Genomic DNA, 224,098 nt, shown 5'->3' with positions numbered 1-224,098 from the left:
GTTGTCCATTGGTCAGGACGAGCATGCGCATCCGGGCGTTCTCTGGAATTTGAGCATGTGTGACGAGGAGAAGGGTACGACCGCGGAAGGTCCCGGGAATATCCGCGAGGAACGCCGCTTCGGTTTCTGCGTCGAGGCCGGATGTCGGTTCATCGAGCACGACGATTCCGGCCGGTGCCAGAACCGTGCGGGCGAGGCACAAGCGGCGGGCCTGGCCCACTGAAAGCGTGGTGCCGGTTTCCCCCACGAGCGTATCGAGGCCCGATGGCAGGCCGCGTACGAAAGGCTCGAGCCTTGCCGTGCGGAGTGCGGTCCAGAGATCGGCATCACTGGCGTCGGTGCGGGCAAGCAACAGGTTGTTGCGGATCGTATCGAGGAAGACCGGGCTGTCCTGACTGAGCAAGGCGACGCGGGTGTAAAGCTCTTCGAGCGCAACGTCGCGTATGTCGGTGCCCGCGATTTCGATTGCGCCCTCGCGCACATCTTCGATGCGCAGTAGTAGATTCAAAAGCGTCGATTTGCCCGAACCCGATATGCCGGTAATCGCGACATGCTCGCCGGAGGCGATGTCGAGATCGAGATGCTGAAGGACCTTGGTGCCATCGGGATAGGCGAAAGAAACGCTTTTGAAGGCGATGTCTGTGCCCTTTGGCAACGGGACGGGGCGCTGCGCCTCGCGGATCGGAGGAGGCATGGTGGCAATTTCATGCAGTCTCGCTGCGGATGCTGCGGCCGCACTGAACTTGCCGACCGAGCGGACGATGGTGGCGGTAGCCTCAAAACTTCCCATCACACCGAAGACGATGGCCGCCAGGATCGGGCCGTCGAGCGTGCCCGTTTCAAGGGCAACCAGGCCAAAATAGAGGATAGCTATGAGCACGAAACCGGTAAGGGTCTGGACTGCGCCCGATGCGATTGCGGTCGCCAGCGATTGGCGCTTGCGCAGCCGCGAGAGCGTGTTGCCAGCTGCGGTAAAGCGTGCGCGAACGACATCCTGCTGGCCGAACAGCACGATATCGTCGTGGCCCAGCGTTGCATCTAGGACGTGTGTGCGCAGGATGGCGGCAGCTTCGACCAAGGCCGTGCCGGTGCGGTCGGTCTGGATGACTAGCGCAAGCGGTATGGCGATGGCTGCCGCCAGCAGTGCCGCAAGATAGATCCAGCCCGCGACAGGGAGAACGGCGAAGAGGACTGCTGCGACGATGGCGCCAATGACGAGCGCTGCAATGAGCGGCCCGATGGCAAGAAGGAAAAGTGTATCGAGAGCATCGACATCGGCGGTGAGACGCGAGACCAGATCGCCATGGCGCAGGGAGCGCGCGGGGAGCGGCACGCGGGGGAACAGGCGCTCAAAAAGGAAGCGGCGAACGTCCGAGAGCAGGGCTAGCGTCGTGTTGTGGCCGATGAGCTTTTCGAAATAGCGCGAGAGAATGCGAATGAAGGAAAATCCGCGCACGGCTGCCGACGGCGCAAAGAGATTGAAAGAAACCCCCAAGGCCGTGAGGGCGGTTGCCGTCAGGAACCAGCCCGAAACGCCCAGCAGGGCCGTTCCGGCAGCAATCGTTATGAGCGAGAGCAGCAGCGCGAGCGAGAAACCACGCAGACGCGCGCGGAAAAGCGGTGCGAAAAAGAAAAGGGCTTTCATGTTCGGTTGTCCCCGCGGTTTTCTCCGACCGCATGAAGTCGGTGGGGGATAGGGAGGAGTTCACCGGCGGCAAGGCGCAGGATGCGGTCAGCGCGGTGGGCCGTGGGTCGCGAATGGGTGAGTATGATCAGAGACCGGTCCGAGCAGAATTCGAATATGGCATCGAGAAGGCGGGCCTCGGTGTCGCCGTCAAGATGGGCGGTCGGTTCGTCGAGGATGACAAGGCTTGGATCGGTCAGGAACAGACGGGCGAGCGCGACGCGTTGCGCCTGACCACCCGATAGTCCGGCCCCGCCTTCACCCACCAAAGTGTTTAGCCCGTTTGGCAATTCATCTGCGAAGCTGTTTACCAGCGCCCTTTCCGCGGCAGCGTGGATCGCGCTTTCGGCGGCGTCGGGGGCCGCAAACGCAATGTTTTCGGCGATGGTGCCGTGGAAGATGCGCGGCTTCTGGGTGATGAAAACCAATGTGTTGCGCAAATGCGTTTCCGCGATTTCCTCAAGCGGACGGCCGTCTAGGGTGATGGAACCCGATGCCGGTATGATGCGGGCGATGGCGCGGGCCAGCGTCGTCTTGCCGCAGCCGCTAGGGCCCATTATCGCGACCGCCTCGCCGGGCCTGAGATCGAGCGAGAGGTGGTTGAGGATCGATGCTCCGGTTTCCGACACGACATCGAGCGCGCGCACCGAAAGGGCGGCGGGACCATGGCGGGTTACGGGGGCCGCAGCCGGTGAAGCAAGCGCAAGCGCGTCGATCTTGGCGATATGGCGCTCGATCTCGACGAGAGCCGAACGGGCGGCCGCGCGGTCATGATAGTGAGCGGCGAGCTGGCGCAGGGGCTGGTAGACCTCGGGCGCCATGATAAGCGCGAATAGACCGGCCACCAGCGTCAACTCGGGGTGGAATGGAAGTAGGCCGAGAAAGGTGAGGCCAACATATAGTGCAACGCCGGCAACACCGAGGGCCGCGAAGAATTCGAGGATGGCTGATGAGAGAAAGGCGATGCGCAGCACCGCGTTGGTGCGGCGGCGCAGGTCCTCGCTTGCAAGATAGACCTCCTCTGTAGCCGTTTTCTGCCGCCCTAGCAGCTTGAGCGTGGTGAGACCCCGTAGTCTGTCGGCAAAGTGTCCGGAAAGGCGGGCAAAGGCGCTGGCCTGCCGGTCGGTCGCTGCCTGCGCGCCCATGCCGGCGAGCGCCATGAAGAGCGGGATCGCCGGGGCGGTGAGAAGAAAAAGGACACCGACGATCCAATCGATCGGCATCAGGACGACCACAAAGGCAACCGGAAGGAAGGCTGCGGAAATCATCGCCGGGATATAGCGCGCGAAAAAGGGCTCGATGGCTTCGACCTGATCGACGACACCAGCGCTGACCGCGCCTGAGGCGGGAGCAAGGTGAAGGCCGTGACGACCGGCCAGCAGGTGCCCGAAGAGCTTTTCCCGCAGGCTTTGCTTGATGGCTTCGGCCCCCGCCTGGCCGGCCTGTTCGCCAAGGACGGCAAGCAGGGCGCGAAGGAGAATCAGCGCGGCGATCCAGCCGATGAGGGGGGCAACGGAGAGGAGCGGCACGCCATCCTCGATGGTCAGGCCGAGCACGTTTGCGAGCAGGGCCGCCTGAATGACGAGCAGCACGCCGGAGACGAGCGGGGTGGCGATCGCAAGGTTCAGCGCGCCACCGGCCAGACCGCGCAGGCCCATGAGCCTGCGATTTGCTGCCTTTTCCTCTGCTGATTTGCGGTGTGAAGCCATATTACCCGGGAGTGATGTTACCCTACGCCGACGAGCCAGCGTAGACCTCCTTTCTAGGACAAGTCGCCGCTGCGGCGCCTTGATCCAAGTCAACGCGGGCAATCGGGTGTATGTTTAAGTTGCATCCTGTAGACGAGCTGTCGGAGCAGGTATTGCGCTCCGGGTTCGTCGTGATTGGACAAGGGCGAACGACAATGATCGATCAAACCGTCGTGGATCTCTCGCGCCTGCAATTTGCGGCGACCGCGATGTACCACTTCCTGTTCGTCCCGCTCACGCTTGGGCTCTCTTTCATGATGGCAATCATGGAGAGCGTCTATGTGATGACGGGGCGGGAAATCTGGCGCAAGATGACCCTGTTCTGGGGCACGCTTTTCGGCATCAACTTTGCCATGGGTGTGGCTACAGGCATCGTCATGGAATTTCAGTTCGGCATGAACTGGTCCTATTACAGCCATTACGTGGGCGATGTGTTTGGCGCACCGCTCGCTATTGAGGGCCTAATGGCCTTCTTCCTTGAAGCGACTTTCATCGGGCTGTTCTTCTTTGGATGGGACAAGCTCTCCAAGGTCGGGCATCTCGTCGTCACATGGCTCGTGGCGCTGGGGGCGAATCTCTCAGCACTCTGGATTCTTGTTGCGAACGGCTGGATGCAGTTTCCGGTCGGCTCGACCTTCAATCCAGATACGATGCGCATGGAAGTCACCAACTTCATGGAGGTGATCTTCAATCCCGTTGCCCAGGCCAAGTTCGTTCATACGGTGAGCGCTGGCTACGTTACGGGGGCGGTATTCGTACTGGGGATCAGCGCGATATTCCTCTTGCAGAAAAAGCATCGCGATCTCGCAATCCGCTCAATGGTCGTGGCATCGAGCTTCGGCCTCGCGGCGGCTCTTTCGGTGGTCGTACTGGGTGACGAGAGCGGATATGTCGCGACCGAGCACCAGAAGATGAAGATCGCGGCGCTCGAAGCGATGTATCACACCGAGGAAGCGCCGGCGGGCCTCTCGATCGTTGCGTTCCCTCGGGCTGACGGTACCGTCTGGGAACTCAAGGTTCCCTGGGTGCTGGGCCTCATCACAACGCGCTCGTTCGATACCCAACTACCGGGCATAGACGATCTTGTTGTCCATGCCGAACAGCGTATCCGCGACGGGCTGGTTGCCTATGAAGCGGTCGAAGTTCTCAAGACCGACAGGCAGAACGAGGAGGCCCGGGCGGCAATTGCCGAAACTTGGCCTGATCTCGGCTATGCGCTGTTGCTCAAACAGTATCGCACCGACATCGAAAACGCCACCGACGCCGAAATTGCCCAGGCCGCACTCGATACCGTACCGGATGTCTGGCCGCTGTTCTGGACCTTCCGGCTGATGGTTGCGATCGGGTTTTTCTATATCGCATTCTTTGCGCTCGCCTTCTGGAAGGCGTCGCGGGGCACGATCGAAAAGCACAAGTGGTTCCTTTATGCCGCTGTGGTTACGCTCCCATTGCCCTGGCTTGCAGCGGAAGCGGGTTGGCTGATCGCCGAATACGGACGGCAGCCTTGGGCCATCGAGGGCGTATTGCCGACCTTCTATGCGGCATCGGGCCTTACGGTGCTCGACCTCGTGCTCAGCATCACCTTCTATGTGGCGATTTACACGACACTCCTGGTCATCATGGTCATCCTGATGGTCAAGGCCATCAAGGCCGGACCCAAGGATTATCTTGCCATTCTCAACGGCGAGGCCGAGCCGGAAGAGGTGGAGCCGAAGGCCATGCCAAAGCCGTCAGCGGCACCTGCAGAATAAGGAGAAGGACAGATGGACTTCATACCTATCGACTATGAGACTCTACGCCTGATCTGGTGGGCGCTGCTGGGTGTGCTGCTGATCGGGTTCGCGATCATGGGCGGCATGGACCTGGGCATCGGCGCGCTGCTGCCCGCCGTTGCCCGCACCGACGAGGAGCGGCGCGTGCTGCTCAACCTCTCGGGGCCCACCTGGGAAGGCAACCAGGTGTGGCTGATCCTCGGAGGCGGCGCGATCTTTGCCGCGTTCCCGCCGCTTTACGCGGTGTCGTTCTCGGGGTTCTACCTTGCGATGATCGTCATTCTGCTGGCGCTGATCCTGAGGCCCGTCGGCTTCAAGTTCCGCGGCAAGATCGCCGATCCGCGCTGGCGGAATACGTGGGACTGGGGGCTGGTTGTCGGCGGGTTCGTACCAGCGCTGATCTTCGGGGTTGCCGTGGGCAATGCCCTGCTTGGCGCACCGTTCAACCTCGATGATACGCTCCGGCCATTCTACTATGGCAATTTCTTCCAACTCCTCATGCCTTTTGCGCTGCTGTGCGGGTTGGTGAGTCTTTCGATGCTGCTGGTGATGGGCGCTGTGATCATCGCCAAGCGGACGGAGGGCGTGATTGCCGAACGGGCAAGCCTTTACGGGCAGTGGGCGGCGCTTGCCGCGATAGTGCTGTTCGCGCTCGGCGGCGTCTGGATCGCCTTCGGAATCGATGGCTACGTCATTACCAGCGCGGTGGTGACTGATGCGCCCTCCAATCCGCTGACCAAGACGGTCGTGCGGCAGACGGGCGGATGGCTGAGCAACTATAGCGCCCATCCCTGGATGATCGTTGCGCCGCTGCTCGGCTTTGCCGGGATGGCGGGCGCGTGGTTAGGCTTGCGGCTCAAGCGCAATATAACGGCTGTCGTGGCGGCTGGGGCCGGCGTTGCCGGGATCGTCGCCACGGCAGGCCTCTCGATGTTCCCCTTCTTTCTGCCGAGCTCGTACAACCTAACAGCTAGCCTGACGGTTTGGGACGCGTCGTCGAGCCACCTGACGTTGTTCATCATGCTGATCGCGACGCTTATCTTCATGCCGATCATCCTTCTCTACACCACATGGGTGTTCAAGGTGATCAGCGGGCCGGTGTCGACCAAGTCGCTCGGTCGTAACCCCAACGCATATTAAGGAGAAACGCTAGTGTGGTATTTTGCATGGATCCTGGGCGTGGGGCTGGCCTGCAGCTTCGCCATTCTGAACGCGATGTGGTTCGAGATGCGCGAGGATGCGCGGAACAAGTAAGCTCTCCCCCTATTAAGGGTGGTTGACGGCGGGCGGCGCTCCAAGAGGACGCCGCCCGTCGCCGTTTCGAGGCAAGCGCCGTTGCCCTATGATCCCCCGGGGCGAAACTGCTTGATCGTTTCATTGACATAAAGATATCTTTATGTCTTTGTGTCTGGTGTTTCGAGGTAATCGCGTTGGATCGTCGATATGTGCAACTTGCCTGGCTGTACGCATGGAGGCGCAGTTCAGTCGCCTGTTGAAACGGGAGGCGGGACGGCTTCGCGCATGGAGATTGCCGCGGCGCGACCAGGCAGTGGGGCCTTGCGCAGGGCGAGCGAAGGGGCGGAAGTGCTCGCCGCACTTACAAAGGCGGCGCGCGAACGGATATTGATCCTCGATGGCGCGATGGGGACGATGATCCAGCGCCATACGCTGGGAGAAGCGGATTTCCGGTGCGAGCGGTTCAAGGATTGGCACAGGCCGCTTCAGGGCAATAACGATCTGCTGGTCGTAACGCGGCCCCAACTGATCGAGGATATCCATTTCGATTATGCGATGGCCGGGGCCGACATTCTCGAGACCAACACGTTCTCGGGTACGACGATCGCGCAAGCCGACTACGGGCTGGAAGAGCTGGCCTATGAGATCAATCTCGAAGGCGCACGGGTGGCCAAGCGCGCGGCGGCGCGCGCGGAGGCTGCGGACGGCAAGCGGCGTTTCGTTGCCGGGGCGGTGGGCCCGACCAATCGGACGGCCTCGATTTCGCCCGATGTCAACAATCCCGGATACCGCGCCACGAGCTTCGACCAGTTGGGCATCGCCTATGGCGAGCAAATCGAAGGGCTCATCGATGGCGGAGCGGATCTGATCCTGATCGAGACGATCTTCGACACCCTCAACGCCAAGGCCGCGGTTTTTGCGGCCGAAGAGGTATTCGAGAAAAAGGGCATCCGCCTGCCGGTGATGATCTCGGGTACGATCACCGATCTTTCCGGGCGCACGCTATCGGGGCAAACGCCGACGGCATTCTGGTATTCGCTGAGGCACGCAAAGCCCTTTACCGTGGGGCTCAATTGCGCGCTGGGCGCCAATGCGATGCGTGAGCATGTGTCGGAGATTTCCAGCATCGCCGATACGCTGGTCTGCATTTATCCCAATGCGGGGCTGCCCAATGAATTCGGACAGTATGACGAGACGCCCGAGTTCATGGCCGAGCAGATCGAGGGTTTTGCGCGCGACGGGTTCCTGAACATCGTCGGCGGGTGTTGCGGTTCGACGCCCGAGCACATCACGGCGATTGCGGAGGCGGTGGCGAAATATCCACCGCGAGAAGTGCCGGAAATAGAGCGGCGGTTGCGGCTTTCGGGGCTCGAGCCCTTTACGCTCACCGACGACATTCCGTTCGTCAATGTCGGCGAGCGGACGAACGTTACGGGTTCGGCAAAATTCAGGAAACTGATTACGGCAGGGGACTACACCGCCGCGCTCGATGTCGCGCGCGACCAGGTGGAGAACGGCGCGCAGATCATCGACATCAACATGGACGAAGGGCTGATCGACAGCGAGAAGGTGATGGTCGAGTTCGTCAATCTCGTCGCGTCGGAGCCCGACATCGCGCGCGTGCCCATAATGCTCGATTCATCGAAATGGGAAGTGATGGAGGCTGGGCTCAAATGCGTGCAGGGCAAGGCGGTCGTCAATTCCATCTCGATGAAGGAAGGCGAAGACAAATTCCGTGAGCAGGCGCGGCTCTGCAAACTCTACGGCGCGGCTGTGGTCGTCATGGCGTTCGACGAAAAGGGGCAGGCGGACACCAAAGATCGCAAGGTGGAAATCTGTACGCGCGCCTATCGCATCCTTGTCGATGAAGTCGGATTTCCACCCGAGGACATCATCTTTGATCCAAACATTTTCGCTGTAGCGACGGGGATAGAGGAGCACGACAATTACGGCGTCGACTTCATCGAGGCCGCGCGCGAGATCGTCGCGACGCTTCCGCATGTGCATGTTTCGGGCGGCGTCTCAAACCTTTCCTTCTCCTTCCGCGGCAATGAGCCGGTCAGGGAGGCGATGCATGCGGTTTTCCTCTACCACGCCATCCACGCTGGAATGGACATGGGCATCGTCAATGCAGGGCAGTTGGCGGTCTATGAATCGATCGATCCCGAACTGCGGGAAGCCTGTGAGGACGTGGTGCTTAACCGGCGGCCGGACTCGACCGAGCGGATGCTGGAACTGGCGGAGCGCTACAAGGGCGCAGGGGGCAAAGAGGCCAAGGAGAAGGATTTAAGCTGGCGCGAAAAGCCCGTCGGCGAGCGGATTTCGCATGCGCTGGTCAACGGGATCACCGAATTTATCGAGGCCGATACCGAGGAGGCACGGCAGCATTTCGACCGTCCGCTGCATGTGATCGAAGGTCCGCTGATGGACGGGATGAATATCGTGGGAGACCTGTTCGGCTCGGGCAAAATGTTTCTGCCACAGGTGGTGAAATCGGCGCGTGTGATGAAGCAGGCAGTGGCTTATCTCCTGCCCTTCATGGAGGCCGAGAGCGACGGCAGACGGCAGAGCGCGGGCAAGATCCTGATGGCGACGGTCAAAGGAGACGTCCACGATATCGGCAAGAACATCGTGGGGGTTGTTTTGGCGTGCAACAATTACGAGATCATCGATCTGGGTGTCATGGTGCCGAGCCAGACGATCCTCGAGACGGCGCGGCGGGAAAAGGTCGACGTGATCGGACTATCGGGGCTCATTACGCCATCGCTCGACGAGATGGTGCATGTGGCGGCCGAGATGGAGCGCGAGGGATTCGATATCCCTCTTCTGATCGGCGGCGCGACGACATCCCGTATACACACGGCGGTCAAGATTCACCCCAAATATCACCGCGGGCAGACGATCTATATCAAGGACGCTTCGCTGGCCGTGAGCGCAGTTTCAAAGCTGCTATCGCGCGATGCGGCCAACGATTACGTCAAAACGATCAAACAGGAATACGAACAGGTCGCGGAAAAACATCGCCGGGGCGAGGCCGAGAAGCAGCGTATGCCACTGGCCGCCGCGCGCGCGAATGCGTTCCAGCCGACTAAAATGTATACACCAACGACGCCATCATTCCTCGGAGCCAAGGCTTACCAGGACTGGGATTTGGCCGAACTGGCGCGTTATTTCGACTGGACGCCATTCTTCCAGGCTTGGGAATTCAAAGGCACGTATCCCAAGATTCTCGAGGATGAGCGTCAGGGGGAGGCTGCGCGCCAGTTGTTTTCCGATGCCCAAGCCATGCTGGAAAAAATCATTGCCGAGAAGTGGTTCACGCCCAAGGCGGTCGTGGGGTTCTGGCCGGCGAACCGGGTCGGAGACGACGTGCGGCTCTTTACAGACGACAGCCGGACGGACGGCCTTGCGACGTTCTTCACCTTGCGCCAGCAACTCACCAAATCGGGCGAGCGGCCCAACGTGGCGCTGGCCGATTTCGTCGCTCCGGAGGGTTCGCCCGATTATCTGGGCGGGTTTTGCGTCACGGCAGGATTCGAGGAAATCGAGATCGCCCAGAAATTCGACGCGGCGCACGACAACTATTCCTCCATTCTCGTCAAGGCCCTGGCCGACCGGTTTGCCGAGGCCTTTGCCGAGCGGCTGCACGAGGTGGTGCGCAAGGAATTGTGGGGCTATGCGGCGGACGAGACGTTTGCGCCCGAGGAACTGGTGGCGGAGCCCTATAAGGGAATCCGGCCCGCGCCGGGCTATCCGGCTCAGCCTGATCATACTGAGAAAACCACGCTGTTCAGGTTGTTGGAGGTGGAAAAGGAGATCGGGGTCAAGCTGACCGAGAGCTATGCGATGTGGCCGGGATCGTCGGTCTCGGGACTCTATTTCGCGCATCCTGAAAGCTATTATTTCGGGGTTGCCAAGGTCGAGCGCGATCAGGTTGAGGATTATGCGCGGCGCAAGGGCATGGCAGTGGGCGAAGTCGAGCGCTGGCTTGGGCCGATCCTCAATTATACGCCCGGTGGCGAGAAGGCGGCAGGGTAGGTTGCCACCATTGAATGTATACATTCATGGCTCGACATCAATCGCAAGAGTCTCTATTAAGCCGGTGACACTGAAAGCCGGGGAGAGACCATGACTGCCACTGTCATTGACGGGAAGGCGCGGGCTGAAGACCTTGTGACGGAGGTAACCCAACGCGCCGCGAAACTCAGGGCCGAGCACGGCGTGATCCCCGGTTTGGCGGTGATCATAGTGGGCTCCGATCCGGCCAGTCAGATTTACGTCAGTTCTAAATCACGTCGCGCAGCGGCGTGCGGCTTTCATTCGGTGCAACGTGATTTGCCCGAGGAAACGAGCGAAGCGGACCTGCTGGCCGAAGTGGTGCGGCTCAATGCCGACCCCACCATTCACGGCATTCTCGTCCAGCTGCCGCTGCCCCGGCATATCGATGCGGGGAAGGTTATCCAGGCGATTGCGCCGGAAAAGGACGTCGACGGGTTTCACTTCATCAATGTGGGCAAGCTCGGAACGGGTGAGACCGAGACCGCGCTTGTGCCCTGCACGCCGGCGGGGTCTATGCTGCTCATCGAAAAGGTGCTGGGCAAGGACCTTTCGGGGAAAACGGCAGTGGTTGTTGGACGATCCAACATCGTGGGCAAGCCGATGTTCAACCTTTTGCTCAAGGCCAATGCCACGGTGACCATCGCGCACTCGCGAACCCCCGATCTGCCTGCACTTTGCCGGACCGCGGATATTCTGGTCGCGGCCATCGGGAAACCGGAGTTCATCAAGGGCGACTGGATCAAGCCCGGGGCTGCGGTGATCGATGTGGGCATCAACCGGATCGATGCGCCGGAAAAGGGCGAAGGGAAGACACGGATCGTTGGCGATGTCGACTATGCCGGCGCCTTGAAGGTCGCCGGCGCCGTCACTCCGGTTCCAGGAGGCGTAGGCCCGATGACGATCGCCATGCTTATGGCCAACACGCTCCGCGCCGCCGAGCAATCCGTTACAGGCTGATGACGATTTGATCGAGGTCAAATCGTTCTGAACGATACCGGGTAGAATTGGCCCCTAAGCAATGGAAAGGGGCCGATATGCCTGCTGAATCTTTTGTCGTCCTAATCGCAGTTTTAGGTGTTTTCGGAGCCTTTGGCCTTGTCTTGGCCTATGTCGATTCCATAGCCAGCGCGCGGGCCATCACTTTTGAGGAAGAGCAGGCGGCCCGCCTCGTGGCGACCCCTAGGCCAAAGCCAGTGGAACTGAAACGCGCGGCCTGACCGGCGGGTCATTTCCCCAAACTGACATGAAAACCATATGCTGGTCGGCAGCTTTGCCGACCGGCCTTTTCCTATTGCGCGGCTATCGACAAGCGGCGCTAAGGAACACGTGGCCTTGGACGGGCGTTGCCAAACAGCATCACCGTTCGAGGGATAGAGTTTGGCCGAATTCGTCGCATATCTGGAGTGGCTGCCGCAGCCTGCGGTCGCGCTCCTGATTTTTCTGGTTTTTGGCGGCATAGCGCTGCTGATCCATCATTTCCTGTTCAAAGCGGTGATGCGGGCCACCGCCAAGTACGACCTGTTCTGGCGGTCGCTGGTGAGTCGGACAAAAGGGCCCACACGCATGGCCACTTTGGTGATCGGCTTCATGTGGGCGGCCTCGGTGGCACCCATCGGCGGATTTGCGGCGCTGGTGTCTCAGACCCTCAACGTGCTGCTGATCCTGCTCGGTGCATGGATCATCAAGACGGCGGTCCATATCTGGTCGACGCTCCACCTCCGTCGCTTCAAGCTCGATGCAGAAGACAACCTTTTGGCGCGAAAGCACGCCACGCAGACCCGCATCCTGCTCAAGGTGTTCAACATACTGGTCTATATGGTGGCGCTCAGCCTGGCGCTCATGACGTTTGACGACGTCCGCCAGCTTGGCCTCAGCATTCTGGCATCGGCGGGTGTCGCGGGCATCGTGCTTGGCCTTGCTCTTCAGCCTGTGCTCAAGAACCTCCTGGCGGGCATTCAACTTGCCATCACCCAACCCATCCGGATCGACGACGCTTTGCTTGTGGAAGGCGAGTGGGGGAATGTGGAGGAAATCACGGCGACTTACGTGGTGGTCAGGATATGGGACCTGCGCCGCCTGATCCTGCCGCTCTCCTATTTCATGGAGAATCCCTTTCAGAACTGGACGCGCGAAGGCGCGGCGCTACTCGGGAATGTGATGATTTACCTCGATTATCGCGCGCCTATCGAGCGCATCCGCTCCAAGGTGGAGGAAATCACTGCTTCAAGTCCGCTTTGGGATGGAAAAGTTGCCGTGACGCAGGTCACCGATTTTCGGGAGCAGGTGATGGAAGTGCGCATCCTGGTCAGCGCGTCTAATGCGGGCAGGGCGTTCGATCTGCGCTGTCTCGTGCGCGAGCAATTGGTCGATTTTCTGCAGAAGGAGCATCCTCAAGCATTGCCCCATATGCGCCACCTGGCGCTTATGGAGCAAGGCAAGGGCATGGAAAGCCCGGTGGATGCCCTTTAGTGCTGCCCGATAATGAGCGTCCGGCCGAGACTTATGGGAGTGGTGCGCGGTTGAATTCCGGCGCATCCTCGAACTGCTGTTCGGTCAGCTCCGCGCGCAGGTGATTGGCACCCTGAGGTGGCCACCATTGCGGTGTGCCCTCGGCTGGCGCGTCCGACCCATCACCCTCGGGCACCACCGTCAGGGCCGCGAATGGGATTGCGACCTGACGGCTACCAATCCCCAGAAATCCACCGATGTCGACAACCACGGCGGCTAACCGCCCATCGGCGTCGATCAGCAGTTCGCTTACAGTTCCGACATTCCGATTGCCTGCGCTCCAGACCTCGAGCCCGATGATATCGTTCGTGGAGAGCAGGCCGGTGCCATCGGTGATAACCGCACCGTTTCCCGCTCCAGGCAGAAGCGTTTCATCCGGCTGCGTCGCTTCGGGCGGTTGTTGCCCGCCCGGCGTCAGGTGCGGTGGCGGTGTGCCTGGCGATGAGGGGCCCGGCAGTTCGGGTGCCTGCTGCGCGTGCTGTCCCGTAACAGGTTCGGAGGACTGGCCGTACACAGCGGATGCAAGGCCAGCGACGAGGAGACAGGAGGTGAAAATCAGGCGGGTCGTCATGGTTTTTCCCGGTAATAAGGAGGACACCAAGGCCAACGATACCGGGCATCCTTCGTTCCACGGTTTCGGGACGTCCGAACGCCGCGCCGGACCGGGTGCCGCATTCGTTTCGGCTAAGCCTCCAGGCGACTACGTGCTGCTTGCGGGAGGAGGAAAGGCGTGCTAGCTATCAATCAATAAATCTGGATTTTTGGATATATGGATAAATCAGTGGCACTTTCCGCACTTTCTGCGCTTGGTCAGGAAACGCGGCTTGAGATCTTCCGGCTCCTCGTTCGAGCCTCTTCCGAGGGCGTCCCCGCGGGAGATATAGCCACCCACCTGGGGACCATGCAGAACACGACGTCCGCTCACCTCAAAGTGCTCACCCATGCGGGCCTTGTACGCGCCGAGCGGGACGGACGCATTATTCGTTATCATGCCGACATGACCGGGTTTCGCGACCTCCTGGCCTTCCTTATGGAAGACTGCTGCAATGGGTCGCCCGAGCTGTGCCAGCCGGTGATCGAGGCTATTACCTGCGGTTGTTGAACGGAAGAACGGTCATGAGCAACACCCCCTATAACGTCCTCTTTCTCTGCACGGGAAATTCCGCGCGCTCCATCATCGCCGAAGCACTGCTCAATCGCGACGGCGGCGAGCGGTTCCGCGCTTTCTCCGCCGGTAGCCAGCCCAAGGGTGAAGTTCACCCCTTTACGCTTGATCTCCTGAGGAGCCTCAAGATCGATACCGGATTTGCCCGCTCGAAAAGCTGGGACGAATTCGCCGGGCCGGGCGCGCCGGAATTCGATTTCATCTTTACTGTCTGCGACAACGCGGCGGAGGAGGTCTGTCCGGTGTGGCCGGGCCACCCCATGACCGCCCACTGGGGCGTCCCCGATCCTGCTGCCGCTGAGGGAACTGAAGCGGAAAGACATTACGCCTTCGCCGAAGCCGCACGCCAGTTGAGCAACCGTATTTCCCTGCTAATGAACCTGCCTATCAAGAGCCTCGACCGGCTCGCGCTCAAATCCCACCTCGACGAAATCGGCGATACGAAAGACTAAGAGCCACCATGACAACCGATATTGCAGCGCCCGCCCCCGTAGGCGGCATTGGATTTTTTGAAAAATGGCTTTCGGTCTGGGTGGCCGGATGCATTGTCGCGGGTATTGCGCTGGGCAATTTCGTACCGGGGCTGTTTGCCGTGCTCGCCGGATTTGAATTCGCATCGGTCAACTTCGTTGTCGCGGTGCTGATCTGGGCGATGGTCTATCCGATGATGGTGGCGGTCGATTTCACCTCGATCGGGCAGGTGGGCCGGCAGCCGAAGGGTCTGGTGCTCACGCTGGTTATCAACTGGCTGGTCAAGCCGTTTACGATGGCGATCCTGGCGGTGCTGTTTTTCAATTTCATCTTCGCGCCCTTCATCGATCCGGCGGATGCGCAGCAATATATTGCGGGGCTGATCCTGCTCGGCGCCGCGCCGTGTACGGCGATGGTGTTTGTGTGGTCGCAACTCACCAAGGGCGATCCGAATTACACGCTGGTACAGGTTTCGGTGAACGACGTCATCATGGTGTTCGCCTTCGCACCCATCGTCGCGCTGCTGCTGGGGCTGACCGAACTGACCGTGCCGTGGGAAACGTTGCTGCTTTCGGTCGGGCTCTATGTGATCATCCCGCTGATCGCGGGCATCATCACGCGGCAGACGATCCTTTCGAATGGCGGCGCGCATCCCGAGACGCGCCTTGCAACGTTTAACCGGCGCATAAAGCCGTTTTCCATCATCGGTCTTCTGGCGACTGTCGTTCTGCTGTTCGGGTTTCAGGGGCAGGTCATTCTCGCCAATCCGCTGGTGATCGTGCTGATCGCTATTCCGCTACTGATCCAGTCCTACGGGATTTTCGGCATCACGTTCTGGGCCGCATGGAAGTGGAAGGTGCCCTTCAATGTCGCCGCACCGTGTGCGATGATCGGGACATCGAATTTCTTCGAGCTCGCCGTAGCCGTGGCTATTTCGCTGTTCGGGTTACACTCGGGCGCGGCTCTGGCGACTGTCGTCGGCGTGCTGGTCGAAGTGCCCGTCATGCTCTCGCTGGTGGCATTTGCCAACGCCAACCGTCATCGGTTTGTGGAAGGCTGAACGATGCTGGAATACCGCGTTTCCGCCAAGCGGGTCGACGATCACGGTAGTGTTGCGACCACGAAATCTGCTGAAGTCTTGCTTGATACAGATCTTGAGGGGCGCCAGGACGCTTTCAACCCTGTGGAATTGCTGCTCGCGTCTTTGTCGGCTTGCATCCTGAAGGGCATCGAGCGGGTGGCGCCCATGTTGAAGTTCGAGTTTTCCGGCGTCGATGTTTCGCTGCACGCGGTCAGGCAGGACGCCCCGCCCAAGCTGATTTCGATCGATTACGAGATCGTCGTGGAGACCAATGAGCCGGATCGGCGGCTTGACTTGCTGCATACCAATGTCCGCAAATACGGGACCATCTCCAATACGCTGGCCGACGCCGTTGCGCTGAACGGCGCCATCCGCCGCAAGGAAAATCCATGACCATTACGATCTATCATAACCCAGAATGTGGCACCTCCCGCAATACGCTGGCGATGATCCGCCAATCGGGCGAGGAGCCATTGATCATCGAATATCTAAAGGCCCCGCCGTCTCGCGAAAGGCTGGTCGATCTCATTGCGCGGTCCGGGCTTACGGTTCGCGAAGCCATGCGGATCAAGGAAGCGCCCTATGGAGAGCTTGGCCTCGACGATCCGACGTCCACCGACGACCAACTGATCGACGCGATGCTGGCCCACCCCATCCTCATCAACCGCCCCTTCGTCGAGACGCCCAAGGGTGTACGCCAGTGCCGCCCGTCCGAACTCGTGCTCGATATCCTGCCCAACCTCGATATCGGCCCCTTCATCAAGGAAGATGGTGAGGTGGTGATCGACGAAAACGGGAGGCGCGTCGTCTGATCGGTCCCGCAAGCAGTGAACCGGCTCGCTGGCGGGGCGTTAGCCAGCCATGATTGGTCTTAGTGCGGCCGGGGCAGTGGGGTTTGCGCTGATCTGCATTTTTGCGGGTCGGCTAAGCCTTGTGTGGCGACTTGATCGTAACGTCTGGCGCAGTCTCGCCGGGGGCGTGGCGACCGCCTACGTGTTCGTCTTTCTCCTGCCCGAACTCAGCGCGCATCACAGGGCCATCGAGGAACAATTGTTCCAGCGCGCTTCGGCTTCGCTTTACGCGCTCGTGCTGCTCGGAACGTGTTTTTACTACGGGCTCGAAGTGTTCCTGTCCCATTCCGAAGGACGAACCTATCAACGGCTGGGCTTTTGGGCGCACACGGCGGGATTTTCTCTCTACTACGCGCTGATCGGGTATTTTCTGCTGCGGCGCGAGGACCAGAGCGTTGGCGGCGAGCTGATCTACTTTCTGGTGCTGGGTCTGCACGCCTTTGCGCTCGACATTGCCTTTCGCGAGCAAAACCATGATCTCTACGACCGCTATGGACGGTGGGTCATGGCCGGAAGCGTACTGGCAGGGTGGGCAATCGGCGTTGCCACCATTGTGCCGGACGTCTTTGCGGGTATGGCGTTCGCATTGCTGGCAGGCGGGATGATCCTCAACGTCTTGAAGCAGGAACTCCCCGCCGGCGGAGAAGGGCGATATCTGCCCTTCATTGCCGGGGCAACGATCTGTACGGCGCTGCTGATGATCGCCGGATTTCTCTAGGCGACTTCTAGGACGTCGACGGCCTGCGAAGCTTCGTGACCGCCGGCGCTACGCAGGACACCGACGATGGGAGCGACGTCGGAATAGTCGCGGCCGTAACCGATGACGATGTGGTCCTGCCCCGCGCGGATGGCATTGGTCGGATCGAATTCGATCCATCCGGCCTCCTCCCCGCACCAGACCTTGACCCAGGCGTGCATCGCATCCGCCCCTTCGAGACGTGGCTTTCCCTCGGGCGGGATGGTCCGCAGGAAGCCGCTGACATAGCCGGCCGGTATGCCAAGTCCGCGCAGCCCGGCGATCATGATGTGCGCGAAATCCTGACAAACCCCGCGCCTGAGCGAAAACGCTTCGGCAACCGGGGTATCGACGAGCGTCGCATCGCCGTCATAAGCGAAGTCCTCGTGGATGCGCAGGCACAGATCGTTGGCGGCTTCCTTGACGGTGCGGGTATTTGAAAGGCTCTGGCGGGCGTATTCGGTAATAGCCGGATCGATCGAGATCCGTGGGCTCGGGCCGGTGTAATGATGGGGTGCGGTCGCACTCATGTCCCAATTGGCGGCGAGCTGGGCGGAAAGGCCGGCAAGATCGGGCGAAAAATCGATCGTCGCGTCCCGGCGCGTCACCTCGACGCGAGCGGCCATGGCGATTTCCAGCTTGTCGTGGGGCTGGCGATAGGTGAGGGAGACGACGCGGGAGCCGAAGAAATCGGCGAACTCGGAATGCTCGGTGGGTTGCGGCGCGAGATCGAGGCTCGAGGCAATGACACGCTGTATTCCCGGCAAGGTGATGGGGAAGACGCGGACGAGATGGCGGCCGCCCGACACCGGCGCGTCATAGGCGTATTCGAGTTTGAGCCGAATATCGTACCGCATTAGAAATAGGTTTCCGCGATGAGGTCCGAAATCCCGGCGAGACCGGAAGCAGCGTTGACCAGCATCGACATCGTGACGGACTCGGCTTCAATGACGGCGAGTTCGGTCTGGAGCCTGAGCGCGGCCTTGGCGGGGGAGGAGAGTTGTCCGTCGGTGTACCCGCGTGGAAGTTGCTTGAGCTGCTCGAGCAATTCAGTGAGCTGGAACATGACCGATCGCGGATTGAGTGGGTCGGTAATGAGCAGTTCGATGGCGCCGAACTTGCCGTGGCCGTAGCCGTAACGGCGACGGTGAGTCATGACGCTGTCGCCGATTTCAAGCAGCATTTCCACCGCACCGTCGGGGGCGGCTGGATCGCAGAGCCAGGTGGCGATTTCAGCGATCTGTATGCCGCGCTCGAGGCGGCGTCCGATCTCGAGGAAGCGCCAGCCGGCGAAACGGTACATATTTTCGTGGACAAGGCCGGAAAAGCCCGCGAGCTTGCGTAGCAACACGGTCATGGCGCGGGTGGCGTCGTCACCCGGCTTGATGGTGCGCTTGAACCGACGCGCGGTCTTTTGCAGATCGGTCAAGGCCAACCAACCGTCGGGCGAGAAACGGTCACGGATTTCGCTCGCCGAGCGCACAGCGCCGTCGATGATCGCGAGAAGGCCGTCGGGGACGGCTTCACTCGTGTCCACGCCGGCTGGCTCGATGTATTTTCGCGTGGCCTCCAAAAGAGGCGTGTCGCTGTGACCGAGTTCGGCGAGGCGCAGATGATAGGCCCGGAGGATGCGGACGGTGGCCTCGCAGCGCTCGGCATAACGGCCGAGCCAGATGAGATTGTCCCCGGCGCGGCTAGGCAGGTTGCCTGAGGGGTTGCGTTCAATGGTCTTCTTGCCGGTCGAGAGCAGGGAAACCTGCTCGACGGGCTTGTCGCTGACCACCCACACATCAGCAGCATATCCGCCGCGCTGCATGGCGATCGCGGAGGTATCGAGCGAATGGCCAATGCGTGCGAAACCGCCGGGCATGATCGACCAGCCCTGTGGGGTGCGGGCGGCATAGACGCGCAGGGTAACCGGGCGCGGTTCAAGCGCACCATCCATGTGGACGGGAGCCGTCGAGAGACTTACCGCTTCCTGCGCGACGTAAGCGCCAGGATTGGCCTCGATACGAGCGAGCAAATCCTCCCGATCGGCTTCGGAAAGGCGGCCTGCGTCCAGAGTGCCCTGCGAATCATCGATAGCGAGGAGATTGGAGAGGGCGGAGCCCACGAGCATCGTATCGATGTTCTGGAACACGTAATCGCGCGCCTGTTGGCTGCCGCACCACCATGTGGCGATATTGGGCAAAAGGAGATCGGTGCCCAGGCGGGCCTGGGCAATGGCGGGGAGGAAGGCTCCCAACGCCCGGGTTTCGAGTATCCCGGCGCCAAGTGAATTGACGAAGCCGACAGTGCCACGGCGAACTGCTTCCACGAGGCCGGGGGTGCCGATGTGGCTCTCCTGCCGCAATTCGAGCGGATCGGTGAAGTCGCCATCGAGACGGCGCCAGAGGACAGAGATCGGCTTGAGGCCCGACACCGTGCGCACCATCACTTCGCCATTGACGACAACGAGATCTTCGCCCTGCACCAGCAGGAAGCCCAGATATCGGGCGATGTAGGCGTGCTCGAAATAGGTCTCGTTGAGGGGTCCGGGGGTAAGGATCGCTACACGTCCACCACCGCTGCCGCCCATTTCGGTGAGGCTATCGCGGAAATCGCGGAAAAAACTGGCCAGGCGATGCACATGGAGCGAGGAATAAATATCGGAAAAGGCACGTGTGGTTGCCACGCGGTTTTCGAGCGCGAAGCCGGCACCGGAGGGGGCCTGAGTGCGGTCGCCCAATACCCACCAGCGGCCATCCGGACCTCGGCCCAACTCGAAGGCGCAAAAATGGAGATGATAGCCCGACATGGGCCGCACCCCGGCGAGCGGGCGAAGAAAGGCGGGGTTCTCCGCGACCAGTTCAGGCGGCAAGAGGCCTTCGCGGATGAATGTGTTGTCGCTGTAGATATCGGCGATAACCTGTTCGAGCAGATCGGCCCGCTGGGTGAGACCCGTTTCGATGTGCTGCCATTCGGTATCCGAGATCAGCAGCGGGATATGGGCCAGCGGCCAGTCGCGCTCGCCTTGGCCGTTGCCTTCATACATGCGGTAAAAGACGCCGGCGTCGAGCAGGTATTGATCGGCGTGCTGGAAGCGGGAGATGCGCTCCTCGGCCCCCATCGCGTCGAGCGCCGACATGAGCGCGATCCATCCGGGCCGAACCGAGCCGTCCGGGGCCACCATCTCGTCTGGGATGCCGGAAATCGGGCGATAGGCACCGATAAGATCAGGCATCTTGCGTGCCCCTGTACCGGCTGAGCGTTTTTCCATCTAGAACCACTGCTGAGGTCGCCTCAGATCCAGCGTCAGAGGGAATTCGGGCGCAGGCACTTCGGTCGGAAGTTCGTAATTGCCCGCACTATGTCCGGCGGGCACAAAGCGCGCAAGCCGCCTTGCCTCGGCCTCGTTGGCATTCACAGGAAAAGTCTCGTAGTTACGGCCTGCCGGGTGGGCGACATGGTAGGTGCAGCCTCCGACCGCGCGGCGGGTCCAGGTGTCGTAAACATCGAACGTCAGCGGCGTATCGACCGGGAGCACGGGATGAAGCCCCGAGGCCGGTTGCCAGGCCTTGTAACGCACACCGGCCACACTGGTTCCGGGTGACCCGGTGCCTCGCAGTGGAACAGGGCGACCGTTGCAAGCAACGGCGTAGCGCTCGGGGCTAGCGCCGTCGAGTCTGACCTGAAGCCGTTCGACTGAAGAGTCGACATATCGCACGGTGCCGCCAATGGCGCCGGTTTCACCCATGACGTGCCAGGGTTCGAGCGCCTGGCGGATTTCGAGGACGTGCCCCGCAACTTCGATTTCGCCACAGAACGGGAAGCGGAATTCGAGTTGGGCGGCGAACCAATCGGGTGCGAGTTCGAAGCCATGCGCGCGCAGATCCTCGAGCACGTCGAGGAAATCTGTCCAGACGAAATGGGGGAGCATGTATTGATCATGCAGCCGCGTACCCCAACGGATGAACTTTCCCTGGAGCGGCGATTTCCAGAAGCGGGCGATGAGCGCGCGGATGAGGAGTTGCTGGGCAAGGCTCATGCGGGCATTGGGCGGCATCTCGAAGCCACGAAACTCGACAAGGCCGAGACGGCCCGTAGTACCATCGGGGGAATAGAGCTTGTCGATGCAGATTTCGGCGCGGTGGGTGTTGCCGGTAACGTCCACGAGGAGATTGCGGAAGAGGCGGTCGACGAGCCACGGCACAGGGGCATCGCCCTCACCAGGAGCGGGGACTTGGGCGAGCGCGATTTCGAGTTCGTAAAGGCTATCATGGCGGGCCTCGTCGATGCGCGGGGCCTGCGAGGTCGGGCCGATGAAGAGGCCTGAGAAAAGGTAGGACAGCGAAGGGTGCCGCTGCCAGTGCAGGACCAGCGACTTGAGGAGGTCGGGGCGGCGCAGGAAGGGGCTGTCGTTCGGCGTCTCGCCGCCGACGACCACGTGATTGCCGCCACCGGTGCCGGTGTGCTTTCCGTCGATCATGAACTTGTCGGCGCCAAGTCGCGACTGCCGCGCCTCCTCATAGACCGCCTCAGTGGTGGCGACGCATTCGGCCCAGCTGACCGATGGGTGGATGTTGACCTCTATGACGCCGGGATCAGGGGCGACGCGGATGACATTTAGGCGCGGGTCCGATGGCGGGGCATAGCCTTCGATGTGGACGGGAAGCCCGAGCTTTTCGGCGGCAGTTTCGGCAGCAGCGACGAGTTCGAGATAGTCTTCGAGCCTCTCGGTGGGCGGCATGAACACGGTGAGGCGACCATCGCGGGGTTCGACGGAAAGGGCCGTGCGAACGGCGCCTTCAATGTCGGAAATCTGCTGCTCGATGCGCGTCTGCTGAATGGTCTCGTCGGCGGTGAAGCGGGCTTCTGGTAGGTCCTTTTCGTCGGGTCTGGGCAGCACAGAATCGCGCGGGGGCAGCGCCTTGCGCGGGATCGATGGATCCTCAGGCACAATATGGGGATAGCTGGTTGCTGGAACGTAGGGAAGCGCGCCGAGGGGCAGGCGGTAGCCAACGGGGGAATCGCCAGCGACAAGGAACAGCTTGCCGCGGCGGGTTTTCCAGACCTCGGTAACCCATCGCGAAGCCTGCGCGGGCGCATTCCATTTCTGGACGGGGAGCACATAGCCCGTCGGTTCGTTCAGACCGCGCTCAAAAACGCGGGTCATGCGCAGGCGCTCTTCGGGGTCCTTGAGTTTGGGATTGGTGGGGTCGACGTTCTCTGGGAGATTGCCTTCCTTGAGCACCCAATCGGCGGGGTCCTCATAGGCAGGCTGGACGGCGGAGCCATCGAGGCCCAACGCATTGGCAAATTCGGTGAGATAGGCTTTTGCCTCGTTCGCGGTAGGCGATGCGTCCGAGGTTTCCCGCGCGATGAGTTCAGGATTTTTCCAGACTGGTTCACCGTCCTTGCGCCAATAGAGCGAGAAGGTCCAGCGGGGCAGGGTTTCGCCGGGATACCACTTGCCCTGCCCGTAATGGAGGAAGCCGCCGGGCGCGAATTTGTGCTGCAGGCGTCGGATGAGAATATCGGCCTTTTCGCGTTTGGTCGGGCCGACGGCATCGGCGTTCCATTCGGGGCTCTCGAAGTCGTCGATGGAGACGAATGTGGGTTCGCCGCCCATTGTGAGGCGGACGTCCATCTCTTGCAGAGCCGCATCGACCCTGTGGCCAAGGGCGTCGAGTTGGGTCCAGCTCTCTTCCGAAAAAGGCTTGGTGATACGGGGGTGTTCGGCGACGCGCGTGACCTGCATGTCGAAGGCGAAATCGACATTGGCAAAGCTCGCCACACCGGAGATCGGGGCAGCGTTTGAATAGTGCGGGGTAGCCGAAAGCGGGATGTGGCTTTCGCCGGTTAGAAGTCCGGAGGTTGGATCGAGGCCTACCCATCCAGCGCCGGGAAGATAGACCTCACACCAGGCGTGCAGGTCGGTGAAATCGACATCGGTCCCCGAAGGGCCGTCGAGAGCCTTGAGGTCGGGCTTTAGCTGGATGAGGTAACCGGAAACGAAACGGGCAGCGAGTCCAAGATGGCGCAGGGTCTGGACTAAAAGCCAGCCGGTGTCGCGGCAGCTTCCCTTGGCCTTTTGCAAGGTTTCCTCGGGCGTCTGAACGCCAGGCTCCAAGCGCACGATATAGCCAATCTCGCGCTGCAGGCGGGCGTTGAGATCGACGATAAAGTTGACCGTGTTCCGGGGCGTGCGATCGATGGATTCGAGGAACTGGCGGAAGAGGATTCCGAGGTTCGGATCGGGCTGACGATAGATTTCGAGATCGGGGGCGATCTGATGGGGATAACTGAACGGCCAGATTTCGGCTTCCGGTTCGACGAAGAAATCGAACGGGTTGTAGACCGTCAAATCGGCGATCAGATCGACCTCAATCTTCAGTTCTGACACGGGTTCGGGAAAGACGAAGCGGGCGAGGAAATTGCCGTAAGGATCCTGCTGGACGTTCACGAAGTGGTTGGACGGCGTGACCTTGAGCGAATGGCTCAGGACCTTGGTGCGGGAGTGCGGGGCGGGCTGGAGTCGGACGATCTGAGGGCCGAGGGTGACGGGGCGGTCGTATTTGTAATGGGTGAGATGGTAGATCGCGGCTTTAATCGCCATAGACTATCGCTCCAGAGACTTCCCACACTCGCAAAGCAACGATAGCGGTAAAGCCTGTCGCTGTGCAATCGCGCTTGAGCGCCCTCGGCGTGACGACCATTCTGGTGCTGCCGAGACCAACCCGGGGATAGTGGAATGCTTCTTTATACGGTTTTCGTGATCGCGCTGGCCGCAGAGTCGATGACGGCAGCGCTGGCTGCCGGGCGGCGCAACATGGACTGGTTCGGGGTGTGCGTCTTGGGCTGCGTGACCGCACTGGGCGGGGGGACCACGCGCGACGTGCTGCTCGGGCACTACCCGCTTATCTGGGTGCAAGAACCTGCGCTTCTGCTGGTGACGGTCGCAGCCGCGCTGTTCACCATTGCCGTGGCGCGGTTCATGGAGCGGCTGAAGATGGCCTTTCTGCTGCTCGACGCACTCGGGCTGGTTGTGTTCACCGTGACGGGTTGCATGGTGGCAATGGAGATGGGCCAGCCGGTTCTGATCGTCATTGTGGCGGGGATGATTACCGGGTGCGTGGGCGGCGTGTTGCGTGATGTTCTATGCAACGATGTGCCGCTGCTCTTTTCCGGTGAACTCTATGCCACCGTTTCGGCGGTGACCGCATGCATCTATTTCTTTGGTTTGCAGGCGGGCATCCAGGCCGATGTCATTACAGTCGCTGCTATCGCAATCGGGTTCACGCTGCGAGTGCTGGCGATTGTTTTCAAGATCGAGATGCCACGTTTTGTCTATGCTCCGGTCAGGGATCAATCCTCGAGGAGGTAGCCCTGCCGCTCGGGGAGCGGCTCGGTGCCGACGATCTTGGCGATCGAGGTGCCCGGGAGAACGTATTTTTTGGTGCAACGCGAGATGACGCGGCCCGAAGTACCGGCAAGAATCGGGGTGCGCCCGATGAAGGCCTGCGGGCCGTCGAGGGCGATGAGATCGGCGACGGGCTGGCCTTTTTCGATCCAATCGCCGAGCTCGACCCGATAGGCGAGAAGACCGGGCTTCGACACGCGGAGCATTTGCGTGGCCGAGAGCGGCAGTGGCGCGGGGGCAGGTTCGGGCCTTGGCGGCAAGGGCAGATCGATGAAGCCCTTGGCAATGAAGAAGGCGAAAAGGTTCTCGGCGTCCCTTTTGCCCAGCATATCGAACACATCGTGCTGGCCGCGATATTCAAGAGTTGCGGCCCGGGCCGAGAAGGGGATGGGTTTGCCTGGATAAGCGGCGCGGAGGCGGGTCCAGAGCGAGGGCCAGACTTCGTCGAACGAGCCGCCACCGGAATCCTCGGCAGTCAATTGGGCGACCGAGCCCATCCAGTCCGCGAGTTCGGCCAACTCCTTCATCGAATCGGGGGTGACGAACAGGTGTGGCAGGGCTTCATCGTCGCAATGGAGATCGAGCACGTAATCGGCGTCATAGGCTTCGCACATGACGCGGTGGCGGAGCTTCTGCATCGCTGTTTGGGGTGTTTGCGCATCGAGCCAGTTCTTGACCGCCTTGCGGATCGTGCGGACGTTGGCCGATGGGTCGTCGGTGAGCTGGGGCCCAACTCCTCCGCCCACCGCCGCGAAGAGATCGGGCCAGCGGCGGTTGAAGTTGGTGCCCGAGCGGGCGTCGTAGCGACCGAGATGGGTTTCGGACTCGATGCGGCTCATGCCGAGGGGGTTGACCATCGGGAAGATCGAGAACCGGGCATGGAGCTTGCCGTCCTTGTCGGCCTTTTCTAGCAGTGGCAGCAGGTGATGGATGGCCATGATGCCGGGCTGTTCGTCGGCGTGGAGCGCGGCTTGCATATAGATTTTAATCGACGCGTCGGTGGGGCCGACCCGGAAGTGCGTGAGTTCGGCACTCGATCCGGGAGCGTCGGCTTCGACGCGCGATGTTATGCGTTCGAGAGTCATAGGATTTACCGGAGATATTTCGGGCCGAAGCGAAGTTTCGGCTTGGCTGTTTCGAGCGACGTATGGCGCATGAGGCGTTCATAGATACGTCCGAAGACAAAGAAAATTACCAGCGATATGGCGAGAAACCACAGGGCAGCCATAGAGAAGTGTAAGACGGCATTATAGTCGCGCTCGAACAGTTCCCTGGCCTTGCTCATGATGTCCTTCTGGTCGCCAATGACGGGCAGGGTGAAGTAAATCAGCGCCGTGCAGTGAAAGACGAATACCACCTCATTGGTATAGGCAGGCCAGGCAATACGAATTGTATTGGGCCATGTGACGGTACGGAAAACCTGCCAGGAAGACATGCCATAGGCCCGTGCGGCCTCGAGTTCACCGCGCGGCACGGTGCGCAACGCGCCATAGAAGATTTCAGCGGTGTAGGCCGTGGTGTTGAGCACGACGACAAGCGGCCCGATGAAGAGCGGATGCATCATCAGCCACGATATGCCCATCGGCCGCCACCACACGGGGTTCAGCGCCAGCATGATCGAGTAAAACATGAAAAGCTGGATAAAAAGCGGTGACCCACGGAAGGCATAAATGCAGCCGGCACAAAGCTTTGAAACGACCGGATTTCGTGAATTCTTGCCGAAGGCAACCAGTAGCGCGAGCACGAAGCCTGCGGGCAAGGCAGTGACGGTGAAGTAGATGTTGAACAGCGCCGGATAGGCAAAGACGCCGAACTCTGCCCAGAAATTTGCGAGGATTTCCATCATCTAACCCTCCACCGGCATACCGCGCCTTGCCCAGACGGTAAGGCGGCGGAACACGCGTTCGGAGATGAGGGTGACGAGAATATAAAAGACGAAAAGGGCGATGTAATAGGTCCAGCGCCAGTCGCCATGCACAAGGCCCGCCTGAGGCAGGAAATTGGGGGCACCCAATTGACCGGCCCACCAGACGATATCGCTGATCTGGAGCAGCGAAAGCAGTGACGTTGCCTTGATAAGCAACATCCAGACATTGGAAATGCCTGGTAGGGCATAGACCCACATCTGGCGGACCTGGATGCGCAGGAGCACCTGCAAATTGCTCATGCCGTAGGCGCGGGCGGCTTCAAGCTGGCCCTTTGGCACCGCGCGCATGGCGCCGTGGATGACGTTGGCCGTGAAGGCGCCGTAGACTATGCCGAGCGAGAAGCAGGCAAGGATCAGGTATTCGTTGGTCGAAAGCAGCCAATTGGCTTCGCGGCAGGGCGGCCAGGGCGCCTGGCTGGCAGCGATGGATTCCGGGGTGCAGACGTGCAGCGACCAGACCCACTCGACCGATTGCTCGAAGGCGAGGGGGAAAAAGAGGAAGAACAGGACATCAGGGATGCCGCGCACCATCGCCGTATAGGCGTCGCCGATAAGTCGGAGCGGTGCAAAGCGCGAGGATTTGAGAACCGCACCGAGCAGACCGAAACCCAGCGCCAGCAACGCTCCGAACACGGCGGCGAAAATGGTGAAGCGGAAACTTGCGTACCATTGCAGGTGCTTGCCGTTGGTCAGGTAGGCCAGCCAGAAGGCAATGTCCTCTCCTACCCATTGCGCTAGCCAGGTTGCGTCCACGCGGTGAGCCCGTCTCTGGAGGTCGGGGGAGGGTGGTCGACACTCCCCCGACGTCGTTGTCGTTATTCGGTGTAAGCGGGCTCTACGCCATCGAACCACTGCGCGCGCAGCGCATCGACGGTGCCATCGGCCTTGAGCGCGTCAAGGGCTGCGTCAAGTGTAGCGAGCAGTTCGGTATCTTCCTTGCGGACACCGCCGCCGACACCGCCGCCGATCAGGACATCGGGGCCCACAAAGGCGATCGCGCCGCCGGAATTGGTAACAACCGGATCAAGAAAGCTGCCGTCGGCCAGAATCAGGTCGACATTGCCTGCGGCAAGGTCAGCAATGGTCTGGTCGGGGGTTGCAAAGGAAAGGATCGTGTTATCGGCGCCGAAATTCTCCTGGGCATAGGCGGCCTGGATGGTATTGCTCTGCACCGCGATGCGTACGCCCGAGAGGTTGTCGAAATCGAAATCGGCGCCCGCTGCTGCCACGAACTTGGACGGATCGGGCGGGAAATAATCCTGCGTGAAGTTGATGGTCTGCATACGCTCTTCTGTAATCGACATGCCGGCCATGATGACATCGTAGTTACCCGCAAGCAGGTTGGGGATGATCGAGTCCCAATCATTCTGGACGATTTCGCATTCAAGGCCTACATGTTCACAGATGGCGTTGGCGAGATCGATCTCGTAGCCCGCGAGTTCACCGGCGTCGTTGACGAAATTCCACGGGGCGTAAGCGCCCTCGGTGCCCACACGCACGGTCTGCGCCTGTGCGGCGGTGGAAAGGGCTGCCAATGCGGCAGCAGCGATAATCACCTTTTTCATTTTCTATGCTCCTGGAAAGCTTGGGTTGTGAATTGAACCGGAACGCCCTTCGTGCATGATGGTCAAATGTCCCGGTTAGGCATGGCCGGCGGCGCTCAGGAACTGGCGCAACCGGTCCGATCTCGTGTTCCCGAACACTTCGTCGACCGTGCCTTCCTCCTCGATCCGGCCGAGATGAAGAAACACGATCTTGTCCGAAACGTCGCGGGCAAATTTCATGTCGTGGGTCACGAGTATCATCGTGCGGCCTTCGTCGGCCAACATCTTGATGACGCGCAGCACCTCGACTTCCAGTTCGGGATCGAGCGCGGAGGTCGGCTCGTCGAACAGCATGATCTTGGGGTTGATGCAGAGGGCGCGCGCAATGGCGGCGCGCTGCTGCTGGCCCCCGGAAAGCTGGGCGGGGAAGGCATCGGCCTTGGCAGCGATGCCGACCTTGTCGAGAAGATCCATCGCCTGCGCACGCACTTCTTCGGTGGGGCGGCGCTGCACCCGCAGCGGGGCTTCCATGACGTTTTCGAGAATCGTCATGTGCGACCATAGATTGAAGGACTGGAAGACCATGCCCAGTTCCGACCGGATATGGCGGAGCTGATTGTGGTTGGTGGGGTGCCGGTGCGGGCCTTCGGAAGAAAGTGCGATTTCCTCACCGTCTATGCTGACGCTGCCCGAATTGGGAACTTCGAGCATGTTGATGCAGCGTAGCAAGGTAGACTTGCCGGACCCCGATGAGCCGATAAGGGAGACGACGTTCCCGGCGTTGGCTTCGAGCGTGACGCCCTTGAGCACTTCAAGGTCTCCGAACGATTTATGAACGTCCCTGATCGCGAGAATTGGCCCCATTACGCCTTACGTTATTGTTGTTCTGTTTTCACGCCTCGCAGCCCGGGACCACTGGCCGGGCATGCTGAGACACAAAACCAGAACTTTGCCGAATTAAAAAGCAAAAAAGGCGCGTCCGCGCGATTGCGCCGCAATTTTGTGCAGGCGCTAAGGCGCTCGGAAGCGGTCCGATTGGTATGATAGCTGCATCCCTCACCCTAGCGGGAGGTGCCGGGCCTGCGGCAATCTTCAAGTTTGTATGAACTGCTTGTCAACGGTTTGGTGGATATCGTCCGCTGGGGACGCGGTGGATTGTTAAAATGAATTTTGATTACGGATCCGTTTTACTGGCGGTCGGCGCCTCGGGTGCTGCGCTCAGTTTTACACTTTTTACAAATTGGTTGCGTCAACGCGGATCGGGGTTCTTGATGACCTGGTCGGCCTCGATGGCCATTGTCGTGTTGTCGGTAACTGCGTTTGCGTTTTTCAATGCGAGCGGAAATCTTTTCCTCGGCGCAGCAGCCGGCATTCTGCTGACGACGGCGATTTCTCTACATTATGGCGGCCTTGTGCAATTTCGGGACGGCCGTTTACCGGTACGGACGGTTATTGTGCTGTCGGCTATCTGGGCCTTGCCGCTGGCGACGGCCTTTGCTCTGGGCTTTGATGGACTCGGTTTTTGGCTCGTCAATGGCTTCAGCGCGGCATTGGTCTTTTATTGCGGAGTAGGGTATTGGCGAATGCGCTCGGAATCCCGGGCCTCGATCACGATCATCGCCTGCTTGCACCATTTCCTGGCGGCAACCTTCGTGTTGTGCATAATCGTTGGCATCCAGGAAGCCCCGCTCTATCTAGTCAACGGCTCTCCTCAGAATTGGGCGGAAGTGCTCAATCTCGTGGCATCGGTTATTGCGCTCACGGGGATCGGCGGGCTGCTCATCACGGTGCATCAGGAACGCATTTCGCGGCGGCACCAGCATAACGCTCTGACCGATGCCCTGACCGGGCTCAGGAACAGGCGCGCGCTGTTCGAGTTCTATGAGGGCGAAGTAGTGCCCCAAAATACCGGTATCATTGTGCTCGATCTCGACGAGTTCAAGGTGCTTAACGATACGTATGGCCATGCCGTTGGAGACATGGTGCTGAGGAATTTCGCGGGGCTGCTCGAAGGACTCGTTGAGCCGCGCGACATGGCGATCCGGCTGGGCGGCGAGGAGTTCGTACTGATCTTGCCTGATCGATCGACAATGGAGGCGCTGGCGCTGGCGGAGCTTGTGCGGGCGTCGGCTGCGCGCATGGTTCACGATGCCAACGGCAAACAGATCACATGCACGGTGAGCGCGGGCGTCTCATTTGCCGAGAAGGCCGGCAAGAGCCTTGATACGCTTTTGCGCAAGGCGGATAACGCGCTCTATCTGTCCAAGCGGAACGGCCGGAACCGTGTTACCGCGCCGGATTCCCAGGCAGCCTAGTCCGTTTCGACGGGAGCGTCGTCACGGGCGCCCCATTCGGCCCAGGAGCCGTCATAGAGCATGACCCTGCTGGCGCCGATCGTATCGAGCGCGAGGGCGAGAACGGCGGCGGTCACGCCCGAGCCGCATGAGGTGATGACGGGTTCGGAGGGGTCGATTCCAGCATTCCTGATAATCGCCTGGAGATCTTGCGGTGCTTTGAGCCTGCCGTCGGCGATCAGGTCGGAGAACGGGAGATTGCGAGCGTCGGGCATGTGGCCGGCGCGGAGGCCCGGGCGCGGTTCGGGGGCGGCGCCGGCAAATCGCGGGGCGGGGCGGGCGTCGAGGATCTGTCCGCCTGAGCGGATGGCGGAGAGGACGGTATCGAAGCTGGCAATGGCATCGTCGTTCCGATGCGCCTTGAAGGTAGCCAGCGTCGGGTTTGCCGGGCCTGTTTCGAGAGGGCGGTTTTTGGTGCGCCATTTCGGGCCGCCGCCTTCCAGGATTTTGACGTCCGCTGCACCCATCACCCTGAGGGTCCACCACACGCGGGGCGCTGAGAAGAGACCGTATTCGTCGTAGACGACGATAGTCTTTTCCGCGCTGAGGCCGAGCGCGCCCGCCAAGAGCGCAAACGTCGCCGCGTCGGGCAGCATATGCGGCAGGCCGGCAGAGGTATCGGCGATCCTGTCGATATCGAATTGCACCGCGCCAGGGATATGGCCGGCTTCGAACTCAGCGGCGGCATTCCGGCCCGCATTGGGCAGGTGCCAGGTGCCGTCGACGATTGTCACATCGGGATCGTTCAGATGTGCGTTGAGCCAGTCGGTGGAAACGAAGTGGGACATTCCGGTCTCCAAATCAGGGCAGGCGGGCGAGGCGTTCGGTCAAAAGTGCGTAAAACGCATCGGAATTGCCCTCGCGGATGAAGGTGGCGTTATGGGGGCGATCTGTCACGTGCCAGTAGTCGGCGACGGTCATGCCTCGGGTCAGTTCGCTGTTGGTTTCGATCTCGACATTGCATTTGCGGCCTGAAAAGATTTCAGGAGCAAGGAGGTATGCGGTGACGCATGGGTCGTGGAGCGGCGCGCCTTGCCAGCCATATTTTTCAAGGTCGAAGCGTTCGGAAAAGCCGAGCATATCGGCGACCGCGGCGCCCGTTCGGTTCCCGATGGCCCGGAAGGCGGCGACGCGCGCAGGCGTAGCGAGCATGCGGTGCGTCACGTCGAGCGGCATCATGGCGATCGGCGCGGCACAGGCGAAAACGGTAGCCGCGGCTTCGGGGTCGACATAGATATTGAATTCGGCAGCGGGCGTAATGTTGCCGACCTCGAAATAGGCGCCGCCCATCAGGACGATTTCCTGGATACGCGGGGCGATCCGCGGCTCCTTGGCCAGTGCCATGCCGAGATTGGTGAGCGGGCCGAGCGCGCAGAGCGTTACCGTATTCTCCGGTTCGCGCATCAGGGTCTCGATGATGAAGTCCACGCCGTGAGGCGTCTCCAGCTTCTTTGCCGGTTCGGGAAGATCGGGGCCGTCGAGTCCGGTCTGGCCGTGAACGTGTTCGGCGGTGACGAGCTTGCGCATCAATGGACGCGGGCAGCCGGCATAAACGGGGACTTCGGTGCGACCCGAAAGCTCGACGACCTTGAGAGCGTTCTTCGCGTTCTGGGCGAGGCCGACATTGCCCGCGACGGCCACGATACCGAGCACGTGGATTTCTTCGGGGGAAGCCAGGGCAAGCAGGATGGCGACGGCATCGTCCTGTCCGGGGTCGGTGTCGATAATGATCTTGCGCGCCATCAGGCCTCCAGGAATCGAATTTGCCGTCGAAATCCTAGAACGGGGGCGCAAAAAGGGAAGGGAAAATGGCGGCGTTTAATATGAGATATTGGTTCAGCTTTTGTTGACATAGTTTAGAATTGTTATAATCTGAAGCGGCCTGAAGCATGCACCTGTGGACGGTATTTTTCGATTCTCATGGCAAAAGGCCCGCCAGATGCGGTTAACCCGTCAGACCAGTTATGCCGTCCGCACGCTGATGTATTGCGCTGTCAACGCGCCCGATCTATCGCGGGTGAGCGATATCGCCAAGGCATACGGCATATCTGAGCTCTTCCTCTTCAAGCTCATCAAGCCACTGGTCGAAAACCATCTGCTCGAGACCGTGCGCGGGCGGCATGGGGGCATCAGGCTGGCCAAGGCAGCGTCGGAAATCACGCTGCTCGATGTCGTAAGGCTGACGGAAGAGAACTTTGCGCTGGCCGAATGTTTCGAGGGCGGGGATACGGTTTGTCCGCTGGTGGGCGGATGCGAGCTCAACGGGGCGCTGGCAGAGGCGCTCGAGGCGTTCTTCAATGTCCTGCGCTCCTATACGATCGCCGATCTCACCGATAAGCGGCGGGCCATGCGCACGCGTCTTGGCATCGAGATCCTGGGCATAGAACTCAACTGATTTAGGCGTAACGCTTGCTCGAATCCCATAGGGACAAAGTTTCCCTGCCGGGGCAAAATTGCTGAATAGATAAATATGATCTTTACAGTCATGTTTATGTGCGCTAAGTAGAGTCCTGCAGGAGTGAGGCCTGCCCCTCGGCCCTGTATCCGGAGCGCCAAAGCCGGCTACAGGGCCTTTTTCTGCCTCGCCCTGCCGGTCGGCAAAAAGTGATTTTTTACCGATTGATAAAAAATTGGAACCGCGCTAGCGTCACCTTCTGATGGGAACATCTGAGGGGGTGTCTGTCATGGCGCAAGGCCAATTCCTCACCGGTATCGCTGCTGGCCGCCTCGCGGCCGATCAGTATGCGGAGAATTTCTCCGATCTTCACGAGCCTTTTTCCGGGCACGAGGCGCGTGTCGAGGCCGACCGGTGCTATTTCTGTTACGACGCGCCGTGCATGACGGCCTGCCCGACCGCGATCGACATTCCGATGTTCATCCGCCAGATCGCGACGGACAATCCAGTGGGATCGGCCAAGACGATTTTCGACCAGAACATACTGGGTGGCATGTGCGCACGGGTTTGTCCGACCGAGACGCTGTGCGAGGAAGCCTGCGTGCGCGAAGCCGCAGAGGGTAAACCGGTGCAGATCGGGCGCTTGCAGCGTTACGCCACCGATGTTGCAATTGCCGAAGGCGTTCAGTTCTACGAGCGGGCCGCCCCCACGGGCAAGCGGATTGCCGTGGTGGGCGCCGGGCCTGCGGGGCTGGCTTGTGCGCACCGGCTGGCGATGCACGGGCATGAGGTGACGATATTCGACGCGCGCGAGAAGGCCGGCGGGCTCAATGAATACGGGATCGCGGCCTATAAAAGCACTCAGGATTTCGCGCAGGCTGAAGTCGATTATGTGACCGCCATTGGCGGGATTACCATCGAGACCGGCAAGGCGTTGGGGCGCGATATTTCAATCGGCCAACTGTCCGAGGATTTCGATGCCGTATTCCTTGGCATGGGGCTGGGGGGCGTCAATGCGCTGCGGTCGGAGGGCGAGACCGCAGCTTCAAATGCCGTGGACTATATCGCAGAGCTGCGGCAGGCGCGGGATTTGTCGGCGCTACCCATAGGGCGACGGGTCGTAGTGATCGGCGGGGGAATGACGGCCGTCGATATGGCTGTGCAGGCCAAACTCCTCGGGGCCGAGGAGGTTACGATCTGCTACCGGCGCGGTAAGGAGTATATGAATGCCTCGCTCTATGAGCAGGACCTCGCGGCGGCGGCCGGCGTAGCCATCCGGCATTGGTTAAGTCCCAAGGCCGTTTTGACCGCGGACGGCAAGGTGACGGGTATCGAGCTTGAATACACAAGGCTCGAGAACGGCGTGCTTGCGGGGACGGGCGAGAGCCTGACCCTGCCGGCGGATCAGGTTTTCAAGGCCATCGGGCAGACATTCCTTGCGGCTGCCCTCAATGGCAGCGGGGCCGCAATCGAAATGGAAGGCGGGCGTATCCGTGTGGATGGCGAGGGGAGGACCTCGATGCCTGGCGTGTGGGCTGGAGGCGATTGCGTCGCCGATGCGCGGGAGGATTTGACAGTTGCCGCCGTCGCAGCCGGGCGCGATGCGGCCGAGAGCATCAACCGGGCTTTGATGGGAGGAGCAAATGGCTGACCTGCGTTCAAACTTCGTCGGTATAAAGTCTCCCAACCCATTCTGGCTGGCCTCGGCGCCGCCGACCGACAAGGCCTACAATGTCGTGCGCGCCTTCAAGGCGGGGTGGGGCGGTGTCGTCTGGAAGACGCTGGGCGAGGAAGGTCCGCCGGTCGTTAATGTCAACGGCCCGCGCTATGGCGCGATCTGGGGCGCGGATCGGCGGCTTTTGGGGCTCAACAATATCGAGCTGATCACCGATCGGGATCTCTTCGTCAACCTGGCAGAAATCAAGCAGGTCAAGCGCGACTGGCCGGATCGTGCCGTCGTCGTTTCGATCATGGTTCCGTGCGACGAAGAAAGTTGGAAGGCTATCCTGCCGCTGGTCGAAGAAACCGGGGCGGACGGGATCGAGCTTAATTTCGGCTGTCCGCACGGGATGAGCGAGCGCGGCATGGGGTCCGCCGTCGGGCAGGTGCCCGAATATGTCGAAATGGTCGTGCGCTGGTGCAAGCAGTACACGCGGATGCCGGTCATCACCAAATTGACCCCCAATATCGCCGATATCCGTAAGCCGGCCCGCGCCGCCCATGCGGGCGGGACCGATGCCGTAAGTCTCATCAACACCATCAATTCGATTACGGCGGTCAATCTCGATACGTTCTCGCCTGAGCCCTCGATCGATGGCAGGGGCACGCATGGCGGCTATTGCGGGCCGGCGGTGAAGCCCATCGCCCTCAATATGGTGGCCGAGATCGCGCGCGACGCGCAGACCCGTGGAATGCCGATTTCGGGCATCGGTGGCGTTACCACCTGGCGCGATGCGGTTGAGTTCATGGCGCTTGGGGCGGGGAACGTGCAGGTCTGCACCGCTGCGATGACCTATGGGTTCAAGATCGTCGAAGAGATGATTACAGGCCTCTCGAACTATTTGGATGAGAAAGGCTTTTCATCGGTTGACGAGGTCGTTGGGCGGGCGGTGCCCAATGTCACCGACTGGCAATATCTCAACCTCAACTATGTCACCAAGGCGCGAATCAACCAGGAACTCTGCATCTCGTGCGGGCGCTGTCACATCGCTTGCGAGGATACCTCGCACCAGGCGATCACCAATATGATCGATGGCAAGCGCATGTTTGTCGTCAAGGACGAGGAGTGCGTCGGATGCAATCTGTGCGTCAATGTCTGCCCCGTTGAAGACTGCATAACGATGGAGCAGATTCCAGGCGGCATGATGGACGAACGGACGGGCCACCGCGTGCCCGATCACTACGCCAACTGGACAACGCATCCGAACAATCCGATGGCCAAGGCGAAGGAGCCTGCGGAATAAAAACTGGTGTAGGCGAGCGATAAAATCGCAGATGTATACATTCTGATTTCGTGCTAGCGAAGTGGCATGACTAAGGTTACCTCATTCGTTTTGCATGCCACTGGCACAGAAAAACTGCGCGGCCATCTGGCTATGGTCGTATTCGCTTCGCTGATTGCAGGCTCGTTTACGATGGCGCCGCGTGCGCTTCCTCATATCGATCCGGTTTCGCTCAATGTGGTGCGCTATGTCGTTGCGGTGGCGGCAATGGCGGGGGTGGTGTTCGGGCTTGGACGGCAGAAATTCGTCTGGCCGAAAGCGCCGTGGCGCTATGTGGTGCTTGGCGGGCTGATGGCGTTTTATTTCGTCACTATGTTCATCGCGCTCACCATGACATCCCCGGTTTCGACGAGCGCTGTGTTCACGCTGACGCCGCTGATGACGGTTGGGTTTGGACTGCTTCTTGCCGGGCAGACTTTCGGGCCGACCCTGTTCGTCAGCCTGCTGGTTGCGGCTTGCGGGTCGATCTGGGTCATTTTCGGCGGCAGCGTTGACGCCTTGCTCAACTTCCGCGTCGGGCAGGGGGAGGCGATCTTTTTTGCCGGATGCGTTGCGCATGCGCTGTTTGCGCCATTGTTGCGCCGACTCAATCGCGGCGACCCGCAATCGCTCGCGACGTTCTATATTCTGGTGGGCACGGCATTCTGCCTGACGCTCTATGGATTACCGCAAATTATTGCGACGGATTGGCTTGCGCTGCCCCCGGTCGTCTGGGTGGTGGTCGGGTATCTGTCGATCTTTACCGGGATAGTGACCTTCGCGCTGATGCAGTACGCCTCAATGCGGCTGCCAGCATCGAAGGTCATGTCCTACAGCTATCTCGTACCAAGTTTTGTCATCGTCTATGAGGGCTTTTCGGGGCATGGCTGGGTGACGGCGAGTGTAGCCGCCGGGGCAATCGCCACCGGACTTGGACTGATCGTTCTCTATTTTTCGCCGGATAAATAGCTAGTTCTTGGGCTTGAGCCCATGCAGGAAAAGCTGGTCGAGGAAGCGGGCGGCATCCTCGAAACGGCCTTCGCCGCCCCGTTCCTTGCCCAACACGGCGCGCACCTGGATGTCGAAATCGGCGTAGTGCTGGGTGGTGGCCCAGATCGAGAAAATCAGGTGATAGGGATCGCATTTGACGATCTTGCCCTGGGCCATCCAGCTTCTGATGACTTCGGCCTTCTCGTCCACCAGTTTCTTGAGATCGGTATGCAGCACTCCGTGAAAGCCCGGTGCGCCACGCAGCATTTCGTTGGCAAAGAGGCGGCTTTCGCGGGGGAAATCGCGGCTCATCTCGAGCTTGCGGCGGATATAGGACTGTATTTCAGGCAGGGGGTCGCCATGGGCGTCAAGCTCGCGCAAGGGCTGGAGCCATGTATCGAGAATCCGCGCCAGGAGAGGCGCGTGGATATCTTCCTTGGACTTGAAATAATAGAGGAGATTGGGCTTGGACATCCCCGCCGCCTCGGCAATCTGATCGATGGTCGACCCGCGAAAACCGTATTGGGAAAACACATCGAGCGCGGCTTCCAGGATCGCTTCCTGCTTTTCGCGCTGGATGCGGGTGGCCGGCTTTGCGGTGTCGGTATCTGTGCCCATGGAACTGCAAGTGCCTCCTCAGCTGTGCGCCGTCAATGGTCATGTCGGGCCGCGCGTGAGGCTTTTCAGATTTTGAAGCGCAGCGGCAAAATTATTGCCTTGAACCTTGCATCCAGAGTGCTAGAATTTTTCCAATCGGTCAAAAAATTTCGACCGGCGGCTGCACTTTCCTGCGATTTGCACAGCAGCCGATAGCGACACGAGGGGCGGATGACCGAGGGAAGTGCGACAATACCCAATAATCTTGATGCGTTCTGGATGCCGTTTACGGCAAACCGGCAGTTCAAGAAAGCGCCGCGCATGTTCGTCGCGGCCAAAGACATGCACTACACCGCAGCCGACGGAAGACAAGTGCTGGACGGAACAGCAGGGTTGTGGTGCGTCAATGCCGGGCACTGCCGGCCGCTGATCACCGAAGCGATCCAGAGGCAAGCCGCCGAACTTGACTATGCGCCCGCTTTCCAGATGGGGCATCCCAAGGCGTTCGAGTTGGCCAACCGCCTGGTGGATCTGGCTCCCGACGGGCTCGATCATGTGCTCTACACCAATTCGGGCTCGGAATCGGTCGAAACAGCGCTCAAGGTGGCGCTGGCCTATCAGAAAGCGATCGGGCAGGGCTCGCGGACGCGGCTGATCGGGCGCGAGAGAGGCTATCACGGGGTCAATTTCGGCGGCATTTCGGTGGGCGGGATCGTCGCCAACCGCAAGATGTTTGGGACCCTGCTCGCTGGCGTGGATCATCTTCCGCATACGCATCTGCTCTCCAAGAACGCTTTTTCGCGCGGCGAGCCGCGGCACGGGGTCGAGCTGGCGGACGAATTCGAGCGGATCATAACGCTGCACGATGCCTCGACGATTGCGGCGCTGATCGTTGAGCCGGTGGCGGGTTCGACGGGCGTGCTCATTCCGCCGCCGGGGTATCTCAAGCGCCTGCGCGAGATTTGCGACAAGTACGGCATTTTGTTGATTTTCGATGAGGTCATCACCGGCTACGGACGCCTCGGGACGCCGTTCGGGGCCGACTATTTCGGGGTCGTGCCGGACATCATGATTACCGCCAAGGGGCTGACCAACGGGGTAATCCCGATGGGCGCGGTGCTCACCTCAAGCAAGATTCACGACGCCTTCATGACGGGCCCCGAGCATCTCATCGAGTTTTTCCACGGTTATACCTATTCGGGCAATCCGATTGCCTCGGCGGCGGCGCTTGCGACGCTAGAGACCTACAAGCAGGAGGGCTTGCTGACACGCGGACAAGAGCTTGGAGGGTACTGGGAAAATGCGTTGCATTCCTTGAAGGGCGCACCCCATGTGATCGATATCCGCAATATCGGGCTGGTGGGTGCCATCGAGCTCGAGCCGATTGCGGGCGAGTCGACCAAGCGGGCATTTGCGGCGTTCGTCAAGGCGTTCGAGAAGGGCGTGCTGATCCGCACGACAGGCGACATCATCGCCCTGTCGCCACCGCTGATTGTTGAAAAGAGCCACATCGACCAGATTGTCGATACGATCCGTACAGTGCTCGGGGAGATCGACTGATGCAGGTGATCGAGAATGCAGTTGCGGGCAAGCGCGCCGTTTCGTCCTCCGGGCGGCGCGCGCCCGTATTCAACCCGGCAACCGGTGAGCAGATCGCCGAATTGCCGCTGTCGACCACTGCCGAAATCGATGCGGCCGTCGCGAGCGCCAAGGCCGCACAACCGGCTTGGGGGAACACCCCGCCATTGAAGCGGGCGCGGGTGATGTTCAAATTCAAGGAACTGCTGGATAGGCATGCCGCCGATCTGGCGCGCGAGATTTCGCGCGAGCATGGCAAGACCCATGACGATGCGCTGGGCGAGGTGCAGCGGGGGATCGAATGCGTCGAATATGCCTGCGGAATTCCCGAGCTTTTGAAGGGTACGTTCTCGCGTAATGTCGGTCCGGCCATCGACAGCTACGCCGACCGGCAGCCGCTGGGCGTCGTTGCGGGGATTACCCCGTTCAACTTCCCGGCCATGGTGCCGATGTGGATGTATCCCGCCGCGATAGCCTGCGGGAACGCGTTCATTTTAAAACCCTCCGAGCGCGATCCGTCAGCGCCGATGCTGGCGTGGGATTTGCTGATGGAAGCAGGGTGCCCGGAAGGGGTGCTCAATGTGGTTCATGGGGACAAGGAAGCGGTCGATCACATTCTCGACCATCCCGACATCATGGCTGTGAGCTTTGTCGGGTCGACCCCGATTGCCGAATATGTCTATCAACGTGGGACGAGGGCCGGAAAGCGCGTGCAGGCGCTTGGCGGCGCCAAGAACCACATGGTGATCCTCCCCGATGCCGATCTGGACCAGGCCGCCGACGCTCTCATGGGGGCCGGGTACGGATCGGCTGGGGAGCGCTGCATGGCGATTTCGGTCGCGGTGCCGGTGGGCGAAAGGACCGCCGACGCACTGATCGCAAAGCTCAAGCCGCGCGTTGAAAGCCTCAAGATCGGCCCTGCGACTGACAAGGATGCCGAGATGGGGCCGCTGGTGACCGCGATGCACCGCGACAAGGTGGTGGGCTATATTGACAAGGGCGTCGAGGAAGGGGCCGAACTTGTGGTCGATGGGAGGGGTTTCTCGCTCCAGGGCTACGAGGACGGCTATTATGTCGGCGGTACGCTTTTCGATCGCGTGACGACCGACATGACCATCTACCGCGAGGAAATCTTCGGTCCGGTGCTTTCCGTAGTCCGGGCGCCCGACTATGCCGACGCGGTCAAGTTGATCAACGCGCACGAATATGGCAACGGCGTTGCGATTTTCACCCGCGATGGCGACGCGGCGCGCGATTTTGCCGACAAGATCGAGGTGGGCATGGTGGGCGTCAACGTGCCGATCCCGGTGCCGGTGGCCTATCATTCTTTCGGTGGGTGGAAGCGCTCGCTCTTCGGTGATCATTCGATCTATGGACCTGAAGGCGTGCATTTCTATACGCGGCTCAAGACGGTGACCACGCGCTGGCCGGCAGGCATAAAATCGGGCGCGCAGTTCACATTTCCGACGTTGTAGGGGGCAGGACGCATGGCCAAACTCGGTGACAATCTCAGGATCAACGGGGACCGGCTATGGGATGCCCTCATGGAGATGGCGCAGGTTGGTCCGGGCGTTGCCGGTGGCAATAATCGCCAGACGGTGACCGATGCGGACAGCGAGGGGCGCCACCTGTTCAAACGCTGGTGCGACGAGGCTGGCCTGACGATGGGTGTCGACAAGATGGGCACCATGTTTGCCCGTCGCGAAGGGACTGATCCGGACGCCCTGCCTGTCTATGTCGGGAGCCATCTCGATACGCAGCCGACGGGCGGGAAATACGATGGCGTGCTCGGTGTGCTGGGTGGGCTGGAACTGGTCCGCACGCTCAATGACCTTGGCATAAAGACAAAACACCCTATCGTTGTCACCAACTGGACCAATGAGGAAGGCACGCGCTTTGCTCCGGCCATGTTGGCGTCGGGAGTGTTTGCGGGCGTGCATGAACTCGACTGGGCCTATGACCGGGTGGATGCCAAGGGGCTGAAATTCGGGGATGAGTTGAAGCGCATCGGCTGGCTGGGCGATGAAGAGGTCGGCGCGCGAAAGATGAAGGCGTTCTTCGAGCTTCATATCGAGCAGGGACCGATCCTTGAGGCCGAAGGCAAGGATATCGGTGTTGTCACGCACGGGCAGGGGCTGCGCTGGATCGAATGCACGGTCACCGGCAAGGAAAGCCACACCGGCTCCACCCCGATGCCCATGCGCAGGAATGCCGGGCGCGGGCTGGCGCAGGTGACCGAGCTTGTCCACGAGATTGCCATGAAGCATCAGCCCAATGCGGTGGGCGCCATCGGGCATGTCGACGTTTATCCCAATTCCCGCAACATCATCCCGGGCAAGGTGGTGTTCACCATCGATTTCCGCTCGCACATCATCGATACACTCAATGCAATGGTCGCCGAGCTCGAGGAGAAGGCACCCAAGCTCTGCGAGGCGCTGGGCGTGGAATTTTCCAGCCAGATCGTCGGGCAATTCGACCCTCCTGCGTTCGACCCCGATTGTGTGGCCGCGGTGCGCAATGCGGCGGAGCGGCTGGGCTACTCGCACCGCGATATCGTTTCGGGGGCGGGGCACGATGCGTGCTGGATCAACCGGGTCGCACCGACGGCGATGGTCATGTGTCCCTGTGTCGATGGGCTTTCGCACAACGAGGCCGAAGAGATCACAAAGGCCTGGGCAACGGCTGGCGCCGACGTGCTGCTGCACGCGGTGCTGGAGACGGCGGAGATCGTAGGGTGACTTTCGACGTGTCACAGGTTCTGTCCTTTGCCATCGTGGCCGGACTACTGGTGATCTCGCCAGGGCCGAACGGGGTTTTGATCGCGAAGACAGTGCCGACATCGGGAGCGTTGGCGGGGTTCGCCAATATCGCCGGGTTCATGGTTGCTTTCTATTGCCACTGGGTTTTCGCGCTGCTGGGTGGCTCGCTTATTTTGGCGACGTCGGCAGACCTTTTCACCGCATTCAAGCTGGCCGGGGCGGCATATCTGTGCTGGCTCGGTTTCAAGTCGCTGCGCGAGGCGTGGCGAGGTGGGAAGGTGGAAGCGGTGACGCCTGCACGGCGCAAGCGGGGGCTTACCATCGCCTTCGGCGAGGGGATGCTGACCAACCTGCTGAACCCGAAGGTCTCGATGTTCTACCTCGCTGCGTTCCCTCAATTTGTCCCGGTAGGAGCGTTCGATGCGCAGCATACCTTCGTTCTGGTGCTGGTCCATTCGCTCATCAATCTGGTCTGGTTCGGCATCATGATCGCCGTTATCGCGCGCGTGGGAACGATCGTGCGAAGCGGGGCAGTGCGGCGTTGGCTCAAGGGGGTGACGGGCGTGGTGCTGATCGGGTTCGGGGCCAAGCTGGCAACGTTGCAGCGCTGAATGGATTTGTCGCGCCGCGGCGGTGATTTCAGCCGGGCGAAATCGAGAGGGGATTGACCATGAGTACAGTCATAAAGGGCGGCACCATCGTAACCGCCGACCTGACCTACAAGGCCGATGTCAAAGTCGAGGGCGAGACGATTGTAGAGATCGGCCAGAAGCTCTCGGGCGATACGACCCTCGATGCCTCCGGCTGCTATGTCATGCCCGGCGGGATCGATCCGCATACGCATCTCGAGATGCCGTTCATGGGCACCTATTCGTCCGACGATTTCGAGAGCGGGACGCGGGCCGCGCTTTCGGGTGGGACGACGATGGTGGTGGATTTCTGCCTGCCCAGCCCCGGCCAGTCGCTCCTCGAAGCTCTCTCGATGTGGGACAACAAGGTCGGCAAGGCCTCCTGCGATTATTCCTACCACATGGCGATCACCTGGTGGGGCGAGCAGGTGTGGCGGGAGATGGAGGAGACCGTCAAGCGCGGGATCACGAGTTTCAAGCACTTCATGGCCTATAAGGGGGCGCTGATGGTGGATGACGACGAGATGTATTCGTCGTTCCAGCGCTGCGCCGAGTTGGGTGCGCTGCCGCTCGTCCATGCCGAGAATGGCGACGTTGTCGCGCAATTGACGCAGAAGCTGCTCGATGCTGGCAATAACGGGCCGGAAGCCCACGCCTATTCGCGCCCCCCGGAAGTCGAGGGCGAGGCGACCAATCGGGCGATCATGATTGCCGATATGGCGGGGGTGCCGCTTTATGTGGTGCACACATCCTGTGAGCAGGCGCATGAGGCGATCCGGCGCGCGCGGGCCAAGGGGATGCGGGTTTACGGCGAGCCGCTGATCCAGCACCTCGTGCTCGACGAGAGCGAATATGCACATCCTGACTGGGACCATGCCGCACGGCGCGTGATGAGCCCACCCTTCCGCAACAAGCTCCATCAGGATTCGCTCTGGGCCGGGCTGGCATCGGGCTCCTTGCAGGTGGTGGCGACAGACCATTGCGCCTTCACGACGGAACAGAAGCGGTTCGGGGTCGGCAATTTCGCCAAAATCCCGAACGGGACAGGCGGGCTCGAGGACCGGATGCCAGTGTTGTGGACCAAGGGGGTCAATACCGGCCGTCTGACGATGAACGAGTTCGTTGCCGTAACCTCGACCAACATCGCCAAGATTCTCAATTGCTACCCCAGGAAAGGGGCGATCCTTGAGGGCGCCGATGCCGATATCGTCGTGTGGGATCCCAAGCGGAAAAAGACGATCTCGGCCAGCGCGCAGCAATCGGCAATCGACTACAATGTTTTTGAAGGTGTCGAGGTCGAAGGCCTTCCGCGCTTCGTTATGGCGCGCGGCAAGGTGTCGGTGGAGGAATCCACGATGAAGCATGAGCCGGGTCACGGGAAATTCGTGGCGCGTGAGCCCAACATGCCTGTGAATCGCGCTTTGTCGCAATGGAAGGAGATCACCGCCCCGCGTAAGGTCCAGCGGATGGGGATTCCGGCGACGGGGGTATGAAGGTGGGGCGATGGGCATGGGGTTTGGCGGTGGCGGCAATTGCTGCGACATCACCCGCATTCGCGCAGACGGATTGGATAGAGGTCGATTACGGGAATGCGGCCGGGTGCAGCTTTGCAGTCGAAGGCATTGCCGAGGCGGACGATGTGAAGTTGCTGACGCCGCAGGCTTATGAGACCTACGCGACCTATTGCGAATTTGCGTCCGTGTCGCCGCTTACAAATATGGGACATGCCATAACTGCAATCTGTGCTCACGAGGGTGAAGTGGAACTGACGGTTTCGCTGATGAGGGTTGTCAAAAGCCACGAGCGTGCCGACGGTTATGATGTTTATGACGCCGATGGGCTGCAATGGGGCGCGGTGGACAGGTGCTGATGACGATGCCCGAAGCAGACAACGGAGTCGATATCAGCACGGCGGTTGTCGAGGCGCGCGGGCTTGGTCTGACGTTTGAAACCAACGACGGGCCGGTGCATGCGCTGTCGGACGTGAATTTGTCCATTGGCAAGGGGGAGTTCGTCTCGTTCATCGGGCCTTCGGGGTGCGGGAAGACGACGTTTCTGCGTGTTATTGCCGATCTCGAACAACCGACAGCCGGGGCGATCACGGTCAATGGCACGACGCCGGATAAGGCGCGCAAGGACCGGTCCTATGGCTATGTGTTTCAGGCGCCGGCGCTCTATCCCTGGCGCACAATCGAGCGGAATGTCGCGCTGCCGCTCGAAATCATGGGGCATAGCAAGGCCCAACAAAAGGAACGGATTGCGCGCACGCTAGAGCTCGTAAATCTTTCAGGGTTCGAGAAGAAATATCCCTGGCAGCTCTCGGGTGGCATGCAGCAGCGCGCTTCGATCGCGCGGGCGCTGGCGTTCGATGCCGATCTCTTGCTCATGGACGAGCCATTCGGGGCGCTGGACGAGATCGTGCGCGACCATCTCAATGAGCAGCTTTTGCAGCTTTGGGAGAAGACCAACAAGACTATATGCTTCGTGACGCATTCGATCCCGGAGGCGGTTTATCTTTCAACCAAGATCGTCGTGATGAGCCCGCGCCCGGGGCGGGTGACGGATGTGATCGACTCGACCCTGCCGCGGGAACGTCCGCTCGATATCCGCGAAACACCCGAGTTCCTCGAAATCGCCGCCCGCGTCCGTGACGGATTGCGGGCCGGGCATTCCTACGAGGAGTAGGCGATGGTCCGGGTGGCAGAGAGCAGGTGGTTTGCCGTCTCGGTCGTCGTCCTGGCGATCATCGCGATCTGGTACTGGTTTACGATTCAGCTCAACATGCCCTGGCAGCAGAGCGTTTATGCGAGGGCCGGGGAAGAGAACGTGCCGTTCTGGCAACTGCTCGACGATCTTTTCTCCCAGCAGCGACCGGTCCTGCCCGCGCCGCATCAGGTGGCGGTGGAGTTCTGGAACTCGGTTGTCAACGCCAATCCGTCCACGCCGCGCAGTCTCATCTTCCATGCGTGGATCACGCTTTCGGCCACGGGGCTGGGCTTTCTGTTCGGCACGGTGTTGGGGATCGTGCTCGCTGTGCTGATCGTCCATAACCGGGCGATGGACCGCTCGCTGATGCCGTGGGTGATCGCAAGCCAGACCATTCCCATCCTGGCCATCGCGCCGATGATCGTGGTCGTGCTCAATTCGGTGGGGCTCACCGGGCTGATCCCCAAGGCGCTGATCTCGACATATCTCTCGTTCTTCCCGGTGGTCGTGGGGATGGTCAAGGGCTTCCGCAGCCCCGAGGCCATCCATCTCGACCTGATGCACACCTATAACGCCAGCGGGGCACAGGTGTTCTGGAAGCTCCGGTGGCCTTCGGCAGTGCCGTATCTCTTTGCCTCGATGAAGGTGGGCGTGGCGGCCTCACTGGTCGGGGCCATTGTGGGCGAGTTGCCGACCGGGGCGGCGGGCGGATTGGGATCGCGGCTGCTTGCGGGGTCCTATTACGGGCAGACGACACAGATATGGGCCGCTCTTTTGATGGCCGCGGCGCTTTCAGCGACGCTCATTTTCGCCATCGCGGCGGTTGAAAGGCTGACCGGGCGGCTGATGGGGGCACGGGCATGAGCGGGTGGGTGATCTTTGCGGTCCTCTTCTGGCTGGCCGCCTGGGGGCTAAATGAATTTCTCGTACGCATCCGTACGCGGGACCGTACGGCGGAAACGGCCATCAATCTCGCTGTGCCAGTAATCTTCGGCATAACGCTGCTGGTTGGTTGGGAAGGGTTGGTGCGCGGGTTCAATGTTCCGCCGGTGCTGCTGCCGCCGCCGTCGGTGATCTGGGAGCGCATCCTTTTGTCGATCCCCAATCCTATCTGGCCCGACTTCCAGCAGACTTTCCTCAAGTCGGTGCTGGTCGGCTACGCCATTGGCTGCGGATCGGCCTTCATCGTTGCGATCGCCATCGACCGCTCGCCCTTCCTCAAGCGCGGGCTGCTGCCGGTGGGCAATTTCGTTTCCGCGTTACCTCTCGTCGGGATCGCGCCGATCATGGTGATGTGGTTCGGGTTCGACTGGCAATCGAAAGCTGCGGTCGTCGTCGTGATGACGTTCTTTCCGATGCTGGTGAACACGGTTGCGGGGCTCAATGCCACCGGTGCGATGGAAAAGGATCTGATGCGCACCTATGCGGCCGGGTACTGGCAGACCCTCCTCAAATTGCGCTTGCCCATGGCATGGCCCTTCATCTTCAATGCACTCAAGATCAATTCGACGCTCGCGCTGATCGGCGCGATCGTTGCAGAGTTTTTCGGTACGCCTGTTGTGGGCATGGGGTTCCGGATATCCGCGGCCATCGGACGGCTTCAAGTCGATATGGTCTGGGCCGAGATCGCGGTCGCCGCGCTCGCCGGTTCGTTGTTCTATGGGGTGGTGGCGCTCATCGAGAGGGCCGTCACCTTTTGGCATCCGTCCGTCCGGGGAGGACGGGCGCGCTAGGCTGAACGGATCGGCAAACCGTTCATCCTAGCGGATCAACCAAGGCGTCTGACAGGTGTCAGGGCCACATCTCAAAGGGGAAACGGCATATGAAAAAACTCATCACTGCAACGCTTGCGGGCGCACTATTGGCGTCGGCCGCTCCGGCCTTCGCGCAGGACGCGCTGACCCTGCAACTCAAATGGGTCAACCAGGGTCAGTTCGCGGGCTATCTCGTGGCCAAGGACATGGGCTTTTATGACGAGGCGGGTCTCAACGTGACGATCAATCCCGGCGGGCCGGACATTGCCCCTGAGCAGGTGATTGCCGGTGGCGGTGCCGACGTCATCACCACCTGGATGGCAGCGGCGCTGGCGGCGCGCGAGCGCGGGGTGCCGCTCGTCAATATCGCCCAGCCTTTCGCGGGGACGGCGCTCGAATTCGTCTGCTCGGAGGAAAGTGGGGTCACCTCGACCGACGATTTCCCGGGTAAGACGCTGGGCGTCTGGTTCTTTGGCAACGAATATCCCTTCTACGCCTGGATGGCCAAGCTCGGGCTTGCCACTGACGGCAGCGAGGGGGGCGTGGAAGTCCTGCGGCAGGCTTTCTCGGCCGACCCGCTGCTTCAGGGCCAGGCGGACTGTATCTCGGTCATGCGCTACAACGAGTACAAGCAGGTGCTCGATGCGGGTATTCCCGAGGACAGCCTGACCAAGTTCAACTTCGCCGATGAAGGCGTGGGCATGCTCGAGGACGGGCTTTACGTGCTCGAGGATCGCCTGGAAGACCCTGCCTTCGTGGACATGATGACCCGCTTTGTCGAGGCTTCGATGCGGGGTTGGCAGTATGTCATCGACAATCCCGAGGAAGCTGCCCAGGTGGTGATCGACAATGACATGTCGGGCGCACTGACGCTGGAAAGCCAGGTTTATCAGGTCGGCGTAGTCGGCGAGATGATCGGTGGGCCTGCGCTCGATGTCGGAGCGTATGAGCAAACCGTCGCAACCCTGCTTTCGGCGGTATCGCCCGATAATCCGGCGATCACGCGGGAGCCGGAGGGCGCGTATACGACGGTGATCACCGACGCGCTCGACTGAGCGCCACACGGCAAGCGACAAGCGAGGCGGAACCTTCCGCCTCTTTTTTTGTTGGCGAGGTGAATCTTGCATCTCGAAACCGGACCGGAAACGCGATAGAGCAACTGGAACGGGACTCCAAAACGTTTTGGTTGAAGAGGGGAAGACATGACCATCAAGGCGCTGGTCTGGGGCGAGAATATCCACGAACACAAGAGCGAGGTCGTCGCTTCGATCTATCCCGACGGGATGCATGAGGCTGTCGCCCGGCTGCTGCGCGAGGATGCGGGGATCGAGGCGTCGACGGCGGTGCTCCAGGACCCCGAGCATGGACTGACCGAGGACGTATTGGCCCGGACGGACGTGCTTTTGTGGTGGGGCCATGCCGATCACGCAGCGGTGGACGATGTCGTCGTCGAGCGTGTGGCGCGCCACGTATGGGAAGGAATGGGGCTCATCCTGCTCCATTCGGCGCATTTCTCGAAGATCTTCAAGCGGCTCATGGGGACCCCCTGCGCGCTCAAATGGCGCGAGGCGGGCGAGCGTGAGCGCATATGGGTGGTCAATCCGCGGCACCCCATTGCCGAGGGGTTGCCGGAGTTTTTCGAGCTCGAAAACGAGGAAATGTATGGTGAGCCGTTCTCGGTTCCCGAACCTCTGGAAACGGTCTTCATATCGTGGTTCCAGGGCGGGGAAGTTTTCCGGTCCGGGCTGACCTATCGCCGCGGCGCCGGGAACATCTTCTATTTCCGGCCGGGGCACGAGACCTATCCCACCTATCACGACGCCACGGTGGGCAAGGTGCTGCGCAACGCGGTCCACTGGGCGCACAACCGGCAGGGCCGCTACCCCGGCGTGCATGAAGCGCCAAACGTGCCTGTGGAGAAAGCGCTCGAAGCGATCGAGGAACGCGGCGGCAAGCTGCATAAGTCCGGCGAAGAAGGCTTCCGCTGATATTTCATTCTCTGTCTGGACGGAGATCCCCATGCGACTTGTGATCCTGGGAACCGGCAATATGGCCGCCGCGCATGCCGCGCATTTCGCATCCATCGAGGGCGTGGATGTGGTGGCGGCGGCGGATGTGGATTTCGCCCGTGCAAAGGCCTTTGCCAAGGCCCACGGAATCCGCAAGACGTTCGGCTCGCTCGAAGACGCGCTCGCTTGGGGCAAGTTCGATGCGATTGCAAACGTCACGCCGGACCGGTTTCACTACGAGACGACAATGAAGGCCATGGCCGCCGGCAAGCATGTCTTCTGCGAGAAACCATTGGCGACCAACCATGCGCACGCCGAAGAAATGGCCGATGCCGCCGATGCCGCAGGGCTGATCTGCATGGTCAACCTCACCTACCGCAATGTGGCCGAGCTACAGCGTTTCCGCGCCATCATCGAGGCGGGTGAGCTTGGCACGATCCGGCATGTCGAGGCGAGCTATCTACAGAGCTGGCTGGTCTCGAAGGCCTGGGGTGATTGGCGCACCGACAAGACATGGCTGTGGCGCCTTTCGCGCGACCACGGCTCCAACGGGACGCTGGGCGATATCGGCATCCACATCCTCGATTTTGCGGTTTTCGGCATCGGATCGGAGATCGATCGCGCCTTCTGCCGCCTCAAGACCTTCGAGAAGGCGCCAGAGGGGCGGATCGGGGAATACGTGCTCGATGCCAATGACAGCTTCACCATGTCGCTCGAATTCGCCTCGGGTGCCCTCGGTGTTGTGCATGCAACGCGATGGGCCACGGGCTATCTCAATACGCTTCGCCTGCGCGCCTATGGCGAAATGGGCGGGATCGAGATCCAGCACGGCATGGACGGATCGAGCCTGCGGATGTGCGCGGGCGAGGATATCGAGACCCAGGTGTGGCGCGATGTGTGGGTCGAGCCGGTGCCGACCAACTACCACCGTTTTGCAGAAGCGGTGCGCACAGGGGTGACGGGCGATCCGGATTTCCGGCACGCGGCGAATTTGCAGAAGGTGCTCGATCTGGGCTTCGTGTCCGACGAGAAACGTGCGGAAGTCAGCGTAAAATAAGAAGGGCGCGCACTTGGCGCGCCCGTTCCCCGTTTCCTACTGATTGATGCGTCCGTCGATGACCGGAGCGAAGGGCTCGTTGTCGGTGATGTAACGGGCCAGCACTTCTGCGAGATCGATGGCGGTGTCGTAACCATCGGTGCCCTCGCTGGAGAGCATGCTGTAGCCATCGCCGCCTGCGGCCATGAAGTTGTTGGTGACGAGGCCGTACGTCGCGTCGGGATCGATAGGCATCCATTCGTCGCCCGAGCGGATCTCGACATCCGAAACGCGGCCACCGTTGGGGGCAGCGGAGGGATCGAGGTTGAAGCGCAGACCGGCGACCTGCGGGAAGCGACCGGCGCCTTCCTCGATACCGTTCACGCCATGCTCAAGCGCTGCGATGATCGCCGAGCCCGGCACACGGAGCGTATAGAGTGTGTTCTGGAAGGGCAGGACGGTCAGTACATCGCCCAGCGTAACGGTGCCTTCTTCAAGCGACGCGCGTAGGCCGCCGCCATTGGTCAGGGCAATCGTGATGTCCTGGTTGGCGACTTCGGCGAGCATGGCATCGGTTACCGTGTTGCCCATCTCGCATTCCATCGTGCGGCAGCTTTCGCGGCTGCCGTCGATGGGCGCAGAGATGTCTGCAACCGGGGTACGAATGAGCTCCTCGATCGGGCCAGCCAGCGCAGCGATCCGCACTTCGACGTCGGCGGCGGGCTCGAAAGAGGCATCGAGCAGGACGGTGTCGCCCGTTGCCGAAACCACGGCGCCGTCGGCGTCGAAGTTCAGTTCAAGATCTCCGAGATAACGCGAGAAGGCGTATGCCTGAACGATAGGTACGGCGCGGCCCGAGGGGCTTTCGATGAGCGTCGCGTAGTCGGGGGTGCCCTCGACGGTGTTGGAGAGCAGCGTGTGACTATGCCCGCCGATGATGACCGAAAGGCCATCGACCTCGGCGGCGATTTCCTGATCGCGCACAAAGCCCACATGGCTCAACAACACGATCTTGTTGACGCCTTCCGCCTGTAAGCGGCCGACGGCTTCGTTCAGGTGTGCGATCTCGTCATCGAAGGTGACGGGGCCGGGAGAGGACAGGAAAGCGGTATCGGGCGTCGTAACGCCGAGGATGCCGACGCGTTCGCCGCCAACTTCGAGGATAAGATGATCCTTGACGAGATCGGCCAGCGGATGGTCGGCGGGTGCGCGGACATTGCCGGCGACAATCGGGAAATCGGCTTCCGCCAGCATTGCTGCCAGTTCATCGGGACCGTGATTGAACTCGTGGTTGCCCAGCGTCATGCCATCGAAACCGATCATGTTCATCATTTCGATTTCGGCCTTGCCGCGATAGGTCGTGTAGAACAGCGTGCCCTGCGACTGGTCGCCGGCATCGAGCGTCAGGACGGGTGCGCCTTCCGCCTCCAATTCGGCGCGGCGGTCGCGGATGGCGGTGGCGAGACGCGCGGCGCCGCCAAAGCAGTTCCCCTCTTCCGAGGCTGTGGGCGAGCAGGTGGCGTCCGAGCCGCTGATTTCCTGGATGCGGCTGTGCATATCATTGATGTGCAGGATATTGAGGCGGAAATTGCCGCCATTCGCCTGCGCGGACGTCATGGTGAAAACGCCGGCCCCCGCGACGGCCATCGATGCGCCGGCTACCTGGATGAAGCGACGCCGATCCATGTTCAGCGCGCTTGAATCCAGCAACCCTGCCTTATGTTTGATGAGCATGATGTTCTCCTTGATTGATTCTGGCCCGTCCCGCAGCCTGCGACTCGTCGGCAAGGCCGGCGCCATACTGTCCCGTTTGCGGCGTCAGTTTTTTGACAGGGCCGATCGGTTCCGCCCACTGTCGGTTCGCTCTTTAAAGACCGGAGAAGTAAACAGCAGAACGGCGAAGGTGGAAAGACAAAATTTTGACCATGTGGTCAATTTGTGACAACGGGGCAATTCTGCGTGAAGAGTGTAGAAAACCCGATGAAATGCGTGATGATCGGCACGGATCGGAGGAACGCGTATGACTGCCGCAGATGAGAGCGGGACGCCCGGGGCATTGCACCCTAGGGGCGAGCTTGTACGGCGCCAGTCGGCATGGACTCGCGTCACCCATTGGATATGGGCGGCGTGCCTGTTTTTCCTGCTGTTGAGCGGGCTGCAGATTTTCAATGCCCATCCGAGCCTCTACATCGGACAGGAGTCGGGGTTCGAATATAACAATTCGGTGCTCTCGATCCGCGCCGAGCGCCGCCCTGATGGCGGGATTGCCGGGATCACGACGATCTGGGGGCGGACATTCGATACCACCGGCGTTCTCGGGTTCAGCGGCAGCGAGGATGAGCCGCTGGGACGGCGGGTGCGAGCGTTCCCCGCATCGGTAACGATACCATCTTATCAGGATCTCGCGACGGGGAGGGTGGTCCATTTCTTCTTCGGTTGGGTTTTGGTGGGCACCATGCTTGTCTGGTTCATCGCGAGCCTGATCAACGGGCACCTGCGGCGCGATATCGTTCCGCTTGGAGCCGATATCAGAGGGTTGCCCGGAGACGTTGCTTCACATGCGCGCTTCCGGTTTCCACGCAAACGCGCTTATTCCCCGCTTCAAAAGCTGGCTTATGCTGTCGTTCTGCTGGTGCTGTTTCCGCTCATCGTCCTCACCGGGCTTGCGATGTCGCCGGGAATCAATGCGGCCTGGCCGTGGCTCATTGACATATTTGGAGGGCGACAAACGGCGCGGACGATTCATTTCGCCGTCATGGTTTTGCTGGTCGGCTTTTTCGTCCTCCATGTCGTCATGGTGTTGCTTGCGGGACCGATCAACACGATGCGTTCGATGATTACCGGCAAATACCGGATAGACGCCCGGGAGGGCGGCAAATGACGAAATTCGTTCTCGACCGCCGCAAATTCCTCACTGTGTCGGCTGCGGGGCTGGCGAGTGCTCCGCTGGCAGGATGCGATGTGTTCGACGCGGCTGTTGCGCCGGCCAGTCCGGTGCGCGGGTTCATGGCCGGAGCCAATGAGCTGACTTTTCGGGCACAGCGCATGGTACTCGGGCGGGCGGCTCTGGCGCGGGAATTTGCGGAAAGCGAAATCCGGCAGGGGATGCGGCCCAACGGCTCCACCGATCCCAATTCAATGGAATACATGTTCCTGCGCCAGAGCGATTTCGCTCTTTATAAGCTGGAAGTCGGCGGGCTATGCGAAGCGCCGCAAAGCTGGTCGCTCGATGAACTGCGGAACATGCCTTCGCGCACTCAGATCACGCGCCATGACTGCGTCGAGGGATGGAGCTGCATCGCCAAATGGACCGGGGTGCCGCTGGCGCACGTCCTGGCCGAGGTGAGACCTCAGGCGACGGCGCGCTATGCGGTGTTTCATTGCTTTGACATTTATGCGAGCGGGGCTTCGGGCCGGCCCTACTATGAGAGCATCGACATGATCGATGCCTACCATCCTCAGACGATCCTCGCCTACGGCATGAATGATGCCACGCTGCCGGTCGAGAACGGGGCTCCGTTGCGCCTGAGGGTCGAGCGCCAGCTAGGTTACAAGATGGCCAAATATATCTCACGCATCGAACTGGTCGAGAGTTTCAGCCACTTGCACGGCGGCAAGGGCGGGTACTGGGAAGACCACGGCTATGACTGGTATGCGGGGATCTAGGGAACCCTGATCGTATAGGGCTCATCGAAGACGTGCTCTTCGAGATTAATCCCGTCGCCGCCACGGTCGACCACGAGAAAATCGCCTTCGTTTTCGAGTGCGGTGAGGACGCCGTGCCAGGTGTTGCGGGCGATGTTCACGCCCATGCCCGGCTGGGTGAGGAAGGCGCGGGGGATGCCTGGTCTACCGTTCTCGTCGGGGCAGACGGTCACGAGGAACGGGTTTTGGTGGAGCGGCATGAAGGCCTGCGAACCTAAAGGGTGCCGCTCGACCATTCTGAGCGTCAGGGGCAAAGCGTAGGGCTGGCCGCGGAAGATCGAAATGAGCGTGCGCGCCTTCTCTCCGCCGATTTCGACATCGGCAAGGTCGTGGAAACGCTCGGTCATGCCGTCGTTGATGGAGAAGTGGTGCGCGCCTTCAGTGGTCAGCACCTGCCCGAAGGGAGCGAAGGCTTCCCGGGTCAGCGATTCGACGAGGATCGTCCGGCTCATCGGTAGGCGAGCTTTGCGTGGCGGTTGACGTCCTTGTAGAGCAGGTAGCGGAATGGGCCAGGGCCGCCTGCATAACAAGCCTGCGGGCAGAAGGCGCGCAGCCACATGTAGTCGCCGGCTTCGACCTCGACCCAATCCTGATTGAGCCGGTAAACGGCCTTGCCTTCGAGCACGTAAAGGCCGTGCTCCATGACGTGGGTCTCGGCGAAAGGAATCACGGCGCCGGGTTCGAGTGTCACTATGTTGACGTGCATGTCGTGGCGAAGATCGGTGGGATCGACGAACCGGGTCGTTGCCCATTTGCCGTCCGTATCCGGCATGGAAATGCGACCGGCTTTGGCTTCGGTGGTTACGAAAGCGGGGGGCGTTTCGAGACCTTCGATCTTTTCATAGGCCTTGCGGATCCAGTGGAAGCGGGCGTTGACGCGCCCACTGTTCTTGACGCGCCAATCAGTGGCGGGCGGGAGATAGGCGTAGCTTCCGGGCACCATGGAATGCTCCGTCCCGGCAATGGTGAGCGTGAATTCGCCCGCTGTCACGAACAGGACGCCCTCGGCTGCGGGATCTGCCTCCGGCCTGTCGCTGCCGCCACCCGGCGCGACGTCCATCACATATTGGGAGAAGGTTTCGGCAAAGCCCGAAAGCGGGCGGGACAGAATCCAGAGGCGCGTATCGGTCCAGTGCGGCAGATAGCTCGTGACGATATCGCTCATCACCCCCTTTGGGATGACCGCATAAGCCGTGGTGAAGACGGCGCGCCCGGTGAGAAGCTGGGATTGGGGCGGCAGGCCACCCGGCGGGGTGGCGTAAGTGAGGTCTGGCATCTGGCAACCGTTCCGGGTTTTCGCATTTTCCGATTGATAGCGCAGAAAAAGGCCAGGGGCTATCGGGCGAAGGCGCTCCTCAGGCCTCGAGGGCGTCCTTGAGGCGGGACATCATGCTCACGGCATTGCGGGCATAGTCGCCAATCCAACGGTCGTGGATTTCCTTGATAGGCAGGGCGTTGAGATGGTTCCAGCGCTCGCGGCCTTCGCGGCGGGGAACAATCAGCCCGGCGTCGGCGAGGACGCGAATGTGCAGCATCACCGTGCAGCGGTCGATCTCGGGGAACATGGCGACGAGTTGCCCGGTCGTTTTGGGCTCATCCTTGATGGCATCGAGAATGGCGCGGCGGCGGTGATCCGCCAACGCCTTGAAAATCCTGTCCGAATCATCTTCGCTTGACATGTTATGTTTTTATAACATAATGAAGGCATACGCAAGGAGGTTTAGATGGAATTCAAATTCACTGTCTCGGGCCGGCTTTCTAAGCCCGTCCATGAGGTGTTCGAAGCAGTCGCAGATCCGCAAAAGCTCTCGGGCTATTTCACGACCGGGGGTGCAAAGGGTCGGCTTGAGACCGGAGCGGTCGTAACCTGGGATTTCCACGACTTCCCCGGTGCATTTCCGGTGAACGTGGTTGAGGTGGTGCCCGACGAAAAGATCGTCCTCACATGGGGAGCGGCGCCGGAAGACGATGAGACTGGCAACTACGACACGACCGTCACCATGACGTTCGAGCCCATCGACGACAATACGCGCACCCTGATGACCATCACCGAGGAGGGCTGGAAGCAGACGGCGACCGCGCTGAAATCGTCCTATGGCAATTGCGAAGGCTGGACCGGGATGCTGTGTGCGATGAAGGTCTATCTCGAGCACGGGATCAACCTGCGCGAAGGTTTTTATAAATGACGGATACCGTCACAGCCGTTGCTCGGTTCGAGTTTGCCGCGTTGGCGCCCCAGCAGGTGTACGACGCCTGGCTCGATCCGGCGAGGGCGCGTGCCTGGGGAGAGTATAACCTCAAGGAACGCGATCCTTCGGCAGAAGTGACGCGAATCGAGATCGATCCGGTCGTGGGCGGCCGGTTTCTTTTCGCCGACAGGCGAGGCGGCGAGGAATCAGAGGCCTGGGGTTATTATCGCGCGCTGGAGCAGCCCCGCCGGATCGTTTTCACGTGGTTCGTGACGTCGGAAGAGGAAGCGGAGGGCAACTCGACTGTTACCCTCGAAATCGTGCCGACCGACGGTGGGTGCGTCGCCACGATCAGCCATGAAATGAGTGGCGAGTGGGCCGACTATACCGATCAAACGGCGGAGGCATGGCAGGGCATGCTTCGCGCTATTGAACGGACGGCCTGAACACCTGCTCGATATATTTCCCGGGAGCCAAAACCGGCCGCATTCGTTTGCGAGGTAACCGGTCAATGAAGGCTATCCGGAGAATCATCATGCGTATTGCCGTTCTTGCCGTTCTTGCCGCGGGGCTGCTGCTGGCCGTTCCGGCGCTTGCTCAATCGCCCGTTCCGTCCGACGAGGAGATCGAGGCGATCCTCGAGCGGCGGGTCGAGGATGAAAGGCAGGGCGTCGGTCTCGTCGTCGGCATTGTCGAGCCGGAGGGCGCGCGCGTTATTTCCTATGGCACGCTGAGCGTCGAGAATCCGGTGCCGGTTGATGGCGACACTCTGTTCGAGATTGGCTCGGTGACCAAGGTGTTCACCACGCTCCTGCTCGCCGACGCGGTGGAGCGTGGCGAGGTGACGCTGGACCAGCCGGTGGCGGACTTCTTGCCCGAGGGCGTGACGATGCCCGAGCGCGACGGGCAGCAGATCACGCTGTTCGATCTTGCGACATACAGCTCCGGATTGCCGCGTCTGCCGGACAATATCGATCCTGCGGATCCTGCCGATCCTTACGCCGATTATACGGCCGACAATCTCCACGGTTTTCTTTCGAGCTACGAACTCGCCCGCGGTATCGGGGAGGCTTACGAATATTCCAATGTCGGCGCGGGTCTGCTCGGGCATGTTCTGGCGTTGAATGCGGGGACCGATTACGAAACGCTCCTGCGCGAGCGCATTCTGGAGCCCCTGGGAATGAACGATACGGTTGTGGTCGTTCCAGAGGCGATGGAGGAGCGTTTTGCCGTGGGGCATGACGCGCAACTGCAGCCCGTCGCGGCTTGGCAATGGGACGTGCTCGAAGGCGCTGGCGCGCTGCGTTCGACGGCGAACGATCTCAACAAGCTTCTTGCGGCCATGATGGGCCATACCGAAACCGGGCTTGCGCGGGCATTCGCGCTTGCCACCGAGCCGCAGGCCGAAATCGGCGATGGCGTCAGCTCGATCGGGCTGGGCTGGCACATGACGCCGCTCGGCGACGACGCGATGGTCTGGCACAATGGCGGAACATCCGGTGCGCGGGCCTTTATCGGCTATCTGCGCGAGGGTGGTATCGGCGTGGTCGCGCTGTCGAATGTCGCGACGCCGCACGGGGTGGACGATCTCGCGCCGCATCTGCTCAATCCGGAAGTGCCGTTGATCGTGCCCCCGCAGCAGGTGGAGGTCGATCCGGCCGTGTTTGAGGGCCTGACGGGCGATTACGAATTGGCTCCCGGCGTTGTGCTTACGATCTTTACCGAGAACGAACGCCTGTTTGCCCAACTGACCGAGCAGGAGGCTTTCGAGATTTATCCCGCCAGCGAGACTGCGTATTTCTACCGCGTCGTGGATGCCCAGATCACGTTCGATGTGGACGACGAGGGCAACGCCAGTGGGCTGACGCTGTATCAGTTCGGTTCAGAGATGCCAGCGCCGAGAGCGGATTGACCTCAGGCTTCGGCAAACAGCGCCTCGATCCGCAGTTGCGCAATGCGCTCGACCTGGGCGCAGGCGGTGCGGAATTCGGTGTTCTGATCGTTCTCGAGCCGCTTCCTGAAGGCGTCGAGAATCGAGGCTTTGGTGTTATCACGCACCGCGATAATGAAGGGAAAGCCGAACCTTTCCGTATAGCGCGTGTTGAGGCTAGTGAAGGCCTCGCGCTCCTCGTCGGTCAAGGCGTCGAGCCCCGCGGAAGCCTGCTCGGCGGTCGACTCGGCGGTAAGCCGCTTGGCGGCGGCGAGCTTTCCAGCGAGGTCGGGGTGGGCCTTGAGCACGCCGAACCGTTCGTCCTCGCCCGCCATGCGGAACTGGTGGCGCATGGCGAAATGGATGCCGAAAGCGGAGTCGTTGGCCGGGCCGAGCTCGGCCTCCCACGTCCGCTGGGCGATGAAAGGTGAGTGCTCGTAAATGCCACCGAAGGTCTGCATGAAGGTCGTGGCATCCATCTGCGAGGGCAGAAGGCGAGGGGCTCGATAGGGGTGTCGTTCGGCCCAATGGCGCGCGATGTCGATGCGGCGGGGAACCCAGACCTTCTCAAATCCCGAAATATAGTCAACGAATCTTTTAAGGCCCTCGAAGCGTCCCGGCTGACCTACCAGACGACAGTGGAGGCCCACGCTCATCATTTTCGGGCTGCCGTTTTCGCCCTCGCGATAAAGACAATCGAAGCTGTCCTTCAACACCTGATAAAATTCCTCGCCATTGGCAAAGCCGGAGGCGGTCACAAAGCGCATGTCGTTGTTTGCGAGCGTATAAGGGATGATGAGCTGCGGGGCGGCGTTGTGGACGAGCCAATAGGGCAGGTCGTCATCGTAGGTGTCGGAAATATAGGCAAATCCGCCCGCTTCCGAGACGAGATCGACGGTATTGATCGAGCAGCGCCCGGTGTACCAGCCCAGAGGCCGGGAACCGGTAGCGACGGTATGGAGCCGGATCGCTTCGGCGATCTGCGCGGCCTCTTCCTCGCGCGGCATGTCCTTGTGTTCGACCCATTTGAGCCCGTGCGAAGCGATTTCCCAATCGGCGTCGAGCATGGCCTGCACCTGCTCGGGTGCGCGCATCAACGCGGTGGCAACGCCATAGACGGTGACGGGCAGGTTTCGCTCCGTGAACAGGCGATGGAGCCGCCAGAAGCCGGCGCGGGCGCCATATTCGTACATCGACTCGATGTTCCAGTGTCGCAACCCGGGCCAGGGAACGGCGCCGACCACGTCTGCAAGGAAGGCCTCGGATGCGCCATCGCCATGCAGGACGTTGTTCTCGCCGCCTTCCTCGTAGTTGAGGACGAACTGAACGGCGATGTTGGCGCCACGAGGCCAATCCGCGTGCGGGGGGGTGGAGCCGTAACCTCGGAGATCGCGGGGGTAGCGCATCGTTCTTCGCCTGTGGGTATTGTAGAGGGGGAGATTAGCCGCAAATTTTTAGACCATGTGGTAAAAAATTGCGATCGACCCTCTTTCGTTTCGGTTTTTTTGGGTTGATAGTCGAAAGGTTTGGCCAGCAGCGAGGAAAAACGATGAGCGGAAGCGGGCGACTGACGACGCATGTGCTGGATACCGCGAACGGTCATCCCGCCCGTGGCCTTGCTATCGATCTGTTCCGCATGATCGACGGTGTGCTGACGCATTTGAAGCGGGTGGCGACCAACGATGACGGCCGGGTCGACGTGCCTCTGCTTGAGGGCGTGGATATGGGCGTGGGCGCGTTCGAGTTGCAATTTCATGTCGGCGACTATTTCCGCGAGTTGCATGGGACGGCGGCGACGTTTCTCGACGTGGTGCCCGTACGGTTCGTGATTTCCGATCCGGATGCCCATTACCACGTGCCGCTTCTGGTCTCGCCGTTCGGCTACTCCACCTATCGCGGGAGCTGAGCGATGGCCCGCAACAGCATCCGGCTTTATCTCAATGATGATCTGGTCGAGCTTGCCGACATTTCGCCGGATCGGACTCTTCTCGACTTTCTCCGGCTAGAGCGGATGCTGCGCGGCACCAAGGAAGGGTGCGCGGAAGGGGATTGCGGGGCATGTACGGTGCTGGTCGGACGGCTCGACGGTGATGGACTGGTCTACGAGGCGGTCAACGCGTGCATCCGTTTCGTAGGCTCGCTCGATGGAACGCATGTGGTGACGGTCGAGCACCTGGCGGGCAAGGATGGTCGGCTGCATCCGGTACAACAGGCGATGGTCGATTTCCACGGCAGCCAGTGCGGGTTCTGCACGCCGGGATTCGTGATGTCGCTTTATGGGCTTTGGCTCACCAACCCCAACCCCTCCGTGCCCGAGATCGAACGGGCCTTGCAGGGTAATCTCTGCCGGTGCACGGGCTATGCCCCCATCGTCCGGGCGGCGCAGTCGATCTCCACCTACGGTCAGGCGGCGGAAGACGCGCTCAATGCCGATCGGGCGGCGATACGGACGCGACTTGAAGCATTGCGGGACGGGCAGCGGGTTGAGGTGCACGGCGCCAGGGGGTTGCTGATCGTGCCGGCGGATGAAGACGATCTTGCCGTGGCACTGGGTGAGCATCCGCATGCGACGATCGTTGCCGGCGCCACCGATGTCGGGCTGTGGGTCACCAAGTTCATGCGCGATATCTCTCCGGTTGTGTATATCGGCCACCTGATGCGGGGGATTTCGGTTTCCGAGGAGAGGATCGTATTCGGGGCCGGGGTGAGTTACACGCAGGCTTTTGAGGTCATCGCCCGGCATATTCCGCAGATGGGCGAGCTTTGGGACAGGATCGGTGGGGCGCAGGTGCGCAATATGGGCACCGTCGGGGGCAATATCGCCAACGGATCGCCCATCGGGGACATCCCGCCGCCGCTTATCGCGCTCGGGGCAAGCATTACGCTGCGTATGGGCAATGCGCGGCGGGTCGTGCAGCTCGAGGATTTTTTCATCGCCTATGGCAAGCAGGACCGCATCGCGGGCGAATTCGTCGAGACGGTGACGGTGCCGCTACCCCGGTCCGATGGGCGTTTTGCCGTCTATAAGGTCTCCAAGCGGCGCGAGGAGGATATTACTGCCGTCCTCGGCGCGTTCCGGGTGAAAATCGGGGGCGGAATGGTATCCGAGGCGGTTATTGCCTATGGCGGAATGGCCGGGACACCTAAAAGGGCCAGGGCCGTCGAGGCGGCGCTCATCGGCAAACCCTGGTCGATGGAAACGATCGACGCAGCCCTTCCGGCGTTCGAAGCCGATTATCAGCCGCTGACCGATTGGCGCGCATCGGCTGAATACCGGATGCTGGCGGCAAAGAACCTGTTGCGGCGCTTCTTCATCGAGAGCGGCGGGGAAGCGGCGCGTATCATCCGGCACGAGGTGGCGTGATGACGGCGCTCGATCCCCGCAAGCCAATCAGCGGCGGCGTTCACGTGCCCCAGCGGCATGACTCGGCCCATAAGCATGTGGCGGGGTTGGCGGAATATATCGACGACATGGTCGAGCCGACGGGGACGCTTCATGCCTATCTGGGGCTTTCGTCCTGCGCGCACGGGGAAATCGTTTCGATGGACCTCGATGCTGTACGGGCGGCGCCGGGGGTCGTCGGCGTGCTGACGGCGGCGGATATTCCCGGGCACAACAATATCAGCCCATCGGGCAAACATGACGAACCGGTCTTCGCGCCCGGCAAGGTTGAGTTCTGGGGCCAGCCGATGTTTGCGGTCGTGGCGGAAACCCGCGAGCAGGCCCGCCGCGCGGCGCATCTGGCGAAGGTGGAATATCGGGAGTTGCCGTTTGCGGCCGATATCGCTGCAGCGCGGGCTGCGGGTGGCGTGCTTGTGACCGAGGGAATGACGCTTGAACGGGGCGACATCGCGGCAGGGCTTGTCTCGTCGCCGCACCGGATCAGGGGCACCGTCACGATGGGCGGGCAGGACCATTTCTACCTCGAAGGCCAGATCGCGATGGCGGTGCCCGGTGAGGACGACGAGATCACTGTCCATTCCTCGACCCAGCATCCGAGCGAAATCCAGCACATGGTGGGCCATGCGCTCGGGGTGCCGTCCAACGCGGTCAATGTGATCGTTCGGCGGATGGGCGGAGGATTCGGCGGTAAGGAAACCCAGGGCAATCTCTTTGCTGTCGTCGCAGCCATCGCGGCCAAGACGTTCGGGCGGGCGGTCAAGATCAGGCCGGACCGGGACGACGACATGGTTGCCACCGGCAAGCGGCACGATTTCGTGGTCGATTACGATGTCGGGTTCGATGACGAGGGCAAGATCACCGCGGTCGATGCCGTCTATGCGGCGCGCTGCGGATTTTCCTCCGATCTTTCGGGGCCCGTGACCGACCGGGCGCTGTTCCATGCGGACAACGCCTATTTCTATCCTGCGGTGCGGCTGAAATCGGAGCCGCTCAAGACCAATACGGTCTCCAACACCGCCTTCAGGGGATTTGGCGGGCCGCAGGGAATGGTGGCGTGCGAACGCTGGATCGAGGAGATCGCGTACACGCTGGGCAAGGACCCGCTGGATATTCGCAAGGCCAATTTCTACGGGCAGAGCGAGCGTAACGTCACGCCCTATCACCAGACCATAACCGACAATATCGTGGCGAGGATCGTCGACGAGCTTGAAGCCTCCTCGGACTATCGTGCGCGGCGCGCGGCGATCGTGGCGTTCAACCGGACTTCGCCAGTCCTCAAGCGCGGCATTGCGCTGACACCGGTCAAGTTCGGCATCAGCTTCACCCTCACGGCATTTAATCAGGCCGGGGCGCTGGTTCACATCTATCGGGACGGATCGATCCATCTCAGCCATGGCGGCACCGAGATGGGGCAGGGGCTTTACGTCAAGGTGGCGCAGGTGCTCGCCGACACGTTCCAGGTCGACCTCGACAAGGTGAAGATCACCGCGACAACGACAGGCAAGGTACCCAACACCTCGGCGACGGCGGCGTCATCGGGATCGGATCTCAACGGCATGGCGGCGGCCAATGCGGCCGAGCAGATCAAATCGAGGCTCGTTGCCTTTGCCGCAGCGAAATACGGCGTTTCGGAAAGCGCCGTGGTTTTCGAACCCAATTGCGTCCTGATTGGCAACCAGAGGTTTGATTGGGGGGATTTCATCGATCAGGCCTATTTCGGGCGCGTGCAGCTTTCCGCAGCGGGGTTCTACAAGACACCGGACATCCACTGGGATCGCGCAGCGGGCAAGGGACAGCCGTTTTTCTATTTCGCCTATGGCGCGGCGTGCACGGAGGTGATCGTCGATACGCTGACCGGGGAATATATGGTCGAGCGGGTCGATATTCTTCATGACGTCGGCAAGTCGCTCAACCCGGCCATCGATATCGGGCAGATCGAAGGTGGGTTCATTCAGGGCATGGGATGGCTGACGACAGAGGAATTGTGGTGGGACGCCAAAGGGCAGCTGCGGACGCACGCGCCCTCGACCTATAAAATCCCGCTGGCATCGGACGTGCCGAAGGTCTTCAACGTCCGGCTGGCCGAATGGTCGGAAAATCGGGCGCCCACCATCAGACGCTCGAAGGCCGTCGGCGAGCCGCCGTTCATGCTCGCGCTTTCGGTACCCGAAGCGCTGTCGATGGCGGCGGCCAGTGTCGTCGATTACAAGATCCCCCCGCGCATGGACGCGCCAGCAACGCCCGAGCGCGTTCTGATGACCATCGAGAGACTCAAACGCGAGGCGGCGAGCCTATGAGCGTCACCGCCCAAAGGTTGCGCGACTTTCTCGAAGGGGCAGGCGATGCCGTCCTGGTCGAGGTGGTCGAGGCGCTGGGTTCGACCCCGCGGGAGGCGGGGGCTTGGATGGTGGTTTCGGCCCACGATACGCTTGGCACGATCGGCGGGGGGCAGTTGGAGTTCCTGTGCATTGAGCGGGCGCGTGAGGCGCTGGTTGCAGGTGAGGGCGTGGCTGCGCTCGACATTCCGCTCGGGCCGGAGATCGGCCAATGCTGCGGCGGGCGCGTGTCGGTGAGCCTGACCCGTAACGATGCCGAGACGGCAAAAATGCTGCGCGAGCGCGCGGTGCGCGAATATGCGGCGCGGACGGCGGTTTACATCTTCGGGGCGGGCCATGTGGGCAATGCGCTGGGGCAGGCGTTTGCCCTGCTCCCGTTCAGGACGCTGCTGGTCGATAACCGGGCGCAAGAAATCGCCAAGGTTCCCGAGGGGATCGAAGCGAGGCATGTCGCGGTGCAGGAGGCCGTAGTGCGCGATGCGGCGCGCGGATCGGTCTTCGTCGTTCTGACGCACGATCACGGGCTGGATTTCCTCATCGCGCACGAGGCGCTCTCGCGTGGCGACGCCGCCTATGTGGGGATGATCGGGTCGAAGACAAAAAGGGCGACCTTCAAGAACTGGCTTTCGGATATGGGGTACGACGTTGCGCTGATGGACGGGCTCACCATGCCCATCGGCGGCGCGGACGTTGACGACAAGCGGCCGGAAGTGATCGCGGCGCTGACGGCGGCGGAGATCGTGCGGGCGGTGGCGGCATGTGGTGGCGCGCGTGGATAGATCGCTTACCCCCACCCCTAGCCCCTCCCCACAAGGGGGAGGGGAATCCTCTCAGTGTTTTTGGCTGATACTTGCGAAATACGAAGGTCAGTCCCCCTCCCCCCTGAGGGGAGGGGCTAGGGGCGGGGGGAGCGATGCTTGCGATTCCCGCGGAGCTAAACTGGGGCGATAACGATATGACCGACTTCACGATTTTTTGGGAATGGCTGGCGTTTGCCGTACGGTGGACGCATGTGATCGTGGGGATCGCCTGGATCGGCTCGTCGTTTTATTTCATCGCGCTCGATCTGGGGTTGCGCAAGCACGGGAACCTGCCCCAGGGCGTGCTGGGCGAGGAATGGCAAGTGCACGGGGGCGGGTTCTATCACATCAACAAATATGTGGTCGCGCCGCCCGATCTTCCCGAGCACCTCGTCTGGTTCAAATGGGAGAGCTACACCACCTGGCTCACAGGCTTTGCGATGCTGGCCATCGTCTATTATGCCGGGGCCGACCTGTTTCTGATCGACCGGACAGTGATAGACCTGCCGGTTGGCGGGGCTATCCTGCTCTCGATGGCATCGCTTGCGCTGGGTTGGGTTCTTTACGATCTTCTCTGCCGCTCGCCGATCGGGAAATACCAGACCGGATTGATGGTCATGCTTTTCGTGGTTCTGGTCGCGATGGGCTGGGGATATCTGCAGGTCTTTTCGGGGCGGGCGGCGTTCCTGCATATGGGCGCTTTCACGGCGACCATCATGTCGGCCAACGTCTTTTTCATCATCATACCTAACCAGAAGAAGATCGTCGCTGCGTTGAAAGCCGGCGAAGCGCCCGATCCGGCGCTGGGCGCGCAGTCCAAACAGCGGTCGGTTCATAATAACTACCTCACCTTACCCGTGCTGTTCTTCATGCTCTCGGGGCATTACCCGCTGGCCTATGCGACCGAATTTTCGTGGATTATCGCGGGGCTGATTTTCCTAATCGGCGTCCTGATCCGGCATTTCTTCAACACCATGCACGCAACCGGCCACCGGCCTTATTGGACGTGGGCGCTGGCGGCGATCCTGTTTGTGGGGATCATGTGGCTGTCTTCCGCGCCCAGGGTTCTCACCGGTGAGGCGCAGCCCAGCGCCACGGCGCAGCGCTTCATGAGCGATGCGCATTTCGAAGCCGTTTCGGATACGGTTCAGGGCAGGTGTGGCATGTGCCACACCGCCGAGCCGTTCTGGGAGGGCGTGCATATGGCGCCAAGGAATGTGAGGTTCGACACGCCCATCGAGATTGCCGAGCACGCGCGCGAAATCTACATCCAGTCCGGGCGGAGCCACGCCATGCCGCCAGGCAATGTTTCATTGATGACGCCCGAGGAACGGGAGTTGATCGTCGTCTGGTACCAATCGGTGACTGGGGAATCGCGCCTATGAAGGGCAAAATCCTGCGCGGGCGTGTGCTAACGTTTCTCGATGAGCCGCAGGGCGCGGACGATCACGCCTCCTATCGGTATTTCGAGGATGGAGCGGTCGCGATTGCCGGCGGGAAGATTGTTTCCGTCGGCGAATGGTCCGAGGCGCTTAAGCTGGCCATGCCCCATGCCGAAGTGATCGACCACAGGCCCCACCTCATCATGCCGGGGTTCATCGACACCCATATTCACTACCCGCAGATGCAGGTCGTGGGGTCCTATGCCAGGGATCTGCTCGAATGGCTCCACACCTATACGTTCATCGAGGAGCAGCGCTTTGCCGATGAAGGACATGCCGCGCGAATAGCCGCGCTCTTTTTCGATGAACTGATCCGCTACGGGACGACGACCGCCGCGGCGTATTGCACGGTGCATCCGCAATCTGTGGATGCGTTTTTCACCGAAGCCAACAAGCGCAATATGCGCATGATCGCGGGCAAGGTGATGATGGACCGCAACGCGCCGGATGCGCTGCTCGATACGCCGCAGAAGGGCTATGACGAGAGCAAGCGGCTCCTGCACAAGTGGGACGGGTTGGGGCGGCTGCATTATGCCATCACGCCGCGCTTTGCGTTGACCTCGACGCCGGAACAACTCGAGATGTGCCAGGATCTGGCGCGCGAGTATCCGGACGCCTACATCCAGACGCATGTGAACGAGAGTCTTGGCGAGATCGCCTTTGCCAGGGAACTGTTTCCCAACCTGCCAGACTATGTGGGGGTTTACGAGCATTACGGACTGCTCGGGCCCAGAACGCTGCTCGGCCATTGCATCCATATGACGGACCGGGAAATCGCGATCATGTACGAAACCGGCTCGGTGGCCGTTTTCTGCCCGACCTCGAACCTTTTCATCGGCTCGGGGCTATTCGACCGCGAGCGGATGCGGGCTGGCAATGTGCGGATTGCAGTGGCCACCGATATCGGGGGTGGCACGAGCTATTCGATGCTGCGCACGCTCGACGAAGGCTACAAGGTCTTGCAGCTCAGGGGCCAGCGGCTTTCGCCCATCGAGAGTTTCTACATGATGACGCTCGGCAATGCGCGGGCGCTTTCGCTCGAACACACCATCGGCACGCTCGAACCCGGCGCCGATGCCGATATCGTGGTGCTCGATGCGCGGGCCGTGCCGCACATGGCGCTCAAGATGGAATGCGTTGAAACGCTTCCCGAGGAGCTGTTTCTGCTCCAGACTTGCGGAGACGACCGGGTGGTGGCCGAGACCTATGTCGCCGGCGAGGCAGCCAAGCGCGTTTCCGCATCGTGAAAGGAATTTGCGTGGTACGTTGGCTCGGCCGGTGCCGATGTGTAGGGCTGGCATCGCATAACCTAGCCCCTCCCTCCCAAGGAGGAGGAGAATCCTCCCGGTGCTTTTGGCAGGTACTGCCGCGAGCTCGAAACGGTCCCTTTCCCCTTGAGGGGGAAGGGCTAGGGATGGGGCAGCGGAGACAACCAAGGAGGCAGGGTAATGAGCACATACGTCAATCGCGCCGGGCTGCAGGTCGATGGCCGGCTTGCCGACTTTATCGAAGGCGAGGCGATGGCGGGGCTGGCCCTCGATGCGGATGCCTTCTGGAGCGGATTTGCAGGGCTGGTCGCTGCCTATATGCCGGGGAACCGGGAACTGCTCGATATTCGCGACCGGATGCAGGCCAGTATCGATGATTGGCACAAGCAGAACGGGCCTGTGGCTTCAGACCCCGAGCGATATATCGCGTTCCTCAAGGAGATTGGCTACCTCGAGGAGGAGCCGGACGATTTTCGCGTCACGACCGAGAATCTCGATCCCGAGATTGCCTCGATCTCAGGCCCGCAGCTTGTGGTTCCGGTGTCGAACGCGCGCTATGCGCTCAACGCGGCGAATGCCCGCTGGGGCAGCCTTTACGATGCTCTTTACGGTACCGATGCAATTTCGCAGGACGGCAATCTGGCCGTCGGCAAGGGCTACAATCCCGAGCGCGGGGCTGCTGTGATTGCCAAGGCGGCTGCGTTTCTCGACGAGGCCTTTCCACTCTTGGGCGTCAAGCACAGCGCAGTGACGCGCTACGGCATTGCCGAAGGAAAGCTGGTGATCGAAAGCCAGGACGGGCCGGTCAAACTGGCCTATCCCGAGAGCTATGCGGGCTATGCCGAGGATGACGGCAAGCTCCGCATTCTGCTGGTCCACAACGGATTGCATGTCGAACTGGTCATCGATGCGGGCCATCCGATCGGTGCGACCCAGCCTGCGCATCTGGCCGATGTCATCGTGGAGAGCGCAATCAGCACCATCCAGGACTGCGAGGATTCGGTGGCGGCGGTCGACGCCGAGGACAAGGTCGTGGTCTATCGCAACTGGCTGGGCCTGATGAAAGGCGATCTCGAAGACACGTTCGAGAAGGGCGGCAAGTCGATGACGCGCCGACTCAATCCCGAACGCGTCTATACTGCGCCGGACGGCGCGGAATTGACGCTCAAGGGTCGGGCGCTGCTGCTGGTGCGCAACGTCGGACACCTGATGGCGACCGACGCCATTCTCGATGCCGAGGGCGAGCCCATCGGCGAGGGGATCATGGATGCGATGGTGACGACGCTTTGCGCCATGCACGATCTGGCGCGCCGGGCAAACTCGAAGACCGGTTCGATCTACATCGTGAAGCCCAAGATGCACGGGCCGACCGAGGTGCTGTTCGCCTGCAATGTGTTCGGCGAGGTCGAAAAGATTCTCGGCTTACCGGCCAATACCATCAAGATCGGCATCATGGATGAGGAGCGCCGGACATCGGCCAACCTCAAGGCGTGCATTTATGCAGCGCGCGAGCGGGTGTTCTTCATCAATACGGGCTTCCTCGACCGCACGGGCGATGAAATCCATACCTCAATGGAAGCGGGCCCGGTGCTGCTCAAGGACCAGATCAAGGCCGAGCGATGGATCCAGTCGTATGAGGACCGCAATGTGACCATTGGGATCGCCTGCGGACTGCCGGGCAAGGCGCAGATCGGCAAGGGCATGTGGGCCCGGCCAGACGACATGGCCGAGATGATGAAGCAGAAAATCGGGCATCCCAAATCGGGCGCCAATTGCGCGTGGGTGCCGTCACCCACGGCGGCGACACTGCATGCGCTGCACTATCACGAGGTCGATGTGTCCGAGGCGCAGAAGCGTCGTCATAACGAGCCGATCCCGCCGCTCACCGACCTTTTCTCGATGCCGGTGCTCGACGCAGCGGGCCTTTCGGCGGCGCAAATCCAGCGCGAGCTTGAGAACAATGCGCAAGGCATTCTTGGCTACGTCGTGCGCTGGATCGATCAGGGGGTCGGGTGCTCGAAGGTGCCCGACATCAACAATGTAGGGTTGATGGAGGATCGCGCCACCTGCCGGATTTCCTCTCAGGCCATTGCCAACTGGCTCTGGCATGGGGTGGTGACGCAGGACGAGGTGGTCGCCACCTTCACGCGCATGGCAAAGGTGGTCGACGAGCAGAACGCGGGCGATCCCCTCTATGAGCCGATGGAGTCCGATCCGGAAAACTCGGTCGCTTTCCAGGCGGCGCTGGCGCTGGCGCTTGAAGGCACCAGCCAGCCCTCGGGCTATACCGAGCCGATTCTCCACGCCAGGCGGCGGCAAAAGAAGGCCGGAGCATAGAAAGAGCCCGCCGGATTGGCGGGCCCTTGTTTCTGTTCGACGATCACTCGCAGGTGAAGCTTTCGTGGCTGTCCTCGTCTGCGCCGGTGTAGCGCGCAACAGCGGGGTAGACACAGAGCTTGCGCGTGACGCCGACGAGTTCGGGGACGTACTGGTTGTCCGGCGTCGCGGTGGCGACGAGATAATCGGGTTCATTCCCGTTCTCGACCCAATCGACCAGCGCGCTGAAGGCGTCGAACTTGTCTGTAGCGGGGCTGCCCGAGCCGTGGCCCATGCCGGGGACGGTGTAGAGCTTTGCGAAACTGCCAGCATTACCGCCGTTGTTTTCGTCAAGCATTTCATACCAGTCGATGGTGTCCATCACCGAAAACACGGGATCGGAGACGCCGTGGAACACGATCATCCTGCCTCCGGCGTCGCGAAAATCGGCCATCACGGGATTGTGGGCATCGAGCGGCGTCATAACTTCCATCGGGGAGGCAAAGTCGCCATCCGAAGCGGAAATGCGTTGGGGGTCGGTGTCGAAATCATAGTCGAGCAGGAATTGCAGGAGAGAGTCCGGGTCACCGCCGATTTCGAAGGGCGGTGTGGAAAAGATCGTCGAAAGCGAGGCCGAGCCCATCGTTGCGATCAACGGCAGGTGGTCCCAGGGCGGGATCGGGCTTTCGAGTTTCCAGAAGCGCCAATCGCCAGTGGCGATCCCACGATCCCACGCCCAATTGGTATAGAGCTGTTCGCCCGCGGAATTGGTGGGGCCCGCATGGATTTGAACCAGCGCCTCAACCTGGGCTGCGCTTAGGCACTGATTTGTGCTGCCCGGCTCGCAGACGAGTGTTGATGGATCGAACGCCGCTTGGCAGGCGTGCATGTCGTTTATGATGCCATCTTCGAGGCCGTCGAGCCCGTCACAGGCAGCAAGAACGGCATCGGCGACAACGTCGAGCTCGCCGGGAGCAAAGGCGGTCCGTACGTCGCCGTTGATGGCGTGGAACGCTTGCACGTCCCAGGCGTGCTGGACTGCGGCTTTCGGCAGGTTGAAGCCGGGATAGCCGGCGAGGATGCCATCGAAAGCGTCGGGGAGTCTTGTTGCCTGGACCATGGCGTGGCGCCCGCCGTTCGAGCCGCCAACGCCATAGCTAAAGGCGATTTCCTCGCCGTAATAGGTTTCGACCATGACGACCGCTGCGGGATTGAGCTTTGCAACGGCGCCATAGCCATAATCGGCGCGAGCTTCTGGATCGAAGCCGAATAGCGAACCGCCGATGAGCCCGGCTTCGGGGTGGGCCGAGCCGTCATGACCGGCATCGCTGGAAACCACAGCATAACCGCGTGACAGTGCGGTGTCGGATGGGTCGCCCGTCATCAGGCCGCCCAGGGCGGGAACCACGGCACCGTCGTTACCGCCATTGAACTGGTGGACGAACCGCCCGTTCCAGTCGTCGGGCAGGCGCAATTCGAACGATACCGCGTAGCGGTTGCCGTCGATGCCGGTGCGTTCGGCGACATGCCCGCGGACAAGGCAATGATCGAGCGGCGAATCTTCACCCGCCGGCATTGCTTGCGCTTCTGTTACGACAAGATCGGCGATACCGAAATCATGCGCCGTGATATCGGTGCATTCGAGTTCCTGGGCGTGTGCGGGTGCCGCAGCGATTCCTGCCGACAGCAATGCACAGAGCGCTACGGCGCTCCTGACTTGCAATCTCATGGCTTCCTCCTCTTGCACATTCCGTGCCCGTCTATTGTTATGCCAAATAACCTTATTGGCAAGCTTGAACGATTTAGCCGTTCTCAACGGGGAAGGGCGGCCTGAAAAACCATCTGGCTTCAGGTTGGCGGCGGGGCTTCTCGACCCCTCTTGTCACGACGAGAGCGGCGCCAGAGCTTCCATTGGCGCTCGCCCCGCAACAGGGTGGCACTCATGGGTCTCTGCAGGAAGGGCAGGTCGATGGCCAGCAGGAGGAGGCCCAGTGGGAGCATCCAGATGCCGAGGATCGGCAGAAAGGCGAGCAGGCCGCCGATGACCAGCAATATGCCCAGGGGAATCCGGATCAGCATCGCCCAGGGCTGGCGCAAGACGTAAAGCACCATTGCAAAGCGGGGAAACCGCTCCTCCAACCGGAGGAACATGCGCTCGAGACGGGAACGTTCTTTGTCCATGCCTTAGAAGATAAGCCCGACCGCAGGCTTATCAAGGTGGATGGTCACGTTACAAAGTCGAACTTGTCGACATCGAACATGCCCCTGTCGGTCATCTTGAGGTGCGGGATGACGGGCAGGGCGAGGAAGGCAACTTGCAGGAAGGGCTCAGGCAGAGTGCAGCCTATGGCCTTTGCCGCGCGGCGCAGGTGTTCAAGGTGCTCGGTAACGATCTCGAAGGGCTCGGTGCTCATCAGGCCCGCGATGGGCAGGGCGAGGTCGGCGGTGATTTCGCCTTCGTCGGCGACGGCAAATCCGCCACCGATCTCGATGAGCCGATTGACGGCGAGCGCCATGTCTTCGTCGGTAGCGCCGATGACGGTGATATTGTGGCTGTCGTGCCCGACCGATGAGGCGATGGCCCCGCGCTTGAGTCCGAACCCCTTGACGAAGCCGCGTCCGATATTGCCGTTGATGCCGTGACGTTCGACCACGGCGACCTTTATGACATCGGCCTCGGTATCGGGCTTGAGCCCGAATTCGTCCGAGGCAAGACTTGCGGATTCGCGGAATGTGAGGATCAGGCCGGGCTTGACGCCGATCACCGGGATTTCGTTCTTACCCATCGGCGGCTCGGTGATGAAGGCGGCAGCTTCAAGGGGCTTTGCCTTGACGGAGTCCATCCCCACCGGTTCGACAGGTGCTCGGGTAGACCAGATTTCGGGCGTCACCAGCCGGCCGCCGGCGATCACATCGGACACGCGGCAGTCATCAAGACTGTCGACCAGCGCGATATCGGCGCGCCAGCCGGGGGCGATGAGGCCGCGGTCGCGCAAGCCGAATATGCGGGCTGCAGAGTACGAGGCCGCGCGATAAACGTGATGGAGCGGGCGGCCCTTGGCGATGAGGCGCCGGATGGAACTGTCAAGATGGCCTTCCTCTGCGATGTCGAGAGGGTTCCGGTCATCCGAGCAGAGCGCCATCATTGTGGAGGTGTTTTCATCGAGCACTTCGGCAAGGGCGTTGAGGTCCTTGGAGACTGAACCCTCCCGGATCAGAATGGCCATGCCCTTGGCCAGCTTCTCGCGGGCTTCGGCGGCGCTCGTCGCCTCATGGTCGGTGCGGATACCGGCGGCGAGATAGCCGTTAAGATCGGTGCCCGAGAGCAGCGGCGCATGGCCGTCCATATGCCCATCCTGAAAGTCCTCGAGCTTTTTCAGAATGTCGGGATCGCAATTGAGCACGCCGGGGAAATTCATCATCTCGGCCAGGCCGATGACCTTGGGATGGCCACGGAAGGGCCGCAGGTCCTCGATTTCAAGTCGTGCTCCGGATGTTTCGAAGGGCGTTGCCGGCACACAGGACGAGAGGTTTATCCGCACATCCATGATCGTCTCGTCGGCGCAATCGAGGAAATAGCGAATGCCCTCAGTGCCCAGCACATTGGCAATCTCATGGGGATCGCAGATGGCGGTCGTAACGCCGTGGGGCAGCACGCAGCGATCGAATTCGTGGGGCGTGACGAGCGAGGATTCAATATGGAGGTGGGTATCGATGAAGCCGGATACGGCAAAACGTCCGCCGCCATCGATCACGGTGCGGCCCTTGTAGTGGGCGTGGGTGCCCACGATCCTGTCGCCGACAATGGCAATCTCGGTTGGGGTGACCGCTCCGGTAATGACGTCGAGCAGCCGGACATTGCTGATCACGATGTCGGCAGGTTCGATGCCGCGCCCCGCACGGATCATGCGGGCGAGATTTTCTGCGTTGGTCATCGACCACCTCTTTTTTGCTTCAGGGTCGGCTCAAGCCCGGGAATGGTCAAGAGATTTTGCGCGTAGCGGGGAACGCCCCCGGCATACGGTGCGTTGAATCATCTGAACGAAGAAGCGAGGGACCCATGAACGATTCCAAGCCCGACCTAACCACGACCGAAATGCGCCAGGGAAACCGGCGACGGATGAACCTGCGCGTCCTTGTGATCGGCATTGCGCTGGTCGTCATCGGTTTTGCGTTGGCGTTGTGGTACAATACGGCCATGAGCCCGGGCACCGTCACGACGACCGGGGCTGGCGAGACGCTCGAGGAAACAATGCCGGGCGAAACGCTTGAAGAACTGCCTACCCCGGCCCCTGTTTCCCCCGGTCAGTAGAAACGGCTAATCGCGGCGTAGCGCGACAGAATTTCTCAAGATCAGCTCGGATCGAAGCAGAATCTCGCGCTTCTGAACGTCCTCGCCTTCGAGCATGGCGAGGAGCAGGTCCATGCTTGCCTCCCCGATCTGTAGCCGGGGCTGTTTCATGGTGGTTAGCGAGGGGGTGACGAAGCTCGCGTAGGAGATGTCATCGAACCCCATCACGGAGAAATCGTGCGGCAGGTCATATCCGCGGGCGCTCAAGGCGATGATCACGCCGAGGGCAGTGGCATCGTTGACGCAGAAGAAGGCCGTGGGCAACTGGTCCCGCACGAACATCCGCTCGGCGGCGCCGCGTCCGCTCTCGGTCGTCCCGTCCGCTTCGAGCACGAACCTCTCATCGATCGCCACGCCCGCGCTTGCCAGCGCAGTCCGGTAGCCGCGTTCGCGTAGCATCGCGACGGCGCGGTTCGTGGATTTTCCGATGAAGGCGATGCGTGTGTGGCCCTGACTGATGAGGTGATCGGTCGCGACGCGCGCACCCTCGAAATTGTCCACCCCCACGAAAGGGATCGCCGCATAGGGCACGGGCTCGTTGACGGCGACCATGGGCGGCATGCGCGTGACCGGGCCGGCAGCTTCGAGTCCGTAGGGCAGGTGGCCCGTAAGCAGGATAATGCCGTCCGCCTGGTTGGAACTGATGAACCGCAGATAGTTGGTTTCGCGCTCGGGATCGTTCTGGGTGTTGCCGATCAGGATGCCGTAACCGCGCTTGGAAGCCTCGGTTTCGAGGCCGACGAGAATGTTGGAGAAGTTGGGATCGCCCACGTCTGGTGCGAGGATCAGGATCATGTTTGCGCGCCGCATCCGCAGGCTGCGCGCCATCGCGTTGGTGGTATATCCCGTCTGCGCAACCGCATCGAGAATCTTGCGCCGTGTCGAATCGGCAACCTTGCCTGGTTCGTTCAGCGCCCGGCTGACGGTCGCTATCGATACGCCGGCTATCAAGGCGACATCCTCGATCGTCGCCGGCTTTGTCGCGCTCAAGCTTCCCTCACCCCCGCCGATTTCCCCGGCATGCCCTTCTTGGGCGGCTCTGTAACCGACCGCCGGGTTTGGCGGCAAAGTTATACAGTTCCTGTGTTGTGTAAACCTTTACATGCCGTATGAAAAGGTTTACATAAATTTCCGTTACGGGGCACGCGGCGGACAAACGCCCGGTCTTGAGGGAGGATATTGGGTAGTGGGTGAAGCCGTGCCGTCGGCCGAGGAGCCTATCCTTGCAGCCAGCAGGATTTCAAAGAGCTTTGGAGAGGTGCCTGTCCTCTTCAGCGTGGATTTCGATGTCCGCGCGGGTGAGGTTCATGCGCTGATCGGGGAAAACGGCGCCGGCAAATCTACGCTCATCAAAATTCTCTCAGGCCTCGAAGCGCCGACCTCCGGCACCATCCTGCTTGACGGGCAAGCGACAGATTTGCCGCGTAACGGCGAGGCCGAGGCGCTGGGTATCGTCGTCATCCACCAGGAACTCAATCTTGCCGAACATCTGACGGTGGCCGAGAGCATTTTTCTTGGCCGCGAGTGGACGCGGTGGGGTTTCGTGCGGCGGACCGACATGCGCGAGGAGGCCAAGCGCATCCTCGATGGGCTTCATGTTTCGATCGACCCCGACGCACGGATCAATACGCTTTCAGTCGCCGACAAGCAGATGGTCGAGATCGCCAAGGCGATCAGCCGCGACGCGCGCGTTCTGATCATGGACGAGCCGACAGCAGTGCTCACGCCTGCCGAGACGGAGTATTTCTTTGCGCAGGTCCAGCGGCTCAAATCCAAGGGCGTGGCCATCGTCTTCATCTCGCACAAGCTCGACGAGGTGATGAAGCTTTCCGACCGCATCACGGTGTTGCGCGACGGTCAGCTGATCGCGACGGTCGAAACGGGCGACCTCACGCCCGATTCCATCGCCGAAATGATGGTGGGGCGCGAGCTTTCCAATCTCTATCCGCCCAAGCAGGAGCCCGATTTCGATGCACCTATCGTGCTCGAGGTGGAAAAGCTGACGGCACCCGGTGTGCGTAATGTCAGCTTTTCGCTGCGCAAGGGCGAAATTCTGGGCTTTGCAGGTCTGATCGGGTCGGGGCGGACCGCGGTTATGGAAGCGATCGTCGGGCTGCAGGGGCGCAGTGGCGGCAGCGTTTCAGTCAGGGGGCAGCCGGTCGAGTTCAAGACGGTGGCTGAAGCCCTACGGGCGGGGCTCGTCTACATGACCAAGGACCGGAAGGGTAAAGGCTTGCTGCTCAATATCGGGCTGCAACCGAACCTGACACTTCTGACCCTCTTCCGGCATATGCGCGCCGGGTTCCTTGTGGAATCGAGCGAGGTCGAGGCGATGGAGCGCGCAACGCGGCGCTTTGACATCAGGGCGCGCGATGCTTCTGTCCGCGTCGGGCAGCTCTCGGGCGGCAACCAGCAAAAGCTGATGCTGGGCAAGGCAATGGAGTCCGATCCCGAGATCATCATCATCGACGAGCCCACGCGCGGCATCGATGTGGGGACCAAGCAGCAAATCTATCACATCATCGCGGCCCTCGCCAAAGAGGGCAAGTCGATCATCGTGGTGTCCTCCGAGATGCAGGAGGTCATCGGGCTGGCCCATCGCGTCGTAGTCATGCGCGAAGGGCGCAGGACCGGCACGCTCGAGGGCGCCGAAATCACCGAAGGAGAAATCATGCGATATGCCGCAGGGCTCAAGGGGGACAGGGAAGATGACCGTGCAAGCGCATGAGGGCGTCAAGCCTGCCCGCAAGAAGTTCATGACGCTGGACTTTCATACGCTAGGGCCATTGTTGGCGCTGATCGCGCTCTGCATTTTCGGGTTCTTGCTGAACCCCGCCTTCGTCTCGGAAGGTAACATCACCAATCTGCTGACCCGTTCGGCATTTATCGGCATTATCGCGGTGGGTGCGACGTTCGTTATCACCGCCGGCGGGATCGACCTTTCGGTCGGGTCCATGGCCGCGGTGATTTCCGGCGTCATGATTATCGTCATGAACAACGCCATCGGAACAATGGGCGTTGGCGTTCATATCGTTCTGATCGGCTGCGTTGCCTCCATTGCCCTTGGTCTGGCCGCCGGGTTCCTCAACGGCTTCATGACAACCAAGGGCAAGATCGAGGCATTCATCGTGACGCTCGGCACGATGGGCATTTATCGCTCGCTGGTCACCTATTTTGCCGATGGCGGGACGCTCTCGCTTGCGTTCGATGTCCGCGACGTCTACCGCCCGGTCTATTACGGCAATATCCTGGGCATCCCCATTCCGGTGCTGGCCTTTGCAGTGGTTGCGATCCTGGGCTGGGTGCTGCTCAACCGCACGGCCTACGGGCGCTATTGCATGGCAATCGGCTCCAACGAGACCGTTGCACGCTATTCGGCCATCAAGGTCGACCGGGTGCGGACGCTGACCTATGTCATCCAGGGCTTTTGCGTCTCGATCGCCACGATCATCTATGTGCCCCGTCTCGGTTCGGCCTCATCTTCGACCGGCGTGCTGTGGGAACTCGAGGCCATCGCGGCGGTCATTATCGGCGGTACGATGCTGAAGGGCGGTTACGGGCGCATCGGCGGCACCGTGGTTGGCGCCATCATGCTCACCACCATTGGCAATATCCTCAACCTCACCGACATCATCTCGAACTACCTCAACGGCGCGGTGCAGGGGGTCATCATCATTGCAGCTGTCTGGCTGCAACGCGGCAATCTCACCACGCTGAGCCCGTTCCGGCGCAAGCGAGCGAGCTAGCCCTATAAGGAATTCCGCCCACGGGATTGGAGCCCGTGGGCGGTGCAAACACCCATTGGACAACCCGGGTGTATAACAACGGAGGACTATAGAATGCAGCTTCTCAAGAAGATAGCCGCGCTGGCGGTCGGGAGCGCGATGGCGCTCTCCGCACCGGCGATGGCGCAGGACAACATCACCATAGGCGTTTCCATTCCGGCTGCCACGCACGGCTGGACTGGCGGTCTCAACTGGCACGCCGCTCAGGCGCAGGCCCGCCTTCAGGCGGCCCATCCCCACATCAACATCGTGTTGGTGACCGCGGACGGCCCGGCGCAGCAGGCAAACGATCTCGAGGACCTCGTTTCGATCCACAATATTGATGCGCTGGTCGTGCTGCCGTTCGAATCCGAGCCGCTGACCGATCCCGTTCGGCGCGTCAAGGAATCGGGGGCGTTCGTTACAGTGGTGGATCGTGGACTGTCGCAGGACGGCATCCAGGATGTTTACGTTGCCGGTAACAACCCCGAACTGGGCCGGATTTCGGGCGAATACTTCCTCACCCGGCTTGGCGATGGCGACAATATCGTGATCCTGCGCGGGATTCCGACTGTGATCGATGATGAGCGCTTCAACGCCTTCATGGAAACGATCGAAGGGTCCGGCATCAACGTTCTCGACCACAAGCACGCCAACTGGAACCGCGACGACGGGTTCGAAGTCATGCAGGACTTCCTCTCGCGCTTCCCCGACATCGACGGCGTATGGGCACAGGATGACGACATCGCGCTGGGCGTGATCGAAGCTGTCCGGCAGGCCGGCCGTACTGACGAAATGTTCGTCGTCGGCGGGGCGGGCATGAAGGAGGTCATCCAGATGGTGATGCAGGGTTCGGAACTGATCCCGGTCAACGTCCTCTATCCGCCAGCCATGATTGCAACGGCGATGGACGTCACGGTGGCACACTTCACCTCGAACGGTCCCGTGACGGGCGAGTATATCCTTGGAGCTCCGCTGATCACGCCCGAGAATGCAGAGCAGTATTACTTCCCGGATTCTCCTTTCTGATCTCCGGTAAGCATGTACCAAAACGCGAAAGGCGGCCGGAAGGCCGCCTTTTTTTGTGGGTGGACAACCGAAGTCGCCCCTTAGCCGAAAACCGAGCGGAGCCAGGGGGGCAGAAGCGGCGCGCGCGCGGTCGCGTGTCCTGAGGCTAGGCTCCCTGCCGCCAGCATGGCGCGCTCCTGGGGTTCATGGCTTGCCTCAGCGGCCCGCGTTCCTGCGAGCGCATCAAGATAGTTAGCGGCCCAATGATCGACATTGTGCGCGCGGGCGGTTTCCATGAGGCGCTTCCAACGGGCCTTGCGCTCATCGAGGGGCATGGCGATCGCTTGGCGCATGGCCTCGGCGGTTTCGTCAGTGTCGAAGGGATTGATAAGCAAGGCTTCATGGAAGAGTTCTGCGGCTCCCGCAAATCGCGAGAGCACGAGAACGCCGGGATCCTCGGGGTCCTGGGCGCCGATATATTCATGGGCGACAAGGTTCATGCCATCCCTCAGCGGCGTGACGAGGCCCACACGTGCCAGGCGGTAGAGACCGGCGAGTGAGGCTTGCGAATAGGCGCGCTTGACATAGGTGATGGGCAGCCAGTCCGGCTCAGCAAATCGTCCGGTCAAGCGTCCGACGGCGGCGTCCAACTCGTCGGAAATGACCTGGTATTCCTTGATCGTGTCGCGTGAAGGCGGGGCGATCTGGATCATGTGCACCGTGCGGCGCAGGTTGGCATTATTCTCGAGCAGCTTTTCATAGGACTGGACGCGCTGCGGAAGCCCTTTGGAATAATCGAGCCGGTCCACGCCGAGAAGAACCGCGCGGCCATTCATGGCGCGGGCAACGCGCTTATGCATTTTCTGCGCATTAGGGCTGGTCGCCAGCCTGGCAAAGGCGTCAGGGTCCGAGCCAATCGGGAACGCGTCGAGCACAGTATTGCCGAGATCGATGACCACGGGGATGCCGCCCGCTTCCTTGTACATCTGCTCGTGAGCGATGAATTCATTGAAGGCCGCGACGTCACGCTGCGCCTGGAACCCCACAAGGTCGTAGGTCACAAGATCTTTGAGCAGTTCCTCGTGATGAGGAATGGCATGCAGCGCGTCCGGTGTGGGGAAGGGAATGTGCAGGTAAAAGCCGATCCGGTTCCGCACGTTACGGCGGCGCAATTCCGAAGCCAGCGGGATCAGGTGGTAGTCATGGACCCAGATGATGTCGTCGGGACGCAGGTGCGGTACCAGGGCATCTGCAAATTGCGCATTAACGCGCCGGTAGCCTTCGTACCAGTGCGACTGGATGTCCGTAAGGTCGAGACGGAGGTGAAAGGCCGGCCAGAGGATCGAGTTGGAAAATCCGGCGTAATAAGCCTTGTGGTCTTCCCGCGTAAGATCGATCTGCGCGATATCGAGCCCGTCGATAGTTTGGAATTGCGCTTCCTTTGCAGGTTTTTCCGCAAAATTGCCGGACCACCCCAGCCAGAAGCCGTCGCGTTCGGAGAGCGTTTTTTTGAGCGCAACGGCCAGTCCACCTGCTGCCGGCGCTTTTCCTGGGGTTCGGTTGGAAACAATAATCAGCCGCGTCATCTGGTTGCCCCTTTTAGTTCGTCTCTTGGGTGTCGTCGGCTTCGCCGTCCGCGAATGCCTCGAGAAGTTCGTGTACCGCTCCCACATCGGGGAGCCGGAAGCGGGCTGCCGTGTCGCCCTCGCCAACTTTTATGCCGATCCCTCCCATTGCGTTGACCGCGCGAAAGCCATCCTCGTCGGTCACATCGTCGCCGATAAATACCGGCGTCCGGCCGCTGAATGGAGGCTCCGCCATCAGAGCAGCTATTGCCGTGCCCTTGTCGGTCCCCGCCGGCCGTGCCTCGACGACCTTCTTGCCGTCGATCATGTGGAAATCAGCAGTCTCGGTGAGGGCTTGGGCCATCTCGGCGCGCACTTCGTCGCCGCGTTCAGGCGCGGCGCGGTAATGGACGGCAACGCCGGCGGGCTTGCGCTCGATCAGTATGCGCTCGTCCTCGCCGAATTTGCGGGCCATGAGCGTGCTAATCGCTTCTGCGGCGCCAGAAAGGTGGGCCGGCGGTTCGACCGTTTGGCCGCGATGGCGGCGTTCGAGACCGTGGCTGCCAGAAATTGTAAGGGTATGTGCCGATAGAAAACGGTCGATATCGCCGATTGTCCGGCCTGTGACGAGGGCCAGGGCGCCATCGAGCGAACGTTCAAGAGAAACAAGTCTGTCGATCAGGGCTCCCGGCACGTGGATGGCATCGGGCTGTGGAGCGATTTCGACCAGCGTCCCGTCGAAATCGATGAATAACGCCACCGGATCGGTATAAGCCGACAGTATGGCGGAGATGGTATTTGTCATATCCTCTGGAATTGGCCTTTTCCCGGGTAACTCCTAGAGGGAACGCCAGCGATAGTGATCGGTTCCATGTATCCCGCGGGTAACGTTGCCTGCATCAAGCATTATGGCAAAGCGATGCCGAGTTGGTAACCGGTACCAGTGCATGGCGGGTACCCGGTCAGTGCAGCCGGTGAGCAACGAGCGGTGTCTGCCGGGATGATTTGGGGAGAGGGTCGGGAACGCAAGTACCCAAGGAAATCCTTGTCCCTCTCCCCAGTGTTGAAAGACCCGTGACCGAGGACGCGGAGGTTCGGGTCTTTCGCTGCGGCCAGGGAGGGGCAAGCCGCAGCATCGGTCCCTAGGGACCGAATTGAGCGGGAGGAATGAAAACCCAATGGCCATTGGGGGGACTCATTAGAGGCTCATTCCTCCCTATCGAGCGAAGCCGGGGACGCGGTGGCTAAGCCCGAATGGGCCAGGTATCGGTTTCCCGTACCCAGAAACTGGAAATCTGCGCGACTTCGCGCCGATAAGCGTTGCGATCGGGATGACGTTCGAACACAGCCGCGGCACCGGCTTCGATCAGGCGCTGCTGCTTTTCCGGCGTGATCCCGGCGGCGAAAACCGCAACCGGAATTCCCGCGGCCTTGGCCGGCAAACTGATCTGCTGGAGAAAGTTTTCGTTGGCGCTTGAATGCGACTTGAGGTCGACGACGATCAAGTCGGGGACGGATGTATCGCGGGCGTCGAACGCGGATTCAAGTGCGATGATGGCGCGGTCGGCATCTCCAAGCCACTTCACCTGCACCACCGCACCGGTATCGTGCAGGGTGCGCGCGAAAAGGTCGGCGGAATGAACATGGTCGTCCACCAGTGCAAACACTGGTGCGCCGTCTTCTTGAAGATCGTACATTGGCCCCAATTCCAGTAACAGCGACCGACCGGGACCAGATCCGCGGACCTTCGCTGTAAGCTTGATCTTAGATGAATTAAAACGGGGGCCTCCGCCAAGGTTCCCGTGTTCCTTCGTCCGGACGGACGCAGCAAAGCGAACGCGTTCCGGCACAACGCGCATATGACCGCTGAAACGATAAAGCGCCATGTTATCCATGGTAATTTGGGGTAATCCGAAGCTGCGATTTACATGTAAAACGGGAGGGGCTAGAGTTCGTCTGGGAGGATCCGATGGTGGTGGCGGAAGACCCCGGCGAAGCCGATGAAGCCGATGTGCGGGCCGCGCTCGAGGAACTGCTGTCGTGGGGTCCGATGCGCCGGTCGCCCCAGCTTTCCGCATTTCTCCGCTATGTTGTAGAGGCAACCCTGCGGGCCGAAACCGCGTCTATCAAGGCTTACGCCATCGCTGTTGACGTTTTCGGGCGGGGCGAGGGCTTCGACCCGCAAGCCGACCCGATCGTGCGGGTGCAAGCGCGGAGACTCCGGGGGCTGATTGCAGATTTTTACGCCAGTGGCAGCGCCCGGGCAGCGGTGCGGATCGACCTGCCGGTCGGGAGCTATATCCCCACCTTTGCGCCGCTTGACACTGTTCCCGATGCGTCTCGGAGCACGGAAAAAGAAGAGGACGAGGTTCCGCCCCCCGCTGCGCCCGCGCGCAATATCTGGATCTTCGGGATCGTCGCCGCGGGGCTGCTACTCTCGGCTGTGGTTTTCTGGCCGAGCCTTTCGGAGCGAACGGCACCGTCTCCCGGCCGCCAACCGGCGATGCCTCTCGTTATTGTGGAGGAGTTCGAGAATCTGGCCTCCGATACGCTGGGAGCTCCGCTTGTTGCCGGTCTTGCGCTAGAGGTGGTGACCGATTTCAATCAGTTTCCCGATGTTTCAGCGCGCTATGGAGGCGCCCAGGCCGAGGTTCTGCCTGCCGACGTCGCAGGTGGCCGGCCGGTCTATCTGCTGTCCGGCGTCGCGCGGCGGGTTCCGGGGGGAATCCAGTACGGGGTTCTGGTCGCGGAGGGAGCGACCGAGACGGCGCTGGCTGCCGTGGATGTCACCGTGCCTCTTGTCGATGGTCAACCGACCATGTCGCTTGACGATATCTCGCAGTTCATCGTGTTTCGGCTCGCCAGCCCGCGCAGTATCCTTCATCGCCCGGCGCGCGATTGGCTGGCCCGGGAGTCCGGCCCCGTGACCGGGCTCTATCCCTGTGTCACGCTCTTCGGGCTTTATGTCGAGCGCCGCAGGGAGGCGGATGGCGCCCGAACCCATGAGTGTGCCAGGCGGCTGGCCGACGAGCATCCGATTGGGAGGGCAATCCTGGCCAGCATGCAGGCAATGGATGCCTGGCGGATTGGACCGGATACCGAGGAGGGCCGGAATCTCCTGGCCGAGGCGGAAGCGCTCGCGCTTGCCGCACGCGACGCGGAGCCGACCAGCGGCTTTGTGTGGGCGGCGATGGGGCAGGTGGCTTTCATGCGGGGTGACCTGCCACTGGCGCGGGATCGGTTCCACTCCGCGCTCCAACTCAATCCCGCTGGCGTTGATATCGTGGCGGGGTATGCGCAGGTGCTCGCTCGAATGGGCAACTGGCCGGCTGCAATGCGTTATTTCGAAGAGGCACAGTCCGCAGAGCCTGAGCCGCCGGCCTGGTATTATCTGACTCCTGCGCTTCATGCGCTCCGGGGAGGCGACTATGCGCAAGCGATCGCATTTGCGGAGCGTACCATCGGACTCGTTCCCGATACCAGCGCCGCCATTCTCGTGGCTGCCGGAGGCGCGATGAGGGATGTCGATACGGTGAACGCCCATCTGCCAAGGCTGCTCGCGGGGCAGAGGTTTCGGCGTCTGGGTATCTTGCCGGCGCTGCGCTATCAGATTTCCGACCCTGAGTTGCTGCGGCAGTTATCCGGAGGAATGTCGATTGCCGGGGTGCCGCTCGACAGGCTTGCCCGCCCCTTCTGAACGACCTTTTCCAATTCGATCTGGACGACTTGCCGAAATCGCTCTCTGATGGGCGCAACAATCGGGAGGTTCAAACATGACCTTTACGGCGCTGGTCACTGAAAGGCGTGAAGACGGGGGGATCGCGAACACCGTTACCCATCTCGAGGAGTCCGCGCTGCCGGAAGGCAATGTGTTGGTCGGCGTCGAATGGGCGGGGTTCAACTACAAGGACGGATTGGTTCTGGCCGGACAAGGGGGACTGGTCAGGCACTATCCGCATATCGGAGGTGTGGACTTCGCGGGCCGGGTAATCGAGAGTTCCGATCATCGTTATCATCCCGGGCAGGCCGTAGTGCTCACGGGTTGGCGGGTGGGTGAATGGCATTGGGGCGGGTTCGCGACGCGCGCGCGCGTCAACGCGGACTGGCTCGTGCCTCTCCCTAAAAAGCTTTCGACACGCGATGCGATGGTGCTGGGGACGGCCGGGCTGACAGCAATGCTGGCAGTCAATCGGCTGAAGGCGGAGGGTGTTTCTCCTGCCGGCGGGCCGATTCTCGTTACAGGCGCAGGGGGAGGGGTCGGATCCATTTCCACCCTGCTGCTCGCACGCCTTGGCTATAAGGTCGATGCCATGAGCGGGCGACCTGAGCTTGCCGGACCGCTCAAGGCGCTGGGCGCGACAGATGTCGTCGGCCGGGATGTACTCGCGCCGAGCGGAAAAAAGCTCCTGCCGACGCGGTGGGCCGGGGCCATCGATAGCGTGGGCGGGGCGCCGCTGGGCGAGTTGCTCAAGCAGATCAATCCGGGCGGGTGCGTGGCGTCGGTGGGGCTGGCGGCAGGCGATAGCTGGGATGCTAGTGTCGTTCCCTTCATCCTGCGCGGGGTCACGCTTGCCGGTATCGACAGTGTCATGCAGCCGTTCGCGGCGCGCGTTTCCGCCTGGGATCGGCTGACGAGCCTCTTTAGTCCCGCCGTTTACCACAGCATGGTGCGCGAAGTCAGTCTCGCCGAACTTCCGGAAATCGGGAACGCCATCCTCAAAGGCGCGATACGGGGCCGTGTTGTCTGCAAACCGGGCGCTTAGGCTGCGGCCAAAAGGCTCTCGCAAAATCGGCAAATCGCGCTAATCTGCCCGGTAATTGCGGAGGGGTATATGCAGGAAGTCATAGACGCGCTTGAGTTGCGGCGTGAACATGCGCGGCAGGGCGGAGGCGCCAAGCGTATCGAGGCGCAGCACGCCAAGGGAAAGCTCACGGCGCGCGAGCGCATAGACGTCCTGCTCGATCCGGGCAGTTTTGAAGAATACGACATGTTCGTCACCCATCGCACCCGCGATTTCGGGATGGACCAGCAGATCATCCCCGGGGACGGTGTCGTGACCGGTTGGGGCACGATCAACGGGCGGCTCACCTACGTTTTTTCGCAGGATTTCACCGTCTTCGGCGGCTCGCTCTCGGAAACCCACGCGCAAAAGATATGCAAGATCATGGACCTTGCGGTGCAGAACGGTGCGCCGATCATCGGGCTTAACGATTCCGGGGGTGCGCGGATTCAGGAGGGCGTCGCTTCGCTCGGGGGCTATGCGGAGGTCTTCTGGCGCAATGTGCAGGCTTCAGGGGCAGTGCCGCAGATTTCGGTCATCATGGGGCCTTGTGCGGGTGGGGCGGTCTATTCGCCGGCGATGACGGACTTCATTTATATGGTTAGGGACACGAGCTATATGTTCGTGACCGGGCCGGATGTGGTGAAAACCGTCACAAACGAGACCGTGACCCATGAGGAACTGGGCGGGGCCTCGACGCACACAAAGATTTCCTCGGTTGCCGACGGCGCGTTCGAGAACGATATCGAGACGCTGCTCGAGGTCCGGCGCCTGTTCGACTTCCTGCCGCTTTCTGCCCGGGAAAAATCGCCTCGGGTGGCGACAAATGATCAGGTCGACCGGCGCGAGGACAGCCTCGATAGCCTTATCCCGGCGAACGCCAACCAACCCTATGACATGCGCGAAGTGATCGAGAAGATCGCCGATGAAGGTGATTTTCTCGAACTGCAAAAGGACCATGCGGGCAATATCCTGATCGGGTTCATGCGGCTCAACGGGCAGACGGTCGGGGTGGTCGCCAACCAGCCACTGGTGCTGGCGGGGTGTCTCGATATTAATGCGTCAAAGAAGGCCGCGCGGTTCATCCGCTTCTGCGACAGCTTCGATATTCCGATCCTGACATTGGTCGACGTACCGGGCTTTCTGCCGGGCGTGGCGCAGGAATATGGCGGGATCATCAAGCATGGCGCGAAATTGCTGTTCGCCTATGCCGAGGCGACGGTACCGAAGGTGACGGTGATTACTCGCAAGGCCTATGGCGGGGCGTATGACGTGATGGCCTCAAAGCACATTCGGGCGGATGTGAACTATGCCTGGCCGAGCGCGGAAATCGCCGTGATGGGCGCCAAGGGGGCGACGGAAATATTGTACCGCTCCGAGCTTGACGACCCCGAGAAAATCGAGACGCGGACGCGGGAATATGAGGAGAGGTTCGCCAACCCGTTCGTGGCGGCGGAGCGCGGGTTCATCGACGATGTGATCATGCCGCACAACACGCGGAGAAGGGTGGCGCGGGCGCTGGAGACCTTGCGGAAGAAGAAGGTCGAGGGGCCAGTGAAGAAGCACGGGAATATTCCGCTGTGAGGGAAATTCCAATTCAAATGGCATTTGATCCAGACGTACGCCTTATCCAACAGGCGCTCGAAACTTCTGATGAAATCGGTAGAATAATTCGCGCTCACTTTAGTGTGGAGATTCAAATCAACGAATTTATCAAACGATATTCATCTGCGAAGGTAGACGAACGCACTTCCTATTCTGCTAAAGTGAATTTGTTACGTGCAATGAATGTACCGAACGGGATTTGTTTGGCGTCATCAAAAATAGGAAAATTGCGGAACGAGTTAGCCCATAAACATCGTACTGAAACCGACTTAGTCGAGAAATATAGCGATGATTATCTGGATTCGGTCGCTCAGATTGTTCCAGCGTTTAAAGTTTTTCACGGTGATATTGGATTACTCGATGGGAGTGGACGATACCAACTCAACTTTGAGCAAGCCAGTCAATCTGAACGTGTAGTAATTGCTTCAGGTTTTTTTGCAGCGATTATCGGTGTGCTGCCGAAGTTGTATCAATTTCAGAAACCACTTCCGATCATCCGCATGGCTGGAGTGAACCTGTAATGTTCCCCAAAATCCTCATAGCCAATCGTGGCGAGATCGCCTGCCGGGTTATCAAGACTGCCCGCCGTATGGGCATATCCACCGTCGCGCTTTATTCGGATGCCGACAAGGATGCGTTGCATGTGCGGATGGCGGATGAGGCGGTTTATATTGGGCCGTCTCCGGCCAGTCAGTCCTATCTCGTGATCGACGAGATTGTTGAGGCGTGCAAGGCGACCGGGGCGGTGGCGGTGCATCCGGGGTATGGGTTTTTGTCCGAGAATGCCGCGTTTGCCGAGCGGCTGCGGCAGGAGGGGATTTACTTTGTCGGGCCGCCGGTGAAGGCGATCGAGGCGATGGGGGACAAGATCACGTCCAAGAAGCTTGCCGCCGATGCGGGGGTTTCGACCGTGCCGGGGCATATGGGGCTGATCGAGAGTGCGGCGGAAGCGGCCAAGATTGCCAAGAAGATCGGCTATCCCGTGATGATCAAGGCGTCTGCCGGGGGCGGGGGCAAGGGGATGCGCATTGCGCGCAATGACAAGGAGGCCAAGGAGGGGTTCGAGCGCGCGAAATCGGAGGCTGCGTCATCGTTCGGGGACGACCGGATTTTCATCGAGAAGTTCATAGAAGAGCCGCGCCATATCGAAATTCAGGTGCTGGCGGATTCACTGGGCAATTGCATTTATCTCGGCGAGCGCGAATGCTCGATCCAGCGGCGCAACCAGAAGGTCATCGAGGAGGCGCCCTCGCCGTTCCTCGATGACGAGACTCGGAAAAAGATGGGCGAGCAGGCCGTCGCGCTGGCGCGGGCGGTCAACTATGTGAGCGCGGGGACCGTCGAGTTCATCGTCGACAAGGACCGCAATTTCTATTTCCTCGAAATGAACACCAGACTCCAGGTCGAGCACCCGGTGACCGAACTCGTCACAGGCATCGACCTCGTGGAGGAGATGCTGCGCATCGCCGACGGTCAACCGCTCTCGCTCGGGCAGGAGGACGTGCAGTTCAATGGCTGGGCCATCGAGGCGCGGATTTACGCCGAGGACCCCTACCGCAATTTCCTGCCATCGACAGGGCGGCTCAAGCGCTACCGCCCGCCGGTCGAAGAGGCTTCGGCCAATCTCGTCGTGCGCAACGACACCGGCGTTTTTGAAGGCGCGGAGATCAGTCCCTATTACGACCCGATGATCGCCAAGCTTATTACATGGGCTCCTTCGAGGTTGCAGGCGATTGATGGACTGGCCGTGGCACTCGATCAGTTCGATATCGACGGGGTGGGGAACAATATACCTTTCATCGCCACCGTTCTGCAGCAGAACAGATTCCGGGACGGCAAGCTCTCGACAAACTATATCGCCGAGGAATTCCCTGGAGGGTTTGCGGGGGCGACGCTCGGAGATGACGACATGCTGGCGCTGGCTGCGCTGGCATGCCGCGCGGCGTTCCAGCTCGAAACGCGTGGCTTTGAGGGGCAGGGACGGCTCACCAGCGAGCACGTCACTGCCGAACGTTCCGTCCTCATTGGCGACAAGCGGTGGGATTTCTCGATTCCGAAGTCCGGCGAGGCCTTCGTGCTGATGACCGATGACGGTCAGGGCCTGCTCATTGAAGACGGCTGGCAACCGGGAGCAAGCATCGCTGCTTCGGAGATCGATGGGCGGACCATTCATGTGCGGATGGACCGGGTTACTTCCGGCTTTCGCATGCGCTATCGCGGGGCGGACCTTGTCGCGCGGGTCGTGCTGCCCCATGTCGCCGATTTGATGAAGCATATGCCAGTCAAGTCTCCGCCCGACATGAGCAAATTCCTGCTCTGTCCCATGCCGGGGCAACTAATCCGCCTCGATGTGGCAGAGGGCGATATCGTCGAAGATGGCCAGCCGCTCGCGATCGTCGAAGCGATGAAGATGGAAAATGTCCTGAAGGCCGAGCGGCGGGCAAAAGTCACGAGGGTCAACGTCGCCGAAGGTGCCGTGCTGGCGGTGGACGCGGTGATCATGGAATTTGAGGCGGTGTGATGGGCCGGCGGCGAACCCCCACCCCCCGCCCCTCCCCTCAAGGGGGAGGGGGGCCGCATTGCGGGTGGGGTAGATATCTGCCAGGCGCACGAAACCGATTCCCCTCCCCCTTGAGGGGAGGGGCCAGGGGTGGGGGTATGCGATGACCGACGACCTCCGGCAAACCTGGCAGAAACTCGCGCAAAAGGAACTTGGGGACGCTCCGCTTGAATCGCTCGACCGCGATTATGGCGGCTTGTGCGTTTCTCCCGTTTATCTCGGTGATGACGGCGCGATCCCCGGCGTTGAGCCCTTCACGCGTGGCGTGCGGGCAACGATGTATGCCAACCGGGCGTGGACGATCCGGCAGTATGCCGGGTTCTCGACTGCCGAAGACAGCAACCGGTTTTACCGTCGTGCACTTGAGCGCGGGCAGAAGGGGCTTTCGGTCGCCTTCGATCTGGCCACCCACCGGGGTTACGATTCCGATCATCCGCGCGTGGTGGGTGACGTCGGCAAGGCAGGCGTGGCCATCGATACCGTCGAGGACATGAAGATCCTGTTCGACGGCATCCCGCTCGACCAGATGAGCGTTTCGATGACCATGAACGGCGCGGTGGTCCCGGTGCTCGCGATGTTCATCGTCGCGGCCGAAGAGCAGGGCGTGCCTCAGGAGAAGCTGTCGGGGACCATTCAGAACGACATTTTGAAGGAGTTCCTGGTCCGCAATACCTATATCTACCCGCCCGAGCCCTCGATGCGAATCGTGGGCGATATCATTGCCCATACCGCGCGGCATATGCCCAAGTTCAATTCCATCTCGATCTCGGGCTATCACATGCACGAGGCGGGCGCGACGGCGATCCAGGAACTTGCCTATACGCTGGCCGACGGGATGGAATATGTTCGTGCGGCGCAGGCGCGGGGGCTCGACATCGATAGCTTCGCGGGGCGGCTCTCGTTCTTTTTCGGTATCGGCATGAACTTCTTTGTCGAGATCGCCAAGCTGAGGGCGGCGCGCACCCTGTGGGCGCGAATCATGACCGATCTGGGCGCGAAGGACCCGCGGTCCAAGATGCTGCGTACGCATTGCCAGACCTCGGGCGTCTCGCTGACCGAACAGGACCCTTACAATAACATCGTGCGCACGGCGTTCGAGGCGATGGCGGCGGTGCTTGGGGGAACGCAGAGCCTGCACACCAATTCCTTCGATGAAGCCATTGCGCTGCCGACGGAAACCTCCTCACGGATTGCGCGGAATACGCAGCTGATCCTCCAGCACGAAACGCGGGTAACTGACGTCGTCGATCCCCTGGGCGGATCGCATTATATCGAGGCGTTGACCGCGCAACTGGTCGAGAAGGCCGAAAAGCTGATCGCCGAAGTCGAGGCCGAAGGCGGCATGACCAAGGTGGTGCAATCGGGACAGCCCAAGCTGGAGATCGAAAAGGCAGCCGCCGTAAGGCAGGCGGCGATCGACCGTGGCGAGGAGGTGATTGTCGGGGTAAATCGCTACCGCCTCGATACCGAGCACCCGGTCGAAACGCTCGAGATCGACAATGCCAAGGTCCGGGCGGGGCAGGTCGCCCGCATCAAGGCGGTTCGCAGGACGCGGGACGAGGCGCGTTGCCGGTTCGCGCTCGATGCGCTGCGCGAGTTTGCGGCGATGGACGAGGGCAATCTGCTCGAAGCGGCGATCGAGGCGGCACGGGCGCGCGCAACGCTGGGCGAAATCAGCCAGGCGATGGAGGATGTTTTCGGGCGCTACAATGCGACAACGCGCGTGCTGTCGGGCGTCTATGCGGAGGAATATGCCGCCGACCCGCAGTTCGAGGCACTGCGGACCCGCATCGCGGGCTTCCGTACCGCTCATTCGCGGCCACCCTCGATCTTCATTGCCAAGATGGGGCAGGACGGGCACGACAGGGGCGCGAAGGTGATTGCGACGGCTTTCGCCGATCTCGGTTTCGAGGTTCACCTGGGCTCGCTGTTCGAGACCCCCGACGAAGTTGCGGCACATGCCGAAGATCTCAAGGTCGACGCCGTGGGTGTTTCCTCGCTGGCCGCGGGACATAAGACGCTGGTTCCCGAACTGATCGGCGCGCTGAGGGCGCGCGGGTTGGACGATGTGGCGGTGGTCGTGGGCGGAGTCATTCCGGGCACCGACTACGACTTTTTGCGCGCGGCAGGCGTTGCGGAGATCTTCGGTCCGGGCACCAACGTGCTCGACGCTGCCTTTGCCGTGCTTGGGCGGATCGAGGGAAGATTGTCCAACAGATGATCGGGCGGCTCAATCATATCGCGATTGCCGTGCCGGACCTTGCTGCCGCAGCGCGAAAATACCGCGACATGCTCGGCGCTTCGGTCTCCGCCCCGCAGGCTTTGCCCGAGCACGGCGTGACGGTGGTTTTTGTCGATACCGGCAACACCAAGGTCGAACTGCTCGAGCCCTTGGGCACGGATTCGCCCATAGCAAAATTCCTTGAAAAGAACCCCGACGGCGGGATGCACCACATGTGTTTCGAGGTGGAGGACATCGCCGACGCGGCGCGGCTGCTGCAAGCGCAAGGCGCGCGGGTGCTGGGTGACGGGCAGCCGAAGATCGGCGCGCACGGGTTGCCGGTTCTCTTTCTGCATCCCAAGGATTTCGACGGGGTGCTGATCGAGCTCGAAGAGCGTGCACTCTGAAGGCAATTGCTAACGCAATGTTAATTGCGGCCTGCTAGCCTTAAAGCGATTGTGCAAACCCTTGGGCTTGAGCGATGAAGCAGATTGGCTTCAAAAAAATGAACTGGTCGCCCAAGCCGACCGCCTGGAACGAGCATATCCAGAAGCTTGCCAGACGGCGCTCGATGATGCGCGACTTTCAACGCAAGAACGACATCCTCGTCAACGCGTTCGCCAATACCTTCAATTACCAGATTTCCGCGAATGTCGACAACGTCGCCAAAACCGCGGCCGACCGGATCATCGCCGAAGGCAAGAAGAAGGCCGAGGCTCTGCAGAACAGCATTTCCTCCTCCCTGCCGAGCGCCGGCACGTCGACCGGCAGCATGCTCGATATCAGCGTCTAGCCGCGCGCCCTAGGCGAAATACCTTCGGGCCAATTGTTTGAACGCTTCGCCACGTTCCTCGAAATTCTTGAACTGGTTGTAGCTCGGCGCCCCGGGCGAGAGGAGAACCGTATCGAAATCGGCACGGTGGGCGGCGAGGTATTGCATGGCCTCGTCGAGCGTTGCGCATTCTTTCACCGGCACGGGTGTGTTCTCGCGCACAGCGGCGGCAATGCGCGGCCCGGTAACGGGCAGGCAGCATAGCGTCGTCACTCCGGCGAGGCCCATGAGATTGGCGAGATCGGTATAGTCCTGCTGGCGCTCGTGCCCTCCGGCGAGGAGCGCGATCCGCCGCCCGCGATAGGCGGCGAGGGCGACTTTGGTCGCCTCTGGCGTCGTTGAGATGGAGTCATCGATGAAAAGAACGTCGCCGACGGTCAGTTCCTCGAGCCGATGAGGCAGGGGAACGAACGCTTCGATGCCCCTGAATATGCCCTCCCGCGTGGCCCCGGCGGCCAGCGCGATGGCTGCGGCGAGCCGGGCGTTATCGTGGTTGTGCGCGCCCTTGAGCCTGGAATGCATCGCCGCGATCAGGATTTCGTCGGCAAGGTCGATGTCGAGCGATGGAACGCGCAAGGTCCCTGGCGGAATGGCGGCAAGGACGCGCTCATTGCTTGCCGCCTGCGGTCCCAGTGCGGCGAGCTTGGGCCCCTTCACGAAAATATTGAGCTTGTCTCGATAGTAGTTGTCCAACCCGCCGTGCCAGTCGACGTGCTCGGGATAAAGATTGGATATCGCAGCGATGTCGGGCGCAAAGCCGATATCGGCCACCTGATAGGAGGAGAGTTCGAGCACGACGACCGGGGCCTTGTCTTCGGCATCGAGCGGCGGAATCCCGACATTGCCGGCCAGGACGGCATCGACCCCGGAATGGATGAGCATCAGGTGTACGAGGGTCGCCGTCGTGGACTTGCCCTTGGTGCCGGAAATGGCGACGACCATACGGCCATCCCTGAAATGTTCGGCCCAGATGTTGAGGTTGGAGGTTATCGGCACGCCGGCCTGCCGGGCGGCCTCGAAAATGGGTTTGTAGAGCGAGACGCCGGGGCTTTTTACAATCGTTCCGAAACGCGTCACGTCCGCGGCTTCGTTTGCCGGGATGAAGGTTGCGCCATCGAGGGAAACCTCGCCGTCATCGCTTGTGACGAACAGGTCGAGATCGGGATAGCGCTTGCGCAGGAAGCTGGCCGTCGAACGGGCCTCCCGGCCCGCGCCATAAAGAAGAACCGGTCCGTTAAGCAGCATGGGATGCAACCGCGGTTTGGAAAGAAGCGGGAATGAGGTGGTCTGGACTGTCGGTCATCAGTTCCTCGAAGGCCGTTTCGAGCTTGGACTGGCCATAGAAGGCTTCGAGTTCGGGCCTGAGTGTTGCAACGACCGTGCAGTTGCGCCAGTCGGCATTCCCCGTGAGGCGCCAGAGGCAGGCGGCGGCTTCGAGGATTTCGCCCACACATTCCCAGGGCTTGTGTCCTGAAAGACCGGTCAGTTCGCGATAGGCGGGGATGTTTTCGGGATTGTCGAGCACGTCCTGGCCGAAGATCGCCGTCAGGCGGTCATACGTCATCCAGGGCGCGAGGACGAGGAATACGAAGTGGCATTTAGGGCATTTCCCGCACCAAAGCGGGCCCTTGTTCCCACCGAGGCGGAAGTTGGCGTTGCAACTCGAAAAGACATCGTCGTAGCGGCTAGTTCGCGCGAAAAGCTGGCCGATACGGGCTTCGGAGTAAGGGCGCAGCAGTGAAAAATACCCCAGCCCGCCTCCGCTGGCGCGGGCGAGGGTTCCGCCGATCAATCGCTCGAAATCGAGGGATTTGGAATGCTGGTGATTGGTCTCGCGGCCGTCGAATGCGATGTTGCCCTCGCTGGCGGAACGCTCATTGGAGAGAATGATCGTATCGAACCCATAGAGGGAGGCCGCGAGGGCTGCGATCATCGAGTTGATGGCCGTGGAGGGGACGTGACCGTTGTAATAGCCCTCCTCCTTCGATAGCCGGATCATTTCGGGATCGAGCGTGCGCGTGACGCCGATCATCTCGTGGCCGGACCGTTGGGCGGTCGACAGGATCGGTCCCTTGGGATTGACGGCGAAAAGCGTAATGGCCTTTCCGGCGCGTTCGAGCAGGTCGACGCTGACCAGCGAGTCCTTGCCTCCACCGATCAGAACCAGAGTCCGTTCGAGCAAGGTAAGGGAGCTGGTGGGTGTGCGCGGCGAGCTTAAGCGGAACCTCAGCCGGCCGAACCGCTCGAGGGCGTTGCGGGCGTAGAATTCGCCCAGGCCATTTTCATAGACGTCCGTCAGGAATGCGGCGTCGCCTTCGGCCAGCGAAAGCGCTGTCAGGTCGATATCGAGCGGCGCGAGAAGCTTGAAATAGCTCACGCCCAGGACAGCGGCAGTGAGATCGAGAAGATGGGCAAAGGCGCCCGAGGCCGCTTTCTCCGCGCCGAGTTCGGGAACCGGAAATTCCAGCTTTTCGGTAAAGCTCAACTCGCCGAGCCGATAGCCGAAAAGGGCGGCGCCGGTCCGGGGGTCAAATCGCGGTCTCTCGACGGTGAAGACGGTTTCGGTCAACGGGCCCTCAATAGATTCGCATCTGCAGACGCATGGTAATGTCGTCGCCGATGCGCTGGTAGCCAAATTCGCGCATATTGCAGGTCCATTCGCTCCCAACTCGCTCGATGCGGAAAAGATTGTAGCGTCCGGGCGCATCATGGCCGCCCGGGGAAGCGGACGCGGCTGCTACCCCGATCACCGGAATCTCACGGTCCGGTCCCACGATGGCGTTGACGGTGGATTGATGGGTATGGCCGTGGAGGATCAGTTCTGCGCCGGTTTGCGAAAGCATCGAGCGCAGCAACACGGCATCCCAAAGCCCCGACCGCCGCGAGTCGGCATATCCGGCATGAGGCGGGTGGTGGATCAAGACAACCCGGAAGTAGCCCGCATCGCGGAGCAGGGTGAGCAGCTTGCCCAGGCGCTCCATTTGCGGCTGCCCGACCTGTCCCGCCGCAACGAAGGGCGGGGTGGCGATGGCGCTCGACACCCCGATCAGCGCGACCTGTCCCGTTCGCCGCACATAAGGAAAGCGTTCCTCATCGAGCGTCTCGCCGGTCATATAGGCGCCGTAGGTCGCGAGCGCCCCGTCCAGCGCTCCTTTCACGTAGGCGTCGTGATTGCCGGGGACCACGCACACCGTTTCAGGCGTCCCAAGCGCCTTGAGCCAGTCGAGGGCGCGGAAAACCTCGCCGTCGAGGGCAAGATTTACGAGGTCGCCAGCCACCGCGATCCTGTCGGGGCGCTGGGCCTTCATGTGAGCAACGAGGCCCGCCAGCGTATCGCGGTGCATGTCCCGGGCGCGTTTCAGCCGCCAGTTGAGCCAGCCCGTGATGCGTTTGGACATCAGCTCGCGCGGGGTAACGCGGGGCAGGGGCGCGAGGTGGACGTCGGAAATATGTGCGAGTGTAATCATCACTGAGGGACTATTGCCACGTTGCCTGCGGCAAGAAAATGGCGGAATGGCACTAATTGCCCTATTTATGGCCACAGGGTATGGGAGCGCCAAGGGACACGCAGATGGTATCGCACTGGCAGCGTTTGAAGTTCGGGCTGATGCTGAGGGCCATCGGCATCTACAAGCACATGACGCTTGGCGCGCGTTGCGCGGTGATCGTGGACGGAAAGGTGCTGTTGGTACGCCACGGCTATGATGCCGGCTGGCATTTCCCGGGAGGCGGGGTCGATCCCGGCGAAACCGTGGAAGAGGCCGCCCGCCGGGAGGTGCTTGAGGAAACAGGTTATGCCGTCGAAGGCCACGTGCAGCTATTCGGCATCTATCATTCCCGGCACTACACCAACCGCGACCATGTCACCTTTTTCGTGGCCCGAGCCGCGCACAAGGAACGGGACTTCGTTTCCGGCTACGAGATTGCGGAAATCGGATGGTTCGCGCTCGATGCCCCGCCCGCGGAAATAAGCCCGGCCACGGCGCGGCGCCTTGCCGAAATCGCGGGAACGGCCGACAAGACGCCTGTCTGGTGAATCAACCCACGAAGCCGAGGTCGTTCGGCCCGACCGGCACGATCCGGTGCGGGTTTATGGTGGTGTGGCTCCAGTAATAGTGGGATTTGATGTGGTCGATGCGGACAGTGCGTGCCAGGCCGGGCCAGTTATAGAGCGTCTTTAGCAGCCGCGAGAGGTGGGGATAGTCGGTGAGCCGGCGGACATTACATTTGAAGTGGCCGAAATAGACCGCATCGAACCGCATCAAGGTCGTGACCAGGCGCCAATCGGCTTCAGTAGGGGTATCGCCCGCGAGGAAGGATGAGTCTGCAAGGATCCCTTCGATCCAGTCCAATGCCGAAAACAGCGCCGTCACGGCCTCTTCGTATGCGGTTTGCGTGGTCGCGAAGCCGGCCTTGTAGACCCCGTTGTTGATGTCGTTATAGACGCGCTCGTTGATGGCATCGATCTCGGCGCGTTTGTCTTCGGGGTAAAAGTCGAGCGTATTTCCCGTCAGCTCGTCGAAAGCGGAATTGAACATGCGGATGATTTCGGCGCTTTCATTGGAAACGATGGTGCCGGTCTTCTTGTCCCAGAGGACGGGGACGGTCACCCGGCCGCTATAGTCCGGCATCGCCGTCGTATAGACCTGCCAAAGATAGTCTGCGCCGTTTATGGGGTCGCTGTCCGATCCCATCTCGCCGGTGAATGCCCAACCGGTCTCGTCGGGCATTTTGGGCGAAACCGCGGAGACCGAGATGTGTTCGTCGAGCCCCTTGAGCGCGCGGAAGATCAAGGTGCGGTGCGCCCAGGGACATGCGTAGGACACATAGAGATGGTATCGCCCGCTTTCGGCGGCAAAACCTCCGTTGCCCGTGGGACCGGGGTCGCCGTTGGGGGTGACCCAGTTCCTGAAAGCGGATGTGCTGCGCTTGAATTTCCCGTCCGTCGCCCGGGTGTCATACCATTCGGTCGACCATTTTCCGTCTATGAGTTGGCCCATGGAGAACTCCTTTTAGTTCGTGTGCCCCTATTTAGGCCCAACGGACGCCACGATCAGCCTGCATGTTTTGAACGGCGCGTTCAACAGGCGCGTTCCGCGATCCCCGTCCAGCAAATTCGTTGGACGGACCGGTCAACCGGTGATAAGGGCATAAGAACGAGATGGGAGAAGCCTCAAGTGTCCAGAATCGCACGGGATATCCGACGACTTTAGTCACGCGCTTGCAAGCGCGTTTGCGTCGCATTTCCTCATCCGATCTGGATTTTTCACGATGACTGCTCTTTCTCCGGCATACCCTGCCGTCCCTGCGGATGCCCTTGCCATCCGGCTTGAAACCCCTGCCGATGATGACTGGATCGAGAACCTGCACGAAGTGTCCTTCGGGCCGGGGCGGTTCGCGCGCGCAGCCTTCCGGGTGCGCGAGCGGTTCCCCATCGATCCGAGCCTATGCTTTATTGCCGAGCTTGATGGCGTCCGCGCGGCGTCGGTTCGGCTGACGCCGATTTCGGTCGGCGGTATCGATGGCTATCTGCTCGGACCGCTGATGACGGACCCGGCTTTCCGCAAGCAAGGGGCTGGGCGGGCGCTCGTTCGCCATGCCTGCGACCTGGCGCTTGGCCGGGAGGGGGCAGGGTTCGTCCTGCTCGTTGGCGATCTTGCCTATTACGGTCCGCTCGGATTTATCCCCACGGTGCCCCACGCCATCCGTTTTCCTGCCCCCGTTGATCCTGCACGCGTGCTGGTCCACTCTCTGGACGAGAATATGGCGACGACGCTGGCAGGCGATATCGGGCGGTTCGGGAAGGGCTAGGTTTGCGGTCGGAAAGGGCAATCGCGCAGATACCGGAGCGGCTGCTGGACATGCCCCAGCCGATGCCGGATGCTCACGATCTCGTAGCCGATTTCGTGATTTCCGACGCCTTCAAGGGTCCTCCGGTTCCAGCGGCGGTGCTGATCGCACTCGTCAAGCGCGACCAGGGCTATACGGTACTCTACACCGAACGGGCCACGACCTTGCGCCGCCATTCCGGCCAGGTCGCCTTTCCGGGCGGGCGGATCGATCCCGAAGATCAGGATGCCGCCTACGCTGCCCTGCGCGAGGCCAATGAAGAGGTCGCGCTCGACCCCCGCGACGCGTCGGTACTGGGCTTCATGCCGTATTACTTCACCGGCACCAATTATTTCATCACCCCCGTTGTCGCAATGGTGGATCCGCGAGGTCCGTTCATGCCCAATCCCCGGGAGGTGGACCGCGTGTTCGAGGTTCCGCTCGAAACCCTGATCGATGACAAAAGCTACGGGACCTACCGCATCCGGCACCAGGGCAAGGAGCACACCTCCTGGCAGATCGATTATGACGGCCACATGATCTGGGGGATCACGGCCAACCTGACGCGGCGGTTCCGCGATTCCGTGCTGACGGGAGAGGTGGCGTTGTGAGCACCACCGCAGCCCGTGAGCGTTTGCGGTCGGCGGCGTGGCTGGCGAAAGCCGCCCCATTCTTCATCGTCCTCGATGGTGCAGGCGGGCGAACCCGCGTCGTGGGCGGGCTTGTCCGCGATACGCTGCTCGGGATCGAGCGGACGATGACCGATATCGACATGGCCACGGAGCTTTTGCCGCAAGAGGTGATGGTCCGGGGCGAACGCGCAGGATTTGCCGTCCATCCCACAGGGATCGACCATGGCACGGTGACGCTGGTTGCCGGGGGCGTCGTGGCGGAGGTGACCACGCTGCGCAAGGATATCGAAACGTTCGGCCGCCACGCCCGGGTCGATTTCGGTACAGACTGGACCGCCGATGCCGCACGGCGCGACTTTACGATGAACGCACTTTATGCGGGACCGGACGGCGAGTTGTACGATCCGGTCGAGGGGCTGGGCGACTGCCTGGCGCGGCGGGTGCGCTTTATCGGCGATGCCGACGAGCGGATCGCAGAGGATCGCTTGCGGGTCTATCGGTATTTCCGTTTCTGCGCGACGCACGGAGAAGAGCAGTTCGACGATACGGCGCTTGAGGCGTGCAGCCGTGCGGCTCGCTCATTGCACCAGCTTTCGGCGGAGCGGATCGGGGCGGAAATGCTCAAACTGCTCAACGCGCCGCGGTGCACAGCGACGCTGGAAAAGATGGCGGCGCTGGCCGTGCTGGACGAGGATGTGCTGCCCGTCGCAGCGTTGCCCGTGTTGGCGAGGCTGGAGGCTTATCCGCTCGAGCCGGCGGCAGTCGTTCGGATGGCCGTGATGGCGGTGAGGGGAGGTTCGGCCGGTTTGCTGCAAAAGCGGTGGCGGCTTTCCAATGCGTTGCGCCGGGGGATCGAATCACTGTCTGCCGGTGCCGAGCTGGCTGGGGAAAAGCGGTTCACCGCATTGGCCTATCGCTTCCCGGAAATCAAGCTCGAGGCGGTTGCAGTTGCCGGCGCGGTCGAGGATTGGCCGAAGCCAAGGATGGAAGCAGTCCAAGCGGAACTCCTTGGCTACGACCCTGGAGAATTTCCGCTCAACGGGCGGGATCTCCTTGCTGCGGGCGTCCCCAAGGGCGAAATGCTGGGACAAGAGCTTCGCCGGCTCGAACATGAATGGATCGAGTCGGAGTTCGCGCTGTCGCGGCAGGCGCTGCTTGATCGCATACGCCTGCCATAAGGCTAGGATTAGTGGCGCGTCTGGACGTCGAAGATGCGTTCCTTTATGCGCTCGACCATATCGGGGCGGATTTCGGTCTCCCCATGTTCGGAACGCAGCCTCTCGACCGCCTTGCGGACGACTTCGGCTTCGGTTTCCGCAGTTGCGTGCCAGGTTGCCCCGGGGATCAACGATCCGCCGTCAAAGCGTTTCATGGTCTTTCCTCCGTCTTTTCTGGTTGCGGGAAGAGAGTGTACCATAAAACGGGCGGAAAAGGGTCCGGGTTCCGGTCGGGCGCGGCAATCAGGGCCAGCGCACCTCGGGAGGCATGGAAGACAGGATCGAATTGACGTTGCCGCCGGTCTTGAGCCCGAATGTCGTTCCGCGGTCGTACAGCAGGTTGAATTCGACATACCGCCCGCGCTGGATGAGTTGTTCTTCTCGCTGCGCGTCAGTCCAGCCTTCGTTGAAATTGCGGCGCACCAGCGCAGGATAGATCTCGATGAAGGCGCGGCCCACGTCCTGGGTGAACGCGAAATCGGAGTCCCAGTCGCCGGTATTGTGACGGTCATAGAATATTCCGCCGATGCCCCGCGGCTCGGCGCGATGGGGCAGGTAGAAGTATTCGTCGCACCAGTCCTTGTACCGTGGGTAGTCGACCGCAGCGTGTGGCGCGCAGGCCTTTTGCATGGCGGCATGAAAGTCGATGCTGTCGGGATCGGTCTGCGTGCGCCGCGCGTCGAGGACTGGCGTGAGGTCCGCTCCGCCTCCGAACCACCATTTGCTCGTCACCACCATGCGCGTGTTCATATGGACGGCAGGCACGTTGGGGTTCCAGGGATGGCCGATCACCGAGATGCCCGAGGCCCAGAAAGCGGGATCGTTTTCCGTTCCGGGAATCTGCTTGGCGAATTCGGGGGAGAATTGCCCATAGACGGTCGAGATATGGACTCCCATCTTCTCGAACACCCGGCCGCGGATGATCGACATCTCGCCTCCGCCGCCTTCGGCTCCGGTGGCGTCCTTGCGCGTCCAGGCTTCGCGCTCGAAACGTCCCGGTTCGCGATCCGAAAAAGGGCCGGTCAGTTCAATCTCGAGTGCTTCGAGTGCAGCGCAGAGATCGTCTCGCACCTGCCGGAACCACGCGCTGGCGCTTGCCTTCTTGGCTTCGATATCGTGGGGAAGGGTCATGAGAGACTCCCAAAATTTCCGGTCTGGCGCAGGGCTTCCCCTAGCACGATGGCGCCTGCGATGGCGACATTGAGCGAACGCACCTGTTGTCGCATGGGAATTCGAACGCGGAGATCGGCCAGATCGGCGACCTCCCGCGGCACTCCGGCGCTTTCCCGCCCCAGCATGAGTACGTCCCGCGCCTCGAAGCGTGTCTCATAGACCGTTTGGTCGGTTTTCGTCGTCAGCAGCACGAGCCGGCGTCGGGATTGTTCGAGCCAATCGCGAAAAGCGGCAAACCCTGTGTGCTCGAGAAGCGTCACGTGGTCGAGATAGTCGAGCCCGGAGCGCTTGAGGCTGGCGCGGGAAAACGGGAACCCGGCCGGATGGATTATGTGGACATCGACATCGAGGCACGCGCCAAGCCTGAGCAAAGTGCCCGTATTCTGGGCGATATCGGGCTGGTAGAGTGCGAGAGCGACGCGCATGGGTGAAACCTTGGCGGAGGTGTGGCGGATCGGGGTGGGTATAGTGTCGCAGATCATCGAAGTCACCGTCTGCAAGGCTGGACAAGAGCCGTTGATGGTGCAAAAAGAACCCAAAAATCCGCGCCGCCCCGGGTGACGGGGCCGAATCGTGTATGCCTGCGTCCTGCAGGTGCCCGCGATTGGCGGTATCAAGAATTGTGTTCAGGCCTTACGGGGATCAAGAGCTTTGGCGACAGCGAGCGAAACAAAAGCGACGAGACGCGATTTTCTATACGTCGCGACAGGAGCAGTGGGGGCGGTCGGCGTTGCCGGTGTGGCTTGGCCCCTCATCGATCAGTTGAACCCCGATGCCTCAGTGCTCGCGCTGGCGTCCATCCGGTTCGACGTGGCGCCCGTTGCGGAAGGGTCGTCGGTGACCATCATGTGGCGCGGTCTGCCCGTTTTCGTGCGACACCGCACCCCCGCGGAAATCGAGGCGGCACGGGCCGTGCCGATGGCCGAGCTCAAGGATCCCGAGCCCGACGAGAATCGCGTGGTCGAGGGGCACGATGAGTGGCTGATCATGATCGCCAACTGTACGCACCTTGGGTGTGTTCCGGTGGGCGAGGCGGGCGATTTCGATGGCTGGTTCTGCCCATGTCACGGGTCGCACTATGATACCTCGGGCCGCATTCGCCGCGGTCCCGCGCCGGCGAACCTCGTGGTGCCGCCATATGAATTCATCAGCGACACTGTCGTACAGATCGGCTAACGGGGGCGGACGAGATGGCTAATCATTCTGGCAATTACGTGCCGGGTTCGGGCATCGAGCGCTGGCTCGACGACCGGCTTCCGATCATCAGGTTCTCGAAAGAGCACCTCATGGATTTTCCCACCCCGCGGAATCTCAACTACTGGTGGACGTTCGGCGGCATCCTTGCCTTCATGCTGGTGGTGCAGATCGTGACCGGGGTTATCCTGGTCATGCACTATACCCCGCATGTCGACCTCGCTTTCGCGTCGGTCGAGCACATCCGCCGCGACGTCAATTATGGCCGCATCATCCAGGGCACCCACGCGGTGGGCGCCTCGATGTTCTTTGCCGCTGTCTACATTCACATCTTCCGCGGCCTTTACTACGGCTCGTACAAGGCCCCGCGCGAGATCATCTGGATGCTCGGCGTCATTCTTTTCATCCTGATGATGGCGACGGCGTTCATGGGCTACGTTCTGCCCTGGGGCCAGATGAGCCTTTGGGGTGCGACGGTTATCACCGGCATCTTCTCGGCCATCCCGATCGTCGGCGAGCCGATCCAGACCCTGCTTCTAGGCGGGTTCTCGGTGGCTAATCCCACGCTCAACCGCTTCTTTTCGCTGCACTACCTGATCCCGTTCATCATCGCGGCGGTCGTCGTGCTGCATATCTGGGCCCTGCACGTTCCGGGAAACAACAATCCCTCGGGCGTCGAAGTGAAGAGCAGCCGCGATACGCTGCCGTTCCATCCCTACTTCACGATGAAGGACCTTTACGCGATCATCGTCTTCCTGATCCCGTTCGCCTGGTTCGTGTTCTTTGCGCCCGATATCCTCGGACACCCCGACAACTACATTCCGGGCAACCCGCTGGTGACGCCGGCGCACATCGTGCCTGAGTGGTACCTGCTGCCCTTCTACACCATGCTGCGCGCGATCGATTTCAACGTGCTGTTCATCGACTCCAAGCTCGGCGGCGTCATCGTGATGTTCGGCTCGCTGCTGATCCTCTTCGCGCTGCCGTGGCTCGACCGGTCGAAGGTCCGCTCGGGTACGTTCCGTCCGCTGTTCAAGCCCTTCTACTGGCTGTTCTTTGTGAACTTCATCGTGCTGATGTATCTCGGGGCGCAGCCTGCCGAGGGCATCTACGTGCTGCTTGCCAAGATTTCGACGGCCTACTACTTCGCCTACTTCCTGATTATCCTGCCGGTCCTCGGTCGCATCGAAACGCCTGCGCCGCTTCCGGCCAGCATTTCGGAAAGCGTCCTTGGCGAGAACAAGGCTCAGGCGTGAGCGCACGAGGGGAAATGATAATGATGAAGAACAAGACATTCCTCGGCGCGGTTCTGCTGGTGATCGGGCTTGCGCTGCCGGCCGCTCCGGCCAATGCCGCCGGTGAAGCCGTGCATGCTTACCAGCAGAGCTGGTCGTTCTCGGGCCCGTTCGGCACCTATGACCGCAATCAGCTTCGCCGCGGTTTCCAGGTGTACAAGGAAATCTGCTCGAGCTGCCACGGATTGGATTTCATCGCTTTCCGCAATCTTTCCGAGCCCGGCGGGCCGCAATATTCGGAAGATGCGGTGCGGGAACTGGCAGCCCAGTTCACGATCGTCGATGAGGCTGCCGAGGGCGGGGAGCGTGAAGGCGTGCCTGCGGACCGCTGGCCCAATCCGTTCCCCAACGAGCAGATCGCGCGCGACGCCAATGGCGGCGCCCTGCCGCCCGATCTTTCGCTGATGGCAAAGGCGCGGACCATTCACCAGGAATTTCCCTGGTGGGTTTTCAACTACTTCACCGCCTACCAGGAAGGCGGCGCCGACTATATCTACAATCTGCTGACGCGCTATCACGAAGCGCCGGCGCACGTCGAACTCCAGCCTGGGCAGTACTACAACGAGTTCTATGGCGTCATCGCCATGGGGCCTCCGCTCGCAGATGGCATCGTGTCCTATGAGGGTGAGGGCACGCCGGAAACGGTGCATCAATACGCGCTCGACCTTGCTGCCTTCCTGCAGTGGACCGCGGATCCGCACATGGTTTCGCGCAAGCAGATGGGCTTCAGGGTCATCCTTTTCCTCATCGTGCTGGCCGGGCTCATGTATATGGTCAAGCGCAGGCTCTGGCGCGACGCGCACTAATGCGAAAATGGGCCCCACCAGGGCCCATTTTTTTTGTTCGGACTTGCACCTGCCACGATTTGACACCATCCTTGAGTGAACACCGCGAGAGGGAGAGAAAGGTGTCAGCCGTCACAATCGCCAAAACCGTTCTCGTCGTTGCGATCGCCGCGAGCCGCAACCCGGCCGTACGCGCTGCCATCAAGGCGGCGCCCAACCTCCTCTCGGACGGCCAGAAGGCGAAAGCTGTCGAAACCACCCGACGCGCGGCCTATAATGCCGGGGTGCTGGCGGCCCGGCTGATGTCTCGCAACAGAACGTCTTGAAGCGGGCGCGCCGCGCTTTTCACCTGCACTGAATCATGATTGGATCGCCGCCGTTCGCGACAGAACCGGAGCCGTCATGTCCCTCGATCTCAAAGCCCTTGTCCGTTCGATCCCCGATTATCCAAAGGCGGGCATAATCTTTCGCGACATCACCTCCCTGATCGAGGATTCGGCGGGTTTCCGCGAGAGCGTGGAGCGGCTGGCCGAGGCGCATCGCGGCAAGGGCGTCACCAAGGTCGCAGGGATCGAGGCGCGAGGCTTCATCTTCGGGGCGGGCGTGGCAATCGCGCTGGGCGTGGGGTTTGTTCCGGTACGGAAGGCCGGAAAATTGCCTGGCGAGACCATCGGCCAGAACTACGCGCTCGAATACGGCGTCGATACCATCGAGATTCACGCCGATGCCGTCGGCGAGGGAGACAATGTGCTGCTTATCGACGACCTGATCGCGACCGGCGGAACGGCGGTGGCGGCAATCTCGCTGTTGCGGCGCACCGGGGCGCGGGTTGAGCACGCCGGTTTCGTCATCGATCTTCCCGATATCGGCGGCGCAGCCAAACTCGAGGCGATGGGCGTGGCAGTCACTGCGCTCATTGCCTTTGAAGGACACTAGGCCGCGTCACAACCGATACGCCTCGTTTCGGCCACGGAGCGGTCAGGTACGGTAATGTCGCCAATGACCCAGAAGTCGACGAAAACTACAAATACCGGTTACTGCTTCGCCAGCATTGGCAGTATCAGGCCCCACCGTGTGTCTCGAGGGGGGCCTGACGGTTCGAAGCCCAGTTTCCTGTAGACAGCGATCGCCCGTTCATTGGCCGGGTGGGGGTCGGTGCCGATAACGGGTGCACCCTCATTGAAGAGGGCTCTCATTCTCGCTCCAATGAATGCCGATCCATGTCCCGCACCGATCATTCCGGGGTCTCCGATGTATTGATCGATTCCCCGCGATCCCTCGGGAAGTCGGGCAAAATGGTGATCTCCCCAGCCGTCGACGGTATAGTCCTGCATGAACGCAAAGGGACGTCCGTCCCTAGAGACAATCCAGCGCGCTACCCGGGGGTCAGCCAAGGCAGCTGTATCGAAAGGCTCAGAGGGCCCCCACCATTCGCATACGTGCGCGTTCGATTGCCATGCTGCAAGCAAGGGGAGATCGTCCAACGTCACTTTGCGGAAACTGTAGTGATCGGGCGCTGGCATCGGAGAACATTAGCACGTCGCCAACTGGCGAGCGAGGGAGCCGCGAGGCCATCCCTGGGCAGCGATAGGCACGTTCCGATCCCCGAGTGGGATATTTCAGGTTACCAGGTCTGGTCCGGGGTGTTAGACGGAGGGCGCCGAACGCCCTCCGTCCCCAGGGCCAGCCGTCGGCTAGAACATGGTGTTGTCGTTTGCTGCGTCTTCGGGGACCGGCTGCACGACGTCCCAATGCTCGACGATCTTGCCGTTTTCAATCCGGAAGATGTCCATTACGGCCATGCCCCGATCGTCGGGGCTCTGGCGCAGATGGGCGTGGGTGACAACCAGGTCCCCTTCCGCGATGACGCGCTTGATGTCGAGGTGGATTTCCGGCGCGGCGGCGGTCCAGCCCTCGAATGCCGCTATGAAGGCTTCCGGGCCATCCGGGGCCATCGGATTATGCTGGGTGTAATAATCCCCGACATAGCAGGCAACGGCGCCTGCGGGGTCCTTGGCGTTGACTGCGGTCTCGTAGAAGGCTGTGACAATGGCCTTGTTGTAATCGGTCCCGATCAAGCCTGCGCCGACGCAATCGGCGGCGGCTGCCGGGCCTACCAGCGGGACGGCAATGAGCGCCGCAAGTGCAATGGGTTTCAGCATGTCGTTATCCCTCCGGTTCTAGTTCAGCGCGGAAAGCGCGTCGGCGACGGCCTTGGAGAGCGGCGTGGTGGGACGGCCGATCAGGCGGCTGAGCGTCTTGCTGTCCTCAAAAAGCGCACCACGCGACGCGGCATCATCCGAAGCCGCAATCATCGTGGCATAGGCCTCAGGCAGACCGAACTGCTGGAGAATGGCTGCGTAATCGGCGACAGGGAGATTGTTGTAGGGAATGGACTTGCCCGTCTGGCGCGAAATTTCCCCGGCGAGATCGCCCAGCGTTACCGCATCGTCGCCGCCCAGCTCATAAATCTTGCCTTCATGGCCTTCGCCGGCAATGACGGCCGCCGCGGCTTCCGCATAGTCGGCGCGGGTCGCCAGGCTGAGCTGGCCTTCACCTGCCGAGCCGATCACCGCGCCGCCCGCCAGTGCGCCGCCGATGGCGCCGGTATAGTTCTCCGTGTACCAGCCGTTGCGCAGGAAGGCGTAGGGAAGGCCCGAAGCCTTGATGGCTTCTTCGGTGGGACGATGTTCGCCGGCAAGGGGGATTTCCGAGGTGTCGGCGCGCAGAAGGCTGGTGTAGGCGATGAACCTGACTCCAGCGGCCCTGGCGGCCTCGATGACGGCGATATGCTGGGCCACGCGCTTGCCGACTTCGCTGGCTGAAATCAGAAGAAGCCTATCGACCCCTTCAAAAGCAGGGGCGAGGGTTTCGGGTTTGTCGTAATCGAAGAGGCGGGTTTCGACGCCGAGATCGGCGGCCTTGGCGGGATCGCGCACGAGGGCGACGGGCAGCACGCCCTTCTTCTTGAGCGCTTCGATAACGAGACGGCCGAGCTGACCTGTTGCACCGGTGACTGCGATCATGAACTGTACTCCTTGTTGTCGCTGTTCAAACCCGGTATACAGTCGCCAATTACTTTTCGTAAGTACGCACATAAAGGTAAGTGCAAAATGGCCGCAAACGAACGCGACACCCCGCTTCCGCTGTCCGAGGCATTGGAGCGCGGGCACCTCTTTGCCGAGGCTTGCCCCTCGCGCGAAGTGCTCAAGCACGTCACCAGCCGCTGGGGTGTGCTTGTGCTCATCGCCCTTCTGACTGGCACCCACCGGTTCAGCGCGTTGCGCCGGAAAATCGGCGGGGTCAGCGAGCGGATGCTGGCCCAGACGCTGCAATGGCTCGAGGATGACGGGTTTGTTCTGCGGGTATCCCATCCCGTCGTGCCGCCGCATGTGGAATACAGTCTCACCCCCATGGGGCAGGAGGTGGCTGAGCAGGTTCGGGGACTGGCGGACTGGATCGAGGTCAACATGCCGCGCATCGGCAAGGTCTGGGAAAAGCGCGGCGTCGCTGCCGAATAAAGCCGGCACGGAGCGGGGAATGCCACCGCGCCGGCGGATATTCAGGGTTTTGAAGGCTTGGGCAGGCGTTCGATACCTGACCCTGCGGGGACCTTTGCCTTGGGCACGCTCGGGAGCTTGCCGCCGCGTTTGGGGGGCGGGATATCGTTGCTGCCGAACCGGCCCGCCGATTTTTTCCCGAACAGCCCGGTGCCTGTGAGACGGTACATCTTGCCTTTCATGGGTCCTCCTTTATCGATAGGTATTTCGTCCTATCGTGCATAGCTTCGCCGTTCCGCCGCGCGGGGCGCGAAGGCGAGAGGTAACGGATTGACTGGCCAGTCATTCTTCGCCTGCGTTGAAAGGCAGGAGGAGCTGGCGGACGATTGAATGAGGGAAGGACGGCGCGCAGCGCAAAGGGCGAACTGGACCCTGGATGCAGGGGCAGCGCCGGAAGGGGCAGGGGGGAGCAGAAGAGGCCGCCGATTATCCTTGGAAAATCAGCGAATTGAACCTGAAGTCATTTGGGAGTTTGCGCCTCAAGCCCAGGAGGCTTGCAGCCAAATCCGGGTTTTAGAGGAAACCCGGCACTCCATCAGGGACTCGCAACCGATCCAATACCCTTCACGCCATTGCACATGCCCACCACGGCGTATGCCGTGCCGGTGCCCTTGCGCTGTCGCGTTTCGGTATCAGATCATCGGAGTCGGGACCTCATATGGAGTTGAACGTCGGCATAAAAGCACAGGAATATCGTCCTGTCAACTTGGGTGCGCTGCACCGGTTTTCAGTGGCCGAAATAAAAGAAAACCCGGATATCCTTTTCGGGGACGAAATCGGTTGCGCTCCAATGCCGATAGCCCTGCTCGTCCGTTGATGCATCGGCCGGGCACACGGCAACGTGGATCGCGGCCGGCATCCATTCACGGGGCGTGGTCGTGCCGACAGTCAGGTTGAACTCGCCGATCGGTCCGGCCCAGTTCCTGGCCGTGGTCGCGATATAGTCGAGTTCGGCAACCTCGCTGTAGTCGCCGTCGGCTTCGATCTCGTTCCGCAACCGATCGTCGACGCAGGCGCTCTTGGCGTATTCGCCCTCAAGATAGAACGATTTGCCATAGTCGGCCCGCCAGCCAAGGAGCGGCCGGTAGTGAATGGAGACCGCCGTTTCACCCGGCGGGAAGGTCTGCTGCCATTCATAGACTGCCTGGTAATCCCAGGCCGGCTCCCGTTCGCCCGAGTCGTAGACCCACAGCAATCTCGATGCGGCAAGGGCCTCGGTCGTTTCGGGATCGAGCGCCTGCGTTGCCTCCCAATGCTCGACACCCACCAGCAGAGGCAGGCCCGCCGCCTCGATTTCTGCGGTCACGTTCTTTTCGTCCAGCCAGGCGAATTCGTGCAGCACCGGGATGAGCGGGCGCCCGTTCACCGCAACGCCGAAGCCGACATAATTGCGGAGGTCGCCGCCACTTCCCTCGACGAGTTGCGCCGCATCGGGAACAGCCGGCGTCGCTGGTATGCGCGGCAGCGGGAAGCCGATCGTGACGGTCTGTTCGTCCTCCGCGCGCGAGACGAACACATAGTCGACCCGCACCTCGCCGGGACTGAGGTAGAGGTCTTGGCGCGCGATGGCGATATCCGTACTCTGCCTGAACTCTACGCCGCCCGCAAAGCTGGCGACGGAGCCATTGGCATGGGCCTGCGACGAGACGAGCAATCCCGCCAGCAGAAGCGACATGGACCGGGCATATTTCATGACGACCCTCCAAACGCGCTTATTCTGCTCCAAAGCAGGCCGGTTGCAAAGCGGCGGCCAGGGCGTGGTTTACCTGCCCAGCAGCCTGCCGACCACACGCACGCGGCTGAGCGCCATCAGCATTTTCAGGCGCATCGGCATCCTGTAGTCGCGGAGCTTGGAAAAGCCCACGAGGTCGGCACTGTAGACCAGTTCGTCGCGATGGTTGTGGGCCTCGATCAAGTTGAACAGCAAGCCCCAGCCCGGCAGCGAGTTCGAGACGCGCTTGCCGGTAACGGTAAGCGTATAGCGTACGGTGTCGCCGGGTCTTACCGGCGCGTGAAAGTCCATGCGGTTGACGCCGGGGGAGGGGCCGGAAACGCCGGGCGTTCCCCCTTCGGCGCGCACCACGTCCTCTTCCTCGGACAATCGGTCCACCATCTTGCGGTGCCCCACGCTCACCGTGTGCCAGCCCGAAGCGACCAATCCGCCGAAATGGGAGTGCCTGGCCGCCTCTGGGTCGACGTGGAAATATTGCGGGTCGTAGCGTTTGCCGAAGCGGATGATTTCCTCCTGGGTAAAGGTGTGGCTGCCCAGCGGAAAGGGTTGATCGACAATGATTTCCTCGAACCAGCGCGTCATTGCGGGGCCTCCGCGTCGAGGGGTGCGGAGGGGTCGCGCACTTCCACGAGATTGGCGAGGTTGAGCGTCATCACCTGCTCGCCCTTCTGGTTGCGCATGTCGAAGGCGATGGTGAGGATGCCCATGTCGGCATGGCTTTTCGATCGTCTCAACGAGGTGATGGTCGCGGTGCCCGAAAGCGTGTCGCCCTTCATCAGGGGGCGCTTCCACTTGAGATCGGTGAAGCCCAGTCCGCCCATCGAGGCGATTTTCGAGAGCAGGGCGTCGACGAGCATCTTGAGCGACAGTGCCCCCGTCTGCCAGCCGCTCGCGGCCAGCCCGCCGAGCAGGCTTTTCTTCGCTGCTTTTTCATCGAGGTGAAACGGGAAAGGATCGAACTCGGATGCGAAAGCGACGATGTCGGTTTTGCTGACCTTAACCGGTCCGAGCGCGAAGGCTTCGCCGACCGTCAGGTCCTCGAAGTGCCGCCGGTTCTCTGTTATCGGATTGGGCATTCTATTGTCCTTAACGTCAACTTGAATGTGCCTCAACGCGCAAGGGCTGGCAACCCGGTTTTGACCTGGCTTTATCCGGCGCCGGGTTCGATCCGGACGACATTGTCATCCGGTCCGATGACCGAGAGCCGATGGGTGATGGCGATGATGGTGATCTGGCCACAGATCGCGCGCAGGCCGCCCATGATGTCTTTTTCGGTCTCCTCATCGAGGGCCGAACTCGCCTCGTCCAGCAGGAGGATTGCCGGATCGTCGTAAAGAGCCCGGGCGATCGCTATGCGTTGGCGCTCCCCTCCGGAAAGCTTGAGGCCGCGTTCTCCCACCACGGTATCGAACCCATCGTCGAGTCCGTCGATGAAATCGAGAATTGCCGCGCGGGCGGCGGCGCGGCGCATGCGGTCCTCGTCCTGGGGGCGTCCGAGCGCGATGTTGGTGGCGATCGTATCGTTGAGCAACACGATTTCCTGCGGCACCGCCGCCACGGCCAGAAACCACTCCCTTCGCGAGATCGCGTTGAGATCGGTCCCGTCGATGGTGATCGCACCGCTTTCGGGCGCAATGGCCTTGAGCAGTAGCTTGAAGAGGGTCGATTTGCCCGCTCCGGTGTCGCCCGTGACGTAAGTCACGGTGCCCCGGCTGGCGGTGAAGCTTATTGCCTCGACCCCGCGCCCATTGGCGTATCTGAAGCCGACGCCATCGAAACGCACCTCGCCATTTTGTAGGACGAGCGGTGCCGGATTGTCCGGCGCGGCATGAGCCGGCGCGTTCCACATCCGCGCGAAGGGCAGGAATCGGGAATAGGATTGGGCCGCCTGCTGCAGGGCCTGCCCGACCATCTGGAAGGGCACGTTGAGTTGGAGAAGCAGGGTGTTGAACAGGACAAGCGCGCCAATGGTCAGTTCGCCCGCCGCCACGCGCGGCACCAGCAACCAGAATGTCAGCGCCAGTTGCGCACCGAGCGCCAAGCCAAAAGCCAGCGCGAAGCGGGTATGGGCGAGCGCGTAGCGTTTCCAGCCGGCCAGCGCCAGCGCCTGCCGGTGCCGGAACTGGCCGATCATCCAGTTTTCCGAATTGAACTGGCGCAGGGTGTCCATGGCGCCAATGGCGTTGCCGACGAATCTCGCGCTGTTCTGGGATTGCTCGACCGCAGCGTCGAGGTGGCGGCGGGTAATTTTCGCGGAGAAATAGACAAGGGTGATATAGACCGCGCCGTAGCCGAGCACGATCGAGGCGATGTCGAGGCTCAACATCGTGCCCAGCACGGCAATGCTCAGCGCAACCTGTGCCCCGCCCGGCAGCAACGCATTCAGCCCGAACTGAACCAGGACGTTGAGCGCGCCATCGCCTTTCTCCTTTGCGCTTTCGATTTCGGTAGGATTGTGATCGAGGAAAAAGCTCGCATCCTTTTCGATCAGCCGCTCGAAAAACGACGTGGAGATGATGAAGCTCAAGCTCTCCGCGCTCATGAAGGTAAGGAATGCCGCGGCGCGTTGCAGGGTGAGGGAAAGGCCCATGAGCCCCGCATAGGCGACGAACGCCCAGACCAGACCGCTCATCGCCGCGTCTGCATCGATCCGGTCGATCAGGACCGAAAAAAGATAGGGTGCGCCGATGGCCGTCACGGCTCCGGCGAGCGTTGTCACCATCACGATGGCCAGCGTCAGGCGGGACGTCGTGATATAGCGCCCGAGAATATGGCCCAGGGGCGGGAAAACGAGATTTACATCCATGAGTTGGATCGCCCTCGAAGGTTGGGCAAATTTGACTAAGCCATTTTCGCGCCGATCACAACCGGGCATGGAACCAGGAGGGTTGCCCTGTTCGCAAAAAAAAGCGCGTGCCGGTGTCACAATCGGCTACGCATATACGTCGTAACGAGGGTACGAACACCCATGTGCCTTTTGTGCCACGCTCGCATGAGCGAGACACAAAATCGGGGGCGACGGGTTGACGCAGTTCAAGTTTGAGCTTACGTGCCACGCCCCGCTCGCTTTCGGCCAGAGCGGATGTATGATTTGAGCCCGGCCGTGAGAGAGGTGACCCTTATGTCAGATCCCCAACACGCCTCACACGACCCGGCCGGAACCGAAATCGATGCAGCCACGGCGCGCCGCAACTGGGTCGTCATCGCCGTCCTTCTGGTTTCGACCTTCGTTGTCATTCTCAACGAGACCATCATGGGCGTGGCATTGCCGCGCCTGATGGATTCGCTCGGTGTCACGGCGAGTGCCGCGCAGTGGCTGACCACGGCGTTTCTTTTGACGATGGCTATCGTTATCCCGATCACGGGCTTTCTGATCCAGCGCTTCAATTCGCGGCCGCTGTTCATGCTGGCGATGGTGCTGTTCAGCGCCGGTACGCTCCTCTGTGCGCTGGCGCCCGGGCTCGAAATGCTGATTTTCGGGCGCGTGGTGCAGGCTGCCGGTACGGCGATCATGATGCCGCTCCTGATGACGACGGTGATGACGCTTGTGCCGCCCGCGCGACGAGGGCGCACGATGGGCAATATCTCCATCGTTATCTCGGTTGCGCCCGCGCTTGGCCCTACGATCTCCGGCCTCATCCTCAACTATCTCGACTGGCGCTGGCTGTTCTGGCTCATCCTGCCGATCTCGCTCGGTGCGCTGGCGCTGGGCTGGCGGCTGATGCAGAACGTCACGACCCCGCGCTATGCACCGCTCGATATCCTTTCGGTGGTGCTTTCGGCGCTCGGGTTCGGTGGGCTGGTGTACGGTCTTTCGACCATAGGGGAAGCCGGGCATGGCGAATTGATCCTGCCGCTCTGGGTGCCGTTGGTTATCGGCGGGGCCGGACTGGCACTGTTCATCTGGCGTCAGGTGATCCTGCAACGCAAGGACGGCGCCTTGCTCGACCTCAGGACGTTCGAGTTCAAAACCTACTCGATCGCGCTGTGGATGATGGCGATCAACATGATGGCCCTGTTTGGCATGATTATCCTGTTGCCGATCTATACGCAGAACGTCCTGGGTCTCGATACGCTGCAGACCGGGCTCCTGTTGTTCCCCGGCGGTCTCCTGATGGGTCTGATGGCGCCGTTTGTCGGACGCTGGTACGACAAGGTGGGCCCGGCGCCGCTGGTCATTCCCGGCTCAATTCTCGTTAGCCTCGTGATGTGGTCTTTGACCCAGGTCGGGCCCCACACACCGGTGCCCTATGTGCTGGCGGGGCATCTGGCGCTCAGCCTTGGGCTGGCGCTGCTGTTTACCCCGCTGTTCAGCGCCGGCCTTGGGGCTCTGCCATCGCGGCTTTATTCGCATGGCAGCGCCATGCTGGGGACCGTCCAGCAGGTTTCCGGCGCGGCGGGCATTGCCCTGTTCGTCTCGCTGATGACGTTGCGGACCGAGACACTTCTGGGGGCGGGCGCCGACCAGACTCAGGCGCTTTCCGGCGGGCTGCAACTGGCCTTCCTTGCCGCCGCGATTCTTTCGCTGTTCGCGGTCATGGCGGCATTCTTCATCCGCCGCACCAGCGATCCCGATGTGCTTGCGGCGGAGCCGTCGCCGGCGGAATAAACGAAAAGGCGGAGATTTCGATCTCCGCCTTTTTTCTTGTCCGGCTTCAGGTGTTGAACTTGAAGAGCATCACGTCGCCATCCTTGACGACGTATTCCTTGCCCTCATCGCGCGCCTTGCCCGCTTCCTTTGCGGCGACTTCGCCACCCAGAGCGATGAAATCGTCATAGGCGATGGTTTGCGCACGGATGAAACCGCGCTCGAAATCGGTATGGATGACGCCGGCCGCCTGCGGGGCCTTGGTGCCCACGGGAATGGTCCAGGCGCGGGCTTCCTTGGGGCCGACCGTGAAATAGGTCTGGAGGCGCAACAGCTTGTAGCCCTCGCGGATCAGGCGGTTGAGGCCGGGTTCCTCGAGGCCGAGCGAGGCGAGGTAATCCTTGCGGTCCGATTCATCGAGCCCGGCCAGTTCGGCTTCGATCTCGGCACAGATGATCACCACGCGCGCGTCCTGCGTCTTGGCGTAGTCCTCGACCTTTTTGGTGTGCTCGTTTCCGGTTGCGGCGGCGCTCTCGTCGACATTGCAGACATAGAGCACAGGCTTTGCCGTCAGGAGTTGGAGTTCCTTGAACGGTTTTTCCTCTTCTGGCGACCGCTCGACATGTCGCGCGGGCTTGCCGTCTTCGAGCAGTACCTTGGCGCGCTGGACGAGTTCGAGGGCGACTTTGGCGTCCTTGTCGTTGCTACGGATTTTCTTTTCCAGGCCCGGAATGCGCTTTTCGAGGCTTTCGAGGTCGGCGAGCATCAGTTCGGTTTCGACCACTTCGGCATCGGCTATCGGATCGACCCGGCCCGCAACATGCACGATGTCGTCGTTCTCGAAGCACCGTAGCACATAGGCGATGGCGTCGCATTCGCGGATATTGGCGAGGAACTGGTTGCCCAGCCCTTCGCCCTTGGATGCGCCTTTCACCAATCCTGCAATGTCGACGAAGGACAGTCGGGCAGGGATTCTGCTCTGCGACTTGCCGATCTCGACCAGCTTGTCGAGCCGGGCGTCGGGAACCGATACCTCGCCGACATTGGGTTCGATGGTGCAGAACGGGAAATTCGCCGCTTGCGCGGCCGCTGTCTGCGTCAGGGCGTTAAAGAGCGTCGATTTGCCGACATTGGGCAGGCCGACAATACCGCATTTGAAACCCATAAGGTCCTCGTAAAAGTGGTCCGCTCTGCGGAGGGAGAGTTGAGCCTTACCTCGTGCAACGCACTGGCCGAGTCAAGTCAGGCTTTGTCCCCGAAGAGCTTTTTGAGCATGGCGGCCATCGGTCCGGTTTCCGGCACCTTGGCCTGCGGAGATGTCTGGCGCGCCTGGCGGACATGGCTCTGTGCCTTGGGGTTCGGCTTTGTTTGCTCCTTGCCGTCCGACGGCACGGCGAGCGCCAGTTTGTTCATCAGCCCCGCTGCATCGCCCTTGGCGAGTAATCCGGCATTTCTTGCCAGTGTGTCGAGCAGGGGGTCGAGCCATTCGGCGTCGATCTTGTGGAAGTTCGAAAGCACATAGGCGTGCACCCGGTCCTTGTGGCCAGGGTGGCCGATGCCCAGGCGGACGCGGATGAACGGGTTGCCGATATGGGCTTCGATGGATTTGAGCCCGTTGTGCCCTCCATTGCCCCCGCCGGCCTTGATGCGCACCTTGCCCGGCGCGAGATCGAGCTCGTCGTGAATGACCGAAATGTCGGCAGGGGTAAGCTTATAGAATTTGGCAGCCTGGCCCACGGCGTCGCCGGAGCGGTTCATGAAGGTCTGGGGCTTTAAAAGCAGCACCTTTTCGTCGCCGATCATCCCTTCGGAGAGGAGCGCCGAGAATTTGGAGCGGAAGGGTGGGAAATTGTGCTGACGGGCGATTTCATCGGCCGCCATGAAGCCGACATTGTGCCGGTGGCCGGCATATTCGGCGCCGGGATTGCCGAGACCTACAATAAGGTGCATCGCTTGACCCCGCTGGCAGTGTGAAAGGGTCGGCGGCAATGGCTGCCGACCCCGAAGATATTATTCGGCTTCGTCGTCGCCTTCGCCTTCGCCGGCGGCACTGCCTTCGGAAGAGCGCAGCGCGGACGGAGCAGCGATGGTCGCGATGGTGAAGTCGCGATCAGTGATGGTCGCGGTCACACCCTTGGGAAGGGTGATCGCCGAAATGTGAATCGAGTCGCCGACTTCAGCCTTGGCAAGGTCGACAACGAGATATTCGGGGATCGAATCCGCCGGCACGTTGCACTCGACGGCGTGGCGCACGATGTTGAGCACGCCGCCCTTCTTGAGGCCGGGAGACTTTTCCTGGTTCTCGAAGTGCACCGGCACTTCAACGGTCAGGATCGAGTTCTTGCCCACGCGCAGGAAGTCGACATGCACGAGAAAGTCGCGCACGGGCTCCAGCTGGTAGTCCTTCGGGATCACGCGGTGCTTTTCACCATCGACATCGATCTCGATGACGTGGCTGAGAAAACCACCTTCGTGAATCTTGCGGAAAGCGTCCTTGTAGGACAGGGCAATCGACAGGGGAGGCTTTTTATCGCCGTAGATAACGGCAGGAACCAGACCATTGCGGCGCAGTTCACGAGCGGCCCCCTTGCCCACTCGATCCCGCACCGAAGCCTTAAGCTCGACGCTCATGGAAATCATCCATTGGGTTGGTGCGTTTCCTCAAAAGAAACGCGCGCCCATCCTCCAGGGGTGATGAGCGCTTCATGGGCGGGGTCTATATATGAGGGAAAGCCCAAGGGCAAGAGCCTCAGGGGTTCTGGTCCTGCCGCACCACGACGACGGTTGGCGAGAAGAGGGGCGGGGTGCGATTGAGCGATTCCCGCTGGGCTGCGCGCCGGTCGAGGTCGAGCTGCATCATGCAGTTGGCGAAGGCCTCGCTGCCTTCGACAAAGCCATAGCCGCGGCAGGTCTGCTGATCGCGAATCCGGCGTTCCTCGGCCGAAACGGTACAGCCGGCGAGGACGATTGCGGCAAGTGCGGCGAGACTGAGCGATCTGAGCATCCGGACCTCACTGTTTAATCGGAATTCAAGCCGCTTACCGCGCGATTGCGGCCAGATTATTCCTCGGCATCCGCAGCGAACAGGCCACGCACTGCCAATTCCGCCCCCGTCGCATCGAGCAGCAGCTTGGCGCGCTCGGTCAATTCACCGTCTGCTGCGTGATGGACACGGAACAGCCGGCTTTCGCTATACCGCTTATGCATGTGCAGCAGCATCTCGTCGTCCCATTGGGGAATTTCGTCGAGAAGCGCCTGAAGTTCGGCCTGAGCTTGCGGACGAGGGCGAACATGCCGCCCACCGGAGGGAGGATTTACCACTGAAACTTCCACATACGCAGCGCGCGCGCCTAGAGACTGCATGGGCCACCGGCTATTCTGACAAGAAGAAAATGCCGGAGGCGGTCCCAGGTTCCGCGAGCGCGCCGTGTTTGTGGCTGAGTCGTGCCGAAAGGTCAAAACCCGGTTGCCGGGCATCAAGGAGTCGGGCGCGCCCCAAAGGCCTCTGCGCGAGTCCGGCTTAGTCGAAGAGGCTCGACACCGACTGCTCGGAGGCCGTACGGGCAATGGCCTCGCCCATCAGATGGGCAATCGAGATGTGGCGGATCTTTTTGACCTCGCGCACGGCATCGGTCATCTCGATGGAATCGGTCGTCACCAGCTCCTTGAGCCGGGAGTCGGAGATGCGCCTGGGTGCCTCACCGGACAGCACGCCATGGGTGATATAGGCGGAAACCTCGCTGGCACCGGCATTGAGCAGGGCTTCTGCTGCGTTGACCAGTGTGCCGCCGGAATCCACAATGTCGTCGATCAGGATACAGGATTGACCCTCGACATCGCCGATGATGTTCATCACCTCGGAAACGCCGGCGCGCGGGCGGCGTTTGTCGACGATGGCCAGTTGCGCGCCGATGCGGTTGGCCACGTTGCGGGCCCGCAGCACGCCACCGACGTCGGGCGAGACGATCATCACCTTGGAGGTGTCGTAATTTTCCGCGATGTCCCGGGTCAGGACGGGCGCGGCATAGAGGTTATCGGTCGGAATATCGAAAAAGCCCTGGATTTGCGGTGCGTGCAGATCCAGGGTCAGAAGGCGGTTGGCGCCGGCGTGGGTGATGAGGTTGGCCACGAGCTTTGCCGAGATCGGGGTGCGGGGGGCCGATTTCCTGTCCTGGCGCGCATAACCGAAATAGGGGAGAACCGCCGTGATGCGGCGCGCCGAGGAGCGGCGCAAGGCATCGATCAGGATCAGCAACTCCATCAGGTGGTCATTGGCCGGATAGGAGGTGGACTGGAGAACGAACACGTCCTCGCCGCGAACGTTTTCGTGGATCTCGACGAAGATTTCCTTGTCGGCGAAACGCTTGACCGATGCGTCGGTGAGGGGGATTTCGAGATATTCCGATACGGCTTTTGCCACGGTGAGGTTTGAGTTGCCCGTCACCAGTTTCATGGTCCGCCCCGATCTCGCCCTTTGCCGGTGCCGCCAAAGCCCGGCTCGTATGCGGGGCACCTTTAGCGGTTAGGTTCCGGCCGGGCAATATGACTTTTGCATGAAATATGAATGCAACATTTCCTGTTGCCCAAATGCGCCCGTCATTAGGCCCCTCCCGCGCATAAATGGTCCGTTCAGCCTCGGTTCAGTTGCCATGGGCTTATATGGCCTCAAGACGCCGGAAGCCGGCGTCAGCAACATCACAGGGAGAAGCGAGATGGCTCTCAGGAAAAATATGGTCAGAGGCGGTCTGGCCGCGCTCATGACTTTGGTGATGACGGTCGGCGCCTATGCCTGGACGGCCACCGCCACCACTTCGGTTAACGTACGCTCGGGTCCGGGCACCAACTTCCGCGTCATCGACGTATTGCAGCGCGGCCAGCAGGTTGAGGTGGAATACTGCCGGGGCAGCTGGTGCTTTGTAGATCAGGGCCGGTATGGCCCCAACGGATGGGTTTCGGCCAACTATCTGGCGCAGAGCCACGTGCCGCCGCGCCCGCCACACTGGACCCCCAATCCGCCGCCTCCGCCGCATTGGAATCCGTATCCTCCGCGTCCGCCGCACTGGAACCCCTATCCTCCGCGCCCGCCGCATTGGAACCCGTACCCTCCGCGGCCACCGCACTGGGGTCATCCCCGGCCGCCGCACAACCCCGGCCATGGCCAGGTGTGCTTCAACGGCCCTAACGGTTACGTGTGCATCGGTAACTGATGCGGGATAGACAGGCCGGAGCCTCGTGCTCCGGCCTTTTTTTAGGGCGCGGCGATGCGCTCGATGTCGATTCCCTGATCGGCCAGCCTGGCCTTCAGATTGCGGTAGAGCACGGTGTTGATGCCATAAAGAACCACCGCGCCGATGGCGATGGTGATCACGAAATCCCGGGTGCCCGCGCCTTCGATGGCAAAGCCGAGCGCGACAAAGAACGTGACGATACTGCCGATGGCGCCGACATAAAAACGCTTGTCGCTTTCGGCCTTCACCTGGCGTGCTGCCGAGATGAGCGTATAGCGCTGCTCATCCTTTGCCATTGCTGCGAGCGGATCGGGTACGCCCTCATGCTCCATTGCGTTGAGGTAGGCGTCGGCCCGTTCCTCGATGCGCTTTTCGAGCCGTGCGGCGTTCCATTTGTGCAGCATCAAGTTGCCGATGATGGTGATGGCCGCCAGCACGATGGCCCCGTAAAGAAGTATGATCACCTGCCAGACCTTCCTGCTTTTCGTTTAGTGTCCAGATGCGAAACTTTGGACCGTTATTCAAGAGTGGATAGGTTTCGTTCAGCTTTGGGTCATGCTGGTCGCGCTATGATGAGACCTGCAAGCGAGGAGATATCGAAATGACACTCAGGCGCTGGAGCTTTGCATTTTTGCAGCTTGGCGGGCTTCTTCTGGCGATCGGGCTGTTGCCGGCGATCGCCATGATGGCCGTTGCGCCGGGCGCCGATGCGATGGTGCCCGTGCTGCTGAGCCTTACGGTCGCGCCGCTGGGGGTGGTGTGCTTCCTGGTTGGGGTGGGGATGTGGATGGTTGCGCTGAAGCGGCCGCGCTGAGTCTCGCCCGACGCGCCAGTTGCTGTTCGCGCCACATGACCGCCAGTCCGGCGCAAACGATGACAATCGCTCCAAGCAGCGCGAAGCCCTCGATGATCGTGCCGAACACCACAAAGCCCAACGTAATGGCCCATGGCAGCGAGAAATAGTTGAAGGGCTGGAGCACACTCGCCGGGGCGTAACGCATGGAAACCATGACGAGCCCGTGGGCAATGCACATCGTGACGCATAGTCCCGACACGGCCAGAATGTCCTCGATCCGCATCGGCTGCCAATGAAAGAGGCCTACCGCCGTCGTCATCGCCAGGCCGACTGCGCCGACGTAAAAGATCGATGTGGTCGTGGAATCGACGGCGGCAACTTTGCGCGTGAAGACGAGATAGAGCGCGAAGGTGGCCGCGCTCAGCAGGCCATAGATCACCCCGATTTCCACGGCAGCAAAGCCGGGTCGAAGTATGATCATTGCACCGGCAAAACCGGCGAGCACGGCTCCCGCTCTGAACGGGCCGACGCGCTCGCCTAGGAAGGGTATGGCAAACAGGGTCACCAGCAAGGGGTAGGTCATGATGATCGCGCCCAGATCGCCCAATGGCACGGTTTTCAGCGCTTCGGTGAAAAGCCAGATGTCGAGCACCAGCAATATGCCGCGCGCGATTTGCCAGAACGGGGCCGAGGAGGCAAAGGCGCGCCGGATCGGGCCCTGGCGCATCACCAGCCAGAATGAGAACAGCGCGAATGCCCAATACCGGATCATCACGATCTGAAAGGCGGAATAGTCCTGAACGAGAATCTTGGTCAGGACGTCCTGGATGCCGAACACCGCGGTCGCGATCAGCAGGAAGGCGACGCCCTTGCCGACATTGGTTTGAGCAGCAAATGGCGCGGTGTTCATATCTGGTACCAAGGGGCAGGCGCTGATATCGCCTGCTAGGGGAGAGTGGTCGGACCGGGGCGGTGTTGACCGGAAATCTGGATAGCTCTTTGAAGATTGTTTGGCTACACCGTTCTTGAGGCGCGGAACGCACCGGGTAGACTCGTTGCGAACGTCGCGATTCGCACCTATCTCGGGCGCGGTCCAATAGGAGAATGCCATGAAGGGCGCGGCCCTCGTCACCGGAGCGGCAGACAGGATTGGCGCAGCCATTGCAACGCGGCTAGCAGCCGAGGGCTATGGCGTGGTCATCCATTATCGCTCGTCCGGTGAAAAGGCCGAGGAGCTGGCCGAAGCGATCAGGGGCGATGGCGGCGTGGCCGATATCGTCCGCTGCGACCTTGGCAATCGGGCGGACCGCATGGGCCTCATTGCGTCGGCCGCCGCCATCCATGGCCCGCTCACCGTGCTGGTCAACAATGCCTCGGCTTTCGAGCCCGACAGCGTCGATACTTTGCACGAGGACCTCTGGGACCTGCACATGGCGCTGCATGGGGAGGCGCCCGTCTTTCTGGCGCGCGATTTCGCTGGCCAGCTTCCGGACGGCGCCAGGGGCAATATCGTCAATATTGTCGACGAGCGCGTGCTGCGGCTCTCGCCCGACTATTTCTCCTATACGCTTTCGAAGTCCCTTTTGTGGACCGCGACGCGGACGCTTGCCCAGTCGCTCGCGCCCCGCATTCGGGTCAACGCGATCGGTCCCGGTCCCACGCTGGCCAATCCGCGGCAATCCGAGGAAGAATTCCGCGCTTCGCAGGAGCGCCTTCCGCTAGGCGATGGCGCGACACCCGAGCAGATCGCCGATGGTGTAGTCACGCTGCTGATGCTTGAGGCGATGACCGGGCAGATGATCGCGCTCGACGGGGGCGAACACCTCGAGTGGAGCCCGCGCAACGAGCCGACGCCGCGCAGACAATGACAGACCAGCTCGACCGGACCGGCCCCGACATTATCAGGCGTTTCGTCAAGACCCTGCCCAGCGGGCCGGGGGTCTACAGGATGCTCGATGAGGGCGGCAACGTCATCTATGTGGGCAAGGCGCGCAATCTCAAGGCGCGGGTCACCAACTACACCCGTTACGAGGGCAATTCGGTCCGCATCAACCGGATGATTTCAGCTACGCGCTCGATGGAATTCGTGCGCACCGAGACCGAAGCGGCCGCGCTGCTGCTCGAGGCCAATCTTATCAAGCGCCTGAAGCCGCGCTTCAATGTGCTGCTGCGCGACGACAAGAGCTTCCCCTATATCCTGATTGCAACCGATCACGAGGCGCCCGAGCTGGCCAAGCATCGCGGGGCGCGGCGGCGCAAGGGGCATTATTTCGGGCCGTTCGCATCCGCTGTTGCGGTCAACCGTACGATCACAGCGCTGCAAAAGGCCTTCCTGTTGCGCAATTGCTCGGACAGCTTTTATGCAGCGCGCACACGACCCTGCCTGCAACACCAGATCAAGCGCTGCTCGGCGCCTTGCACCGGCGTTATCTCGGTTCCCGATTATCAGGCCCTCGTCGAGGAGGCGCGGGACTTTTTGTCGGGCAAGTCCAAGGCGGTGCAGGATCATCTGCAAAAGGAGATGAACGCCGCCGCCGAGGGGCTCGATTTCGAGCGGGCCGCCATGTTGCGCGACCGGTTGGGGGCGTTGGCGCTGATTCAGGGCGGCGGCGGGGTCAACGCGCAAACCGTTGCCGAAGCCGATGTGTTCGCAATCCATCAGGAAGCGGGCAATTTCTGCGTGCAGGTGTTCTTTTATCGCGCGCATCAGAACTGGGGCAATTATGCCTTTTATCCGCGGGCGGACGAGAACCTGTCGCTCCCTGAGGTGCTGGAAGCGTTCGTTGCGCAGTTCTATGAAAACCGCACGCCACCCGCGCTCGTTCTGCTGTCCGAAGATCTGGCCGAGGCCGAGGTGCTGCGCGAAGCCCTCTCGGTGCGCGCTGACCGGTCCGTCAAAATCGAGACGCCGAGGCGTGGCGAGAAACGCGTACTGGTCGAAAACGCACTGACCAATGCCCGCGAAGCGCTGGGGCGGCACCTTTCGGATTCCGCGAGCCAGCGCAAGCTGCTCGAAGCGATGGGCGAGACCTTTGGGCTCGAGGAAACCCCGCGCCGGATCGAGATTTACGACAACTCGCACATCCAGGGCACCAATGCGGTGGGCGCGATGGTCGTTGCGGGGCTGGAAGGGCTTTCAAAAAAGCACTACCGGACCTTCAATATCAAATCGAAGGACCTTACGCCCGGCGACGATTTCGGGATGATGCGGGAGGTCCTCACCCGCCGCTTCACGCGCCTTGCCGCCGAAAGCGAAGTGGATGCCGAGGACGAGGCGACCGGCATGCCCGATTGGCCCGACGTGCTGTTGATCGATGGCGGTGCAGGGCAGACCAATGCGGTCAAGGCCGTGCTCGCCGAAATGAACCTGCCGCGCGAGGTGACGATCATCGGTATCGCCAAGGGCGAGGAACGCAATGCCGGGCGCGAGACTTTCTTCATGGAGGGCCGCGAGCCGTTCATGCTGCCCGCCCGCGATCCCGTACTCTACTATGTCCAGCGCCTGCGTGATGAGGCACACCGCTTTGCCATCGGCACGCACAGGGCGCGGCGGAAAAAGGAAATGGTCAAGAACCCTCTCGATGAGATCGAAGGGATCGGCCCGACGCGCAAGCGCGCGCTGCTCCAGCATTTCGGCTCGGCCAAGGCCGTATCGCGCGCGGCTGTCTCCGATCTGGCCGCACTGCCCGGCATCTCGACGGCCATGGCGCAAATGATCTACGATCATTTCAACCGGAGTTGACATACGATGAGCGAAACCCGCTTCGATATGGCAAGACTGCCGAACTGGCTGACCTATGGGCGCATTGCGGCCATCCCGCTGATCATGGCTTTGCTTCTGGCCGGGCATCCAGCGGCGCGGTGGATGGCGTTGCTGCTTTACGCCGCTGCCGCGGTGACCGACTTTTTCGACGGGTATCTGGCGCGCAAGTATGGGACGGTTTCGCCCATCGGACGTATGCTCGATCCGATTGCGGACAAACTGCTGGTCGGCGCGTTGCTGCTGGTCTTCTGCTTTGATGGCTCCTTCGGCGTCTGGGACCTGATCCCGGCGACCGTCATCCTGATGCGCGAGATTTTCGTCTCCGGCCTGCGTGAGTTCATGGGGACCGAGAAGATCGTCGTGCCGGTTTCAAAGCTCGCAAAATACAAGACGACCGTGCAGCTCGTGGCGCTCGGCGTCGTCATCGCCGAGCCGCTGATCCCGGGGATGCGGGAGGTCTCCGACATCCTGCTCTGGGCGGCGGCAATTCTCACCGCGATCACCGGTTGGCAGTATTGGGCGGGCGTGACATCGCATCTGAAGGCGAAGGAATGAAGGTTCTCTATTTTGCCTGGCTCCGCGAACGTCTCGACCGCGATAGCGACGAGATCGACATTCCGGCCTCCGTCGAGACCGTTGCCGATCTGATGGATTTTCTCGCCGCAAGGGATGAGGGCTTTGCGCTAGCTGCTGAAAACCGCGCCCTTATTCGCGCCGCGGTCGATGAAGAACTGGTCGACCACGATGCTTCGGTCAGGGGCGCGCGGACAGTGGCGTTGTTTCCACCGATGACCGGCGGCTGAGCGCCATGCGTGTCCGCCTGCAGGCTGAGCCCTTCGATCCCGGCGCGGAAAGCAACGCCTTTTTGGCGCGGGCCAGGGGTGCAGGCGCGTCTGTTACGTTCACCGGTCTCGTCCGCTCGTTGGCCGGCGATCCGATCGAGTCGATGACGCTTGAGCATTACCCCGCCCTTGCGCAGCGCCAGCTCGAAACGCTGGCCGGCGAAGCGATAACGCGGTTCAGCCTGATCGATGCCGATGTTATCCACCGCTTCGGCACGCTCTATCCCAATGAACCGATCGTGCAGGTCATGACATTGGCACCGCACCGGCAGGCGGCATTCGACGGGGCCAATTTCATCATGGACACCCTCAAGACCGACGCGCCGTTCTGGAAGAAGGAAAAGCGCGCGCAAGGAGAGGTCTGGGTTGAAGCAAAGTCCGGAGACGATGCGGCGGCTGCGCGGTGGAAATGAAAAGGCCGGGAACTTGCCCGGCCTTTCCTGAACCTTACTCGGCTGCCGCCCGTTTGGGCTGGACTTCGGCCATATAGGCTTCGACCAGCGTGCGGCAGGCTTCGGCCGGGGTGAAGCGGTATTCACCCACTTCGGAAACCGGGGTCACTTCCGCGGCCGTGCCGGTCAGGAAGCATTCGTCGAACCCTGAGAGTTCCTCGGGCTTGATGTGCCGCTCGGTGACCGTATAGCCGTTGGCCTTGGCCAGCGCGATCACGGTGCGGCGGGTTATGCCGTCGAGGAAGCAGTCAGGCGTGGGGGTGGTGATTTCCTTGCCCTTGACGAAGAAGACGTTGGCCCCGGTGGCTTCAGCGACATAGCCGCGATAGTCGAGCATCAGCGCGTCGGCATAGCCTGCGTCCATGGCGGCGTGCTTTGAGAGCGTGCAGATCATGTAGAGACCGGCAGCCTTGGCCTTGCAGGGAATGGTCTCGGGCGAAGGGCGCTTCCAGGGCGCCCAGTTGAGGCGGATGCCCTTGAGGCGATCTTCGGTGGTGAAGTAGCTCGGCCAGACCCAGGCGGCGATGGCGAGGTGGACCTTGTTGTCGCGCGCCGGCACCGAGATGGTCTCGGAGCCGCGCCAGGCGACCGGGCGCATATAGGCATCCACAAGATTGTTCTTCTCGAGCACCTGGCGGCAGGCCTCATCGATCTCGTCGGCGCTGAAGGGTATTTCGAAGTCCAGCGTACGGCCCGAGGCGATCAGTCGGTCGGTGTGCTCGCGCAGCTTGTAGACCTGTCCTCCATAAGCGCGCTGGCCCTCGAAAACGCTGCTTCCATAGTGGAGGCCGTGGGTGAGGACATGGATCTTGGCGTCTTGCCAAGGAACCATTTTCCCGTTGTACCAGATCCAACCTTCTCGCTGATCCATTGGCACGGTGGCCATTTTTTTCTCCCACTCATTCAATTGTGTAAAAGATGCACTGCGACGGTGCACTTGTTACCGATAATGCCGCACTCTCGCACCACTTGGCAAACTAAAGCGCCTCTGGAATAAGTCTCGGAACGGCAATGCGTGTGGATGGACGATGCCAGCACAATCAATAAATGTCAACATGGCTGACGTAAATTCGGCAATTTACGATTTCCCCGAAATGCCGATCGACGTGATGGGGCTGTTCTTCTTTGCCTATCGCGATTTTGTGCGCGATGCCGATGCGCTGCTGGAAACGCAGGGGTTCGGACGTGCCCACCACAGGGTGATCTATTTCGTCAATCTCAGGCCAGGTATGACGGTTGCCGACCTGCTCGACATCCTGCGCATTACCAAGCAGAGCCTTGCGCGCGTGCTGCGGCAATTGATCGACAATGGCTATGTCGCCCAGAAGCATGGCGACACCGACCGGCGCCAGCGGCTGCTATTCCCGACGGAAAAAGGCCGCGATTTCTTCGAGGTGTTGAGCGCCACCCAGGCCCGGCGCATCGAGGCTGCGTTCTCCGCCCTGCCCGAAGAGGTACGCGAAGCGGTAAAGACCTTTTTCATCGAAATGACAGAGCCCAGCGACAGGCATCTGCTCAAGACGCTCAGGCTCGACGACCACCTTTCTTCGTAACGGATTTCTCATAATGGATCTCATCGAAACTGTTTTCCTTGCCCTCGTGCAAGGCATCACCGAATTTTTGCCGATCAGTTCCTCGGCGCACCTCATCCTCGGACGGGCCGTGCTCTCGGCGATGGGGCTGGCGGTTGCCGGCATGAGCGCCGCCGAAGAACTTGCGCTCGATATCGCGCTGCATGTGGGTTCGCTCGGCGCGGTGTTCATCTATTTCCGGCACGATATCGTCCTGTTGCTTCAAGGTCTCGTCGATGGGGTGACGGGCAAAGGCGGCACGCGGTTCCGGCTCTTGCTCGTCCTTATCGTCGCGTCGCTGCCCATCGTCGTGATCGCCGTTCTGGCCAAGGACCTTGTCACCGAGAGCGGCCGGTCGGTGACGATCATCGCCTGGACCACGCTTCTCTTCGGCATCCTGCTCTGGTTCGCCGACCGCCGCGAGCAGATAAAAGGTGATATCGAAGCACTTTCGTTCCGCGATGCCCTGATCGTGGGGTTTGCCCAGTGCCTTGCCATCATACCGGGCGTTTCGCGCTCGGGAATATGCATGACAGCGGGGCGCTTCGTGGGGCTCGACCGGCCGCTCTCGGCGCGGCTCGCAATGCTGCTTTCGATCCCGACGATCCTAGGAGCCGGTCTCCTCGCCGGGTACGATCTTTACAAAGGCGGCAATGCGGAGCTGACGGGCACGGCGGTGTTCGGGGGCGTGCTTGCGTTTTTCACTGCCTGGGCAACCATTGCGCTCTTGATGGGCTGGCTCAAGCGCCAGACCTATACGCCGTTCGTCGTCTACCGCGTCGTTCTAGGCGTCCTGCTTCTCGGCCTCGTCTATAGCGGCTTCCTTTAACCGCGTTCGCGAAGCCTCGACCGGAGGCGGGATGGGCGGTGTCGCAACGCCGGCGCCGCCCTTTTCAGGCTCGGGCACATCGAGGTCGCGAACCCATTCGCGCCAGAGCGAGACGAGAAGGGCCATCAGGACCGGCCCGATGAACAGGCCAACCATGCCCATTGTCTTCACCCCGCCCACGAGACCGAAAAAGGTGGGCATAAAGGGCAGCTTGATCGGTCCGCCGACAAGCTTGGGCCGTAGCGTCTTGTCCACGATGAAGAGTTCTACCGAACCCCAGGTGAACAGCGCGATACCCTCGATCACCGAGCCGGACGCGATAAGGTAGATCGAGACCAGCGTGAACGAAAGCGGCGCGCCGCCCGGGATCATGGCGGCAACGCCGGTGATGACGCCGAGCAGGACCGGCGATGGTGCGCCGGCAAGCCAGTAGGCGACGCCAAGCACAATGCCTTCACCGATGGCGATGATGGTCATCCCCGTGACGGTGGAACTGATCGTTGCCGGCACGACGCGCGAAAGCCGGTTCCAGCGCACGGGCAGAATGCGCTCGCCGAACTTGTCGAGCTGCGCGGCAAACCCCGCGCCATCGCGATAGACAAACAGCAGCGCGATGATCATGAACAGAAGGTTCAGCGCGAGATTGAGCACGTTGCCGCTGGCGGCGAGAACGGTCTGGTAGATATTGACCACATTGGCGCCGCCGAAGACGGCCACGTACTGGGCAAGCGCGCCGGGGCGCCCGATATAGATGTCCCATTGCTCGATAGCCCACTCGCCGACAAGCGGCAGGGTCGCGAACCAGGCCGGCGCGGGGGCGCCGAAGGTATTGGTCGCAACGCCCCAGGCGATCAACTGGCGCGCCTCGCCTAGGGCATAGCTGAGCGCCCAGAAGATCGGGACGAGGATGAACAAGACGATGACGACGATCATCAGGCTGGCCGCGAGCGTGCGGTTGCCGCCGCACAAGGAGAGGACGCGGCGAAAGACCGGCCAGCTGGCAAAGCCGATGATCAGCGCGGCGAGCACCGGCACGAGGAAGCTATGGAAGAAATAGACGCTGGCGAGCAGGATCAGGATGATCAGTCCGCGCGCCGCAAAAATCGGCGGCATGAGTGCGCCGCGTGAGGAATTGGGGAGGCCCAGAAGGCGTGGCTCGCGGGGTGGGGGGATTTGTCCGAGTTCGGTCAACGGTGTCTAAAGCTCAACTGGCCTGGAACAATGGTATCGATCAATCTACATCAGTTTGCGGCCATTGGGCACTTGTTTATCGGTCGCAGCCAACACGATTGCGCCATTGCCATCTTCAAAACCCAGCGTCAGCACCTCCGACCGGACGGGGCCGATCTGGCGCGGCGGGAAATTGACCACCGCCATCACCTGACGGCCAACGAGGTCCTCTGGCGTGTAGTGGACCGTAATCTGCGCAGACGACTTTTTGATGCCGATTTCGGGACCGAAATCGATCAGAAGGATGATCGCGGGCTTGCGAGCCTCTGGGAAATCTTTCGCCTCGACGATGGTGCCGGTGCGGATGTCGACTTTGAGGAAGTCCTCGAAGGTGATGGTACTCATTGTCCCAGTTCTTCGCTGCGCTTGCGGGCAGCGTCTACCGCACGGTCCATGAGAGCGCCAAGCCCTTCTTCTCCCATCAGCACGTCGAGCGCGGCCTGGGTGGTGCCGCCGGGGGAGGTGACGTTCTTGCGCAATTGTTCGGCAGATGCCGGGTCGGCCTCGAGCAAGGCTGCGGCGCCGATTATCGTTTGCCGGGCCAGTCGCATGGCCTGCCCGGCATCGAGCCCCTGTTTTTCCCCGGCACCGGCCAGTGCCTCGACGAGATGAAACACATAGGCCGGCCCCGAGCCCGAGACCGCCGTCAGCGCGTCGATCTGCGATTCATCGTCGAGCCAGACCACATCGCCGGCCGCCGAGAGCAGGGCCTCGGCAAGCGCGCGGTCCTCACCGGTCACCGCATCGGCAGCGACCGCGCCGGTTATGCCCTTGCCGAGCTGGGCGGGGGTATTGGGCATGGTGCGCACGATCCGGTCTGTGCCCAGTCCAAGCTGGAAACGCGCAATCGAAATGCCGGCGGCAATGGAAAGGACGAGCGTTTCCGGCCCGGCGAGGTGCCGCGCGGTAGCGAGAACGGCATCCATCACCTGCGGCTTGACGGCCAGAACGATCACGCGGGGCGGCGCCGTGGGCAGATCGGGACGCAAGGTGGCGCCGCTGGCTGCTGCGAAATCGGCGACAGATTCGTGGGGGTTGGGATCGACAAGGGTGAGCGAGGATCCGGGCAGCCCTGCCCGTAACCAGCCGGCGGCCATTGCAGTGCCCATCTTGCCGGCACCGACCAGCAGGATCGAGCCGGCTTTTTCAAGGTTCATGCTTCACCGACCGTTTCGAACATCACTTCGGCCAGCGCATCGGCGGCGGACTTGCCGGCCCAGACCACGAACTGGAACGCCTGATAGTAAAGGTCGCAGCTTTCGGTGGCTGAGCGGAGCAGGGCTTCGCATTGCTGGGGGGAAACATCGGCCCCGCCGGAAAGCAGGTGGGAATTGCGGAACAGAACGACGCCTTCCTTGCTCCAGATGTCGAAATGGCCGATCCAGAGCTGCTCGTTGATGAGCGCGATCAATTGCTTGATCTCGGCGCGCCGGGCTTCGGGGACCTTGAGGTCGAATGCGCAGGCGAGATGGAGCGATTCCATCTCCTCCATCCAGTTGAACGAGACGTGATAGTCGCTCCAGCCGCCTTTGACCGAAATTGAAATCTCATCTGCATCCTGCCGTTCGAACGTCCAGTCGTTGATCGCAGCAATATGCTCGATGATATCGACGGGGTGGATATTCCTATCCAGTTCCAGTTCAAGGAGAGACATGGCTGGCTCCGCACGCTTGAGCATGATCGAATGTGAGAACCTGCGGCCGGAATGCCGGAGGTCCAACGCAGCACAACCGAACCGGTCTGGCCGGCACCTGATGTACGAATCGTCGCTTGCCGACAAATCTACATGCCACCGGCCAACTGGGCCCAAGTACGCGAAGCCCAATACACAGATTCTATCTGTGGATGATCGGTTTCGCATGGTTAACGGGGTGTTAACGGATGCGATTCGTGATCGGGTTTTCCCGCAGTTTATCTTCGGCGCCCGAACAGGAGATCATCTTCCCATGCCGCGTTGCCGTTGGCGCGGGCCAGGGCGGCAGCGGCCTTGTTATCGTAGGGAATTTGACGGAGGTCGATGCTCCATCCGCTCCCGCCAAGGGTCAGGAGCGCATAGGCTGCCTCGGGCCCGGCGCGTGCCGCGGAGCCAGGTTCGCTTATATTGAAGGATGGTCGTCCGACGCTGCCGGGATTGAAGACGATGGCGCCATCGGGGAGCGTCACGACGCGGGCGACGTGGGTATGTCCGCAGCAGTAAAGCGGGAATTTCCCGGCGGGCAGTTCGGTCTCTATTTCTTCGATGGTCGAGGTGCGGAACACATTCCCTTTCGGTCGGTCGAGCCAATAGATTTCGTCCGACGCCGGCGCGCCGTGGCTCATGAAAACCTGATCCTCGAAGGTGGCCGTGGCGGGGAGGGCGCGTAGCCAGTCGAGGGTTTGCGGTGTCATGGCGCGCGCAGCCTCCTCGTCTTCTTCGAGAAGATCGTCGGGCGTTTCAACCAGATACCGGTCCGTATTGCCGCGGATCGCTATCATGTCGACGCCGGCCAAAATCTCCGCCGTCGCGCCCGGATCGAGCGGTCCGGCAAAGTGGTCGCCCAGGTTGAGGATTGCATCGGCGCCGCTGGCACGGATATCGGTCAGCACGGCCTCAAGGGCAAGCGCGTTGCCGTGGATATCGGAGATGACCGCAACGCGCATGGGCCCGCTAGCTCGTCTTCTTGCGGCGCTTGAAGGCGTCGAGTTCGCGGCGCAAGGCCTCGATTTCCTCGCCCTGGATCAGCACAAGTTCACGCAAAGCGTCGAAGTCCTCGCGCTTGACCAGGTCGAGATCGTTGACGACGCGCTCCATCTGGCCCTTGACGGCGGTCTCCGCTTCGCGGCGCACGCCATCGGCGACGGCGGCCGCATCGTTTATCAGCTTGCCCAGATCGTCGAAAATCCTGCTGCTCTGCGACATCGGTTCAAATCCTTTTGCGTGGCGGGATGGCCCTTGCCTTCCTATTTAGGGAGTGCCGTGCCGCTTGACCAGAGTCCGCGAGCGCGGCATGGTCCCGCAGCTTTTCCTCGAAACACTCCGGAAGATGAGCGCTCGCCTTGCCCTTTCCCGAAATCGACCCAATCGCCTTTGCCATCGGCCCCATCGTCATCCGCTGGTACGCGCTGGCCTATCTGGCCGGTATCTTTCTGGGAGTCGGGTATGGGATGCTCATCCTCAGGCGCAAATCGCTCTGGGTCAATAATACGCCGCCGATGACCCCTTCGGAGTTGTTCGATTTCACGTTCTGGATCGTGGTCGGGATCATCGTGGGCGGGCGGCTGGGTTATGTGCTGTTCTACGACCCGCTGGCCTTCCTCGCCAATCCAGCGGCGATCATAGCGCTGTGGGATGGCGGGATGAGCTTTCATGGCGGGTTCCTGGGGCTCATTGTCGCGATGGCGCTCTACTGCCGGCACAAGGGAGCGAATATTCTTTCGGGGCTCGACCTTCTGGCGTGCTGCGCGACGTTCGGGCTGTTCCTCGGGCGGGTCGCCAATTTCATCAATGCCGAGCTTTACGGGTCGGTGACGACGATGCCGTGGGGCGTGGTGTTTCCTGGCGGGGGCGATCTGCCGCGTCATCCGAGCCAGCTCTATGAGGGGCTGCTCGAGGGCGTGGTGCTGTTTCTCGTCATCCGCTATTTCACGCATATCAAGCTCGTGCTGCGCCGCCCCGGCTTCGCGGCGGGGATATTCGGGATCGGCTATGCGCTATCGCGGATTTTCGTCGAGTTCTTCCGGCTGCCCGATGCCCATATCGGCTATCTCGCCTTTGGCTGGCTGACCATGGGGATGGTGCTGACCCTGCCCATTCTCGTCGCCGGCATCGGCCTTCTAGCTTACGCGCAGACCCGGCGCCATGCCTGACGAAAACCTGTCGCTCGGCGACCTGATCGACATGCAGATCAGGACGAGCGGGCCGATGTCGATCGCGGCCTATATGGGATTGTGCCTCACGCACCCCACGCGCGGATACTATCGCAAGGCCGACCCGCTGGGGGCGGGGGGCGACTTCATCACCGCGCCCGAAATCAGCCAGATGTTCGGGGAGATGATCGGCGGATGGATCGCCGACCTCTATCTCCAGATGGGGTCGCCGGCCCGGATTACGCTCCTCGAACTCGGCCCCGGACGGGGGACGCTGATGGCGGATGCGCTGCGGGTGGCGGGGCGGGTGCCGGGGTTTTCCGATGCGCTCGCGCTGGCGCTCTATGAAACCAACCCCGATCTCAAGGCCATCCAGGCGGAAAGGCTGAAGCCCTTCGATCCTACCTTCGTTTCCGAGCCCGAGGATATCTCCGATGCGCCGGTGATCGTCGTCGCCAACGAGTTCTTCGATGCCTTGCCGATCCGGCAGTTCGTGCAGCGGGGCGGCAAGTGGTTCGAGCGGATGGTGGGACTGGCCGAAGGCCGGCGCACCTTCGGGCTGTCGCCGACGCCCTATGACGGCGCGCTGCTCGGGCCCGCCTTTGCCGATGCGCCGGAAGGGGCGGTGGCCGAAATCGGGCTGGCGGCGCGGCAGTTTGGCGAGCGGATCGGCCGGGTGATCGGTCCGCGCGGTGGTGCGCTGCTGGCGATCGATTATGGTTATGCGCGCAGCCAGCCGGGGGAAACGCTTCAGGCGCTGGCGAGGCACCGGTTTGCCGATCCTCTGGAGGTGCCGGGGGAGGCGGATCTTACCGCGCATGTGGACTTCGAAGCGCTGGGCGATGCTTTGCGCATGGCAGGGTTGAGCATAGCGCCACTTGTTCCCCAGGGGGATTTTCTTACATCCTTGGGGATCACCGCGCGGTGCGAGGCGCTGGCCCGGGCGAATCCGGCTGAGGCCGGGGCGCTGACCGGGGCGCTGCGGCGGCTTACGCACCCCGATGAAATGGGCGTGCTGTTCAAGGCGTTCTGCGCGGCCTCTCCCGGTCTCAAGCCTGCCGGTTTTTGAAAGTTCAGTTCATGCACCCACCGTTCGAAACTGCTCCCTCTCTCTCCGCCTTGCCCCGCATCCGCCACGGATTCTTCGGGCGGCAGGGCGGGGTGTCCGAGGGCGAGTTCGCCGCGCTCAACGCCTCGGTTGCGGTGGGGGACGACCCCGCCAACGTGCGCGAGAACATCCACCGCGCGGTGATGGCATTGAAGCTCGGGCCGGTGCCGGTGGCGATGGCCAGGCAGGTGCATGGCACCGCCGTGCTCACCGTCGGCGAACAGACCGACCTCGACGCGCGCCCCGAGGCCGATGCGCTGGTGACGGCCCGGCCTGGCATCGCCCTGGGCATTCTGACCGCCGATTGCGTCCCCGTGCTGCTGGCCGACCCACAAGCCGGGGTGATCGGGGCCGCGCATGCGGGGTGGCGCGGGGCGGTGGACGGGGTGCTGGCCCGAGCTGTGGAGGCGATGATAGCGCTGGGCGCCAGCGCGGGGAGAATTTCGGCGGCGATCGGGCCTTCAATTGCGCCCGAAAGCTACGAGGTGGGCGAGGCGTTCGCCGCGATGATCGGGCGGGACTATCCCGATGCGGTGCCGTTCATCGTGGCCGGGCGGGGCAAACCCCATTTCGATGTGCCGGGGCTGGTGGAGAGCCAGGCGAGGGCACTGGGGCTTTATAGCATCGAGGCCGTGGGCGGGGACAGTTATGCGGCGCCGGAGCGGTATTTTTCGCACCGGTATGGGACGCATAAGGGGACGAGGGCCGGACGGCAGATTTCGTTGGTTGCTCTTGGTTGATGTCTCACGGGGAGTTTGTTCTGTCTCACGGCGCGCACCACGCCGGGCATGACGGCGCTAACGCCGCGCCTATGCCCTGCGTTGCGCCTGCGACGGCGCGGCCAAAACGTTGGCCGGGGTCCTCACTTCGTTCGTCCTTCCCGTACTGAAGCATTTGGCGGCCTTTCGTGCAGGCGTGCGGAACTTCCCGATGGCGTTGAGCCTCGGGGGATGATGGCAGTCGAACAGGCATGGGGCGATGAACGCTCCGCACTCTTTTAGTCTAGTATGAAGCGATCATCGCCCCAGGCATCCGGGATTTTAGGCTTATGGCGGCTTGCTCGGGCTGGGGTTTGTTGGGAGCCAATGGCTTCCGCTGCCCCTCCGGGTTTCCCCGGTGCGACGTGGGAGAGTCACACGGGCCGCTATACTGGCCCGCACCCCTCACATGTTATCCACATCCGGCCATCCGTCCGCTTTGGACCTCCGCTGGGACGACTCCCATCGGACCCGGACCGACGCGGTTTTCAGGTCCGGTCCAGGGGGTAATCCGCCCTGAGCCCTTCCATCCAACCTCCCGCCACACGTTCGTTGCGCATGCGTTCGGCGCGGGGTCGTGAGAGCAGTATGGCGCGGGTGGAGGGGGCGGGGATAAGATCTTTCGGGACACCGCTGAGCCGGCCGCATGCGGTGTACCGGTTCAGCGATATGTCGTCTCGCCCACATAGGGGAAGACCTTGTCGTCGGCGAGGATTTCGAGGCGTTTGACGATCTCGGTAAACTGCTTCGCCAGCGCGCGCTTTTCCTTGTCCTCGGGGCCGCCGGAGGGCAACAGATAGCCCGAGCGGATGCCATCGATGATCCGGACATTGATCATCCGCATCATTTTCTTGCGGTATTCGATCGTGCGCTGCTGGGACGCCGCATCGGCGACCGGACGGTCGAATTTGTGGTGCTTGCCGAACGCATCGAAGGCCTGATGGGTCTGGGCGAAGGCCACCGTCAGTTCGGAGATTGTGACGGGGCGATCCCTGTCGAGCCGGGGCAGGCCGCGCGCCTCGGGCGCATGGCGCATCTGGCGGACCATCTGCGCGATGAGATCGGCGGCCATGTCCGCCGTGGGCGGGGGCACAGGCGCATCGGGCCGGGATTTGCCATAAGGCGCAATGGTCAGCTGAAACGCCTCCAGCCGCGCGATGAGCGCGGCATGGGCGGCGTGAGCGTCGAGCGTGGTGGAACGGGGAGGGGCTTTGTGGCGGGGCATGGGGTGTCCTTTTTTCTGTCTCACGGGCCGTACCGTGAAATCCATGACGGGCTAAAGCCGCCCTATGGATTTCACTGGCCCTCCGACGGGGCGGCGAAAACGTTCGCCGGGGTCCTCACTTCGCTCGTCCTTCCCGTACTGAGACATTAAAGGCGCGGGTGCCGAAATCCTCGTGCAAAGGGGCCTCCTGTCGGTGATGGGGCGAAGCGGGTGCGACAGGGGAGGATAGGGGAGGTTTGTGGGGTGGGGATAAATGGGCCCCGCAGTTGAAAGATCGAGAGGTTAGTTTAGACTTAGTTACCTCGAGTTGGAGAATTATTTTATGAAGATACTTCACTTATCGGATTTGCATATTAGGAAAGGCTGGTACGAAGAACAGGGAGTGGTTCTTTCGTCCTTTATTGATGATATTAGGAATGCCAACCACAACGAAGCACTTGTCGTAATTATTTCCGGCGATTTGGTTCAAGCGGGCGCGCGTGCCGAGAATTATGAAGAGGCATCGAAGTTTATCTCAACGTTGAATGAACTGGGACTTGGAAAAAAGAACCTTGTCATTGCTGCAGGAAATCACGATGTGGATTCTGATTACGTAAATGAGAAAGCGCAGGTCCTAGCTGCATTCGATAAGATCATAAATTCAGAACAAGAAGCGACAAGTTTTTTTTCTGGCGCTGAGGTTGAGTTTGTTTCGAAAAAATTCAATCGCCACTTGGCGATTGAACACGATTTCGAGGCTTTAGGATGTGGAAATAATGCACTTGGAGCCGGTCACGAGCTGACAGAATCCGTGGGCGTCTATTGCCTAAATACCTCGCTCTTTTCATTTGGAGGCCAAGGCCAGCAGTACGCGCGTGATGATCGAGGTAAATTGCATATTGACACGCGATTGCTCCATCAGTGGCTACAAGAAACAGAATTCCCCTCTCGTATTCTAGTTATGCACCATCCGCTTGACTGGTTAAGCGACTGGGCCAGAACGGAGTTAGGGGAAACGATGCGCCGACATTTTTCGGCGTGTTTTCATGGTCATGTCCATGCGCAACGTCTGGATTCTCATTATGGCATATTTGGCAATTGTTGTGGCATCAGCGCACCGGCCCTTTTTAGCCGTAAGGGCGACAAACTTGGGTACGCGATTGTCGATCTGAACGATAGCCGTGTCGAGGTGCAATATAGAGAATGGACAAAAGCGCACCAGCGTTTCGTATCTGGAACGACATTTTCGGGCACTAACGATGGCGTGGCCGTTATTTTCCTCAAGCAGGATCAAAATCTGCTCGCGAACCCCAGCGACGTTCAGGCCAGGTTAGAAATCGAATACACGGCAAGACTGCACGAGGCACTACGCCCCGAGGGACGTGGAAAACGGTGCTGGATAGAACCTACATTGAGTGAAACACCTGAAATCTCGCGGGAAGCCAAAAACGCGGTTCTCTTGAGCGCCGACGAAGTTCTAGCGAGCGCTCAAGACACTTTAATAAAGGCCCCTTCTCAATACGGCTTAACTGTTCTCGGCCATCACCTCGTGTTGCGCAGCGCAAAGACAACAAGTGTTTTTCCGCTGATGTATCGAATTACGGAGGCAAAAAATCATGAGGCGGCAATAAAGACGTTTTTTGAAGAACAATCCAAACGACTGCTGGGTAAGCCTAGTTTACCAGACTTGATCATAATCGATGAATTTGATCCTAAGAACAAACTACACGCCCGTCATTTCGGCTCAGTCAAAAAGGTTGTTCCCAATGCCCGTGTGATTATGCTCATGCGCGTAGAAGATCCTGAAAAAGTGGGGGTAGTATATAGTGAGGCCGTGGAAGGGGAAATAAGAGAACTCAATCTCTGGGCGCTTGATCGCAAATCGATGCGCGAACTAGTACTACAATATATCACTCAAGGCGCTCCTTTTTCCGAAGAACTTGCACTTCGGCGGCTAAGTGACAATCTTACTCAGCTTAATCTTCCTAGAACTCCGCATAACTGTGACACGCTACTTAACATATTTGAGCATCAAATTGATGCTAGTCCTGTTAATAGAACTGAGGTGATCAACCTATTTCTTGGTATATTATTTAACGAAGTTCAAAGTATACCGAAATATAATACAGCTCCAGATTTAAAGGATAGTTTATTTTCTCTAGGATATTTTGCTGAACAGATAATGAAATCTGGAGAGCCGGTGTTTTCCAAGAGTTTATTTATCGAAAAAATTACTGAATACGCAAAGGCTCAACTTGTAGAAATAGAATCTGATACGTTGTTTTTTATATTGTGTTCCTGTGGAATAATTCATGCGTACGAAGATAAATACTGTTTTCGTTTTGCATATTGGCTACAGTATTTTGCAGCTAACCGTATGCATCACAGCAAGGAGTTCTATAATTTCATTATGAGCGATCGGCGGTACGCTTCTCACCCTGAAATTATCGAATTTTACAGTGGTATTGACCGTCGAAGTGGCGATTTACTAGAGGTGCTATATAGAGACCTCAGTGATCTAAATTCTGAATTTGAGAGTAGAACCAATTTTTCGGACCACTTCGACCCTTATGAAATTCTTCACTGGGAGCCTAATATTGAAAAACTAGAGGAGGCAAAAGAAGCAATTGAGAACGAAGCGTCTCATTCCAATATTCCTACGGAACTAAAGGACGCTATTCTTGATAAGAACTACGATCGTAGTAAGCCATATCAGCAAACTATAAATCGATATATCAGTGAATCGTCTCTGTTTGTTTGTTTGCAAATTATGAAGTGTGCTGCACGTGCACTAAGAAACAGCGACCACGCCGGCGTACCAATTAGAAAGAAGCTTCTGGATGAGATAATGCTTACCTGGGCAAGGGAAATGCGCATTATCGTCGTGTTATCGCCAATACTTTCCGAGGAGGGCCATGGCGGGTTGGATGGACTGTCTTTCTATCTCGATGAATCTTTTGATAAGTATGAGGGCGAAGAAAAATGGCGAAGACTGATGACGTCAATTCCGTGGAATGTCGGTAATTTTTACGGCCAGGAGTTCTTTTCCGCGAAAATGCTACCGCTATATTTAGACTACTTAGGAAGAACAACCGATGCGGCAGCTAGGCATATTCTAACGATACAAATTGTTCGAGAGAAACCGAAGGGATGGGAGACGCATGTCGAGGACTATATAGTATCGCTCGACAAGAATTCATTTTATTTATCCGATCTCGCCAAAGAAATGCGTAAAAGCTATGACATTGACGACATACCATTTTCGGAACGTGATCGGCTGAAAAATCTCATAGGCTCGGCGTATGGAAAGCACTCAACGGGTGCTAAGCGACCAAATAGCCGACTTAGGCAGAGAGTCATTGATGCGATCTACAAGAAGAAAAAAATGTAACCAATAAATATGCGTCAGTTGATCAGCCTCCCGGCCCTTCCAACACATCCAACTCCATCTCCCGCAACTTCTTGATTTCGTCCCGCAATCTCGCTGCCTGTTCGAATTCCAGGTTCGTGGCCGCCTCGCGCATTTTGCCTTCGAGGTCCTTGATGACTGCCGCCAGGTTGGCGCCGACGGGGACGGTGTCCTTGCCGTCCTTGCCCGGTCTGATCTTTATCGAGACGTGGTCGCGTTCGTAGACGCTGTCGACGATGTCGTTGATGCGGGCCTTGACGGATTGCGGGGTGATACCGTGTTCGGTGTTGTAGGCGAGCTGTTTTTCGCGGCGGCGGTTGGTTTCGGCGAGGGCGCGGTCCATTGAGCCGGTTATGCGGTCGGCATAGAGGATGACGTGGCCATCGATGTTGCGGGCGGCGCGGCCGATGGTCTGGATGAGGGAGGTTTCCGAGCGCAGGAAGCCTTCCTTGTCGGCATCGAGGATGGCGACGAGGCCGCATTCGGGGATGTCGAGGCCTTCGCGTAGCAGGTTGATGCCGACCAGCACGTCGAAGGCGCCAAGGCGCAGGTCGCGAATGATCTCGATGCGCTCGATGGTGTCGATGTCGGAATGCATGTAGCGCACGCGGATGCCCTGTTCGTGCAGATATTCGGTGAGGTCCTCGGCCATTTTCTTGGTGAGGACGGTGAGCAGGGTGCGATAGCCCGCGTCGGTGGTCTTGCGGATTTCATCGACCACGTCATCGACCTGGCTGGTGGCCGGGCGGATCTCCACATTGGGGTCGGTGAGGCCGGTGGGGCGGATGACCTGTTCGGCGAAAACGCCACCGGTCTGTTCGAGCTCCCACGCGCCTGGCGTTGCCGAGACATAGACCGTTTGCGGGCGCATGGCGTTCCATTCCTCAAAGCGCAGGGGGCGGTTGTCCATGCAGGAGGGCAGGCGGAAGCCATATTCGGCGAGGGTCGCCTTGCGGCGGAGGTCGCCGCGATACATGGCGCCGAGCTGGCCGATGGTGACGTGGGATTCATCAACGAACACCAGCGCGTTGTCGGGGAGGTATTCGAAGAGCGTGGGGGGCGGCTCGCCGGGCTTGCGGCCGGAGAAATAGCGCGAATAGTTCTCGATGCCGGCGCAGGAGCCGGTGGCTTCCATCATCTCGAGATCGAAGAGCGTGCGCTGTTCGAGGCGCTGGGCTTCGAGGAAGCGGCCGGCGCCGTTCAATTCCTGCAGGCGGGCCTGGAGCTCCTTCTTGATCTCCTTGATGGCCGCGTTCATCGTCGTGCGGGTGGTGACGTGGTGGGAATTGGCGAAGACGCGGACGGCGTTGAGCTCGGCGGATTTCTTGCCGGTCAGGGGATCGAATTCGGCGATGGTCTCGATCTCGTCGCCGAAGAGGGTGATGCGCCAGGCGGCATCCTCATAGTGGGCGGGGAAGATTTCCACCGTATCGCCACGCACGCGGAAGGTGCCGCGCACGAAGCCGATGTCGCCGCGCTTGTATTGCAGGGCGACGAGCTCGTTCAATAGGGCGCGCTGGTCGATCTTCTGGCCCTTTTCGAGCCAGATGGTCATGGTGGTGTAGTCCTCCACCGAGCCGATACCGTAAATGCAGGAGACGGAGGCGACGATGATGACGTCGTCGCGCTCGAGGATCGCGCGGGTGGCCGAGTGGCGCATCCGGTCGATCTGCTCGTTGATGGTGGATTCCTTCTCGATATAGGTATCCGTGCGCGGGACGTAGGCCTCGGGCTGGTAGTAGTCGTAATAGGAGACGAAATATTCCACCGCGTTTTCGGGGAAGAAGTTCTTGAACTCGCCATAGAGCTGGGCGGCCAGCGTCTTGTTGGGGGCGAGGATGAGCGCGGGGCGGTTGGTGCGGGCGATGACCTGGGCGGCGGTGAAGGTTTTGCCCGAGCCGGTGACGCCCAGCAGGACCTGGTCGGTCTCGCCGTTGTTTATGCCCTCGACAAGCTCGGCAATCGCGGTGGGCTGGTCGCCGGCGGGGGTGTAATCGGTCACCAGCTTGAACGGAATGCCGCCGCGATCCTTCTTCAGCGCTTCAGGACGATGGGGCTTCCACGGGGCGGCGCCCTCGACCTCCTTGCGGCCGTGGAGGATGATCTGTTCGAGCGCCTGAACGGTGGCCGTTACTCCCACGAGGTTTGAATCGGATGTCGACGTGTCGCGGGCCGTTGCGAGGGCGCCGCGAAGCTGGGCCATGGTCGCGGGGTCCTTGGCGGCGGCGCGGGAGATGTCGCGGGCGGTGGGCTGGGACGGCACATGGCCGAAGCCGGCCTGCTCGGCTTCACCGAAACCGTCGAGATTGGTGGGGCGCTCGATGGCGTTGGCTTTTGACTTCGGGGACTTGAGCGTCATGCCGGTCACAGGCGATTTTGTGGCCTTCTTTTTCTTCGGCTCGACCGGGGGCGTTGCTGCGGCGGCGGCCTCCCTGTCGAGGCGGCGCTTGTTGCGCAGGCGCTCCTGCGGCAGCGGTTTCGCAATCGCCGCATCCTCCGCCTTCTCGATCTCGCGGACGAAATCGTCGATGGAGAAGTCGGTCTTCTGGGGGCGGCCGACGGTTTTTCCGTCCTCGCGCCGGGCGGGCTGGGGGGATTTCTTGTCGGAGGTCATGGCGCACATATCGTTCGGCAAGTGGGCGGATTCAATAGCACGGGCGGAACGGAATGGGAACGGGCTGGTTCCCGCCGCGGGCTAACGAACCGGGTTCGGCGTGCTTTTTATATGGGCCTGCTGACAGGGTATGTCAGGAGAGATGGGGCGGCGTTGCCTTTCGATGCGGTTTCTCCTGCCTTACCCAACCATCGCCAGACCCGTACTCGTGCCTATCTCCGTTTTGCGCCGCCGGACACGGTCTGGCTCAGCGGTTTGCCGTTCCTGATATACGGCGGCAGAGGTGGGCGCTTGGACGGTGCGGCCTGACAGCACGCAGATCACGATGCGCAATTTTCCATGGGTGCGTCAGGGGATTCCGCATCGGCGGCCGAAGTGCCAAAGTCGGCGTAGGTGCCGATGACTCGTTGGCATGTCGAGCAGGCAATGGGGGCATGGAGGTCAAGGTCACTGCCGATCAGGACATTTCTGGCCTTGCAGTGCGGGCAGGTTGCCGACCTGTCGTTGACAGGGAATAGCGACATGGATGGGTTCCTTCCTAGGCAGCAGCAAAAGCGCCAGCCTCTTTGAAGGGACCATTCTCGCCTTTAGCGCCAGTATGCCGGTGTCGGACTGGCGATGATCATAAGTTAACACCGAACTGTGTCGATAGCGAGACGCTTGGCACGCATTTCTCTCACCAGCGCGCAAAAATCCGTCCTAGAGCGGCACCGGCGAGGATTAGGATCGCAATGGCGAGGGGGTACCAGGTCATGACGAAGAGTGGGGAATCGTCGGTGCAGTGGATAGCATAAAGCGTGGCAGCGATGCCACCCGCCAGAAGCCCCGCGACGGCGCCAGCAAGAGCGGGCCGCGTGGGTGCGCCATGGCGGAGGACGGCGATGAAGGCGGCGAGCGGGGCCACGCCAATCAAGGGTATGAAGGTGAGGCAATAACGGGCGTTCTTGCCCACCGCACTCATCGCCCAGACATCGGCGGGCAGGACGATGAGTTCGGCGATGACGGCCATGATGCCCAGTGCGGGGGCCAGTGCGAGGGCAGCCAAAGGGACCTTGGCGCCGGGAATGGCCAGGGCACGCAGCGCGAAAAAGGCCGGGACAGCGAGCGATAGCGTGAGCACGAACTTGAAATCGAAGCGCGGGGTCTGGATGGCCTGAGCGAGGTCAGCGCGGGGGCCCACCGCACCGAGGAAAACGAGGACGGCCAGCAGCCCGCCGGCAGCGAGGGCAAGCAGCCAGCTTCTGTCGAGGTCCGGGCGCCGGCTGGCGGTGTCGGCGGCAAGCGCGGCAATCAGATCGTCGGTCCGCATTCAGGGCCTGCCCGTCTTATGGTTGAACCGACCGGCCGCGGGTGCGCAACGCGTTTGGGCACGGATACCGCGGCTCCGCCGCTTCCCTCCCCCTTGAGGGGAGGGATTGAGGGTGGGGGTATCGGAGCCTGCAGGAAGCGGGGTGCCTTTGGAAAGATCGCTGCACCCCCACCCCGGCCCTCCCCTCAAGGGGGAGGGGGCGCAAGAGGCGGAAGTTTGGTGTTCTCCAGAACGGCCGATGCAAGCGCTGCCCTTTGCTGTGGCAGCGTTTGCAGCGGATTTGATGGGGATGGTTTGGGCACGGATACTGCGGCTCCGCCGCTTCCCTCCCCTCAAGGGGGAGGGGGCGCAAGAGCCGGAACGTTCGTTATCTCTAAAAGGGCGGATGCGAGCGCTGCACGGCTCAAGGCCGGGACAGTGAAGGAAGCGTTCGGGCGAGCTTCTGCCAAAACCGGACACGTCTAGGCCTTTCCAAATTTCGCGGCGATGCTGGCGAGGCCGCGGTGGAGCGAGACGCGGACGGCGGTTTCCTTCATGCCAAGACGGCGCGCGGTTTCCCCGATGGTGGCGCCTTCGATCCCGACGGACGCGACGACGCGGCGCTGGCCTTCGGAGAGCCCGTCGAGTGCGCGTTCGACATCGCGTGCCAAAGCTGTTTCCTCGACAGGAGCGGCGAGGGTGTCGGCCAGATCGGAGATGTCGATCTCGACCCGACGGCCACGCCGCCGGCAGGCATCGGCAATCTTGTGGCGCGCGATGGCGTAAATCCACGGGCCGATGGGCCGGGCGGGCTGCCATGTGTGGCGCTTGAGATGGATGGCCAGCAGCGTTTCCTGCACGATATCCTCCGGGTCTATCCCCAATCCAGGCGCGAGCCTGGCCTTTGCGATGCCGCGGACCAGGCCGGAAACCTCATGCAGAAGCGCGGCATAGCCGGACTCATCGCCCGCCAGCGCCGCCCGCATCCGCTCTGCCAGTTCCCAGTCCTTTTCCGGCGACAAAGGCTTCCCCGTTCAATTCGCCCCCAGGCGGCCGATTGTTACTTTGGTTAGCCGACGCCCCGTGCTGGCGACCATTCTGCGCGCTGGACAACGCGCCGCTGGATCACCCGGACAAGGCGGGTGATGACGAGGTTGGTACACGGGGTGATCCCACCTGAACGAAATTGCTCTTAGCGCAAAAGCAGGCGGCGTCGAGCGGCGGGGCGATCACAAAGCCGTGTGCGGGAACGCGCCGTGTAACAAAGCAGGGTCAGGGCGCGAAGTGGGGACATGGTGCTGCATTGGCGCGGCGCCGGTACTGTCAGTCAACACAAGGATGGATCATCATGAATCGCAAGGTTGTAACGCTCGCCCTCGCGTCCTCGCTCGCCGCGGCGATGGCCACAGCCGCACCGGCAATCGCACAGGACATGGACGCCATGGAGAAGTGCTATGGCGTTGCCATGGCCGGTGCCAACGATTGCGCCGCCGGGCCGGGCACGACATGCGCCGGAACCTCCACGGTCGATTATCAGGGCAATGCGTGGTCGCTGGTTCCGGCGGGAACGTGCGAGGACATCGAATTGCCGGGCGGGCGCATGGGCTCGCTCGCGGAACTGGATCGGGACCTGCCGTAGGGTTTCGAGCGTCTGGCAGACATCGCTGCCCCCTCACACCCGGCCCCTCTCCCACAGGGGGAGAGGGGTTCGCCAAACAGCAAAGGGAGATTGCGTCATGACCACCACATCGACTTTGCCCGCAAGGGCAGGGGTTGGGCTTAAGGCCGAGCATTATGGCGATATCGTTTCGGGATGGCCTGATATGGGGTTTTTCGAGGTTCATGCGGAGAACTACATGGGGGAGGGCGGGGCGCCGCACCGGTATCTCGAGGCAATCGTGGGGCGGTATCCGCTTTCGCTGCACGGGGTGGGGCTTTCGATCGGCGGCGAGGGGGCGCTGGACAAGGATCATCTTGCACGGCTCAAGAAGCTGATCGGGCGGTACAAGCCCGCGTCGTTTTCCGAGCATCTGGCCTGGTCGACGCACGATACGGGCTATCTCAACGACCTGCTGCCGCTGCCCTACACCGAAGCGACGCTTGACCGGGTATGCGGGCATATCTCGGAGGTGCAGGATGCGCTTGGAGTGCGGATGCTGCTCGAGAATCCCTCGACCTATGTGCTGTTCGAGGAAAGCACCATCGAGGAGACGGAATTTCTGGCGCGGATCGCCAGGCGGACAGGATGCGGGCTTTTGCTCGACGTCAACAATGTGATGATCTCGGCGGTCAATCACCGGATGGACCCCTTTGCCTATATCGACCGGTTTCCCACCGATCTGGTGGGAGAAATTCATCTTGCGGGGTATGACGAGACCACCGACAGTGCCGGGGATCGGCTATTGATCGATACGCATGGATCGGCGGTGCGGCCGGACGTGTTCGATCTCTTCATCCATACGCTTGAAAGGACCGGGCCACAGCCCGTGCTGGTTGAGTGGGACAACAATGTGCCCGCCTTTGCCGAACTGGCGGCGGAGGCGGCGCGGGTGGACGCGGCGCTCGATGCGGTGCGGCACAAGCCGGTGGCGGCACAATGAGCGTCGAGGGCTGGCAGGCTCGGTTCGCGGGGGCAGTGCTCGATCCCGAGGCGCCGGTGCCGGGCGGGGTGGGGTGCGTGCGGGGCGAGGCCGATCCGCTGCGGTTCGCCGTTTATCGCAACAACGTCCATGCCGGGCTGGTCTCCGCGCTGCTGGCCGGGTTTCCGGCGGTCGCGCGGGTGGTGGGGGAGGCGTTTTTCAGTTCCATGGCGCGTGCCTATGTGGCGCAGGCCAAGCCCAGATCGCCGGTAATGATGTTTTATGGTGAGGATTTCAGCGACTTCATCGCAGAGTTTCCGCCGGCCGCGGGGCTGCCCTACCTGCCCGACCTGGCGCGGCTCGAATATCTCTGCACGCAGAGTTATCACGCCGCCGATGCTGCAGTGCTCGACATGCGCGCGCTGGCGGAGATCGGGGAGGCAGACCTGGCAGAAACCGTCCTGCGGCTGCATCCAGCAGCACGGCTTTTGGCCTCGCCTTATGCGGTGGGTTCGATCTGGTCGGTGCAGCGCGGGGGGCAGGGCAGGAAGGTCGCCGCGGATCGCCGGGAGACAGTGCTTATCACGCGGCCACGGGCCGAAGTGCGGCTGACTGTGGTGCCAGAGCAGGATGTGGCGTTTATCGAAGCGCTGAATGCCGGGGCGACGCTGGGCACGGCGGCGGAGGCCGCTTTGGCGGCGGATGGGCGGTTCGATTTCGGCAGGGCGCTCGCGGGCTTGTGCGCGCTGGGCGCGTTCAGGGGGAAGGACGGGGCATGACGGCGATTGGCGCGCGGGCAAGGGCGGCCTGTTTGCGGGTGGACGGGTGGATCGGGGCGGTACCGCTATGGCTGGCGCTCGTCCTGTTGCGGGTTGCGCTGGCGGTTCCCTTCTGGCGGTCGGGGCTGACCAAGTGGGACGGGTTCCTCGTGATGCGGCCCAGTACGCTGTTCCTGTTCGGGCAGGAATTCAGGCTGCACATCCTGGGGGAGCAGTATGCCTATCCGTTCCCGGGGCTCATGGCCTGGGCGGCGGCGATCGGGGAGATCGTCCTGCCGGTGCTGCTGGTGCTGGGGCTCTTCACGCGTTATGCGGCGCTGGGGCTGCTGGTGATGACGGCGATCATCCAGCTTACGGTGCCCGATGGTTGGGCCAATTTCCATCTCGCGTGGGCAGCGATGACGATCATTCTGATGCGGATGGGAGGGGGCACGCTTTCGCTCGATGCGGGGCTCGGCCTGTGGGCGGGAAACGAAACGCCCCGCCGGGGGGATGCGGCGGGGCGATAGCGAAGACTAGGGCTTTTGGGGCGGCGGTCAGGCGAAGGCGCCGGTGAACGCCATGACGACCACCATCATGGTCAAAAGGACTGCGCCGGTCGCGCCGGCAATGCTCATCTGGATCAGGGTGCGGGCCATTATTGCCTCCTTCGTTCGATGCCTCTCGAAACCTTCAACGCAGCGCGGCGCGGATCGGTTTCGCGCAATGACGTTTTCGTGTTCCAGGCAGGCAAATGAACAGGATGCGGCTGAATGGCCACTGAATGGACGGTTCAGGCAGGCGGCTGCGCCGCCCGGGCGGCTCAGGCGGCTAGCGCACCAGTGACCAGCAGGACAAACGCGAACAGGCCGCACATCACGGCACCTGTCAGAGCGGCGACGGTCATCGAGACGAGCTTTTGTGCCGGCAGTTTGTAAGACATGGCAACTCTCCTCTACTCCCTGGCGCCTTGGGAAACCCCCGCGGGGCCAGCATCAGGAGCGATTATGCTCCTGTCGCCGGCCCTTGTGCGGGAAACTAAATTTGTAGGTAAATTTTAGGTTTACCTTTGTCTGCGGACTTGTGTGTCCGGAGCCTACGCGCCGCCGATAACCTCGATGGTAACGCGCGCAGTGCCTGAATTGACCATGCCGATCTGGCTGGCAGCCTTATGGGAAAGGTCAATGACGCGACCGCCGGAAAATGGCCCCCGATCATTGATGCGGACAACGACACTCCGGCCGTTGGCCTGATTGGTGACCACAACTTCGGTGCCGAAGGGCAGCGAACGGTGGGCAGCGGTGAGGGCGTGCTGATTGTAGGTTTCGCCCGATGCGGTGCGGCGGCCGTGGAACTTTCCGCCATACCAGGAAGCAACTCCGGTCGAGGTCTGGACGACGGCGACCATTTCCTGCGCGAAGGAGACCGGAGCCGCGAAAGATGCCACACCGGTACCCAATGCCGCGGCAAGCGCGGCAGCTTTGATGAATTTCATTAAACCCTAACCTTCAGATATTGACGCTGAGAACCGGTTCTGCATGGGCATGTGGCGAGAAAGGGGCGCCGATTCGCTGGGGAGGGCCGTACGTCGGGAACTATTGCAATCGTGCAACAGAAATATGCTCTGGAGGATGGATATGTGGCCGTGGGGGGACAATGGTGGGGCGGCTGCCAAAACAAAAAGCCCCTCCCCCGTTCGGGGGAGGGGCTTGGGTAACTAAACCCTGCAAGCGCCGAGCGCGGCCCTGTTACCGGGCGCGGGAAACCCAGTAGGACGAAATATCGTCCGAGAGCATGCCAAGGTTGCGCACCGAGCGGTCGATCACCGCACAACGGCCGGCGAAATTGGACTGGGTGCAGACAGTGGCTTCGACATTGCCTTCGACGCGGGCCGAGCGGATGCGATTATCCCAGAAGCGCTCGATGAAGCGCGCGGAAGCGCCTTCGTTTACGCAAAGGCTGCGCCCGCGGTAATCGAATTCCTCGAAAAAGCAGATCTGGCCAGCCGGCGGCGTGACACCGGGACGGCCCGTGCCGATGCCGATCGAGAAACCGGGCGTGGTGATGGAAATGCCGACATCGGGCCGTGTGGGCGCCGGCTGCGGACGCGGCGGGGTGCCGCCGGCAACCGGCTGCAGGTAACGCGCCGATGCCCAGCCCTGCAGCGTACGATCCTGCACGCGGCACCAGGTGTTGGAGGCATTACACTCGATGACCTGCACGATCTGGTTGCGGTCAAGAACGCCGACCACGCGGAAGTTGGTGCCGGGGCCGGAACGCACATTGAGGGTGGTGGTCGCGGCTGCGTCGTAGGCGAAGGCGGTGCCGGCGCCGCCCAGGAGCGTCGCCAGTGCGACGATGGCGGCTGTGGCAAGTTTGCGCATATTCATTTCTTTCTCCCTTGGAGGCGACGACCCGGGGAACTCCCATTCGACAAAAAGGGGAGACCCAGGGCTTTTGTTTTTACCGCGCTTCCCTATGAACAAGTGGCAGCCACTTCTTCGAGAAACGCTCGACTGGATGGAAAACTTCCAGCAATGCCAGTAAGTTCCCAATACCGCAGACGCGTTTATTGCAAACGCGCATCGATATCATGATCACCATGAATAATCGATGGCGGTTGAACCGGACATGAACAGAGGATGGGGTATTCGGGGCGGGTGTCCCTCAACTCCAGCAAGGGCCGGGACCCTGTTTGGTCGCGAAGTCCGGCCCGGTGGGTCAGCTCTTGCCGATCACGCGTTTCTGGCCGTCGTCGGTCAAGGCGACATAGATGAAGTGGCCTTCGGTGACCTTGGTGCGGTTGGGCGCGCGGCGGGAGCGGGTATGGGCTTCCATGCCGATCTTGATCGAGGTGGTGCCAACGCGCTCGACCCAGGTGTAGACGCAGAGGACGTCGCCGACCTTGACCGGGGCGATAAAGGTCATCGCTTCGACGGCGACGGTTGCGAAGCGTCCGCCGAATTCCTCCACGGCGGCGATGCCGCCGGCAATATCCATCTGGCTCATGACCCAGCCGCCGAAGATGTCCCCCGCAGCGTTGGTGTCGGCGGGCATGGCCATGGTGCGGATGGTCAGCTTGCCCCGGGGTTCGGTGTCTGCGCTCATATCTCTATCCTTCCGGCGGGTAGTGTCCCGTCTCTTCTTCCCAGTGACGTCGGCATAGCGATACATATTTGTCATTGCCGCCAATGTCGATCTGGTCGCCTTCGGTCAGGGGCGCGCCGTCGGCGCCCAGGCGAACGACCATGGTGGCCTTGGCCCCGCAATGGCAGATGGTGCGAATCTCGCGCAGGCTATCGGCAATGGCCAGCAATTCGGCGGAGCCGGGAAAGAGCTTGCCCTGGAAATCGGTGCGGAGCCCATAGCACATGACAGGGATACCGAGGCGGTCGGCGACGCGGGCGAGCTGCCAGACCTGATCGGGGGTCAGGAACTGGGCTTCATCGAAGAATACGCAACTGCAGGTTTCGCGGGCGTGCGCCTCGGCGATCTGGGTGAACAGGTCGTCCTCGGGGCTGAAGTATCGCGCCTGTGTCGAAACGCCGATGCGGGACGCGATGACACCGAGACCCGCGCGGTCGTCCAGTGCGGCCGTAAAGAGAAGGGTGTTCATGCCCCGCTCGCGATAATTGTGGGACGCCTGGAGCAGAATGGTCGACTTGCCGGCATTCATCGCGGCATAGGAGAAATAGAGCTTGGCCATGGGCGATCCCGGACGCGTTTAGCGTTTCATATCGCGGCTTGGCGGCCGGGCCACCAGCAGGGACGGGCGCGTCCACAGAAAAACGGTCGCCGGGACGGGCGACCGTGGAGGGGGCCGGCGGGGAACCGGCGGCGCAGGCGGGGTTGAGCCTGCTGACTGGGAGTCCTAAGGGTGCCTCGTGACATTGATATGACGCAATCGGGGGGCATCGATTCAGCCGCCGTTCAGGTGCCGTCGGGATATAAGAGGCTGTTCTTGCTCAAGGAGCTAAAAATGCAGCGTAAATTGTTCTCTCTGGTTCTGGGGTTTTCGCTGGCCCTGTTGGGCGCGGCCGGCGCGGGTGCGCAGCAGCTCGATCCGATCGGGATATGGGAGCCGGACAACCGCGAGTCGCGCTACGAATTCACCTATTGCGGGCCGAACGGAGACCGGTTGTGCGCGGAGCTGATCTGGATCCAGGAAGACAAGAAGGACGCGCGCAACACCAAATATCTCAACACCTACATGTTCAAGGACGCGCGGCAGACGCGGCCGGGGCACTGGCAGGGCACGGTGACGCTCGAGGGATTCAATATCGGCGGGACGGTGACGCAAACGAACGCCAATACGATGCGGCTCAATGCGTGTGTTCTCTTCGTCTTCTGCGAGGACATCAGGCTTCGCCGCGTGCGGTAGCCGCCAGACCGCGCTCGGGCGAGCCGGTCGTGCTGGCCGAGCCGACGGCTCAGCCGAGCACGGCTGCTTTCCGTTTGAACTGGGGGATCACTTCGACCAGAAGGATGGCGGCGAAGATCAGCGCGGCGCCGGCGTAACCCGCCCCGGGCAGGCGCTCGCCGAGGATGACGGCCCCGCCCAGGGCGGCGAAAAGGGTTTCCGCCGAGAGGATAATGGCCGCATTGGCCGGGGGCACGTGCTGCTGGCCGACGGCCTGAAGCGTGAAACCGATGGCGGTTGAGAGCAGGCCCGCATAAAGGATTTCGACCCAGCCGAGCTGGACGGCCTGGAGGGTTGGCGCTTCGAAGGCGAAGGCGCCGCCGGCGCTGAGGAGGCCCGCGGCGAGGAAGCTGATTGCGGAAATGAATACCGGACGGCCGGTCTCGCGGGCGAGAAAGCCCAGCACGAGGACCTGCAGCGCCCAGAACACCGCGCTGCCGATGACCAGCAGATCGCCCTGGTTGAAGCCGTCGAGCGTTGCCCCGTTGAGGAGAAACAGGCCGAAAAGCGCGATGGGAACCGCGAGCCACACAAGCCTCGAGGGCGGCGTGCGGAAGACGACGAGCAGGATCAGCGGCACGAAGAAGACGTAAAGCCCGGTGAGGAAACCGCTATTGGTGACGGTCGTATAGAGCAACCCGGCCTGCTGCAGCCACGAGCCCATGAAGAAGTTGACGCTGAGAAAACCGATCAGCGCCCATTGGCGACCGGTCAACGGCTCGGGGCGGCGGGCGTTCTCGTAAAGGGCGAGCGGCAGGATGACGAGGCCGCCGAGGAGATAGCGACCGGCCATGAAGGTCAGCGGCCCCATGACGTCCATTGCCGTTTTCTGCGCGATGAAGGCAAAGCCCCAGATGACGGTGGCGACGAGGAGGCAGAGGAGAGCTAGGGAGCGGGGCATGGGCCTGGGGGATATTGGCGGCGGGAGGCGAGTGGTAGCGGGTTGGACGGGCTCGGGCAAGGGGCGGCGATGGGAGGGGCTCGGGGAGCGTTTGGGCTTTCAACCTAATTTCGGACATTGCCAATGCGCCATTGCGCTCGCTAATTTGCCATCCATGCCCAGTTTGACCTTTGCAGAGAACATTCGTGAAGTGGCTGCTTCTTTCCCGTCCCGTTGATTGGCTTATCGGCATTGCGCTGCGAGCAAGGGCTGAAGCCCACCGAGTGGTGCAAACGGGCCGACCGGAGGCCGGTGATCGAAGCCTGGACAGCCCTTCGGAGATTTCGTTTTTAGCCGAGGATGAGTTTGACCAAGAGGTCGAGGTCGTGGCGCGGGCAATTGACCCAGCCGACTGGCAGGGCTTTGACGCCTATGTGCGGAAACTCGGTTTAAGTGCGGACGAACGGGCGGCGGCACGCCGTCACGCCCACGGTCCGACTCTCCCGTCGCTGCATCGTGCCCGGCGCGCTATCGGGGCCTTGGATGAGTTGAGAAGAGAAAAGCCCAGATCCAACCTGCAAGACCCATGATCGGTCTGTCCAACATCCGCTCCCCCCTCCATGAACTCGCTGACGAGCTTAGCGACTGCTGAACGCGGGCCAGCCGCCAGCGACCCCAAGTCTGCCCTTCCGACGCGATCAAGGCTTGCTCGAAAGCGGACACTGCTCGAATATGCAGGTGCTTGGAGGATTCCCTGCCAGCGTCGGAGGAGTGATGCTTCTGTTTGCGTCCACGATCGCGCTCGCCGCAGCCGCCTTGCCATCAGAGGACATCCTGGCTCCCGGTCCTCAGGGAGACTTGAAGAGATCCCTAACGAGAACCGAAGACCCTGCTGCCCCCGTCGTTCTCATCATCCCAGGTTCCGGGCCGACAGACCGGGACGGAAACAGCCCTCTCGGGATCAATGCCGGATCATACCGCCTGCTGGCCGAGGAACTAGGCGCGCAAGGGGTCTCGACAGTCCGGATCGACAAGCGGGGCATGTTTGGTAGCGCCGGTGCAATTCCGGATGCCAACGCGGTGACGATCGACGACTACGTGGACGATACCCGCGCCTGGGTGAAAACCATTCGCGACGCGACCGGAACGGACTGTGTCTGGCTCCTTGGACACAGCGAAGGTGGCCTTGTCGCTTTGGCCACCGCTCAGGAAGAAGATGCAGTCTGCGGGCTGATCCTCGTGGCGACGCCCGGTCGTCCGCTCGGCGACGTGCTGAAGGAGCAACTCCGCTCCAATCCGGCCAACGCCCCACTTCTTTCTCAAGCCGATGCGACTATCGACGCCCTGGCGGCAGGCAGGCAGGTCGACGATGCCGATCTGCCAGCACCGCTGACCCCCTTGTTCGCGCCTGCCATACAGGGATTTCTGATCAGCGCGTTCTCCCTGAACCCCACCCAACTGGTCGAGCGCATCTCCAAGCCAATCCTGATTGTTCAGGGGGAAGCGGACGTTCAGGTCGGCGTTGCGGACGCGGAGGCTCTGAAAGCCGCGGCGCCATCGGCGGATTTCGTCCTAGTTCCCAACACCAACCATGTGCTCAAAGTCGTTCCTCCGAACGACGTGGCAGCCAACATCGCCACCTATGCTGATCCAACCTACCCCTTGCGCTCGGTGTCGTGGAAGCGATCCTCCAGTTCTTAGAAGCGCACAAAGACATGAACTGATCGATACCGGAGGTGGACGGCAGTAAATCGACAATTCCTTCCCAAACCGGACCATCCTTCCACCACTCCACGTCGTCCCGTCGTTCACAAACCCATGCAGGAAGTGGACGTTATCTGGGTTCATGTGCACCAGGTCGAGCAGGTTGTTGTGTGCTGGGTTTCTCTCCCCCGATCTCAATGCGGTCTTCATCTTCATGTAAGGGTTCGAAGCGGGCTTTGAGGACTTGGAACGTGTTCGGCGCGACGTAGAGATTTCCGGCCAATCGCTTGTTTCGCTCGGCTATCCGCGCCCATGCCACATCTTCTGAGCAGTTCAAACGATAGAGGATGGCCACGGCTCCGTGCGACGCCGCCACGGCGCGGACGCGTCTTCGCTCAGCTCGCGACCAGAAGCCAAAATCGAGCACGACGTTCGTCCCGAGTTGTAGACACCTGATCCACGTTTCTTCCATCACCTCGGAAACCCGTCTGGCGTAGGCTTGGAACAGTTCGGCCGGTGGGTCGTCGCCGTAGAGCCGGGCCATCCATTCATCATGGGTGAAGCGAACGGCGTCTTGGTCCATCTCCAAGCGCTTCGCGAAGGTCGTTTTCCCAGCGCCTAGGAAACCATGAAGTAGAAAAGCTTTTGGTTTTGACGTCATTTTCCGATGATATCTGGAATGGCGGCTCCGCGCATTATTGTTCCGGAAGCCGACAGGCAGGAAACCACCCCATAGCGACGTTCAGCAGAGACACCGCTTCCTTCTTATCGGCCTTTCGTTTCGCGAACGCCGATTAAGGCATAGCCGCGATGCGGCTTTGCTCCCTTCACGGCAAAGGGCAAAGGGCAGTTCGGTGAGACGTTGCTGCTTTAGCTCGCGATGTATTCGCGGAGTTGGCTGGCTTCGTGTTCGGCTTCGTCGATCTTGCGCTTGACGACGTCGCCCATCGAGATGACGCCGATGAGTTCGCCGTTGTCGATGACGGGGAGGTGGCGGAAGCGGCCGCTGCTCATGGTGGTCATGGCATCGTCGAGCGTGTCGCCGGGGGCGCAGGTCTTGAGGTTGCGGGTCATGATGGTGGAAACGGGCTGGGCGCGGAACCCTTCGGCGCTGCCGGCCAGGTGGCGGACGATATCGCGTTCGGAGACGATGCCGACGAGCTTGCCCTCGTCGACGACGAGCACCGCGCCGATATTGTGCCGGGCCAATGTGGCGATGAGTTCGCCTATGGTGGATTGGGACGTGACGGTGATGACGTTGTCACCCTTGGCATTCAGAATCGCTTCAACGAACATGACGCTGGCTCCTCTTTTATTGGGGGTAAGCTTGCCCCGATCATACCCAACGCGCAAGACCGACTTTGGCTCACCAGGGCGGATTGCGCTTTGCCATGGATGTAATAGATTGGCCCGGTGGCCGGATATCGGCCCATTCCGGGGGGATTTCATGTTCAAATTGTACGCGGCGCTGGCCGTGCCCGTGCTGCTTGCCGGGTGCACGAGCCTTGTCACCGGCGGCGATCTCGTGCGCGACAGCGGGCCGACTGGCACCATCGAGGTCGTCAACGGTACGTCGATGCATATCGACGTGGTGCTGATTTCGGCGTGCGTCGAGAGCAGCTATGGCCTCAACCGCCTGCCGTCCGGGACGGCGATTGCGCCGGGCCAAAGCTACAGCTTTACCGTGAGCGCAGGGTGTTGGGACGTGGATGCTGGCGTGATCGGCTATGGCGAGGCGCGGCAGCGTCTGGACGTGGCGCCCTACGGCATCTCGCGCTATACCGTGAACGGATAACGCTCCAGCCGGGATAAAAAATCATGGGACTTCTGTCGGACGCGCTTGGGCGCGTGCAGCCTTCTGCGACTGTTGGAATCACCCAGCTTGCACGCCAGATGCGTCAGGCGGGCAAGGACGTGATCGCACTTTCGGCGGGCGAGCCGGATTTCGACACGCCCCGGAACGTGCGCGACGCGGCGATCGCGGCGATCAACAGGGGCGAGACGCATTATACCGATGTCGACGGGATCGCCGAACTCAAAGCGGCCGTGGCCGCGAAATTCAGGCGCGACAACGGCCTGGACGTTTCGGCGGACGATTGTTTCGTGGCGACGGGCGGCAAGCAGATCATTTTCAACGCGCTGATGGCGACGCTCAATCCCGGCGACGAGGTGATCGTTCCGGTGCCCTATTGGGTAAGCTATCCCGAAATCGTGCGGCTGGCCGGGGCCGATCCGGTGTTCGCGGAGGCGAGCCAGGAGACGGGGTTCAAGCTGTCCCCGGCAGCGCTGGAAAAGGCGATTTCAGCGAGGACCAAGTGGCTTATCCTGGGCTCGCCCTCCAATCCGTCGGGCGCGGCCTATAGCGCGGACGAACTCAAGGGCCTCGCGGAGGTGCTGCTGCGTCACCCGCATGTCCATATCCTCACCGACGATATCTATGAGGTGCTGGTCTATGACGGGCTCGAATTTGCGACCATCGCGCAGGTCGAGCCGGGGCTGATGCCGCGCACGCTGACGATGAACGGGGTCTCGAAATCGCACGCCATGACCGGGTGGCGGATCGGCTATTGCACGGGGCCGCGTGAAATCTTGAAGGCGATGGTCAAATTGCAGGGGCAATCGACGACCAATCCCCCCTCGATCTCGCAATGGGCAGCGGTCGAGGCGCTCAACGGGCCACAAGAATTCCTGGCGGAATGGCGCGATGTTTTCCAGAAGCGGCGCGATTACGTGGTGGGTCGGCTGAGGGCGTGCGCGGGGCTCGAATGCCTTCTGCCGGAAGGGGCGTTCTATGCTTTTCCCTCGTGCAAGGGGCTGATCGGGAAGACGAGCGCCGCGGGGCGCCCGCTCGCCACCGACGACGACGTGGTGATGGCGCTGCTCGAGGAAAACGGCGTGGCGCTGGTGCATGGCAGCGCGTTCGGCCTGCCGGGTCACTTCCGGATTTCCTATGCGGCGTCCGATGCGGACCTCGAAAAGGCGATGGACCGGATCGAGGTGTTTTGCGGGGGCGTGCGGTAGGCTGGTGGTGGCTAAAGCCTGATCTGCAGCTTCACATCGCCCGGACGGCCTTCGGCGGCGCGTTCGAAGGCGGTTATGGCGTCTTCGAAAGCGAAGGTCTCGGTGATCAGCGGTTTCAAATCGATCTTGCCCGAGGCGATGAGGTCTATCGCGCGGTCGTAGACATGGGCGTATCGGAAGACGGTTTCGATGCGGACCTCGCGGGCCTGGGCGGCGACGACATCGAAGGGGACGGGGGAGACCGGCATGCCGACGAGGACGGCCGCGCCGCCAGGGCGGATAAGGTCGAACAGGCCTTCAAAGGCCCGCGCGTTGCCGCTGGCTTCAAAGACCACGTCCACGCCCCAATCGCCGGTGGCCTCCGCGATTGTCTGGCGCAGGTTGCCGGTGGCGATGTTGACCGGCGTGATGCCGGGATAACGGCCGGCGATGTCGAGCTTTGCCTGCTGCAAGTCGGAAATGAAGACGCGTGCGCAACCGGCGGCGAGCGCCGCAAGGGCGGTGAGAATGCCGATGGGGCCGGCGCCGGTGACGAGGGCGGTCTCGCCCGGCGCGATGCGCGCCTTGGCAGCGGCATGAATGCCGACCGCGAGGGGTTCGACCATGGCCCCTTCGGCAAACGAAACGGCATCGGGGAGCTTATAGGCATAGTCGGCCGGATGGACGACGTGCGGCGTCAGGCAGCCATGAACGGGCGGTGTGGCCCAGAAGGTGACCTCGGGATCGAGGTTGTAGAGCCCGAGCCGGGAGGCGCGTGAATTGGGGTTGGGAATGCCCGGCTCCATGCATACGCGATCACCGGGCTTGAGGCTGGTGACGGCGCTGCCGGTTTCCACCACGGTGCCTGCGGCCTCATGGCCGAGGACCATGGGCTCCTCGACAACGAACGGGCCAATGCGGCCATGGGTGTAATAATGCACGTCGGAACCGCAGATGCCCACAGTGTGGATGGCGATCTTCACGTCGCGGGGGCCGACTTCCTGGGGTAGCGCGATGTCGCGCAACGAGAGTTCGCGGATTTTTTCCAGAACCAGGGCTTTCATCGACTCCTCCAGCGTCATTTCGGTGTTGATATGCTCATAGCAATGGCAATTGCCCGGAGCGAGACAAAAAAGAGGCTCCGTCAAAAGACGGAGCCTTGATCGGGCAGAGCCCTAATCTCACAGTTTGCGATCGGGCCGTGGGAGGAGGATACGGCCGATCGGGTGAACAGGGATCGTGGGAGGAGGATACGAAGCCTGTTCGGGTGTCAGGAGCGAGGGGCCCAGGGAGGAGGAGGGGCGCGTCGCTCGGTTGACAATGCGAATATGAGCGAGATGGTTCCTGCGTACAATGCGCAATTGCGCATAGCAGCCATGCATTAGGCAGATTGCAAAGTCTGACCATATTTTAGGCAAAAAAGAGGCCCCACCTTCGAGGAAGGCGGGGCCAGAACTGTCGGCCAAAATCGAGGGAGGAGGTTCGATTATTGGCCGTGGAGCGGGTCAGGAGGGAGGAGGAGGAACCTTTGCCGCTCATTTGTCATGGTCGCGGGGAGCTAAGGGAGGAGGAAAAGCGCGCCGCGTCTCAGTGACCATGCCTATATGCCGGTTTAATCACGACTTGAAAAGTAGTGAATACACATGGCAGCCATGCACTGCGTGCAAGTGTGATAAAAATGCAAGGGTGCGCGGAGGCTTAACCGCCTTCGGGTACGCCCAATTCGTGTGGTGGGAAGAGGCGGAGCGCAAAAAAAAGCCCCGCTCGAGGGGAGAGCGGGGCCCGAGTGCAAGAGGCGAACCTCTCGCAAGGAGGGAACATCAAACGCGCTCAAAGGGAGGGGGAAAAGCGCGTAATGTCTGGCGGACAGGTAGTGTTTCGGCATGGCAGCGACAAGCTCGCTGATCGAATGCCTGCTATGCAGAAATCGCATGGCTCTGCGCTCTTTATGAGCAAAGCGCCTGAAATCTAAGCACAAATCGCACGCGCAAGACGAACGTCTATATTCGGAAAAAACGGGCTATTCCGGCGGGGTTGCGGCAATATTGTCCAGGATCGAGCGCAGAGTCAGCGTGTTCTCGGCATAGATGACGTCGTCGATCAGCCAATCGCCGTCAACGCGCACGAATCGCAACTCGTCCGAATAGGTCGCGTCGGGATATTCGATGAAGGTGTAGGTGATGGCGACCGTGGCCTCGTCTCCATCGTAAAGAGGATCGCCCGGCGTACAGGCATCGGCATAATCGGGCCAGGCCTGCCAGGGAATGCCATCGCCTAGCGGGGGCTTTTCATCCGGATAGGCGTCGACATAGAGCTGGCTGACGGCGTCGGCGGCGGCGATCGCCTCTAGAAGGGCGGGGGAAAGATAGGGCGCGCGCGCCCCGATATCGAGATCGCCGTGACTTTCGCAAAAGACAGCGGCGGCTTGCTCAACGCTGTCGCCCTCGAACTGTGCGGCTGCAGGGGCCGCGTAGAGCGCGGCGGAGAGGGAGATCAGTGTCAGGGCTTTGCGCATTGCGACCTCAGAAGTGCCAGTCTTTTGCCTTGTCGACGAGGAAATCGCGGAAGACACCCACGCGCTTGGAGTTCTTGAGTGCGGGCGGGTAGACGAAATAGGTTTCAAACGCGGGCAGCGAAATATCGGAGAGGACGCGCACAAGCCGCGATTCCTCCTCGGTGATGTAATCGGGGAGCATGGCGATGCCGATGCCCTGGCGGCAAGCCTGCATCATCCCGTAAATGGCGTTGACCTTGAGATTGGTGCGGCGGGGGTTGTTATCGGGACGCCCCACGCGCTCAAGGAAGTTGACGTCCCCCAGATAGGAGGGCGAGGGCTCGCCGAAAGTGATGATCTTGTGGGCGTCGAGATCCTCGATGGTTTGCGGCGTACCGTTCTCGGCGAGGTATTCCTCGGAGGCATAGATGTGAAAGTGCACGGTGAACAGCTTGCGCTGGATCATCTCGGACTGGTTCGGCCGGTGCAGGCGGATGGCGACGTCGGCTTCGCGCATGGCGAGATCTAGTTCGGCGTCGTTGAGCTTTATTTCGAGCTGGATCGTGGGATAGAGCGTCACGAACTCGTGGATGCGCTTTGTGAGCCAGGTCGAGCCGAAGCCGACTGTCGTCGTGACGATCAGCGGGCCGGTGGGGACGTCCTGGCTCTCGGTCATCTGCGCCTGGACCGATTGCAGTTCCCAGGCCATCCGGTGTGCGGTGCGGAAGAGCTGCTCGCCGACTTCGGTAAGCACCAGCCCGCGGGCGTGGCGGATGAAGAGCTTTAGGCCCAGGTCTTCCTCGAGCGCGGAAATCTGGCGCGAGACGGCGGACTGCGACATGCCGAGCTTTTCGGCGGAATGGGTGAAGCTCCCCGACTCAGCGGCGACATGAAATATGCGCAGCTTGTCCCAGTCCAGCATCCCCCAATCCCTTCTGTTGATCGGAAAAGCGGTGTCCCGCTCTTCCCGATACTCCGTTATTCGGCGGCTTCGGCCAATTCGTGGGCCGCAAGGTAGCGCTCGGCCTCAAGGGCGGCCATGCAGCCCATGCCCGCCGCTGTGACCGCCTGACGATAGACGTCGTCGGTGACGTCGCCCGCCGCGTAGACGCCGGGCACCGAGGTTCCGGTGCTGTCGGGCGCGGTCCAGATATAGCCGCCGGGCTTCATTTCGAGCTTGTTCTTGAAGATTTCCGTGGCCGGAGCGTGACCGATGGCGATGAAAATCCCGTCGACCTCGATTTCGGTGCTTTCGCCCGTCGATATGTCGCGCAGGATTGCGGCGCGGACCGAGGGGGGCATGTTGTCACCCTTGACCTCGTCGAGCACGGTGTTCCAGCGGACCTCGATTTTGGGATGCTTGAACAGGCGCTGCTGCATGACTTTTTCGGCCGTGAACTGGTCGCGGCGATGGACGAGGATGACCTTGGACGCGAAGTTGGTGAGGAAGAGGGCTTCCTCGACCGCCGTGTTGCCGCCACCGACGACCAGCACGGTCTTTTCGCGGTAGAAGAAGCCATCGCAGGTCGCGCAGGCGGATACGCCGAAGCCCTTGAACTTTTCTTCCGAAGGCAGGCCAAGCCACTTGGCCTGCGCGCCGGTGGCGATGATGACGGTGTCGGCGGTATAGACGGTGCCGCTATCGGCAGTGAGCCGGAACGGACGGATGTTGAAATCGACATCGACGATCATGTCGTGTTCGATTCGCGTCCCCATGTGCTCGGCCTGGGCCCGCATCTGATCCATGAGCCAGGGCCCCTGAATGGGATCGGCGAAGCCGGGATAGTTCTCGACGTCGGTGGTGATGGTCAACTGGCCGCCGGGTTGCATGCCGGTGATCATGAGCGGCTCGAGCATGGCCCGGGCAGCATAAATAGCAGCAGTGTATCCGGCAGGGCCGGAACCGATGATGATTGTCTTGGCGTGCATGGTCTTGTGGTTGTCAGGTTCGATTGAACAAAATATGGCACGCTGCGCGCGGGTGACAAGTCGCGAGCGGGTGCCAGGGGCCGAAAGCTGTGGGCTTGCGGCTATTTTGCCGCAAATGGCGGAGATAGCGCCGGGGATGCCTAAAAAGAGAGCAAATCCGGCGCTTCATTTGGGGGAGCATGGGCGGTGACGCTCAGGGCCCGTCCCCACATAAAGTATCACCCCGGGATCCATTCCCGGGGTTCATGGATTGGCCGCGCGCCGGCGGGTCGGCCCGATTTCGTGGACCGACGAGCCGTCCTAAACGAAGGCGATCTTGAGGATTTCGTAGCCGCGGGCTCCGCCGGGGGCAGAGACTTCGATCGAATCGCCTTCGGCCTTGCCGATCAGGGCGCGGGCAATGGGGGAGGAAACCGAAATGCGGCCATTGCTGGCGTCGGCTTCGGCATCGCCCACGATCTGGTAGGTCTTTTCCTCGTCGGTATCCTCATCGACCAGCGTCACGGTGGCACCGAACTTGACGGTGTCGCCGGAGAGCTTGGAGATGTCGATGATTTCCGCCATGGCCAGCAGGGATTCGAGTTCCATGATGCGGCCTTCGTTGAGGCTCTGCTGTTCCTTGGCGGCGTGATATTCCGCGTTTTCCGAGAGGTCGCCATGCGCGCGCGCTTCGGAAATCGCCTCAATGATCGCGGGGCGATCCTGCGAGGTGCGGCGCTGCAGTTCTTCGACCAACGCGGCATGTCCTGCCACGGTCATCGGGATCTTGTCCATTTTTCCTTTCGCTCCTTCCACATGGAGTGAGTCACAAAACCGGAATATCGCCGATACATCATCAGCGGTATTCGCTTTAGGTGTTTTCGGGGAATTGCCGTGCTGCACAGGTTGCCCCGCTCTGACCTCAGGGTCAAGGGCATGCGGCTCAGCTTCCCGGTCGGCATCCAGCGAATATGGGTGCTGTGATAGTGTTCACAAGGTCATCCCGGTTCGGTGAACGTGATAAGGGCGCAAAACCCTCCCGGGTTCCGCGCCCTGACAAATTGTTGTCCTCCCGGCCGCTTGAGCCGGGCGTTAGCTCAATTGGCGGTTCGAGGCTATTCGGAAGCCTGGAGATTGCCGGCAGCGGACTTGCCGGTGCGCTTGTCCTTGACGATCTCGTAAGCGATGCGTTGCCCCTCATCGAGACCCGCCATGCCGCTGTTCTGAACGGCCGAAATGTGGACGAAAACGTCCGCGCCGCCCTCGTCAGGCTGGATGAAGCCGTAGCCCTTCTGAGTGTTGAACCATTTGACAGTGCCGGTAGCCATTGGCGTGTCCTTTCGTCGTGCTGTCGTATTCGTGGAACAGTCCGGAGACTGTTTCCGTGCCTATCGAAACTTTGTGGTTCAGGACGTCAGCAGGCGAAAATCGCTAGGCTAGATCGGTCGGCCGCAAATTCGATGCCGATTTTGTAGATGAAATGTGGCTAATATTCAAGAGGATGTGAATATCGGCCAAATCTGAAAAATTTTACCTTCCGAACGACAGTAGAAGCGCGCTTGCCGAAAGCCGGGCTTCCTAACATGTCAGTAATGATACGCTAATCTTTATGCGTTCCGCATCCAGCGCATAAGTAATTCTCCATAACCGATGGCGGGTGCGGAAAATCGCCAGAGTAATCGCGGGGCGCGGGAGAGGGGCGTTTCCATCGTGCGCCCGATCGCATTACAACAGGCGTTCAAACCTCGAGCCCAATGGGGAGCCTGCTGTGACTGCCATTGTTCATGATTTCCGTTCCGACACCGTTACCCGGCCATGCTCGGGCATGCGCAAGGCGATGGCTGTCGCCGAGGTGGGCGACGATGTCTATGGCCAGGATCGGACGGTTGCGGCGCTCGAAGGACGCGTGGCGGAAATCATGGGCAAGGCGGCAGGGCTGTTCCTGCCCTCGGGCACGCAATCGAACCTCATTGCGCTGATGATCCATTGCGGACGCGGGGACGAATTCATCGCGGGGCAGAATGCCCATTGCTACAAATACGAGGCGGGCGGGGCGGCGGTGCTCGGCTCTATCCAGCCGCAGCCGGTCGAGAACCTCCCGGACGGCACGATGGACCTGGGCAAGATCGCTGCGGCGATCAAGCCTGAAGACCCCCATTTTGCGCGAACGCGGCTTCTGGCGCTCGAGAACACGATCGGCGGTCGGATATTGCCGGAGGATTTCGTGCGCGAGGCGACCGGACTGGCGCGGCAACATGGGCTCGCGACGCATCTCGACGGGGCCCGGATTTTCAATGCCGCGGTGGGGAGCGGGCGCAGGGCGGGCGAGCTCGCCGCTCCGTTCGATACGGTCTCGGTGTGTCTTTCAAAGGGGCTCGGCGCGCCGGTGGGCTCGGTGCTGGTTGGAAGCACAGACGCCATCGCAACGGGGCGGCGTTTGCGCAAGATGTTGGGCGGGGGGATGCGGCAGGCAGGAATCCTTGCGGCGGCAGGGCTCTATGCCCTCGAAAACAATGTAGCGCGGCTGGCCGAAGATCATGCGCGGGCGCGGCGGCTGGCCGAGGGCTTTGCGCAATATCCCGGGCTCTCTCTCGAAATGCCGCAAACCAACATCAACTTCATGCGCGTGGAGGAGCGGCTGGGCGACCGTTTCGCCGAACACATGGCGGCCAGCGGGATCGGGGTTTCCGGGCGCTACGGCGAGCTGCGCTGGGTGACGCACAAGGACGTCGGGGACGATGCGCTCGCGGCGGCGCTGGAAGCGGCGGGCGCATTTTTCAAGGGACAGGGCGAGAGGGTGTTCGCTGCTCAATAGGTTCGCGGCCACGCCCGATCTCCATTTTCCCGCTTGATTTTCGTTGCGAAAAGGCACATTTCCCGCGCGCCGGCGCACGGCCGGTCGTTCTTCGAGTGCTTCACGGAAATTGACAGCGATATTCTTGTCTTCGGGCGATCTGGTCATCGATCGGCGAGCGCAGTATGCGCGGATGCTGGCCGAGGCCGGTGATTTTGCGGCAGGGGCCGAGCTCATGGCGCAGGCGCTGGAGACAGCGCCGGACTGGGCCGCGGGCTGGATGATGGCGGGGGAATTCCATCTCAAGACCGGCGCGCTGGGAGCGGCGATTACAGCGTGGGAGCGGGCAGCGGCGCTCGATCCTGCGGGCCGATTGGGCGCACAGATGCATCTGGCGGCACATGGGGTCGACGATGTCGAGCCAACGGCTCAGGTGGCCTATGTTGAAGCCTTGTTCGACCAGTATGCCGAGCGCTTCGAAGAGGAGCTGGTGCAAAAGCTGGGCTATTCGGTGCCCGAAAACCTCATGGCGCTTCTTGCTGCGGAGATGGAACGGCGGGGCATAGAGGGCTTTGCCCGCGGGATCGATCTGGGCTGCGGCACCGGATTGATGGGCGAGCGGCTGCGGCGCGTTGTTTCCTACCTCGTCGGCGTGGATATTTCGGCAGCGATGGTCGCGGAAACCGCCAGCAAGACCATATATGATGGCGTTGAGCAGGGCGAATTGCTGGCCTTCCTCCGACAGGAGGGACGGGTGGCCGATATCGTGACGGCTGCGGACGTCTTTATATATTGTCCCTCATTGGCACCGATTTTCGAGGCGGTATCTGCCATTCTTCGTCCGGGCGGGATGTTCGCCTTCTCCGTGGAACGCCATGAGGGCGAGGAAGCACAGGTGCTGCAGGCCTCGCTACGCTATGCGCACAATGGCGAGGCGATCCGGCGCGGACTGGCGGCGGCCGGGTTCGAACTCCTCAAAGCCAGCGCCGGGACGATACGGATGGATCGCGGGCAGCCGGTCCCGGGGTTGCTGATCGTGGCGCGCAAGCCGGATGCGATTATCGACGCGCCGGTGTCGGAGGACATCGCGCCCGGGTCGGTGCTGGGGCTATCGAATTGAACCGTGCCCCCGGGAGCAGCGCTCCCGGGGATCTCGGCGTCTACATCGTCAGGCCGCAGGCCTTGCGGATGGCGACCTGCACGGGCGAGGGCGGCAGCGCAGGATCAAACTCGCCCTTGGGTAGCAAGGGTGGCTGGGCCATGAACTTGACCCCGGTTCCGCGATGCGGCTGGGCCGCGTGGACGAGGAAGGGGTGGCACAGATAAACGGTGCCCGCTGGCCCGGTGGCCAGGTCTTCCTCGCAGCCCGCGCTCGAGGCGTAGCCATCGGCGGAAAGCTGCCGCAGGGTAGCGCCGGCCTCGCCAAAGGGCAGGAGTTCGCGCGCAATGACCGCGTGCGAGCCCTTGCGGATACGGGTGGGTGCGTCCTGGGGCCCGACATCGGACAAGAGGAACAGCATCAATAGCGCCCGGCCGCTGGATTTGACGTTCGCCCGCCATTCCATGAAATCGGGGTTCTCGAACCCGAAGCTGACATCTACGTGCCAGCCATCATCGCCGGGTCCCTCGCTCGACGGGAAGCGGACGGGGAAGGTGCCGAGCCCTCGCGGGGGGAGCCAGCGACCTTCGCCGACAAGCCGGTCATAGGCGGCATGAAGGACCGGCGTGTTGGCCGCCGCCCGAAACGGGGCGTCATGATAAAAACCGAGGCGGATGACGGGCCGGGTCCATGTGGCACGATCGTCCGGGTCGCAACCGGTGTCGCGCCAGAGAATGGCGCGGGCCTCATCGGCCAATTCGCGGGGGAAGGCGTTATCGATGCGGACGAAGCCATCGGCGATGAAGGCATCGATCTGCGCTGCATCGAGCGCGGGTGTGATGTGGGGCATTCGAGATATCCATGAATTCGCATTTCGCCGCGCGACGGTTCGTGCGCGGCCCTAGCCGATCGCTTCGGCGATCCGGCTCACAATGCTTTCGTTCCCGGGAAAGCGCCGGTCAGGCGCTGAGGAAAACAGCGAATTTGCAGGACATCATCATGGCCGCGAAGATGAAGACGGCCTGCCGTGGAGTCAACGGGGTATGGTGAAGGTGTCGAAATAGACGTCGCCCGCGACCTCTGAACGGCGGAACCAGATCTCGGATATCGAGGTGTCGTTGAGCAGGGTTTCAATCCAGATCGCGTCGATGGCGGCTTCCTGTCCGAGGTTCCTGTCGATGCCGATGAAGCGGAAAGGCTCGATGCCGCGTACGGCTTCGGGGTGTTCGCCGCCGGTCCACTGGTAGGTGCCGGATTCAGCATTGGCCCAGAAGCCGAGCACGGCAAGTTCGGCGGCGGCGTGAGCGGGGGTCGAGGTTTCTTTCATCCAGTCGGGATAAAGGCGCGGCCAATCGGGGATTGTCACGTCCATCGCTTCCCACGTCGCCAATTCGCTGCTGTGTGTGAAATACTTGAGGCAGCGCAGGCCGGTGCAATCGTGGTCCGCGGCCTCGCGGTCATCGATTTCCCGTGTGCTCGCATCGATAAGCAGGGCGGTATAGCCTGCCAGTGGCTGGAAAACGAAGCGCCAGGCGCGGTGTTCGCCGAGCCCGAACATTTCGAGGTCCGCCACGTCCTCGAGGCCATACGCCTTTATGTTTTCGTCGCGGATTTCGGACGCCAGGTTGTAATGGCGGACTTCGATGAAGCTCACTGGTGAGGCCTGGCTGTCGCCTTCGCTATCGATCAACTGGCCATAAGAGAGCGCCGTGCGGGTGCGGGTCGAGGGGATCGCCCCGGTTGCGATCAGCAGCGCCTTTTCGATAGGGCCGACCGGGCCGGAGGGGGGAACGAGATCGGTCTGGAGCCATAAAGGCCCAAGGCTTTCTTCCAATTGTACCGGGTCGATCCGCGCAAAGCCGGTAGCGGCGATGAAGCTTTCGATGGCGATATCGACCGCCGGTTCCGAGGCCGCTGCAGGTGAGGCAATGCCGGCCAGCGCGAAGATGGCAAGGGAGGCAGCAGCGTATTTCATGACAATCGAATCCCGGCACCTGAGGCGCCGGGATATTGGTTCCAGCAGAAAGTGCGGTCAAGCCGCTTTTGGCGCGCTTACATGAACCCGGCAGGAACCTTGCCTTCGAGGAAATCGATGACGAAGCTACGAAGGATTTCGGCCTGGTCGATGACTGCGGTGTGGGAGGAGGCAGGCAGGATGGCGAGGCGAGACTCGGGCAGCGGTTCGCCCATGTCGCCCATGCCCCCACCACCAAGCAGGCGGAACAGCGCGACGGTGTGTTCGAGGGTCGTCACGTCGGCGTCGCCCGCGATGACGAGGACCGGGGTTTCGAGCTTTTTGACGTCATCCTCCCAGGCCATGGGCTCGTGCTCGAGCGCGATGAGTTTTTCGACGAGCGCGGGGAAGCCGTCGGGGTTGGGGGCCAGTTTGCGGTATTCATCCTCCATCGGTGTGTCGACGAAGAATTCGGGAGTCATCATAGGGATGAATTCGAGGAAAGCGGGCTGCCACCCTCTGGCATCGTAAGAGACCGAGGCGGCGGCGAGCTTGCCGATCCTTTTGGGGTGGCGGATGGCAAATTGCAGGCCGGCGGCGGCGCCCATCGAATAGCCGAAGACATCGGCCTTTTCGAGCCCGACTTCATCCATGAAGGCGGCGATGTCGTCTGCAAGGTTGGGATAGGTGATGGGACGGTCGATATCGGTGGTGCGGCCGTGGCCCTGGAACTCGATGGCGTAGATCTTGCGGCTTTCGGCCAGCATGGGGATGATTTCGCCCATTGTATCGATGTTCATATAGGCGCCGTGCAGGACGATGAGCGGGTCGCCTTCGCCCGAGACCTCGTAATACATCTGCATTCCGTTGACCTCGACGGTAGCGCCGGCGGGTTCGGACTGTGCCATGAGAGGGGAGCCTCCTGTTGCGAGCAGGACGAGAGCGATGGTGACGGTTCTGCGGAACATATCGGTCCTCCTTGGATGTTTGCGTGGAAATTGTGCGTTTTCGAAGGAGACGACGGACGGGGCAGGAGCGGGCCGACAATGAGGGGAAAATTTCATGGAGGGGTGCGTCGCCTAGCTGCCCAGCGGGAAGATTGCACGCCCCCGGGCGAATAATGCTCGCGCAAGGCGTCTCTATCGGATTACCTCTGGTGACAATCGAAAACCGCATATGCGCCGTTTCGGCCATAGCTACGTGGAGTGAGACCCATGCGACTGATCATTGCCGCTTTCGCCAGCCTGGTTGCTTTTCCTGCGGCCGCCAGCGGGGGAATTTCGTGCGGCGCGGATCATGGGCCCATTCTGATCGACATCCAGAGCGGCGTTACGCACGGCATGGGTGGGCCGCTCTTCGCGTTTGCCGGCGAATTGGCGATAGCCGATCAGCGGTTATCCCCGGCGGCGCGCGAGGCCCGCTTCGAGCAAGAGCATGTGGCGCAATACTGGCTTGATGGAGAGACGTTGAGGCTGGTTCTCTACCGGGAGGCCGAGGGCGACGTTCCCTATTTCAGCGTCCAGGTCGTCGTCCGGACGATGGTCGATGAGAGCGGCGAAGACTATCTCGGAGACTTTTCGGTCGCCGCCTACCAAGCGGGGGATTCGCAGGGCGGGGAGGCGCAACTCTTCGAGTTCACCGGTCCCATATCCTGCTTTGTCGAATAGAGATCAACCCTCCGTTTCGAGCGTGCCAAGGAAAACGTCAAGCTCGGCAAGCTGCTCGTCATATCCGCTGACGCTCCCCTGCTCGATGGCGGCATCGAGCGCCTCCTTGCTCGGATAGAGATCGCGCAATTCAACTTCGGTCCAGCCATCGCGCTCGGTAAAGGTCACTGTCGTTACCGCCCCGTCCTCGCCCTCTTCGTTTGTCCAGACCAGGCGCGCATCCGGCACGACCTCGAGATAGCGCCCGACAAACGCCATCGGTTCGTCCGCCGCCGGATGGCCGAAGACAAAGCGGTAACGCCCACCCTCGCGCACATCCATCTCCGCCGAGATGAAGGTGATGCCAAAGCTTTCGGGGGCCCACCAGCGCATCATCAGTTCCGGTGTCGTCCAGGCCTTGAACACGATGCTGGCTCTTGCATTGAAGCTGCGCCGTACCAAAAGTTCGCGATCCGATACGCGCTCAGTCATTTTCCTGTTCATTGCCCTGTTCCTTCGATTTCAAATCTGCAATCACTCTATCGAGCGCCTTGAACCGGGCCGTCCACAGCGCGTGATATTGCGCCATCCATTCCATTTCGGCCTCCAGAGTTCCGGGTCCCAGACGGCACGTCCTGACCCGTCCGACCTTCTCGCTTGCCACCAGCCCCGCCTGTTCGAGAACACTGACGTGCTTTTTCATGCCGGTCAGCGTCATGTGGAAGCGCTCGGCCAGATCGCTGATTGAGGCTTCGCCCTGAAACAGCCGCTCCAGAACGCCACGTCGGGTGGCGTCCGAAAGGGCAGCGAATTTGGCATCCAAGGATGTGTCTATATACTGAACCATTTGGTTCAGTTATTGACTGGCGGATGGGCGCTGGCAACAGTTATTTTTGACCGACGTCAATGACCGGGTGAGCCGATGGATTATCCTTGGGGCCATGGATCGCCCGCAAGGAGACCGGCATGTCGATTATCACCCTTACGCCAGACACGCTGCCGAAAGAGCAAATCTGTTGTGCAATTTCGGACAAGAAATGCGCCGATGGTTATGCCGCCAAGAAGCAGTGGCTGGCAGAGCAATACGGCCGGGGCTACCGGTTCAGCCGCCTCGATGAGCGGGGCAAGGTTTTCATCGAATATGGTCCGAGCGAGCACGCCTGGATGCCGGTCGTTGCACCCGGATGGATGGTGATGGGCTGCTTCTGGGTCTCTGGCCAATTCAAGGGCCATGGTCACGGCAAAGCCCTACTTGCGACTGCCATGGATGAGGTCGCGAAACAGGGCCGCCATGGCCTGGTCTCGGTGGCGGGAAAGAAGAAAATGCATTTTCAGAGCGACGGAGAGTGGTTGCTGCGGCAGGGCTTCCGGGAGGTCGACGCGCTCGACAGCGGCTTTTCCCTGCTTGCGCTCGAGGTCGACGGCGCCGTCTCGCCGGATCTACCGCGGTTCGGCGATAGCGCGATAAACGGCCTCGGTCCCGATTCGAACGGGGTTACGGTCTACTACTCCAACCGCTGTCCGTTCTCCGAGTACCATGTCAACGTCTCGCTCAGAGAGACGTGCGAGAAGCGGAACCTGACCGCGAACATCATCAAGCTGGACAGCCTGGAAGCCGCTCAGTCGGCGCCCACCCCCGCAACGATCTTCAGCCTGTTCATAGACGGCCGGTTCGTGACAACGGATCTGAGCGTTTGCATGGACAGCCGTTTCGACGCGGTTGTAGCAAGGGCAATGGGCAAAGCGCCGCACAGCTGACCCTTACAGGCTGGAAGTGGGCAGTAGGGCAACGGTCCGAGCACCCATTGGCCAAAAAAAGACCCGCCAGACAGCTGGCGGATCGAAGGCTTCAAAGCAAAGCGGTATTAACGATTTGCGCCCGGAAGATCAGTGATCTCCGTAGTGCTGTCGCTGCCCGTCTCGGTGATATCGGTGATTTCGCAATTCGCGCAACCCGGGAGTTTATCGCCTTCTTCCTGAAGCTCGTAGTTGTCAGGAAGTTCGTAGTCCTTGAGCTGTCCGTTCGGCCCGGTCACGTCCACGTCGTACGTGGTGATGGTGGTGATCGTTTCAGTGCGGGTGCCCTGGCTGGCAGCGGCATTCGCATTCGGCGGCGTTTTGTTGCTCATACCCATAAACTGGGCTTCGCTGGACGTCTCGACAATGACTTCGAACGTCCTGTCGATAAAGCCATTCGCGCCGCCCTGACCGTTCTGACCCGGTGTCACATTATTGGGCTGGTTCGGCTTGGATGCGGGAGGAGCAGCCATTGCGCTCCCCATGGCGAGAAGTGAGACGGCAACTGAAAGCAGAAACCGCGATTTCATTTTGAGGATCCCCCATTAGTTAATTCTTTATGAATAAATCCTCTCAAGGTGTATTGCAATGAGACAGTTCATAGAGGGTTAACTTATTTCGAGGCGTGCTACTTATGCCACTCGAGAGGTTGGTCCCCGGTCTCGGCCTAGCGGGTCGAAAGCCGGCCTGGGGCCACCAGGACGCTCGCGGCGAACGTCCCGTCATCGTCTTCGATCGGAAGTAAAAAGGGCCATTGGCAGCCCATGAGCCGGCCCGGCGGGCAAATATGACGCCGCCGGGTCGTGAGGGATTACGCCGCGAAGTATTCCTGCAGCGCCTTAACCGTGAGATTGCCGCCGCGATAGGCGAGGATGCCTTCGACTGCGGCGTTGGCGCCGGGGATGGTGGTGTAATAGGGCACCTTGGCCATCAGCGCGGCGCGGCGGATGTCGCGGCTGTCGGAAACCGCCTTCGCGCCGTCGGTGGTGTTGATGACGAGATGGACATCGCTGTTCTTGATGGCATCGACGATGTGCGGGCGGCCTTCGAGGACCTTGTTGATCTTGATGCAGTCGATGCCCTGCTCGACAAGATAGCGCTGGGTGCCGCCGGTGGCGATGATCTGGAAACCCGCATTGGCGAGGTCGCGGACGGCACCGACGATGGCCGCTTTGTCGCTGTCGCGGACAGAGATGAAGACCGTGCCTTCCTTTGGCACCTTCACATTCGCCCCGAGCTGGGATTTGGCGAAGGCGATAGCGAAATCGGTGTCGAGGCCGATGACTTCGCCGGTGGATTTCATTTCCGGGCCAAGAACCGTATCGACGCCGGGGAAGCGGGCGAAGGGGAAGACGGCTTCCTTGATGCCGATATGCTTGATCTCGCGCTCCTGGAGATCGAAGGCGTCGAGCTTTTCGCCCGCCATGATGCGCGCGGCGATCTTGGCGAGCGGGTAGCCGATGACCTTGGCGACGAAAGGCACGGTGCGCGATGCGCGGGGGTTCACTTCGAGGATGTAGAGCGTGTCGTCCTTCAAGGCGAACTGCACGTTCATCAGCCCGCCGACCTTGAGCGAGCGGGCCAGTTCCGTGGCCTGGCGCTTGAGCTCGGCAATGATTGCTGGCGAAAGGCTGCGCGGCGGGAGCGAACAGGCGCTGTCGCCTGAGTGGATGCCGGCCTCCTCGATATGCTCCATGATGCCGGCGACGAACACATCGGTGCCGTCCGAGAGGCAATCTACGTCGATTTCGGTCGCACCTTCGAGATAGGAGTCAAACAGGAGCGGATTGGCGGCGAGGACCGAATTGATCTGGCCGGTCTTGTCGTTGGGGTATTTGTGCCGGATGTCGGGCGGCACCAGTTCGGTGAGCGTCGATTGCACGTAGCGCTCGAACTCTTCGGCGGAGTGGCAGATGATCATGGCGCGCCCGCCGAGCACGTTCGAGGGGCGGATAACCATGGGGAAGCCGAGACCTTCGGCAACGAGCCGGGCCTGTTCGAGGCTATAGGCGATACCGTTTTTAGGCTGGGTGAGATCGAGCCGGTTCAAGAGCTTCATGAACTGGTCGCGGTCTTCGGCCAGATCGATCTTTTCGGGCTGGGTGCCGAGGATGGGGACGCCGGCGCGTTCGACGGCGGCGGCGAGCTTGAGAGGCGTCTGGCCACCGAACTGGACGATGACGCCATGAAGCGTGCCGTTCTGCTGTTCCGTGGTGAGGATCTCGATGACGTCTTCTTCCGTCAACGGCTCGAAATAGAGGCGGTCGGAGGTGTCGTAGTCGGTCGAGACGGTTTCGGGGTTGCAGTTGACCATGATGGTCTCATAGCCCGCATCCGAGAGCGCGAAGGCGGCGTGGCAGCAGCAATAATCGAACTCGATACCCTGGCCGATGCGGTTGGGGCCGCCGCCCAGGATGACGATCTTTTTCTTGTCCGAGGGGCGGGCCTCGTCGGCAGGCGTGCCGGCGAAGGGGGCCTCGTAGGTCGAATACATATAGGCGGTGGGGGAGGCGAATTCGGCGGCGCAGGTGTCGATGCGCTTATAGACGGGCCTGACGCCGAGCTTGTGGCGGTGGGCCATGACCTCGCGGGCGGACTTGCCGGACAGTTCGGCGAGGCGGGCATCGGAAAAGCCCATGGCCTTGAGCGTCCGCATCTGGCCGTCGGTCTGGGGCAGGCCGTGTTCGCGGACCTTGTTTTCGGTATCGACGATGGATTGAAGCTGCTCGAGGAACCAGGGGTCGATGCGGCACGCTTCATGGATCATCTGGTGGTCGTAGCCGCGCCGCATGGCTTCGGCGACCCAGAGCAGACGGTCGGGCGTCGGGGTGCCGAGCGCAGCGCGGACTGCATTCTTGTCGTCGCCTTCGCCAAGGCCGGGGATGCCGATCTCGTTGAGGCCGGTGAGACCGGTTTCGAGGCTGCGCAAGGCCTTTTGCAGCGATTCCGGGAAGGTGCGGCCAATGGCCATCGCTTCGCCGACCGACTTCATGGCGGTGGTCAGGCGATTGTCGGCACCGGGGAATTTCTCGAAGGCGAAACGCGGGATCTTGGTGACGACGTAATCGATGGTCGGCTCGAACGATGCGGGGGTTGCACCGCCGGTGATGTCGTTTTCGAGCTCATCGAGCGTGTAGCCGACGGCCAGCCGCGCCGCGACCTTGGCGATGGGGAAGCCGGTGGCTTTGGAGGCCAGGGCGGAGGAGCGCGAGACGCGCGGGTTCATCTCGATGACGATCATGCGGCCATCTTCGGGATTGATGGCGAACTGGACGTTTGAACCGCCAGTCTCGACACCGATCTCGCGCAGGACGGCCAGCGAGGCGTCGCGCATGATCTGGTATTCCTTGTCGGTCAGCGTCAGGGCCGGAGCGACGGTGATGGAATCGCCGGTGTGGACGCCCATCGGATCGATGTTCTCGATGGAGCAGACGATGATGCAGTTGTCCTTCTTGTCGCGGACAACTTCCATTTCATACTCTTTCCAGCCGAGGACGGATTCCTCGATCAGGACTTCATTGGTGGGCGAGGCGTCGATGCCGCTTTCGCAGATGGCGAGGTATTCCTCGCGGTTGTATGCGATGCCGCCACCGGTGCCGCCGAGCGTGAAGCTGGGGCGGATGATGGCTGGAAGGCCGATATCCTCGAGCGCCTGCAGGGATTCGATGGTGTTGTGCGCAAGGCGGGATTTGGGCGTGGCCAGCCCGATCTTCGTCATGGCGTCGCGGAACAGTTCGCGATCCTCGGCCTTGTCGATGGCCTCGGCGGTGGCGCCGATCATCTCGACGCCGAATTTTTCGAGCACACCCATCTTGTTGAGCGAGAGCGCGCAATTAAGCGCAGTTTGGCCGCCCATGGTGGGCAGCAGCGCGTCGGGGCGCTCCTTCTCGATGATCTTGGCGACGACCTCGGGGGTGATCGGCTCCATATAGGTGGCATCGGCAACGTCCGGATCGGTCATGATCGTGGCCGGGTTGGAATTCACCAGAATGATGCGATAGCCTTCCTCGCGCAGCGCCTTGCAGGCCTGGGTGCCGGAATAATCGAACTCGCAGGCCTGGCCGATAATGATCGGTCCAGCCCCGATGATGAGGATGGATTTGATGTCGGTGCGTTTTGGCATCGGGTGGCTCTCGTCATCAGGCGCGCGGCGGGCGAAGCTGTCGCGCGGTGAACGGGGCAGGGATTCTGTTGGCTAGGCGGTCTCTCTAGACGAAGCGGTGGTGGATTTCCAGCATAAAGCGGGATTTTTTGTGAAGGAGCGGAGACGGCGACATGCGGGGCGAAAGCACAGCCGATGAAATCATCGAAAAGCTCAGGCTTGAGCAGCACCCCGAAGGCGGGTGGTATCGGCAGGTTTGGGTGGATGAGCAGGTGACGGCGGAGGGGCGAGCATTCGGGACGTCCATTCTTTTTCTGCTCAGGGACGGGGAACGGAGTCATTGGCATCGGATCGATGCGACGGAGATCTGGCATTTCCATGCCGGGGCGCCTTTGGTGCTTTCGGTGGCAGCTGATGAGGCCGGGCCGGCGATCGAACGCCGATTGGGGCCGGACGTCCTGGCTGGGGAATTGCCGCAGGCGATCGTGCCGGTGATGCACTGGCAGGCGGCGCGGAGCCTTGGGGCGTTCTCGCTCGTTGGGTGCACGGTGTCGCCCGGGTTCCGCTTCGAGGGGTTCGAGCTCGCGGCGCCCGATTTCGACATTATCAAGTAGAGGAGAAGGCTTATGGCCGAGCAGACATTCGTAACGCTCAATGACGGCGTTTCCATTCCGCAGATGGGGCTGGGGACGTGGCAGCTTTCCGATACGGAGGTGACCGGCGTTGCGCTGGAGGCCTTCCGGCTCGGCTACCGGCATATCGACACGGCGGCGGGCTATGAGAACGAGCGCGGCGTGGGGGAGGCCGTCAGGCAATCGGGGCTGGCGCGGGAGGAGGTGTTTGTCACCTCGAAGCTGCGTAATGGCGAGCACGGGTTCGACGAGACGCTGCGCGCGTTCGACGGGACGATGCAGCGGCTCGGGCTCGATGTGCTCGATCTCTACCTGATCCACTGGCCGATGCCGCGGGTGGATCGGTATGTCGAGAGCTGGAAGGCGTTTATCCGGCTCAGGGAAGAAGGGCGCATCCGGTCCATCGGGGTATCGAATTTCAATCCCGACCATCTGGAGCGGATCATCGGGGAGACGGGGGTGGTGCCTTCGGTCAACCAGATCGAGTTGCATCCGCGCTTCCAGAGGCGCGATTTGCGGGCGGTCCATGCGGACAAGGGCATTGCCATCGAAAGCTGGACGCCGCTCGGGAAGAGGAACGTGCTGGGCGATCCGGCGATCGTTTCGATTGCGCAAAAGCACGGGAAGACGCCCGGGCAGGTCGTGATCCGCTGGCATATCGAGCAGGGGCTGATCCTCTTTCCCAAGACGGCGAATGCGGCGCGGCTGGCGGAGAATTTCGACGTGTTCGATTTCGCGCTCGATGGAGAGGATATGGAGCGGATCGCGGCGCTCGATACGGCGGATGGGCGGACGGGGCCCGATCCGCTGGTGTTTACGTGAGGCGCGTATTCAGCGGGCGGCGAAGCGGGCGCGCCACTCGGTTGGCGTGAGGCCGGTATAGCGGGCGAAGCGGGTCCGCAGGTTTGCCGGGCTGCCGAGCCCGGACGTTTCGGCAATGGCATCGACCGAAAGGCCGGTGCGTTCGAGCATCTCGCAGGCAAGGCTCACCCGGCGTTCCGCCAGCCAATCGCTGAACGATTGTCCCGTCTGTGCCTTGAGGCGGCGGGTGAACGTGCGGCGGCTCATGCCGGCGGCATCGGCGGCGGAATCGAGGGACCAGCGCAGGCCGGCGTCCTTGCCGATCCGGTCAAGAGCGGCGGCGAGCTGTTTGTCGGAAGGCTGTTGCGGCACGGGGCGCTCGATGAACTGCGCCTGACCGCCGGACCTGTGCGGTGCCATGACGATGGCGCGCGCCAGCCGGGCGGCGACCGTTTCGCCATAGGTTGTCCGGACGAGATGGAGGCACGCATCGAGCGCGGCGGCGACGCCGGCCGATGTGAGGCAGAGGCCGGATTCGACGTAGAGCATATCAGGTCTTACCCGCACTTCGGGGAAGCGGTTGCTGAAATGATCCGCCCAGCTCCAATGCGTAGTGGCCTCTTTGCCGTCCAGCAGACCGGCGCCCGCCAGCGCATAGGCTCCGAGGCAGAGGCCAGCGGCGCGGCCACCCGAATTTACCACGTCATTCAAGGCATCCACCAATGCTTGGGGAATCGCGCCGTCGAGATCGGTCCAACTGGGAATTATCGCAAGATCCGCCTGGGCCAGAAGGGTTACGTCCCCGGCAGGGCGCATCAGCAGACCGTTGGGCAGTTTGACATCGTTCCCGTCTAGCGACGCCAGGGCGTAGTCGATGTGTGGCAGGCCGATGGCCTTGCGTTCGGTTTCAAAGATCAGCCCTGGAACCGAGAGATGAAACGGGGACATGCCCGAAAAAGCGAAGGTCACGACACGCACGAGCAGCGATCCGATTTGGCCTGATTATTTCGAAGATAGGCAATTGAGCCAATCACTGTCAACGCGGAGGGTATGAGACAAGGGGTGCGGTTTCTGAAAGGAGATACAGATGACCCAGACTCCGAAACGCGCCCTGATCGTGGTGGATGTGCAGAACGACTATGACGCCGGAGGCGCGCTGGCAATCCAGCATCCGCCCTTTAACGAGACACTGCCCAATGTTGCGGCGGCTATGGATGCGGCGCACGGTGCGGGGCTTCCAGTGATCGTGATCCGCATGGACCTGCCGGAGGCGGCGCCGGTGTTTGCCAAGGGAACGCAAGGGGCGGACCTTCACCCCGAAATTGCGCGGCGGCACGCCGATGTGGTGATGGACAAGCGCCTACCTTCGGCCTTTACCGGTACGGGGCTCGAAGAATGGCTGCGCGAGAGATCAATCGATACGGTGAGTATCGTCGGATATATGACGCAGAATTGCGATTTCTCGACCGCGGTACATGCCTTGCATATGGGCTTTACGGTGGAGGTTTTGTCGGACGCCACCGGAACGGTTCCCTATGCGAACAGTGCCGGGTTCGCCACTGCCGAGGAGATTCACCGGGTGGTTCTCGTTGTAATGCAGGCGCGGTTCGCGGCGGTCTGCACGACGGCGGAATGGATCGGGCACCTAGCTGGCGGGACGCGGCCCGAGGCGGGCGACATCATTGCATCCTTCAACGCGGCCCGGGCGGGCGATATGGCGGCTAGCCGAGCATCAGCTTGAAACCCTCGTGGCTCTGTTTGAAGCCGAGGCGGTTGTAGAAGCGGTGGGCGTTGGTGCGGGCTTTGTTGGAGGTCAGTTGCACCATGACGCAATTGCGGGCGCGGGCGGTTTCGACTGCCCATACCATCATGGTTTCACCGATCTTTTTGTTGCGGTGTTCGGGGGAGACGTGGACACCCTCGATGGTGCAGCGCCAGGCGCCCTTGCGGGAGATGCCGGGGGTGAAGGTCAATTGGAAGGTGCCGACGGGCTGGCCATCCAGTTCCGCGATCAGCAGGAGCTGGTTGGGGTCGGCTTCGATGGCCGCGAGGGCGGCCATGTAGCCGGGGCCTTGCGGGTTGGCGGTATCCTCGGTCGAACCGACCATGCCGTCGGCCTCTATGAGGTTGACGATGAAGGCCAGGTCTTCGGCGGTGGCGGGGCGGATATGGGGAGCGGGCATGGTGCTTTTTGTCGGGATGGATCGGGAACCGGCGAATGTATAGAGCATTTGCAAGGCGGGCGTGAGATTGCCTGTAAGCAAGGGATTGCACAAGATGAAATGGTCGGGTCGGAAGCGTTCGGGCAATGTCGTGGACCGGCGCGGTGCGCGGGGCGGAATGTTGGGCCCGGGGCGGTCGCCCGGGATCCGGATGGGCGGCGGGGGCGGGCTGAGCGTTGGCGCGGTTGTCATAATCATCATTATCGGCATGGTGTTCGGCATCAACCCGTTGACCTTGCTTGACGGAAGCGTGGGGCCGACGGGCGGGACGGCGGCGTCGAGCTCGCAGCAATTGCCGGCGGAGGGCGAGGACGAGCTGGCAGATTTCGTCGCGGTGGTCGTGCAGGAGACCGAGGATTTATGGCATCAGGTTTTTGCCGAGAACGGCATGACCTACGAACCGGCGACGGTGGTGCTGTTTTCGGGGCAGGATCGGTCGGCCTGCGGGCTGGCAGATGCGCGGACAGGGCCTTTTTATTGTCCGTCCGATCGGAGCGTTTATATCGATCTTTCATTTTACGAGCAGTTGCACCGGGAGTTCGGAGCGCCGGGGGATTTTGCGCAGGCCTATGTTATCGCGCACGAAATCGGGCATCACGTGCAACAGCTTACCGGGGTGCTGACCCAGTTCAATCAGGCGCGGCAGCGGATGAGCACCGAGGAGGTCAATGCCTATTCGGTGCGGATCGAATTGCAGGCGGACTGCTATGCGGGGATCTGGGCCAATTACGCGGGGCAGCAAAATCTCCTCGAGAGCGGAGATATCGAGGAAGCGCTGAATGCGGCCGAGCAGATCGGGGATGACACGATCCAGGAGCGGACGCAGGGGATGGCCATCCCCAAGACATTCACGCATGGCACATCGGCGCAGCGGCAGGCTTGGTTTAGCCGAGGATATGAGAGCGGCGACGTCAGCGCGTGCGACACCTATTCAGTGGCGATCTAGGTCCTGACCCCAGAGTCTTCACGCTTTAACGCAAGCGAACGGGTGAGAGGCAGGAAGCACAGGGCCGGTCCGGAGGGGTCCGGCCCTGTAGCCGGGTCAGAGTGTTATGCGGTAGATGCCGAAGCCGGCTTCGCTGGTATCGCCGGTGGCTTCGATGGAGACGGCGGTGACGTCGCCCAGATGTTCGGCGCCGGCGGGGCCGGTTTCGAAGAGGACGGTGGTGCCGCCGATTTCGGCCAGCGACCAGTTATTGTCCGCGGCCGGGTTGATGGTGCCCTGTTCGACGATATAGCGCACGATCAGGTCGCGATTGGTATCGGGGCCTTCGAAGACGATCTTGTCGGGGCCGATGCCAGGGAAGCGGCCGCCGCCGCCAGCGCGGTAGTTGTTGGTGGCGACGATGAATTCCTGATCGGGATCGATGGGCGCGCCGTTGTACATGAGATCGACGATGCGGCTGGCGCCCGGGTTGATCTCCTCACGGCCATCGGCGCTGTAGCGCGAGGGCTGGGTGATATCGATCCGGTAGGTTACCCCGTCGATGACGTCGAAATTGTAGGACGGGAAGGTGGAATCGATCAGGGGTTGGTCGGCCTCGCCGGGGGTCACCTGATTGAAGATGCCGGCGGAGCGTTCAAGCCAGTTCTTGACGTCCGCGCCGGTGATTTTCACCGCCTTGAACGTGTTGGGATAGAGGTAGAGATCGGCAACGTTGCGGATGGCGACGGGGCCGACAGGAACGTCGGTGTAGTAAGCGGGGCCGCCGCGTCCGCCGGCCTTGAACGGGGCGGCGGCGGAGAGCATGGGCAGGCCTTCATATTCGGTGCCGGCCAGCATCTGCTGGAGATAGGCGGTTTGCGCGATGTTGACGATCTGGACGGATGGATCGTCGGCGACAAGTGCGAAATAGGAGTGGAGCGGGGCCGCGGTTTCGCCGACGGGGCGGCGGACATAATCGAGGGTTTCCCGATGCGGCTCCTCGACGGAGGCGAGCACCGCATCATTGTCCCCCACGGTCGGAACGATCGCGCCATCGACGCGATTGTAGATCGGGCGCGCCTCGGAGGTGTGGGAGAGAATGGACCAGGTGCCGTCATCGCCGACTTCGAGCAGCAGGTCGACGAGGCCCATATGGCTGCCCCAGAACCCGGCCATGACGGCAGGCTTGCCGTTGAGCGTGCCGGCTTCGATATCGACACCCTCAATGCCGTCATAGTCGGGACCGGGGAAAACGAGGTGATGGTGGCCGGTGAGAACGACGTCGATGCCGTCGACGCCGGCGAGCTGGAGCGAGGCGTTTTCGCCGGTGGTCTGGTATTCGCCCGAAATGCCCGAGTGCGAGAGTGCCACGACGATGTCGGCACCTTCCTCGCGGATGCGCGGGACCCAAGCCTCGGCAGTCTCAACGATATCGCGTACGGCAACGCGGCCTTCAAGGTGCCCAGCGTCCCACATCATGATCTGGGGCGGGGTGAAGCCGATGATGCCGATACGGATGGTATGGGTTTCGCCCGCGCCATCGACCAGTTCCTTGTCGATGATGATGTAGGGCGGGTAGAGCGTGTCGTCTTCGAGCGGGGTAGCGCCCAATTCGGTGCCGCGGATGACGTTGGCGAGGACGACCGGGAAGCCGGCACCAGAGAACGAGGCTTCGAGGAATTCGAGGCCGTAGTTGAACTCGTGGTTGCCAATGGTGGCAGCATCATAACCGAGCGCGTTCATCGCCGCGATTGTAGGATGGACGTTCTCGCCGTCAACGCCGCGTTCATAGGCGACATAATCGCCCATCGGGCTACCCTGGATGGTATCGCCGTTGTCGAGGAGGATCGCATTGCCGGCTTCGGCCCGGATGTCATCGATGATCGAAGCCGTGCGCGCGAGGCCCAAGGTGTCGTCGGGAGCGTCGGCGAAATAATCGTAGGGAACGACGTTGACGTGGATGTCCGTGGTTTCGAGGATGCGGAGATGGGCCTGGCGGGCCTGTGCCATGACTGCAAACGGGTGCATGACGACGGCGGATACGCCGACGCTGGCCGATCCCGCGAGGAAGGCTCGGCGGGAAATGGATCCAAACAGTTTCATGATGTCCCTCCTGATGGACGCTGGTTGTGGTGCTCGTGGCCTTGTGCCGCGCGCGGCGACAGCCGAGCTGCCCCACTTGCCGTTCTTGCGTGACGACACCGTGACGCGATGATGAAAGTTAGACAAAGTTTGACCGATTGGTCAAATAACTATTGATCCGGTGTGGAACCGGTGGGGAACTGGAGCATTCGGGGGCATCGGAGAGCGAGAGGAGAGACGGAATGCGCGGCAATGTCGCCAAGGTCAGCCAGCACTTTTTTGCCGATGACGGGCGGTTTCCCAACAACCGGCTACCGCTGATCGTTTATGCACAGGCCATCACCGGAGAAGCGGTAACGCCGGAGGCCGTCGAGCAGATGTTCGACGCCAGTGGCTGGCCCCCGCAATGGCGGTACACGGTCTACGATTTCCACCACTATCATTCGAGTGCACACGAGGCGCTGGGTTGTGCCCGGGGGGAAGCCCGGATCAGGTTCGGTGGGCCGAATGGGGAAACGCTGGCGGTGAAGGCCGGGGATGTCGTGGTGATTCCTGCGGGGGTCGCGCATATGTGCGAAAGCGCGAGCGAGGATTTCATGATGGTGGGGGCCTATCCCCCGGGCCAGGACTACGATCTCCTCAAGGGAGAGGAGGGCGAGCGGCCGCAGGCCGATGAGACGATTGCGAAAGTCCCGGTGCCGCAGACCGATCCGGTCGCAGGGTGGGATGGGCCGCTGTTGCGGGCGTGGGGGTGAGCGTATCGCGGCATTTCTCGTCCAAACCCTTCCGTTCTCGTTGAAACAGAAACGGGAAGCTCCGGGGTTCACTTATCCCGCTTCCACAATTGTAAGGATGGCGTCCACTGGGACCGTTCGGCTGAAGGCGCCCAATGTGGGGCCTTTGGCGTTGCCCAGGCGGGTGGCGGCGAACGTCTCGGCGATCGGGCCCGGATGATGTTCGATCATCAGGGCGGTGGCGAGGAGAAGCGCCATTTGTCCGGTAAGATAACGGGCGTCCGCCTCGGCGATCGGGGAGACAAGGCGATCCTTCAGCGCCACGAGGGCAGTGTCAAAATCGGGATGAGCGCCGCGAGCGGATTCGAGTTCGGTGAGCAGGATTTCTGCCGAACGGGGCAATCTTGAAAGCGTGCGTAGGACATCGAGGCAGACGACATTGCCCGAGCCCTCCCAGATGGCATTGAGGGGGGCCTCACGATAGAGCCAGGGCACGGGGGTATCCTCGACATAGCCCATGCCGCCCAGGCACTCCATCGCCTCGCAAACCACAGCCGGGCAGGCCTTGTTGTTGGAATATTTGGCGAGTGCCACGGCGAGGCGGGCAAAGGCGTGTTCGCCGGGATCCCTCCCGGCCGCATCGAAGGCGCGGGCGACGCGCATGGCGAGGAGGAAGGCCGAGGCCCATTCGAGCGTAAGGTCGGCAAGGACGTTGCGCATCAAGGGCTGATCGATGAGGGGCGCGCCGAAGACGGAACGATGTCTTGCCCAGTAATGGGCTTCAACGAGCGCACGGCGCATGAGGCCGGCGGGCGCGATGGAGGTATCGAGGCGCGTGTGGTGGACCATTTCGAGGATGGTGCGGATACCATCGCCGGGCTCGCCGAGCATTTGCGCATAAGCGCCATGATATTCGATTTCGGCCGAGGCGTTGGCGCGGTTTCCCAGCTTGTCCTTGAGCCGCATCAGGTGGATGGCGTTGAGCGTGCCGTCGGGAAGACGGCGGGGAACGACAAAGCAGGAGAGTCCCTCCGGGCGCCGGGCAAGGGTCAGGAACGCATCGGACATCGGAGCCGAGCAGAACCATTTATGCCCGAAGAGGAAAAAGCCGCCATCGCCGGGTTCGGCTTGTGCGAGGTTGGCGCGAACGTCCGAACCCCCTTGCTTCTCGGTCATGGCCATGCCGATGGTCGCGCCCTGTTTCTGGGGGACAGGAACATCGGCCGGGTCGTATCGGGCGCTCATGGCGCGGCGGGCGAGATCGGCAGCGAGGCCCTCGCCCTTGAGGAGGGCCGGGACCGCCGCATAGGTCATGGTCATGGGGCAGCAGACGCCGGGCTCGACCTGGCTCATGAGATAGACCATCGCGGCGTGAGCGGCGTGGCCGCTTTCGCTGGCGGTCCAAGGAAGGGCGGCATACCCGGCTCCCATGCCGGTGGTCATGAAGGCATGATAGGCGTCGGGATAGGCGACGGTCTCGATGCGCCGCCCGCCGGTGTCGAAGCGTTGGAGAACCGGACGCTGGCTGGTGGCGAGGCTATGGCCGGCAGCAACGGTGCCGGGCTGGCCAAGGGTCGCGGCAAAGCCCATTACGCCCGGTGCGAAATCTGGAGAAAAGGCGGCAACCCCGGAACGCAACAGAGGGTCCGCGTGCCAAAGGTCGATCCCGTCACGGAGCGGCGGCTGGTTGTAGACCGCAAAGGGGTCAGAGGCGCCCGGCTCGGCCATAGCATTCTCCTCTCGCCCAAGGATTGGACGACCTCCTGCCGCTGGCGTCAATGGGCGCTAGGAACTTTCGTTCCCTCCCTCCGTTTTCGCGTCAAGGGGCCAGTGCAAAAGGAATTGGACACATGGTCGAACGTGAACGTGAAACGGTTGTCGTAAACGACGGCGGAGGCGGAAGCGGCGGGTTGATTGCCGCCATCCTCATCGGCGTCGTCGTCATTATCGGCATTATCTGGTTTGTGAATGCCAATACGGGCGGACAGGGCGGGAGACTCGAGATCGAGGTGCCCGCCGTCAATGTGCCCGACGTCGAAGTGGACGTGACGAACTAGAACGTGGGACGGGTGGCTGGCGCACGACGACAGGCATCTGCCCAACTCTTACTTCCTTCGACAGGGGCGGGCGGTGGCCTGCCCCTGATCCCTATTCGGCTTCCGCGGCGACGCCTTTCTGCTCCCGGACATGATTTAAGAACCGCGTGAAGAGGTAGTGGGCGTCATGCGGGCCGGGGGAGGCTTCGGGGTGGTACTGCACCGAAAAGATCGGCTTTCCTTCAACGGCAAGGCCAGCATTCGAACCATCGAACAGAGAGACATGGGTTTCGACGACGCCAGCGGGGAGACTGTCGCGGTCGACGGCAAAACCGTGGTTCATCGAGGTGATCTCGACCTTGCCTGTGGTGAGGTCCTTGACGGGGTGGTTGGCGCCGTGATGGCCCTGATGCATCTTCTGGGTCTTGCCGCCCAGCGCGAGGCCCAGAAGCTGGTGGCCCAGGCAGATGCCGAAAACGGGCTTGCCGGTTTCCATGAGCGCCCGGATGGTCGGCACGGCATATTCGCCGGTCGCGGCCGGATCGCCGGGTCCGTTGGAGAGGAAGATGCCGTCCGGGTTATGCGCGAGAACGTCTTCGGCTGAGGCGGTGGCAGGAACGACGGTGACCCGCGCGCCCTGATCGGCAATGCAGCGCAGAATGTTGCGCTTGGCACCGAAATCCATGGCCACGATGTGGAATTCCGGGTTCTCGACGGTGCCGTAGCCCTCGCCCCAGCGCCAGCGGGTTTCGTCCCAGCGGTAGGTCTGGGTGGTGGAAACTTCCTTGGCTAGATCGAGGCCCTCAAGGCCCGGGAAGGCGTCAAGCTCGGCCTGCAGGGCGGCTTCGTCGAACTTGCCGTCGGGAGCATGGGCGATGACGGCATCGGCCATGCCGTTTTCGCGGATCAGCGCCGTCAAGGCGCGGGTGTCGAGCCCGGCGATGCCGATGATGCCGCGCTTCTTGAGCCAGGCGTCGAGCTTTTCGGCGGCACGGTAGTTGGACGGGCTGGTGATATCGGCCTTGATCACCGCGCCGCGCACGCCGGACGCGCCGGCCATGTTGACGGTTTCGATGTCTTCATCGTTGGTGCCGACATTGCCGATGTGAGGAAAAGTGAAGGTGATGATCTGCCCGGCATAAGAGGGATCGGTTAGGATCTCCTGGTAACCGGTCATCGCGGTGTTGAAGCACACTTCCCCGGCAGCCATGCCGATAGCGCCGATGCCGTGGCCTTCGAGGCGGGTGCCATCGCGCAGGATGAGGACTGCGGAGGGGGGCGTTTCCTGCCAACCGGACATGGGGTGCTCCTTGGCGTTTTGCGGTGCTCTTGGCGCGGGGAAACCGCCGGGCGACTGAGGCCGGGGGAATCCATGGGTCGTACCTAATAATGGGTTGGGCGGAAACTAGTTCAAGGCCGGGCAGCGGTCAACCGCGATCTGGGCGCTGGAAATCGTTTGATATCAATGGGTTGATGAATTGTCGCGGCAATTGGCTTTCATCGGGACGTGGGGTATATGCTCGGGCAAGTCATTTCGAGGAAGGATTTCGATCATGCGCGAGACGATCAATACTGCAATGAAGGACGCTCTCAAGGCTCGCAACGCAGCCCGCACCTCCACGCTGCGGATGATCAGCGCCGCGATCAAGGATCGCGACATCGCAGCACGCGGCGAAGGCAAGTCGGTGGGCGACGAGGATATTCTGGCACTGCTACAAAAGATGGTGAAACAGCGCGAGGAGTCCGCGGCGATCTATGCCGAGAACGCCCGGCCCGAACTCGAGGCCAAGGAGCGCGCGGAAATCGCCATCATCCAGGAGTTTCTGCCCAAGGCCATGGACGAGGCGGAAGTCGATGCCGCGATCAAGGCGGCGATCGCGGAGACGGGCGCCGAGGGCGTCAAGGACATGGGCAAGGTAATCGGTGTCTTGAAGGCGAAGTATCCCGGGCAGATCGATTTCGGCGCGGCATCCAAGCAGGTGAAGGCGGCGCTGGGGGGATAGTTCTGTATCGCATCTCTATGCACAAATTGCTGCAGAAACTTGGCTCCAACGTGTCGACAATTTCCCTGCCCAATCGTCTTGCCGTAATGGAGGCTGACGAAACCAAGGAGAATGTCCCGTGCCACTCGACATGTATGCAGGCATTTACGTTCGTGACATCGAGATTGCCAAACAGTGGTATGCACAATTGTTCGGGTCCGGGCCAAGTTTTGTTGCATCGGACACTGAAGTTGTCTGGGAACTGGAAGAGCACAGAAGTGTCTTTATCGACCAGAACGCCGACCATGCCGGCCATTCTGTCCTGACGATATTCGTCGATGATTTCGAAGATTGGGTGACGCGAATTGCCCAGCGTGGCGTCGAGCCGACCGAGCGCGTTACATATCGTAACGGCGTTCGCAAGGCACTCTATAGGGATCCGGATGGCAATGAAGTCGGGTTGGGAGGCGCGCCGGTTCCCGAATAGTCGCTGGCGCATGTCATCGCCGGCGGGGTCTGTGGAAAACGCCTGACATGGTGACTTTTGGCGTGTTGGTGCTTACCTAAGGCCCATGCGCTTTTCCGATGCTTTTCTCGACGAGATCCGCAACCGCCTGCCGATTACGCAGGTGGTGGGGGAGCATGTTGTCTGGGACAAGCGCAAGAGCCAGCCGGGCAAGGGCGACATGTGGGCGTGCTGCCCATTTCATGGCGAAAAGAGCCCTTCCTTTCATGCCGACGACAAGCGCGGGCGGTATCACTGTTTCGGGTGCGGGGCGTCGGGGGATCATTTCCGGTTCCTGACCGACAAGACGGGGATGAGCTTTCCCGAGGCCGTGGAGTTGCTGGCGGGCCGGGCGGGCGTGCCGATGCCTGCGCGGGACGAGCGCGCGGAAAAGCGGGCAGAGGCGCGGCGCTCGCTTTACGATGTCATGGAACTGGCGACGACCTATTTCACCGAGGCGCTGGCGCATAACGTGGGCGCGCGGGCGCGGGGGTATCTCCTGGAGCGGGCGGTGCCCGCCGCAATGCAGCAGCGGTTCCGGATCGGGTTCGCGCCGGACAGCCGGAACGGGCTGAAAGAGTTCCTTGCGGCAAACGGGGTTCCGCTCAAGGACATGATCGATACCGGGCTGGTGGTGCATGGCGAGGACATCGCGGTGCCCTATGACCGGTTCCGCAACCGACTGATGTTTCCGATTTCCGATTTCCGGGGGCGGGTGATCGCTTTTGGCGGGCGGGCGCTCTCGGCGGACGTGGCGGCGAAATATCTAAACTCGCCGGAAACCGAGCTCTTCCACAAACGCCAGACCCTATACAACGGGCAGGCCGCCCGGCAGGCGGGGTACGATGGCAAGCCGATTATCGTCGTTGAAGGCTATCTCGACGTGATTGCCGCTGTGGCGGCGGGGTTCGAGGGTGCGACGGCCGGAATGGGCACGGCGCTGACCGAGGACCACCTGACGCTGTTGTGGCGGATGACCGATATTCCGGTGTTGTGCTTCGATGGCGACAGCGCGGGGTTGCGGGCGGCGGAACGGGCCGTGGACATGGCCTTGCCGCTGCTCAAGCCCGGCAAGAGCGTTTCGATCGCCACGCTTCCCGATGGGCTGGATCCGGACGATCTCATCAAGCAGCGCGGGCGGCAGGCATTTGCGGACCTCATCGCCAATGCGCGACCGCTGGCCGAGGCGGTGTGGGCCATCGAGACGGCCGCAGGGATACCCGAAGCGCCCGAGCAGCGTGCGGCGCTCGAGGCGCGACTGCGTGAGCGGGCAGCGCAGATTGCCGACGTTTCGGTGCGGCGGCATTATTCCCAGGCGTTCGACGAGAAGATTTCGGCCCTGTTCGTTAGGGCGCGCGGCAACTGGCAGCGCCGCGGGCAGGGGGGGTATGACGGGCGCAGGTCCGGACCGCGGGGTAATCCGCGCACGCTGGTCTCCGATACCTTGCGCAATTCGCGGTTGCTGAAAAGCGGGGCGGCGCCGGATGCGACCCCGCGCGAGGCGGTGATCATCCTCAGTCTGGTGAACCATCCCGAACTGGCGCAATCGCGGCTGGAATCGCTGGCGGAAATCGAATTCCAATCGCTCCCCGCTCGGCAGGCTTTGGCGGCGTTTCTCGATCTTGCAACGGTGCATCCCGATCTCGGCGCCAATGGCGTGCACGAGGCCTTGATCGCGCGGGGGCACGGCCCGATCCTCGAGCGGATGCGGACGCTGCTGGCCCGGCAGGGGGTGTGGCAGGTGGACGCCGATACCGCACAAATCGACGCAGAGACCGGATTAAAACACGCGCTGGCCTTGCATTACAAATCGGTTCGACTAAATAGGGAACTCAAAGCAGCCGAGACGGCGCTAGGCGAAGACCTGAGCGAACATTCATTTGAAAGGCTGCGAGACATCCAGAACCAGATTTCCAGTGTCGATGGAACAGAGGCGCTGATCGAGGGATTTGGTTCGTTATCCGGGCGTGCGACGCGGAGCCTTTGAAAAAGGGTGTTTCGTGTCGGCGCGTTTTTGCGTATATGCGCTGCGCAATTTTAGAGGGGTAGCGAGCCATGATCGGGGATTTTTCGCGGTGAGAAGCGAATTGTTAACCCTGATGGCGTCCCTTGCCCAGTTGACCCGTCCTATCCGTCGCGAAGGATGATACCGGCGCCCGAGCGGCGCGGCTCAGGAGAGCAACTTTATGGCGATCAAGTCTGCCCACCAGACCAAGTCCGAACAGGACAATAAGCCCGAAGCCGGCAGCGAAGGCCCCGATGGGCCCCTTCTCGACCTTTCGGATGCCGCAGTCAAAAAACTCATAAAGACGGCCAAGAAGCGTGGCTACGTCACTTATGAGGAAATCAACAACGTTCTGCCCTCAGAGGAAGTGACCTCCGAGCAGATCGAAGACATCATGGCCATGTTCTCGGACATGGGCATCAATGTCGTCGATGAGGACGAGGTCGAGGAAGCCGAGGCCGACACGAGCGACGACGAGGGTGGCGAGTTGGCCCCCAGCGGCAGCACCGCGGTTGCCTCCACGTCCAATACCAAAGCGGGTTCGGACCGGACGGACGATCCGGTTCGCATGTACCTGCGCGAGATGGGCTCGGTCGAGCTTTTGAGCCGCGAGGGCGAAATCGCCATCGCCAAGCGGATCGAGGCCGGGCGCGAGACCATGATTGCCGGGCTGTGCGAAAGCCCGCTGACCTTCCAGGCCATCATCATCTGGCGCGACCAGCTTGCCGAGGGCGAGATTCTGCTGCGCGATATTATCGACCTCGAAGCCACCTATGCCGGGCCGGACGCCAAGATGGCGGATGCCACGGCGGGTGACGACGAGGACGAGGACGAAGCCGCTCCAGCCGCTCCGGCCGCTCAAGCGGCGCCGGTTACCTCCGCGCGTCCGCAGGCCGAAGCGCCCAAGCGGGCTGCAAGCGACGGCGACGAGGAGGACGGGGACGGCGAAGCCGCTCAACCCGAGGAAGAAGACGAGGACGACGAGTACGAGAACAATCTCTCGCTCTCGGCGATGGAAGCCGAACTCAAGCCCCAGGTCGTCGACACCTTCAACCGCATCGCCGAAACCTATGGCAAGATGCGCAAGGTGCAGGACCAGCACGTCGAGGACCAACTTGCCGCAAAGTCGCTGGACGCGGCTGAGGTCAGGAAGATCGACGGGTGGCGCGACGAAGTCATCCGGGACGTGAAATCGCTCTCGCTCAACCAGAGCCGTATCGAAAGCCTTGTCGAGCAGCTTTACGACATCAACAAGCGTCTGGTGCGCAACGAGGGCCGTCTGCTGCGGCTGGCCGAAGGCTACAAGATCAAGCGCGACGACTTCCTCAATGCCTATTACGGCTCCGAGCTCGACCCCGACTGGGCCGAGAAGGTCTCCCAGCGGTCCGAAAAGGGCTGGCCCGATTTCGTGGCCAAGGAGCGGGCGACGGTCGATGAACTGCGTGCGGAAATCCAGACGCTGGCCACCGAAACCGGGCTCGATATCGCCGAGTTCCGCCGCATCGTTTCCAAGGTGCAGAAGGGTGAGAAGGAAGCCGCCATTGCCAAGAAGGAAATGGTGGAAGCCAATCTGCGCCTCGTGATCTCGATCGCAAAGAAATACACCAATCGCGGCCTGCAATTCCTCGATCTGATCCAGGAAGGCAATATCGGGCTGATGAAGGCGGTGGACAAGTTCGAGTACCGCCGCGGGTACAAGTTCTCGACCTATGCCACGTGGTGGATCCGGCAGGCCATCACGCGCTCGATCGCCGATCAGGCGCGCACGATCCGCATTCCGGTGCATATGATCGAGACGATCAACAAGATCGTCCGCACCTCGCGCCAGATGCTGCACGAGATCGGACGCGAGCCGACGCCGGAAGAACTTTCCGAAAAGCTCCAGATGCCGCTCGACAAGGTGCGCAAGGTTTTGAAGATCGCCAAGGAGCCGATCAGCCTCGAAACGCCGATCGGTGACGAGGAGGATAGCAACCTTGGGGATTTCATCCCCGACACCAACGCCATCCAGCCCATCGATGCGGCGATCCAGAGCAATCTGCGCGAGACGACGACGCGGGTGCTGGCGAGCCTTACGCCGCGCGAGGAGCGCGTCCTGCGCATGCGGTTCGGGATCGGGATGAACACCGATCATACGCTCGAGGAGGTCGGCCAGCAGTTCTCGGTGACGCGCGAGCGCATCCGCCAGATCGAGGCCAAGGCGTTGCGGAAACTCAAGCATCCGAGCCGGAGCCGGAAGCTGCGCAGCTTTTTGGACAACTAGGCCGTATCGGACTAATACTATCTCGCGCGTTTGGGGCGGCCTCGAGCCGCCCCTCGTATTTCAGACGGAGGGCATGCGATGTCATTTTGGAAAAAGCTGTTTGGAGGCGGGGATGCAGGAAGTGCTGCTTCGGCTGCCCCGGACGCCCAGGAGGAATTCGAGGGGTTCGTTATCAAGGCCACGCTGATGAAGGCCGGGGGCGAGTTCCAGATTGCGGGGACCATCGAGAAGGAAATCGATGGGGAGTTGAAGACCTATTCCTTTATCCGGGCCGACAAGTTTTCCTCCAGGGAGGACGCGGCTGCCGCGACGCTCGGCAAGGGCCGGCAGATCGTCAAGGAGCAGGGACGGACGCTGTTTTCCTGATCGGATTTGCTTTCCTGACGGCGTGGCGCTAGAAGGGCGCCAATCTCGCTTATTTCATTGCAGAATTGGACATGCCTTATGGCAAGGAAACCGACGGTGCGTACCGAGTACGTGCTTTTCGACGTTGTTTATGAGGACGGTAGCCAGCGGTCCAACCGCAAGGTAGATGCGAGCCTGCTCGGAGGGCTCGACGGCGACGAGCCGGCGCGTACCGCCATCATGGACCAGGACCGCGAAATCTCGCAAAAATCCGGTATGCCGCCCCTGGCGATCAAGTCGATCAAGCGTAGCGGAAAGAAATAACCAGCTTTCGGGACCGGGCCCAGACTGCTCGGGCACCAAGCGATTTCCGCGATTTCGGCAGATGTCCTAGAGGCCGCCGTTGACCGGTTCCTGAACGATTGTCGGGGATCCGGTAGGACCGGTTCCGACGGTCAGCGCAAACCAGCCGAACGCAAGGATGCCAGCGGTCGCGAGAATGCGTACGATCCAGCGGGTCGCGTCGTTACGGCTGCGTGGATGGCTCGGGTCAAGATAGGTCATGGTGCAGACCCCCCTAACGTTGCATCAGTGGTAACCCTCGGACCGGCAGTTTGGTTCCCGGGATTATTGTGTTGCTGCGGCGTGAATTTCCGAGACGAGCGCGTCGGGAAGATTGAGGCGGCTCGCGAGGGTTTCGAGATACCGCAGTTCCTCGGGTCGCGTTCCGTTTATCGCGACTAGCGAGGCGGCGTAGATTTCCGCCGCGTGCTCGGGAGTGTCCGCGCCGCGGAGGACGGCCTCGATATCGAGCGGCGAAGACAGTTCATCAAAGACAAAGGCCTTTTCGGCGGCGGAAAGGTTCATGCCCTCAAGACGGGCGAAGATGCGTTCCTTTTCTTCCGCATCGATGCCGCCATCGGCCTTGGCCGCAGCAATCATGGCGCGCACGAGCGATTTGGCGAGGTCTTCCCTCGCGGTTTCCTCCGAAGGCGCGGGCATGAACGGTCCAGGCGGTGGGGTTTCGACGGGGGTGAAGTCTCCAGGCTGCCGGCTCTTCTGCCACGCGTTGTAGGCGATGGAACCGATGGCGGCCAGCGCCCCATATTTGACGAGCTTTTTGACGCCGCCGCCGCCGAGCAGCATTCCCGCGGCCAGCCCGGCCGCTCCGGTGCCGGCGGCCCGCTGAAGATTGGGATCGGTCTTTAGGGCGGTGATGATCTTGTCGATATCGAACATTGTCTTTGGTCCCGATAAACGGTTCACTCGCGAAATAGGCGCGGAGGCGAGTCCGCGCAAGGGGCGGTGCGGCAAAATTGCAGGGTGGAGGATGGCGGACAAGACCGATTTCAAGAAGACCCTCAAGTCCCTCTATGCGCCGGGCGCCCGGCAGGGCTTTCATTTCGTCGATGTGCCGCCGATGCGGTTCCTCATGATCGATGGCGAGGGCGATCCCAACACAGCCGCGGCCTACGCCGACGCGGTCGAGACGCTCTATTCCGTTGCCTATGCCATAAAGTTCGCGAGCAAGTCCGAGTTGGGGCGGGACTATGTCGTACCGCCGCTCGAAGGGCTGTGGTGGGCCGACGATATGTCGACATTTCTCACGCGGGAGAAATCCAAATGGAAATGGACGATGATGCTCATGGTCCCCGACTGGATTGGCCCGAAGATGATCGATGCGGCAATCAACAAGGTGGCAAAGAAAAAAGCGCCGCCCGCGCTCGGGAAAATGCGGGTGGAGGTGCTTGAGGAGGGGCGTGCGGTGCAGGTGCTGCATACGGGCTCCTACGACGACGAAACGCCGGTGCTGGCCGAGCTGCATAACGCGTTCATACCGGCAAAGGGGCTGACGATGACGGGCAGGCACCACGAGATCTATCTATCGGACCCGCGCAAGGTCGCGGCGGTCAAGCTCAGGACGGTTTTGCGGCAGCCGGTGAAGTGACGACCTATCCGGCCAGAAGAAGGAGAAACGCTTGGGAAAATTGCTGAGGCATGTGCTGGCCTTGCTCGCGCTCGCTGCCCTGCCGATGGAGGCCGCAGCACAGCCGGATGAAGGGACACCCGACGGGCGGCGGACAATCTATGTCGATGCGGACGCGGCGTTAGAAGCGACGATGGACCACCTTGGGGCGGCGATGATGCGGGTCGAACTCCTGGGCGATGCGAATCTGGATTTCGCAATCAGGACGATCGTGCTTCAACAGGCGATCATCGACCTGGCGGAGATGGTTCTGGACTTCGGTAGCGATCCGGAGTTGGCGGCGCTTGCAAAAGAGATTCGCGCAACGCAGGAGGCACAGATTGCTCCCTTGCGGGCATGGGTAGCGGCGCGCCTGACATTGGAAGAATAGGCAAGAAAAAGCCGGGCGCTTTGCCCGGCTTTCCCGTGTGTGTCTCCGGCGGTCAGCCTACCGAGCCGACCGGGGTGATCAGCGGGGTAATCCTGCGGATCGTCACACGCCGATTGAGGCGCTCGGCGTAGGGCGTGTTGATCTTGAGGTACCGCTCGCCATAGCCCTGTGTCGCCAGGTTTTCCGGCGGGATGCCGTAGACGCGGGTGAGGGCGTAGGCGATCGATTCCGCACGGCGGTTGGAAAGATCGAGGTTGTGGAGGTCCGATCCCACAGCGTCGGTGTGGCCTTCGATCAGGAAGGTTTCGGCCGGGTTGGCGGCGATCAGATCGAGCATGGCATAGGCCACGGCCGAAAGGTTCGACACCTGATCGGGGCCGATATTGGCGCTGTTGGTCTCGAAGGTGAGATCGCCGATCTCAAGGCGCCGGACCATGTCACGCAGGCGGGACGAGCGCTTGACCTCCTCGATGGTGTAATAACGCTGGAGCGTTTCCACCGGAGGCTGGCCAAGGAAGGACGCAACGCGTTGCTGGTCGGCATAGGACGCATCGAGCACATATTCGCGTGCCGGGATGTTGAGCCGAAGCGGGGGCAATTGCCGGCCCGGATCGATCCAGCGGCCCTGATCGTCATAGCGACGATAGCTCTCATCAACATAGACGAGGAGAATCTCGCGGCCATCGCGTTCGATGCGCGAGCGCCGGATGATGTCGCCGTAGCGGTCGCGAATGGTGACGAGCTGGGTGCCGTCGGGCCGCAAGATCACTTCGCGGGTCCGCCCGCCGGGCAGGTCCTCGATCCAGTAGTCGCGATAGTTGTCCTCAACGAGGCGGGGCGTATCGGGGGCGTTGATGAAATAATTGGCGCCGATGGCAAACACCGTGGCCAGGCCGATCGTGGTGATGATCTCGATGTTGGTCGGCTGCTGGACCGGACCGATAAGCTGGGCGGCCTGCTGCTGGGTGGTCAGCGGCGCAGTTTCGCGGCGCGTGCCTTCCTCGGCGGTGATGGCCACGATCGCCTGAGTATCAACCTGCGGCTGAGCCTCGGCGTCGGTCGTGGGGGCCGGTCCGGCCTCAACCGGTTCGGCAACGATCTCGGCTTCCGCCTCGACATCGAGTTCAGCTTCGATTTCGGCATCACCGCGGACTTCGGCAGCGAAGGCATCCTTTTCGCTGTCGAGGAGCGGAGCCACCTCAGAAGCGTCGACGCCTTCGGGCACCATTTCGCCCTGAACGTCGCCTTCGAGCACGATATCGTCACGCAACTCCACTTCAACCTCGACGTCCTGCGGGTCCGGCACCACTTCGGGTTCAGGAAGCGTAACGGCGGGCGCATCAGCCTCTGGGGTCACGATTTCGAGGTCTATGCCAAATGTTGCCAGGCAGGTGTCGAGATCGGTGAGACCGACGGCCGAGCAGATCTCGCGCAGGTCGGCTTCCGCTCTGATAAGCGCCTGGGCGGCTGCGGTGGTATCGCCGCCGGACGCCACGGCTGCCTCGTAATCGGCCAACGCCTGACGGTAGGCTTCGACGGCCGCAGCGAGCGGGGCGGGTAGGGCAGCGCCAGGGGCCTGGGAAGGCGCTTGAGTGGTGTCCTGAGGCTGCTGTGCCTCTGTCGCTGGTGGTGTCGCCTCTTGAGTCTGGACGGTTTCCTGCGGCATGGGGGCTGGCTGGGGCTCTTCGACGACCGGAGCGGGTTCGGGCTCTGGTTGGGGCTGAGGCTCAGGTGCGGGTTGAGGTTCTGGTTGCGGCTCAGGCGCGGGCTGGGGTTCCGGCTCGGGTTCGGGCTCTGGTTCAGGCTCCGGCTCGGGCTCGGGCTGAGCTTGCGGCTCTGGCGCAGGCGCACCGAAACCGCCGCTCTCGACGAGGGCGATACAGGCTTCGAGGTCGGGCTGGCCAAGCGCGGCGCAGAGTGCGGAAAGTTCGGCTTCTGCCGCTTCCAGCGCATCCTCGGCGGCGGCCGTATCGCTGCCGGCGGCCTGGGCCGCTTCGAGCATTGCCTGGGCTTCGAGATAGGTCCGGACGGCTCCAGCGAGGGCGGGGGGGGCTGCCTGGGCGACCCCCAGGCGAATTTGGGATACGCCTTGGGCCTGAGCAGGCAGATAAGGTGTCGCCAGCATGAGCATCGCTGTGCTGGCCATAAGCATTTGCTTGAATTTCATCGGGATTCTCCTTTGCCCCCCGGCATTGGATGCCATGCGCGCAGGTTGCTCAGCGTGTGCGGCAAAATCATGGTCTTCACTTACAGACTACAAGATGACTGCAGGCTGAACGCGCCTCCAAGGGTTGAAGGCGCGTTCTCAAAAAGTGCATCAATATCAATTGCCCGGAGCGGGCTCAGCCGGGGCGACCGGGGCGGGCTCCACCGGGGTCGCGTCTGCCGGAGCAGCCGGTGCTGCAGGGTCCGTTACCGGCGCAGGCTCAGTCAGGGGAGCCGGGTCGGTCATGGGCGCTGCGCCATCGGCGGGCGGTGCGACCGGGGTTTCGAGCGTGGTTGCCGCAGGGTCAACCGGCGCGGGCTCACCGCCAGTCATGGCAATGAATCCGATGATGATGACAGCGAGAACCAGCAGTCCCGCAATCCACCATCCTGCGCTGTTACCAGTGCTCATGGATTGATAGTGGGTGCGTTCTGTCCGCTCGCGCTGGGGATAGTCGCGATCAATATCAGCCATATGTCTTCTCCATGTCTGCGCCGGCGATTACAGAATCGTATGGGCAAGAGCATTTCACCGGCAGTTCGTCCATCGGTCCTGCGCCTGCACCATGGCGCAAACTGCCTGACCGCTGTGACTCAGGGAGAGAAACGTCCGCGTTTGATTTGGGTTCCCGTGGGCTGATAGCGTTGGAGAAACGGAAGGAGCGGCGCGATGATACAGCATCAGACGGAAATGGCGGTCGATACCCGGGGCGGCGGCCTGTATGAAATTACCGGCGAGGCCGGACGGTTCATCTCGCAGAGCGGGATCGCCACCGGACTGCTGACGATCTTTTGTCGCCATACGTCGTGTTCGCTGCTCATTCAGGAGAATGCCGACCCCGACGTGCAGACCGATCTCAAGGGATTTTTCGCGCGGTTGGTGCCCGAGGGCATGGACTGGCTGGTGCATACCACCGAGGGGCCAGACGACATGCCGGCGCATATCAAGGCCGCGCTGACGCAAACCTCGCTTGGGATACCTCTTGCCGGCGGGCAGATGGTTCTGGGAACGTGGCAAGGAATCTATCTGTTCGAGCACCGCCGGGCGCCGCATCGGCGCAAGCTGGTGTTCCATCTCCTCGGCGCGTAGGTCTGGACAGGAGCGTGCAGCGGACGGATAGTCGCACATCCTTCCTTTATTGAGTCTTTTTGCCTTGTCCGGAACGATCTTCCCATATCTGCCTTTCGCCGCAGGGCTCATCGTCACAGGGCTGGCGTCCGGGATCATGGCTGGCTTGCTGGGCATCGGCGGTGGCATCATCATGGTGCCGGCCATGGTGCTGGCTTACCAGCTCCTGGGCTATGATCCGGCTGTCATCATGCATGTCGCGGTGGGCACCTCGCTCGCGGTCATCGTCCCGACAGGGCTGAGGAGCGCGCAATCGCACGACAAGCGCGGGGCGGTAGACCGCGATATTGTGAGGCGGTGGGGCCCATGGATCGTCGCTGCCTCATTGCTCGGCGGGTTGATGGCGGGGCTTTATACCGCGGCGGCGCTCAAGATCATTTTCGGGGCAATGGCGTTGTTTATCGCGCTCAACATGGTGCTGCCGGTGCAGCGCCAGATGATGGAGAAGCTGGCGGGCATGCCGATGGCTAACCGGATATCGGCAGCGGTGATCGGCTATATCTCGGCGCTTATGGGGATCGGGGGCGGATCGCTCACGGTGCCGACGCTGACCGCGTTCGGCGTGCCGATTCACACTGCAGTAGGCACGAGCTCGGCGCTGGGGGTGATACTGGCTATACCCGCTGCGATCGGGTTCGTCATTTCAGGCTGGGGCGTGGCGGGGACGCCGCCGCTAAGCCTTGGCTTTATCAATTTGCCCTCGTTCGTCCTGATCGGGGGCATGGCCGCCCTAAGCGCGCCATTGGGCGTCGTGCTGGCGCACAAGCTCAATGCCAAACTGCTCAAGGCGGTGTTTGCGGTGTTTCTCGTCGTGGTTGGCCTGCGCATGATCGCGCAGGCCGTGATTGGCTGAAAGCCGGGAAACTATTCGCTGATTTCCCAAGTGACCGAAACGTTCACCGAGAACGACAACTCGCCAGCTTCGACGGGAACGGACTGGGCCGCTTCCATATCCATGGCTTGTGTCCTCAGCATCGGCTGCGGCGGCATATAGTCCTGATGCTCGGAAATCGATTCGATGGCGCCAAGTTCGACGCCGGCGGCGTCGGCATAGACAAGCGCCTTGCTGTGCGCATCGGCAAAGGCGCGACGACGGGCCTGTTCGAGCAGCTTGTCGGACTCGGCGACCGAAAAGGAGATGCCATTGATTGCATTGGCGCCTTCCGAAACGGCCTGATCGAGAATCGTGCCGAGCTTTTCGAGGTCACGGACCGCGATGGTCACGGTGTTGGACACCTGATAGCCGGAGATTTCCGGGGGCAAGCTGTAGCCGCGGGGGTCGCGCCGGTCGGAATAGACATATTGCGGGCTGACATTGAAATCCGAGGTTTGAATGTCGCGGTTTTCCAGGCCCGCTTCGCGCAGTACGGCGATCAGGCGTTCCATTGCCGCGTTGTTGGCATCGAGAGCTTCGCGGGCAGTTTCGGCCTGACTTACCACGCCGGTCGAAATGGTGGCCATGTCGGGCGCAGCGCGGACGACGCCGGTACCAGAAAGTGAGATTTCCCCGGCAAAAGCGGGGGAGGCGAGCGCCAGTATCAGGGTGGTAGAGGCAATGGATTTTATGAAACTCATGGGGAGACTCCTCGATGAAGATGCCGGCGCTTGTCGGGCACGCAGACTGAACCGGCGCTGAATGCGCGAGAAAGTCCATGTTCATTGCGACAGATTTGCGGCGGAATTCATCGACGCCAAGATGAAAAACATGATGGACCTTACGCCATGAAGCCGTTAGGAAACGCATCGCGTGGGCCTGTAGCTCAATGGTTAGAGCCGACCGCTCATAACGGTCTGGTTGGGGGTTCGAGTCCCTCCGGGCCCACCATTTTCGATATCTTACGCGCCTTACCGTTCGGCGCATGACGCGCTAAAGCCCGCGCAAGACGTTGCGCGGACCGCCTGTTGCGGTGCGAGGCTTCGCCTCCCGCCAAAAGTCGGTATTGTGCCTCGCGGAAAAGTTTGTGCTATTGAAACGCATGGCTGGTAATATCAGCACGATTATTTGCGTGGTGCACAGGGACATATGGTCAAAGTGAAAGAAAAAGCTGCCGGGGTGCGCCCCACGATGATGGACGTGGCGGCGGCAGCCGGCGTGTCGCAGGCGACGGTGTCGCTCGTCCTCAGTGGCAGCAAGGGGGCACGGCTCGCAGATTCCACACGCCGGCGTGTTCTGGAGGCGGCGCAGGCGCTCGGGTACAAGTTCGTGCGCCGCGGATCGCGGGTCGCGCCGGGCGGCAAATCGTCGATCATCTTCATTGCGGACGAAATATCAGCCGACCCATGGATGTCTCTGGCCTTTGAAGGCGCGCGGGACAAGGCGCTCGAATATGGGATCAGCGTCCTGCTGGCGGTGAGCCACGGGGATGCGGATGTCGAGGCCAGCATCCTTTCCGGAATGGGCAACGTGCCCGTGCTTGGGGTGATCTACGGGACCATCCTCACCCGGCTGGTCAAGGTGCCTGCCGCGCTGGCCGACCGTCGACTGGTGCTCGCCAACAGTTATGACGAAGACCGCAAGTTTCATTCGGTCATGCCGGGCGATACGCTGGGCGGCCGGACGGCGACGGAACATCTGATTTCCACCGGGCGGCGCCGGATCGGGTTCATCAATGGCCAGCAAGGGGTCGACGCGGCACGCGACCGGCTCAAGGGCTACAAGCAGGCCCTCGCCAGCAACGACATTCCTTTCGATCCTGCGCTCGTCCGCCCGGGCAACTGGGAGCCCTCGGCGGGATACGAGATGACGCACGAACTCATGGCGCTCGCCAATCCGCCGGACGCGATCTTCTGCGCCAACGACATGATGGCGCTGGGCTGCTACGACGCGCTCAAGGAACTGGGGATCGACGTGCCGGGCGATGTTGCAGTGATCGGTTTCGACGATCGTGAACTGGCGCAGTTCATGCACCCGCCGCTCTCCACGCTCGTGCTGCCTCATTACGAAATGGGCCGGTCGGCGGCGGAACTGTTGCTCGATATTGCGGGTGGCCTGCAGGTGCCGCCGGGCCGGATCAAGGTGACTTGCGACCTGATCGTGCGCGAATCGACACAGGTTGTCGAGAGGCCCGTGGTCCGGCGCAGGGCGCTGGCGCGGTAGCGCCCCTCAAAGAAAAAATGCCCCGCCGAAGCGGGGCAGGAGGTAGATCCTTCAATCTGCGGATCGGGCGTTTCGGAACCGGTCGAATGCGACCGCTATGACGATGAAGGCGCCGACGAAAGCACCCTGCCAGAACGTACTGATCCCCAGAAGGATCAGGCTGTTGCGAATTACCTCGATCAGCAGCGCCCCGACGACCGCGCCGAACGCAGTTCCCACGCCACCGGCGAGATTGGCGCCGCCAATAACGGCCGCAGCGATCACGGACAGTTCCATCGCCTGCCCGAGATTGGTGGTGACGCCGCCGAGCCAGCCCACTTCAAGAACACCGGTAATGCCGGCCATGAGCGCCGAAAAGACGTAGACCGAAACCTTGAGCTGCCGGACAGGAATGCCGGTCAGCTTCGCGGCTTCCTCGTTGCCACCAATGGCGAACAGGTGCTGCCCCCACCGGGTCCATTTGAAGAGGAAACCCGTGAAGGCGGCAAGGAAGGCAAGGACGATCAGGGGATTTGGCAGGCCGAACGTGGCGCCGCCGCCCAGCCAGAGCAGCATGCTGTGGTCAGGCCCGAACTCGTAGATCATCCGGTTGTTCGAAAGAACCATCGCGAGGGAACGGGCGACCGACAACATGCCCAGCGTCACGACGAACGGCGGCATGCCCGCATAGGCGATCAGCACGCCGTTGACGGCGCCGACGAGCGCGGCGACGAAGAGGGCCGCAGGAATCCCGACCCAGATCGGCAGGCCCGAGGTCATCAGCACCGCGACCGTCATGGCCGAAAGGGCAACGGTGGACCCGACCGAAAGATCGATGCCGCCCGAGGCGATCACCGCCGTCATGCCGAGGGCGATGATGGCGACGAAAGCGAAATTGCGCGAGACGTTGAACATGTTGCGCTCGGTCGCAAAGGTGTCGGTGAGCAGCGTCAGGGCGAGGCAGGCGAGAACCGCGGCTAGAAACACCCAGAAGGTCTGCTGGTTGGCGAGCCGGGACAGGACATTGCGGTGCTGGGACTGGCCGATGACATCGGCAATTGAATTCGACATATCTATTCTCCTGTGACCTATCAGGCAGCCTCGATGGCGCCGGTGATGAGGCCGGTTATTTCCTCTGGTGAGGAGTCGGCAGCTCTCTTGCTCGCGACAAGCCGGCCGCGGCGCAGCACCGCGATCTTGTCGGCGACCTCGAAAACGTCCGGCATGCGATGGCTGATGAGAACGACGGCGATGCCGTGGTCGCTGAGATAGCGGATGAGCTTGAGCACCTCGGCGACCTGCCGGACCGAGATCGCGGCAGTCGGCTCGTCCATCAGGACGATCCTGGCATCGGAGAGCAGGGTGCGGGCGATGGCGACGGCCTGACGCTGGCCGCCCGACATGCGCCAGACCAGATCCCGCGGACGGGTTTCCGATTTCAAGCGCTCGAACAATTGGGCCGATTTCGCCCGCATCCCGGCATAATCGATGATGCGGAAAGGGCCGAACTGTTTGGTCATCTCGCGACCGAGAAAGACATTCGAGGCGGCCGACAGGTTGTTGCAGATCGCAAGGTCCTGATAGACAACCTCGATCCCGGCGCGTTGCGCATCGATTGGCCGGTGGAACTCGACCTTCTCGTCCGAGATGAATATCTCACCTTCGCTGGGGGCGAAATTGCCGGCGATCACCTTCACCAGCGTCGACTTTCCTGCCCCGTTGTCGCCCATGAGGCCTACAACCTCGCCGGGCTCGATCTCGAGTGTCACCCCGCTAAGGGCATGAATCGCCCCGAAATTTTTACTGATATTAACGAGTCGCAGCGCGCTCATACGTCCTCCCTAGGTAAGTCTACATCATTTATAGCACCGCTGAATTTCAGCGGATTATATACAAGCCACCCTCGCTGGCGACATGGCTTCAGGCAAGCCGCCATTTCTTCCTACATGGATCGTGCACGAAATTTTCAGCTTGACGATGCCAGTAATTGAATGCTGATATTAGCGCATAATATGAGCCTGACGGCAAGGGAGTAGAGCGGACAAGGAGACGATTGTCCGAGATGCCCAAGGCTCAAGAAATTTGCAGTCAGGGCCGTGGCGCCCGCTGCAAACCATTCCGGTATGCCGCTGGTTATTCAGAAGTGCCGGATCGACACCACAGGGAGGACTACAGAAGTTGAGGTACGTACATCTAATTGCGGCAAGTGCCGCCATTCTCGCGCTGGCTATGGCCGGCGCACAGGCCCAGGACAAGAAGACCCTGGCCATCGTGGTCAAGGGACTGGACAATCCGTTCTTCGAGCAGATCAATCTTGGCTGCCAGGACTGGGCGGCCAACAACCCGGATTCCGAATATGAGTGCCTTTACACCGGTCCGGCGTCGAGCGCCGACGAGGCCGGGCAGGTACAGCTGGTCGACGACCTGATCACCCGCGGCGTGGCGGCTATTGCCATTTCGCCGTCCAACGCCCCGGCCATGGCCAATCGTCTGCGCGACATCGCGCCGACCATTCCGGTCATGACGGTCGACGCGGACCTCTCGGAAGCCGACCGCAGCCTGCGGGCGACATTCCTTGGAACAGACAACTACCTCATGGGTGTCTACATGGCTGAGCAGGCCCAGATGCTCAAGGCCGATGGTGGCACCGTCTGTCTCCAGCTCGGGAACGTGGCCGCCGACAATATCAACGCACGCGCGGCCGGCTTCCGGGATACCATCTCGGGCGAAAAGGGAACCGATCGCCTGACCGGTCAGAACGGGTGGACGGAAATCGAGGGCTGCCCGCTGTTCACCAACGACCAGATCGACCTGGCGAATCAGCAGATGGCCGACGTGTTTACGTCCAACCCGAACCTCGATGCTTTCATCCTGGTCGGGGGCTGGGCTCAGTTCGCGCCACAGGCCTATGCCCAAGTTACCGACCAGGTGATGGACCGGTTGCAGTCCAATGAGCTCATCATCATCGCGGGCGATACCCTGCCTCCGCAGGTGCAGGCGTTCAATGAAGGCCGCAGCCATGCTCAGGTCGGGCAGCGCCCGTTCGAGATGGGCCAGCGGTCGCCGGACGTGATGATCCAGCTCATCAACGGCGAGGCTGTCGAGGATCCGATCTACACCGGCCTCGATATCTGCAATCGCGAGGACCCGGGATTCTGCGCCCAGTAGGGGAGAACCCGTCGGAAACACCCTCCCTAGGGTGAGATGGCGTGGCGCCGCGTCCAGGTGCCATGCCATCGCCGATCCGCAGACGAGGGGCGGATATGGGCTCCGACCATGAGACGCCGGCGCCTGAGCGAGGTATCCGCCGACCTTGGGGGGTGAGGGAGTATCACGGCTCTCTCACCCCGTACCGCAGCGACGGGACATCACGCCTTTACGGTGCGGTTCTTGTCTTTGGAATTTGCGTTCTGACACGCGCGGCGTTCCGCGCGCCGACGAAACGTGTGAGTGGCCGCAAGGAGCGACCGAATTGAAACTATTGATTACCGGGGCGACTGGAAAGGTCGGGAGCAACTTCCTGCCAGCCTTCCTGAACTCGAGATACCACAGCGGATGGGCTATCCGGGCGCTTTGCAACAATCGTGTCGTGGAGATGGACCGGGTCGAGACCGTGCGCGGCTCGCTGGCCGACCGCGCCGGCGTGGAAGCGGCGATGGCCGGGGTAACGCATGTGCTTCACATGGCGGCGGTCAAGGAATCGCCGGACCTCGCGATGGATGTCGGGGTCAAGGGCATGTTCAACCTGCTCGAAGCCTTCAGGACGTCTTCGACGGCGCGCCAGTTCATCCTGATCGGTGGGGATTGCTCGGTCGGTCATATCTTTCACGGATACGATGCGCCGATAACCGAGACATCGCCGCTGCGCGCCTATCCGGGGTGCTACGCACTCACCAAGGTGATCGAAGAGGTGATGCTTGAGCAGTACCGCATCCAGTATGGAATCAACGGGTGCTGCCTGCGGGCCCCATGGATCATGGAAAAGGACGACTTCCGGTTCGCGCTGAGCCTGACCGAGCAGTTCGGAGGGCCGGCGTGGGATACGCTGCTCACCGCCGAGGAACTGCAGCAAAGCGCGCGCGACGGCGCGGTCCCCTTCATGCGGGATCGCGAGGGCGCGCCGCTCAAACGCAATTTCGTGCATGTGGGCGATCTCGTCAGCGCGATCCTGCTGGCGTTGGACAATCCGGCGGCCGAGGGACAGCTCTTCAATATCGCCATGAACGAGCCGGTAGATTACGGCGAGGTCGCGGCGCATCTGACGGCGACGCGCAGGTTGCCGGTTGTCGACGTACCGACGCCGTTTTTCTCCAACTGGCTCGATAATACCAAGGCGCGCCACCTGCTCGGTTGGCGTCCGTTGGTCGACACCAAGCGATTGATCGAAAGCGCGTGGTCCTATGTCCGCGCGGCCGACGATCCGCGGACCATCGTCTATCCCGGCTGAGCCGGGGCGAGGTCCGCAAAGGGGATATCCAAGGCAAACGGCCGGCAGGCGCGAGGCGCGGCGGCCATTCCAAGGATATATGCGGCCGACCGCAGAGGATTGCGGGACGGCCATTGTGAAGACCGACGGTTCGCATCCATTCCAGCGCACCGTCAATTAGGGAGGATTGGAATGAATATCAAACTTGCTGTGTCCGCCGCCGCGCTGGCCGTAATGCTTACCGGTCCCGCTTTGGCGCAGGACAAGCCCCAGCTCGCTTTCGTCGTCAACGCCGCGTCCGACTTCTGGAAGCTTGCCGAAGCCGGTGTGAACAAGGCCCAGAGCGAACTGCCGGGGTATGAGCTCCAGTTCCGTTACCCCGCGCAGGGGACGGCAGCGCTTCAGAACGCCCTGATGGACGATCTCGTGGCCGCGGGGACCGATGCGATCATGATCTCGTCGGCGGACCCCAAGAACTCCATCGATGCTTTCAACCGCATCGCCTCGCAGGTGCCGCTCTTTACGACGGACAGCGACGCACCGACCAGCGATCGCATTGCGTATCTGGGTTCGTCCAACACGCTTGCTGGCGTTCAGGCCGGTGAAATTGCGGTTGCGGCCATGCCCGATGGCGGCAAGTGCATGGGGTTTGTCGGGTTCCTGGGGGCGGACAACGCCATTGAGCGTATCGCCGGCTTCCGGCAGGCCGTTCAAGGATCGGGGGTCGAACTGGTCGACGTGCGCGGCGACGACGTCGACTTTGCCCGTGCGCGTTCGAACGTCGATGACGTCCTGGCGGCCAACCCCGATATCAACTGCATGGTCGGGTTCTATTCCTACAACCCGCCCAAGATCTACGAGGCGCTGCAGGCTGCCGGCAAGCTCGGTGAGATCACGGTCATCGCATTCGACGAAGATCCGATCACGCTGGGTGCGGTGCGCGAAGGCAGCTTTGCCGGCACGGTTGTCCAGGATCCCTACCAGTGGGGCTACCAGGGCATGCACCTGATGGCGAAGTTCCTCGAGGGCGATGCATCCGACATTCCCCAGGATGGGCTGATCATCGTTCCCACCAAGGTCATCGACCAATCCAATGTGGATGCCTTCGAGGCCGAGCTCAAGGAACGCATTGGCGGCTAAGCCGATGCCAAGCCGCACCGGGCTGAGCCCGGTGCGGTCATAGAAACCGAATAACGTTCGTGACGTCATGACAGCCACCACCGGAACCGGGCAGCCCCTGCTGGCGCTCGAAAACATATCCAAGGTCTATCCCGGCGTAATCGCTCTGTCAGATGTGACGCTGCGCGTGCACCACGGCGAGGTGCTGGCGTTGATCGGGGAAAACGGCGCCGGCAAGTCGACGCTCATGAAGGTGCTGGGCGGCGTTATCGAACCGAGTTCGGGGACGATCACCATTGGTGACCGGCATTACGACCGGTTGTCCGTACTGGAATCGCAGGCAGCGGGAATCGCCTTCGTGCACCAGGAACTCAACGTTTTCGACAATCTCGACGTTGCGGGCAACATGTTCATGGGACGCGAAATCCGCACGCGGTTGGGGTTCATGGACATCGAGGCGATGCGCAAGGCGGCGCGGCCATTGCTGCGACGCGTGGGGGCAAGCTTTAAACCGGAAACCCTGGTTGCAAACCTTTCGCTTGCCGAGCGCCAACTCCTGGAAATCGCCAAGGCGCTTTCGATCGATGCCCGTGTCGTCATCATGGACGAACCGACATCGAGCCTGACGCTCTCGGAAACCCAGACGCTGATGAAAGTGATCGCCGACCTGAAATCCGACGGGATTGCGGTGATCTACATTTCCCACCGGCTTGGAGAGGTCGAGCAATGCGCCGATCGGGTGGTCGGGCTTCGGGACGGGCATGTCGCGGGCGAACTTGCAAAGCACGAAATCAATCACGACGCCATGATCCGGCTGATGATCGGGCGCGATCTCAAGGCGCTCTATACGCCGCCATCGGTGGCGAGCGGGGGGACTGTCCTGTCACTCAAGGGGATCAAGAATGCGGTCAACCCCCAGTCACGGGTCAATCTCGACATCCGCGCCGGCGAGATATTGGGGGTCGCAGGGCTGGTGGGCGCCGGGCGCACGGAACTGGCCGAGGCGATCTTCGGGATCGGAGACATCCTCGAGGGCGAACTCACCCTGGCCGGGAAAACGTTCCGCGCGCGGACACCGCGCGAAGCCATCGATGCAGGAATCTATCTCGTGCCCGAGGACCGGAAGCGAACCGGGCTCGTGCTCGAAAGCTCGATCTGCGAGAACATCTCGCTGGCTGATCTGGGCACGGTATCGCGCTATGGTCTGGTCTCGCAAAAGGCCCAGCTTCGGCGGGCGCTCGCGCAGCGCGACAGGCTCGGGATCAAGGCGAACGACGTCATGCGCAATGCTGCCGAGCTTTCGGGCGGTAATCAGCAGAAGGTGGTGCTGGGCAAATGGCTCTCCATGAATCCCAAGCTCATCTTTTTCGACGAGCCTACGCGTGGGATCGATGTCGGCGCCAAGTCGGAAATCTATAAGCTGATGCGCGGACTGGCCGATGCCGGGGTCGGGGTCGTGATGATCTCGAGCGACATGGAGGAGGTTATCGGGGTTTCCGACCGTATCGTCGTGCTGCGGGAAGGCCGCCTGTCGGGCGAATTGCAGCGGGCGCAGTTCTCAGAGCACAACGTGCTCAAGCTGGCGGTCGGCGGGAATTAGGGAAAAGAAATATGCAGAAAAAAGATATGTGGCTGGCGGTATTGATCCTCGTTGTGGGGGCGATCGTCTATATGCGCAATCCGCTGTTCATATCTCCGATCAATCTGGGGAACACCGCCAACCTTATCGGGCTGTTCGGGCTTTTTGCCATCGGGCAGGCCTTCGTCATCATGACGGGCGGGATCGACCTTTCGGTGGGATCGATGATCGCGCTCCTGGGCGTGCTCTTTGTCGAACTGGTCGGCCGGTTCGGGGTGCCCTGGCCGCTGGCAATCCTCATAACGGTGATGGCGGGCACGGTGATGGGGTTGGCGCATGGCCTGCTCGTCACCAAGCTCAAGATGCAGCCCTTCGTCGTGACGCTCTGCGGGTTACTCATCTATCGCGGCGTGGCGCGCGGATATACGGGCGAAGCGACGGCGGGCTTTCCGTTCGGAGCGAGCTTTCCCGAACTCGAATGGCTGACGGTCGGCCGGAGCTTCGGCGTGCCGCATTCGTTCATTGCGCTGATCATCGTCGGTATCATCACCTGGTTCGTGCTGCATCGCTCGGTATTCGGGCGGCATCTTTACGCGGTCGGCAAGAATGAGGATGCGGCGCGGTATTCGGGGGTGCGCACGGGGCTGGTCATCACCTCGGCCTATGTGATCTGCGCGGTGCTTACCTCTATTGCTGCGATCTATTTCGCGATGTTCACCAAGTCGGTACAGCCTTCCTCCCACGGCAATTTCTACGAGCTTTACGCCATCGCGGCGGCGGTGCTCGGCGGGTTTTCGCTGCGCGGCGGGGAAGGTTCGATCATCGGCGTCATCCTGGGGGCGGTGCTGATCCAGCAACTCCAGAATCTCGTCAATCTGCTCGGCATTCCTTCATCGCTCAATTTTGCTGTGATGGGCGGGGTGATACTCGCGGGCGTGCTTGCCGATCAGCAGTTTAACCGCTATCGCGAGAGGCAACGGGCCGCACGCGCGCTCGATGCCCTCAACCGCGAGGCGGCTGCGCCGTCCTGACCGGACATTCCGGGCCCGGCGGGACCGCTGGGGCCGGCGCGACCGGGCGCGCGTCGGTCCCATTCTTTCCTTTGGCTGCATTGTCTGCAGCGCTTCATCCAATGGTTCAAGGAGCAGTCATGACCGGCAAAGACAAAGTCCGCTGGGGCATTATTTCTACGGCGGATATCGGGATGCGCAAGGTCGTGCCGGCGATCATGAAGTCGGCGCATAGTGAGGTGGTTGCCATTTCCTCGCGCGATCTCGCGCGGGCGAGAGCCGCGGCGGACGAACTGGGCATCGCCAAGGCCTACGGGTCCTACGAGGAGATGCTGGCCGACCCGGAGATCGACGCGGTCTATAACCCGCTACCCAATCATCTGCATGTCGAACTGACGCTGGCCGCCAATGCGGCGGGCAAGCACGTCTTGTGCGAAAAGCCGATCGGGCTCGACGCGGCTGAAGCCAGCCGACTGCGCGCGTGCCGCCCGGACCGGCTGGTGATGGAAGGGTTCATGGTGCGGTTCCACGGCCAGTGGCTGCGCGCGCGAGAGATCGCGCGCTCGGGCGAGCTGGGCGACGTGCGGGCGATCCGTGGCGTCTTTTCCTATTACAACGACGACCCCAACAACGTGCGCAACATGGCCGATATCGGAGGCGGGGGCGTTCTCGATATCGGATGCTATCCTGTAACTGCGGGGCGGTTTTTCTTCGAGGGCGAGCCGGAACGCGTGGTCTCGCTAATCGAACGCGATCCCCGGTTCGGGACTGACCGGCTGGCCAGCGTCATCGCCGATTTCGGCAGTGGACGGCAGCTCCAGTTCGTGGTGTCGACGCAGATGGTCAATGCGCAGTCGATCGAATTGCTGGGAACGAAGGGGCGCCTGGAAATCCTCATCCCGTTCAATGCGCCGCAGGGCGAGCCGACGGCAATTCTCATCGATCAGGGGATCAGTTTCGACGGGCATCTGGCGCGGCGCGAAATCATCCCGGCGCAGGACCAATACACAGAGATGGCCGAAGCCTTCGCATGCGCCGTTCTGGGCAAGGCAGACCTTCCCTATGACATCGAAAACGCAATCGCTTCGATGCGGGTGCTCGACGCCATATTCGAGAGCGAGCGCACAGGTGGTTGGGTGACCGTGAAAGCGGCATAATAGCCAAAACTTATAGCAAGAGCTTATAATCTATTTGCGCCGGGACGTGTGCCTGGTCCAGTCTCTATGCCAAACCGGGCGGCGGGCGCGCCCCCGGGTCAGCACAGGGACTGTAGGCTCAGATGACCAAATCCGCTCTCATCATTTCCGCCCATTCCGCCGATTTCGTCTGGCGTTGCGGAGGCGCTATCGCGCTTCACGCTGCCAAGGGCTACGCGGTTACGGTGGTATGTCTTTCTTATGGAGAGCGCGGCGAGAGCGCCAAGCTCTGGAAAAAAGAAGGGATGACGCTCGATAGGGTCAAATCCGAGCGGCGGAGGGAAGCCGAGAATGCCGCCAAGGCACTCGGGGTGCACGACATCGACTTTTTCGACCTCGGCGACTATCCGCTCGAGATGACGCGCGAGGCCAAGGACCGGTTGGTCGACGTCATGCGTAAGGTGCAGCCCGCGTTCATGATGACGCATTCGAAATACGATCCCTACAACACCGACCATATGTATGTGTCGCAGTGGACGCTCGAATGCCGGGCCGTCGCGCAGGCCTGGGGCCACAAGCCGGGGCAGAAAATCCTCGGTGCGCCGCAGGTTTATCTTTTCGAGCCGCACCAGACCGAGCAGATGGAATGGAAGCCGGACGTCTTTCTCGACATCACCGACGTTTGGGACAAGAAGTGGGCCGCAATCCAGGCGATGGAGGGCCAGGAGCACCTTTGGCATTATTACGAGAACGTCGCCAAGAACCGGGCCAATCACTTCCAGCGCAATTCAGGTGGACAGGCCGGGGGGCGGGCAGCGAAATATGCCGAAGGCTTCCAGTCGATCTTCCCGCGCACCGTGGATGAACTCTGATGGGCGTCGTGGTCCAGAACGTCGAGCGCGCCGACAGGGGCGTCATCGAGCGGCTTGCCGCGTGCGGGGTGGCCACGGTCCATGAGGCGCAGGGACGCAAGGGGCTACTTGCAGCCTATATGCGCCCGATCTTTCCCGGCGCGCGCGTGGCGGCTTCGGCGGTCACCATCTCGGCGCCGCCGGGCGACAACTGGATGGTGCACGTTGCCATCGAGCAGTTGCAGGATGGCGATATCCTGGTGCTGGCGCCCACCAGCCCGTGCGAGGATGGATATTTCGGGGATCTGCTGGCCACCTCGGCACTGGCGCGCGGCTGCAAGGGGTTGATCATCGATGCCGGTGTGCGCGATGTGGCCGATCTGACGGAGATGAAATTCCCGGTGTGGTCCAAGGCCGTATCCGCGCAAGGGACGGTCAAGGAAACGCTCGGTTCGGTCAATGTGCCGGTGGTCTGCGCAGGGGCCTATATCGAAGCGGGCGACGTGATTGTTGCCGATGACGACGGGGTTTGCGTCGTCAAGCGCAGCGAGGCCGAAGCGGTGGTGCAGAAGGCCGAGGCGCGGGTGGCCGCCGAGGAGGAGAAGCGAACGCGGCTGGCGGCGGGCGAACTCGGTCTCGACATCTACGGGATGCGTGAGCGGCTCAAGGAAAAGGGCCTCAAATATGTCTGACGGCACGCGCGTCATGTGGATGCGCGGCGGAACCTCCAAAGGGGGATATTTTCTTGCCGCGGATCTGCCTGCCGACGCGGCGGCGCGTGACGCCCTTCTGTTGCGTATCATGGGTTCGCCCGATCCGCGCCAGATCGACGGGATGGGCGGGGCCAATCCGCTGACTTCCAAGGTGGCGGTGGTAAAGCCCTCGACGCGCGAAGGCGTGGATGTCGATTATCTGTTTTTGCAGGTTTTTGTCGACAAGCCGATCGTCGCCGATGGCCAGAACTGCGGCAACATCCTCACCGGGGTTGGCCCGTTCGCAATCGAGCGCGGACTGGTTGCGGCGCGCGACGGGAGGACCGAGGTTTCCATCTACATGGAGAATACGGGTCAGATCGCCGTCGCGACCATCGAGACCCCCGGCGGCATTGTCAGCTACGCAGGCGAGGCACGGATCGACGGCGTGCCGGGGACGTCTGCGCCGATTCCGATCGTCTTCAGGGATACTGCCGGATCGAGCTGCGGGGCGCTGCTGCCCACGGGCAATGCAGTCGATACGATTGGGGGCGTCGAGGCGACCCTGATCGATAACGGGATGCCGTGTGTCATTCTCGATGCCGCCGATTTCGGGATCACCGGCGCCGAGGCGCCGGCCGAGCTCGATGCCAATGAGACACTCAAGGCCCGGTTGGAGAACCTCCGGCTCATTGCGGGGCCGATGATGAACCTGGGCGATGTCTCGGAAAAATCGGTGCCCAAGATGACGCTGGTGGGCCCGGCGCGCAGCGGCGGCGCGATCTCGACGCGGAGTTTCATCCCGCATCGTTGCCACGATGCCATCGGGGTGCTTGCGGCGGTGACGGTTGCAACGGCGGCGCTACTGCCTGCAGGGCCCGCACGGCGTTATGCCGAGTTACCGGAAGGCGATGAAAAGCTCATTTCCATCGAGCATCCGACCGGGGAATTTTCCGTCATCGCGCATCTCGACGAAAGGGGCGAGCTTGCAACAGCCGCTGTGTTGCGGACGGCGCGGAAACTGGCGGATGGCGTGGTGTTCGGGTAACCGATGCGCAATATCAGGCACCTGAGGGTATTTCTGGCCGCTGTGCGCAGCGGATCGGTGTCGAAGTCAGCAGAGGCGTCACTTGTTTCGCAGCCCGCCGTCACCCAGGCGCTGGCAAAGCTCGAAGGGGGGTACGGCGGACCGCTGCTAATGCGGACGCGCGCGGGGATCGAAACCAATGTGCGGGGGGCGGTGCTGGCCAATCGCGTGGCGCGCGCTCTGGCAATTCTCGACGACGGGCTGATGCAGGTTTCGTCGCGGCTGGTCGTGACGGCAACGACGGCGCAATTGCGCGCGCTGGTGGCCGTGCGGGACGCCGAGAATATCTCGCGGGCTGCCCGGACACTCGGGCTTGCGCAGCCAACCGTGCAGCGCGCCATTGCCCAACTCGAACAGGAGGCGGCGCGGCCGCTGTTCGAGCGGACGCCCCACGGGCTCGTTCCAACGCGGCCTTGCCAGCGGCTGGCACAGGCGGTGCGGCTGGCCTTTGCCGAACTCGATCAGGCCGATGCCGAGCTGGCGGAACTCGAAGGGAAGACGGCGGGGCGCATTGTCGTGGGGGCGCTGCCGCTTTCGCGATCGGTTATCCTGCCCAAGGCGCTTACAGCCTTCCGCACCCAGAGACCTACGCAGGCTGTCATTATCCTCGACGGTACGTATGAAGAAATGCTCGGTGCGCTCAGGCGCGGGGATATCGACATGATGGTGGGAGCGCTGCGCGATCCATTGCCGGTGTCCGATATCGTGCAAGAGCACCTTTTCGACGACCGGCTAGCCATTATCGCCGGCCGCCACCATCCGCTGGCGGGAAAGCAGAAAATTCCGGTCAGCGCATTGGCAGGGCCCGGTTGGCTCGTGCCGCGCAAGGGTACGCCGACGCGCGCGCAGTTCGATTCTCTCTTTGAGGGGCACCCCTATCCCCAATGTATCATCGAGACCGGCTCGATCCTGCTCATGCGTGAAATGCTGCGCAATGGCGAAGGGCTTGGCTGCATCTCAAGCGCGCAAGCGGCGGCGGAAATCACCAATGGAATGCTCGCCAGCCTCGACATCGATTTCGAGTGGCCAACGCGCCCAATCGGGATTTCCTACAGGGCGGGCTGGATGCCGACGGCAGCGCAATCGGTGCTGCTGGATTTCATCCGCGAGGCGGCTGCCAGCCGGGGCTAGCGCCTCAGAAGCTTTCCTGCACGCGCAGATGGCTGTGGCTGTGCGGTTTGCCGTCGCCGTGGTCGTGGAATTCCATTTCGGCCTTCACGGGGATCAGCGAGAGCTGGCCATGACGGATGCCGCGCTCGAGAAAGAGACTGTTCGCATAGGTGGAGACGTCCTCGACAGTCCCGCGCATGACGGCGACTTCGACGGCGGCGGCATGATCGAGGGGGACCGACATCGCAGCGACCGTCCGGTCGTGGCGCTCGTGGCGGCTCTGGGGTACGCGGCGGCCGAGATCGCGAACAGTGGGGTCGAGGGCATAGCTCACGATGCCGACGCATTCGGATTTTTCACGCGGCGGCTGCTTGGCGGCAAGCGCGTGGCGGACGAGATCGCGCAGGGCTTCGGATCGGTTGGTGGCGCCCGATTGGCTCATATAGGCATCGATTTCATCGAGAAGCGCGGGTTCGATGGTGACGGTGATGCGTTGCATGGGGAGGCTCCGGGAAGTGTCGATTGGCACTGGAAATCACGTGGTATGCGCGTGGCCGAGATGTGTGTGGGGTATGAGCGAATGCGGCACCTCCTGGCCGTGCCGGGCCATCAGGCGGGCATCACCCAGAATGCCTTCCGCTGCACCGTCGGCAACGATCTCGCCCTGATCGATGAGGATGACGCGGGAGCAGAGTTCGAGGACCAGTTCGAGGTCGTGGCTGGCGATGAGCATGGCTTGCTCCATGCCATCGAGCAGTTCGATCAGGTGGCGGCGATTGCGGATGTCTAGAGCGGACGAGGGTTCGTCAAGGAGGAGCATGCTGGGTTCCATGACGAGAATGCCGGCGAGGCAGGCCAAGCGCTTTTCGCCGCCCGAGAGGTGATGGACGGGGCGGTGGGCGAGGTCGGCGATGCCCGTGCGGTGAAGGGCCTTGTTGACCGCTGCGTCCAGCTTTGGGCCGCTGAGGCCGAGATTGCGGGCGCCGAAGGCGACGTCCTCGGCGACGGTGGGGCTGAAAAGCTGATCCTCGGACTGCTGGAAGAGGAGGCCGATTGCAGGATTGAAGCTGCCGGGAGGCAGTGGTTTTCCATTGACGAGGACGGCGCCCCGCGTCGCGGGCAATACGCCGGTCATGGCGAGCATGAGTGTGGATTTTCCAGCGCCATTGGGGCCGACAAGGCCGATACGTTCGCCTAGCGCGACATCGAAGGCGATATCGCGGAGGACCACCGGGCCGCCGGGGCGGGTGAGCGAGAGACTGTCGATGCGGACGAGGGAATGGGTCATGCGAGGCGATCTATGACGAGGAGGGCGGTGCCTGCTGCGAGGAGCGCGAAGAGGAGCGCCCAATCGGCGGGTTTGGGGACAAAGGCGGCGGAAGGTGCTGCGCCGGGGGCGCCGTGGCCGCGCAGGATCATGGCGTGGTAGACGCGTTCCGAACGGGCGTGACTGCGCAGGATGAGGCTTGCCAGTGCCCAGCCGGTCGCACGGAACTGGCCGTTCCAGAACCCGGCCGCCGCGCCGCGCAGCTGCATGGCGGTGCGCATGCGCGAGAGGTTGGTGCGGATATCCTCAATGTGGCGCAGGGTGAGGACGGCCATGTCCGTCAGCATGGCAGGCAGGCCGAGGGCGCGCAGGGCTTCGAAGAGCCGCGGGACCGGGATGTTGCCGATCAGCGCCGCCATGAGGGTGAAAATCGAAACAAAGCGCAAGGCGATGGTCGCGGCTGCCGCCAACCCCTCGGCGCGTAGGCCAAGCGGACCGATGGTGCCGAGGACGGTTTGGCCGGAGGCGAACGGGAGCATCAACACCAGACCGAGGACGACGAGGCCGGGCAGCCGCAGGCGGCGGAACAGCTCGGGGATTTTCGGGCCGAAATACAGGACCGCGATGGCGGTGATGCCCAGCATGGCGGCGAGTGCGGCGGGGGTGTGCAGGCTGGAAAAGCAGAAGGCCAGAACGAAAAGGCCGACGAGCCTGAGGCGCGTATCTGCAAACGCCTCAGGATGCATGGGCTAGCTCCGGACTGACGCGGCGGAGGAAACCGAGCACGGCGGCAACCACGAGGCCTTCGGCCAGTGCGAGGGGGAGGTGGGCGACGGCGAGGGTCAGAATTGCGACGCGTTCGGCATCGGCGTCGAGATGGGCAGGCAGGCCGGCCAGCAATATGGTGGTGAATAGGGCGACCGCGAAGAGGATCGCGCCTGCTCCGGCGGCAAAGCCGGCAGCCGATTGGACAAGCGCGCTTCCTGTGCGGTTAGCCTGCCGGGGCAGGGCAAAGGCGGCGAGAGCCGGCAGGCCGAGGATGATGCCGTTGACGCCAAGGGTCGTCAGCCCGCCGTGCCCGAACATTACTGCCTGGAGGAACAGGCCAATCGCAATGGCAGGTATGGCGTACCAGCCGAGCATCGCACCCATGAGCCCGCTCAGCATCAGGTGGACGCTTGTCGGGGGGACGGGGATATGGATGAGCGAGGCGGCAAAGAACACTGCGGTCATCATTGCGGCGCGCGGAATGCCGGCGCGGGGATCGGGACGGGATTCGATGCGCTTGACGCTCAGGGCGACAAGGCCGCCGGTCGCGATCCAGCCGCTGATTGCTAATCCAACGGGCAGGATGCCGTCCGGGATGTGCATCAAGCCCTCTCCCTCTGGCGCGGGCGGCGAAAATAGAGCGCGGTCCCAATCGCGCCCCAGACAATACTGGCGAGCATGACGAGGCGCTGAAGCGGGTCGTATTGCGCCGGGGCGGGGAGGAGCGCGGTGGTTTCGCCCCCCTCGACGATGAAATAGCTCATCGCGCCGTGCCCGGCCTCGCGCGCTTGAACGGCCCAGCGGCCGGGGGTGCCATCAGGGACGAAAACGAAGCGCCCGCTATCGTCCGCAGTACCGGTCAGCCAGGGTTGAGCCGGGTTATCGGGAGCGTAGACGACGATCTGTGCACCTCTCATCGCTTCTCCGGTGTCGTAACCGGCATGGATTTCGATGGCTTCGACGGGGCCAAGGGTGATGAGCGCGGCGTGAGCCTGCGCATGGCTGGGAAGGAGGAGGGCGCCGAGCGTGATGACGAAGAGCCTACCCGAAAACGACTGCACAGTGGCCCTCGCCGACATGTCCTATGTGGAGGCCCGAGAGGTCGATGGCGTGGGTGCCGCCGGCCGCGAAGGGATCGAAGCCGATGGCGTCGATGTTCATCGGATCGTCTAGATCGACATCGGCGCGGCCGAAAATGTGGTCGAGATGAAAGGTGATCTCCAGATCTGCCTCGCCACCTTCGACAAGGAAACCCTTGCGTTCATCCCCGACGTATTCGCCGCAGACATAGGCGTGGCGATCGGGGCTGGTGAGCGTGAAGTCGACCGATTGGCCGTCGCGCGTTGCGGTGCCGACAAAGACCATCGATTGTCCCGCCCATTCGCCTTCCGTCGCTGGGACGACAGACCACGATATCGCGTTATGGTGGCCTGCCGAGGCGGCAATGCTGCCGAGTAGCACGCGACCATCCTCGTCAGTTTCGGTCAAATCGATGGTGAGGGGCGCGGCCGGATCGAGGCCTGCCGAAACGCTGGTCGCAGGTTCGCCTCCGGCTTCGGCATCGTAGGGTGGCTCGGCCTGTATCGCGGTAATGCCGGACAGGGTGACAAAGACGTTGCTGAAGTTCAGTTGCCAGCCATCACGGGTCAGCTCCGGGGCGAGGAAGCCTTCTGTTGCCAGTTCCTCACCATTGGCGAATATCGAAAGTTCTCCGGCGGCAGCGGTGGACGCGAGGGCGGTGGAAAAAAAGGCGGCTTTGAGGATTCGACCAAACATAGAGAAACCCGGAGTATGCATTTCAATTAAAAAAATCATACAACGTATTTATCGGGTTGCAATTGCAAATTGTGCCCATAATTTAAGCATTTAACCCTTCCCGGGACCCGCTCCCCGATGTTTCCCAAATCACTTTCACCCGCCCAAGCGCTACTCGTCGCTGCTCTGGGTATCATTACGCTCTGCATGATGGACGTCTTCGCCAAGGGGATGGGCGCTGCCTTTCCTACGGCGCAGGTTGTCCTCATGCGGTATGGCAGTGCGGCATGCTGGCTGGCGCTGTTCATTGTCGTGGCGCGCAAGGCCTGGCCACAGCGGCGGTATCTCAAACGTCATGCGATGCGGGCGGCGCTCATGTGCGTCACGGCATATTTTTTCTTTTATGCAATCACCCACTTGCCGCTGGCCATTGCGACCGCACTGGCGATGAGTGCGCCGGTCTATGTCGGTGTGCTGAGCGCGCTGCTGTTGAAGGAGAGGGCGAGGCCCAGCGTCGCGCTGGCGGTGCTATTGGGGCTCGCAGGCGGGGCCGTGGTCATCTTCGGGGGCGACGGGTCGCCCTCGGCGACCGGCGAGGCAAGCGTTCTCGCCTGGATGGCGGCGATACTGACGCCAATGAGTTACGCGCTGGCGCTGGTCCTGCTCAAGTCGCACTCGTCGGATGAAAACGCCGCCTCGATGATTTTCGCGCAATCGGCTTTGGCCGCTGCGATTGCCCTGCCTTTTGCCGTGCCGGGGTTCGTTGTGCCTGATGGAGACCAGTGGCTGCCGATTGCGGTGGTGGGGTTTCTGGGAGCCTTGGGCCTGCTGCTGTTTGTCGCCGCGCTGCGGTATCTGCCAGCGTCGATCTTTGCGCTCGTCGACTATACCGCCCTGATCTGGGCGGCAGGGCTGGGATTCCTCGTATTTGGTGAAGTGCCAGGACTAAGCCTTGGGGCCGGCGGGGCGCTGATAATCGCGGCATGCTTTATCGGAATGCGGGCGGCACGCGCGTCGACCGGGGCGCCGGCAACCCGGCTCGACGGGCTGTCGGACGGTCGAACCTGACAGCGGTATCGTTTTGTCCTTGGGGCTGCAGGGTTCGCACATTTTTTCGCGGTCGAGGGCAAATTTGCAAAGTAGCGCGATTGCTTACGGGAAGGCGCATCGATAGGCTTTGCGACAATTCACCATCCGTAATCCGGCGGTGAGCAAACAATGGCGCGGTCGCCCCGATCGTGCGGGAGAGGGAGCCACATATCGATGCGGACACAGCCAATCATGGCGGCATTGTTTGCCGCCAGTGTCATCGGGTTCGGTCTGGCGGGGGCGGTGAAAGCCGATTCCGACATCACCGTGCTTGCCGGTACTTGTTATAACTGCCACGGGACCGAAGGGCGCTCCCCCGGTTCGATCCCTTCGATAGCCGGTCAACCCTATGCCGTGCTGTTGGCGCAGCTTCAGGCCTTCAAGGCCGGGGAAGCGCGCAATGCAACCGTCATGTCGCGGCTGGCGACGGGCTATACCGACGAAGAGCTGGAAGCGCTTGCGCGCTACTTCTCCGAACAGTAGCGGCAGGGAGACCGGACATGATTACGAGACGCAAAATCCTCAAATCTCTTGGCGCGACGGCGTTGGCCGTTCCGGCCCTCTCGATGCCGCTCGTTGCCCGGGCACAGGGCGCGGCAGGCCGAGTCGTGGTTGTCGGCGGCGGCTTCGGCGGCGCGACGGCCGCCAAATACATCAAGCGGCGCAACCCCGACATTGCGGTGACGCTGGTCGAAGCAAACAGCCGGTTCTACACGTGCCCGTTCTCGAACCTCTACCTCGGTGGGCTGCGCGATTTCGAGTCCATCGGACATTCCTATGACGAACTGACCGGCGACTACGGCGTCGAATTGGTGACTGGATGGGCCCAGGACGTAGACGGCGACGCGCATACGCTGACGCTCGCTTCCGGCGATGTGCTCGAATACGACAAGCTGGTGCTTTCGCCGGGAATTGATATCCGCTGGGGCGCCATCGAAGGCTATGACGAGGCGGCGGCCGAACTCGTGCCGCATGCCTGGAAGGCCGGTCCACAGACCCGGCTTCTGCGCGAACAGCTCGAGGCGATGGAAGATGGCGGCACGTTCATCCTGTCGGCACCCGACAATCCGTTCCGCTGCCCGCCGGGACCCTATGAGCGTGTTTCGCTGATCGCCAATTATTTCAAGACCAACAAGCCGAATTCCAAGATCATCATCCTCGACGCCAAGGACAATTTCTCCAAGCAGGGCCTGTTCCAGGCCGGCTGGGAGGCGCTTTATGGCGACATGATCGAGTGGGTGAGCCTTTCGAACGACGGCCGTGTGGTGCGCGTGGACGCGGAAGCCCGCGAGGTCGAGACCGAATTCGGGGTGATCCATAAGGCCGATGTTCTCAACGTCGTGCCGCCGCAAAAAGCCGGTGCGATTGCCGATGCGGCAGGGGTCACCAATGAAGGCGGATGGGCACCGGTCGATCCGGTGACGTTTGAATCGCGGCTGGTGCCCGACATCCACGTGATCGGCGATGCTTCCGTGGCCGCTCCGATGCCGAAGTCGGGGTTCTCGGCCAATGCACAGGGCAAGGTTGCCGCGGCGGCCATCGTTGCTGCATTTGCCGGCGAGGAGCCTTCCGAGCCGTCCTGGGCGAATACGTGCTACAGCCTTATCGGGCCCGAATACGGCATATCCGTCGCCAATGTTTACAAGGTGGTGGATGGCGAGGTCGTGGTCGCGGATGGCGGTGGCGTTAGCCCGGCCGACGCCGACGCAGAATTCCGTCGTCGCGAAGCGGTGTATGCAGAGGGCTGGTACGACGCAATCGCCAACGACACCTGGGGCACGGTAGCCTAGGCCGATGCATAGCGAGGGAGCATGATGGCTCCGGATCAGATCGTTGCCTGGGCGGGGCTGGTTATCGGCCTCGCCTTTGGCGTTTGCGGGCAAATTACGGGCTTCTGTCTCAAGCGCGGGCTCGCTGGGTGGTGGGTCGAGGGCGAGGGGACCAAGATTCGGGCGCTCGGGCTTGCGCTGGCGGTCGCACTGGTTGGTGCTCAGGCGCTCGACGCCGCCGGGTTGGTCGCATTGCGCACGTCCCTTTACATGCAGCCCGAGATTTCCGTTCTTACCCTGGCGGCCGGCGGCGTGCTGTTCGGCTACGGGATGGTGATGGCCAATGGCTGCGGGGCGCGGGCGCTGGTGCTGCTGGGCAGCGGAAACCTGCGCTCGTTCGTGGTGCTGGTGTGCCTGGGCATTGCCGGGGCGGCGACCCTGACTGGGCTCGTGGCACCATTGCGCACGGCGATGCAGTCTGTTGCGACGCTGCCTGCGCCGGTCTCGCCTGCCAGTCTGCCGGCCTGGTTGGCTACCGCGGGGCTCGATGGAACTGTCGCGCGCTGGCTGGTGGTTGCGCTCATGAGTGGGGGGCTTATGGCGTTTGCCTTCCTCCACGCCCCGTTCCGCAAGGATGCCAAAGCCATGGCGAGCGGCTTCATCGTTGGATTGCTGGTGGTGATGGGCTGGTACGCGACCGGGGTGCTTGGCGCCGACGATTTCGATCCAGCGGCGCTGGAATCGCTGACCTTTATCGCGCCGGTGGCCAATACCATCAATTTCCTGATGCTGGCGACGGGCTTCCGGCTCAGCTTCGGGGTGGCGGTGGTCATAGGCGTGTTTCTGGGGGCGCTGGGCTCGGCGCTCGTCACGCGGACCGGAAAGCTCGAGGGGTTTACGCGGCCCGGATCAATGTTGCGTTACATGGGTGGCGGTACGCTGATGGGCCTGGGCGGGGCCATGGCGCTCGGATGCAATATCGGGCAGGGACTGACCGGGCTTTCGACCCTGGCACTAGGCTCGTTCATCGCCTCGGGCGGCATCCTGCTGGGGGCCTGGTTCGCCTTGCGCGGGCCGGGACGCCTGCCGGCGCCACGGCCTTGAGCGCGGGGCGCCGAACGCCTATATGGAGCTCCATGACTGAGACCAATACCAACCATACATTCAATGGCATATCGCGCCGCGCGTTTCTCGCCATGACCGGCGGCGCGCTTGCGCTCGCCTCGTTCCCGGCCCTCGCGCTGTCGGACGCCTGGCGGCGCGTAGACGAGATCAATGCCGTAGTCGGCGATGCCGATCCGATTGCCCAGGGCGTCAATATCGAACTGCCACTCGTGACGGAGAACGGCGCCAACGTGCCGCTCAAGGTCGGCATCGGCCGGCCCATGGCGGAAGGGGAGCATGTAACGGCGATCCACATCTATGCGCCTCGCAATCCATTCCCAGAAATTGCGACATTCCGCTTTGTAGACGGGTTCGACGTGCCGGAAATCGAGACGCGCATCCGGCTCAACGAGAGCCAGACGGTCTTCGTGGTCGCCGAACTCAACTCCGGCGCGGTGCTGATGGGCGAGCGCGATGTGCGCGTTACGGTGTCGGGCTGCCTGACCCAGGCCGATACCTATGCGGCGGATTCGCTTTTCGAGACACGCGTGCGCGTCGCCGAGAGCGTCGCCAACGGGACGCCGCTGGAAGTTCTGACGCTCATCAATCACCCGCAGGAAACGGGGCTGCGCGAGGATGCGCAGGGCAATCCTGTGCCCAAGCGTCTGATTGAACGGCTCGAGGCACGCTATAATGGCGAGGTGGCCTTCGTTGCGGAGTTCAATCGCTCGATTTCGTCCAACCCTTATCTGCGCTTTTTCATAACGCCTGAGGAATCCGGCGCGCTCGATCTGGTGTGGACGGAGGACACCGGCGCTTCGGCCCAGTTCAACGCAGACATCACGGTGGGTTAGTTCCAGTTGGGCGGCATTTTGCATGTCATGGCCGCCGACGCCGAATATGGCCCACATCTCGGGGCGCGCATTTCGCCGGTGATGACCGGTGTCGGGCCCGTCGAGGCGGCGGTTTCGGTGACTGCAGCTCTCGCGGCGGGAAAACCGGATCTGGTGATTTCCCTCGGGTCTGCCGGGTCCGCGAGGCTGACGCAGACGGAGGTTTACCAGGCGTCCTCCGTGTCTTATCGCGACATGGATGCCTCGGCGCTGGGGTTTCCCAAAGGGCAGACACCTTTTCTCGACCTTCCGGCCGAACTTCCGCTCTCGCCGCTGGTGCCGGGACTGCCCACGGCGCGCCTTTCGACGGGCGCCAACGTGGTATCGGGCAGGGGGTATGCGGGAATCGATGCCGATATGGTCGACATGGAGACATTCGCCATCCTCCGCGCCTGCCAGCGCTTCGGGGTACCACTGATCGTGTTGCGCGGCATTTCCGACGGGACCGAGCCACTGGAGGGTTTCGAGAGCTGGACACGTTATCTCCACATTGTCGATGAAAAGCTCGCCGTGGCGCTGGATTCGGTCGAGGCATTCTGGCGGGGACAAATGCGGTGAAAGGGAACGGCAACGCGATGTCACCATTGACCTGTCATCTCCACGGTCCACAATAGTCCAATGATCAGCGTTGCTTCCTACAATATCCGCAAGAGCGTCGGCACCGACTGGCGCCGAGACCCAAACCGGATTCTGGACATCCTGATGGAGGTCGATGCCGACGTCATCGCCTTGCAGGAAGTCGATCGTCGCTTCGGTTCGCGCTCGTCCTCGCTCTCACCCGACGTGATCATCGAGCGGTCGGGATATGTCCCGATCCGGTTCGGGGTGCGCAAGCAGAGCCTCGGCTGGCACGGCAACACGATCCTTGTCAGGCAGGGTATCGAGGTTTTGGGGCAGTCGACGCTGACGCTGCCCGCGCTGGAGCCGCGCGGGGCGGTGATGGCAGACCTGAAGGTAGGGGACGAAAAGCTCCGGGTCATCGGTCTGCATCTGGGGCTGGTCGATCTCTGGCGGCGGCGGCAGGCGCAATCTGTACTCAACCAACTCGACGTGCTGGACGAGGCGTTGCCCACGGTGATCATGGGCGACCTGAACCAGTGGACAACCGAGGGCGGGTGCCTTTCCCATTTCGCTGAGAACCACCGAATTATTGCCCCGGGGCCGAGCTTTCATTCGTCCCGTCCCGTTCTGGCATTCGACAGGATCATCACGACACTCGATATCGATGTGATTGCATCGGGGGTGCATAAATCCGAGCTGGCGCGCAGGGGGTCCGATCATCTGCCGGTCTGGGCGCGGATCAGGATCAACGCCGAGGCAAAAGCCGGATCGGCGGACATGGCGGCGGTGGGGTGATTTCAAGCCGCGAGGCTCGAAGCTGGTATTGCCCACATAGATGCCTTGCGCCTGACCCGATTTTTCGCCATCTGTCGCCTCGCATAGATTTCCTCACGATCAAGGACCGTCATGGCCGCGCCTTTGCTTGCCCTGCAATCGATAAAGCTCATTGTCGGCAGTCAGCCGCTGCTCGAAGGGGCGGAGCTTTCCGTGGGGGCGGGGGATCGGATTGCGCTGGTCGGGCGAAATGGATCGGGCAAGTCGACGCTTTTGAAAATTGCCGCGGGAATGCTGGAGCCGGATGGCGGCGAGCGGTTCTTTCAACCGGGCGCTACGGTGCGGTATCTACCGCAGGAGCCGGACCTTTCGGGTTTCTCGACGGTGCTCGCATATGTCGAGGCAGGGCTGGAGGGCGCGGACGATCCGTACCGGGCGCAGTATCTGCTCGATCAACTCGGGCTGACGGGGGCGGAAAACCCTGCGTCCCTTTCCGGCGGTGAGGCGCGGCGCGCGGCACTGGCGCGGGTCCTGGCACCGGAACCGGATGTCCTGCTCCTCGATGAGCCGACTAACCACCTTGACCTTCCAGCCATCGAATGGCTGGAAAGCGAGCTCAAATCGCTCAAATCGGCTCTGGTGCTCATCAGCCACGACCGGCGGTTCCTCGCTGACCTGACGCGCGCGACGGTCTGGATCGATCGCGGCGCGACGCGGCGGATCGACCAGGGATTCGCCGGGTTCGAGGCCTGGCGCGACGATTATCTCGAACAGGAAGAGCAGGCCCAGCACAAACTGGCGCGCAAGATCGCGGCCGAGGAGCATTGGGTGCGCTACGGGGTTACGGCGCGGCGCAAGCGCAATGTGCGGCGCATGGGCCTGCTGGCGAAGCTTAGGCAGGACGTTCGGGATTACCGAGGTCCGCAGGGAAATGTGAAGCTGGCCGTGAGCGAGGGGAAGGCTTCGGGTGCGTTGGTGGTCGAGGCTGAATCCATCGCCAAGGCGTTCGGAGAGCGGGTGGTGGTGCGCGATTTCTCGACGCGCGTCCTGCGGGGTGCACGGGTCGGGATCGTCGGTCCCAATGGAGCGGGCAAGACGACGCTTATCCGTATGCTGACGGGCGCCCTAGAACCCGATAGCGGGACGGTGCGGCTGGGCACGCGGCTCGAAATGGCGGTGCTCGACCAGCAGCGCGCCTCGCTCGATCCCGAGATGACGCTCAAGGAGGTCCTGACGGGGGGCGGCAGCGATACGCTGACCATCAATGGCGAGCCTAAGCACGTCATCGGCTATATGAAGGATTTCCTGTTCACGCCCGAACAGGCGCGGACGGCAGTCGGCAAACTTTCGGGCGGGGAGCGCAACCGAGTCACGCTGGCGCGTGCCCTCTCCCTGCCCTCCAATGTGCTGGTGCTGGACGAACCGACCAACGACCTGGACCTCGAAACGCTCGACCTGCTCGAGGAGATGATCGCCGATTACGACGGGACCGTGATCGTTGTCAGCCACGACCGCGATTTTCTCGACAAGGTGGCCAGTTCGGTCATCGTCGCGGAAGGCGACGGAACGTGGAACGAATATGCGGGCGGCTATTCCGACATGGTCGCCCAGCGCGGTAAGGGTGTCGAGGCGCGCGCGGCCATCAAACCCCAACCAGCCGCGCCCAAGGAGAAGTCGCAGATC

General features: G+C 61.7%; 225 protein-coding genes, 1 tRNA gene and 1 pseudogene (2 of these 227 cut by a window edge). 129 read left to right on the top strand and 98 right to left on the bottom strand.

Annotation, left to right across the window (positions count from 1 at the left end):
- Together cydC and cydD are read right to left on the bottom strand one after the other, a co-directional pair.
- Positions 1 to 1,645: the 5' portion of a thiol reductant ABC exporter subunit CydC gene (gene cydC, locus I2G20_RS02215; RefSeq protein ID WP_196258033.1), read on the bottom strand. It extends 20 nt beyond the left edge of the window; the window shows 1,645 of its 1,665 coding nt (coding positions 1–1,645); it begins with the start codon at positions 1,643 to 1,645; the stop codon falls past the left edge of the window.
- Complete coding sequence (gene cydD, locus I2G20_RS02210) at positions 1,642 to 3,393, bottom strand: thiol reductant ABC exporter subunit CydD (protein WP_196258032.1); 1,752 nt, start codon at positions 3,391 to 3,393, stop codon at positions 1,642 to 1,644. Before cydD ends, cydC begins: the two co-directional genes overlap by 4 nt.
- A 197-nt stretch (positions 3,394 to 3,590) precedes the next feature.
- Here cydD and I2G20_RS02205 point away from each other — a divergent pair, with 197 nt between their 5' ends.
- The 7 genes from I2G20_RS02205 to I2G20_RS02175 all read left to right on the top strand — a co-directional run bounded on the left by I2G20_RS02205 (position 3,591) and on the right by I2G20_RS02175 (position 12,968).
- On the top strand, positions 3,591 to 5,183 hold the full coding sequence (locus tag I2G20_RS02205) for a cytochrome ubiquinol oxidase subunit I (protein WP_343070298.1): 1,593 nt from the start codon (positions 3,591 to 3,593) through the stop codon (positions 5,181 to 5,183).
- A gap of 12 nt (positions 5,184 to 5,195) precedes the next feature.
- Positions 5,196 to 6,344, top strand: a complete 1,149-nt coding sequence (cydB, locus tag I2G20_RS02200) for a cytochrome d ubiquinol oxidase subunit II (protein WP_196258030.1) — start codon at positions 5,196 to 5,198, stop codon at positions 6,342 to 6,344.
- 12 nt (positions 6,345 to 6,356) lie between these two features.
- Positions 6,357 to 6,458: a cytochrome bd-I oxidase subunit CydX gene (gene cydX, locus I2G20_RS02195; RefSeq protein WP_196258029.1), complete on the top strand. Its 102-nt coding sequence runs from the start codon at positions 6,357 to 6,359 to the stop codon at positions 6,456 to 6,458.
- A 267-nt stretch (positions 6,459 to 6,725) separates the two neighbouring features.
- On the top strand, positions 6,726 to 10,478 hold the full coding sequence (metH, locus tag I2G20_RS02190; RefSeq protein ID WP_196258028.1) for a methionine synthase: 3,753 nt from the start codon (positions 6,726 to 6,728) through the stop codon (positions 10,476 to 10,478).
- Between the two features lie 90 nt (positions 10,479 to 10,568).
- Complete coding sequence (folD, locus tag I2G20_RS02185) at positions 10,569 to 11,456, top strand: bifunctional methylenetetrahydrofolate dehydrogenase/methenyltetrahydrofolate cyclohydrolase FolD (RefSeq protein WP_196258027.1); 888 nt, start codon at positions 10,569 to 10,571, stop codon at positions 11,454 to 11,456.
- Positions 11,457 to 11,533: 77 nt separating this feature from the next.
- Positions 11,534 to 11,716 (top strand): hypothetical protein, encoded by a 183-nt coding sequence (locus tag I2G20_RS02180; protein ID WP_196258026.1) that lies wholly within the window; start codon positions 11,534 to 11,536, stop codon positions 11,714 to 11,716.
- Between the two features lie 160 nt (positions 11,717 to 11,876).
- Entirely contained in the window at positions 11,877 to 12,968 is a 1,092-nt protein-coding gene (locus I2G20_RS02175) for a mechanosensitive ion channel family protein (RefSeq protein WP_246472755.1), read from the top strand.
- A gap of 31 nt (positions 12,969 to 12,999) precedes the next feature.
- On the opposite strand, the gene I2G20_RS02170 is transcribed toward I2G20_RS02175, so the two are convergent.
- Entirely contained in the window at positions 13,000 to 13,578 is a 579-nt protein-coding gene (locus tag I2G20_RS02170; RefSeq protein WP_196258025.1) for a PRC-barrel domain-containing protein, read from the bottom strand.
- Between I2G20_RS02170 and I2G20_RS17140 the strand changes: the two genes are divergently transcribed.
- The 7 genes from I2G20_RS17140 to I2G20_RS02140 are packed head-to-tail and all read left to right on the top strand — an operon-like array spanning position 13,577 to position 17,293.
- Positions 13,577 to 13,744 (top strand): hypothetical protein, encoded by a 168-nt coding sequence (locus I2G20_RS17140; RefSeq protein WP_207747499.1) that lies wholly within the window; start codon positions 13,577 to 13,579, stop codon positions 13,742 to 13,744. The genes I2G20_RS02170 and I2G20_RS17140 overlap by 2 nt on opposite strands.
- A gap of 32 nt (positions 13,745 to 13,776) precedes the next feature.
- Positions 13,777 to 14,109: an ArsR/SmtB family transcription factor gene (locus I2G20_RS02165; protein WP_196258024.1), complete on the top strand. Its 333-nt coding sequence runs from the start codon at positions 13,777 to 13,779 to the stop codon at positions 14,107 to 14,109.
- Between the two features lie 14 nt (positions 14,110 to 14,123).
- Positions 14,124 to 14,624, top strand: a complete 501-nt coding sequence (locus I2G20_RS02160; RefSeq protein WP_196258023.1) for an arsenate reductase ArsC — start codon at positions 14,124 to 14,126, stop codon at positions 14,622 to 14,624.
- An 8-nt stretch (positions 14,625 to 14,632) separates the two neighbouring features.
- Positions 14,633 to 15,703 (top strand): ACR3 family arsenite efflux transporter, encoded by a 1,071-nt coding sequence (gene arsB / locus I2G20_RS02155; RefSeq protein ID WP_196258022.1) that lies wholly within the window; start codon positions 14,633 to 14,635, stop codon positions 15,701 to 15,703.
- 3 nt (positions 15,704 to 15,706) lie between these two features.
- Entirely contained in the window at positions 15,707 to 16,117 is a 411-nt protein-coding gene (locus tag I2G20_RS02150; protein WP_196258021.1) for an OsmC family protein, read from the top strand.
- Positions 16,114 to 16,536, top strand: coding sequence for an arsenate reductase (glutaredoxin) (gene arsC / locus I2G20_RS02145; protein WP_196258020.1), 423 nt, complete (start codon positions 16,114 to 16,116; stop codon positions 16,534 to 16,536). The genes I2G20_RS02150 and arsC overlap by 4 nt, the downstream gene beginning before the upstream one ends.
- 49 nt (positions 16,537 to 16,585) lie before the next feature.
- Positions 16,586 to 17,293 (top strand): hypothetical protein, encoded by a 708-nt coding sequence (locus I2G20_RS02140; RefSeq protein WP_196258019.1) that lies wholly within the window; start codon positions 16,586 to 16,588, stop codon positions 17,291 to 17,293.
- On the opposite strand, the gene I2G20_RS02135 is transcribed toward I2G20_RS02140, so the two are convergent.
- From I2G20_RS02135 to I2G20_RS02125, 3 genes are read right to left on the bottom strand one after another with little or no spacing between them, the layout of a single operon-like run.
- Positions 17,290 to 18,168, bottom strand: coding sequence for a transglutaminase family protein (locus tag I2G20_RS02135; RefSeq protein ID WP_196258018.1), 879 nt, complete (start codon positions 18,166 to 18,168; stop codon positions 17,290 to 17,292). The two genes, I2G20_RS02140 and I2G20_RS02135, sit on opposite strands and share 4 nt — an antisense overlap.
- Positions 18,168 to 20,534 (bottom strand): circularly permuted type 2 ATP-grasp protein, encoded by a 2,367-nt coding sequence (locus tag I2G20_RS02130; protein WP_246472753.1) that lies wholly within the window; start codon positions 20,532 to 20,534, stop codon positions 18,168 to 18,170. Before I2G20_RS02130 ends, I2G20_RS02135 begins: the two co-directional genes overlap by 1 nt.
- A 36-nt stretch (positions 20,535 to 20,570) precedes the next feature.
- Positions 20,571 to 23,909 (bottom strand): transglutaminase family protein, encoded by a 3,339-nt coding sequence (locus tag I2G20_RS02125; protein WP_196258016.1) that lies wholly within the window; start codon positions 23,907 to 23,909, stop codon positions 20,571 to 20,573.
- A gap of 135 nt (positions 23,910 to 24,044) precedes the next feature.
- On the opposite strand from I2G20_RS02125, the gene I2G20_RS02120 reads away from it, so the two are divergent.
- A complete protein-coding gene (locus tag I2G20_RS02120) occupies positions 24,045 to 24,677 on the top strand; it encodes a trimeric intracellular cation channel family protein (protein WP_196258015.1) in 633 nt (210 codons plus the stop codon).
- On the opposite strand, the gene I2G20_RS02115 is transcribed toward I2G20_RS02120, so the two are convergent.
- From I2G20_RS02115 to I2G20_RS02095, 5 genes are all read right to left on the bottom strand, one after another.
- The gene (locus I2G20_RS02115; protein ID WP_196258014.1) at positions 24,659 to 25,798 is read right to left on the bottom strand and encodes a succinylglutamate desuccinylase/aspartoacylase family protein; all 1,140 of its coding nucleotides are present in this window, start codon (positions 25,796 to 25,798) and stop codon (positions 24,659 to 24,661) included. The genes I2G20_RS02120 and I2G20_RS02115 overlap by 19 nt on opposite strands.
- Positions 25,799 to 25,803: 5 nt before the next feature.
- Positions 25,804 to 26,559 (bottom strand): ABC transporter permease subunit, encoded by a 756-nt coding sequence (locus I2G20_RS02110; RefSeq protein ID WP_246472751.1) that lies wholly within the window; start codon positions 26,557 to 26,559, stop codon positions 25,804 to 25,806.
- A complete protein-coding gene (locus tag I2G20_RS02105; protein ID WP_196258013.1) occupies positions 26,560 to 27,393 on the bottom strand; it encodes an ABC transporter permease subunit in 834 nt (277 codons plus the stop codon).
- A gap of 62 nt (positions 27,394 to 27,455) precedes the next feature.
- Positions 27,456 to 28,205, bottom strand: coding sequence for a transporter substrate-binding domain-containing protein (locus I2G20_RS02100; protein WP_196258012.1), 750 nt, complete (start codon positions 28,203 to 28,205; stop codon positions 27,456 to 27,458).
- A gap of 75 nt (positions 28,206 to 28,280) precedes the next feature.
- Entirely contained in the window at positions 28,281 to 29,048 is a 768-nt protein-coding gene (locus I2G20_RS02095) for an ABC transporter ATP-binding protein (protein ID WP_196258011.1), read from the bottom strand.
- A 407-nt stretch (positions 29,049 to 29,455) separates the two neighbouring features.
- On the opposite strand from I2G20_RS02095, the gene I2G20_RS02090 reads away from it, so the two are divergent.
- Positions 29,456 to 30,499, top strand: a complete 1,044-nt coding sequence (locus I2G20_RS02090) for a GGDEF domain-containing protein (protein WP_196258010.1) — start codon at positions 29,456 to 29,458, stop codon at positions 30,497 to 30,499.
- On the opposite strand, the gene sseA is transcribed toward I2G20_RS02090, so the two are convergent.
- Both sseA and I2G20_RS02080 read right to left on the bottom strand, forming a co-directional pair.
- The gene (sseA, locus tag I2G20_RS02085; RefSeq protein ID WP_196258009.1) at positions 30,496 to 31,326 is read right to left on the bottom strand and encodes a 3-mercaptopyruvate sulfurtransferase; all 831 of its coding nucleotides are present in this window, start codon (positions 31,324 to 31,326) and stop codon (positions 30,496 to 30,498) included. The two genes, I2G20_RS02090 and sseA, sit on opposite strands and share 4 nt — an antisense overlap.
- Positions 31,327 to 31,339: 13 nt before the next feature.
- A complete protein-coding gene (locus I2G20_RS02080) occupies positions 31,340 to 32,281 on the bottom strand; it encodes a nucleoside hydrolase (RefSeq protein WP_196258008.1) in 942 nt (313 codons plus the stop codon).
- 196 nt (positions 32,282 to 32,477) lie between these two features.
- Between I2G20_RS02080 and rirA the strand changes: the two genes are divergently transcribed.
- The 4 genes from rirA (at position 32,478) to I2G20_RS02060 (ending at position 36,883) form a co-directional block, all read left to right on the top strand.
- Positions 32,478 to 32,933: an iron-responsive transcriptional regulator RirA gene (gene rirA, locus I2G20_RS02075; protein ID WP_196258007.1), complete on the top strand. Its 456-nt coding sequence runs from the start codon at positions 32,478 to 32,480 to the stop codon at positions 32,931 to 32,933.
- 289 nt (positions 32,934 to 33,222) lie between these two features.
- Positions 33,223 to 34,584: an NAD(P)-dependent oxidoreductase gene (locus I2G20_RS02070; RefSeq protein ID WP_196258006.1), complete on the top strand. Its 1,362-nt coding sequence runs from the start codon at positions 33,223 to 33,225 to the stop codon at positions 34,582 to 34,584.
- Positions 34,577 to 35,896: an NAD-dependent dihydropyrimidine dehydrogenase subunit PreA gene (preA, locus tag I2G20_RS02065; protein WP_196258005.1), complete on the top strand. Its 1,320-nt coding sequence runs from the start codon at positions 34,577 to 34,579 to the stop codon at positions 35,894 to 35,896. Before I2G20_RS02070 ends, preA begins: the two co-directional genes overlap by 8 nt.
- A gap of 66 nt (positions 35,897 to 35,962) precedes the next feature.
- Entirely contained in the window at positions 35,963 to 36,883 is a 921-nt protein-coding gene (locus I2G20_RS02060; RefSeq protein ID WP_246472750.1) for a DMT family transporter, read from the top strand.
- On the opposite strand, the gene I2G20_RS02055 is transcribed toward I2G20_RS02060, so the two are convergent.
- Complete coding sequence (locus I2G20_RS02055; protein ID WP_196258004.1) at positions 36,884 to 37,522, bottom strand: TetR family transcriptional regulator C-terminal domain-containing protein; 639 nt, start codon at positions 37,520 to 37,522, stop codon at positions 36,884 to 36,886. It lies immediately after the preceding gene.
- 210 nt (positions 37,523 to 37,732) lie between these two features.
- Between I2G20_RS02055 and aptA the strand changes: the two genes are divergently transcribed.
- From aptA to I2G20_RS01995, 12 genes are all read left to right on the top strand, one after another.
- Positions 37,733 to 39,061 carry an omega-aminotransferase AptA gene (gene aptA / locus I2G20_RS02050; RefSeq protein WP_196258003.1) on the top strand — a complete coding sequence of 443 codons (1,329 nt, stop codon included), beginning with the start codon at positions 37,733 to 37,735 and terminating at the stop codon, positions 39,059 to 39,061.
- The gene (locus I2G20_RS02045) at positions 39,061 to 40,554 is read left to right on the top strand and encodes a CoA-acylating methylmalonate-semialdehyde dehydrogenase (protein ID WP_196258002.1); all 1,494 of its coding nucleotides are present in this window, start codon (positions 39,061 to 39,063) and stop codon (positions 40,552 to 40,554) included. The genes aptA and I2G20_RS02045 overlap by 1 nt, the downstream gene beginning before the upstream one ends.
- Before the next feature lie 12 nt (positions 40,555 to 40,566).
- Positions 40,567 to 41,817, top strand: coding sequence for a Zn-dependent hydrolase (locus I2G20_RS02040; protein WP_196258001.1), 1,251 nt, complete (start codon positions 40,567 to 40,569; stop codon positions 41,815 to 41,817).
- Positions 41,814 to 42,449 carry a LysE family transporter gene (locus I2G20_RS02035; RefSeq protein WP_196258000.1) on the top strand — a complete coding sequence of 212 codons (636 nt, stop codon included), beginning with the start codon at positions 41,814 to 41,816 and terminating at the stop codon, positions 42,447 to 42,449. Before I2G20_RS02040 ends, I2G20_RS02035 begins: the two co-directional genes overlap by 4 nt.
- A gap of 59 nt (positions 42,450 to 42,508) precedes the next feature.
- Complete coding sequence (gene hydA / locus I2G20_RS02030; protein ID WP_196257999.1) at positions 42,509 to 43,960, top strand: dihydropyrimidinase; 1,452 nt, start codon at positions 42,509 to 42,511, stop codon at positions 43,958 to 43,960.
- The gene (locus I2G20_RS02025) at positions 43,957 to 44,337 is read left to right on the top strand and encodes a hypothetical protein (protein WP_196257998.1); all 381 of its coding nucleotides are present in this window, start codon (positions 43,957 to 43,959) and stop codon (positions 44,335 to 44,337) included. Before hydA ends, I2G20_RS02025 begins: the two co-directional genes overlap by 4 nt.
- Positions 44,338 to 44,342: 5 nt before the next feature.
- Complete coding sequence (locus I2G20_RS02020; RefSeq protein ID WP_196258202.1) at positions 44,343 to 45,152, top strand: ABC transporter ATP-binding protein; 810 nt, start codon at positions 44,343 to 44,345, stop codon at positions 45,150 to 45,152.
- Between the two features lie 3 nt (positions 45,153 to 45,155).
- A complete protein-coding gene (locus tag I2G20_RS02015) occupies positions 45,156 to 46,037 on the top strand; it encodes an ABC transporter permease (protein WP_196257997.1) in 882 nt (293 codons plus the stop codon).
- Positions 46,034 to 46,906 (top strand): ABC transporter permease, encoded by an 873-nt coding sequence (locus tag I2G20_RS02010; RefSeq protein WP_196257996.1) that lies wholly within the window; start codon positions 46,034 to 46,036, stop codon positions 46,904 to 46,906. Before I2G20_RS02015 ends, I2G20_RS02010 begins: the two co-directional genes overlap by 4 nt.
- Positions 46,907 to 46,995: 89 nt before the next feature.
- Entirely contained in the window at positions 46,996 to 47,982 is a 987-nt protein-coding gene (locus I2G20_RS02005; protein WP_196257995.1) for an ABC transporter substrate-binding protein, read from the top strand.
- Between the two features lie 147 nt (positions 47,983 to 48,129).
- On the top strand, positions 48,130 to 48,915 hold the full coding sequence (locus tag I2G20_RS02000; protein WP_196257994.1) for a ThuA domain-containing protein: 786 nt from the start codon (positions 48,130 to 48,132) through the stop codon (positions 48,913 to 48,915).
- A gap of 31 nt (positions 48,916 to 48,946) precedes the next feature.
- Positions 48,947 to 49,993 carry a Gfo/Idh/MocA family protein gene (locus I2G20_RS01995; protein WP_196257993.1) on the top strand — a complete coding sequence of 349 codons (1,047 nt, stop codon included), beginning with the start codon at positions 48,947 to 48,949 and terminating at the stop codon, positions 49,991 to 49,993.
- Between the two features lie 36 nt (positions 49,994 to 50,029).
- Here the strand turns inward: I2G20_RS01995 and I2G20_RS01990 are convergent, their stop codons facing one another.
- Entirely contained in the window at positions 50,030 to 51,706 is a 1,677-nt protein-coding gene (locus I2G20_RS01990) for a bifunctional metallophosphatase/5'-nucleotidase (protein ID WP_207747498.1), read from the bottom strand.
- Between the two features lie 286 nt (positions 51,707 to 51,992).
- Between I2G20_RS01990 and I2G20_RS01985 the strand changes: the two genes are divergently transcribed.
- Both I2G20_RS01985 and I2G20_RS01980 read left to right on the top strand, forming a co-directional pair.
- Entirely contained in the window at positions 51,993 to 52,853 is an 861-nt protein-coding gene (locus I2G20_RS01985) for a cytochrome b/b6 domain-containing protein (protein ID WP_196257992.1), read from the top strand.
- A complete protein-coding gene (locus tag I2G20_RS01980) occupies positions 52,850 to 53,638 on the top strand; it encodes a molybdopterin-binding protein (protein WP_196257991.1) in 789 nt (262 codons plus the stop codon). Before I2G20_RS01985 ends, I2G20_RS01980 begins: the two co-directional genes overlap by 4 nt.
- Here the strand turns inward: I2G20_RS01980 and I2G20_RS01975 are convergent.
- The 3 genes from I2G20_RS01975 to I2G20_RS01965 all read right to left on the bottom strand — a co-directional run bounded on the left by I2G20_RS01975 (position 53,635) and on the right by I2G20_RS01965 (position 55,356).
- The gene (locus I2G20_RS01975) at positions 53,635 to 54,129 is read right to left on the bottom strand and encodes an ureidoglycolate lyase (RefSeq protein ID WP_196257990.1); all 495 of its coding nucleotides are present in this window, start codon (positions 54,127 to 54,129) and stop codon (positions 53,635 to 53,637) included. The two genes, I2G20_RS01980 and I2G20_RS01975, sit on opposite strands and share 4 nt — an antisense overlap.
- On the bottom strand, positions 54,126 to 54,953 hold the full coding sequence (locus I2G20_RS01970; protein WP_196257989.1) for a bifunctional allantoicase/(S)-ureidoglycine aminohydrolase: 828 nt from the start codon (positions 54,951 to 54,953) through the stop codon (positions 54,126 to 54,128). Before I2G20_RS01970 ends, I2G20_RS01975 begins: the two co-directional genes overlap by 4 nt.
- A 79-nt stretch (positions 54,954 to 55,032) precedes the next feature.
- Entirely contained in the window at positions 55,033 to 55,356 is a 324-nt protein-coding gene (locus I2G20_RS01965) for an ArsR/SmtB family transcription factor (protein ID WP_196257988.1), read from the bottom strand.
- 45 nt (positions 55,357 to 55,401) lie between these two features.
- Here I2G20_RS01965 and I2G20_RS01960 point away from each other — a divergent pair, with 45 nt between their 5' ends.
- From I2G20_RS01960 to I2G20_RS01950, 3 genes are all read left to right on the top strand, one after another.
- Complete coding sequence (locus tag I2G20_RS01960) at positions 55,402 to 55,863, top strand: SRPBCC family protein (RefSeq protein WP_196257987.1); 462 nt, start codon at positions 55,402 to 55,404, stop codon at positions 55,861 to 55,863.
- Positions 55,860 to 56,312, top strand: coding sequence for an SRPBCC family protein (locus I2G20_RS01955; RefSeq protein WP_196257986.1), 453 nt, complete (start codon positions 55,860 to 55,862; stop codon positions 56,310 to 56,312). Before I2G20_RS01960 ends, I2G20_RS01955 begins: the two co-directional genes overlap by 4 nt.
- An 89-nt stretch (positions 56,313 to 56,401) precedes the next feature.
- Entirely contained in the window at positions 56,402 to 57,778 is a 1,377-nt protein-coding gene (locus I2G20_RS01950; protein WP_196257985.1) for a serine hydrolase, read from the top strand.
- A gap of 2 nt (positions 57,779 to 57,780) precedes the next feature.
- Here the strand turns inward: I2G20_RS01950 and puuE are convergent, their stop codons facing one another.
- Entirely contained in the window at positions 57,781 to 59,202 is a 1,422-nt protein-coding gene (gene puuE, locus I2G20_RS01945; RefSeq protein WP_196257984.1) for an allantoinase PuuE, read from the bottom strand.
- Between the two features lie 143 nt (positions 59,203 to 59,345).
- Here puuE and uraH point away from each other — a divergent pair, with 143 nt between their 5' ends.
- The 7 genes from uraH (at position 59,346) to I2G20_RS01910 (ending at position 69,382) form a co-directional block, all read left to right on the top strand.
- The gene (uraH, locus tag I2G20_RS01940; RefSeq protein WP_196257983.1) at positions 59,346 to 59,702 is read left to right on the top strand and encodes a hydroxyisourate hydrolase; all 357 of its coding nucleotides are present in this window, start codon (positions 59,346 to 59,348) and stop codon (positions 59,700 to 59,702) included.
- A 3-nt stretch (positions 59,703 to 59,705) separates the two neighbouring features.
- Complete coding sequence (gene xdhA / locus I2G20_RS01935) at positions 59,706 to 61,160, top strand: xanthine dehydrogenase small subunit (RefSeq protein WP_196257982.1); 1,455 nt, start codon at positions 59,706 to 59,708, stop codon at positions 61,158 to 61,160.
- Complete coding sequence (gene xdhB / locus I2G20_RS01930) at positions 61,160 to 63,496, top strand: xanthine dehydrogenase molybdopterin binding subunit (protein ID WP_196257981.1); 2,337 nt, start codon at positions 61,160 to 61,162, stop codon at positions 63,494 to 63,496. Before xdhA ends, xdhB begins: the two co-directional genes overlap by 1 nt.
- On the top strand, positions 63,493 to 64,314 hold the full coding sequence (xdhC, locus tag I2G20_RS01925; protein ID WP_196257980.1) for a xanthine dehydrogenase accessory protein XdhC: 822 nt from the start codon (positions 63,493 to 63,495) through the stop codon (positions 64,312 to 64,314). Before xdhB ends, xdhC begins: the two co-directional genes overlap by 4 nt.
- 176 nt (positions 64,315 to 64,490) lie before the next feature.
- Positions 64,491 to 65,720 (top strand): urate hydroxylase PuuD, encoded by a 1,230-nt coding sequence (locus I2G20_RS01920; RefSeq protein ID WP_196258200.1) that lies wholly within the window; start codon positions 64,491 to 64,493, stop codon positions 65,718 to 65,720.
- Positions 65,717 to 67,024 carry a guanine deaminase gene (gene guaD / locus I2G20_RS01915; RefSeq protein WP_196257979.1) on the top strand — a complete coding sequence of 436 codons (1,308 nt, stop codon included), beginning with the start codon at positions 65,717 to 65,719 and terminating at the stop codon, positions 67,022 to 67,024. The genes I2G20_RS01920 and guaD overlap by 4 nt, the downstream gene beginning before the upstream one ends.
- A 201-nt stretch (positions 67,025 to 67,225) precedes the next feature.
- Entirely contained in the window at positions 67,226 to 69,382 is a 2,157-nt protein-coding gene (locus tag I2G20_RS01910; RefSeq protein ID WP_196257978.1) for a malate synthase G, read from the top strand.
- Between the two features lie 43 nt (positions 69,383 to 69,425).
- Here I2G20_RS01910 and I2G20_RS01905 read toward each other — a convergent pair whose 3' ends face one another.
- The 3 genes from I2G20_RS01905 to ade form a co-directional block, all read right to left on the bottom strand.
- Positions 69,426 to 71,090: a tannase/feruloyl esterase family alpha/beta hydrolase gene (locus I2G20_RS01905; protein WP_196257977.1), complete on the bottom strand. Its 1,665-nt coding sequence runs from the start codon at positions 71,088 to 71,090 to the stop codon at positions 69,426 to 69,428.
- Positions 71,091 to 71,209: 119 nt separating this feature from the next.
- Complete coding sequence (locus I2G20_RS01900; RefSeq protein ID WP_196257976.1) at positions 71,210 to 71,542, bottom strand: hypothetical protein; 333 nt, start codon at positions 71,540 to 71,542, stop codon at positions 71,210 to 71,212.
- 44 nt (positions 71,543 to 71,586) lie between these two features.
- On the bottom strand, positions 71,587 to 73,296 hold the full coding sequence (gene ade / locus I2G20_RS01895; protein ID WP_196257975.1) for an adenine deaminase: 1,710 nt from the start codon (positions 73,294 to 73,296) through the stop codon (positions 71,587 to 71,589).
- Positions 73,297 to 73,421: 125 nt separating this feature from the next.
- On the opposite strand from ade, the gene I2G20_RS01890 reads away from it, so the two are divergent.
- Positions 73,422 to 73,673, top strand: coding sequence for a hypothetical protein (locus tag I2G20_RS01890; protein ID WP_196257974.1), 252 nt, complete (start codon positions 73,422 to 73,424; stop codon positions 73,671 to 73,673).
- Positions 73,674 to 73,679: 6 nt separating this feature from the next.
- Here I2G20_RS01890 and I2G20_RS01885 read toward each other — a convergent pair whose 3' ends face one another.
- Positions 73,680 to 74,702 (bottom strand): LacI family DNA-binding transcriptional regulator, encoded by a 1,023-nt coding sequence (locus I2G20_RS01885; protein ID WP_196257973.1) that lies wholly within the window; start codon positions 74,700 to 74,702, stop codon positions 73,680 to 73,682.
- A 196-nt stretch (positions 74,703 to 74,898) separates the two neighbouring features.
- Between I2G20_RS01885 and I2G20_RS01880 the strand changes: the two genes are divergently transcribed.
- The 3 genes from I2G20_RS01880 to I2G20_RS01870 all read left to right on the top strand — a co-directional run bounded on the left by I2G20_RS01880 (position 74,899) and on the right by I2G20_RS01870 (position 78,505).
- Complete coding sequence (locus I2G20_RS01880; RefSeq protein WP_343070290.1) at positions 74,899 to 76,440, top strand: sugar ABC transporter ATP-binding protein; 1,542 nt, start codon at positions 74,899 to 74,901, stop codon at positions 76,438 to 76,440.
- Positions 76,421 to 77,458 (top strand): ABC transporter permease, encoded by a 1,038-nt coding sequence (locus I2G20_RS01875; RefSeq protein ID WP_196257971.1) that lies wholly within the window; start codon positions 76,421 to 76,423, stop codon positions 77,456 to 77,458. Before I2G20_RS01880 ends, I2G20_RS01875 begins: the two co-directional genes overlap by 20 nt.
- Before the next feature lie 93 nt (positions 77,459 to 77,551).
- On the top strand, positions 77,552 to 78,505 hold the full coding sequence (locus I2G20_RS01870; protein ID WP_196257970.1) for a substrate-binding domain-containing protein: 954 nt from the start codon (positions 77,552 to 77,554) through the stop codon (positions 78,503 to 78,505).
- An 80-nt stretch (positions 78,506 to 78,585) separates the two neighbouring features.
- On the opposite strand, the gene I2G20_RS01865 is transcribed toward I2G20_RS01870, so the two are convergent.
- The 3 genes from I2G20_RS01865 to I2G20_RS01855 form a co-directional block, all read right to left on the bottom strand.
- Complete coding sequence (locus I2G20_RS01865; RefSeq protein ID WP_196257969.1) at positions 78,586 to 80,070, bottom strand: alpha,alpha-trehalose-phosphate synthase (UDP-forming); 1,485 nt, start codon at positions 80,068 to 80,070, stop codon at positions 78,586 to 78,588.
- A gap of 13 nt (positions 80,071 to 80,083) precedes the next feature.
- Positions 80,084 to 80,854: a trehalose-phosphatase gene (gene otsB / locus I2G20_RS01860; protein ID WP_196257968.1), complete on the bottom strand. Its 771-nt coding sequence runs from the start codon at positions 80,852 to 80,854 to the stop codon at positions 80,084 to 80,086.
- A 439-nt stretch (positions 80,855 to 81,293) separates the two neighbouring features.
- Positions 81,294 to 81,746 (bottom strand): response regulator, encoded by a 453-nt coding sequence (locus I2G20_RS01855; RefSeq protein WP_196257967.1) that lies wholly within the window; start codon positions 81,744 to 81,746, stop codon positions 81,294 to 81,296.
- A gap of 272 nt (positions 81,747 to 82,018) precedes the next feature.
- Here I2G20_RS01855 and I2G20_RS01850 point away from each other — a divergent pair, with 272 nt between their 5' ends.
- The 8 genes from I2G20_RS01850 to I2G20_RS01815 all read left to right on the top strand — a co-directional run bounded on the left by I2G20_RS01850 (position 82,019) and on the right by I2G20_RS01815 (position 92,009).
- Positions 82,019 to 83,746 carry a tetratricopeptide repeat protein gene (locus I2G20_RS01850; RefSeq protein WP_196257966.1) on the top strand — a complete coding sequence of 576 codons (1,728 nt, stop codon included), beginning with the start codon at positions 82,019 to 82,021 and terminating at the stop codon, positions 83,744 to 83,746.
- Positions 83,747 to 83,822: 76 nt separating this feature from the next.
- Complete coding sequence (locus I2G20_RS01845; protein WP_196257965.1) at positions 83,823 to 84,812, top strand: MDR family oxidoreductase; 990 nt, start codon at positions 83,823 to 83,825, stop codon at positions 84,810 to 84,812.
- A gap of 69 nt (positions 84,813 to 84,881) precedes the next feature.
- On the top strand, positions 84,882 to 86,414 hold the full coding sequence (locus I2G20_RS01840) for an acyl-CoA carboxylase subunit beta (protein ID WP_196257964.1): 1,533 nt from the start codon (positions 84,882 to 84,884) through the stop codon (positions 86,412 to 86,414).
- Between the two features lie 17 nt (positions 86,415 to 86,431).
- Positions 86,432 to 86,956, top strand: coding sequence for a hypothetical protein (locus I2G20_RS01835; RefSeq protein WP_196257963.1), 525 nt, complete (start codon positions 86,432 to 86,434; stop codon positions 86,954 to 86,956).
- A complete protein-coding gene (gene accC / locus I2G20_RS01830) occupies positions 86,956 to 88,956 on the top strand; it encodes an acetyl-CoA carboxylase biotin carboxylase subunit (RefSeq protein ID WP_196257962.1) in 2,001 nt (666 codons plus the stop codon). Before I2G20_RS01835 ends, accC begins: the two co-directional genes overlap by 1 nt.
- Positions 88,957 to 89,098: 142 nt before the next feature.
- Positions 89,099 to 91,216: a methylmalonyl-CoA mutase gene (scpA, locus tag I2G20_RS01825; RefSeq protein ID WP_196257961.1), complete on the top strand. Its 2,118-nt coding sequence runs from the start codon at positions 89,099 to 89,101 to the stop codon at positions 91,214 to 91,216.
- A complete protein-coding gene (gene mce, locus I2G20_RS01820; protein ID WP_196257960.1) occupies positions 91,213 to 91,623 on the top strand; it encodes a methylmalonyl-CoA epimerase in 411 nt (136 codons plus the stop codon). Before scpA ends, mce begins: the two co-directional genes overlap by 4 nt.
- Positions 91,624 to 91,697: 74 nt before the next feature.
- A complete protein-coding gene (locus I2G20_RS01815; protein WP_196257959.1) occupies positions 91,698 to 92,009 on the top strand; it encodes a hypothetical protein in 312 nt (103 codons plus the stop codon).
- 9 nt (positions 92,010 to 92,018) lie between these two features.
- On the opposite strand, the gene murD is transcribed toward I2G20_RS01815, so the two are convergent.
- Genes murD through I2G20_RS01800 form a run of 3 tightly spaced genes read right to left on the bottom strand, consistent with a single transcriptional unit; the run spans position 92,019 to position 95,515 of the window.
- Positions 92,019 to 93,293, bottom strand: a complete 1,275-nt coding sequence (gene murD / locus I2G20_RS01810) for a UDP-N-acetylmuramoyl-L-alanine--D-glutamate ligase (RefSeq protein WP_196257958.1) — start codon at positions 93,291 to 93,293, stop codon at positions 92,019 to 92,021.
- Positions 93,283 to 94,617 (bottom strand): MurL-like N-terminal domain-containing, encoded by a 1,335-nt coding sequence (locus I2G20_RS01805; RefSeq protein ID WP_196257957.1) that lies wholly within the window; start codon positions 94,615 to 94,617, stop codon positions 93,283 to 93,285. The genes murD and I2G20_RS01805 overlap by 11 nt, the downstream gene beginning before the upstream one ends.
- A gap of 7 nt (positions 94,618 to 94,624) precedes the next feature.
- The gene (locus I2G20_RS01800; protein WP_196258199.1) at positions 94,625 to 95,515 is read right to left on the bottom strand and encodes a metallophosphoesterase family protein; all 891 of its coding nucleotides are present in this window, start codon (positions 95,513 to 95,515) and stop codon (positions 94,625 to 94,627) included.
- A gap of 104 nt (positions 95,516 to 95,619) precedes the next feature.
- Between I2G20_RS01800 and I2G20_RS01795 the strand changes: the two genes are divergently transcribed.
- Positions 95,620 to 96,084: an NUDIX domain-containing protein gene (locus tag I2G20_RS01795; protein WP_196257956.1), complete on the top strand. Its 465-nt coding sequence runs from the start codon at positions 95,620 to 95,622 to the stop codon at positions 96,082 to 96,084.
- Position 96,085: 1 nt separating this feature from the next.
- Here I2G20_RS01795 and I2G20_RS01790 read toward each other — a convergent pair whose 3' ends face one another.
- The gene (locus tag I2G20_RS01790; RefSeq protein ID WP_196257955.1) at positions 96,086 to 97,048 is read right to left on the bottom strand and encodes a glutathione S-transferase family protein; all 963 of its coding nucleotides are present in this window, start codon (positions 97,046 to 97,048) and stop codon (positions 96,086 to 96,088) included.
- A 271-nt stretch (positions 97,049 to 97,319) separates the two neighbouring features.
- On the opposite strand from I2G20_RS01790, the gene I2G20_RS01785 reads away from it, so the two are divergent.
- Genes I2G20_RS01785 through I2G20_RS01775 form a run of 3 tightly spaced genes read left to right on the top strand, consistent with a single transcriptional unit; the run spans position 97,320 to position 99,687 of the window.
- A complete protein-coding gene (locus tag I2G20_RS01785; RefSeq protein ID WP_196257954.1) occupies positions 97,320 to 97,859 on the top strand; it encodes a GNAT family N-acetyltransferase in 540 nt (179 codons plus the stop codon).
- A gap of 2 nt (positions 97,860 to 97,861) precedes the next feature.
- Positions 97,862 to 98,488: a CoA pyrophosphatase gene (locus tag I2G20_RS01780; protein WP_196257953.1), complete on the top strand. Its 627-nt coding sequence runs from the start codon at positions 97,862 to 97,864 to the stop codon at positions 98,486 to 98,488.
- The gene (locus tag I2G20_RS01775; protein ID WP_196257952.1) at positions 98,485 to 99,687 is read left to right on the top strand and encodes a tRNA nucleotidyltransferase/poly(A) polymerase-related protein; all 1,203 of its coding nucleotides are present in this window, start codon (positions 98,485 to 98,487) and stop codon (positions 99,685 to 99,687) included. The genes I2G20_RS01780 and I2G20_RS01775 overlap by 4 nt, the downstream gene beginning before the upstream one ends.
- Positions 99,688 to 99,695: 8 nt before the next feature.
- Here I2G20_RS01775 and I2G20_RS01770 read toward each other — a convergent pair whose 3' ends face one another.
- The 3 genes from I2G20_RS01770 to I2G20_RS01760 form a co-directional block, all read right to left on the bottom strand.
- Positions 99,696 to 99,881 carry a DUF1059 domain-containing protein gene (locus I2G20_RS01770; RefSeq protein WP_196257951.1) on the bottom strand — a complete coding sequence of 62 codons (186 nt, stop codon included), beginning with the start codon at positions 99,879 to 99,881 and terminating at the stop codon, positions 99,696 to 99,698.
- Between the two features lie 88 nt (positions 99,882 to 99,969).
- Positions 99,970 to 100,857 carry an oxygen-dependent coproporphyrinogen oxidase gene (gene hemF, locus I2G20_RS01765; RefSeq protein WP_196257950.1) on the bottom strand — a complete coding sequence of 296 codons (888 nt, stop codon included), beginning with the start codon at positions 100,855 to 100,857 and terminating at the stop codon, positions 99,970 to 99,972.
- Positions 100,854 to 101,381: a tRNA (cytidine(34)-2'-O)-methyltransferase gene (locus tag I2G20_RS01760; protein WP_343070289.1), complete on the bottom strand. Its 528-nt coding sequence runs from the start codon at positions 101,379 to 101,381 to the stop codon at positions 100,854 to 100,856. Before I2G20_RS01760 ends, hemF begins: the two co-directional genes overlap by 4 nt.
- 169 nt (positions 101,382 to 101,550) lie before the next feature.
- Here I2G20_RS01760 and petA point away from each other — a divergent pair, with 169 nt between their 5' ends.
- From petA to apt, 5 genes are all read left to right on the top strand, one after another.
- Positions 101,551 to 102,075, top strand: coding sequence for a ubiquinol-cytochrome c reductase iron-sulfur subunit (gene petA / locus I2G20_RS01755; protein ID WP_196257949.1), 525 nt, complete (start codon positions 101,551 to 101,553; stop codon positions 102,073 to 102,075).
- Between the two features lie 14 nt (positions 102,076 to 102,089).
- Positions 102,090 to 103,349 (top strand): cytochrome b, encoded by a 1,260-nt coding sequence (locus I2G20_RS01750; protein ID WP_196257948.1) that lies wholly within the window; start codon positions 102,090 to 102,092, stop codon positions 103,347 to 103,349.
- A 23-nt stretch (positions 103,350 to 103,372) separates the two neighbouring features.
- Entirely contained in the window at positions 103,373 to 104,194 is an 822-nt protein-coding gene (locus I2G20_RS01745; RefSeq protein ID WP_196258197.1) for a cytochrome c1, read from the top strand.
- A gap of 101 nt (positions 104,195 to 104,295) precedes the next feature.
- On the top strand, positions 104,296 to 104,499 hold the full coding sequence (locus I2G20_RS01740) for a hypothetical protein (RefSeq protein ID WP_196257947.1): 204 nt from the start codon (positions 104,296 to 104,298) through the stop codon (positions 104,497 to 104,499).
- Between the two features lie 76 nt (positions 104,500 to 104,575).
- Positions 104,576 to 105,109, top strand: coding sequence for an adenine phosphoribosyltransferase (gene apt / locus I2G20_RS01735; protein WP_196257946.1), 534 nt, complete (start codon positions 104,576 to 104,578; stop codon positions 105,107 to 105,109).
- Positions 105,110 to 105,207: 98 nt separating this feature from the next.
- Here the strand turns inward: apt and I2G20_RS01730 are convergent, their stop codons facing one another.
- From I2G20_RS01730 to I2G20_RS01720, 3 genes are all read right to left on the bottom strand, one after another.
- Positions 105,208 to 105,696, bottom strand: a complete 489-nt coding sequence (locus tag I2G20_RS01730; protein ID WP_196257945.1) for a GNAT family N-acetyltransferase — start codon at positions 105,694 to 105,696, stop codon at positions 105,208 to 105,210.
- A gap of 171 nt (positions 105,697 to 105,867) precedes the next feature.
- Positions 105,868 to 106,335 carry a nuclear transport factor 2 family protein gene (locus I2G20_RS01725; RefSeq protein WP_207747497.1) on the bottom strand — a complete coding sequence of 156 codons (468 nt, stop codon included), beginning with the start codon at positions 106,333 to 106,335 and terminating at the stop codon, positions 105,868 to 105,870.
- A gap of 18 nt (positions 106,336 to 106,353) precedes the next feature.
- A complete protein-coding gene (locus I2G20_RS01720; protein WP_196257944.1) occupies positions 106,354 to 107,199 on the bottom strand; it encodes an SDR family oxidoreductase in 846 nt (281 codons plus the stop codon).
- An 87-nt stretch (positions 107,200 to 107,286) separates the two neighbouring features.
- Between I2G20_RS01720 and I2G20_RS01715 the strand changes: the two genes are divergently transcribed.
- The gene (locus I2G20_RS01715) at positions 107,287 to 107,694 is read left to right on the top strand and encodes a winged helix-turn-helix transcriptional regulator (RefSeq protein WP_196257943.1); all 408 of its coding nucleotides are present in this window, start codon (positions 107,287 to 107,289) and stop codon (positions 107,692 to 107,694) included.
- Between the two features lie 41 nt (positions 107,695 to 107,735).
- Here the strand turns inward: I2G20_RS01715 and I2G20_RS01710 are convergent, their stop codons facing one another.
- From I2G20_RS01710 to I2G20_RS01690, 5 genes are all read right to left on the bottom strand, one after another.
- Complete coding sequence (locus I2G20_RS01710) at positions 107,736 to 107,915, bottom strand: hypothetical protein (protein WP_196257942.1); 180 nt, start codon at positions 107,913 to 107,915, stop codon at positions 107,736 to 107,738.
- A gap of 545 nt (positions 107,916 to 108,460) precedes the next feature.
- Positions 108,461 to 109,426 carry a DUF4424 family protein gene (locus I2G20_RS01705; protein WP_196257941.1) on the bottom strand — a complete coding sequence of 322 codons (966 nt, stop codon included), beginning with the start codon at positions 109,424 to 109,426 and terminating at the stop codon, positions 108,461 to 108,463.
- A 69-nt stretch (positions 109,427 to 109,495) separates the two neighbouring features.
- Entirely contained in the window at positions 109,496 to 110,047 is a 552-nt protein-coding gene (locus I2G20_RS01700) for a MaoC/PaaZ C-terminal domain-containing protein (RefSeq protein ID WP_196257940.1), read from the bottom strand.
- Positions 110,044 to 110,541 carry a MaoC family dehydratase gene (locus tag I2G20_RS01695; RefSeq protein WP_196257939.1) on the bottom strand — a complete coding sequence of 166 codons (498 nt, stop codon included), beginning with the start codon at positions 110,539 to 110,541 and terminating at the stop codon, positions 110,044 to 110,046. Before I2G20_RS01695 ends, I2G20_RS01700 begins: the two co-directional genes overlap by 4 nt.
- Before the next feature lie 71 nt (positions 110,542 to 110,612).
- Positions 110,613 to 112,271 carry an ABC transporter ATP-binding protein gene (locus I2G20_RS01690; RefSeq protein WP_196257938.1) on the bottom strand — a complete coding sequence of 553 codons (1,659 nt, stop codon included), beginning with the start codon at positions 112,269 to 112,271 and terminating at the stop codon, positions 110,613 to 110,615.
- A 315-nt stretch (positions 112,272 to 112,586) separates the two neighbouring features.
- Between I2G20_RS01690 and I2G20_RS01685 the strand changes: the two genes are divergently transcribed.
- Entirely contained in the window at positions 112,587 to 114,074 is a 1,488-nt protein-coding gene (locus tag I2G20_RS01685; protein WP_196257937.1) for an MDR family MFS transporter, read from the top strand.
- Positions 114,075 to 114,120: 46 nt separating this feature from the next.
- Here I2G20_RS01685 and ychF read toward each other — a convergent pair whose 3' ends face one another.
- The 6 genes from ychF to I2G20_RS01655 all read right to left on the bottom strand — a co-directional run bounded on the left by ychF (position 114,121) and on the right by I2G20_RS01655 (position 118,506).
- On the bottom strand, positions 114,121 to 115,218 hold the full coding sequence (ychF, locus tag I2G20_RS01680) for a redox-regulated ATPase YchF (RefSeq protein WP_196257936.1): 1,098 nt from the start codon (positions 115,216 to 115,218) through the stop codon (positions 114,121 to 114,123).
- Between the two features lie 77 nt (positions 115,219 to 115,295).
- Complete coding sequence (pth, locus tag I2G20_RS01675) at positions 115,296 to 116,003, bottom strand: aminoacyl-tRNA hydrolase (RefSeq protein WP_196257935.1); 708 nt, start codon at positions 116,001 to 116,003, stop codon at positions 115,296 to 115,298.
- A gap of 60 nt (positions 116,004 to 116,063) precedes the next feature.
- Positions 116,064 to 116,684 carry a 50S ribosomal protein L25/general stress protein Ctc gene (locus I2G20_RS01670; protein WP_246472748.1) on the bottom strand — a complete coding sequence of 207 codons (621 nt, stop codon included), beginning with the start codon at positions 116,682 to 116,684 and terminating at the stop codon, positions 116,064 to 116,066.
- Positions 116,685 to 116,802: 118 nt separating this feature from the next.
- Entirely contained in the window at positions 116,803 to 117,057 is a 255-nt protein-coding gene (locus I2G20_RS01665; RefSeq protein ID WP_196257933.1) for a hypothetical protein, read from the bottom strand.
- A gap of 56 nt (positions 117,058 to 117,113) precedes the next feature.
- Positions 117,114 to 117,374 carry a hypothetical protein gene (locus tag I2G20_RS01660; protein ID WP_196257932.1) on the bottom strand — a complete coding sequence of 87 codons (261 nt, stop codon included), beginning with the start codon at positions 117,372 to 117,374 and terminating at the stop codon, positions 117,114 to 117,116.
- Between the two features lie 199 nt (positions 117,375 to 117,573).
- Positions 117,574 to 118,506, bottom strand: coding sequence for a ribose-phosphate pyrophosphokinase (locus I2G20_RS01655; protein WP_196257931.1), 933 nt, complete (start codon positions 118,504 to 118,506; stop codon positions 117,574 to 117,576).
- 259 nt (positions 118,507 to 118,765) lie between these two features.
- Here I2G20_RS01655 and I2G20_RS17135 point away from each other — a divergent pair, with 259 nt between their 5' ends.
- Positions 118,766 to 119,260 carry an SH3 domain-containing protein gene (locus I2G20_RS17135; RefSeq protein WP_246472746.1) on the top strand — a complete coding sequence of 165 codons (495 nt, stop codon included), beginning with the start codon at positions 118,766 to 118,768 and terminating at the stop codon, positions 119,258 to 119,260.
- 41 nt (positions 119,261 to 119,301) lie between these two features.
- Here the strand turns inward: I2G20_RS17135 and I2G20_RS01645 are convergent, their stop codons facing one another.
- Positions 119,302 to 119,745, bottom strand: a complete 444-nt coding sequence (locus I2G20_RS01645; protein ID WP_196257930.1) for a hypothetical protein — start codon at positions 119,743 to 119,745, stop codon at positions 119,302 to 119,304.
- Positions 119,746 to 119,882: 137 nt separating this feature from the next.
- Between I2G20_RS01645 and I2G20_RS01640 the strand changes: the two genes are divergently transcribed.
- Positions 119,883 to 120,095, top strand: coding sequence for a hypothetical protein (locus tag I2G20_RS01640; RefSeq protein WP_196257929.1), 213 nt, complete (start codon positions 119,883 to 119,885; stop codon positions 120,093 to 120,095).
- Here the strand turns inward: I2G20_RS01640 and I2G20_RS01635 are convergent.
- Positions 120,016 to 120,987, bottom strand: a complete 972-nt coding sequence (locus I2G20_RS01635; RefSeq protein WP_196257928.1) for a DMT family transporter — start codon at positions 120,985 to 120,987, stop codon at positions 120,016 to 120,018. The genes I2G20_RS01640 and I2G20_RS01635 overlap by 80 nt on opposite strands.
- 199 nt (positions 120,988 to 121,186) lie before the next feature.
- On the opposite strand from I2G20_RS01635, the gene I2G20_RS01630 reads away from it, so the two are divergent.
- From I2G20_RS01630 to I2G20_RS01610, 5 genes are read left to right on the top strand one after another with little or no spacing between them, the layout of a single operon-like run.
- Positions 121,187 to 121,945, top strand: a complete 759-nt coding sequence (locus I2G20_RS01630) for an SDR family oxidoreductase (protein WP_196257927.1) — start codon at positions 121,187 to 121,189, stop codon at positions 121,943 to 121,945.
- Entirely contained in the window at positions 121,942 to 123,819 is a 1,878-nt protein-coding gene (uvrC, locus tag I2G20_RS01625) for an excinuclease ABC subunit UvrC (RefSeq protein ID WP_196257926.1), read from the top strand. Before I2G20_RS01630 ends, uvrC begins: the two co-directional genes overlap by 4 nt.
- A 6-nt stretch (positions 123,820 to 123,825) precedes the next feature.
- Entirely contained in the window at positions 123,826 to 124,395 is a 570-nt protein-coding gene (gene pgsA / locus I2G20_RS01620) for a CDP-diacylglycerol--glycerol-3-phosphate 3-phosphatidyltransferase (protein ID WP_196257925.1), read from the top strand.
- Positions 124,392 to 124,643: a molybdopterin converting factor subunit 1 gene (moaD, locus tag I2G20_RS01615; RefSeq protein WP_196257924.1), complete on the top strand. Its 252-nt coding sequence runs from the start codon at positions 124,392 to 124,394 to the stop codon at positions 124,641 to 124,643. The genes pgsA and moaD overlap by 4 nt, the downstream gene beginning before the upstream one ends.
- Positions 124,644 to 124,648: 5 nt before the next feature.
- Positions 124,649 to 125,095, top strand: a complete 447-nt coding sequence (locus tag I2G20_RS01610; RefSeq protein WP_196257923.1) for a molybdenum cofactor biosynthesis protein MoaE — start codon at positions 124,649 to 124,651, stop codon at positions 125,093 to 125,095.
- Between the two features lie 34 nt (positions 125,096 to 125,129).
- Here the strand turns inward: I2G20_RS01610 and I2G20_RS01605 are convergent, their stop codons facing one another.
- Positions 125,130 to 126,020: a branched-chain amino acid aminotransferase gene (locus I2G20_RS01605; protein WP_196257922.1), complete on the bottom strand. Its 891-nt coding sequence runs from the start codon at positions 126,018 to 126,020 to the stop codon at positions 125,130 to 125,132.
- Between the two features lie 169 nt (positions 126,021 to 126,189).
- On the opposite strand from I2G20_RS01605, the gene I2G20_RS01600 reads away from it, so the two are divergent.
- Both I2G20_RS01600 and I2G20_RS01595 read left to right on the top strand, forming a co-directional pair.
- On the top strand, positions 126,190 to 126,687 hold the full coding sequence (locus tag I2G20_RS01600) for a MarR family winged helix-turn-helix transcriptional regulator (protein ID WP_425502599.1): 498 nt from the start codon (positions 126,190 to 126,192) through the stop codon (positions 126,685 to 126,687).
- A 13-nt stretch (positions 126,688 to 126,700) separates the two neighbouring features.
- Positions 126,701 to 127,534 carry an undecaprenyl-diphosphate phosphatase gene (locus tag I2G20_RS01595; protein WP_196257920.1) on the top strand — a complete coding sequence of 278 codons (834 nt, stop codon included), beginning with the start codon at positions 126,701 to 126,703 and terminating at the stop codon, positions 127,532 to 127,534.
- Here the strand turns inward: I2G20_RS01595 and I2G20_RS01590 are convergent.
- From I2G20_RS01590 to I2G20_RS01565, 6 genes are all read right to left on the bottom strand, one after another.
- Positions 127,490 to 128,647 carry an AI-2E family transporter gene (locus I2G20_RS01590; protein WP_196257919.1) on the bottom strand — a complete coding sequence of 386 codons (1,158 nt, stop codon included), beginning with the start codon at positions 128,645 to 128,647 and terminating at the stop codon, positions 127,490 to 127,492. The genes I2G20_RS01595 and I2G20_RS01590 overlap by 45 nt on opposite strands.
- A gap of 123 nt (positions 128,648 to 128,770) precedes the next feature.
- Positions 128,771 to 129,109: a tRNA-binding protein gene (locus I2G20_RS01585; protein ID WP_196257918.1), complete on the bottom strand. Its 339-nt coding sequence runs from the start codon at positions 129,107 to 129,109 to the stop codon at positions 128,771 to 128,773.
- On the bottom strand, positions 129,106 to 129,921 hold the full coding sequence (gene proC, locus I2G20_RS01580; RefSeq protein ID WP_196257917.1) for a pyrroline-5-carboxylate reductase: 816 nt from the start codon (positions 129,919 to 129,921) through the stop codon (positions 129,106 to 129,108). The genes I2G20_RS01585 and proC overlap by 4 nt, the downstream gene beginning before the upstream one ends.
- Positions 129,918 to 130,418: a type III secretion system chaperone family protein gene (locus I2G20_RS01575; RefSeq protein ID WP_196257916.1), complete on the bottom strand. Its 501-nt coding sequence runs from the start codon at positions 130,416 to 130,418 to the stop codon at positions 129,918 to 129,920. The genes proC and I2G20_RS01575 overlap by 4 nt, the downstream gene beginning before the upstream one ends.
- A gap of 257 nt (positions 130,419 to 130,675) precedes the next feature.
- Positions 130,676 to 131,404 carry a metallophosphoesterase family protein gene (locus I2G20_RS01570; RefSeq protein WP_196257915.1) on the bottom strand — a complete coding sequence of 243 codons (729 nt, stop codon included), beginning with the start codon at positions 131,402 to 131,404 and terminating at the stop codon, positions 130,676 to 130,678.
- A gap of 7 nt (positions 131,405 to 131,411) precedes the next feature.
- A complete protein-coding gene (locus I2G20_RS01565; protein WP_196257914.1) occupies positions 131,412 to 131,663 on the bottom strand; it encodes an accessory factor UbiK family protein in 252 nt (83 codons plus the stop codon).
- Positions 131,664 to 131,800: 137 nt separating this feature from the next.
- On the opposite strand from I2G20_RS01565, the gene lgt reads away from it, so the two are divergent.
- Genes lgt through pgeF form a run of 3 tightly spaced genes read left to right on the top strand, consistent with a single transcriptional unit; the run spans position 131,801 to position 134,458 of the window.
- The gene (gene lgt / locus I2G20_RS01560) at positions 131,801 to 132,610 is read left to right on the top strand and encodes a prolipoprotein diacylglyceryl transferase (RefSeq protein WP_196257913.1); all 810 of its coding nucleotides are present in this window, start codon (positions 131,801 to 131,803) and stop codon (positions 132,608 to 132,610) included.
- Positions 132,603 to 133,679: a class I SAM-dependent methyltransferase gene (locus tag I2G20_RS01555; protein ID WP_196257912.1), complete on the top strand. Its 1,077-nt coding sequence runs from the start codon at positions 132,603 to 132,605 to the stop codon at positions 133,677 to 133,679. Before lgt ends, I2G20_RS01555 begins: the two co-directional genes overlap by 8 nt.
- 11 nt (positions 133,680 to 133,690) lie before the next feature.
- On the top strand, positions 133,691 to 134,458 hold the full coding sequence (gene pgeF, locus I2G20_RS01550; protein WP_196257911.1) for a peptidoglycan editing factor PgeF: 768 nt from the start codon (positions 133,691 to 133,693) through the stop codon (positions 134,456 to 134,458).
- A gap of 679 nt (positions 134,459 to 135,137) precedes the next feature.
- On the opposite strand, the gene I2G20_RS01545 is transcribed toward pgeF, so the two are convergent.
- Positions 135,138 to 135,701 (bottom strand): hypothetical protein, encoded by a 564-nt coding sequence (locus I2G20_RS01545; RefSeq protein ID WP_196257910.1) that lies wholly within the window; start codon positions 135,699 to 135,701, stop codon positions 135,138 to 135,140.
- Positions 135,702 to 136,023: 322 nt separating this feature from the next.
- Between I2G20_RS01545 and I2G20_RS01540 the strand changes: the two genes are divergently transcribed.
- On the top strand, positions 136,024 to 139,071 hold the full coding sequence (locus tag I2G20_RS01540; protein WP_196257909.1) for a metallophosphoesterase family protein: 3,048 nt from the start codon (positions 136,024 to 136,026) through the stop codon (positions 139,069 to 139,071).
- Between the two features lie 31 nt (positions 139,072 to 139,102).
- On the opposite strand, the pseudogene uvrB reads toward I2G20_RS01540, so the two are convergent.
- From uvrB to I2G20_RS01525, 3 genes and pseudogenes are all read right to left on the bottom strand, one after another.
- Positions 139,103 to 141,226: pseudogene (uvrB, locus tag I2G20_RS01535) on the bottom strand (excinuclease ABC subunit UvrB); the annotation flags it as partial.
- A 1,153-nt stretch (positions 141,227 to 142,379) separates the two neighbouring features.
- Complete coding sequence (locus I2G20_RS01530) at positions 142,380 to 143,012, bottom strand: NrsF family protein (protein WP_196257908.1); 633 nt, start codon at positions 143,010 to 143,012, stop codon at positions 142,380 to 142,382.
- Between the two features lie 461 nt (positions 143,013 to 143,473).
- Entirely contained in the window at positions 143,474 to 144,013 is a 540-nt protein-coding gene (locus I2G20_RS01525; RefSeq protein ID WP_196257907.1) for a sigma-70 family RNA polymerase sigma factor, read from the bottom strand.
- Between the two features lie 326 nt (positions 144,014 to 144,339).
- On the opposite strand from I2G20_RS01525, the gene I2G20_RS01520 reads away from it, so the two are divergent.
- The 4 genes from I2G20_RS01520 to I2G20_RS01505 all read left to right on the top strand — a co-directional run bounded on the left by I2G20_RS01520 (position 144,340) and on the right by I2G20_RS01505 (position 146,858).
- Complete coding sequence (locus I2G20_RS01520; RefSeq protein ID WP_196257906.1) at positions 144,340 to 144,630, top strand: BufA1 family periplasmic bufferin-type metallophore; 291 nt, start codon at positions 144,340 to 144,342, stop codon at positions 144,628 to 144,630.
- Between the two features lie 97 nt (positions 144,631 to 144,727).
- A complete protein-coding gene (gene bufB / locus I2G20_RS01515; RefSeq protein ID WP_196257905.1) occupies positions 144,728 to 145,591 on the top strand; it encodes an MNIO family bufferin maturase in 864 nt (287 codons plus the stop codon).
- Positions 145,588 to 146,349 carry an HvfC/BufC N-terminal domain-containing protein gene (locus I2G20_RS01510; RefSeq protein WP_196257904.1) on the top strand — a complete coding sequence of 254 codons (762 nt, stop codon included), beginning with the start codon at positions 145,588 to 145,590 and terminating at the stop codon, positions 146,347 to 146,349. Before bufB ends, I2G20_RS01510 begins: the two co-directional genes overlap by 4 nt.
- Complete coding sequence (locus tag I2G20_RS01505; protein WP_196257903.1) at positions 146,346 to 146,858, top strand: DoxX family protein; 513 nt, start codon at positions 146,346 to 146,348, stop codon at positions 146,856 to 146,858. The genes I2G20_RS01510 and I2G20_RS01505 overlap by 4 nt, the downstream gene beginning before the upstream one ends.
- A 566-nt stretch (positions 146,859 to 147,424) precedes the next feature.
- On the opposite strand, the gene I2G20_RS01500 is transcribed toward I2G20_RS01505, so the two are convergent.
- From I2G20_RS01500 to I2G20_RS01485, 4 genes are all read right to left on the bottom strand, one after another.
- Positions 147,425 to 147,823 (bottom strand): septal ring lytic transglycosylase RlpA family protein, encoded by a 399-nt coding sequence (locus I2G20_RS01500; protein WP_196257902.1) that lies wholly within the window; start codon positions 147,821 to 147,823, stop codon positions 147,425 to 147,427.
- Between the two features lie 253 nt (positions 147,824 to 148,076).
- Entirely contained in the window at positions 148,077 to 148,718 is a 642-nt protein-coding gene (locus tag I2G20_RS01495) for an SH3 domain-containing protein (protein ID WP_196257901.1), read from the bottom strand.
- Positions 148,719 to 149,049: 331 nt separating this feature from the next.
- Positions 149,050 to 149,436 carry an acyl-CoA thioesterase gene (locus I2G20_RS01490; RefSeq protein ID WP_196257900.1) on the bottom strand — a complete coding sequence of 129 codons (387 nt, stop codon included), beginning with the start codon at positions 149,434 to 149,436 and terminating at the stop codon, positions 149,050 to 149,052.
- Positions 149,437 to 149,440: 4 nt separating this feature from the next.
- On the bottom strand, positions 149,441 to 150,034 hold the full coding sequence (locus I2G20_RS01485; RefSeq protein ID WP_196257899.1) for a thymidine kinase: 594 nt from the start codon (positions 150,032 to 150,034) through the stop codon (positions 149,441 to 149,443).
- 273 nt (positions 150,035 to 150,307) lie between these two features.
- On the opposite strand from I2G20_RS01485, the gene I2G20_RS01480 reads away from it, so the two are divergent.
- Positions 150,308 to 150,709, top strand: coding sequence for a DUF2147 domain-containing protein (locus I2G20_RS01480; protein WP_196257898.1), 402 nt, complete (start codon positions 150,308 to 150,310; stop codon positions 150,707 to 150,709).
- 49 nt (positions 150,710 to 150,758) lie between these two features.
- On the opposite strand, the gene I2G20_RS01475 is transcribed toward I2G20_RS01480, so the two are convergent.
- Entirely contained in the window at positions 150,759 to 151,649 is an 891-nt protein-coding gene (locus I2G20_RS01475; protein WP_196257897.1) for a DMT family transporter, read from the bottom strand.
- A 185-nt stretch (positions 151,650 to 151,834) separates the two neighbouring features.
- Here I2G20_RS01475 and I2G20_RS01470 point away from each other — a divergent pair, with 185 nt between their 5' ends.
- Both I2G20_RS01470 and I2G20_RS01465 read left to right on the top strand, forming a co-directional pair.
- The gene (locus I2G20_RS01470) at positions 151,835 to 152,218 is read left to right on the top strand and encodes a hypothetical protein (protein WP_196257896.1); all 384 of its coding nucleotides are present in this window, start codon (positions 151,835 to 151,837) and stop codon (positions 152,216 to 152,218) included.
- A 268-nt stretch (positions 152,219 to 152,486) separates the two neighbouring features.
- A complete protein-coding gene (locus I2G20_RS01465) occupies positions 152,487 to 153,329 on the top strand; it encodes an alpha/beta hydrolase (RefSeq protein WP_246472734.1) in 843 nt (280 codons plus the stop codon).
- Between the two features lie 133 nt (positions 153,330 to 153,462).
- Here I2G20_RS01465 and I2G20_RS01460 read toward each other — a convergent pair whose 3' ends face one another.
- Both I2G20_RS01460 and I2G20_RS01455 read right to left on the bottom strand, forming a co-directional pair.
- A complete protein-coding gene (locus I2G20_RS01460; protein ID WP_196257895.1) occupies positions 153,463 to 153,993 on the bottom strand; it encodes a P-loop nucleotide/nucleoside kinase family protein in 531 nt (176 codons plus the stop codon).
- Positions 153,994 to 154,202: 209 nt separating this feature from the next.
- Positions 154,203 to 154,628 carry a CBS domain-containing protein gene (locus I2G20_RS01455; RefSeq protein WP_196257894.1) on the bottom strand — a complete coding sequence of 142 codons (426 nt, stop codon included), beginning with the start codon at positions 154,626 to 154,628 and terminating at the stop codon, positions 154,203 to 154,205.
- Between the two features lie 151 nt (positions 154,629 to 154,779).
- Here I2G20_RS01455 and I2G20_RS01450 point away from each other — a divergent pair, with 151 nt between their 5' ends.
- Both I2G20_RS01450 and I2G20_RS01445 read left to right on the top strand, forming a co-directional pair.
- A complete protein-coding gene (locus tag I2G20_RS01450) occupies positions 154,780 to 155,127 on the top strand; it encodes a hypothetical protein (protein ID WP_196257893.1) in 348 nt (115 codons plus the stop codon).
- Between the two features lie 23 nt (positions 155,128 to 155,150).
- Entirely contained in the window at positions 155,151 to 156,353 is a 1,203-nt protein-coding gene (locus I2G20_RS01445) for a pyridoxal phosphate-dependent aminotransferase (RefSeq protein ID WP_196257892.1), read from the top strand.
- A gap of 11 nt (positions 156,354 to 156,364) precedes the next feature.
- Here I2G20_RS01445 and I2G20_RS01440 read toward each other — a convergent pair whose 3' ends face one another.
- The 6 genes from I2G20_RS01440 to I2G20_RS01415 form a co-directional block, all read right to left on the bottom strand.
- A complete protein-coding gene (locus I2G20_RS01440; RefSeq protein WP_196257891.1) occupies positions 156,365 to 157,396 on the bottom strand; it encodes an NAD(P)-dependent alcohol dehydrogenase in 1,032 nt (343 codons plus the stop codon).
- A 956-nt stretch (positions 157,397 to 158,352) separates the two neighbouring features.
- Positions 158,353 to 158,847, bottom strand: coding sequence for a hypothetical protein (locus I2G20_RS01435; protein ID WP_196257890.1), 495 nt, complete (start codon positions 158,845 to 158,847; stop codon positions 158,353 to 158,355).
- A gap of 7 nt (positions 158,848 to 158,854) precedes the next feature.
- Positions 158,855 to 159,748, bottom strand: coding sequence for a LysR family transcriptional regulator (locus I2G20_RS01430; RefSeq protein ID WP_196257889.1), 894 nt, complete (start codon positions 159,746 to 159,748; stop codon positions 158,855 to 158,857).
- A gap of 56 nt (positions 159,749 to 159,804) precedes the next feature.
- Complete coding sequence (gene trxB / locus I2G20_RS01425) at positions 159,805 to 160,755, bottom strand: thioredoxin-disulfide reductase (RefSeq protein WP_196257888.1); 951 nt, start codon at positions 160,753 to 160,755, stop codon at positions 159,805 to 159,807.
- A 300-nt stretch (positions 160,756 to 161,055) separates the two neighbouring features.
- A complete protein-coding gene (gene greA / locus I2G20_RS01420; protein ID WP_196257887.1) occupies positions 161,056 to 161,529 on the bottom strand; it encodes a transcription elongation factor GreA in 474 nt (157 codons plus the stop codon).
- 320 nt (positions 161,530 to 161,849) lie between these two features.
- Entirely contained in the window at positions 161,850 to 162,062 is a 213-nt protein-coding gene (locus I2G20_RS01415) for a cold-shock protein (RefSeq protein ID WP_196257886.1), read from the bottom strand.
- Positions 162,063 to 162,502: 440 nt separating this feature from the next.
- Here I2G20_RS01415 and ltaE point away from each other — a divergent pair, with 440 nt between their 5' ends.
- Positions 162,503 to 163,549 carry a low-specificity L-threonine aldolase gene (gene ltaE / locus I2G20_RS01410; RefSeq protein ID WP_196257885.1) on the top strand — a complete coding sequence of 349 codons (1,047 nt, stop codon included), beginning with the start codon at positions 162,503 to 162,505 and terminating at the stop codon, positions 163,547 to 163,549.
- Positions 163,550 to 163,658: 109 nt separating this feature from the next.
- The gene (locus tag I2G20_RS01405) at positions 163,659 to 164,648 is read left to right on the top strand and encodes a class I SAM-dependent DNA methyltransferase (RefSeq protein WP_196257884.1); all 990 of its coding nucleotides are present in this window, start codon (positions 163,659 to 163,661) and stop codon (positions 164,646 to 164,648) included.
- 40 nt (positions 164,649 to 164,688) lie between these two features.
- On the opposite strand, the gene I2G20_RS01400 is transcribed toward I2G20_RS01405, so the two are convergent.
- From I2G20_RS01400 to I2G20_RS01390, 3 genes are all read right to left on the bottom strand, one after another.
- The gene (locus tag I2G20_RS01400; RefSeq protein ID WP_196257883.1) at positions 164,689 to 165,477 is read right to left on the bottom strand and encodes a phytanoyl-CoA dioxygenase family protein; all 789 of its coding nucleotides are present in this window, start codon (positions 165,475 to 165,477) and stop codon (positions 164,689 to 164,691) included.
- Between the two features lie 183 nt (positions 165,478 to 165,660).
- Positions 165,661 to 166,602 carry a hypothetical protein gene (locus I2G20_RS01395; RefSeq protein WP_196257882.1) on the bottom strand — a complete coding sequence of 314 codons (942 nt, stop codon included), beginning with the start codon at positions 166,600 to 166,602 and terminating at the stop codon, positions 165,661 to 165,663.
- A 77-nt stretch (positions 166,603 to 166,679) separates the two neighbouring features.
- Positions 166,680 to 167,549 carry an alpha/beta fold hydrolase gene (locus tag I2G20_RS01390; RefSeq protein ID WP_196257881.1) on the bottom strand — a complete coding sequence of 290 codons (870 nt, stop codon included), beginning with the start codon at positions 167,547 to 167,549 and terminating at the stop codon, positions 166,680 to 166,682.
- Between the two features lie 246 nt (positions 167,550 to 167,795).
- On the opposite strand from I2G20_RS01390, the gene I2G20_RS01385 reads away from it, so the two are divergent.
- Positions 167,796 to 168,248 (top strand): hypothetical protein, encoded by a 453-nt coding sequence (locus tag I2G20_RS01385; RefSeq protein ID WP_196257880.1) that lies wholly within the window; start codon positions 167,796 to 167,798, stop codon positions 168,246 to 168,248.
- 3 nt (positions 168,249 to 168,251) lie between these two features.
- Here I2G20_RS01385 and I2G20_RS01380 read toward each other — a convergent pair whose 3' ends face one another.
- Both I2G20_RS01380 and I2G20_RS01375 read right to left on the bottom strand, forming a co-directional pair.
- Positions 168,252 to 168,719, bottom strand: a complete 468-nt coding sequence (locus I2G20_RS01380) for an SRPBCC domain-containing protein (protein ID WP_246472733.1) — start codon at positions 168,717 to 168,719, stop codon at positions 168,252 to 168,254.
- Entirely contained in the window at positions 168,712 to 169,074 is a 363-nt protein-coding gene (locus tag I2G20_RS01375; protein WP_196257878.1) for an ArsR/SmtB family transcription factor, read from the bottom strand. Before I2G20_RS01375 ends, I2G20_RS01380 begins: the two co-directional genes overlap by 8 nt.
- A gap of 119 nt (positions 169,075 to 169,193) precedes the next feature.
- On the opposite strand from I2G20_RS01375, the gene I2G20_RS01370 reads away from it, so the two are divergent.
- Positions 169,194 to 169,985, top strand: a complete 792-nt coding sequence (locus I2G20_RS01370; RefSeq protein ID WP_196257877.1) for a YoaP domain-containing protein — start codon at positions 169,194 to 169,196, stop codon at positions 169,983 to 169,985.
- A 107-nt stretch (positions 169,986 to 170,092) separates the two neighbouring features.
- Here I2G20_RS01370 and I2G20_RS01365 read toward each other — a convergent pair whose 3' ends face one another.
- Positions 170,093 to 170,554: a hypothetical protein gene (locus tag I2G20_RS01365; protein ID WP_196257876.1), complete on the bottom strand. Its 462-nt coding sequence runs from the start codon at positions 170,552 to 170,554 to the stop codon at positions 170,093 to 170,095.
- Positions 170,555 to 170,835: 281 nt separating this feature from the next.
- Positions 170,836 to 174,147 carry a carbamoyl-phosphate synthase large subunit gene (gene carB, locus I2G20_RS01360; RefSeq protein ID WP_196257875.1) on the bottom strand — a complete coding sequence of 1,104 codons (3,312 nt, stop codon included), beginning with the start codon at positions 174,145 to 174,147 and terminating at the stop codon, positions 170,836 to 170,838.
- Positions 174,148 to 174,299: 152 nt separating this feature from the next.
- On the opposite strand from carB, the gene I2G20_RS01355 reads away from it, so the two are divergent.
- Positions 174,300 to 174,740 carry a cupin domain-containing protein gene (locus I2G20_RS01355; RefSeq protein ID WP_196257874.1) on the top strand — a complete coding sequence of 147 codons (441 nt, stop codon included), beginning with the start codon at positions 174,300 to 174,302 and terminating at the stop codon, positions 174,738 to 174,740.
- 12 nt (positions 174,741 to 174,752) lie between these two features.
- Positions 174,753 to 175,580, top strand: coding sequence for an aldo/keto reductase (locus I2G20_RS01350; RefSeq protein ID WP_196257873.1), 828 nt, complete (start codon positions 174,753 to 174,755; stop codon positions 175,578 to 175,580).
- 9 nt (positions 175,581 to 175,589) lie between these two features.
- Here I2G20_RS01350 and I2G20_RS01345 read toward each other — a convergent pair whose 3' ends face one another.
- A complete protein-coding gene (locus I2G20_RS01345) occupies positions 175,590 to 176,537 on the bottom strand; it encodes a helix-turn-helix domain-containing protein (protein ID WP_196257872.1) in 948 nt (315 codons plus the stop codon).
- Positions 176,538 to 176,646: 109 nt separating this feature from the next.
- Here I2G20_RS01345 and I2G20_RS01340 point away from each other — a divergent pair, with 109 nt between their 5' ends.
- Positions 176,647 to 177,300 (top strand): cysteine hydrolase family protein, encoded by a 654-nt coding sequence (locus I2G20_RS01340; protein WP_196257871.1) that lies wholly within the window; start codon positions 176,647 to 176,649, stop codon positions 177,298 to 177,300.
- Here I2G20_RS01340 and I2G20_RS01335 read toward each other — a convergent pair.
- A complete protein-coding gene (locus I2G20_RS01335) occupies positions 177,281 to 177,742 on the bottom strand; it encodes a GNAT family N-acetyltransferase (protein ID WP_196257870.1) in 462 nt (153 codons plus the stop codon). The genes I2G20_RS01340 and I2G20_RS01335 overlap by 20 nt on opposite strands.
- A gap of 94 nt (positions 177,743 to 177,836) precedes the next feature.
- Here I2G20_RS01335 and ypfJ point away from each other — a divergent pair, with 94 nt between their 5' ends.
- Entirely contained in the window at positions 177,837 to 178,727 is an 891-nt protein-coding gene (ypfJ, locus tag I2G20_RS01330; protein ID WP_196257869.1) for a KPN_02809 family neutral zinc metallopeptidase, read from the top strand.
- Between the two features lie 96 nt (positions 178,728 to 178,823).
- On the opposite strand, the gene I2G20_RS01325 is transcribed toward ypfJ, so the two are convergent.
- The gene (locus I2G20_RS01325; RefSeq protein ID WP_196257868.1) at positions 178,824 to 180,809 is read right to left on the bottom strand and encodes a bifunctional 2',3'-cyclic-nucleotide 2'-phosphodiesterase/3'-nucleotidase; all 1,986 of its coding nucleotides are present in this window, start codon (positions 180,807 to 180,809) and stop codon (positions 178,824 to 178,826) included.
- Between the two features lie 221 nt (positions 180,810 to 181,030).
- Between I2G20_RS01325 and I2G20_RS01320 the strand changes: the two genes are divergently transcribed.
- On the top strand, positions 181,031 to 181,543 hold the full coding sequence (locus I2G20_RS01320) for a cupin domain-containing protein (RefSeq protein ID WP_196257867.1): 513 nt from the start codon (positions 181,031 to 181,033) through the stop codon (positions 181,541 to 181,543).
- Positions 181,544 to 181,615: 72 nt separating this feature from the next.
- Here the strand turns inward: I2G20_RS01320 and I2G20_RS01315 are convergent, their stop codons facing one another.
- Entirely contained in the window at positions 181,616 to 183,250 is a 1,635-nt protein-coding gene (locus I2G20_RS01315) for an acyl-CoA dehydrogenase family protein (protein WP_196257866.1), read from the bottom strand.
- A 122-nt stretch (positions 183,251 to 183,372) separates the two neighbouring features.
- On the opposite strand from I2G20_RS01315, the gene I2G20_RS01310 reads away from it, so the two are divergent.
- The gene (locus tag I2G20_RS01310) at positions 183,373 to 183,579 is read left to right on the top strand and encodes a hypothetical protein (protein ID WP_196257865.1); all 207 of its coding nucleotides are present in this window, start codon (positions 183,373 to 183,375) and stop codon (positions 183,577 to 183,579) included.
- 91 nt (positions 183,580 to 183,670) lie between these two features.
- Here I2G20_RS01310 and carA read toward each other — a convergent pair whose 3' ends face one another.
- The gene (gene carA / locus I2G20_RS01305) at positions 183,671 to 184,858 is read right to left on the bottom strand and encodes a glutamine-hydrolyzing carbamoyl-phosphate synthase small subunit (RefSeq protein WP_196257864.1); all 1,188 of its coding nucleotides are present in this window, start codon (positions 184,856 to 184,858) and stop codon (positions 183,671 to 183,673) included.
- A 250-nt stretch (positions 184,859 to 185,108) separates the two neighbouring features.
- Here carA and I2G20_RS01300 point away from each other — a divergent pair, with 250 nt between their 5' ends.
- The 6 genes from I2G20_RS01300 (at position 185,109) to I2G20_RS01275 (ending at position 190,982) form a co-directional block, all read left to right on the top strand.
- The gene (locus I2G20_RS01300; protein ID WP_196258194.1) at positions 185,109 to 185,561 is read left to right on the top strand and encodes a GatB/YqeY domain-containing protein; all 453 of its coding nucleotides are present in this window, start codon (positions 185,109 to 185,111) and stop codon (positions 185,559 to 185,561) included.
- A 118-nt stretch (positions 185,562 to 185,679) separates the two neighbouring features.
- The gene (locus I2G20_RS01295; RefSeq protein ID WP_196257863.1) at positions 185,680 to 186,027 is read left to right on the top strand and encodes a VOC family protein; all 348 of its coding nucleotides are present in this window, start codon (positions 185,680 to 185,682) and stop codon (positions 186,025 to 186,027) included.
- 85 nt (positions 186,028 to 186,112) lie between these two features.
- Positions 186,113 to 188,032, top strand: a complete 1,920-nt coding sequence (gene dnaG / locus I2G20_RS01290; RefSeq protein WP_196257862.1) for a DNA primase — start codon at positions 186,113 to 186,115, stop codon at positions 188,030 to 188,032.
- A 199-nt stretch (positions 188,033 to 188,231) separates the two neighbouring features.
- On the top strand, positions 188,232 to 190,313 hold the full coding sequence (rpoD, locus tag I2G20_RS01285) for an RNA polymerase sigma factor RpoD (protein WP_196257861.1): 2,082 nt from the start codon (positions 188,232 to 188,234) through the stop codon (positions 190,311 to 190,313).
- A gap of 78 nt (positions 190,314 to 190,391) precedes the next feature.
- Positions 190,392 to 190,679, top strand: coding sequence for an HlyU family transcriptional regulator (locus I2G20_RS01280; RefSeq protein WP_196257860.1), 288 nt, complete (start codon positions 190,392 to 190,394; stop codon positions 190,677 to 190,679).
- A 78-nt stretch (positions 190,680 to 190,757) separates the two neighbouring features.
- Positions 190,758 to 190,982 carry a hypothetical protein gene (locus tag I2G20_RS01275; RefSeq protein WP_196257859.1) on the top strand — a complete coding sequence of 75 codons (225 nt, stop codon included), beginning with the start codon at positions 190,758 to 190,760 and terminating at the stop codon, positions 190,980 to 190,982.
- A 66-nt stretch (positions 190,983 to 191,048) separates the two neighbouring features.
- Here I2G20_RS01275 and I2G20_RS01270 read toward each other — a convergent pair whose 3' ends face one another.
- Entirely contained in the window at positions 191,049 to 191,222 is a 174-nt protein-coding gene (locus I2G20_RS01270; RefSeq protein ID WP_196257858.1) for a hypothetical protein, read from the bottom strand.
- 63 nt (positions 191,223 to 191,285) lie between these two features.
- Positions 191,286 to 191,897 carry a tellurite resistance TerB family protein gene (locus I2G20_RS01265; protein ID WP_196257857.1) on the bottom strand — a complete coding sequence of 204 codons (612 nt, stop codon included), beginning with the start codon at positions 191,895 to 191,897 and terminating at the stop codon, positions 191,286 to 191,288.
- A 91-nt stretch (positions 191,898 to 191,988) separates the two neighbouring features.
- Here I2G20_RS01265 and I2G20_RS01260 point away from each other — a divergent pair, with 91 nt between their 5' ends.
- Positions 191,989 to 192,606, top strand: coding sequence for a GyrI-like domain-containing protein (locus I2G20_RS01260; protein WP_196257856.1), 618 nt, complete (start codon positions 191,989 to 191,991; stop codon positions 192,604 to 192,606).
- 31 nt (positions 192,607 to 192,637) lie between these two features.
- Positions 192,638 to 193,015, top strand: coding sequence for a DUF305 domain-containing protein (locus tag I2G20_RS01255; protein ID WP_196257855.1), 378 nt, complete (start codon positions 192,638 to 192,640; stop codon positions 193,013 to 193,015).
- Positions 193,016 to 193,067: 52 nt separating this feature from the next.
- Here the strand turns inward: I2G20_RS01255 and I2G20_RS01250 are convergent, their stop codons facing one another.
- Together I2G20_RS01250 and I2G20_RS01245 are read right to left on the bottom strand one after the other, a co-directional pair.
- Positions 193,068 to 195,182, bottom strand: coding sequence for an OmpA family protein (locus tag I2G20_RS01250; RefSeq protein ID WP_196257854.1), 2,115 nt, complete (start codon positions 195,180 to 195,182; stop codon positions 193,068 to 193,070).
- 156 nt (positions 195,183 to 195,338) lie between these two features.
- Positions 195,339 to 195,695 carry a hypothetical protein gene (locus tag I2G20_RS01245; protein WP_196257853.1) on the bottom strand — a complete coding sequence of 119 codons (357 nt, stop codon included), beginning with the start codon at positions 195,693 to 195,695 and terminating at the stop codon, positions 195,339 to 195,341.
- 195 nt (positions 195,696 to 195,890) lie between these two features.
- Between I2G20_RS01245 and I2G20_RS01240 the strand changes: the two genes are divergently transcribed.
- Positions 195,891 to 196,310 (top strand): secondary thiamine-phosphate synthase enzyme YjbQ, encoded by a 420-nt coding sequence (locus I2G20_RS01240; protein ID WP_196257852.1) that lies wholly within the window; start codon positions 195,891 to 195,893, stop codon positions 196,308 to 196,310.
- Between the two features lie 64 nt (positions 196,311 to 196,374).
- Entirely contained in the window at positions 196,375 to 197,202 is an 828-nt protein-coding gene (locus tag I2G20_RS01235) for a sulfite exporter TauE/SafE family protein (protein ID WP_246472731.1), read from the top strand.
- A gap of 11 nt (positions 197,203 to 197,213) precedes the next feature.
- Here I2G20_RS01235 and I2G20_RS01230 read toward each other — a convergent pair whose 3' ends face one another.
- Positions 197,214 to 197,924 (bottom strand): SIMPL domain-containing protein, encoded by a 711-nt coding sequence (locus I2G20_RS01230; RefSeq protein WP_196257851.1) that lies wholly within the window; start codon positions 197,922 to 197,924, stop codon positions 197,214 to 197,216.
- A gap of 174 nt (positions 197,925 to 198,098) precedes the next feature.
- On the opposite strand from I2G20_RS01230, the gene I2G20_RS01225 reads away from it, so the two are divergent.
- Together I2G20_RS01225 and I2G20_RS01220 are read left to right on the top strand one after the other, a co-directional pair.
- Positions 198,099 to 198,174: transfer RNA gene (locus I2G20_RS01225), tRNA-Ile, on the top strand.
- Between the two features lie 198 nt (positions 198,175 to 198,372).
- On the top strand, positions 198,373 to 199,446 hold the full coding sequence (locus I2G20_RS01220; protein WP_425502598.1) for a LacI family DNA-binding transcriptional regulator: 1,074 nt from the start codon (positions 198,373 to 198,375) through the stop codon (positions 199,444 to 199,446).
- Between the two features lie 51 nt (positions 199,447 to 199,497).
- On the opposite strand, the gene I2G20_RS01215 is transcribed toward I2G20_RS01220, so the two are convergent.
- Positions 199,498 to 200,496, bottom strand: coding sequence for an ABC transporter permease (locus I2G20_RS01215; protein WP_196257850.1), 999 nt, complete (start codon positions 200,494 to 200,496; stop codon positions 199,498 to 199,500).
- A 20-nt stretch (positions 200,497 to 200,516) separates the two neighbouring features.
- Positions 200,517 to 201,257, bottom strand: a complete 741-nt coding sequence (locus tag I2G20_RS01210; RefSeq protein ID WP_196257849.1) for an ATP-binding cassette domain-containing protein — start codon at positions 201,255 to 201,257, stop codon at positions 200,517 to 200,519.
- Positions 201,258 to 201,603: 346 nt separating this feature from the next.
- On the opposite strand from I2G20_RS01210, the gene I2G20_RS01205 reads away from it, so the two are divergent.
- The 10 genes from I2G20_RS01205 to I2G20_RS01160 all read left to right on the top strand — a co-directional run bounded on the left by I2G20_RS01205 (position 201,604) and on the right by I2G20_RS01160 (position 212,456).
- A complete protein-coding gene (locus I2G20_RS01205) occupies positions 201,604 to 202,593 on the top strand; it encodes a substrate-binding domain-containing protein (protein WP_196257848.1) in 990 nt (329 codons plus the stop codon).
- A 304-nt stretch (positions 202,594 to 202,897) separates the two neighbouring features.
- Complete coding sequence (locus I2G20_RS01200; protein WP_196257847.1) at positions 202,898 to 203,872, top strand: NAD-dependent epimerase/dehydratase family protein; 975 nt, start codon at positions 202,898 to 202,900, stop codon at positions 203,870 to 203,872.
- A gap of 171 nt (positions 203,873 to 204,043) precedes the next feature.
- Positions 204,044 to 204,991, top strand: coding sequence for a sugar-binding protein (locus tag I2G20_RS01195; protein WP_196257846.1), 948 nt, complete (start codon positions 204,044 to 204,046; stop codon positions 204,989 to 204,991).
- Between the two features lie 67 nt (positions 204,992 to 205,058).
- On the top strand, positions 205,059 to 206,570 hold the full coding sequence (locus I2G20_RS01190; RefSeq protein ID WP_196257845.1) for a sugar ABC transporter ATP-binding protein: 1,512 nt from the start codon (positions 205,059 to 205,061) through the stop codon (positions 206,568 to 206,570).
- A gap of 11 nt (positions 206,571 to 206,581) precedes the next feature.
- Positions 206,582 to 207,580: an ABC transporter permease gene (locus I2G20_RS01185; RefSeq protein ID WP_196257844.1), complete on the top strand. Its 999-nt coding sequence runs from the start codon at positions 206,582 to 206,584 to the stop codon at positions 207,578 to 207,580.
- A gap of 119 nt (positions 207,581 to 207,699) precedes the next feature.
- Positions 207,700 to 208,716 carry a Gfo/Idh/MocA family protein gene (locus tag I2G20_RS01180; RefSeq protein ID WP_196257843.1) on the top strand — a complete coding sequence of 339 codons (1,017 nt, stop codon included), beginning with the start codon at positions 207,700 to 207,702 and terminating at the stop codon, positions 208,714 to 208,716.
- A gap of 122 nt (positions 208,717 to 208,838) precedes the next feature.
- Positions 208,839 to 209,567: a PIG-L deacetylase family protein gene (locus tag I2G20_RS01175; protein WP_196257842.1), complete on the top strand. Its 729-nt coding sequence runs from the start codon at positions 208,839 to 208,841 to the stop codon at positions 209,565 to 209,567.
- Entirely contained in the window at positions 209,567 to 210,238 is a 672-nt protein-coding gene (locus I2G20_RS01170; protein ID WP_196257841.1) for a 4-carboxy-4-hydroxy-2-oxoadipate aldolase/oxaloacetate decarboxylase, read from the top strand. Before I2G20_RS01175 ends, I2G20_RS01170 begins: the two co-directional genes overlap by 1 nt.
- On the top strand, positions 210,231 to 211,286 hold the full coding sequence (locus I2G20_RS01165) for a 4-oxalomesaconate tautomerase (protein WP_196257840.1): 1,056 nt from the start codon (positions 210,231 to 210,233) through the stop codon (positions 211,284 to 211,286). The genes I2G20_RS01170 and I2G20_RS01165 overlap by 8 nt, the downstream gene beginning before the upstream one ends.
- Before the next feature lie 3 nt (positions 211,287 to 211,289).
- A complete protein-coding gene (locus tag I2G20_RS01160; protein ID WP_196257839.1) occupies positions 211,290 to 212,456 on the top strand; it encodes a LysR family transcriptional regulator in 1,167 nt (388 codons plus the stop codon).
- 4 nt (positions 212,457 to 212,460) lie between these two features.
- Here the strand turns inward: I2G20_RS01160 and nikR are convergent, their stop codons facing one another.
- The 6 genes from nikR to I2G20_RS01130 are packed head-to-tail and all read right to left on the bottom strand — an operon-like array spanning position 212,461 to position 216,246.
- A complete protein-coding gene (gene nikR / locus I2G20_RS01155) occupies positions 212,461 to 212,934 on the bottom strand; it encodes a nickel-responsive transcriptional regulator NikR (RefSeq protein ID WP_196257838.1) in 474 nt (157 codons plus the stop codon).
- A gap of 36 nt (positions 212,935 to 212,970) precedes the next feature.
- Positions 212,971 to 213,723, bottom strand: coding sequence for an energy-coupling factor ABC transporter ATP-binding protein (locus I2G20_RS01150; protein WP_196257837.1), 753 nt, complete (start codon positions 213,721 to 213,723; stop codon positions 212,971 to 212,973).
- Positions 213,720 to 214,448: an energy-coupling factor transporter transmembrane component T family protein gene (locus I2G20_RS01145; RefSeq protein ID WP_196257836.1), complete on the bottom strand. Its 729-nt coding sequence runs from the start codon at positions 214,446 to 214,448 to the stop codon at positions 213,720 to 213,722. The genes I2G20_RS01150 and I2G20_RS01145 overlap by 4 nt, the downstream gene beginning before the upstream one ends.
- On the bottom strand, positions 214,438 to 215,073 hold the full coding sequence (gene cbiM, locus I2G20_RS01140; protein WP_196257835.1) for a cobalt transporter CbiM: 636 nt from the start codon (positions 215,071 to 215,073) through the stop codon (positions 214,438 to 214,440). Before cbiM ends, I2G20_RS01145 begins: the two co-directional genes overlap by 11 nt.
- Positions 215,073 to 215,531 carry a hypothetical protein gene (locus I2G20_RS01135; RefSeq protein WP_207747495.1) on the bottom strand — a complete coding sequence of 153 codons (459 nt, stop codon included), beginning with the start codon at positions 215,529 to 215,531 and terminating at the stop codon, positions 215,073 to 215,075. The genes cbiM and I2G20_RS01135 overlap by 1 nt, the downstream gene beginning before the upstream one ends.
- Complete coding sequence (locus tag I2G20_RS01130; protein WP_196257833.1) at positions 215,512 to 216,246, bottom strand: hypothetical protein; 735 nt, start codon at positions 216,244 to 216,246, stop codon at positions 215,512 to 215,514. The genes I2G20_RS01135 and I2G20_RS01130 overlap by 20 nt, the downstream gene beginning before the upstream one ends.
- 117 nt (positions 216,247 to 216,363) lie before the next feature.
- On the opposite strand from I2G20_RS01130, the gene I2G20_RS01125 reads away from it, so the two are divergent.
- From I2G20_RS01125 to I2G20_RS01090, 8 genes are all read left to right on the top strand, one after another.
- Positions 216,364 to 217,293 (top strand): DMT family transporter, encoded by a 930-nt coding sequence (locus I2G20_RS01125; RefSeq protein WP_196257832.1) that lies wholly within the window; start codon positions 216,364 to 216,366, stop codon positions 217,291 to 217,293.
- Positions 217,294 to 217,488: 195 nt separating this feature from the next.
- Positions 217,489 to 217,797, top strand: a complete 309-nt coding sequence (locus I2G20_RS01120) for a c-type cytochrome (protein WP_196257831.1) — start codon at positions 217,489 to 217,491, stop codon at positions 217,795 to 217,797.
- Positions 217,798 to 217,814: 17 nt separating this feature from the next.
- Entirely contained in the window at positions 217,815 to 219,104 is a 1,290-nt protein-coding gene (locus I2G20_RS01115) for an NAD(P)/FAD-dependent oxidoreductase (protein WP_196257830.1), read from the top strand.
- 21 nt (positions 219,105 to 219,125) lie between these two features.
- On the top strand, positions 219,126 to 220,187 hold the full coding sequence (locus I2G20_RS01110; RefSeq protein ID WP_246472729.1) for a YeeE/YedE family protein: 1,062 nt from the start codon (positions 219,126 to 219,128) through the stop codon (positions 220,185 to 220,187).
- Positions 220,188 to 220,219: 32 nt separating this feature from the next.
- Positions 220,220 to 221,041 carry a thiosulfate oxidation carrier protein SoxY gene (locus I2G20_RS01105; RefSeq protein ID WP_196257829.1) on the top strand — a complete coding sequence of 274 codons (822 nt, stop codon included), beginning with the start codon at positions 220,220 to 220,222 and terminating at the stop codon, positions 221,039 to 221,041.
- A 27-nt stretch (positions 221,042 to 221,068) separates the two neighbouring features.
- On the top strand, positions 221,069 to 221,638 hold the full coding sequence (locus I2G20_RS01100; RefSeq protein ID WP_196257828.1) for a 5'-methylthioadenosine/S-adenosylhomocysteine nucleosidase: 570 nt from the start codon (positions 221,069 to 221,071) through the stop codon (positions 221,636 to 221,638).
- A gap of 60 nt (positions 221,639 to 221,698) precedes the next feature.
- Entirely contained in the window at positions 221,699 to 222,436 is a 738-nt protein-coding gene (locus I2G20_RS01095) for an endonuclease/exonuclease/phosphatase family protein (RefSeq protein WP_196257827.1), read from the top strand.
- Between the two features lie 111 nt (positions 222,437 to 222,547).
- Positions 222,548 to 224,098: the 5' portion of an ABC-F family ATP-binding cassette domain-containing protein gene (locus I2G20_RS01090; RefSeq protein ID WP_196257826.1), read on the top strand. The gene runs 261 nt beyond the window's last position; the window shows 1,551 of its 1,812 coding nt (coding positions 1–1,551); it begins with the start codon at positions 222,548 to 222,550; the stop codon falls past the right edge of the window.

It is taken from the genome of Pelagibacterium limicola, from assembly GCF_015694405.1.
Classification (GTDB): domain Bacteria; phylum Pseudomonadota; class Alphaproteobacteria; order Rhizobiales; family Devosiaceae; genus Pelagibacterium; species Pelagibacterium limicola.
This window is presented reverse-complemented; position numbering and strand designations above follow the sequence as displayed.

Coding starts and splice junctions, on each gene's coding strand:
- I2G20_RS02080 (WP_196258008.1), bottom strand. CDS start 32,281: ATGGCGCGCAAGATCATTATCGACACCGACCCCGGACAGGACGATGCC.
- arsC (WP_196258020.1), top strand. CDS start 16,114: ATGACCATTACGATCTATCATAACCCAGAATGTGGCACCTCCCGCAAT.
- I2G20_RS01175 (WP_196257842.1), top strand. CDS start 208,839: ATGACCAAATCCGCTCTCATCATTTCCGCCCATTCCGCCGATTTCGTC.
- I2G20_RS01500 (WP_196257902.1), bottom strand. CDS start 147,823: ATGAAATTCATCAAAGCTGCCGCGCTTGCCGCGGCATTGGGTACCGGT.
- I2G20_RS01340 (WP_196257871.1), top strand. CDS start 176,647: ATGACCCAGACTCCGAAACGCGCCCTGATCGTGGTGGATGTGCAGAAC.
- cbiM (WP_196257835.1), bottom strand. CDS start 215,073: ATGCACATCCCGGACGGCATCCTGCCCGTTGGATTAGCAATCAGCGGC.
- I2G20_RS02100 (WP_196258012.1), bottom strand. CDS start 28,205: ATGAAAAAGGTGATTATCGCTGCTGCCGCATTGGCAGCCCTTTCCACC.
- I2G20_RS01505 (WP_196257903.1), top strand. CDS start 146,346: ATGACGGCGATTGGCGCGCGGGCAAGGGCGGCCTGTTTGCGGGTGGAC.
- I2G20_RS02090 (WP_196258010.1), top strand. CDS start 29,456: ATGACCTGGTCGGCCTCGATGGCCATTGTCGTGTTGTCGGTAACTGCG.
- I2G20_RS01630 (WP_196257927.1), top strand. CDS start 121,187: ATGAAGGGCGCGGCCCTCGTCACCGGAGCGGCAGACAGGATTGGCGCA.
- hydA (WP_196257999.1), top strand. CDS start 42,509: ATGAGTACAGTCATAAAGGGCGGCACCATCGTAACCGCCGACCTGACC.
- I2G20_RS01905 (WP_196257977.1), bottom strand. CDS start 71,090: ATGAGATTGCAAGTCAGGAGCGCCGTAGCGCTCTGTGCATTGCTGTCG.
- I2G20_RS01980 (WP_196257991.1), top strand. CDS start 52,850: ATGACGAAATTCGTTCTCGACCGCCGCAAATTCCTCACTGTGTCGGCT.
- I2G20_RS02055 (WP_196258004.1), bottom strand. CDS start 37,522: ATGGGCACAGATACCGACACCGCAAAGCCGGCCACCCGCATCCAGCGC.
- I2G20_RS02005 (WP_196257995.1), top strand. CDS start 46,996: ATGAAAAAACTCATCACTGCAACGCTTGCGGGCGCACTATTGGCGTCG.
- I2G20_RS01315 (WP_196257866.1), bottom strand. CDS start 183,250: ATGGCCGAGCCGGGCGCCTCTGACCCCTTTGCGGTCTACAACCAGCCG.
- I2G20_RS01585 (WP_196257918.1), bottom strand. CDS start 129,109: ATGAGTACCATCACCTTCGAGGACTTCCTCAAAGTCGACATCCGCACC.
- puuE (WP_196257984.1), bottom strand. CDS start 59,202: ATGCGCTACCCCCGCGATCTCCGAGGTTACGGCTCCACCCCCCCGCAC.
- I2G20_RS01955 (WP_196257986.1), top strand. CDS start 55,860: ATGACGGATACCGTCACAGCCGTTGCTCGGTTCGAGTTTGCCGCGTTG.
- I2G20_RS01840 (WP_196257964.1), top strand. CDS start 84,882: ATGCAGGAAGTCATAGACGCGCTTGAGTTGCGGCGTGAACATGCGCGG.
- I2G20_RS01240 (WP_196257852.1), top strand. CDS start 195,891: ATGATACAGCATCAGACGGAAATGGCGGTCGATACCCGGGGCGGCGGC.
- accC (WP_196257962.1), top strand. CDS start 86,956: ATGTTCCCCAAAATCCTCATAGCCAATCGTGGCGAGATCGCCTGCCGG.
- I2G20_RS01725 (WP_207747497.1), bottom strand. CDS start 106,335: ATGCTGAAACCCATTGCACTTGCGGCGCTCATTGCCGTCCCGCTGGTA.
- I2G20_RS01770 (WP_196257951.1), bottom strand. CDS start 99,881: ATGAAACGCTTTGACGGCGGATCGTTGATCCCCGGGGCAACCTGGCAC.
- I2G20_RS01215 (WP_196257850.1), bottom strand. CDS start 200,496: ATGTCGAATTCAATTGCCGATGTCATCGGCCAGTCCCAGCACCGCAAT.
- cydB (WP_196258030.1), top strand. CDS start 5,196: ATGGACTTCATACCTATCGACTATGAGACTCTACGCCTGATCTGGTGG.
- I2G20_RS02160 (WP_196258023.1), top strand. CDS start 14,124: ATGAGCAACACCCCCTATAACGTCCTCTTTCTCTGCACGGGAAATTCC.
- I2G20_RS01990 (WP_207747498.1), bottom strand. CDS start 51,706: ATGCTCATCAAACATAAGGCAGGGTTGCTGGATTCAAGCGCGCTGAAC.
- I2G20_RS01790 (WP_196257955.1), bottom strand. CDS start 97,048: ATGGGCCAACTCATAGACGGAAAATGGTCGACCGAATGGTATGACACC.
- I2G20_RS01975 (WP_196257990.1), bottom strand. CDS start 54,129: ATGAGCCGGACGATCCTCGTCGAATCGCTGACCCGGGAAGCCTTCGCT.
- I2G20_RS01705 (WP_196257941.1), bottom strand. CDS start 109,426: ATGAAATATGCCCGGTCCATGTCGCTTCTGCTGGCGGGATTGCTCGTC.
- I2G20_RS01320 (WP_196257867.1), top strand. CDS start 181,031: ATGCGCGGCAATGTCGCCAAGGTCAGCCAGCACTTTTTTGCCGATGAC.
- I2G20_RS01350 (WP_196257873.1), top strand. CDS start 174,753: ATGGCCGAGCAGACATTCGTAACGCTCAATGACGGCGTTTCCATTCCG.
- I2G20_RS02000 (WP_196257994.1), top strand. CDS start 48,130: ATGACCATCAAGGCGCTGGTCTGGGGCGAGAATATCCACGAACACAAG.
- ypfJ (WP_196257869.1), top strand. CDS start 177,837: ATGAAATGGTCGGGTCGGAAGCGTTCGGGCAATGTCGTGGACCGGCGC.
- I2G20_RS01635 (WP_196257928.1), bottom strand. CDS start 120,987: ATGAACACCGCGCCATTTGCTGCTCAAACCAATGTCGGCAAGGGCGTC.
- I2G20_RS02125 (WP_196258016.1), bottom strand. CDS start 23,909: ATGGCGATTAAAGCCGCGATCTACCATCTCACCCATTACAAATACGAC.
- I2G20_RS01445 (WP_196257892.1), top strand. CDS start 155,151: ATGGGACTTCTGTCGGACGCGCTTGGGCGCGTGCAGCCTTCTGCGACT.
- I2G20_RS01715 (WP_196257943.1), top strand. CDS start 107,287: ATGGCCGCAAACGAACGCGACACCCCGCTTCCGCTGTCCGAGGCATTG.
- guaD (WP_196257979.1), top strand. CDS start 65,717: ATGAAGGGCAAAATCCTGCGCGGGCGTGTGCTAACGTTTCTCGATGAG.
- I2G20_RS02130 (WP_246472753.1), bottom strand. CDS start 20,534: ATGCCTGATCTTATCGGTGCCTATCGCCCGATTTCCGGCATCCCAGAC.
- pgsA (WP_196257925.1), top strand. CDS start 123,826: ATGAGCGAAACCCGCTTCGATATGGCAAGACTGCCGAACTGGCTGACC.
- I2G20_RS01495 (WP_196257901.1), bottom strand. CDS start 148,718: ATGAATATGCGCAAACTTGCCACAGCCGCCATCGTCGCACTGGCGACG.
- I2G20_RS01965 (WP_196257988.1), bottom strand. CDS start 55,356: ATGTCAAGCGAAGATGATTCGGACAGGATTTTCAAGGCGTTGGCGGAT.
- bufB (WP_196257905.1), top strand. CDS start 144,728: ATGACCACCACATCGACTTTGCCCGCAAGGGCAGGGGTTGGGCTTAAG.
- I2G20_RS01460 (WP_196257895.1), bottom strand. CDS start 153,993: ATGACGTCAAAACCAAAAGCTTTTCTACTTCATGGTTTCCTAGGCGCT.
- I2G20_RS01115 (WP_196257830.1), top strand. CDS start 217,815: ATGATTACGAGACGCAAAATCCTCAAATCTCTTGGCGCGACGGCGTTG.
- I2G20_RS01710 (WP_196257942.1), bottom strand. CDS start 107,915: ATGAAAGGCAAGATGTACCGTCTCACAGGCACCGGGCTGTTCGGGAAA.
- I2G20_RS01890 (WP_196257974.1), top strand. CDS start 73,422: ATGAACGATTCCAAGCCCGACCTAACCACGACCGAAATGCGCCAGGGA.
- I2G20_RS01275 (WP_196257859.1), top strand. CDS start 190,758: ATGGCAAGGAAACCGACGGTGCGTACCGAGTACGTGCTTTTCGACGTT.
- I2G20_RS02135 (WP_196258018.1), bottom strand. CDS start 18,168: ATGCGGTACGATATTCGGCTCAAACTCGAATACGCCTATGACGCGCCG.
- I2G20_RS01870 (WP_196257970.1), top strand. CDS start 77,552: ATGCAGCTTCTCAAGAAGATAGCCGCGCTGGCGGTCGGGAGCGCGATG.
- I2G20_RS01195 (WP_196257846.1), top strand. CDS start 204,044: ATGAATATCAAACTTGCTGTGTCCGCCGCCGCGCTGGCCGTAATGCTT.
- I2G20_RS01655 (WP_196257931.1), bottom strand. CDS start 118,506: ATGAAACTGGTGACGGGCAACTCAAACCTCACCGTGGCAAAAGCCGTA.
- I2G20_RS01730 (WP_196257945.1), bottom strand. CDS start 105,696: ATGCCAGCGCCCGATCACTACAGTTTCCGCAAAGTGACGTTGGACGAT.
- arsB (WP_196258022.1), top strand. CDS start 14,633: ATGACAACCGATATTGCAGCGCCCGCCCCCGTAGGCGGCATTGGATTT.
- I2G20_RS01355 (WP_196257874.1), top strand. CDS start 174,300: ATGCGGGGCGAAAGCACAGCCGATGAAATCATCGAAAAGCTCAGGCTT.
- otsB (WP_196257968.1), bottom strand. CDS start 80,854: ATGACAAATACCATCTCCGCCATACTGTCGGCTTATACCGATCCGGTG.
- I2G20_RS01280 (WP_196257860.1), top strand. CDS start 190,392: ATGTCATTTTGGAAAAAGCTGTTTGGAGGCGGGGATGCAGGAAGTGCT.
- I2G20_RS01815 (WP_196257959.1), top strand. CDS start 91,698: ATGAAGCAGATTGGCTTCAAAAAAATGAACTGGTCGCCCAAGCCGACC.
- I2G20_RS01395 (WP_196257882.1), bottom strand. CDS start 166,602: ATGAAATACGCTGCTGCCTCCCTTGCCATCTTCGCGCTGGCCGGCATT.
- I2G20_RS01110 (WP_246472729.1), top strand. CDS start 219,126: ATGATGGCTCCGGATCAGATCGTTGCCTGGGCGGGGCTGGTTATCGGC.
- apt (WP_196257946.1), top strand. CDS start 104,576: ATGTCCCTCGATCTCAAAGCCCTTGTCCGTTCGATCCCCGATTATCCA.
- I2G20_RS01950 (WP_196257985.1), top strand. CDS start 56,402: ATGCGTATTGCCGTTCTTGCCGTTCTTGCCGCGGGGCTGCTGCTGGCC.
- greA (WP_196257887.1), bottom strand. CDS start 161,529: ATGGACAAGATCCCGATGACCGTGGCAGGACATGCCGCGTTGGTCGAA.
- I2G20_RS01450 (WP_196257893.1), top strand. CDS start 154,780: ATGTTCAAATTGTACGCGGCGCTGGCCGTGCCCGTGCTGCTTGCCGGG.
- I2G20_RS01390 (WP_196257881.1), bottom strand. CDS start 167,549: ATGTTCCGCAGAACCGTCACCATCGCTCTCGTCCTGCTCGCAACAGGA.
- I2G20_RS01565 (WP_196257914.1), bottom strand. CDS start 131,663: ATGTCGCAGAGCAGCAGGATTTTCGACGATCTGGGCAAGCTGATAAAC.
- I2G20_RS01690 (WP_196257938.1), bottom strand. CDS start 112,271: ATGGATGTAAATCTCGTTTTCCCGCCCCTGGGCCATATTCTCGGGCGC.
- I2G20_RS01600 (WP_425502599.1), top strand. CDS start 126,190: ATGGCTGACGTAAATTCGGCAATTTACGATTTCCCCGAAATGCCGATC.
- I2G20_RS01590 (WP_196257919.1), bottom strand. CDS start 128,647: ATGCCGCCGATTTTTGCGGCGCGCGGACTGATCATCCTGATCCTGCTC.
- I2G20_RS01220 (WP_425502598.1), top strand. CDS start 198,373: ATGGTCAAAGTGAAAGAAAAAGCTGCCGGGGTGCGCCCCACGATGATG.
- xdhC (WP_196257980.1), top strand. CDS start 63,493: ATGAGCGTCACCGCCCAAAGGTTGCGCGACTTTCTCGAAGGGGCAGGC.
- rirA (WP_196258007.1), top strand. CDS start 32,478: ATGCGGTTAACCCGTCAGACCAGTTATGCCGTCCGCACGCTGATGTAT.
- pgeF (WP_196257911.1), top strand. CDS start 133,691: ATGCACCCACCGTTCGAAACTGCTCCCTCTCTCTCCGCCTTGCCCCGC.
- sseA (WP_196258009.1), bottom strand. CDS start 31,326: ATGTCCCACTTCGTTTCCACCGACTGGCTCAACGCACATCTGAACGAT.
- I2G20_RS01540 (WP_196257909.1), top strand. CDS start 136,024: ATGAAGATACTTCACTTATCGGATTTGCATATTAGGAAAGGCTGGTAC.
- I2G20_RS01125 (WP_196257832.1), top strand. CDS start 216,364: ATGTTTCCCAAATCACTTTCACCCGCCCAAGCGCTACTCGTCGCTGCT.
- I2G20_RS01270 (WP_196257858.1), bottom strand. CDS start 191,222: ATGACCTATCTTGACCCGAGCCATCCACGCAGCCGTAACGACGCGACC.
- I2G20_RS01365 (WP_196257876.1), bottom strand. CDS start 170,554: ATGAAATCGCGGTTTCTGCTTTCAGTTGCCGTCTCACTTCTCGCCATG.
- scpA (WP_196257961.1), top strand. CDS start 89,099: ATGACCGACGACCTCCGGCAAACCTGGCAGAAACTCGCGCAAAAGGAA.
- rpoD (WP_196257861.1), top strand. CDS start 188,232: ATGGCGATCAAGTCTGCCCACCAGACCAAGTCCGAACAGGACAATAAG.
- I2G20_RS01845 (WP_196257965.1), top strand. CDS start 83,823: ATGACCTTTACGGCGCTGGTCACTGAAAGGCGTGAAGACGGGGGGATC.
- I2G20_RS01170 (WP_196257841.1), top strand. CDS start 209,567: ATGGGCGTCGTGGTCCAGAACGTCGAGCGCGCCGACAGGGGCGTCATC.
- I2G20_RS02150 (WP_196258021.1), top strand. CDS start 15,707: ATGCTGGAATACCGCGTTTCCGCCAAGCGGGTCGACGATCACGGTAGT.
- I2G20_RS17135 (WP_246472746.1), top strand. CDS start 118,766: ATGGCTCTCAGGAAAAATATGGTCAGAGGCGGTCTGGCCGCGCTCATG.
- I2G20_RS01670 (WP_246472748.1), bottom strand. CDS start 116,684: ATGAGCGTCGAGCTTAAGGCTTCGGTGCGGGATCGAGTGGGCAAGGGG.
- I2G20_RS01685 (WP_196257937.1), top strand. CDS start 112,587: ATGTCAGATCCCCAACACGCCTCACACGACCCGGCCGGAACCGAAATC.
- I2G20_RS01865 (WP_196257969.1), bottom strand. CDS start 80,070: ATGACGCGGCTGATTATTGTTTCCAACCGAACCCCAGGAAAAGCGCCG.
- I2G20_RS01185 (WP_196257844.1), top strand. CDS start 206,582: ATGCAGAAAAAAGATATGTGGCTGGCGGTATTGATCCTCGTTGTGGGG.
- I2G20_RS01480 (WP_196257898.1), top strand. CDS start 150,308: ATGCAGCGTAAATTGTTCTCTCTGGTTCTGGGGTTTTCGCTGGCCCTG.
- I2G20_RS01760 (WP_343070289.1), bottom strand. CDS start 101,381: ATGATCTGCGACACTATACCCACCCCGATCCGCCACACCTCCGCCAAG.
- I2G20_RS02140 (WP_196258019.1), top strand. CDS start 16,586: ATGATTGGTCTTAGTGCGGCCGGGGCAGTGGGGTTTGCGCTGATCTGC.
- I2G20_RS01530 (WP_196257908.1), bottom strand. CDS start 143,012: ATGCGGACCGACGATCTGATTGCCGCGCTTGCCGCCGACACCGCCAGC.
- I2G20_RS01970 (WP_196257989.1), bottom strand. CDS start 54,953: ATGCCAGACCTCACTTACGCCACCCCGCCGGGTGGCCTGCCGCCCCAA.
- I2G20_RS02115 (WP_196258014.1), bottom strand. CDS start 25,798: ATGACTCTCGAACGCATAACATCGCGCGTCGAAGCCGACGCTCCCGGA.
- I2G20_RS01695 (WP_196257939.1), bottom strand. CDS start 110,541: ATGCCCAATCCGATAACAGAGAACCGGCGGCACTTCGAGGACCTGACG.
- I2G20_RS01595 (WP_196257920.1), top strand. CDS start 126,701: ATGGATCTCATCGAAACTGTTTTCCTTGCCCTCGTGCAAGGCATCACC.
- I2G20_RS01230 (WP_196257851.1), bottom strand. CDS start 197,924: ATGAGTTTCATAAAATCCATTGCCTCTACCACCCTGATACTGGCGCTC.
- I2G20_RS02095 (WP_196258011.1), bottom strand. CDS start 29,048: ATGGGGCCAATTCTCGCGATCAGGGACGTTCATAAATCGTTCGGAGAC.
- aptA (WP_196258003.1), top strand. CDS start 37,733: ATGACCGAGGGAAGTGCGACAATACCCAATAATCTTGATGCGTTCTGG.
- I2G20_RS01100 (WP_196257828.1), top strand. CDS start 221,069: ATGGCCGCCGACGCCGAATATGGCCCACATCTCGGGGCGCGCATTTCG.
- I2G20_RS01745 (WP_196258197.1), top strand. CDS start 103,373: ATGAAGAACAAGACATTCCTCGGCGCGGTTCTGCTGGTGATCGGGCTT.
- I2G20_RS01210 (WP_196257849.1), bottom strand. CDS start 201,257: ATGAGCGCGCTGCGACTCGTTAATATCAGTAAAAATTTCGGGGCGATT.
- I2G20_RS01700 (WP_196257940.1), bottom strand. CDS start 110,047: ATGACGCGCTGGTTCGAGGAAATCATTGTCGATCAACCCTTTCCGCTG.
- I2G20_RS01400 (WP_196257883.1), bottom strand. CDS start 165,477: ATGCCCCACATCACACCCGCGCTCGATGCAGCGCAGATCGATGCCTTC.
- I2G20_RS02165 (WP_196258024.1), top strand. CDS start 13,777: ATGGATAAATCAGTGGCACTTTCCGCACTTTCTGCGCTTGGTCAGGAA.
- I2G20_RS01145 (WP_196257836.1), bottom strand. CDS start 214,448: ATGCATCCTGAGGCGTTTGCAGATACGCGCCTCAGGCTCGTCGGCCTT.
- I2G20_RS01250 (WP_196257854.1), bottom strand. CDS start 195,182: ATGAAATTCAAGCAAATGCTTATGGCCAGCACAGCGATGCTCATGCTG.
- I2G20_RS02045 (WP_196258002.1), top strand. CDS start 39,061: ATGCAGGTGATCGAGAATGCAGTTGCGGGCAAGCGCGCCGTTTCGTCC.
- xdhB (WP_196257981.1), top strand. CDS start 61,160: ATGACGGCGCTCGATCCCCGCAAGCCAATCAGCGGCGGCGTTCACGTG.
- I2G20_RS01545 (WP_196257910.1), bottom strand. CDS start 135,701: ATGCCCCGCCACAAAGCCCCTCCCCGTTCCACCACGCTCGACGCTCAC.
- folD (WP_196258027.1), top strand. CDS start 10,569: ATGACTGCCACTGTCATTGACGGGAAGGCGCGGGCTGAAGACCTTGTG.
- I2G20_RS01875 (WP_196257971.1), top strand. CDS start 76,421: ATGACCGTGCAAGCGCATGAGGGCGTCAAGCCTGCCCGCAAGAAGTTC.
- uvrC (WP_196257926.1), top strand. CDS start 121,942: ATGACAGACCAGCTCGACCGGACCGGCCCCGACATTATCAGGCGTTTC.
- I2G20_RS01150 (WP_196257837.1), bottom strand. CDS start 213,723: ATGACCCATTCCCTCGTCCGCATCGACAGTCTCTCGCTCACCCGCCCC.
- I2G20_RS01985 (WP_196257992.1), top strand. CDS start 51,993: ATGACTGCCGCAGATGAGAGCGGGACGCCCGGGGCATTGCACCCTAGG.
- I2G20_RS02020 (WP_196258202.1), top strand. CDS start 44,343: ATGCCCGAAGCAGACAACGGAGTCGATATCAGCACGGCGGTTGTCGAG.
- I2G20_RS01960 (WP_196257987.1), top strand. CDS start 55,402: ATGGAATTCAAATTCACTGTCTCGGGCCGGCTTTCTAAGCCCGTCCAT.
- I2G20_RS01440 (WP_196257891.1), bottom strand. CDS start 157,396: ATGAAAGCCCTGGTTCTGGAAAAAATCCGCGAACTCTCGTTGCGCGAC.
- I2G20_RS01605 (WP_196257922.1), bottom strand. CDS start 126,020: ATGGCCACCGTGCCAATGGATCAGCGAGAAGGTTGGATCTGGTACAAC.
- dnaG (WP_196257862.1), top strand. CDS start 186,113: ATGCGCTTTTCCGATGCTTTTCTCGACGAGATCCGCAACCGCCTGCCG.
- I2G20_RS01310 (WP_196257865.1), top strand. CDS start 183,373: ATGGTCGAACGTGAACGTGAAACGGTTGTCGTAAACGACGGCGGAGGC.
- I2G20_RS01455 (WP_196257894.1), bottom strand. CDS start 154,628: ATGTTCGTTGAAGCGATTCTGAATGCCAAGGGTGACAACGTCATCACC.
- I2G20_RS01795 (WP_196257956.1), top strand. CDS start 95,620: ATGGTATCGCACTGGCAGCGTTTGAAGTTCGGGCTGATGCTGAGGGCC.
- I2G20_RS01750 (WP_196257948.1), top strand. CDS start 102,090: ATGGCTAATCATTCTGGCAATTACGTGCCGGGTTCGGGCATCGAGCGC.
- I2G20_RS01165 (WP_196257840.1), top strand. CDS start 210,231: ATGTCTGACGGCACGCGCGTCATGTGGATGCGCGGCGGAACCTCCAAA.
- I2G20_RS02070 (WP_196258006.1), top strand. CDS start 33,223: ATGGCGCAAGGCCAATTCCTCACCGGTATCGCTGCTGGCCGCCTCGCG.
- I2G20_RS02040 (WP_196258001.1), top strand. CDS start 40,567: ATGGCCAAACTCGGTGACAATCTCAGGATCAACGGGGACCGGCTATGG.
- I2G20_RS01260 (WP_196257856.1), top strand. CDS start 191,989: ATGGCGGACAAGACCGATTTCAAGAAGACCCTCAAGTCCCTCTATGCG.
- proC (WP_196257917.1), bottom strand. CDS start 129,921: ATGAACCTTGAAAAAGCCGGCTCGATCCTGCTGGTCGGTGCCGGCAAG.
- I2G20_RS01325 (WP_196257868.1), bottom strand. CDS start 180,809: ATGAAACTGTTTGGATCCATTTCCCGCCGAGCCTTCCTCGCGGGATCG.
- carA (WP_196257864.1), bottom strand. CDS start 184,858: ATGTCCGGTTGGCAGGAAACGCCCCCCTCCGCAGTCCTCATCCTGCGC.
- I2G20_RS17140 (WP_207747499.1), top strand. CDS start 13,577: ATGGTTTTTCCCGGTAATAAGGAGGACACCAAGGCCAACGATACCGGG.
- moaD (WP_196257924.1), top strand. CDS start 124,392: ATGAAGGTTCTCTATTTTGCCTGGCTCCGCGAACGTCTCGACCGCGAT.
- I2G20_RS01190 (WP_196257845.1), top strand. CDS start 205,059: ATGACAGCCACCACCGGAACCGGGCAGCCCCTGCTGGCGCTCGAAAAC.
- uraH (WP_196257983.1), top strand. CDS start 59,346: ATGAGCGGAAGCGGGCGACTGACGACGCATGTGCTGGATACCGCGAAC.
- I2G20_RS01435 (WP_196257890.1), bottom strand. CDS start 158,847: ATGCGCAAAGCCCTGACACTGATCTCCCTCTCCGCCGCGCTCTACGCG.
- I2G20_RS01555 (WP_196257912.1), top strand. CDS start 132,603: ATGCCTGACGAAAACCTGTCGCTCGGCGACCTGATCGACATGCAGATC.
- I2G20_RS02180 (WP_196258026.1), top strand. CDS start 11,534: ATGCCTGCTGAATCTTTTGTCGTCCTAATCGCAGTTTTAGGTGTTTTC.
- I2G20_RS01160 (WP_196257839.1), top strand. CDS start 211,290: ATGCGCAATATCAGGCACCTGAGGGTATTTCTGGCCGCTGTGCGCAGC.
- I2G20_RS02120 (WP_196258015.1), top strand. CDS start 24,045: ATGCTTCTTTATACGGTTTTCGTGATCGCGCTGGCCGCAGAGTCGATG.
- mce (WP_196257960.1), top strand. CDS start 91,213: ATGATCGGGCGGCTCAATCATATCGCGATTGCCGTGCCGGACCTTGCT.
- I2G20_RS01095 (WP_196257827.1), top strand. CDS start 221,699: ATGATCAGCGTTGCTTCCTACAATATCCGCAAGAGCGTCGGCACCGAC.
- I2G20_RS01610 (WP_196257923.1), top strand. CDS start 124,649: ATGCGTGTCCGCCTGCAGGCTGAGCCCTTCGATCCCGGCGCGGAAAGC.
- cydD (WP_196258032.1), bottom strand. CDS start 3,393: ATGGCTTCACACCGCAAATCAGCAGAGGAAAAGGCAGCAAATCGCAGG.
- I2G20_RS02060 (WP_246472750.1), top strand. CDS start 35,963: ATGACTAAGGTTACCTCATTCGTTTTGCATGCCACTGGCACAGAAAAA.
- ade (WP_196257975.1), bottom strand. CDS start 73,296: ATGACCAACGCAGAAAATCTCGCCCGCATGATCCGTGCGGGGCGCGGC.
- I2G20_RS01130 (WP_196257833.1), bottom strand. CDS start 216,246: ATGTTTGGTCGAATCCTCAAAGCCGCCTTTTTTTCCACCGCCCTCGCG.
- I2G20_RS01335 (WP_196257870.1), bottom strand. CDS start 177,742: ATGCCCGCTCCCCATATCCGCCCCGCCACCGCCGAAGACCTGGCCTTC.
- I2G20_RS02015 (WP_196257997.1), top strand. CDS start 45,156: ATGGTCCGGGTGGCAGAGAGCAGGTGGTTTGCCGTCTCGGTCGTCGTC.
- I2G20_RS01385 (WP_196257880.1), top strand. CDS start 167,796: ATGCGACTGATCATTGCCGCTTTCGCCAGCCTGGTTGCTTTTCCTGCG.
- pth (WP_196257935.1), bottom strand. CDS start 116,003: ATGCACCTTATTGTAGGTCTCGGCAATCCCGGCGCCGAATATGCCGGC.
- I2G20_RS01380 (WP_246472733.1), bottom strand. CDS start 168,719: ATGACTGAGCGCGTATCGGATCGCGAACTTTTGGTACGGCGCAGCTTC.
- I2G20_RS01430 (WP_196257889.1), bottom strand. CDS start 159,748: ATGCTGGACTGGGACAAGCTGCGCATATTTCATGTCGCCGCTGAGTCG.
- I2G20_RS01920 (WP_196258200.1), top strand. CDS start 64,491: ATGACCGACTTCACGATTTTTTGGGAATGGCTGGCGTTTGCCGTACGG.
- I2G20_RS01835 (WP_196257963.1), top strand. CDS start 86,432: ATGGCATTTGATCCAGACGTACGCCTTATCCAACAGGCGCTCGAAACT.
- trxB (WP_196257888.1), bottom strand. CDS start 160,755: ATGCACGCCAAGACAATCATCATCGGTTCCGGCCCTGCCGGATACACT.
- I2G20_RS02010 (WP_196257996.1), top strand. CDS start 46,034: ATGAGCGGGTGGGTGATCTTTGCGGTCCTCTTCTGGCTGGCCGCCTGG.
- I2G20_RS01575 (WP_196257916.1), bottom strand. CDS start 130,418: ATGTCTCTCCTTGAACTGGAACTGGATAGGAATATCCACCCCGTCGAT.
- I2G20_RS01490 (WP_196257900.1), bottom strand. CDS start 149,436: ATGAGCGCAGACACCGAACCCCGGGGCAAGCTGACCATCCGCACCATG.
- I2G20_RS01995 (WP_196257993.1), top strand. CDS start 48,947: ATGCGACTTGTGATCCTGGGAACCGGCAATATGGCCGCCGCGCATGCC.
- I2G20_RS01265 (WP_196257857.1), bottom strand. CDS start 191,897: ATGTTCGATATCGACAAGATCATCACCGCCCTAAAGACCGATCCCAAT.
- ychF (WP_196257936.1), bottom strand. CDS start 115,218: ATGGGTTTCAAATGCGGTATTGTCGGCCTGCCCAATGTCGGCAAATCG.
- I2G20_RS01910 (WP_196257978.1), top strand. CDS start 67,226: ATGAGCACATACGTCAATCGCGCCGGGCTGCAGGTCGATGGCCGGCTT.
- I2G20_RS01180 (WP_196257843.1), top strand. CDS start 207,700: ATGACCGGCAAAGACAAAGTCCGCTGGGGCATTATTTCTACGGCGGAT.
- I2G20_RS01415 (WP_196257886.1), bottom strand. CDS start 162,062: ATGGCTACCGGCACTGTCAAATGGTTCAACACTCAGAAGGGCTACGGC.
- I2G20_RS01475 (WP_196257897.1), bottom strand. CDS start 151,649: ATGCCCCGCTCCCTAGCTCTCCTCTGCCTCCTCGTCGCCACCGTCATC.
- I2G20_RS01375 (WP_196257878.1), bottom strand. CDS start 169,074: ATGGTTCAGTATATAGACACATCCTTGGATGCCAAATTCGCTGCCCTT.
- I2G20_RS01785 (WP_196257954.1), top strand. CDS start 97,320: ATGACTGCTCTTTCTCCGGCATACCCTGCCGTCCCTGCGGATGCCCTT.
- I2G20_RS01900 (WP_196257976.1), bottom strand. CDS start 71,542: ATGGACAAAGAACGTTCCCGTCTCGAGCGCATGTTCCTCCGGTTGGAG.
- I2G20_RS01120 (WP_196257831.1), top strand. CDS start 217,489: ATGCGGACACAGCCAATCATGGCGGCATTGTTTGCCGCCAGTGTCATC.
- I2G20_RS01245 (WP_196257853.1), bottom strand. CDS start 195,695: ATGGCTGATATTGATCGCGACTATCCCCAGCGCGAGCGGACAGAACGC.
- I2G20_RS01800 (WP_196258199.1), bottom strand. CDS start 95,515: ATGATTACACTCGCACATATTTCCGACGTCCACCTCGCGCCCCTGCCC.
- I2G20_RS01520 (WP_196257906.1), top strand. CDS start 144,340: ATGAATCGCAAGGTTGTAACGCTCGCCCTCGCGTCCTCGCTCGCCGCG.
- xdhA (WP_196257982.1), top strand. CDS start 59,706: ATGGCCCGCAACAGCATCCGGCTTTATCTCAATGATGATCTGGTCGAG.
- I2G20_RS01640 (WP_196257929.1), top strand. CDS start 119,883: ATGACACTCAGGCGCTGGAGCTTTGCATTTTTGCAGCTTGGCGGGCTT.
- I2G20_RS01485 (WP_196257899.1), bottom strand. CDS start 150,034: ATGGCCAAGCTCTATTTCTCCTATGCCGCGATGAATGCCGGCAAGTCG.
- hemF (WP_196257950.1), bottom strand. CDS start 100,857: ATGACCCTTCCCCACGATATCGAAGCCAAGAAGGCAAGCGCCAGCGCG.
- carB (WP_196257875.1), bottom strand. CDS start 174,147: ATGCCAAAACGCACCGACATCAAATCCATCCTCATCATCGGGGCTGGA.
- I2G20_RS01850 (WP_196257966.1), top strand. CDS start 82,019: ATGGTGGTGGCGGAAGACCCCGGCGAAGCCGATGAAGCCGATGTGCGG.
- I2G20_RS01510 (WP_196257904.1), top strand. CDS start 145,588: ATGAGCGTCGAGGGCTGGCAGGCTCGGTTCGCGGGGGCAGTGCTCGAT.
- I2G20_RS01665 (WP_196257933.1), bottom strand. CDS start 117,057: ATGCTCAGATCGCTCAGTCTCGCCGCACTTGCCGCAATCGTCCTCGCC.
- I2G20_RS01570 (WP_196257915.1), bottom strand. CDS start 131,404: ATGCGCGTTGCGGTCATCTCCGATATCCACGGCAACGCGCTTGCCCTT.
- metH (WP_196258028.1), top strand. CDS start 6,726: ATGGAGATTGCCGCGGCGCGACCAGGCAGTGGGGCCTTGCGCAGGGCG.
- nikR (WP_196257838.1), bottom strand. CDS start 212,934: ATGCAACGCATCACCGTCACCATCGAACCCGCGCTTCTCGATGAAATC.
- preA (WP_196258005.1), top strand. CDS start 34,577: ATGGCTGACCTGCGTTCAAACTTCGTCGGTATAAAGTCTCCCAACCCA.
- I2G20_RS01105 (WP_196257829.1), top strand. CDS start 220,220: ATGACTGAGACCAATACCAACCATACATTCAATGGCATATCGCGCCGC.
- I2G20_RS01855 (WP_196257967.1), bottom strand. CDS start 81,746: ATGTACGATCTTCAAGAAGACGGCGCACCAGTGTTTGCACTGGTGGAC.
- I2G20_RS01370 (WP_196257877.1), top strand. CDS start 169,194: ATGTCGATTATCACCCTTACGCCAGACACGCTGCCGAAAGAGCAAATC.
- I2G20_RS02110 (WP_246472751.1), bottom strand. CDS start 26,559: ATGATGGAAATCCTCGCAAATTTCTGGGCAGAGTTCGGCGTCTTTGCC.
- I2G20_RS02025 (WP_196257998.1), top strand. CDS start 43,957: ATGAAGGTGGGGCGATGGGCATGGGGTTTGGCGGTGGCGGCAATTGCT.
- I2G20_RS02170 (WP_196258025.1), bottom strand. CDS start 13,578: ATGACGACCCGCCTGATTTTCACCTCCTGTCTCCTCGTCGCTGGCCTT.
- murD (WP_196257958.1), bottom strand. CDS start 93,293: ATGCTGCTTAACGGACCGGTTCTTCTTTATGGCGCGGGCCGGGAGGCC.
- I2G20_RS01720 (WP_196257944.1), bottom strand. CDS start 107,199: ATGATCGCAGTCACCGGTGCAACAGGTCAGCTCGGCCGTCTCGTTATC.